At 46.5% G+C, this 230,686-nt stretch carries 192 protein-coding genes, 4 tRNA genes, 3 pseudogenes, 4 CRISPR repeat arrays and 1 riboswitch (1 of these 204 cut by a window edge); of the genes and pseudogenes, 88 read left to right on the forward strand and 111 right to left on the reverse strand.

Going from position 1 to position 230,686, the window contains the following annotated elements; translation table 11 throughout:
- Window positions 1-107 precede the first annotated feature (107 nt).
- On the reverse strand, window positions 108-476 hold the full coding sequence (locus GQS64_RS09085; RefSeq protein ID WP_198231361.1) for a LysM peptidoglycan-binding domain-containing protein: 369 nt from the start codon (window positions 474-476) through the stop codon (window positions 108-110).
- A 677-nt stretch (window positions 477-1,153) separates the two neighbouring features.
- On the opposite strand from GQS64_RS09085, the gene GQS64_RS09090 reads away from it, so the two are divergent.
- A complete protein-coding gene (locus GQS64_RS09090) occupies window positions 1,154-1,456 on the forward strand; it encodes a DUF2218 domain-containing protein (RefSeq protein WP_077992850.1) in 303 nt (100 codons plus the stop codon).
- A gap of 163 nt (window positions 1,457-1,619) precedes the next feature.
- Window positions 1,620-1,784 carry a hypothetical protein gene (locus GQS64_RS09095; RefSeq protein WP_198231362.1) on the forward strand — a complete coding sequence of 55 codons (165 nt, stop codon included), beginning with the start codon at window positions 1,620-1,622 and terminating at the stop codon, window positions 1,782-1,784.
- 91 nt (window positions 1,785-1,875) lie between these two features.
- Here the strand turns inward: GQS64_RS09095 and GQS64_RS09100 are convergent, their stop codons facing one another.
- Together GQS64_RS09100 and GQS64_RS09105 are read right to left on the reverse strand one after the other, a co-directional pair.
- Window positions 1,876-2,838, reverse strand: coding sequence for a 2-dehydropantoate 2-reductase (locus GQS64_RS09100; protein ID WP_198231363.1), 963 nt, complete (start codon window positions 2,836-2,838; stop codon window positions 1,876-1,878).
- A gap of 142 nt (window positions 2,839-2,980) precedes the next feature.
- Window positions 2,981-3,277: a hypothetical protein gene (locus tag GQS64_RS09105; protein WP_198231364.1), complete on the reverse strand. Its 297-nt coding sequence runs from the start codon at window positions 3,275-3,277 to the stop codon at window positions 2,981-2,983.
- Window positions 3,278-4,023: 746 nt separating this feature from the next.
- Here GQS64_RS09105 and GQS64_RS09110 point away from each other — a divergent pair.
- Window positions 4,024-4,575 carry a DUF924 family protein gene (locus GQS64_RS09110; RefSeq protein ID WP_077992859.1) on the forward strand — a complete coding sequence of 184 codons (552 nt, stop codon included), beginning with the start codon at window positions 4,024-4,026 and terminating at the stop codon, window positions 4,573-4,575.
- Between the two features lie 717 nt (window positions 4,576-5,292).
- Here the strand turns inward: GQS64_RS09110 and GQS64_RS09115 are convergent.
- The 6 genes from GQS64_RS09115 to GQS64_RS09140 form a co-directional block, all read right to left on the reverse strand.
- Complete coding sequence (locus GQS64_RS09115; protein WP_246798539.1) at window positions 5,293-6,387, reverse strand: S24 family peptidase; 1,095 nt, start codon at window positions 6,385-6,387, stop codon at window positions 5,293-5,295.
- A gap of 627 nt (window positions 6,388-7,014) precedes the next feature.
- Window positions 7,015-7,590 (reverse strand): superoxide dismutase family protein, encoded by a 576-nt coding sequence (sodC, locus tag GQS64_RS09120; protein WP_198231365.1) that lies wholly within the window; start codon window positions 7,588-7,590, stop codon window positions 7,015-7,017.
- A 960-nt stretch (window positions 7,591-8,550) separates the two neighbouring features.
- On the reverse strand, window positions 8,551-10,167 hold the full coding sequence (locus GQS64_RS09125) for a dipeptide ABC transporter ATP-binding protein (protein ID WP_198231366.1): 1,617 nt from the start codon (window positions 10,165-10,167) through the stop codon (window positions 8,551-8,553).
- A gap of 2 nt (window positions 10,168-10,169) precedes the next feature.
- Window positions 10,170-11,027 carry an ABC transporter permease gene (locus GQS64_RS09130; protein WP_198231367.1) on the reverse strand — a complete coding sequence of 286 codons (858 nt, stop codon included), beginning with the start codon at window positions 11,025-11,027 and terminating at the stop codon, window positions 10,170-10,172.
- Window positions 11,028-11,969: an ABC transporter permease gene (locus GQS64_RS09135; protein ID WP_198231368.1), complete on the reverse strand. Its 942-nt coding sequence runs from the start codon at window positions 11,967-11,969 to the stop codon at window positions 11,028-11,030.
- A 359-nt stretch (window positions 11,970-12,328) separates the two neighbouring features.
- Complete coding sequence (locus GQS64_RS09140; protein ID WP_198231369.1) at window positions 12,329-13,957, reverse strand: TIGR04028 family ABC transporter substrate-binding protein; 1,629 nt, start codon at window positions 13,955-13,957, stop codon at window positions 12,329-12,331.
- Between the two features lie 869 nt (window positions 13,958-14,826).
- On the opposite strand from GQS64_RS09140, the gene GQS64_RS09145 reads away from it, so the two are divergent.
- The 3 genes from GQS64_RS09145 (at window position 14,827) to GQS64_RS09155 (ending at window position 20,816) form a co-directional block, all read left to right on the forward strand.
- A complete protein-coding gene (locus tag GQS64_RS09145) occupies window positions 14,827-15,882 on the forward strand; it encodes a VOC family protein (protein ID WP_198231370.1) in 1,056 nt (351 codons plus the stop codon).
- 680 nt (window positions 15,883-16,562) lie between these two features.
- Window positions 16,563-17,336: a TonB family protein gene (locus tag GQS64_RS09150; protein WP_077992876.1), complete on the forward strand. Its 774-nt coding sequence runs from the start codon at window positions 16,563-16,565 to the stop codon at window positions 17,334-17,336.
- Window positions 17,337-19,493: 2,157 nt separating this feature from the next.
- A complete protein-coding gene (locus GQS64_RS09155; protein ID WP_198231371.1) occupies window positions 19,494-20,816 on the forward strand; it encodes an MFS transporter in 1,323 nt (440 codons plus the stop codon).
- A gap of 384 nt (window positions 20,817-21,200) precedes the next feature.
- Here GQS64_RS09155 and GQS64_RS09160 read toward each other — a convergent pair whose 3' ends face one another.
- From GQS64_RS09160 to GQS64_RS09180, 5 genes are all read right to left on the reverse strand, one after another.
- Complete coding sequence (locus GQS64_RS09160) at window positions 21,201-21,407, reverse strand: hypothetical protein (protein WP_198231372.1); 207 nt, start codon at window positions 21,405-21,407, stop codon at window positions 21,201-21,203.
- A gap of 383 nt (window positions 21,408-21,790) precedes the next feature.
- Window positions 21,791-22,945: an iron-containing alcohol dehydrogenase gene (locus tag GQS64_RS09165; protein ID WP_077992885.1), complete on the reverse strand. Its 1,155-nt coding sequence runs from the start codon at window positions 22,943-22,945 to the stop codon at window positions 21,791-21,793.
- A 121-nt stretch (window positions 22,946-23,066) separates the two neighbouring features.
- Window positions 23,067-24,509 (reverse strand): NAD-dependent succinate-semialdehyde dehydrogenase, encoded by a 1,443-nt coding sequence (locus GQS64_RS09170; RefSeq protein ID WP_198231373.1) that lies wholly within the window; start codon window positions 24,507-24,509, stop codon window positions 23,067-23,069.
- 818 nt (window positions 24,510-25,327) lie between these two features.
- Window positions 25,328-25,525, reverse strand: coding sequence for a hypothetical protein (locus GQS64_RS09175; RefSeq protein WP_077992888.1), 198 nt, complete (start codon window positions 25,523-25,525; stop codon window positions 25,328-25,330).
- Window positions 25,526-26,214: 689 nt separating this feature from the next.
- Window positions 26,215-26,291: transfer RNA gene (locus GQS64_RS09180), tRNA-Ile, on the reverse strand.
- Window positions 26,292-26,443: 152 nt separating this feature from the next.
- Here GQS64_RS09180 and GQS64_RS09185 point away from each other — a divergent pair.
- Window positions 26,444-27,178 carry an SIMPL domain-containing protein gene (locus GQS64_RS09185; RefSeq protein WP_198231374.1) on the forward strand — a complete coding sequence of 245 codons (735 nt, stop codon included), beginning with the start codon at window positions 26,444-26,446 and terminating at the stop codon, window positions 27,176-27,178.
- Window positions 27,179-27,687: 509 nt separating this feature from the next.
- Here GQS64_RS09185 and GQS64_RS09190 read toward each other — a convergent pair.
- From GQS64_RS09190 to dnaG, 4 genes are all read right to left on the reverse strand, one after another.
- On the reverse strand, window positions 27,688-28,155 hold the full coding sequence (locus GQS64_RS09190; protein WP_369805258.1) for a YcgN family cysteine cluster protein: 468 nt from the start codon (window positions 28,153-28,155) through the stop codon (window positions 27,688-27,690).
- Window positions 28,156-28,256: 101 nt separating this feature from the next.
- Window positions 28,257-28,547, reverse strand: coding sequence for an HlyU family transcriptional regulator (locus tag GQS64_RS09195; protein WP_198231375.1), 291 nt, complete (start codon window positions 28,545-28,547; stop codon window positions 28,257-28,259).
- A gap of 66 nt (window positions 28,548-28,613) precedes the next feature.
- Complete coding sequence (gene rpoD / locus GQS64_RS09200) at window positions 28,614-30,638, reverse strand: RNA polymerase sigma factor RpoD (protein WP_077992891.1); 2,025 nt, start codon at window positions 30,636-30,638, stop codon at window positions 28,614-28,616.
- A gap of 406 nt (window positions 30,639-31,044) precedes the next feature.
- Window positions 31,045-32,973 carry a DNA primase gene (dnaG, locus tag GQS64_RS09205; protein WP_198231376.1) on the reverse strand — a complete coding sequence of 643 codons (1,929 nt, stop codon included), beginning with the start codon at window positions 32,971-32,973 and terminating at the stop codon, window positions 31,045-31,047.
- Window positions 32,974-33,418: 445 nt separating this feature from the next.
- On the opposite strand from dnaG, the gene GQS64_RS09210 reads away from it, so the two are divergent.
- Window positions 33,419-33,670: a GlsB/YeaQ/YmgE family stress response membrane protein gene (locus tag GQS64_RS09210; RefSeq protein ID WP_077992894.1), complete on the forward strand. Its 252-nt coding sequence runs from the start codon at window positions 33,419-33,421 to the stop codon at window positions 33,668-33,670.
- Window positions 33,671-33,937: 267 nt separating this feature from the next.
- On the opposite strand, the gene GQS64_RS09215 is transcribed toward GQS64_RS09210, so the two are convergent.
- Window positions 33,938-34,390: a GatB/YqeY domain-containing protein gene (locus tag GQS64_RS09215; protein ID WP_077992896.1), complete on the reverse strand. Its 453-nt coding sequence runs from the start codon at window positions 34,388-34,390 to the stop codon at window positions 33,938-33,940.
- A gap of 259 nt (window positions 34,391-34,649) precedes the next feature.
- Here GQS64_RS09215 and carA point away from each other — a divergent pair, with 259 nt between their 5' ends.
- On the forward strand, window positions 34,650-35,846 hold the full coding sequence (carA, locus tag GQS64_RS09220) for a glutamine-hydrolyzing carbamoyl-phosphate synthase small subunit (protein ID WP_198231377.1): 1,197 nt from the start codon (window positions 34,650-34,652) through the stop codon (window positions 35,844-35,846).
- 328 nt (window positions 35,847-36,174) lie between these two features.
- On the opposite strand, the gene GQS64_RS09225 is transcribed toward carA, so the two are convergent.
- Both GQS64_RS09225 and GQS64_RS09230 read right to left on the reverse strand, forming a co-directional pair.
- Window positions 36,175-37,446, reverse strand: coding sequence for an MFS transporter (locus GQS64_RS09225; RefSeq protein ID WP_198231655.1), 1,272 nt, complete (start codon window positions 37,444-37,446; stop codon window positions 36,175-36,177).
- Window positions 37,447-37,922: 476 nt separating this feature from the next.
- On the reverse strand, window positions 37,923-38,819 hold the full coding sequence (locus GQS64_RS09230; protein WP_198231378.1) for a neutral zinc metallopeptidase: 897 nt from the start codon (window positions 38,817-38,819) through the stop codon (window positions 37,923-37,925).
- A 218-nt stretch (window positions 38,820-39,037) separates the two neighbouring features.
- On the opposite strand from GQS64_RS09230, the gene carB reads away from it, so the two are divergent.
- The 6 genes from carB to GQS64_RS09260 all read left to right on the forward strand — a co-directional run bounded on the left by carB (window position 39,038) and on the right by GQS64_RS09260 (window position 47,450).
- Entirely contained in the window at window positions 39,038-42,523 is a 3,486-nt protein-coding gene (gene carB / locus GQS64_RS09235; protein WP_077992908.1) for a carbamoyl-phosphate synthase large subunit, read from the forward strand.
- 791 nt (window positions 42,524-43,314) lie between these two features.
- Window positions 43,315-43,515: a hypothetical protein gene (locus GQS64_RS09240; protein WP_198231379.1), complete on the forward strand. Its 201-nt coding sequence runs from the start codon at window positions 43,315-43,317 to the stop codon at window positions 43,513-43,515.
- Window positions 43,516-44,070: 555 nt separating this feature from the next.
- Entirely contained in the window at window positions 44,071-44,604 is a 534-nt protein-coding gene (locus tag GQS64_RS09245) for an iron transporter (RefSeq protein WP_077992912.1), read from the forward strand.
- A gap of 259 nt (window positions 44,605-44,863) precedes the next feature.
- Window positions 44,864-45,187: a cupredoxin domain-containing protein gene (locus GQS64_RS09250; protein WP_077973587.1), complete on the forward strand. Its 324-nt coding sequence runs from the start codon at window positions 44,864-44,866 to the stop codon at window positions 45,185-45,187.
- A 12-nt stretch (window positions 45,188-45,199) separates the two neighbouring features.
- On the forward strand, window positions 45,200-46,051 hold the full coding sequence (locus GQS64_RS09255; RefSeq protein ID WP_198231380.1) for an FTR1 family iron permease: 852 nt from the start codon (window positions 45,200-45,202) through the stop codon (window positions 46,049-46,051).
- Window positions 46,052-46,073: 22 nt separating this feature from the next.
- On the forward strand, window positions 46,074-47,450 hold the full coding sequence (locus GQS64_RS09260) for a 4Fe-4S binding protein (protein ID WP_198231381.1): 1,377 nt from the start codon (window positions 46,074-46,076) through the stop codon (window positions 47,448-47,450).
- Between the two features lie 55 nt (window positions 47,451-47,505).
- Here the strand turns inward: GQS64_RS09260 and GQS64_RS09265 are convergent, their stop codons facing one another.
- Window positions 47,506-47,640, reverse strand: a complete 135-nt coding sequence (locus GQS64_RS09265) for a hypothetical protein (RefSeq protein ID WP_256435148.1) — start codon at window positions 47,638-47,640, stop codon at window positions 47,506-47,508.
- 846 nt (window positions 47,641-48,486) lie between these two features.
- A complete protein-coding gene (locus GQS64_RS09270) occupies window positions 48,487-50,439 on the reverse strand; it encodes an ABC transporter ATP-binding protein/permease (protein ID WP_198231382.1) in 1,953 nt (650 codons plus the stop codon).
- 313 nt (window positions 50,440-50,752) lie between these two features.
- Between GQS64_RS09270 and GQS64_RS09275 the strand changes: the two genes are divergently transcribed.
- Window positions 50,753-50,962: a cold-shock protein gene (locus GQS64_RS09275; RefSeq protein ID WP_077992924.1), complete on the forward strand. Its 210-nt coding sequence runs from the start codon at window positions 50,753-50,755 to the stop codon at window positions 50,960-50,962.
- Window positions 50,963-51,455: 493 nt separating this feature from the next.
- Window positions 51,456-51,683: riboswitch (cobalamin riboswitch) on the forward strand.
- Between the two features lie 337 nt (window positions 51,684-52,020).
- Here the strand turns inward: GQS64_RS09275 and GQS64_RS09280 are convergent.
- Complete coding sequence (locus GQS64_RS09280) at window positions 52,021-52,224, reverse strand: hypothetical protein (protein WP_198231383.1); 204 nt, start codon at window positions 52,222-52,224, stop codon at window positions 52,021-52,023.
- Between GQS64_RS09280 and GQS64_RS09285 the strand changes: the two genes are divergently transcribed.
- From GQS64_RS09285 to GQS64_RS09305, 5 genes are all read left to right on the forward strand, one after another.
- Window positions 52,223-53,260, forward strand: a complete 1,038-nt coding sequence (locus GQS64_RS09285; RefSeq protein ID WP_077992928.1) for an ABC transporter substrate-binding protein — start codon at window positions 52,223-52,225, stop codon at window positions 53,258-53,260. The genes GQS64_RS09280 and GQS64_RS09285 overlap by 2 nt on opposite strands.
- Window positions 53,257-54,273 carry a FecCD family ABC transporter permease gene (locus tag GQS64_RS09290; protein ID WP_077992929.1) on the forward strand — a complete coding sequence of 339 codons (1,017 nt, stop codon included), beginning with the start codon at window positions 53,257-53,259 and terminating at the stop codon, window positions 54,271-54,273. The genes GQS64_RS09285 and GQS64_RS09290 overlap by 4 nt, the downstream gene beginning before the upstream one ends.
- Window position 54,274: 1 nt before the next feature.
- Complete coding sequence (locus GQS64_RS09295) at window positions 54,275-55,048, forward strand: ABC transporter ATP-binding protein (RefSeq protein ID WP_198231384.1); 774 nt, start codon at window positions 54,275-54,277, stop codon at window positions 55,046-55,048.
- A 3-nt stretch (window positions 55,049-55,051) separates the two neighbouring features.
- Window positions 55,052-55,489 carry a pseudoazurin gene (locus GQS64_RS09300; RefSeq protein ID WP_246798540.1) on the forward strand — a complete coding sequence of 146 codons (438 nt, stop codon included), beginning with the start codon at window positions 55,052-55,054 and terminating at the stop codon, window positions 55,487-55,489.
- Between the two features lie 263 nt (window positions 55,490-55,752).
- Window positions 55,753-56,955 carry a pyridoxal phosphate-dependent aminotransferase gene (locus GQS64_RS09305; protein WP_198231385.1) on the forward strand — a complete coding sequence of 401 codons (1,203 nt, stop codon included), beginning with the start codon at window positions 55,753-55,755 and terminating at the stop codon, window positions 56,953-56,955.
- Window positions 56,956-58,720: 1,765 nt separating this feature from the next.
- Here GQS64_RS09305 and GQS64_RS09310 read toward each other — a convergent pair.
- Together GQS64_RS09310 and trxB are read right to left on the reverse strand one after the other, a co-directional pair.
- Window positions 58,721-59,626 carry a LysR family transcriptional regulator gene (locus tag GQS64_RS09310; protein WP_077992939.1) on the reverse strand — a complete coding sequence of 302 codons (906 nt, stop codon included), beginning with the start codon at window positions 59,624-59,626 and terminating at the stop codon, window positions 58,721-58,723.
- 97 nt (window positions 59,627-59,723) lie between these two features.
- The gene (trxB, locus tag GQS64_RS09315) at window positions 59,724-60,698 is read right to left on the reverse strand and encodes a thioredoxin-disulfide reductase (RefSeq protein ID WP_198231386.1); all 975 of its coding nucleotides are present in this window, start codon (window positions 60,696-60,698) and stop codon (window positions 59,724-59,726) included.
- A gap of 305 nt (window positions 60,699-61,003) precedes the next feature.
- On the opposite strand from trxB, the gene GQS64_RS09320 reads away from it, so the two are divergent.
- The 3 genes from GQS64_RS09320 to GQS64_RS09330 all read left to right on the forward strand — a co-directional run bounded on the left by GQS64_RS09320 (window position 61,004) and on the right by GQS64_RS09330 (window position 63,991).
- On the forward strand, window positions 61,004-62,392 hold the full coding sequence (locus tag GQS64_RS09320) for a TrkH family potassium uptake protein (RefSeq protein ID WP_077992949.1): 1,389 nt from the start codon (window positions 61,004-61,006) through the stop codon (window positions 62,390-62,392).
- Between the two features lie 72 nt (window positions 62,393-62,464).
- The gene (locus GQS64_RS09325) at window positions 62,465-62,935 is read left to right on the forward strand and encodes an Lrp/AsnC family transcriptional regulator (RefSeq protein WP_075868870.1); all 471 of its coding nucleotides are present in this window, start codon (window positions 62,465-62,467) and stop codon (window positions 62,933-62,935) included.
- 570 nt (window positions 62,936-63,505) lie between these two features.
- Entirely contained in the window at window positions 63,506-63,991 is a 486-nt protein-coding gene (locus GQS64_RS09330; protein WP_418656718.1) for an RDD family protein, read from the forward strand.
- A 484-nt stretch (window positions 63,992-64,475) separates the two neighbouring features.
- On the opposite strand, the gene GQS64_RS09335 is transcribed toward GQS64_RS09330, so the two are convergent.
- Together GQS64_RS09335 and greA are read right to left on the reverse strand one after the other, a co-directional pair.
- Window positions 64,476-65,528 (reverse strand): glycosyltransferase family 4 protein, encoded by a 1,053-nt coding sequence (locus GQS64_RS09335; protein WP_210328014.1) that lies wholly within the window; start codon window positions 65,526-65,528, stop codon window positions 64,476-64,478.
- 11 nt (window positions 65,529-65,539) lie between these two features.
- A complete protein-coding gene (greA, locus tag GQS64_RS09340; RefSeq protein ID WP_077992958.1) occupies window positions 65,540-66,013 on the reverse strand; it encodes a transcription elongation factor GreA in 474 nt (157 codons plus the stop codon).
- Between the two features lie 343 nt (window positions 66,014-66,356).
- Here greA and GQS64_RS09345 point away from each other — a divergent pair, with 343 nt between their 5' ends.
- From GQS64_RS09345 to GQS64_RS09380, 8 genes and pseudogenes are all read left to right on the forward strand, one after another.
- Complete coding sequence (locus GQS64_RS09345; protein ID WP_188318015.1) at window positions 66,357-67,040, forward strand: SH3 domain-containing protein; 684 nt, start codon at window positions 66,357-66,359, stop codon at window positions 67,038-67,040.
- A gap of 797 nt (window positions 67,041-67,837) precedes the next feature.
- A pseudogene (gene uvrB, locus GQS64_RS09350) lies at window positions 67,838-70,207 on the forward strand (excinuclease ABC subunit UvrB); the annotation flags it as partial.
- Between the two features lie 45 nt (window positions 70,208-70,252).
- Window positions 70,253-70,510 (forward strand): annotated as a pseudogene (locus GQS64_RS09355) (hypothetical protein); the annotation flags it as partial.
- Between the two features lie 958 nt (window positions 70,511-71,468).
- Entirely contained in the window at window positions 71,469-71,684 is a 216-nt protein-coding gene (locus tag GQS64_RS09360; protein WP_077972136.1) for a cold-shock protein, read from the forward strand.
- A gap of 215 nt (window positions 71,685-71,899) precedes the next feature.
- Entirely contained in the window at window positions 71,900-72,373 is a 474-nt protein-coding gene (locus GQS64_RS09365) for a BA14K family protein (protein WP_077992965.1), read from the forward strand.
- 162 nt (window positions 72,374-72,535) lie between these two features.
- On the forward strand, window positions 72,536-72,742 hold the full coding sequence (locus GQS64_RS09370; protein ID WP_246786479.1) for a BA14K family protein: 207 nt from the start codon (window positions 72,536-72,538) through the stop codon (window positions 72,740-72,742).
- Between the two features lie 220 nt (window positions 72,743-72,962).
- Window positions 72,963-73,196 carry a hypothetical protein gene (locus GQS64_RS09375; protein ID WP_198231388.1) on the forward strand — a complete coding sequence of 78 codons (234 nt, stop codon included), beginning with the start codon at window positions 72,963-72,965 and terminating at the stop codon, window positions 73,194-73,196.
- A gap of 261 nt (window positions 73,197-73,457) precedes the next feature.
- Complete coding sequence (locus tag GQS64_RS09380; protein WP_246786493.1) at window positions 73,458-73,565, forward strand: BA14K family protein; 108 nt, start codon at window positions 73,458-73,460, stop codon at window positions 73,563-73,565.
- Window positions 73,566-74,694: 1,129 nt separating this feature from the next.
- Here GQS64_RS09380 and GQS64_RS09385 read toward each other — a convergent pair.
- Entirely contained in the window at window positions 74,695-75,339 is a 645-nt protein-coding gene (locus GQS64_RS09385; RefSeq protein ID WP_198231389.1) for an MBL fold metallo-hydrolase, read from the reverse strand.
- Between the two features lie 541 nt (window positions 75,340-75,880).
- On the opposite strand from GQS64_RS09385, the gene GQS64_RS09390 reads away from it, so the two are divergent.
- The 3 genes from GQS64_RS09390 (at window position 75,881) to GQS64_RS09400 (ending at window position 78,248) form a co-directional block, all read left to right on the forward strand.
- Window positions 75,881-76,585: a response regulator gene (locus GQS64_RS09390; protein ID WP_077992975.1), complete on the forward strand. Its 705-nt coding sequence runs from the start codon at window positions 75,881-75,883 to the stop codon at window positions 76,583-76,585.
- Between the two features lie 9 nt (window positions 76,586-76,594).
- The gene (locus GQS64_RS09395) at window positions 76,595-77,935 is read left to right on the forward strand and encodes an ATP-binding protein (protein ID WP_077992977.1); all 1,341 of its coding nucleotides are present in this window, start codon (window positions 76,595-76,597) and stop codon (window positions 77,933-77,935) included.
- A gap of 115 nt (window positions 77,936-78,050) precedes the next feature.
- Entirely contained in the window at window positions 78,051-78,248 is a 198-nt protein-coding gene (locus tag GQS64_RS09400; protein ID WP_198231390.1) for a DUF3008 family protein, read from the forward strand.
- Window positions 78,249-78,863: 615 nt separating this feature from the next.
- Here GQS64_RS09400 and GQS64_RS09405 read toward each other — a convergent pair.
- The 3 genes from GQS64_RS09405 to GQS64_RS09415 form a co-directional block, all read right to left on the reverse strand.
- Window positions 78,864-79,202 carry a tRNA-binding protein gene (locus GQS64_RS09405; protein WP_198231391.1) on the reverse strand — a complete coding sequence of 113 codons (339 nt, stop codon included), beginning with the start codon at window positions 79,200-79,202 and terminating at the stop codon, window positions 78,864-78,866.
- A gap of 79 nt (window positions 79,203-79,281) precedes the next feature.
- Window positions 79,282-79,782, reverse strand: a complete 501-nt coding sequence (locus GQS64_RS09410; protein ID WP_077992987.1) for a YbjN domain-containing protein — start codon at window positions 79,780-79,782, stop codon at window positions 79,282-79,284.
- Between the two features lie 340 nt (window positions 79,783-80,122).
- Window positions 80,123-80,422 (reverse strand): accessory factor UbiK family protein, encoded by a 300-nt coding sequence (locus GQS64_RS09415; protein WP_077992995.1) that lies wholly within the window; start codon window positions 80,420-80,422, stop codon window positions 80,123-80,125.
- A 365-nt stretch (window positions 80,423-80,787) separates the two neighbouring features.
- Between GQS64_RS09415 and lgt the strand changes: the two genes are divergently transcribed.
- The 4 genes from lgt to GQS64_RS09435 all read left to right on the forward strand — a co-directional run bounded on the left by lgt (window position 80,788) and on the right by GQS64_RS09435 (window position 85,093).
- Window positions 80,788-81,678 carry a prolipoprotein diacylglyceryl transferase gene (gene lgt, locus GQS64_RS09420; RefSeq protein ID WP_198231392.1) on the forward strand — a complete coding sequence of 297 codons (891 nt, stop codon included), beginning with the start codon at window positions 80,788-80,790 and terminating at the stop codon, window positions 81,676-81,678.
- Window positions 81,671-82,774, forward strand: a complete 1,104-nt coding sequence (locus tag GQS64_RS09425) for a class I SAM-dependent methyltransferase (RefSeq protein ID WP_198231393.1) — start codon at window positions 81,671-81,673, stop codon at window positions 82,772-82,774. The genes lgt and GQS64_RS09425 overlap by 8 nt, the downstream gene beginning before the upstream one ends.
- A gap of 52 nt (window positions 82,775-82,826) precedes the next feature.
- Window positions 82,827-83,612: a peptidoglycan editing factor PgeF gene (gene pgeF, locus GQS64_RS09430; RefSeq protein ID WP_198231394.1), complete on the forward strand. Its 786-nt coding sequence runs from the start codon at window positions 82,827-82,829 to the stop codon at window positions 83,610-83,612.
- Between the two features lie 548 nt (window positions 83,613-84,160).
- The gene (locus GQS64_RS09435; RefSeq protein ID WP_077992998.1) at window positions 84,161-85,093 is read left to right on the forward strand and encodes a ribose-phosphate pyrophosphokinase; all 933 of its coding nucleotides are present in this window, start codon (window positions 84,161-84,163) and stop codon (window positions 85,091-85,093) included.
- 191 nt (window positions 85,094-85,284) lie between these two features.
- Here GQS64_RS09435 and GQS64_RS09440 read toward each other — a convergent pair whose 3' ends face one another.
- Window positions 85,285-86,814, reverse strand: coding sequence for an ATP-binding protein (locus tag GQS64_RS09440; protein WP_198231395.1), 1,530 nt, complete (start codon window positions 86,812-86,814; stop codon window positions 85,285-85,287).
- Window positions 86,815-87,117: 303 nt separating this feature from the next.
- Here GQS64_RS09440 and GQS64_RS09445 point away from each other — a divergent pair, with 303 nt between their 5' ends.
- A complete protein-coding gene (locus GQS64_RS09445) occupies window positions 87,118-87,777 on the forward strand; it encodes a 50S ribosomal protein L25/general stress protein Ctc (RefSeq protein WP_077992999.1) in 660 nt (219 codons plus the stop codon).
- 57 nt (window positions 87,778-87,834) lie between these two features.
- Complete coding sequence (gene pth, locus GQS64_RS09450) at window positions 87,835-88,545, forward strand: aminoacyl-tRNA hydrolase (RefSeq protein ID WP_198231396.1); 711 nt, start codon at window positions 87,835-87,837, stop codon at window positions 88,543-88,545.
- An 830-nt stretch (window positions 88,546-89,375) separates the two neighbouring features.
- Here pth and GQS64_RS09455 read toward each other — a convergent pair.
- A complete protein-coding gene (locus tag GQS64_RS09455) occupies window positions 89,376-90,044 on the reverse strand; it encodes a L,D-transpeptidase (RefSeq protein WP_077993002.1) in 669 nt (222 codons plus the stop codon).
- 218 nt (window positions 90,045-90,262) lie between these two features.
- On the opposite strand from GQS64_RS09455, the gene ychF reads away from it, so the two are divergent.
- Window positions 90,263-91,366: a redox-regulated ATPase YchF gene (gene ychF / locus GQS64_RS09460; protein ID WP_198231397.1), complete on the forward strand. Its 1,104-nt coding sequence runs from the start codon at window positions 90,263-90,265 to the stop codon at window positions 91,364-91,366.
- Between the two features lie 233 nt (window positions 91,367-91,599).
- On the opposite strand, the gene GQS64_RS09465 is transcribed toward ychF, so the two are convergent.
- From GQS64_RS09465 to GQS64_RS09490, 6 genes are all read right to left on the reverse strand, one after another.
- Window positions 91,600-92,040: a PRC-barrel domain-containing protein gene (locus tag GQS64_RS09465; RefSeq protein ID WP_077993013.1), complete on the reverse strand. Its 441-nt coding sequence runs from the start codon at window positions 92,038-92,040 to the stop codon at window positions 91,600-91,602.
- A 1,158-nt stretch (window positions 92,041-93,198) separates the two neighbouring features.
- Complete coding sequence (locus GQS64_RS09470) at window positions 93,199-93,747, reverse strand: adenine phosphoribosyltransferase (RefSeq protein ID WP_198231398.1); 549 nt, start codon at window positions 93,745-93,747, stop codon at window positions 93,199-93,201.
- 6 nt (window positions 93,748-93,753) lie between these two features.
- Entirely contained in the window at window positions 93,754-94,599 is an 846-nt protein-coding gene (locus tag GQS64_RS09475) for a cytochrome c1 (RefSeq protein WP_198231399.1), read from the reverse strand.
- Complete coding sequence (locus GQS64_RS09480; protein WP_198231400.1) at window positions 94,593-95,867, reverse strand: cytochrome b; 1,275 nt, start codon at window positions 95,865-95,867, stop codon at window positions 94,593-94,595. Before GQS64_RS09480 ends, GQS64_RS09475 begins: the two co-directional genes overlap by 7 nt.
- Before the next feature lie 5 nt (window positions 95,868-95,872).
- Complete coding sequence (gene petA / locus GQS64_RS09485; protein WP_198231401.1) at window positions 95,873-96,424, reverse strand: ubiquinol-cytochrome c reductase iron-sulfur subunit; 552 nt, start codon at window positions 96,422-96,424, stop codon at window positions 95,873-95,875.
- Window positions 96,425-96,962: 538 nt separating this feature from the next.
- Window positions 96,963-98,801, reverse strand: coding sequence for an ABC transporter ATP-binding protein (locus tag GQS64_RS09490; RefSeq protein ID WP_077993020.1), 1,839 nt, complete (start codon window positions 98,799-98,801; stop codon window positions 96,963-96,965).
- Window positions 98,802-99,411: 610 nt separating this feature from the next.
- Between GQS64_RS09490 and GQS64_RS09495 the strand changes: the two genes are divergently transcribed.
- Both GQS64_RS09495 and hemF read left to right on the forward strand, forming a co-directional pair.
- The gene (locus GQS64_RS09495; RefSeq protein ID WP_198231402.1) at window positions 99,412-99,867 is read left to right on the forward strand and encodes a tRNA (cytidine(34)-2'-O)-methyltransferase; all 456 of its coding nucleotides are present in this window, start codon (window positions 99,412-99,414) and stop codon (window positions 99,865-99,867) included.
- A 108-nt stretch (window positions 99,868-99,975) separates the two neighbouring features.
- The gene (gene hemF / locus GQS64_RS09500; RefSeq protein WP_198231403.1) at window positions 99,976-100,890 is read left to right on the forward strand and encodes an oxygen-dependent coproporphyrinogen oxidase; all 915 of its coding nucleotides are present in this window, start codon (window positions 99,976-99,978) and stop codon (window positions 100,888-100,890) included.
- Window positions 100,891-101,188: 298 nt separating this feature from the next.
- Here hemF and GQS64_RS09505 read toward each other — a convergent pair whose 3' ends face one another.
- Together GQS64_RS09505 and GQS64_RS09510 are read right to left on the reverse strand one after the other, a co-directional pair.
- Window positions 101,189-102,442 carry a CCA tRNA nucleotidyltransferase gene (locus GQS64_RS09505; RefSeq protein ID WP_246798541.1) on the reverse strand — a complete coding sequence of 418 codons (1,254 nt, stop codon included), beginning with the start codon at window positions 102,440-102,442 and terminating at the stop codon, window positions 101,189-101,191.
- On the reverse strand, window positions 102,439-103,092 hold the full coding sequence (locus tag GQS64_RS09510; protein ID WP_198231405.1) for a CoA pyrophosphatase: 654 nt from the start codon (window positions 103,090-103,092) through the stop codon (window positions 102,439-102,441). The genes GQS64_RS09505 and GQS64_RS09510 overlap by 4 nt, the downstream gene beginning before the upstream one ends.
- A gap of 172 nt (window positions 103,093-103,264) precedes the next feature.
- On the opposite strand from GQS64_RS09510, the gene GQS64_RS09515 reads away from it, so the two are divergent.
- The 4 genes from GQS64_RS09515 to GQS64_RS09530 are packed head-to-tail and all read left to right on the forward strand — an operon-like array spanning window position 103,265 to window position 110,284.
- A complete protein-coding gene (locus tag GQS64_RS09515; RefSeq protein ID WP_077993031.1) occupies window positions 103,265-104,359 on the forward strand; it encodes an AAA family ATPase in 1,095 nt (364 codons plus the stop codon).
- Between the two features lie 58 nt (window positions 104,360-104,417).
- Window positions 104,418-105,323, forward strand: a complete 906-nt coding sequence (locus GQS64_RS09520) for a DUF58 domain-containing protein (RefSeq protein WP_198231406.1) — start codon at window positions 104,418-104,420, stop codon at window positions 105,321-105,323.
- A gap of 3 nt (window positions 105,324-105,326) precedes the next feature.
- The gene (locus GQS64_RS09525) at window positions 105,327-108,161 is read left to right on the forward strand and encodes a DUF4159 domain-containing protein (RefSeq protein WP_198231407.1); all 2,835 of its coding nucleotides are present in this window, start codon (window positions 105,327-105,329) and stop codon (window positions 108,159-108,161) included.
- Entirely contained in the window at window positions 108,158-110,284 is a 2,127-nt protein-coding gene (locus GQS64_RS09530; protein ID WP_198231408.1) for a hypothetical protein, read from the forward strand. Before GQS64_RS09525 ends, GQS64_RS09530 begins: the two co-directional genes overlap by 4 nt.
- Before the next feature lie 468 nt (window positions 110,285-110,752).
- Here GQS64_RS09530 and GQS64_RS09535 read toward each other — a convergent pair whose 3' ends face one another.
- Window positions 110,753-111,316, reverse strand: a complete 564-nt coding sequence (locus tag GQS64_RS09535) for a GNAT family N-acetyltransferase (RefSeq protein WP_246798542.1) — start codon at window positions 111,314-111,316, stop codon at window positions 110,753-110,755.
- A 633-nt stretch (window positions 111,317-111,949) separates the two neighbouring features.
- Between GQS64_RS09535 and GQS64_RS09540 the strand changes: the two genes are divergently transcribed.
- On the forward strand, window positions 111,950-112,669 hold the full coding sequence (locus GQS64_RS09540) for an OmpW/AlkL family protein (RefSeq protein WP_077993040.1): 720 nt from the start codon (window positions 111,950-111,952) through the stop codon (window positions 112,667-112,669).
- Window positions 112,670-112,834: 165 nt separating this feature from the next.
- On the opposite strand, the gene GQS64_RS09545 is transcribed toward GQS64_RS09540, so the two are convergent.
- Entirely contained in the window at window positions 112,835-112,981 is a 147-nt protein-coding gene (locus tag GQS64_RS09545; RefSeq protein WP_198231409.1) for a hypothetical protein, read from the reverse strand.
- 1,676 nt (window positions 112,982-114,657) lie between these two features.
- On the opposite strand from GQS64_RS09545, the gene GQS64_RS09550 reads away from it, so the two are divergent.
- Window positions 114,658-115,563: a metallophosphoesterase family protein gene (locus GQS64_RS09550; RefSeq protein ID WP_077993041.1), complete on the forward strand. Its 906-nt coding sequence runs from the start codon at window positions 114,658-114,660 to the stop codon at window positions 115,561-115,563.
- Here the strand turns inward: GQS64_RS09550 and GQS64_RS09555 are convergent.
- The 6 genes from GQS64_RS09555 to GQS64_RS09580 all read right to left on the reverse strand — a co-directional run bounded on the left by GQS64_RS09555 (window position 115,560) and on the right by GQS64_RS09580 (window position 124,200).
- Window positions 115,560-115,898, reverse strand: a complete 339-nt coding sequence (locus tag GQS64_RS09555; protein WP_149866666.1) for a hypothetical protein — start codon at window positions 115,896-115,898, stop codon at window positions 115,560-115,562. The two genes, GQS64_RS09550 and GQS64_RS09555, sit on opposite strands and share 4 nt — an antisense overlap.
- 611 nt (window positions 115,899-116,509) lie before the next feature.
- Entirely contained in the window at window positions 116,510-118,207 is a 1,698-nt protein-coding gene (leuA, locus tag GQS64_RS09560) for a 2-isopropylmalate synthase (RefSeq protein ID WP_077993045.1), read from the reverse strand.
- 386 nt (window positions 118,208-118,593) lie between these two features.
- Complete coding sequence (locus tag GQS64_RS09565; protein ID WP_077993047.1) at window positions 118,594-119,169, reverse strand: NUDIX domain-containing protein; 576 nt, start codon at window positions 119,167-119,169, stop codon at window positions 118,594-118,596.
- Window positions 119,170-119,177: 8 nt separating this feature from the next.
- Window positions 119,178-120,095: a cation diffusion facilitator family transporter gene (locus GQS64_RS09570; protein ID WP_369805253.1), complete on the reverse strand. Its 918-nt coding sequence runs from the start codon at window positions 120,093-120,095 to the stop codon at window positions 119,178-119,180.
- Window positions 120,086-122,266, reverse strand: coding sequence for an anthranilate synthase (locus GQS64_RS09575; RefSeq protein WP_077993050.1), 2,181 nt, complete (start codon window positions 122,264-122,266; stop codon window positions 120,086-120,088). The genes GQS64_RS09570 and GQS64_RS09575 overlap by 10 nt, the downstream gene beginning before the upstream one ends.
- Window positions 122,267-123,195: 929 nt before the next feature.
- Window positions 123,196-124,200, reverse strand: coding sequence for a small ribosomal subunit Rsm22 family protein (locus tag GQS64_RS09580; RefSeq protein WP_198231410.1), 1,005 nt, complete (start codon window positions 124,198-124,200; stop codon window positions 123,196-123,198).
- A 126-nt stretch (window positions 124,201-124,326) separates the two neighbouring features.
- On the opposite strand from GQS64_RS09580, the pseudogene choX reads away from it, so the two are divergent.
- The 4 genes and pseudogenes from choX to GQS64_RS09600 all read left to right on the forward strand — a co-directional run.
- A pseudogene (gene choX / locus GQS64_RS09585) lies at window positions 124,327-125,271 on the forward strand (choline ABC transporter substrate-binding protein); the annotation flags it as partial.
- A 30-nt stretch (window positions 125,272-125,301) separates the two neighbouring features.
- Window positions 125,302-126,114 carry a choline ABC transporter permease subunit gene (gene choW, locus GQS64_RS09590; RefSeq protein ID WP_225868191.1) on the forward strand — a complete coding sequence of 271 codons (813 nt, stop codon included), beginning with the start codon at window positions 125,302-125,304 and terminating at the stop codon, window positions 126,112-126,114.
- Window positions 126,114-127,154: a quaternary amine ABC transporter ATP-binding protein gene (locus GQS64_RS09595; RefSeq protein ID WP_077993054.1), complete on the forward strand. Its 1,041-nt coding sequence runs from the start codon at window positions 126,114-126,116 to the stop codon at window positions 127,152-127,154. The genes choW and GQS64_RS09595 overlap by 1 nt, the downstream gene beginning before the upstream one ends.
- Window positions 127,155-127,166: 12 nt before the next feature.
- On the forward strand, window positions 127,167-127,982 hold the full coding sequence (locus GQS64_RS09600; protein WP_198231412.1) for a TrmH family RNA methyltransferase: 816 nt from the start codon (window positions 127,167-127,169) through the stop codon (window positions 127,980-127,982).
- 948 nt (window positions 127,983-128,930) lie between these two features.
- On the opposite strand, the gene mnmA is transcribed toward GQS64_RS09600, so the two are convergent.
- A complete protein-coding gene (mnmA, locus tag GQS64_RS09605) occupies window positions 128,931-130,127 on the reverse strand; it encodes a tRNA 2-thiouridine(34) synthase MnmA (RefSeq protein WP_077993058.1) in 1,197 nt (398 codons plus the stop codon).
- A gap of 343 nt (window positions 130,128-130,470) precedes the next feature.
- On the opposite strand from mnmA, the gene GQS64_RS09610 reads away from it, so the two are divergent.
- Window positions 130,471-130,746: a DUF1153 domain-containing protein gene (locus GQS64_RS09610; protein ID WP_075868936.1), complete on the forward strand. Its 276-nt coding sequence runs from the start codon at window positions 130,471-130,473 to the stop codon at window positions 130,744-130,746.
- 267 nt (window positions 130,747-131,013) lie between these two features.
- On the opposite strand, the gene GQS64_RS09615 is transcribed toward GQS64_RS09610, so the two are convergent.
- Window positions 131,014-131,214, reverse strand: a complete 201-nt coding sequence (locus GQS64_RS09615; RefSeq protein WP_198231413.1) for a hypothetical protein — start codon at window positions 131,212-131,214, stop codon at window positions 131,014-131,016.
- A 1,129-nt stretch (window positions 131,215-132,343) separates the two neighbouring features.
- On the opposite strand from GQS64_RS09615, the gene GQS64_RS09620 reads away from it, so the two are divergent.
- The gene (locus GQS64_RS09620) at window positions 132,344-132,487 is read left to right on the forward strand and encodes a hypothetical protein (protein WP_198231414.1); all 144 of its coding nucleotides are present in this window, start codon (window positions 132,344-132,346) and stop codon (window positions 132,485-132,487) included.
- An 86-nt stretch (window positions 132,488-132,573) separates the two neighbouring features.
- On the opposite strand, the gene GQS64_RS09625 is transcribed toward GQS64_RS09620, so the two are convergent.
- Window positions 132,574-132,960, reverse strand: coding sequence for a flagellar export protein FliJ (locus GQS64_RS09625; RefSeq protein ID WP_077993062.1), 387 nt, complete (start codon window positions 132,958-132,960; stop codon window positions 132,574-132,576).
- A 634-nt stretch (window positions 132,961-133,594) separates the two neighbouring features.
- Here GQS64_RS09625 and ctrA point away from each other — a divergent pair.
- Window positions 133,595-134,296 (forward strand): response regulator transcription factor CtrA, encoded by a 702-nt coding sequence (ctrA, locus tag GQS64_RS09630; RefSeq protein ID WP_077993064.1) that lies wholly within the window; start codon window positions 133,595-133,597, stop codon window positions 134,294-134,296.
- 1,525 nt (window positions 134,297-135,821) lie between these two features.
- Here the strand turns inward: ctrA and chpT are convergent.
- Window positions 135,822-136,466: a histidine phosphotransferase ChpT gene (gene chpT, locus GQS64_RS09635; RefSeq protein ID WP_077993066.1), complete on the reverse strand. Its 645-nt coding sequence runs from the start codon at window positions 136,464-136,466 to the stop codon at window positions 135,822-135,824.
- A 301-nt stretch (window positions 136,467-136,767) separates the two neighbouring features.
- On the opposite strand from chpT, the gene GQS64_RS09640 reads away from it, so the two are divergent.
- The 3 genes from GQS64_RS09640 to GQS64_RS09650 all read left to right on the forward strand — a co-directional run bounded on the left by GQS64_RS09640 (window position 136,768) and on the right by GQS64_RS09650 (window position 140,465).
- A complete protein-coding gene (locus GQS64_RS09640) occupies window positions 136,768-137,361 on the forward strand; it encodes a DUF1134 domain-containing protein (protein ID WP_198231415.1) in 594 nt (197 codons plus the stop codon).
- 27 nt (window positions 137,362-137,388) lie between these two features.
- On the forward strand, window positions 137,389-138,117 hold the full coding sequence (locus tag GQS64_RS09645; RefSeq protein ID WP_198231416.1) for a hypothetical protein: 729 nt from the start codon (window positions 137,389-137,391) through the stop codon (window positions 138,115-138,117).
- 1,025 nt (window positions 138,118-139,142) lie between these two features.
- Window positions 139,143-140,465 carry an NCS2 family permease gene (locus GQS64_RS09650; RefSeq protein WP_077993074.1) on the forward strand — a complete coding sequence of 441 codons (1,323 nt, stop codon included), beginning with the start codon at window positions 139,143-139,145 and terminating at the stop codon, window positions 140,463-140,465.
- Window positions 140,466-141,164: 699 nt separating this feature from the next.
- Here the strand turns inward: GQS64_RS09650 and GQS64_RS09655 are convergent.
- Both GQS64_RS09655 and GQS64_RS09660 read right to left on the reverse strand, forming a co-directional pair.
- Window positions 141,165-142,283 carry a DegT/DnrJ/EryC1/StrS family aminotransferase gene (locus GQS64_RS09655; RefSeq protein WP_198231417.1) on the reverse strand — a complete coding sequence of 373 codons (1,119 nt, stop codon included), beginning with the start codon at window positions 142,281-142,283 and terminating at the stop codon, window positions 141,165-141,167.
- Between the two features lie 142 nt (window positions 142,284-142,425).
- Window positions 142,426-143,433 carry a Gfo/Idh/MocA family protein gene (locus GQS64_RS09660; RefSeq protein WP_077993077.1) on the reverse strand — a complete coding sequence of 336 codons (1,008 nt, stop codon included), beginning with the start codon at window positions 143,431-143,433 and terminating at the stop codon, window positions 142,426-142,428.
- Between the two features lie 171 nt (window positions 143,434-143,604).
- Here GQS64_RS09660 and GQS64_RS09665 point away from each other — a divergent pair.
- Window positions 143,605-143,681: transfer RNA gene (locus GQS64_RS09665), tRNA-Met, on the forward strand.
- Here the strand turns inward: GQS64_RS09665 and GQS64_RS09670 are convergent.
- Complete coding sequence (locus GQS64_RS09670; protein ID WP_198231418.1) at window positions 143,660-144,046, reverse strand: hypothetical protein; 387 nt, start codon at window positions 144,044-144,046, stop codon at window positions 143,660-143,662. The genes GQS64_RS09665 and GQS64_RS09670 overlap by 22 nt on opposite strands.
- 208 nt (window positions 144,047-144,254) lie before the next feature.
- On the reverse strand, window positions 144,255-144,896 hold the full coding sequence (locus GQS64_RS09675; RefSeq protein ID WP_198231419.1) for a hypothetical protein: 642 nt from the start codon (window positions 144,894-144,896) through the stop codon (window positions 144,255-144,257).
- A gap of 660 nt (window positions 144,897-145,556) precedes the next feature.
- Here GQS64_RS09675 and GQS64_RS09680 point away from each other — a divergent pair.
- On the forward strand, window positions 145,557-147,230 hold the full coding sequence (locus GQS64_RS09680) for a formate--tetrahydrofolate ligase (RefSeq protein WP_198231420.1): 1,674 nt from the start codon (window positions 145,557-145,559) through the stop codon (window positions 147,228-147,230).
- Window positions 147,231-147,652: 422 nt separating this feature from the next.
- Here GQS64_RS09680 and GQS64_RS09685 read toward each other — a convergent pair whose 3' ends face one another.
- The 3 genes from GQS64_RS09685 to GQS64_RS09695 form a co-directional block, all read right to left on the reverse strand.
- Window positions 147,653-147,931, reverse strand: coding sequence for a hypothetical protein (locus GQS64_RS09685; RefSeq protein ID WP_198231421.1), 279 nt, complete (start codon window positions 147,929-147,931; stop codon window positions 147,653-147,655).
- A 276-nt stretch (window positions 147,932-148,207) separates the two neighbouring features.
- A complete protein-coding gene (locus GQS64_RS09690) occupies window positions 148,208-151,393 on the reverse strand; it encodes an efflux RND transporter permease subunit (RefSeq protein WP_198231422.1) in 3,186 nt (1,061 codons plus the stop codon).
- A complete protein-coding gene (locus tag GQS64_RS09695; RefSeq protein WP_198231423.1) occupies window positions 151,390-152,748 on the reverse strand; it encodes an efflux RND transporter periplasmic adaptor subunit in 1,359 nt (452 codons plus the stop codon). The genes GQS64_RS09690 and GQS64_RS09695 overlap by 4 nt, the downstream gene beginning before the upstream one ends.
- A gap of 220 nt (window positions 152,749-152,968) precedes the next feature.
- On the opposite strand from GQS64_RS09695, the gene GQS64_RS09700 reads away from it, so the two are divergent.
- The gene (locus tag GQS64_RS09700; RefSeq protein WP_198231424.1) at window positions 152,969-153,601 is read left to right on the forward strand and encodes a TetR family transcriptional regulator; all 633 of its coding nucleotides are present in this window, start codon (window positions 152,969-152,971) and stop codon (window positions 153,599-153,601) included.
- Window positions 153,602-154,216: 615 nt separating this feature from the next.
- On the opposite strand, the gene pgi is transcribed toward GQS64_RS09700, so the two are convergent.
- A complete protein-coding gene (gene pgi, locus GQS64_RS09705; protein WP_198231425.1) occupies window positions 154,217-155,866 on the reverse strand; it encodes a glucose-6-phosphate isomerase in 1,650 nt (549 codons plus the stop codon).
- Between the two features lie 812 nt (window positions 155,867-156,678).
- Here pgi and GQS64_RS09710 point away from each other — a divergent pair.
- Complete coding sequence (locus GQS64_RS09710) at window positions 156,679-157,353, forward strand: hypothetical protein (RefSeq protein WP_198231426.1); 675 nt, start codon at window positions 156,679-156,681, stop codon at window positions 157,351-157,353.
- Window positions 157,354-157,641: 288 nt separating this feature from the next.
- On the opposite strand, the gene GQS64_RS09715 is transcribed toward GQS64_RS09710, so the two are convergent.
- Together GQS64_RS09715 and GQS64_RS09720 are read right to left on the reverse strand one after the other, a co-directional pair.
- On the reverse strand, window positions 157,642-160,872 hold the full coding sequence (locus GQS64_RS09715; RefSeq protein ID WP_198231427.1) for an efflux RND transporter permease subunit: 3,231 nt from the start codon (window positions 160,870-160,872) through the stop codon (window positions 157,642-157,644).
- On the reverse strand, window positions 160,872-162,146 hold the full coding sequence (locus GQS64_RS09720; protein ID WP_198231428.1) for an efflux RND transporter periplasmic adaptor subunit: 1,275 nt from the start codon (window positions 162,144-162,146) through the stop codon (window positions 160,872-160,874). The genes GQS64_RS09715 and GQS64_RS09720 overlap by 1 nt, the downstream gene beginning before the upstream one ends.
- A 367-nt stretch (window positions 162,147-162,513) precedes the next feature.
- Between GQS64_RS09720 and GQS64_RS09725 the strand changes: the two genes are divergently transcribed.
- Window positions 162,514-164,037: a sensor histidine kinase gene (locus tag GQS64_RS09725; RefSeq protein ID WP_198231429.1), complete on the forward strand. Its 1,524-nt coding sequence runs from the start codon at window positions 162,514-162,516 to the stop codon at window positions 164,035-164,037.
- Window positions 164,038-164,336: 299 nt separating this feature from the next.
- Window positions 164,337-164,413, forward strand: a tRNA-Arg gene (locus GQS64_RS09730).
- A gap of 734 nt (window positions 164,414-165,147) precedes the next feature.
- On the opposite strand, the gene GQS64_RS09735 is transcribed toward GQS64_RS09730, so the two are convergent.
- The 3 genes from GQS64_RS09735 to GQS64_RS09745 are packed head-to-tail and all read right to left on the reverse strand — an operon-like array spanning window position 165,148 to window position 166,180.
- A complete protein-coding gene (locus GQS64_RS09735; RefSeq protein ID WP_198231430.1) occupies window positions 165,148-165,312 on the reverse strand; it encodes a hypothetical protein in 165 nt (54 codons plus the stop codon).
- Complete coding sequence (locus GQS64_RS09740; protein WP_198231431.1) at window positions 165,309-165,695, reverse strand: carboxymuconolactone decarboxylase family protein; 387 nt, start codon at window positions 165,693-165,695, stop codon at window positions 165,309-165,311. The genes GQS64_RS09735 and GQS64_RS09740 overlap by 4 nt, the downstream gene beginning before the upstream one ends.
- A 41-nt stretch (window positions 165,696-165,736) precedes the next feature.
- Window positions 165,737-166,180: a hypothetical protein gene (locus GQS64_RS09745; RefSeq protein WP_198231432.1), complete on the reverse strand. Its 444-nt coding sequence runs from the start codon at window positions 166,178-166,180 to the stop codon at window positions 165,737-165,739.
- 326 nt (window positions 166,181-166,506) lie between these two features.
- On the opposite strand from GQS64_RS09745, the gene GQS64_RS09750 reads away from it, so the two are divergent.
- Both GQS64_RS09750 and GQS64_RS09755 read left to right on the forward strand, forming a co-directional pair.
- On the forward strand, window positions 166,507-166,692 hold the full coding sequence (locus tag GQS64_RS09750) for a hypothetical protein (RefSeq protein WP_198231433.1): 186 nt from the start codon (window positions 166,507-166,509) through the stop codon (window positions 166,690-166,692).
- Between the two features lie 423 nt (window positions 166,693-167,115).
- Entirely contained in the window at window positions 167,116-168,579 is a 1,464-nt protein-coding gene (locus GQS64_RS09755; protein WP_198231434.1) for a PLP-dependent aminotransferase family protein, read from the forward strand.
- Window positions 168,580-169,401: 822 nt separating this feature from the next.
- On the opposite strand, the gene GQS64_RS09760 is transcribed toward GQS64_RS09755, so the two are convergent.
- The 10 genes from GQS64_RS09760 to GQS64_RS09805 all read right to left on the reverse strand — a co-directional run bounded on the left by GQS64_RS09760 (window position 169,402) and on the right by GQS64_RS09805 (window position 178,670).
- The gene (locus GQS64_RS09760) at window positions 169,402-169,701 is read right to left on the reverse strand and encodes a hypothetical protein (RefSeq protein ID WP_198231435.1); all 300 of its coding nucleotides are present in this window, start codon (window positions 169,699-169,701) and stop codon (window positions 169,402-169,404) included.
- A gap of 115 nt (window positions 169,702-169,816) precedes the next feature.
- On the reverse strand, window positions 169,817-170,770 hold the full coding sequence (locus tag GQS64_RS09765) for a glutathione S-transferase family protein (RefSeq protein WP_198231436.1): 954 nt from the start codon (window positions 170,768-170,770) through the stop codon (window positions 169,817-169,819).
- A 28-nt stretch (window positions 170,771-170,798) separates the two neighbouring features.
- Entirely contained in the window at window positions 170,799-171,095 is a 297-nt protein-coding gene (locus GQS64_RS09770) for a putative quinol monooxygenase (protein ID WP_198231437.1), read from the reverse strand.
- 29 nt (window positions 171,096-171,124) lie between these two features.
- A complete protein-coding gene (locus GQS64_RS09775) occupies window positions 171,125-172,165 on the reverse strand; it encodes a sugar phosphate isomerase/epimerase family protein (protein WP_198231438.1) in 1,041 nt (346 codons plus the stop codon).
- Window positions 172,166-172,210: 45 nt separating this feature from the next.
- Complete coding sequence (locus tag GQS64_RS09780; RefSeq protein WP_198231439.1) at window positions 172,211-173,011, reverse strand: SDR family NAD(P)-dependent oxidoreductase; 801 nt, start codon at window positions 173,009-173,011, stop codon at window positions 172,211-172,213.
- Between the two features lie 34 nt (window positions 173,012-173,045).
- Window positions 173,046-173,717: an NADPH-dependent F420 reductase gene (locus GQS64_RS09785; RefSeq protein ID WP_198231440.1), complete on the reverse strand. Its 672-nt coding sequence runs from the start codon at window positions 173,715-173,717 to the stop codon at window positions 173,046-173,048.
- Window positions 173,714-174,748 (reverse strand): LLM class flavin-dependent oxidoreductase, encoded by a 1,035-nt coding sequence (locus GQS64_RS09790; RefSeq protein WP_198231441.1) that lies wholly within the window; start codon window positions 174,746-174,748, stop codon window positions 173,714-173,716. The genes GQS64_RS09785 and GQS64_RS09790 overlap by 4 nt, the downstream gene beginning before the upstream one ends.
- A gap of 88 nt (window positions 174,749-174,836) precedes the next feature.
- Window positions 174,837-176,153 (reverse strand): cytochrome c, encoded by a 1,317-nt coding sequence (locus GQS64_RS09795; protein WP_198231442.1) that lies wholly within the window; start codon window positions 176,151-176,153, stop codon window positions 174,837-174,839.
- 2 nt (window positions 176,154-176,155) lie between these two features.
- Entirely contained in the window at window positions 176,156-177,925 is a 1,770-nt protein-coding gene (locus GQS64_RS09800) for a GMC family oxidoreductase (protein WP_198231443.1), read from the reverse strand.
- Window positions 177,926-177,938: 13 nt separating this feature from the next.
- Complete coding sequence (locus tag GQS64_RS09805; RefSeq protein ID WP_198231444.1) at window positions 177,939-178,670, reverse strand: gluconate 2-dehydrogenase subunit 3 family protein; 732 nt, start codon at window positions 178,668-178,670, stop codon at window positions 177,939-177,941.
- A gap of 260 nt (window positions 178,671-178,930) precedes the next feature.
- On the opposite strand from GQS64_RS09805, the gene GQS64_RS09810 reads away from it, so the two are divergent.
- A complete protein-coding gene (locus GQS64_RS09810; protein WP_198231445.1) occupies window positions 178,931-179,956 on the forward strand; it encodes a LacI family DNA-binding transcriptional regulator in 1,026 nt (341 codons plus the stop codon).
- Here GQS64_RS09810 and GQS64_RS09815 read toward each other — a convergent pair.
- The gene (locus GQS64_RS09815; protein ID WP_198231446.1) at window positions 179,953-180,858 is read right to left on the reverse strand and encodes a LysR family transcriptional regulator; all 906 of its coding nucleotides are present in this window, start codon (window positions 180,856-180,858) and stop codon (window positions 179,953-179,955) included. The two genes, GQS64_RS09810 and GQS64_RS09815, sit on opposite strands and share 4 nt — an antisense overlap.
- Before the next feature lie 118 nt (window positions 180,859-180,976).
- Here GQS64_RS09815 and GQS64_RS09820 point away from each other — a divergent pair, with 118 nt between their 5' ends.
- The 7 genes from GQS64_RS09820 to GQS64_RS09850 all read left to right on the forward strand — a co-directional run bounded on the left by GQS64_RS09820 (window position 180,977) and on the right by GQS64_RS09850 (window position 187,491).
- Window positions 180,977-182,065, forward strand: a complete 1,089-nt coding sequence (locus GQS64_RS09820; protein WP_198231447.1) for an HlyD family secretion protein — start codon at window positions 180,977-180,979, stop codon at window positions 182,063-182,065.
- Window positions 182,055-183,086, forward strand: coding sequence for a DUF2955 domain-containing protein (locus GQS64_RS09825; RefSeq protein ID WP_198231448.1), 1,032 nt, complete (start codon window positions 182,055-182,057; stop codon window positions 183,084-183,086). Before GQS64_RS09820 ends, GQS64_RS09825 begins: the two co-directional genes overlap by 11 nt.
- Before the next feature lie 175 nt (window positions 183,087-183,261).
- Window positions 183,262-183,492, forward strand: coding sequence for a catalase (locus GQS64_RS09830; protein ID WP_198231449.1), 231 nt, complete (start codon window positions 183,262-183,264; stop codon window positions 183,490-183,492).
- On the forward strand, window positions 183,489-183,758 hold the full coding sequence (locus GQS64_RS09835; protein WP_198231450.1) for a catalase: 270 nt from the start codon (window positions 183,489-183,491) through the stop codon (window positions 183,756-183,758). Before GQS64_RS09830 ends, GQS64_RS09835 begins: the two co-directional genes overlap by 4 nt.
- A 666-nt stretch (window positions 183,759-184,424) precedes the next feature.
- Complete coding sequence (locus GQS64_RS09840; RefSeq protein ID WP_198231451.1) at window positions 184,425-185,336, forward strand: aldo/keto reductase; 912 nt, start codon at window positions 184,425-184,427, stop codon at window positions 185,334-185,336.
- A 35-nt stretch (window positions 185,337-185,371) separates the two neighbouring features.
- Window positions 185,372-186,199, forward strand: a complete 828-nt coding sequence (locus tag GQS64_RS09845; protein WP_198231452.1) for an NADPH-dependent F420 reductase — start codon at window positions 185,372-185,374, stop codon at window positions 186,197-186,199.
- Window positions 186,199-187,491 (forward strand): NTP/NDP exchange transporter, encoded by a 1,293-nt coding sequence (locus tag GQS64_RS09850; protein WP_198231453.1) that lies wholly within the window; start codon window positions 186,199-186,201, stop codon window positions 187,489-187,491. Before GQS64_RS09845 ends, GQS64_RS09850 begins: the two co-directional genes overlap by 1 nt.
- A 166-nt stretch (window positions 187,492-187,657) precedes the next feature.
- Here the strand turns inward: GQS64_RS09850 and uraH are convergent, their stop codons facing one another.
- The 4 genes from uraH to puuE all read right to left on the reverse strand — a co-directional run bounded on the left by uraH (window position 187,658) and on the right by puuE (window position 190,302).
- On the reverse strand, window positions 187,658-188,104 hold the full coding sequence (uraH, locus tag GQS64_RS09855; RefSeq protein WP_198231454.1) for a hydroxyisourate hydrolase: 447 nt from the start codon (window positions 188,102-188,104) through the stop codon (window positions 187,658-187,660).
- Window positions 188,105-188,107: 3 nt separating this feature from the next.
- Window positions 188,108-188,635: a 2-oxo-4-hydroxy-4-carboxy-5-ureidoimidazoline decarboxylase gene (uraD, locus tag GQS64_RS09860; RefSeq protein ID WP_198231455.1), complete on the reverse strand. Its 528-nt coding sequence runs from the start codon at window positions 188,633-188,635 to the stop codon at window positions 188,108-188,110.
- A gap of 103 nt (window positions 188,636-188,738) precedes the next feature.
- Window positions 188,739-189,341, reverse strand: coding sequence for an ureidoglycolate lyase (locus tag GQS64_RS09865; protein ID WP_198231456.1), 603 nt, complete (start codon window positions 189,339-189,341; stop codon window positions 188,739-188,741).
- A 40-nt stretch (window positions 189,342-189,381) separates the two neighbouring features.
- Complete coding sequence (gene puuE, locus GQS64_RS09870) at window positions 189,382-190,302, reverse strand: allantoinase PuuE (protein WP_198231457.1); 921 nt, start codon at window positions 190,300-190,302, stop codon at window positions 189,382-189,384.
- A 663-nt stretch (window positions 190,303-190,965) separates the two neighbouring features.
- On the opposite strand from puuE, the gene GQS64_RS09875 reads away from it, so the two are divergent.
- From GQS64_RS09875 to GQS64_RS09915, 9 genes are all read left to right on the forward strand, one after another.
- Window positions 190,966-192,408, forward strand: a complete 1,443-nt coding sequence (locus tag GQS64_RS09875; protein ID WP_198231458.1) for an FAD-dependent oxidoreductase — start codon at window positions 190,966-190,968, stop codon at window positions 192,406-192,408.
- Window positions 192,409-193,439: 1,031 nt separating this feature from the next.
- Window positions 193,440-194,429, forward strand: coding sequence for an ABC transporter substrate-binding protein (locus tag GQS64_RS09880; RefSeq protein ID WP_246798544.1), 990 nt, complete (start codon window positions 193,440-193,442; stop codon window positions 194,427-194,429).
- Between the two features lie 44 nt (window positions 194,430-194,473).
- Window positions 194,474-195,247 carry an ABC transporter ATP-binding protein gene (locus GQS64_RS09885; protein ID WP_077994627.1) on the forward strand — a complete coding sequence of 258 codons (774 nt, stop codon included), beginning with the start codon at window positions 194,474-194,476 and terminating at the stop codon, window positions 195,245-195,247.
- Between the two features lie 37 nt (window positions 195,248-195,284).
- Complete coding sequence (locus GQS64_RS09890) at window positions 195,285-196,031, forward strand: ABC transporter permease (protein ID WP_225868192.1); 747 nt, start codon at window positions 195,285-195,287, stop codon at window positions 196,029-196,031.
- 48 nt (window positions 196,032-196,079) lie between these two features.
- Window positions 196,080-197,027 carry a LysR family transcriptional regulator gene (locus GQS64_RS09895; RefSeq protein ID WP_198231460.1) on the forward strand — a complete coding sequence of 316 codons (948 nt, stop codon included), beginning with the start codon at window positions 196,080-196,082 and terminating at the stop codon, window positions 197,025-197,027.
- A 190-nt stretch (window positions 197,028-197,217) separates the two neighbouring features.
- Window positions 197,218-198,039 (forward strand): bifunctional allantoicase/(S)-ureidoglycine aminohydrolase, encoded by an 822-nt coding sequence (locus GQS64_RS09900; protein ID WP_198231461.1) that lies wholly within the window; start codon window positions 197,218-197,220, stop codon window positions 198,037-198,039.
- Window positions 198,040-198,370: 331 nt separating this feature from the next.
- Entirely contained in the window at window positions 198,371-198,631 is a 261-nt protein-coding gene (locus tag GQS64_RS09905; protein ID WP_198231462.1) for a ribbon-helix-helix domain-containing protein, read from the forward strand.
- Window positions 198,628-198,939 carry a type II toxin-antitoxin system RelE/ParE family toxin gene (locus tag GQS64_RS09910; protein ID WP_198231463.1) on the forward strand — a complete coding sequence of 104 codons (312 nt, stop codon included), beginning with the start codon at window positions 198,628-198,630 and terminating at the stop codon, window positions 198,937-198,939. The genes GQS64_RS09905 and GQS64_RS09910 overlap by 4 nt, the downstream gene beginning before the upstream one ends.
- A 311-nt stretch (window positions 198,940-199,250) precedes the next feature.
- Complete coding sequence (locus GQS64_RS09915; RefSeq protein WP_198231464.1) at window positions 199,251-200,285, forward strand: dipeptidase; 1,035 nt, start codon at window positions 199,251-199,253, stop codon at window positions 200,283-200,285.
- A gap of 242 nt (window positions 200,286-200,527) precedes the next feature.
- Here the strand turns inward: GQS64_RS09915 and GQS64_RS09920 are convergent, their stop codons facing one another.
- Window positions 200,528-201,076: a zeta toxin family protein gene (locus GQS64_RS09920; protein ID WP_198231465.1), complete on the reverse strand. Its 549-nt coding sequence runs from the start codon at window positions 201,074-201,076 to the stop codon at window positions 200,528-200,530.
- Window positions 201,066-201,302, reverse strand: a complete 237-nt coding sequence (locus tag GQS64_RS09925; protein WP_198231466.1) for a hypothetical protein — start codon at window positions 201,300-201,302, stop codon at window positions 201,066-201,068. Before GQS64_RS09925 ends, GQS64_RS09920 begins: the two co-directional genes overlap by 11 nt.
- A gap of 385 nt (window positions 201,303-201,687) precedes the next feature.
- Between GQS64_RS09925 and GQS64_RS09930 the strand changes: the two genes are divergently transcribed.
- Window positions 201,688-202,899, forward strand: a complete 1,212-nt coding sequence (locus GQS64_RS09930) for an MFS transporter (protein ID WP_198231467.1) — start codon at window positions 201,688-201,690, stop codon at window positions 202,897-202,899.
- A gap of 24 nt (window positions 202,900-202,923) precedes the next feature.
- Here the strand turns inward: GQS64_RS09930 and GQS64_RS09935 are convergent, their stop codons facing one another.
- Window positions 202,924-204,300 (reverse strand): MATE family efflux transporter, encoded by a 1,377-nt coding sequence (locus GQS64_RS09935; RefSeq protein WP_198231468.1) that lies wholly within the window; start codon window positions 204,298-204,300, stop codon window positions 202,924-202,926.
- Between the two features lie 437 nt (window positions 204,301-204,737).
- Between GQS64_RS09935 and GQS64_RS09940 the strand changes: the two genes are divergently transcribed.
- Window positions 204,738-206,129, forward strand: a complete 1,392-nt coding sequence (locus GQS64_RS09940; protein WP_198231469.1) for a DHA2 family efflux MFS transporter permease subunit — start codon at window positions 204,738-204,740, stop codon at window positions 206,127-206,129.
- Window positions 206,130-206,148: 19 nt separating this feature from the next.
- Window positions 206,149-206,516: a CRISPR direct-repeat array (repeat unit 36 nt; unit sequence GTTGCGGCTTGACCGCATTTTCTAATCTGTTACAAC).
- A 976-nt stretch (window positions 206,517-207,492) separates the two neighbouring features.
- A CRISPR array of direct repeats spans window positions 207,493-207,859; the repeat unit is 36 nt; unit sequence GTTGCGGCTTGACCGCATTTTCTAATCTGTTACAAC.
- A gap of 893 nt (window positions 207,860-208,752) precedes the next feature.
- Here GQS64_RS09940 and GQS64_RS09945 read toward each other — a convergent pair.
- The 4 genes from GQS64_RS09945 to rplU form a co-directional block, all read right to left on the reverse strand.
- The gene (locus GQS64_RS09945) at window positions 208,753-209,205 is read right to left on the reverse strand and encodes a WYL domain-containing protein (RefSeq protein WP_198231470.1); all 453 of its coding nucleotides are present in this window, start codon (window positions 209,203-209,205) and stop codon (window positions 208,753-208,755) included.
- Window positions 209,206-209,695: 490 nt separating this feature from the next.
- A CRISPR array of direct repeats spans window positions 209,696-210,117; the repeat unit is 36 nt; unit sequence GTTGCGGCTTGACCGCATTTTCTAATCTGTTACAAC.
- A gap of 436 nt (window positions 210,118-210,553) precedes the next feature.
- Window positions 210,554-211,248: a CRISPR direct-repeat array (repeat unit 36 nt; unit sequence GTTGCGGCTTGACCGCATTTTCTAATCTGTTACAAC).
- 640 nt (window positions 211,249-211,888) lie between these two features.
- The gene (locus GQS64_RS09950) at window positions 211,889-212,488 is read right to left on the reverse strand and encodes a GNAT family N-acetyltransferase (RefSeq protein ID WP_246798546.1); all 600 of its coding nucleotides are present in this window, start codon (window positions 212,486-212,488) and stop codon (window positions 211,889-211,891) included.
- A 116-nt stretch (window positions 212,489-212,604) separates the two neighbouring features.
- Window positions 212,605-212,874, reverse strand: a complete 270-nt coding sequence (rpmA, locus tag GQS64_RS09955; RefSeq protein WP_075868982.1) for a 50S ribosomal protein L27 — start codon at window positions 212,872-212,874, stop codon at window positions 212,605-212,607.
- A gap of 22 nt (window positions 212,875-212,896) precedes the next feature.
- Complete coding sequence (gene rplU, locus GQS64_RS09960; RefSeq protein ID WP_075914085.1) at window positions 212,897-213,382, reverse strand: 50S ribosomal protein L21; 486 nt, start codon at window positions 213,380-213,382, stop codon at window positions 212,897-212,899.
- A gap of 519 nt (window positions 213,383-213,901) precedes the next feature.
- On the opposite strand from rplU, the gene GQS64_RS09965 reads away from it, so the two are divergent.
- A tRNA-Ser gene (locus tag GQS64_RS09965) sits at window positions 213,902-213,991 on the forward strand.
- A 163-nt stretch (window positions 213,992-214,154) separates the two neighbouring features.
- Here GQS64_RS09965 and GQS64_RS09970 read toward each other — a convergent pair.
- The 22 genes from GQS64_RS09970 to GQS64_RS10075 form a co-directional block, all read right to left on the reverse strand.
- On the reverse strand, window positions 214,155-214,865 hold the full coding sequence (locus GQS64_RS09970) for a pyridoxal-phosphate dependent enzyme (protein WP_198231472.1): 711 nt from the start codon (window positions 214,863-214,865) through the stop codon (window positions 214,155-214,157).
- Window positions 214,862-215,602: a DNA methyltransferase gene (locus tag GQS64_RS09975; RefSeq protein WP_198222473.1), complete on the reverse strand. Its 741-nt coding sequence runs from the start codon at window positions 215,600-215,602 to the stop codon at window positions 214,862-214,864. Before GQS64_RS09975 ends, GQS64_RS09970 begins: the two co-directional genes overlap by 4 nt.
- Window positions 215,599-215,826: a hypothetical protein gene (locus GQS64_RS09980; protein WP_198222471.1), complete on the reverse strand. Its 228-nt coding sequence runs from the start codon at window positions 215,824-215,826 to the stop codon at window positions 215,599-215,601. The genes GQS64_RS09975 and GQS64_RS09980 overlap by 4 nt, the downstream gene beginning before the upstream one ends.
- A complete protein-coding gene (locus tag GQS64_RS09985) occupies window positions 215,792-215,998 on the reverse strand; it encodes a Com family DNA-binding transcriptional regulator (RefSeq protein WP_198222469.1) in 207 nt (68 codons plus the stop codon). The genes GQS64_RS09980 and GQS64_RS09985 overlap by 35 nt, the downstream gene beginning before the upstream one ends.
- A gap of 143 nt (window positions 215,999-216,141) precedes the next feature.
- Window positions 216,142-216,819, reverse strand: coding sequence for a hypothetical protein (locus GQS64_RS09990; RefSeq protein ID WP_198231473.1), 678 nt, complete (start codon window positions 216,817-216,819; stop codon window positions 216,142-216,144).
- Window positions 216,789-218,348, reverse strand: coding sequence for a phage tail protein (locus GQS64_RS09995; protein ID WP_198231474.1), 1,560 nt, complete (start codon window positions 218,346-218,348; stop codon window positions 216,789-216,791). Before GQS64_RS09995 ends, GQS64_RS09990 begins: the two co-directional genes overlap by 31 nt.
- Complete coding sequence (locus tag GQS64_RS10000) at window positions 218,341-219,024, reverse strand: phage tail protein I (RefSeq protein ID WP_198231475.1); 684 nt, start codon at window positions 219,022-219,024, stop codon at window positions 218,341-218,343. Before GQS64_RS10000 ends, GQS64_RS09995 begins: the two co-directional genes overlap by 8 nt.
- Window positions 219,017-220,153, reverse strand: coding sequence for a baseplate J/gp47 family protein (locus GQS64_RS10005; protein ID WP_198224027.1), 1,137 nt, complete (start codon window positions 220,151-220,153; stop codon window positions 219,017-219,019). Before GQS64_RS10005 ends, GQS64_RS10000 begins: the two co-directional genes overlap by 8 nt.
- Entirely contained in the window at window positions 220,143-220,562 is a 420-nt protein-coding gene (locus tag GQS64_RS10010; protein ID WP_198231476.1) for a hypothetical protein, read from the reverse strand. Before GQS64_RS10010 ends, GQS64_RS10005 begins: the two co-directional genes overlap by 11 nt.
- A 146-nt stretch (window positions 220,563-220,708) precedes the next feature.
- Window positions 220,709-221,299, reverse strand: a complete 591-nt coding sequence (locus tag GQS64_RS10015; RefSeq protein ID WP_198231477.1) for a phage baseplate assembly protein V — start codon at window positions 221,297-221,299, stop codon at window positions 220,709-220,711.
- Window positions 221,300-221,346: 47 nt separating this feature from the next.
- Window positions 221,347-222,480: a phage late control D family protein gene (locus tag GQS64_RS10020; RefSeq protein WP_198231478.1), complete on the reverse strand. Its 1,134-nt coding sequence runs from the start codon at window positions 222,478-222,480 to the stop codon at window positions 221,347-221,349.
- 49 nt (window positions 222,481-222,529) lie between these two features.
- Complete coding sequence (locus tag GQS64_RS10025; RefSeq protein ID WP_198231479.1) at window positions 222,530-222,784, reverse strand: tail protein X; 255 nt, start codon at window positions 222,782-222,784, stop codon at window positions 222,530-222,532.
- Complete coding sequence (locus GQS64_RS10030) at window positions 222,781-223,263, reverse strand: phage tail protein (RefSeq protein WP_198231480.1); 483 nt, start codon at window positions 223,261-223,263, stop codon at window positions 222,781-222,783. The genes GQS64_RS10025 and GQS64_RS10030 overlap by 4 nt, the downstream gene beginning before the upstream one ends.
- A 2-nt stretch (window positions 223,264-223,265) precedes the next feature.
- Complete coding sequence (locus tag GQS64_RS10035; protein ID WP_198231481.1) at window positions 223,266-225,950, reverse strand: hypothetical protein; 2,685 nt, start codon at window positions 225,948-225,950, stop codon at window positions 223,266-223,268.
- Between the two features lie 290 nt (window positions 225,951-226,240).
- A complete protein-coding gene (locus tag GQS64_RS10040; protein ID WP_198224015.1) occupies window positions 226,241-226,579 on the reverse strand; it encodes a hypothetical protein in 339 nt (112 codons plus the stop codon).
- A 142-nt stretch (window positions 226,580-226,721) separates the two neighbouring features.
- Window positions 226,722-227,237, reverse strand: coding sequence for a phage major tail tube protein (locus GQS64_RS10045; RefSeq protein ID WP_198231482.1), 516 nt, complete (start codon window positions 227,235-227,237; stop codon window positions 226,722-226,724).
- Window positions 227,238-227,303: 66 nt separating this feature from the next.
- Window positions 227,304-228,584 (reverse strand): phage tail sheath subtilisin-like domain-containing protein, encoded by a 1,281-nt coding sequence (locus GQS64_RS10050; protein ID WP_198231483.1) that lies wholly within the window; start codon window positions 228,582-228,584, stop codon window positions 227,304-227,306.
- Window positions 228,584-228,796 carry a hypothetical protein gene (locus GQS64_RS10055; protein WP_198231484.1) on the reverse strand — a complete coding sequence of 71 codons (213 nt, stop codon included), beginning with the start codon at window positions 228,794-228,796 and terminating at the stop codon, window positions 228,584-228,586. Before GQS64_RS10055 ends, GQS64_RS10050 begins: the two co-directional genes overlap by 1 nt.
- Window positions 228,797-229,360: a Gp37 family protein gene (locus tag GQS64_RS10060; protein ID WP_198224012.1), complete on the reverse strand. Its 564-nt coding sequence runs from the start codon at window positions 229,358-229,360 to the stop codon at window positions 228,797-228,799.
- Complete coding sequence (locus tag GQS64_RS10065) at window positions 229,357-229,818, reverse strand: DUF1320 domain-containing protein (RefSeq protein WP_198224011.1); 462 nt, start codon at window positions 229,816-229,818, stop codon at window positions 229,357-229,359. The genes GQS64_RS10060 and GQS64_RS10065 overlap by 4 nt, the downstream gene beginning before the upstream one ends.
- 5 nt (window positions 229,819-229,823) lie before the next feature.
- Entirely contained in the window at window positions 229,824-230,225 is a 402-nt protein-coding gene (locus tag GQS64_RS10070; protein WP_198231485.1) for a hypothetical protein, read from the reverse strand.
- A 2-nt stretch (window positions 230,226-230,227) separates the two neighbouring features.
- On the reverse strand, window positions 230,228-230,686 hold the 3' portion of the coding sequence (locus GQS64_RS10075) for a major capsid protein (protein WP_198222432.1). Its footprint extends 489 nt past the window's final position; only the last 459 of its 948 coding nucleotides appear in the window; its start codon lies beyond the right edge, outside the window — the gene reads right to left on this strand; its stop codon occupies window positions 230,228-230,230.

A 230,686-nucleotide genomic window follows, 5' to 3' on the forward strand; every position in this document is an offset into this window, starting at 1 on the left:
GCGAACTGATTGCACTATCCTGCGAGGATCCCGTTTCGAGATAATGCGCCATGTCATCAGAAACCGGTGACAGCGGAACATAAACCGTATCACCCACCGTTACCTTGTCAAAGCCGTTCTTGAAAAACCGATCCTGATTGAGACGGCGCAACCCCCTCAACACTCAGATTATAGCGTTTGGCAACGCTATCAAGCGTATCGCCGGACACCAGAACATAGGCGCGTGTCATCACCGGCGTTGAATAGGTATCATTTAACGAGGAGCGGCCATAACTATCAGGATTCAAACCTCGCGATTGATAATCACCACCCTGATAAGAGTTGCTACCATAAGCCCCCTCATACTGACGATCACGGCTTCTCTGGGCTGCATCCGCCTGCGCTATCGTAAGAAGAAATGTCGAACAAATATAAAAGAATATTGTAAGCCACGAAATCGTTTTGTTTGCAAAACGACTTAAAAAACCACCCCTCATATTCAATCCCCGAGTTGAATATAATCGTAAAAACCGGTCCCCACTTGTTTTTACGACAGAAAACAAGAATCCAATTTGAAGGTTACCATCATTTTGAGTATTAATTCAATACTAATTAAAATGTTTTTACTTCGTTGATGTTAACGTTACGTTTTTAACGTCAACATAAAGGTTCACATTAAAACAGCAAACCTACTCAAAAATGCAGTGTCAAACAACAGTAACGAAGCCCCCCGTTTGCCATAAACCCGATTATTGTATATCGCCAGTTGATCTAACGGGTAAATCCATCTCTACACACTTTAAAGATGAAAATCTTCGGTAAAACTATGTTTATACCTGACGAATTGAGATGAAATTTAACAATTCTCAACAGCTATCCAACATCTGTCGGGACCTGCTCATTATTGACCGGCCTGGATAAGCCCACCCGAACGCAATTTTTTCAGTTTTTTAAATCATTTTTTCAGGCATTTGATGACTATTTTAACGGCAATGGCTGCCTGTTGCGGCTTTTTGATTGACTTTCAAGCCAAACAATTCGGGTTTTCAAAACGTGTTTGATTGGAAATGTTTCGATCTCTTATCTATTTTTAGCCTTGCTTATAGTTGACGCAAATAAAAATACCTATCTAAAGTGCAAGACTACTGACAGGAAGATTCCAAAGGAAACTGAAATGACCATTCGTTCGCGTGCAATCATCGAGACAGAAAATGCTGGCAAATATCTTCAACAACTTGCAAAACATTGGAGCCATAAATTTCCGGATCTGACATTTAATGAAAAAGAGGCTCACATCCCTTTTTCCGATGATGTTACCGTTGACATGTTTGCCGAAACAAACTCTCTCGTTGTTCAGATTGTGTCACCTAATGAATTTGAAGCAATCAAAATTGAAGGTATTTTTGACCAGCACCTTTTACGATTTGCTTTCAAGGAACAGCTTTCGATTGAATGGCACCGCGAAACATTGGCTTGACAGCTATTTGCAACAAAATTGATTGAAAGAGCAGGTATAAACCTGCTCTTTTGTTATTTGCGTTCCCGTTCGCGGGCGAAAACACGATCAATGCAAGATTTTCCCGTTGCAACCGGATTTCACAGTCGAAAAGCCCCCTTCCCCGGTTGCTAGAGAACGATCAATGATGAGAATAAGGCTTTGTCTCTTCAAAGCGGAAGTGTGGGCAATTCCGGCAGTTCTTATCCGGTATTCCTTATCCGGTATTCCTTATCCGGCATTTCTTATAAAGAGCCATTATGAAAAGAAGCCGATAGCCACCCTGCAACGTCTGCCATCGGAATTATGATCGCATTCAACCGGCAGGCTATCAGCTTTCAAAACACCGCGCCGTTCTTTACAGCTTTCGGTCATTCTATTTCAGACTGTCAAAACACCGCCTAATTTTTCTTGTCGCGACCGGAAAGACGGCGTTCGTCATAGGCTTTGACATTTGTATAAGCGAGTGAAAGCAAAGGATGTGTAATGCCAAAATGCTTTGCCCGATTTAACAAATCACCCAAAATATGGTCGCCTTCGGTTTGGTGACCTGCTTCTATATCACGCAACATGGAAGCTGTTGCCAGTGACCGCGAATCTTTGAAAAAAGTGCTCATCTCGTCAATCTGTCCGGCGAGAAGAGGATAGCCGGAAGCATTCGCGATTTCACCATTTTTAACGAGAAAATCCATCATTGCTTCCTGCCCGCCCGGAGCGCGGTTGATTTCTCCGACATTTGCCCGCATCAAACATGTCATACCGGCAAGTGTAGCAAGCCGCACCCATTTGTTCCACATACGCTGTATGGCATTTTTTACGGCCCTCACTTCTACACCTTTGGCATTGTCAAAAAGACTGGCAAAGCGGATTGCACGTTCGTCTTCACCGACCTCTTGAGAGCCGAAAACTCCGATCGCGTCGTCGTTGAGGTGTAAAACAATGCCTTCGGCTGTCAGTGTCGACTGGATAATAACGGAACCGGCCAATACGTTATTTTTGTCGAACTCTTTATTCAAACGGTCAATATGCGCCAATCCATTCAATGCCGGTACAAGAACGGTGTTTTTTCCCATAGCAGGACGGATTGAATCAATCGCGCTTTGAAGATCATATGCTTTGGCTGTAAGAAACACGTAATTGTAGGTTATACCTTGCGAAACCTGTCGGGAAAGCTCTTCCTTTGTAACGGTTTTGACTTGTGTCGTCAGATCGCCTGCCGGGCTTTTTATACGCAATCCATGTTCCTGAAGCAGTTTTTGTCTGGCCGGACGCACAAGAAAAGTCACGTCCCCTCCGGCTTCATGCAACCGCCCGCCAAAATAGCCACCAATCCCGCCTGCTCCCAATATTAAAACCTTTGTCATTTTGAATTTCTCTTCCCTTGGTTTGATAGTTTTGAAATTATTTTATTTGTCTAAATTACTTTTAATTATTCGGAACAGAATTCGCAAACAAAAACCCGGAGGAATGACCTCCGGGCTTTCAAAAATCGTAGCAATGATGAAATTACATGTTATGATTTACTGGCGAACCATCATCAAAATTATGCATTTCCTGATCGCTCACACCATGCCGGGAAACAGGAGAGTTCAGATGACGCCCCGGATAGTAGGAGTCCTCAACCGAACCATCGCCACGATAGAAATAGGCTTTATCTTTGCCTTTGAACTGCTCACTCGGAACGTTGGTTGAATGACCGATGACATAGTGGTTTACCCGGCTACCATCACCAAAACTATTACCGGCAAAAGCGCTGCTTACGCCCAATAGCAAAGCAGATGCGACAAGCATTAATCTTTTCATAATAAACTCTCCTTCTTTTTATTTTTATTTCCGGAATCCCCGCATCTGATCGGGTTATCCGTTTTTTTTAAAAGACCGTTCAAATCGTCGACTTGATGAACATCTCTTGTTACTCACTTAAGAAACTAGCCGGCTGAATACTAATCACATGTCCGTTCAACGTTCACGGAATCGTGATTACAAAATTCCCTTTATTTTTTTGGGGTGAAAACTCTGCGATTGCGAAAGACACAGCCTTCAACAAAATTTGACAAGAGTGACGCACTTTCAGGTGATAGATTGTTATGGTGTTATATTGTTCTATTGTAGTGAACAGGGCTTACCTGATGACTTCCCGTTCAGTCGTGAAACCTCCGAAAATCGGGTTCACTGAAATTTTTCGGCAATCAGGTTTTGTGTCCGCGGAAGGATTATAAATGTTTTGCTAATGTGATGAGCATAAAGCCCAAATCCAATAAATAATTGTGAAATTTTATACAGTTAATAAAAATTACAACTTTATAAATAACATATATTTATACGACTAAAAATACAAAAATATTTTTTAAAAAATTCATAAAGTTTAGAATTTTTCAAATTAAAAATAGCAATAATCAATTTTCAACCTTTAGTGGAATTATAATTATTATTCTTTTTTGATAAATATAGCAGGATGTTAATTTTCCTCTTCCTATTATTATGAATCGCGTGCATGATAAGCTTATTGTTGAAATATTGGAAAATACCCAAGTTCGGGGTGCACATGAATGGGTGGACGGCAAATTGAACCACACGAGATAATCTTTTTTTGGCAATATGCCGGAAAAGAAAAATGGTTCGGTGAAGACGAGCAGTTTGGCAAAGAAATAAGTGACAAATATTTTTTACTTTGGCAAACGGCGCTCTCAGGGCGTTTGAGGTCATGGCAGGCAAGCGATGACGGCTTGCTGGCTTTGATTCTTGTATTTGACCAGTTTTCCCGCAACATGTTCCGTAATGATCCACGGGCTTATTGCAGCGACTATGATGCACTAAAAACCGCCCGTCTGGCTTTGGAGAATGAGACAGATCAACGGACTAATCCGGAATTACGCGGTTTTCTCTATATGCCATTCGCGCATTCGGAAAAACTTGCCGATCAGGAAAAGAGTATTGAACTATTTACTGCTTTGAACAATGCCGACCTATTGCGCGAAGCTGAAATCCGGCACGATATTATCAAACGTTTCGGGCGTTTTCCGCAACGCAATAAAATTATCGGACGCACCACCAAGCCGGATGAACAAATTTTTCTGAACAACCACAACATCAAAAGTTGATTGCCCCGAATTTACCTCTCCTTGCAAAATCAAAAAATTGTATAAATCTTCAAAGCTTGTCCCGATCAAAAAATTCATGCTGTCCACTTCGATCACTACACTTTTGATCTAAAATTACACCAATTGGAAAAGGAAATACCGCATGCAATGTGCCATAACCGGAACTCGCACCTCTGAGGCCGACCGGATAAACACCAATCAAGATCTTCAAAAATTCTGAACAGATTCATAATATAAAATTATCGAAAGTTTTGTAAAAACCCGCTTGATTCTATTTTTTTGATACAAACGGACACCTTGCTAAACCGGAAATTCATAACCGGATCACGATAAAACGCACGATTATTTGCCCGCTTCATCATCTTGAAACAGATGAAAGTTCAATATTCCTAATAGTGATTTTAACACTCGTTCAACCGAATTATTAAAAAGCTGAATTATTCATTCGTAAACAATATGTTAAGAAAGAAATATGAATCATTTTATCAACAAAACATATATTTTTCCCGTTTGACTAAAACATAGATATTTCAAATTGTTATAAAAATCTGTTCCAGCAACAAAAAACTTCCCCTTTCACCGCCCTATCCGCACACAAATGATACAAATATGTGCGGATTTTTTTGCGGCCAAAAGGGGAAGCTCAATATCACATCCGATGCAATAAGCCTGAAAACCTGCTTATGGTTATGCGAGGATTTATATTCGCATTAAACCTCAAGCGGCATCCGCGAATGATGAGCCGGAAAAGGTGATGGTGTGAACTGACAAAACCTTGTCATGAGGAAAAACAAGCTTCCGTGGCGGATTGAATTGTTCGAGTACAAGCTCTTTATCAGTATGATGAGAAAACATTTTTACAAATGCTTTGGGGGCAACCGAATTATCATCCGACATAACTTGCGCGACAACAAAATCACCTTTTTTCACACGCCTTGTCGGATCACAATAAACAATTTCTCCATCACGATAACGTGGCCACATCGTTTCTCCCGATATTTCGACAGCATAAGCGTCGACTGTCCGGATAAGTTGCGGCGGGCATGACACTTCATATAAAACATTGCCATCAAGATCGAATTCGCCGTGTTCCCCACCGACCTCCTGTCCATAAACCGGCAACAGGCGGTTCTGCTCGAAATCGACAAGGCTGTCTTCAACGCTTTTCAAACGACTTTCATTAAAAGCTTCCAATGGCTCGTCTATGAGAACCGGTTGATAGATTGTTTTCATATTCTCTTCTCTTGAATGTTCGATGTTATTTTTTCCTTGTTTGTTTCGCGACTTTTTACCCTTTTTGACGGGGCTATTATCCGCCGGTTTCAGTTTTTTTCCCTTTTTGTTTCCGGTTGCAGATGGAACAACGCCATCTTCAGAATTTGCGGCTGCCATTTCCATAATATTGGCAACGAGTTGTCCGGTGACTATTTCAGGCGGAATACGCACGGTGACACTTTCATTATAAGCCTCCTTACGATTGGCAAGAAGCCGCGTGCGTGCATCAGGCAAAGCCAATGCCCAAACTTCGTCGGGACGAATAGACGGTTTGCCCAGTCCGATCAAAACGCGGGCTATCTTTTCCGTCAGTTCAATGGAGAAATAGTCGGGTGAAAAAGCATTTTCGTCTTCATAGCTTTCGATTATATCAGCGCTCGCAACACCAAGGCTTTTGGCCATATCAATTGTTGACAAGCCCGCACGTTCCCGTAACTCGCGCATTTGCGATGATACCGAAAATAAGTCACGTCCCATAAAAACGCCCATTGTTTGCCTTTCCCATTGTCTGCCCTTCAATGTCGATAAAGCCACCATTTAAAAAACATAATCCTTATCCGTGGCATGGTGTTTTTCGATTGTTGTTTGGTTATAGAACGGAATGGAACGAACTATGTTCCAAAAGAGATTATTATGTTGCATAAAAGCTTGAAAACAGGCGGTCATGAAAACCGGTGAAGAAAGTCGCATCATATGCAAGCTTTACCTCATGAAACCGGCATTCAAAAACGCTCACAGCCCGTTAAAAAACAACGGTTAGAGTGACAGTGTCCATCGCTTCATTAAACCGGAAAGATCGCTTACACTGAAAATGTGGGCTTCAATCTTTGTTTGCTTGACTGACTTGTCGAAAAAATAGCCGGAATATGGTTGCGACCGGTAATAATAGGTGAGAATTGTGCAAAGTGGAAAGCCGATCGTGCTCTCAAAAGCGATCTATGGCACACAAATAGCCGGTCCTCAATCGCTATAACCGGATTACAAAATCATGCTTGTCCACGTTTTATGCTTAACGATATATGTCGTCGCGGATATTCCATGAATTTTATAGTTAAATCACTCGGCTGATAAACGCGCGGAATTTCTGTGTCCGTTTGTTGGTAAAACAACGAACAGACAATGGTAAAAAGGCTCTTTCAATCAGAGCCTTTTTACAATGCGAATTTAGCGAATTACGCCGCAACCGTAGCGGGCGCCCATACTCTCCATTTGGTCGGGAGCATCAGAATAGTTGTCTTGTCCGGAGTGGATCATGAGCGAATGTCCGCGCACATCGTCGAGCTTTTTCAATTTTGGCGCCAGAACCGGCAATGTTGCATTGCCCTTCTCGTCCACGTAGAGCGGCGGCAAATCACCAAGATGACCATTATCATCCCATGGAGCAGAATGGCGGTTGGTGTTTTGTGGATCAAGATGGCCACCGGCAAGCCCGGCAATGTCGACTTTGCCATTTTTACTTGCCAAACCACAATCAGGATTGACGTGAATATGAAATGCATAAAGCCCAGGCCTCAGTTCCTTCAGCTTCGGAGTAAACACGAGACCATAGGCACTTTCGGTAATGGTGACTTCGCCCATTTGATGGCCGAGACCATTTTCGGTTGCGCGATAAATATCAACAGTTAAAGATTGTGGAGATTGCAGAGAGGCTTTCGCACTACTTGCAGCAAAAGCTGCCGTAGATAGCGCAAAGGCCGTCAATGGCAGGGAAAGAGCCAAGACAGGCACACATCTTTTCATGGAAAAACTTCCTTAGATAACTAACCCCGAAGGTAAATAAAAATTTCGTAAAATATCCTCAACGCGGAAACGGGTGCGCACATATCACCCCCAGCGCAACAAATTTACACATCGTTTTAGCTATATTACTTTCTGCCACCATATAAATCACGATATGACGTGAATGATCTATGCTGACAACCTGTTATAACCCTTAATTATACCGGATTCAAATATCAGAGTTGCCTTAAACACGATATTGTTAACAGTTTTAAATTTTTATTCCGGAAATAGCGAATTTTTCGATTAGAATAACCTATTTTTTCGTCTAACTTTTAAACAAAAATTTCTCTTTTTCTGACGAGAAACAGTCTCTAAAAACCCGCTCTTTTACTTATAAAAGTATTTTAATTTCAATATGTTGTTCTATTTTTTTGAATCAAAATTCACAAACTTCTCCTTCACAATATCGTCAGTGAGCTGCGCCCGCTTTCCAAATCCGGCCAATATGGAGATCTCGCATTCACGATGAAAGTCGCCCACAACCTCTTTACATCTTTGCCGAGGAATAGCGTCATCAACATATATCGAGAGGTTCTGCCAACGAGACCGGCAGAATAATTCTTTTTGCTTGAAATTCGATTGTTTCGTTCTGTCAATTTCAGCCCGATAAAAGACCGGTATGCGAAGGCAAAAACCTGCATGGAGGCATTACCCTTATTTTAGAAAAGACAGCGCAAAAGACGGTTGTCTAAAACCTATTATGGAAAACTTGATTGCTGAAACCGGTTGATTGATAAAATTCCGAAAAGTATTAAACGATTCGACGCAACCACTATTATTCAAGAAGCCGCAAAAAGTTTCCAAGCTGTTGTCTTTTCCTTTTGATGAAACGGCTCGCATGGTCATATTCATCCTATAACGGTCGGGCAATGATTTTTAACCTATAATTGTCGGAACGATTGGAACTCTGCTCGTTATTTATAATTGTGCTCCCAAAAGCGATTGATGAAGTGCGTTTTTCTTACCCGGAATAGCAGCGATAAGATCTCGCGTATATTTTTCACGTGGATGGGTAAATATCTGCTCGACATCACCGCTTTCCACCTCGTGGCCGTGTTTAAGAACCGTAACACTGTCGGATATCTGGCGAACAACAGACAAATCGTGACTGACGAAAACGTAAGTCAATGTATATTCCTGTTGCAAACGGTCGAGAAGCGACAGTATTTGAGCTTGCACTGTAACATCCAGCGCCGAAACCGCTTCATCAAGAACAACAATATCAGGATTGAGAACCAGCGCGCGAGCAATAGCAACTCGTTGACGTTGCCCGCCTGAAAGCCCCCTCGGCAGGCGGTCAAATACCGCTTTTGGCAATTCCACCTGATCGAGGAGCTCCATAACACGGGCGCGCCGGCGCTGCTTGTCTTCGTGAGGATAGTTCAGCAACGGCTCTTCGATAATTTTGCCAATCGTGTAACGCGGATCAAGCGAACCGAACGGATTTTGTGAAACAAGCTGGATACGGCGGCGGAAATGGCGCAGTTCCTCACCTTTAAGATGAACCATATCACTCCCGTCGATTGTAATTGTCCCGCTAGCCGGTTTGATAAAACCACAAAGCGCACGGATTGTGCTGGTTTTTCCGGAACCGGATTCGCCGACAATCGCATGGGTAGTGCCGCGCTTAACGCTGAAAGATAAATCTTCTACCGCCCGAAACGATTGTTTACCCGCATAATCTATCACCAGATTTTTAACTTCAACAATCGTTTTATCATCGTGCCATTTTTTCCCGCGTGCCGGAACATGCGTTAATGACGGATCATTGGCTACAAGCTTTCTGGTATATTCCTGTTCGGGCGACGACAACACAATCTGGCTTTCACCGGCTTCTTCCACACGTCCGTCTTTCATGACAACGATTTTATCGGCACGGTCGGATGCGACACCAAGATCATGCGTTACCATAAGAAGCGAAGCGCCTGAATTGACGCGAATATCGTCGATGAGATCGAGAATCAACTTTTGCACTGTTACATCGAGAGCGGAAGTGGGTTCATCCGCAATGATAAGTTGCGGTTTTAAAGCAATCGCTATAGCAATCAAAACACGCTGTCGCATTCCCCCTGATAGCTCATGGGGATATTGTTCTGCACGACGTTCCGGTTCATCAAGCCCGACTTCTCTCAAAAGTTCAACCACGCGGGATTTTATAAGATGTGACGGGCAGGCTTTATGAATGCGAAAAATTTCGCCAATCTGCTTGCCGATCTTCATCAACGGATCAAGCGAAGAAGAAGGATCTTGCGGGATAAGGCTCATGACTTTTCCGCGTAATGCTTGAAGTCGGGATTTTGAAAAGCCTCCGAGATCCTTGCCGTTCAGAAAAATTTTTCCCGTTTCGATGCGGGCATTCGGTTGCAGAAGTCCGAGTATTGCTTGTGCGGTTGTGGTTTTTCCGGAACCGGATTCACCAACGAGTGCCAATGCTTCACCACTTTCAAGCGTAAACGAGACATTATGCGTTACCTCGTTCCAACGCCCGTTATCAAAATAGGAGACAGAAAGATTTTGTACGTCAAGAAGCGGCATTTTCACCACCTGCCCTTCGCGCTAAACAAGCGGCTTATGCGATTGAAACTCAAGACCACGGCAATTGTGACCAGCCCTGGAATTGTCGTCAACCACCAACCGGTCGCAATATAATTGCGCCCCTCGGCAATAATGAGCCCCCATTCCGGTGTTGGCGGCTGGACACCATACCCAAGGAAACCCAATGTGGCGATTTGCAACAAAGCATGACCGAATTGCAATGCGGCATAGCTGATAACCGTATAAAGTGCATTGGGCAGGATATGTCGCCATATGACTGCAAAAAATGTTGCGCCCGAACCATAGGCTGCCTCGATATAATCAAGGCTTTTGATACGCGCCACTTCGGCACGCATAAGTCTTGAAAATCCGGCCACAGAGGTAACGCCGACAGCCACTGCAATCTGTAAACTCCCGAACCCCATAAGCGTAATCACACTGAGTGACAAAAGCAGCGAGGGAATAGACAAAAGCACATCGACAATGCGCATGATGATTGTGTCGACAAGGCCGCCGATACTTCCCGAAACCAGTCCCAGAAAACCGCCGAGAATGAAACCGAAAAGAACCGCTGCCAAAGCACCGGTTAGCGAATGCACCGCCCCATAGACAATACGAGCGTAAAGGTCACGCCCCAATTCGTCGGTTCCGAAAATATGTGTGAAATTCGGAGCAACGAGATGCTCTCCAACCTCGTCAACCGGACTATATGAAGTAAATGCCCATGGCATAATGACAAATAAAAATGCAATAACCAGAATGGCAATGGCAATGACAAGCCCCGGTTCCACTCTTTTAATGGTTACGATTTTTGCCTTTTCCGGCACATTTGAAACGTCGATCAAGTCGGTATTGCTCATTTAACGCCTCCAGCCTTTTTGTTTCAGCCGCGGGTCGATTAACGGAAAAAACAGATCTATGACGAGATTGATGAATACAAATGCCGCAGATGATACAATGACGATGGCCTGAAGCACGCCAACATCCTGCGAACGTACCGCCTGTTCTGTTATTTTGCCGATACCGTTCAAACCGAAGACAGTCTCCGTCACCACCGCGCCGCTTATCAGTTCGCCGAACAGCAGCCCTGCAATCGTCATAACCGGCAGTGCACAATTGCGCAGACAATGACAAACAAGAATGCGAAGATGTGACGCGCCTTTCGATTTCAATACCATTATAAACGGGCTTAATTCGATTTCATCAAGCGAACGCATCAGAATTTGTGCAAGCGGTGCAGAAATCGGAACGGCTAAAGCCGCAACCGGCAATATCATTGCTTCAATGGGACCCGGAACAATGACGGAAATCCACCCTAAATAGAACGAAAATATTTGCACAAGCAGGATGCCCAGCCAAAACAACGGAATGGCGAGAAAAAGACCGGGTAGGCCGAAAAATAAATTTCTCAAGCCCTGAAATGGCGAAAAACTGAACAAGAGAGCAATCAGAAAAGCCAGTATCAGCGCGACCAGAAATCCCAAACCGGCAAGTTTCAAAGTCGCCGGCAAATTTGTAAGAATAAGGTCGGAAACCGGAACCCCTGCTTGTACCGAATAGCCGAGATCGCCATGCAAAAAATTACCTATCGTTTTGAAATATTGGATAATTTTAGGTTCATCAATGCCGTAATTGGCGCGCAGATTGGCAATTTCAGTGGCGTTCAGCCCATATTCGGGGTTAAGAAACTTGACTAAAATTGCGTCGCCGGGGAGAATTTGCAACAAAATAAAGGTTGCAGTGAATGCCGCCCAGAGAACCACAATGGCTTGTAAAAGACGATAGAAACCGATTTTGAGCATTATAAACCTTCGGGCTTTGTGCTTTACTCTCACCAGTTTTCCAACTTTTAACGAGAGCTTTTGTTAAAACGCACCCTGATTTTCCTTAAAAAGAAATCTTCACTTTTCATCAAAAGAAATGTTCGACCGCTTTTTTGAAGAAAGTCCGGTGCCTTTATTTTTGTCGGAAGCCTCATCTTGAAACTGTCATTCCGGCAAAAAATTTGCTGATCTCTTCCCGTTTGACAAAAGTGTTTTTAAACCGGCTTGTTAAACGGGACATTTCAAATCAAGGTTCGATTTGCCAGCCGGTCAATTTCGCGAACCGGCAATGCGACAGGCTGGCAATTTCGCGACCATGCTACTTTTTCGCGATCATCCTACTTTTCTATCCAGCTATTGTAGAAACTTGGACGGCCGACAGATTCAAAACCGATACCCTTGACTTTTGCGGAGCCACCATAAACCTGCGGTTCTTCAAAGATAGGAATGGCATAGGCCTGATCGAGAATATAATCGGTTGCTGCAATAAGTTCGGCATTGCGTTTGACCGGATCGGTTTCTGCCGAAATGTCTTCCAGTTGTTTGTTCAGCTTATCATCAACAAAACTGACGACTTTGTCGCTCAAACCGCCTTTTTGCAATAAAGCATCACGATTCTTGGGATAAAACAGGCTTTTCAACACGTCCGGATCAGCACGCCCGACCATATGTGGCATAACCGGAGTTTTTTGCGGATCAAGATTGTCGATCACTGCATTGGTTCCATCAAATGTTTTGACATTCAAAATAACGCCGACGCGCTTCCACTGTTGGGAAACCAATTGCAACATGGCTTTGTTTTGTGGCTGATGGATCGCTTCATAAGCAGTAAGCACTAGCTTTTTCCCGTTTTTTTCACGAATACCATCCGCCCCTGTTTTAAAGCCGGCTTCATCAAGGAGTGCCTGTGCCTTCGCCTGATCGAATTGAAGTTTTGCACTTTGGTCGGAGTAACCGAAAGCATTACGTGCCATGATAGATGTGGCCAGCGGATAATTTGACGAATAAAGCGTTTTCAGAATTTCCGGACGATTGGTCGCAAAACGCAATGCCTCACGCACCTTCAAATCGGCTACAAGCTCGTTATCGGGGCGAAAGACGATCGAATTGTTGATACCGCGAGTGCCAACCGAATAGACGATATTCCCCGACTTTTTGACGCGATCTTCGTCATAGGCTTGCAACTGCCTGATAAACTGCGCCTGACCGGCAATCAATGCGCCAATACGCACGCTGTCTTCGGGAACAGTCAGATATTTCAATTCATCGAGATAAGCGCGTCCCTGATGGGGTGATTTTTCCGGCGCCCAATTATAATCCTTGCGAACCTTCAAAACAATTTCTTTGCCAAGCGTTTCACTGTCGACATAAAATGGGCCGGTACCAATTATTTTTGTGGCATTTCCCATGGCGTCAAAGGAAAGTGCCAATGTTTTTGGTGAAACAATTCCGGAATTGATCGTCGAGGTTGCCTGCAAAAACCCCGGTGAAGGACGTTTGAAGTGAAAACGCACTGTTAAAGGATCAACAACTTCACTATGGTCATAATTGTTTACCACTTCCGAAACAGGTTGGTGCAAATCCTTATTGCCAAGGCCATAGGTGTCGAAGTTTTTGGCAACAATTGTCGCGTCAAGCGGCGTTCCATCCGAAAAGGTTACGCCCTCGCGCAATTTGAATTCATAAACGGTTTTATCGTCGTTGAACGACCAGGATTTGGCAAGCCATGGCTCGATTTCGAGCGTCTGCGGATTTTGATATGTCAGACGATCGGTTATCTGGTTGAGAATACCGCCATTTGTATAAGTACCGGCAAGTGGTGAATAGAGATTGGTGTGTACCTGTTTGTCGAGGTAAATCAGTGTGCCACCTTCTACCGGTTCTGCTGCCTGAAGCGCCGACATACCAACAGAAAGGACAGAAACAACAGATGAAGCAATAAGAAATTTTTTGAACAAATTTTTCATTTCGGTGCCGCCCTTCAAATCGTTGCGCCTTTATTGAATTCGTCAATATCTTCAAATCCGGTTGCTTCGGGAAACATCGTTTTGTCCTTGCACTTGCGACGGGTTTTTATCGCTCTCATGCACCCAATGGCCGACCGGTTTGAAAATTCACTTGCCCCCAAGAATAAAGCTTCAATTGAATTTTTGAACAGATGCCACTTTTGAACTTTTGAAAAACTTAAAAAATTATTCTTTTTTGATTAGAAAGATTGGAAATTAATACTCGTTAAATTTCAACTCTATGAAAAATTGAAAATGGTATTTCCGACCTTCTGTTTTTTAACAATCCTCGCCCTTATTTCCGTTTCAGAATGCAAGGTCATTATAGAGCTTTCAAAATGTTGTTTTCTTTTAAAAACTTCCGGTATTTCTTGTTAAAACCCCGAACAGTAAAAAACGGGAAGAATGTTTTGTGCAAAAATCGGGATTGGTGCAAAAATCGGGATTTCTAAATGGAAAAGTTTCCAATCGGCAAATAACCCGCGTTATCATCAATTCTACTTCCTGAAACGGGCGCGCATCCCCATTCACCGGCTCCGCGCTTTCGCCATTTTATGCCACTATAATACTGTTCTATTTGCCATATTGTCTTCGGTTTTTCTCACGAGAAAGCGCTCATAAGACGAAGCTGCGACTTCATCAAAGTTTAAAAAAACGGTTGAGCATGGAAATTCTGACGAAGAATAAAGATTTCACGATATAAAATTTTAAAACCCTGCCTGTGTTGAGGAAAATTTACCAGAAGTCCGCGCTATTCGGCACATATTTAGCTCGGCGTTTTTGCAAGAGTCGTGATATTTTTTAAAAACAAGCGCAATCAGGGTGAAACAATGTCCCAACCGATCAAGACTTCAAAGACAGACAAAAATTCAAAGGCCGCAGAAATTTCAAAGGCCGCAGAAACTTCAAAATCCGCAGAAACTTCAAGGGCCGCAGAAACTTCAAGGGCCGCGACCGGTCTGAAAGCAGAAAAACAATCAACGCCGGTCAATAGATCAATATCCGATTTGAACCGCCATCCGGTTCTGGGCATAGATCATGTGTTCATATTGGCAAGCGAACTTGAAAAAAACGCTGATCGCTTCCGCCGTTTGGGATTCACTTTGTCACCCCGCGGTGTTCATAGCAAAGAACGAGGAACAGCCAATTATACCGTGATGTTTGCGGAAGATTATTTTGAACTTTTAGGCATCGTCGAAGAAACTCCGGCCAATCGCGACAAGAAATATAACCTTGAAACATATGGCGAAGGACTTTACGCCATAGCCGGACGTATCGCGAATGCAGTTAACGCGAAAAAAAGTCTTGCCGAATTGGGTTTCGATGTGACGGATGTGCAAAGTTTTTCCAGACCGCTAAAGCTGCCTGATGGAAAAACAGGGAGAGCCGCATTTTCGACAATTGCTTTCGAGCAAAACGAAGTGCCCAATGGGCAAGTGTTCATGTGTGAACAAAAGACCCGCGATATGGTTTGGCGTTCTGAATTGATGACACACAAGAACAGCGCCATCGGCCTTAAATCGGTTACTTTACTTGCCTCTGAACCGGAAGAGATTGCACAACGCTATGCACGTCTTTTCAGAGACGGAAGCGTAAAGAAGGAGGCTCGCGAATTTATCGTTACAACCGGAAAAAATTCAGCCACCATTCGTGTCCTGACAGAGGAAACCTATAAACGCCTTTTTCCGTCCTTCAAGGTGGAAAAAGTTGCACGCCACGCTTATGCCGGACTGTCTATTTATGTAAAAGATATTGGCACGGCCAAACATGTGCTTGAAGAAAACGGAATCACATTTCAACAGGAAAATAACAAAAATATTGTTATCGCACCCGATCATGCAGCCGGTACGGTTTTGGAATTTGTTGAAAAACACCGCGCAGACTAAATCCTTCCCAAACAGATTTTACAAATGCTGCTTTATCGCGCCGTGAAATAGCCTGTTTTCCACAGCGAGTCGGAGGAGATTTCCTGGCGGCTCGGGAAATTTTTTCCTTTTTCCGCTTTTAAAAAAGTGATTTCAAGGTTGTAAGGGGCGGTTTTTGTGCCGGACACATGGCACAAATGCCGTTTCTACCAGCCTTTCCGTGTCAATTCCGAAGACAAAACCGCTTGACAAGGATTACAAAATATTTAAGTTGATTAAAAATATCATGTATTTTCCGGTTATCCCTGAACGCATGGATTTCAACCGTGGGCTTAAGGTAACTTTTAAAAAACATGGATTGAACCTGAGTTGTTTTATCTGGTTGGAGCAAAACTGACAGAGCTTCATTGTTAAAGGCAAAAGGGCAAAGGCTTTTTGTTTTGCGCTTTGTTTTGAAACACGGGAGTCGTCGCACTTGGCTTTCAAGGAGTCACACTTTTGAACGAGAGCCACCTTCGGGAAGGACAGAATGTCCGATAGTGGTTCGGGATTGAAATGATGAATAAACGGGTTGATTGGTCATTCCGGCAATTCAACTATGAAAAAACCGGAATGAGGAATAACAGTTTTGCTTTCTTGAACGATAGGACAGTTCGGGCTTGAAACAATCACCCTTCGAGCTTTCGAGTTGTAGCGTATAAATGACCAATTTAGAGATAGACGAACCCAATAATCTGCCGCTGTGGTTGGGGGCAACCATTTTCGTTCTCGCCGTTTATGCAGGATTAGGCTATTGGGCAAGTACAATGCGTGGCGACCCGAATGTTGTAAGGGGTGGTGCAGAAGGCATCATGCTGGAATTTGCCGAAGAAGCAACGGCTCCCGATGTAGAAACGATTTCCGAAGTTATCAAAGAAGAAATGGTTCAAGATCAGGAAGAAGAAAAAGAAGAGCCGAAGCAGGAAGAGGAAAAGCCGCAACCGGAGCCTGAACCACAAAAATCGGAAATGGTTGAAGAGGTTAAGAAACCCGAACCGAAAAAAGAAGTCAAAAAACCGAAAGTGGAAGCCCGTAAAGTAGAGCCGAAAAAAGATGTCAAAAGGGGTGATGTAACGCAAAAAGCATCGGGGCCGGAAATTGTTGCAAAAAGAGGCCCGACCTATGCAGCCCCGACAACAAACCGTGTGTTTGGCGGTAATGGCAGACTTGTTTCATCGTGGCAAAACAAAGTTCAACGCCGTATTGCGCTGATTGCTGCGCGCACAAAAAAACCTACAACCAACAGTCGTTCGACAACCTATGTCACTTTTAACTTTGACCAGAAGGGCAATATTACAAGCGCACACACGTCGCGTTCATCTGGCGATGCGACAATTGATGATCTGGCACTGCAAATTGTCAAGAAATCAAGTCCTATCCCGACCCCGCCTGAAGGTTGGAACAGTTCTTTGACTGTGCCGGTCGAGGTACGTTGACTTGTGTCCCGTCCGGTTCAGCGGCTTTCCCGTGAATTGCTTTTCTCGAATGATATGGAAAGCCGAGCCCCTGGCAAAAAGAAAGAAATCAAGTCCTATCCCGACCCCGCCTGAAGGTTGGAACAGTTCTTTGACTGTGCCGGTCGAGGTACGTTGACTTGTGTCCCGTCCGGTTCAGCGGCTTTCCCGTGAATTGCTTTTCTCGAATGATATGGAAAGCCGAGCCCCTGGCAAAAAGAAAGAAATCAAGTCCTATCCCGACCCCGCCTGAAGGTTGGAACAGTTCTTTGACTGTGCCGGTCGAGGTACGTTGACTTGTGCCCCGTCCGGTTCAGCGGCTTTCCCGTGAATTGCTTTTATCGAATGAATGGAAAGCCGATGCTCTGGCAAAAAGAAAGAAATCAAGTCCTATCCCGACCCAGCCTAAGAGTTGGAACAGTTCTTTGACTGTGCCGGTCGAGATACGTTGACTTGTGCCCCGTCCGGTTCAGCGGTTTTCCCGTGAATTGCTTTTATCGAATGATATGGAAAGCCGATGCTCTGGCAAAAAGAAGGAAATCAAGTCCTATCCTGACCCAGCCTAAGAGTTGGAACAGTTCTTTGACTGTGCCGGTCGAGATACGTTGACTTGTGTCCCGTCCGGTTCAGCGGCTTTCCCGTGAATTGCTTTTCTCGAATGAATGGAAAGCCGATGCTCTGGCAAAAAGTTGGCGAATTTTGCACATGATAGCAAACGAAATTTCTTTGTTTAACGGTCGATCAATAGTGCCAAATTTTGCGCTATCGGGTTGGGAATTTCCTCTATAATAGAATTTCCGGCTTTCCCTCGTCATAACCCGTTTTTTGAAATCTGCCGTTTTGTTGGCTCAACTTGCTTTGAACATTAACCGGAGAAGCAATATAGACGGCCTTCACTCTACCCTGAGCTTTACCCTGCGCTTTATCATGCGCTTTATCCTGAGCTTTACCCTGCGTTTTATTTTTAACTTTATAACGAGTGCGAGCTTCTTATAAGAAATGCCCGCAGCTTCAATTGAAGCCACTCAAGCTTCAGGCAATGTGCAAAAATCAAAAACACAAACCTCATTGCTTGAAAGAGCATGAACTTTTAATGGAATATTCAGGGCTTCACCCCGTTTTTTCATTATCAAATACGAAACTTGTTTACGACTTTCATGATTGACTTGACGCATGAATTTTTAGCGCCCGCATTTATTTCTCTCCACTTTTTGCCAACAGTCGAGTTTCAGTTTTCGGCGCCCATTCTTTTTTAAAATGAAATATGTTCATTCGCGCCTATTAAAATAGGTTCATTCGTGCCTATTTTGCCACCGACGACGGTAATGGAGCTTGCCAACCACCACTAAAGTTTCTTCAGGCTTTCGGAAAACTTCCCCGCAGTTCCGTTTGTTCGATTCTGCTTTTAATTTTTATGATAGGTCTCGCTCACCGGCTTTACTTTATTAACTCGCTCACCGAATTATCATTAATGAGCGCGGCCCCCTGCTTATCATTGATCGTCATACTCGCCCGCTTAACCGCTTGCGAAGGCGTTATTTTGATCGTGAATGGCTAAACTTTTGTTTTCGTGTCTCTCCGTTTTCACCAAGATTTGTTTATCCTTCGATAAATTTCAGATATTCATTCGCCATTAGGTATTCATTCGGCGCGTTCATATCTGTTTTCTGGCGTTTCCGCTTTTCCGATTTTTGTCCTACCTTTATCGTATTGATATATCGGCCTTTTTATTCTGTGCGAGCGCTCCGCACGGACCCGATTTTCGCGCTTGTTTCTACAGATTTATTATGTTCCTAACGGTTTTCTCCAATTTTGCTTTTCTACCGCTATTGTATTCAATTTTCGTCTTCCATTAGATGTTATTATCACTTATAGTATTACGCCACTTCGGTCAGGAGAACTGGTTCATGTCTCAGGTTCGTTCATTTTTGCTTACCGGTCGAGATTATTGAACACAGTTCCAAATAAAAATATTTTTTTAACTTGGGGTTTATTCGTTTTACTTATTTATAATTATTATAAATTTAATTCAATAAATAAAAATTGATATAAAAATAGTGTTTACAAATTTTTACAATATTATAATAAATTGTTTCTTTGAAAATTACACTTCAAAACTTCAACTGGGAAGAGGATATAATGGATCTGATTTCGCGCGTACAGCGTCTACCACTGGGGCGTTTTCATTACAGATTATTGCTGGTAACCGGTTTAGGCTGGATGTTCGATGCTATGGATACCGGCCTTATCGCATTTATCATGCCGCGTTTATCGCAAAGCTGGCAGTTGGCAGCGCCGGAAAAGGCGTGGGTTGTCAGTATAGGATTTGTCGGAATGGCCATCGGTGCCGTATTGGCCGGTGGCATAGCCGACCGAATTGGTCGAAAGACAGTTTTTGCAGCAACACTTGTTGTTTATAGTATTGCGACCGCCTTATGCGGTCTTGCACCCGATCTGACATGGCTACTGGTGTTCCGGTTCGTTGTCGGCTTCGGTCTCGGCGGGCAATTGCCGGTTGCGGTCAGTCTCGTCAGTGAATATGTTCCGGCACGCGTACGGGGACGCTTCATCGTTTTGTTGGAAAGTTTCTGGGGGGTGGGCTGGCTGTTGGCTGCGCTTATCGCCTTTTTTGTTATCCCGTCTTACGGTTGGCAAATAGCCTTCATCATTTGCGGCATACCGGCACTCTATGTGTTCTATATCTGGCGCAAAATTCCCGAATCCATTCCCTATCTCATTAATCGCGGGCGCATTGAGGAAGCTCATAAAATCGTATGCCAACTCGAAAAAGAAGCAGGCATTCCGGTGGTGGAAAAAATCGAAGTCGCCCCCGTTGCCGAAAAGCACAACGTCTCTTTCACGCAATTGTGGTCAAGCGGTCTTGCCAGACGCACGATCATGCTATGGCTCATATGGTTCGGCATTGTCTATTCCTATTACGGTATTTTCACATGGCTCCCCAGCCTTTTGGAACAACACGGCTTCAGCATAGTCAAATCATCCAAATACACATTGATCCTTATTCTGGCACAGCTTCCCGGCTATATGGCAGCAGCCTGGTTGATTGAAAAACTCGGTCGCAAGGCTACTTTGTCCGGCTTTATCGCTGCTTGTGCAATATGCGCTTATTTCTTCGGACAGGCGTCATCGGATGGCCTCATCATTTTGTGGGGCTGCTTGTTGTCGTTTTTCAACCTCGGTGCGTGGGGTGTTCTATATTCATATACGCCCGAACAATATCCGGCCAATATCCGCGCTTTCGGTTCCGGTTGGGCTTCCGCCATCGGCCGGATTGGCGGCATTGTTGCCCCGATGGTCGTCACCCACATGATGACAGCAGGTGCAGCCGCATTTTCCAGTGTGTTCATAATGTTCACCGGAGTACTCATTGCGGTTGCGATTGTCATCATCGTTTTAGGGGAAGAAACGCGAGGCCGCACACTCGAATCCATCAGCCGGTAATCCGGCTGTTACTGGAACCGGTAGCCAAGCTGTCACCGAAACCGGTCGTGCGGCTCTTCGGTTAAGAACATTTTTTAATCCGGTTTAAAAAAAACGGGCAATAATATAAGCGGAACAACAACATGCTTCCGCTTTGTTGCCCGTTTTTCTTGTCCTTTTTTCTTGCCCGTTTTTTCTTGCCCGTTTTTCTTATCCGTTTTTCTTATCCGTTTTTTCTGGCTCGGTTTTTATGGTTCGGTTTTTTCTGTCGGTTTTTCTTGCCTGCACATCCACCCGAAATTCACGCTTCATCTCTCAAAGGCATTAACAGCGCTTCAATTTATCTTTGCCCCTCGCCCGTGCTTCTGTTTCCCCCACACATTTTCATTATCCTTTAGAACCTCTTCAACCATTCACTAACCTGATTTCCCCCTGTTTTATTCGTTGCCGGTTCTTTCGCTTCAATCGTCCATTCCCGCCTTGTTTATTCATTCCCTCTTCCTTTTTCGCCATTGTCTCTTTCTTATTGTAGGTCTTTCGCTTTGCATCAGGCTGAAAACCAATTTTCCCTTCCCCTGCCCCATCATATTTCCCCTGCCCCATCATTTCCATTTGTCCGAAGCCTATATTGTGCTTGTTAAAACGGTTTTTTCCTTTCCTTCAGGCCATATATTTTCCTTTCACCGGACGGCTTAAAACACGATACAGAGAAACAAAGACAATATGAGCGTTAAAGAACAGCCGGCGGCAAGAACGTAAAACCGGCGTTTCAAATAAATCTTTTCAACGATTAAGCTTGAATCGGGTTTGAGCTGAAACACCGGTGAAACACCAATTTTTTGATGCGAAAATGATCGAGGAAAGCTCGCTTCACAAAGGTAGAAACGGAAAATAAATTCGGGTTCACCATCCATTAAAGTTCAAGCGTAAAAAAACCATAACCCGTTTTTGACGGGTTATGGAACCAATTCAACGTGTCTCAAAAAAAGCGTTAATCAGAACGCTTGCCGATAAAGTTCGAGTGCATCGGCTTCTGTCACCTCGACGGGATTGTTGACAAGCAATCTTGTTTGCTTCATGGCGTCGTTTGCCAGCAATGCCAAACTGTTATCTGTCACGCCCACTTCCTTTAAATGGCGTGGTGCACCGGTTTCCCTCATCAATTTTTCCATGAATTCGACAAAAGCTTTGGAGCGTTCTATTTCAGTGCCTTTTGCATGAGTACCAACAACATCACCAAGCTCCGCATAAAGATGGGCAGCCGCTTTCATATTAAACCGTAAAACCGGACCGAGCATGAGTGCATTGGTAAGGCCATGCGGCAAATGGTAATGGCCACCCAACGGATAGGCCAAAGCATGAACTGCGCCGACCGGCGAATTTGCAAAAGCCTGCCCGGCCAGATTTGCTCCAAGCAGCATTGCCTGACGAGCTTCTTTATTATGTCCGTCATTGCAAGCAGTTACGATATTTGCCGACAACAATCTTAGTGCTTCGCGGGCAAAAGCATCGGAAAGCGGGTTCTTTTTCAATTTTCCGGTATAGGCTTCAATAGCATGAACCATCGCGTCGATACCGGTAGCAGCGGTTTGCAATTTTGGCAGACCGACTGTCAATTCGCCATCCAGAAGAACTCTATCGGCATAAAGCTGATTGGCAACAACACCCATCTTGGTTGTTTCGCCGGTTGTCAAAATCGTAATATTGGTAGATTCCGAACCGGTACCGGACGTCGTCGGTATCTGAATAAGTGGCAAACGGCTACCCTTTACTTTGCCAATGCCATAAAGATCCTGCAATTTCTGATCCGAACGGATAAGCACAGCCGAGAGCTTGGCAACGTCCATAGATGATCCGCCACCCAAACCGATAACAATGTTAATTCCTGCCGCTTTTGCTTTTTCTACGCATTCAAGCACAATATTTTCCGGCGGATCGGCAACCACTTTGTCAAACACAGCAACTTTGAAACCGGCCTTTTCCAAAGATAACTTCGGTTTTTCAAGAAGGCCTGCTTTATGAAGACTGCCATCGGTGACAATAAGCACCTTCCGCTCTTCATAATATTGTTCAACAAATTCTCCCAATTGCTGCGCACCGCCCCACTTGACGGTGATTGACGGCACGGCGTCAAAAGTGAACTCTTGCATATTCCCTCCTCTTCCATCTTCAAGATGGTGTTGAAACTTGTTTTTTCAGCTTTAGCCGCAAGTTTAAACTTGCGGCTTTTTCATCGGCTTTATCACTTCTCCTGAACACAGGCGACGATCATCAAAGAGCACTGCATATGTATTTGACTTCCAGATATTCTTCTATGCCGTATTTTGACCCTTCACGTCCGAGGCCCGACTGTTTGACACCACCAAAGGGAGCGACTTCGTTGGAAATCAAACCGGTATTATGGCCGACCATTCCATATTCGAGAGCTTCGCTTACCCTGACCGCACGGCTGAAATCGCGGGTATAAAAATAGGCGGCAAGACCAAAAATTGTATCATTCGCCATATTGATGGCTTCATCTTCCGTTTTGAATTTGAACAAAGGTGCAACCGGTCCGAACGTTTCTTCATGGGCAAAGCGCATATCCTGCGTAACTCCGGTTACAATTGCAGGTTCTATAAAAAGGCCACCAAGTCTTTTACCACCACAAACAAGCTTACCGCCTTTCTTTACAGCGTCGGCAATGTGCGCCTCAACTTTGTCCAAGGCACTTTCTTCAATCATTGGCCCTATATCGGTATCGGATTTGCGTCCGTCTCCAATTTTCAAAGCTTTGACTGCCTGTTCAAGTTTTTTGGTAAAGGCGTCATAAATGCCTTCCTGAACAAGAAGACGGTTGGCACAAACACAGGTTTGTCCGGCATTGCGATATTTCGATGCAATTGCTCCTTTAACCGCTTCATCAAGATCCGCATCATCAAATACTATGAAAGGTGCATTACCGCCTAGTTCCAGCGAAATACGCTTGATCGTCGGTGCACATTCGGCCATGAGTGTCCGCCCGACTTCTGTCGAACCGGTAAAGGACAGTTTTCGTACCACATTGCTATCTGTCAACACTTTACCGATCGTCGAAGATTTACCCGTAATAATTTGCAAAACTCCAGCAGGTATCCCTGCACGATTTGCAAGTTCGCCCAATGCAAGCGCGGTGAGCGGCGTTAAACTTGCAGGCCGCACAATCATCGTGCAACCCGCAGCAAGTGCAGGCGCAGCCTTGCGCGTAATCATGGCCGCAGGAAAATTCCACGGTGTAATTGCAGCGGTTACACCGACAGGCTGTTTGATAACGGTAATACGTTGTTTCGCCTGGGGCGAGGGAATGGTATCGCCATAAGTGCGCTTGGCCTCTTCTGCGAACCATTCTACAAAGGAAGCAGCATAGATGATTTCGCCGCGCGCTTCTTTTAGCGGCTTACCCTGTTCGCTGGTCATAATCATTGCAAGATCATCTGCATTGGCAATCATAAGATCAAACCATTTGCGCAAAATCTTCGATCGTTCGGAAGCGGTCTTCACACGCCATTGTTCAAGTGCAGCATTTGAAGCCTCGATGACTTTGTCAACTTCCGAAGCCGAAAGTGAAGGGACACTTCCAACGGCTGTACCATCTGCGGGATTGGTAACGGCAATTGTTTCATTACTTTTTGCAGAAAGCCATTTGCCATCAATCAGGCATTTGTCTTTCAAAAGACCATTATCCGATAATTTCATTCTTATTCCTCCTGAATCCGTCGGCTCGCGGCTCCCCTCGCATATTGTCAAGCTTTTGACGAAAAAGCCAAGCCGTTAAAAAACTATGGCTGTTTAAAAACTATGGCCATTTTAAAGTTATGGTATGGGTATTTTTGATAAAGAGCAAGGACGGTGCTGTTCAATAGATCGTTTGTATAACGATAATTTCACCGCATTCCACAGAATGATCGCCATCGCGTTATCATCTTGCGGCATCCGCAAATTCCCGATCTTGTTATCAAAACTGCTAAAAGCGTCCGCGCCGAAAAATATGAACAATAGAACAGCTTTAAAACGCGGTTTTAACCGCTGAAGCGGGAAACTTTATTATTGCCGAATTGATTGTCGTTGCCGGTTTTGACTGAGCCCCATATTTCTGCGCCATTTTTCTTTCCAGAACATTCTGAAAGAAAGCAAGTTTTGTTTTTCCGTTGGAATGCCCGTCTTCACGCTCTGTCGATAACGAAAATACGAAAATTTTCTCGCGACGGATATATTTTTTTAAAAAATCCGGTTCCGATTGCCTATAGCAAATGCCGGGGACATTGAAAATCCGGTGAAATTCAATGAGGCTATATCGAACATCAAAACAAACGGATTTCCGGTTATCATTTCCGCAAAATCACTCCGGATTTAAAATTTGTTTGATGGCAACTTCAAACATGAAAATCTAAAAAAGCGCGAGTCTAATGAATTTAGACATCGCGCTTTTTTATAAACTGACCCCGAAATTTAAAAAAGAATTTGCGGCTTTAAATGAAATGCACCGCAACGGAAAAGGGGCAAACACTAAAGACTCATTTTACAGGAATTTTCGGTTTCCAACCGCGCCCGTAACCGAAAGACATGGCACAGGCAGCAACTTCAACTTGGCGGATGAGCATTTGACGCTCGTCCAAAAGCCTTGAAATCAAGGTTTTAACATCACCATTATAATCTGCAATCAGATGGTCAATTTCATCTTGTTGATAGTCTTTTTGTCTAACTTCACTCACTTCTTCTCACTCCTTTTGCAGGAATGTGATGTTCCCATCAGGTAGCAGAGTCAAGGATTTCGACTTCAAATCTGAAGAGAGTCACCGGCTTTTATAATCGGAGTTTTAGAGGCCGGTTTTTCAAATATTTTTGCTTGGCACACTATCGGTCAACGCAGACAAATTCCGGTTCGCCTGAATTAAGCCCCTTTTACAAAAGTTCGGGAGAAAATGCCCGACAAACAAATATTCTTGCCACTTTGGACAAATACCACAGAGCGATATAGACGTTGAAATTCTGTTATAAACCAGCCATATCGACAAACAAACGCCCGGACAATGCCCCAAGAGGCAAAGGAGCGCTGTATTGCCGACTTCTTAATTATGCCGTTCGAGATGTTTTTTTTAAAACCACTCCCCGACGACACTTTATTCTATTCTTCGTTTTCCACTTATAAGTAGTCACTAAAACATGCGCCACAACTCCCATGCATGTAGTGAAAATAATTCAAGTGATAAATGTTTTTTATAAAAACGGTTTTCTGCAAAAGCTCATGTCAAATACTGCAAAACCGCGCGACCGGCTACAGTGGCGCAAGCAAAACGCTTGCCACTGGCAAATTATAAAAACAGGGTAAAATATGAATCTCTGTCTACCCGCCTTATAAATAAGACAATAAAAACAAGATATTATAGGGATAAACGGAAAGTGGTGGGCCCGGAGGGACTCGAACCCCCAACCAAGCGGTTATGAGCCGCCGGCTCTAACCAATTGAGCTACAGGCCCCACGGAAGCCCCGCAATAACCTAAAATTTTCGTCAGCACAAGTGCCCCCATGTCAACTTATTCACCTTTTTGAAAAATTTAGCGCTTCAAGCTTTTATCTTGCCCCTGAAACTCTATCTAAAAGACAGAGACTTATTGAAAATGAGGAGTAAATGACAGTGTCCCGTATTTTCCCCCGCAACGCCAAAATAATTGCTGCTTGTGCTACCTTTTTGTGTGTCACTTCGCCGCTTGCTCTTCATGCGCAAAATGTGAATAAAACAGAACCTGTCATTGTTGTTCAGGCAAGCGGAGACGAACAGGCAAAACCCGATATCGCCATTATCAATCTGGCTGTCGAGACCGAAGGGGAAACCGCCGATTCTGCATTGAGTGCCAATAATGGAACAATGAACAAGGTTCTTGATGCTTTCAAGAAAGATGGGATCGAAAATGCCGATCTGATGACTTCGGGGCTTTCTATTTACCGTGTCGAGGAACAAGAAAAAAACAAAAAGGCAAATACACCTCTTTACCGTGTTTCCAATAGTTTGAGCGTGCGTGTGCGCGATATAAACAGGGCCGGCAAGATTTTTGATGAAGCGATGAAGTTGGGTGTCAATTCTGTAAACGGTATTACGTTTACCAATGCCGATACAAAGCCTTACCTGACAAATGCAAGGAAAAAAGCTGTCGCGGAAGCCATAGCCAAGGCCAAAACTTTGGCTGAAAGCGCAAATGTGAAACTTGGAAACGTCATTACCATTGCTGAAGATAATTCAGGCAATATGATGATGCCCCGTCTTATGAGTGCAAGTGCCACAGCATATCGGAATGAAACAAATTTTTCTTCCGGTGAACTTGATTACAAAGTCAATGTGACAATGACATTTGCTATCGAACAATAATGAGAACTGCTTCCGGTGCTGCTATTCGTTGGTTAGCTTCCGGCATAGCATTTATCGGGAAAACGGCCATAGGTTTAGTCTGTGGCTTGGTCTCGCCGGTCAATTTGGTAAGATGTTTGCAAGCGAGAGACTATGAAGCATGAGACTATGAGCACACCAATCTTACCGGACAGGAACACGCGTCACTTATGAAGCACACCATAAAGAGGAGTGGCATTCAAGCCCAAATAAACTTTCAAGGATTTTTCTTTCCTTAAAAATTCGCAGAAGTTCTCGGATAAAGGGGGGGTATTCTCATAAGGCTTCAATTGGGTCGATTTGGGAAAGCTTCGGTTTTTGACACGAAAATTCTGTCACATTTGATTTGTCACGGCCTTAACAAATGCTCACTGTAACTTCCGATTGTTGCCGTTTATCTGGAAACACGATTTTACATTATATCTCCCGCGTTTCTTCAAAATACCTATTCCAACAGGCAAACGGAACAAGTGTCTCAAAATCCTTGAACGTCAGCCGTTAATCGGGCCGATGATGTAATCAAGATAATCTTCGTCCGAGATAAGGTCGTCTTCATGAGCGAGAATTTTATCGCGAGCGGAAATATGGGCTTGGTGCACGCTTTCCCGATTATGCGAAACAAGGTGATGCCATGACGGCAGGTCTTTTCCTTCATCAACCAGCTTATAGGCGCAAGTTTCCGGTAACCAGCGCACCGAGCGCACCATTTCGATGTCAAGATAAAGGCAATCGGGAACAATGGACTTGCGATTTTGATAATCACTACATTGGCAGGTTTTCGCGTCAAGCAAACGGCAAGCGACAGCGGTGACAAAAATTTCGCCGCTATCTTCATCTTCCAGCTTTTGCAAACAACACAGCCCGCAACCATCGCAGAGACTTTCCCATTCTTCAGGAGTCATTTGCTCCAACGATTTCGTTTTATAGAATGGAAGATTGTCCATGCTCAATTCTTTCATCCGGCTTTCGTTCAAAGCTTGTTGCCGTAACAGGCCGGAAACGGTGCGGGCTTTTCGGTTCACGACAAATGCGCGCTGTTGCAAATACCGAAAACCGGCTATTATTCAAAAATACGCTCGCCCTGCTCGTCAATAATCTGGCGGCCTTTGATATGAATCATGGCGATGGCATCATCGAGATTGGTAAAACGGTCGGCACGGATGAAGCGGTAGCTCTTGGTCTCGCCATTGACGGTTTTTGAAATAACGCCACAACTCTGGAGCTGGCCTTCATTTTTGTAAGGCGTCGCGGAAATGATAAAGCCTTTATATTCTGTCTGGCCGCCGTCGATTTCTGCGTTTTCAGTTGAAGCGCGTGGAGATTTGCCAAAAAGCCTCTGCAAAAATGACATGGTTTGTCCTTGCTTGAAAAACGAAAAGGCGCGAAACCGCAAGATTTCGCGCCTTTTGCATAAATCTTATGAATCGAGAAAACTTCTCAACTTGCGTGAACGGCTCGGATGTTTGAGCTTGCGCAATGCTTTTGCTTCGATCTGGCGGATACGTTCACGGGTAACCGAAAACTGTTGTCCGACCTCTTCTAAAGTATGATCTGTATTCATGCCGATACCGAAACGCATACGCAAAACGCGTTCCTCACGAGGGGTGAGAGAGGCAAGAACACGTGTGGTCGTATCGCGCAAATTCGCCTGAATGGCTGCATCAATTGGCAATAGCGCATTCTTGTCTTCGATAAAATCGCCCAAATGTGAATCTTCTTCGTCACCAACGGGCGTTTCAAGAGAAATCGGCTCTTTGGCAATTTTCAGAACCTTGCGCACTTTTTCAAGTGGCATAGCGAGTTTTTCCGACAATTCTTCCGGTGTTGGTTCACGCCCGATTTCATGCAACATCTGGCGTGAAGTGCGCACGATTTTGTTGATCGTTTCGATCATATGAACCGGAATACGGATTGTACGAGCCTGATCGGCAATCGAACGGGTAATGGCCTGACGGATCCACCATGTTGCATAAGTGGAAAATTTGTAACCACGGCGATATTCAAATTTATCGACAGCTTTCATCAAGCCGATATTGCCTTCCTGAATAAGGTCAAGAAATTGCAAACCGCGATTGGTATATTTCTTGGCAATCGAAATAACGAGACGCAAATTGGCTTCCACCATTTCCTTTTTGGCAATAGCAGCTTCGCGCTCGCCCTTCTGGACCTGATTGACAATACGGCGAAATTCGCCGATCGAAATTGCTGTTTCTTGCGCCAACATCTGAATTTCGCTGCGCAATTCCTGAATGGTTTTGGCTTCCCTTGTGGCAAATTCCTTCCAGCCATGACCGGGCAATGTGGAAATATAATTAACCCAATCGGCATCCATTTCACGCCCCTGATATTGTTTCAGGAATTCTTCGTGGCGTACGCCGTAAGAATCGGCAAGGCGCTTCAGCTTGCCTTCGCTTTTTACCAAACGTTTGTTGATGTCATAGAGCTGTTCAACCAGCGCTTCGATACGGTTCTGGTTAAGCGACAATGATTTGACAGCTTTGACCAGATCATCCTTGAGCTGTTTGTATTTTTTCTTTTGCGCAGGAGACAGCGCGCCTTCATCATGGTCGGCGAGACTGCTTTCAACATGCTGATCCTGCAATTTACGCAATTTTACATAAGTATCGGCGATGAAGTCCAAAGTTTCCATAACTTGGGGACGAAGTTCGTTTTCCATCGCTGCAAGCGACAGATTGTTTTCGTCGTCATCCTCGTCATCTTCATCCGGCTCGATGGTTTCCCCGCCAACATCGGTTATATCATCGTCATCGTGAGCCACACGCTTGGGAGCTTCTTCCTTGGGCTTCAAGTCTTCGATATGTTCGATGACCGGTGCCTGTCTTGCTTCAGGTCCTGCATAAGTGGTTTCAAGGTCGATAATCTCGCGTAAGAGAATGCGTTGTTCATTGAGTTCTTCACGCCAGATAATAAGCGCCTGAAAAGTAAGCGGGCTTTCGCACAAGCCAGCAATCATTGTCTCGCGACCGGCCTCGATACGTTTGGCTATCGCTATTTCGCCTTCGCGAGAAAGAAGTTCGACAGCACCCATTTCACGCAAATACATGCGAACCGGATCATCTGTCCGGTCGTTCTGGTCACGTTTTGATGTTGTTGCAAGCGCCCGACCGCCAGCTTCCACCAGTTCGCCGCCTTCGGATGTTTCTTCCTCTTCGGAACCGGATTCGGCTTCGGCCTCTTCGTCGTCTTCCACAACATTGATACCCATGTCAGACAACATGGCCATTGTGTCTTCGATCTGCTCGGAAGTTACCTCTTCTGAAGGAAGAACAGCGTTCAATTCGTCCATTGTCACAAAACCGCGTTTTTTCGCAGCCTTGATCATTTTCTTTACGACATCATCGGACAGATCCAAAAGAGGACCATCGCCGCTAACCTCGCGCTCGGTCTCTGCATTTTCTGTCTGTTTTACCTTTGTTGCCATTCCGTGTTAACTCCGCTCGGTCACATCGCACATTCAAGAATTGTGTTTTGCAACTTTCTACTCATTCTTCACTTACAGCCGTTATCTCTGGCCAACTTGCCCGCAAATTCGGCGGCCTATCTTTCAATTGAAAAACTTTTAAAGCCGCCATTTTTTTAAAAAAGATTAATGTAGGAGATTTTCTTTTCAAGAGATTGCAAAAATCCTGCCTGATTTTTCTTCAACACCGATCTTCCAGAAATGTTCCAAAATACCATAGCACTTGCACCCGTGCCATATCGTCATTAAAAGATAAGTTCCCCGCCTCATTAACCTCACTCTGATACTCTAAACAGATATTTTTCCAGCCTATTATAGCACAACTGGGCTTTCGTGGCTGATTCGCGGACAAAAAGCGAATCATTTATTATTTTTCCGACTCATTCTGTTCTGATTCGTCTTCTTTCCATCGTCCAAAACCATCAATCAAAGCTTCGACAGCTTCGGTTTTTTCAAGTTCTGATTTTACATCACCGAGCAGGGAAAACATCCCGCTATCCGATTTTTCCAATAATTCGGCTTCGATGTCTCGTAACCTCTTATGTAGGTTATGCGCGCGCAGATGCAAGTAGACAGCCTGCTTTAAGGCTTCTCTGGCATCTTCGATAGGTGCTTCGGCAAAAGCGCAGCGGAAGCCGAGCTTCTTCAATACATCGTGGATCTGGCCAAGAATTTGCCCCTGACCTTTTTGTTTCAAAAGCTTCATCATCGCATCGGCATCATCAGGCTGCCACTCGCCCATAATTTCAAGCATTGCACGATGAAGGCCGATTAAAGCAGGATTTTGCAATTCAAGCTTGGCCAAGGTTTCAAAGTCTTCATACCAGAGTTCGGGATGGGAAGCCAAAGTCATCAGAATCGCCGCTTCCCTGAGCGGAATGAAACTTGCCGAATTTTTGACAAGATTGGAATTGGCCAAACTTGCACTTGGCCCGCCGCCAATAGTGTTCAAGTTCCGGTTACCACGATAATTCTTGCCATTATTTTTGAAAAAAGCAGGGCGAAACAGATTGCGCAAACGTTCACGCAAGTCCTGCAAATAATAATGACGTAAACTTTCATCCTTGATCGTGAAAATGACCGACTTGATCTCCCGCTCGAGAGCCGCGCGCGCTTCCGGTGTTTCAAATGTTTGGCCGAACGTGTATCTGCGCCACAACAATTCGGAAAGCGGGATGGTTTTTGATAGCTCGACTTTCAAACTGTCTGCCCCGCCCGCCTTTACAATATCATCGGGGTCTTTGCCATCGGGGGGCAGAATAAAACGGGCAGAAACACCGGCTTTCAAAACCGGCAAAATGCGTTCTGCGGCGCGAAAAGCCGCGTGGATACCTGCCTCGTCACCATCAAAACAGAAGACCGGATCGGGTGTCATGCGCCATAAAAGCGCTATCTGGTCTTCGGTCAAAGCTGTGCCAAGCGGGGCGACGGCCGTGTCAATTCCGGCCTTTGCCATGGCAATCACATCCATATAACCTTCGACAACATAGACAGGCTTTGCGCTTTCTTGCGCTTTCGGCTGTGCAGCCTTTCGGGCAGTGGCGGCATTATAAAGCATTTTACCTTTATGGAAGAGCACCGTTTCCGGACTATTCAAATATTTTGCCCGTACATTCTTGTCCATTGCCCGCCCGCCGAAAGCGACAATGCGTCCACGCAAATCGGCAATAGGAAACATGATGCGGTTTCTGAACCGGTCATAAGGTGGCGTGTTATCTTCACCAGCAACAACCAGCCCGCAATCTTCCATCTGTTTTAATGAAATATCCCTGGCAATGAGTGCATCCTTCAAGGCATTGCGCGAATCCGGCGAAAAACCGATATGAAAACGATCAATCATTGCTTGCGGCATTTGCCGCCCTTCAAGATAGCTACGGGCGAGGCTTCCCTCCTGCGATTTCAACTTGCTTTGGAAAAAGGCAGACGCAATATTCATGACATCATAAAGATCTTTTTTGATCTTTTCCTGTCGCTCGGTGTCCTTGTCGCGCACCGGCATTTGAACACCGGCCTGATTGGCAAGCCGCTCGACCGCTTCCGGAAAAGGAATGCCATCAATCTCGGTGACAAAAGTAAAAATATCACCGCTCGCTCCGCAGCCGAAACAATGGTAACGGCCTTTTCGGTCTTCGCAATGGAAGCTTGGTGTTTTTTCACCATGGAAAGGACAACAACCCCAAAAATCGCCGCGCGAAACATTGCTTTTTTTAGGGTCAAAATTCACCCTTTGGCCTACCACGGTTGAAATTGGCAGGCGCGCACGTATCTCGTCGAGAAAATCGGGTGAAAAACGCATTACTTCTCGTAGTCTCCGGTTCCGGTTTTATTAATTTAACCATTCTTGCAGCCGAATCCAACACCTCGCCTGAAAAGAGGGTTAAGCATTTGTTTTAAAATGCCATCTGTTTCACATGTCATTGAAAAACCGGACACAAATCGAGCGGATAACGCAAATAGACCACCTTGAACAGTCGATAAAAGTTTAAAACCAAAGCTGAACGAAAAAGGCTATATCGCTTTTATCGGCCATAATGCCATGACAATTCAAGGTCGAATAAAACAGACTTTGTGACTCACAGCGATCGCATCGGCTTTGACCGAAAATCGGCACATATTTTTCTGCCAATCATGGAAGCTGACAATCATGGAAAATGAATGATGATATTTTCCTGCCACTTGAAGAAGAGGAAGCCCGCCCTAACCTTTTTTAATAAAATTTGCTCGTATTAAAGGAGACATTTATGCACGACGCAAGTGTGGGTTGGATTGCCGCCATCATTATTGGCGGGTTGGCCGGTTGGGCAGCCAAAACTTTTATGAAAAGTAATACCGGCCTTATTGTGAATATCATTCTCGGCATTGTCGGCGCGTCACTGGCGAGTTTCTTGTTCAGCCTTTTCGGTGTGACTTTTGCCGGTGGTTTCGGATATTTGATTTCCGGCTTTATCGGGGCCTGCATTCTTATCTGGCTTGGCCGGTTGATCCGTTCGTAAAGTTTCACGAAATCAAACCCCGTTTCGTAAATCCCGTTTCGCAAACGCCGTTTCGAGGTGAACAAATAGTTTGCCAAAATCATAAAACATAAAAGGCACCCGTTCAGGGTGCCTTTATGCTTTCAAAGCGAATTTCAAGTGCTTTCAAAGTGAATTTTGACAAAAATGCTTTCTATACCCATGCGCTTTTTATGCCAAAGTGCTTGTTTAAAAAGTACCGGTTTGAAAATTCCGGTTGTTCCCGAAACGGAAGATAAACCTTCGACCTTATTTCAGTTTTTCACGAATGGCGCTACCGGCTTTTGCAAAATCCATCTGCCCGTTATAGCGTTCTTTCAGCCAGGCCATGACCTTGCCCATATCACGCAGGCTTTCTGCGCTTGTGGCCTCCAGTGCCTCGGAAATTGCCTTATCAACTTCGCTATCGTCCAATTGGCGGGGCAAAAATTCGCGAATAACATTGATTTCGTCACTTTCGGCTTTTGCCAGTTCCGGCCGTCCACCTTCGTTATAAAGTTTAACCGATTCCTCACGTTGCTTTATCATTTTGGCGAGAATGGACTGCAATTCAGCGTCATCAACGGCGGGCTTTCCCTCGCCACGATTGGCAATATCGCGGTCTTTGACGGCTGCATTGATAAGACGAAGGGTTGAAAGGCGGGCTTTATCATGTTCCTTCATAGCAGTTTTCAACGCATTGTTAATGTCATCACGCAACATGGTTCTGTTCCCTCCTGTGGAAATTTGTCTTGGTCTACAAAATCGCTGTCGTTCATGCAATGGAAAGCATTAAAAATAATGGAAAAAGCCATGAAAAAGACTTCTATTGCTCTTTACCTTGCCGAGCAAAGCTCCTATATCACAAACCTTAGCCGAAGATTGGAAAACTCGAACGCCCAGCAGATGCCATTTGCTTGCGGCTTTTTAGTGCGAACAATAAACGCGCCGTTTTAAACCAACGTTTAATTGAGAGTGAGCGATGACTAATACAACAAAAACGACTTTACCTTGGGGCACCACAAAACCCACTGCGCTTTTGGTATTAGCAGACGGAACCGTCATTGAAGGTAAAGGTTTGGGTAGAACAGGTTCCATTGAAGCGGAAGTCTGCTTCAACACTGCAATGACCGGATATGAGGAAATCCTCACCGATCCTTCCTATACCGGCCAGATTGTAACATTTACTTTCCCGCATATCGGTAATGTCGGCGCCAATGCCGAAGATATAGAAGATCTGACACCGGCACAGCGCCATGGTGCTGTGGGTGCTATTTTCAAAGCCGATATTACCCACCCCTCGAATTATCGCGCTGCAGAAGGTCTTGACAAATGGCTCACCCAGCGTGGCATCATCGCTCTTTGCGGCATTGATACACGGGCATTAACCTCGTTTATTCGCGAAAACGGCCTTACCAATGCGGTGATTGCCCATGACAAGAACGGCGTTTTTGATGTCGAGGCTTTGAAAGAACGCGCTCGCAAGTGGAGCGGGCTCGTCGGGCTTGACCTTGCAAAGGATGTAACCGAAGGCCAAACATCCGAATGGGATGAAACGCCATGGGTATGGAATGAAGGCTATGGTCACGAAAAGAAGAAAGATATTCACATTGTTGCGGTCGACTATGGCGTAAAGCGCAATATTCTGCGCCTGCTTGCCGGACTTGAAGCACGTGTCACCGTCGTTCCTGCCAAAACCACGGCTGAAGAAATATTGGCATTGAATCCCGATGGCATTTTCCTGTCGAATGGTCCCGGTGATCCGGCAGCAACAGCCGAATATGCCGTTCCGATGATTAAAAAGCTCGTCGAGACAGGCATTCCGATGTTCGGCATTTGCCTTGGTCACCAATTGCTTGCTCTGGCAATGGGTGCAAAGACCGTCAAAATGCATCAGGGACATCATGGTGCAAACCATCCGGTTCAGGATAAAGAAACCGGAAAGGTGGAAATTGTATCCATGAACCACGGCTTTGCGGTTGATGCAAAAACCCTTCCCCAAGGTGTCGAAGAAACGCAAATCTCGCTGTTTGACGGTTCCAATTGCGGCATCCGGCTTGTCGGCAAGCCCGTCTTTTCGGTGCAACAGCACCCTGAGGCTTCGCCCGGTCCACAGGACAGCCATTATCTGTTCCAGCAATTTGCAAAAATGATCCGCGAACATAAAAAAGCGGCATAATTGGTGAAACGATAAGCTTCTGTTCAACTTGTTGGCGGTTTCATAAAAGCGCAGAAGTTCCAGAGTTTTAAAAACCCGCAACTTTTTGCGGGTTTTTTATTATCCATTTAGCGGGTATTTTTAATCGTGTTTTTTAAAAAACGCGTTGCAAACGACCACATGATATAGCCTATGTTACGGTGGGCAAAATGCGGCTTTTTTTGAGCCGTCATGTTTAAACCGGAACACGGGGCGCATAGCCCCAAAAAAATTCGCATAAAACGCGCTATCCGCTTTTGAACACGCCACCTGTTTTCTTGAAAAAAATGGAAAAACTCCGTCAGGTTTTTTATTTTTCCCGATGATCGTCAAGTTGATATGTTGTCAAACGCGGACTTTTATCTTCACGAACAAAAAAGCCGAAAACCAGAGTTGTTGCGAGCAACACGAAAAATGCGGTTGCACAAGGGGCGCCGGCAAATTTGAACGGTGCTGTGTCGCTGGTGAAATAGCTGAAAATCGACGTATAGAATATCGGCCCGATCATCGACGTGATGGAGGTTATTGATGTCAAAGCGCCTTGAAGCGCACCTTGCGCATTGGCTGGCACTTGGGAAGAAGCAATCGAGCGCATTGGCACGTGGGCGATATATTCCGGCATAGTGAAAAGGAAAACGACATAAAGCATATAACCTTCAAAGGCGAAGGTGTAACCGACCATGCCTACAAGCGCAAAGAGAAGCCCGACCATAGAAATTTTCCAGTTGCTCAAATGCCTTGTCATATAAGGTAAAAGCAATCCCATCACTATGCATTGTCCGATGCCAAAAACACCATAGGCAAAACCGATGGAAAATTCACTCCAGCCATAACGTTCTTTGGCCATAAAAGCCAAAGTTGAAGGCCAAACCGCTTCTGCAAGCCAATAGAGGAAGAAAGCAAAAGCAACCCAAAGCACAGTCGGATAATGCCGCAATTCCAGCAATGCGCCAACCGGATTTGCCCTTCTGATGTCAAAGGGGCGGCGTAGTGACACCGGCAAGGTTTCAGGCAACATATACATGGCGAAAATGAAATTGACGAACGACAATCCGGCCGAGAAATAGAAAGGAATGCGTGGCCCCATTTCTCCCAGAATGCCGCCAATCAATGGCCCCAGAAAAAAGCCGACCCCGAATGCAATGCCAATCAGACCGAAATTGCGTGTGCGGGTGTTATCGTCGGAAATATCGGCAAGATAAGCCGAACAGGTGGAAAAACTGGCACCGCTTATACCGGCAAGAATTCTGCCGATAAAAAGCATGGAATAGCTCCACGCAATGGCGCAAATAAAATTATCGATCGCAAAAGTGATAATGGATAATAGTAAAATTGGCCGTCGGCCGAAACGGTCGGAAAGATTGCCGATAAAGGGAGCAAACAGAAATTGCATGGTCGAATAGACCATGAGCAGAAAACCGCCATCAACCGAAGCGCGGCTAATGCTATCGCCGGTCAATTGGCTTAAATATTCCGGCATAACCGGCACAATGATCGCAATGCCGATAATATCCAGTAACAGCGTGATGAAGACCAGAACAAGTCCCTTGTGAACAAATTTTGCATCGAGACTTTGCGACATAACGAGTTTCCGTGCTGCTTTTAAAAAGCCTAATAGGCCGAATAATCGGGCAAGAAAAGCCAAAAGATGGATAATAAAGCCATGAACATGTAAATTTTTAAAACCGGTTATATTTGCCAATAACTGTTTCTGATAGTTTTACAACCAAAATCCGGATTTGACGCCCCTATCATTCACAACCGGTCATCATTCACATTATGTCAGCAGTCATAACATGTGGAAGCACTCTTTTGGCTATGTAGAAATAACAATGGGGAGAGGGCGACCGCCACGACTGGCAATGATCGCTAAATGACTATCTATTTGTGCTTTTTATATTTGCTTTGAAAAATTGACCCCCGAACATAAATCAGGCAAAGAACAACACTCGCAACAGTTTTGAAAGCAGGATTTGAAACAACATTAAGGCAGGGTTGAAACGGCACGGCTAGACTGTTCCAAATCCTGCCGGAATGATTTAAATTCGCCATAATCTTTCAAAAATGGTCACATGATTCCATTTTACCTGATTGGTAACCGGTTTTGAAAGCATTCACTCTTTGTGCGGAAGTGCCATGGGTAAAACTATCCGGCACTACATAGCCTTGGGTCTGTTTTTGCAGCGTATCATCGCCGATTTTTGCCGCCGCATTCAATGCCGCCCCGACATCGCCTTCTTCCAATAGCCCGTCATCTTCTGTCGAATGTGCCCACACACCGGCATAACAATCAGCCTGCAATTCCGTTTTCACCGAAAGCGCATTGGCAGTCGAAGTATCGGCGCCTGCCCTCGCTTTATTCATCCGGTCAAGAACGCCGGTCAAATTCTGCACATGGTGGCCGACTTCATGCGCAATAACATAAGCTTGGGCAAATTCCCCCGGTGCGCCGAAATGGGTCGCCAGTTTGTCGAAAAATTCGTCATCAAGATAAAGTTTCCGATCGGCAGGGCAATAGAAAGGGCCGACGGCTGCCGTTGCAAGCCCGCATGGCGAATCAATCGCGCCGGAAAAACGCACGAGTATGGGGGGCTTATATTTGGCATTATGCCGACGAAATATATCACCCCATGTATCTTCGGTTTCGGCAAGAACCGTTGCGATGAACCGGCTGCGCCGGTCATTTGTCTGTAACGGTGTTTTCGTTCCCGATGACGCACTATGTTCGTTCACCAGCGCGCCATCACCGAACAGAAAACGTGTCGGACTATAGCCGAAGAAGCTAAGCCCCAGAAAAATAACAGCAAGAATGAAAATTCCCTTGAAACCGCCACGCGACAATAATGCAAAACCGATGCCGCTCAAACCTGTGCGAAAAACCGGACTTGCACCACTATTTTCTTCGCCACGACGATCTTCAATATTGTCGCTTTGTCTGCCACCTTCCCACCGCATAAGCCACTCCTCACGCTTACTTTATTAAAGAGCATATAACTTCCTCCTCCAGGAAGAGAAGGCTCCCGCCCTTAGTAAAGCAAAAAAAATTAGGAAAAGCAAAATTTAGGGGGTTACTTTCACGCCGACTTTACCTATAAGGCAGGCTTAGCCTTAAAAAAAGAAATGTTGAACCTGCCAGTTTTTTCCTGCGCGGGTGTTTGCGATAGGATGCAGCCATGCCAAAACGCACAGATATAAAATCCATTCTCATCATCGGTGCGGGGCCTATTGTTATCGGTCAAGCCTGCGAATTCGACTATTCCGGAACGCAGGCCTGTAAAGCCTTGAAGGAAGAAGGCTACCGGATCATTCTGGTCAATTCAAATCCGGCAACAATCATGACCGATCCCGATCTTGCCGATGCCACTTATATCGAGCCTATAACACCGGAAGTTGTTGCCAAAATTATTGCCCGCGAAAAGCCGGATGCACTGCTTCCCACTATGGGCGGGCAAACTGCCTTGAATACAGCTTTATCGCTAAAACGTATGGGTGTTCTCGATCGTTATAATGTCGAGATGATCGGGGCCGATGCCAAGGCAATCGACAAAGCCGAAGACCGTGCATTGTTCCGTGAAGCCATGGCAAAAATCGGTCTTGAAACACCGAAATCCATGCTTGCCAATGCAACCGAAATCAAGGAAGAAGATCGCAAACGCCACGACGCAATGCGCGACAAGCTCAAGGCCGAGCTTGAAGGTGACGAGCTTGATAAAGCACTCGAAAAACTCGAACATGATTGGCATTTGGGTGAAGGCGACAGAAAACAGCGTTATATTTCCCATGCAACCGGTAAAGCCGGTCAAGCTCTCGATGTTGTGGGACTTCCTGCAATTATCCGCCCGTCTTTCACCCTCGGTGGAACCGGTGGCGGCATTGCCTATAACCGTTCGGAATTTTATGAAATTATCGAACGCGGGCTTGAAGCTTCGCCAACCACAGAAGTTCTCATTGAAGAAAGTGTTCTGGGTTGGAAAGAATTCGAGATGGAAGTTGTTCGCGACAAAAAGGACAATTGCATCATCGTCTGCTCGATCGAAAATCTTGACCCTATGGGCGTTCATACCGGTGACTCGATTACAGTCGCACCGGCTTTGACTTTGACCGACAAAGAATACCAGATGATGCGCAATGCCTCGATTGCGGTTTTGCGCGAAATCGGTGTCGAGACCGGCGGTTCCAACGTGCAATTTGCAGTCAATCCGGAAAATGGCCGTTTGATTGTGATCGAAATGAATCCGCGTGTTTCGCGTTCTTCCGCCCTTGCCTCGAAAGCGACCGGTTTTCCGATTGCCAAAGTTGCCGCAAAACTGGCTGTCGGCTACACATTGGACGAATTGGAAAACGATATTACCGGCGGAGCAACACCGGCTTCGTTCGAGCCGTCAATCGACTATATCGTTACCAAAATTCCGCGTTTCGCCTTTGAAAAATTCCCTGGTGCTTCGCATACTTTGACCACGGCGATGAAATCGGTTGGTGAAGTTATGGCAATTGGCCGTACTTTTCAGGAATCTTTGCAAAAAGCCTTGCGCGGGCTTGAAACCGGCTTAACCGGTCTTGACGAAATCTCTATTCCCGAACACGCTGAAGGCGATGAGAAAAATGCTATCCGTGCCGCTATCGGCACACCGACGCCTGATCGTTTGCGCTTTGTTGCGCAGGCTATGCGCATGGGGATGCCATTAAACGAAATTCACCAGATCAGCAAAATCGACCCGTGGTTTCTTGAACAGATTGCCTCGATTGTCGACATGGAACAGCGTGTGCGCGAACAAGGCCTGCCGAAGGATGCGGAGAATTTCCGTATGCTTAAATCCATGGGCTTTTCAGACGCGCGGCTTGGCAGCATTACCGGTCTTGAAACCGAAGAGGTTACAAAAGCGCGCCATGAACTCAATGTAAAGCCGGTTTATAAGCGCGTTGATACATGCGCTGCCGAATTTGCTTCACCGACTGCTTATATGTATTCGACCTATGAAGTGCCTTTCGCCGGTAAAATGCGTTCGGAAGCCGATGTTTCCGACAGGAAAAAGGTGGTTATCCTTGGTGGCGGCCCTAACCGTATCGGACAAGGTATCGAGTTCGATTATTGCTGCTGTCATGCCGCTTTTGCACTTCATGATGCCGGCTATGAAGCCATTATGGTCAATTGCAATCCGGAAACTGTCTCGACAGATTATGATACATCCGACCGGCTTTATTTCGAGCCGTTGACTGCCGAGGATGTGCTTTCAATTCTCGAAGCGGAAAAAGAAAAAGGCGAACTTGTCGGTGTTATCGTCCAATTTGGCGGGCAAACCCCCTTGAAGCTTGCAGCCTCGCTTGAAAAGTCCGGCATTCCGATACTTGGAACCTCGCCCGATGCTATTGATCTCGCAGAAGACCGAGACCGTTTCCAGAAACTGCTCATCAAGCTTGATTTGACGCAGCCTAAAAACGGCATTGCCTATTCGGTCGAACAGGCGCGCCTTGTTGCCAATGATCTGGGCTTTCCGCTGGTTGTGCGCCCGTCTTATGTGCTTGGCGGCCGCGCCATGCAAATCATCCATGACGAACGCAATTTGCAATCCTATCTTCTCGACACTGTTCCCGAACTGGTTCCCGAAGAAATCAAGGCTCATTACCCGAACGACAAAACCGGCCAGATCAATACACTTCTCGGCAAAAATCCTCTTCTTTTCGATACCTACCTCACCAATGCAATCGAGGTTGATGTCGATTGCCTGTGCGATGGCGAAGATACTTTCGTTGCCGGTATTATGGAACATATCGAGGAAGCCGGTATCCATTCGGGTGACTCGGCCTGTTCGCTCCCCGTTCACACATTATCGCCTGAAATCGTTGAAGAGTTGAAACGCCAGACAATCGAGCTTGCCAAAGCGCTTCATGTTGGCGGTTTGATGAATGTGCAATATGCCGTCAAAGAAGGCGTTATCTATATTCTTGAGGTTAATCCGCGCGCTTCCCGTACCGTTCCTTTTGTTGCCAAAACAATCGGACGGCCGATTGCCAAGGTGGCTGCCCGTGTCATGGCCGGTGAAAAGCTCGAAAAAACAATCAATTATTATGGCGGAAGACCAAAAGCCCAGAAAAAACCGCATATTGCTGTGAAAGAGGCTGTTTTCCCGTTTGCCCGCTTTCAGGGCGTTGATACCTTGCTTGGACCGGAAATGCGTTCAACCGGCGAGGTCATGGGGCTCGACTACAGCTTTGCTCTTGCTTATGCCAAAGCGCAGCTTGGTGCAGGAAATGATTTGCCACGGGAAGGAACACTTTTTGTGTCCGTCAAGGATGATGATAAAACCCGCGTCCTTGGCGCTGTCAAGCGCATGGCAAAACTCGGTTTTTCCATTCTTGCAACAACAGGAACACAAAAATTTCTCGAACAGCATGGCGTGAAGGCCAAGAAGATCAACAAGGTTCTCGAAGGTCGCCCGCATATTGAAGATGCTATTCGCAACCGTCAGGTGCAGATTGTTTTCAATACAACGGATACGGCAAGTGCAATTTCTGATTCAAAATCGCTGCGTCGCGCGGCTTTGATGCAAAAGGTTCCCTATTACACGACAATGTCGGGCGCTATATCGGTTGTTGACGCAATAGAAGCTTTGCAGAATGGCACAATTCAAGTGCGTTCGCTGCAAGAATATACCGAATAATCGTCTGGCCCACGGCAAAAGCATAACTTGCCGTGGGCTTATTCATTTCTCCACCCCATCCCGTGTGCTGGCCTTCAAGCCATCAAGCCCGAAGGCCTACCCTGTTTTAGCTGCCACGGGGTGAAAACACTTCTCGATCGGGCTTAACCATCACTCTTCCATTTCCAAGTGCCTGCCTTCAAGCCATTAGCCGCCTGCCTTCAAGGCATTAGCCCCTCAAGCCCTGACCTGTTTCAACTTTCACACGACAAAAACACTTCCTGATTGAGCTTATCTATTCCCGCAGCCAATCATATGAGCCTGCTTTCAAGCCGCCAGGCCTGAAATAACTTACGGATTTTACCGGAATGAACATTTTTATCCGGCTCATTCTGGCACACAACTTTACGTGGTTTATTTAGCCACACAACAGACTTTGCAACGTTTTATGCTTTTCGACCGGATTGCTCAGCGCCCAAGAAATGACTGCGCCGCTAAACAAAATTATCCCGCCCCCGCCAGTCATGAGCGCAATTCCGATTCTTGCAACAAATAGCTTTCAAGCTTTTATAAGCACATTTCTGAACAGCTTTCGTGTTACCGGCTCATTCCGGCACACAACTTTACGCGGTTTATTTTGCCACACAACAGACTTTGCAAAGTTTTATAATTTTCGACCGGATTGCTCAGCGCCCAAGAAATGACTTAGCCGCTAAACAAAATTATCCCGCCCCCGCCAGTCATGAGCGCAATTCCGATTCTTGCAACAAATAGCTTTCAAGCTTTTATCAGCACATTTCTGGACAGCTTTCGTGTTACCGGCTCTTCATCTCGCGCACTATGAGAAATGGGGAAAGGGAAAATGCGGAAAGTGTTTCTATCGCATTGCTTTACTTATCATTTCTGCCACCCCCAACCTTTTACGTGCCGATCATTTGCAACGTCCCGACTATTTTCAACGTGCCGATCGCTTTCATTGTGCCGATCGCGTTCGGCGTGCCAACCCCCTATGAAGTGCCGATCGCATTTGATGCGCCAATAATTTCCACTTCGGTTTAAAGCGATTATCACTTCTGCTTCACCCTAAAAGCCGTTTTGGCTGAACCCTACCCGACTTGCCCCTCGCCGCCATAATCCTGCCCCACACATGCCCGCCTTAAAATAACGGGTCTCATGAGCGACATTGTCACGTTTTATGTTTCTTTGATTCAATATTTTCTTAAATTTTTTTAAAGCTAAAAAATTTTAAAATAACAAACTCACCCAGTTATTTTTAATAAATTATTTTATTTCATTATGAAATAAAATTAGCATCAATATTTTTTTGAATAATATTTTCATTATTGCGATAAAATAAATAGTATATTTTTTATTTTTTTACTTCTTTTACGCCGTCTAATATCCCGTTATCTATTATATATTCAATTGTTATTTTTCAACAAACAAAAGCAAAATTCGGCCACTTTTATAAGTTTTATAAATGAACTTGATAATTTTGGTAAATTTTAAATTTGCGCTTTTGATAAAAGATGATATATATAGTCATGTTTTATTCCGAGGGTTAAATTATGAATTTAAACAAACTAATTCTGGCTGCTTCTTGCACTCTGTTTGCAACACCGGCTTTGGCTGTCGAATATCCGATTGGCGAACCACAGCACTGCGGTGGCCTTGAGATTGCGGCTGTTTATCTGCAGCCGATCGAAATGGAGCCGGAGGGCATTATGCTTGCGGCTGCGAAGTCCGACATCCATCTGGAAGCGGATATTCATGCGACAGAGGATAATAAGAACGGTCTTCCGGAAGGCGCATGGGCACCCTATCTTCAGGTTTCATATGAATTGACCAAAGAAGGTGCAAAAGAGCCTTTGAGCGGTCATTTCCATCCTATGGTTGCCAATGACGGCCCGCACTATGGCGAAAATATCAAGCTTGATGGTGCTGGCAAGTATCATTTGAAATACACCATTTTGCCACCTTCAAAAGAGTCCATGTTCGGACGCCATGTCGATAAAGAAACCGGCGTTGGCCCGTGGTTTGACAAATGCGTTGTCGAATATGACTTCACCTATGCCGGTACCGGCAAAAAGGGTGGCTATTGATTGTTATGACCGGCAGTCAAATTCTGCCGGAAATAGTTTCGGGATAAGTTTCCAGTCAATCTTATCCCCAAAGATCGAGACCTGTTTGTAATGTCGGGGTTTACTTTCGATCATCCACCATTAGAAGTAACCCCTCCGAGCAGACCGGCCGTTGTGACCTCCACAGCCGGTCTTGCTTTTTAGCGGGGATTTTTTGGTTCTCTGGAAAGTAAACCATTCATTCCGGAAAGCTCGCTTTGGTTCAAAAAAGGGTTTTGTTATGCGCGCAATATTGGTTTTGCTGTTTTGTCTGTTTCCCCTCTTTGCCGGAGCCGACGAACTTTCGCTTTATAATGTGACCATCAAAGATGGTGTATTTGAACCGCAATCAATTGAAGTTCCGGCGGGACAACGTTTCAAAATTTCGGTTAAAAATATCGGTTCTGGGCCGGCCGAATTTGAAAACCTGTCAATGCGCGTTGAAAAAGTTTTAGGCGCAGGCGTTGAATCATTTGTTGTCATTCACCCGCTCAAACCCGGCAGTTACCATTTTATTGACGAATTTCACATGGATATGGCCGGTTTCGACATTAACGTAAAATAGGAGAGCAGACAAATGGGTGCACCTCTTTTCATCGTTTGGCGTGAAAGTATCGAAGCGCTACTCGTTATCGGCATCCTTTATACGTGGTTGCGGCGCGAAAATCTTTTAACGCTTAAAAACCGTTTGTGGGCGGGAACTGCATTAGGGCTTGTTCTTGCCGGAATTCTCGCCATTCTGTTTTATGTTGCGGGCACATGGTTTGCAGGCCCCGGCGGAGAATGGTTCTTCACCGCTATGATGGCCGTGGCCGCCCTTCTCATTATGCAAATGATCGTCTGGATGCACCACCACGGCGCTTCAATGAAACATACTCTGGAACGTGAAGCGGCCGAAAGCCTGCAATCTTCCGGCGGATTCGGTATTATGCTCCTTGCAATGATTGCCGTTGCCCGTGAAGGCTCTGAAACAGTGGTGTTTCTTGCCGGTGTCGGAGCCCAACAAAATGGCTCTTCGCTCGGCATGTTCATTCTTGGTGGTGTGCTCGGCTTTATTCTGGCACTTTTCACTTTCTGGTTGTTGCAGAAATTTTCCAAAATCATCCCGTGGAGATGGTTTTTCTTGGGAAGTGAATTTGTCCTTCTCCTCATCGGTGGCGGTTTGTTGATTACTGCCTTTGACAAAGCGGCAGCCCAGATTTCGGCTTATGATTTACCCGAATGGCTCTACAGCTTTATGGATGATCCGCTATGGAGCACAAGCTGGCTTATTCCCGATAACAGCACATTGACAGGACTGACCGGCTACCATGCGGAACCGTCTTTGATGCAAGTCGTTGTATTGGCAGTTTACTGGATTGCAGCCATTGTTCTTTGTAACAGGAAGCCTGCCAAAACGGCGGTTCGCCCCCCATTGAAAGTTACCTGAAACCGATTTTTTAAAAAAAACCATGTCACGTATCATCACCACTGCCGTCTATCATCTGGGCACTGTCATGCAACGCCATAGAACAGTGATTCAGACGATTCAGTGGTGTGTTGTTGCCATTTATCTGTTTCTCCTTATTGTGCCATCATTTCTGCCATTGCCGCCACGGCAAGAACATATCCTTGGCAATCTCGTTCTTTTTGCCCAGTTCGTATTTTGGGGAATATGGTGGCCATTCGTTATTCTCTCCATGCTGGTCATGGGGCGGTTATGGTGCGGCGTTTTCTGCCCTGAAGGGGCTTTGGCCGAATTTACCAGCCGCACTGTCGGGCGTAACAAAAGTATCCCGCGCTGGCTCAAATGGCGTGGCTGGCCGACAGTGGCCTTTATTCTGACAACGCTTTATGGCCAGTTAATCAGCGTTTATGATTATGCAGAAGCAGCATTTCTCATTCTGGGCGGCTCGACATTGGCAGCAATGGCCATCGGTTTCTTTTTCGGTAAAGGAACGCGCGTCTGGTGCCGTTATCTTTGCCCTGTTAATGGCGTTTTCAACCTGCTTTCCCGCCTTGCTCCTATTTCATTCAAGACAGATCAGGAAAAATGGGCGCATTATTGTGGTGCACGTCAAGAAAACCCCAATTGCCCGCCAATGATAAATATTCACCAGCTTCATGGTGTCAATGCCTGCCATATGTGCGCGCGCTGTGCCGGCTTCCGCGATGCAGTGGCTCTGAAACCACGCTCTGTCATGGAAGAAGTTGTCGTTTATGGTGCAGATAAAAATGCAAGCCCCTGGGAAACAAGATTATTGCTTTTCGGTATGATCGGTGTTGCCATCGGGGCGTTTACATGGACTGTCAGCCCGTGGTTCGTGACTTTCAAGCAGGCAATTGCCGAATGGCTTGTCGACCACAATATTTTCTGGCCGCTCGACCCGACAGCTCCCTGGTGGGTATTGACAAACCACCCCGCCAATAATGACAGTTTCAACTGGGTAGACGGCTTTTGTGTCGCAAGTTACATCTTAGGAAGTGGTCTGCTTTTTGGCACATTTTTGACCCTGATGTTATGGGCTATCGCCTCGCTCATGCGTTCGCAGACACTTTTTCACCATCTGGCTCAAGCATTTTTGCCACTGGCTGCTGCCGGTCTGTTTTTGGGGCTTACAGCAACAACTGTAAAACTTTTAATGTATGATGGCATCACCTTCTGGTGGTTGCCGTATGCACGTGCGTTCATTCTTGCTTTAACTGCGCTCTGGAGCCTTTATCTTGCGGCAAGGATTTTGCAAAGAACGCCGGCAAGCCTCATCCGCAAATATCTGGGCTTTTTCCTTTTTGCTGTTTCTTGTGTTCCTATCGTCTATGCATGGTGGCTTATGTTCTGGGGCTGGTAAAACAGTTTTTTCTAAATGTCGCGTGAGCGAATGTCGGCTTAAACGTTAAAGGCCATCATGCCGCCCTATTCTTGAGGCGGGAGACTGCCTCGACAGCTCGAGGAAGAGAAATGATGCAAACGAGCCAATGATCGGCAATATCTTGCAAACAATCAGGCAAATATCCCGTTCCATTTGGCACTTGTGCCATTTGGCTACCTGACCTCTTCATGCATTCCGGTTTTTACCGGTCGGCAGGAAGTAAAATCCGCTCATAGCGTCGGACCGGCGGTTGAACGGGAGCTTTTAAATTTGCAACCGATAACCCCGAAAATCGGTATGCCAAAAAAACAATCCTGCCAAAACCGATAACGCCCTAAAACATACCCACCAAGATTGCCGAAAAATATATGAACCGTTCAACGAGACGGGACAAAACGGCCATATTGGCTACCCCCCTGCGCCCGCTCAAAAATAATCCGGTATTTCCGGCATGAGAACAGCTTAAATTTGACCCTCGTTAAAAAATCGCCCGCCTGTTATCCCGTCCGTTATCCCGCCCATTATAATTCAGATGTGTTTTTTCTTCAAAGCTCATTAGATCAGCCGCAGTTCAACCAAAACCTGTCGCCGGAATTTTCCAAAAGCCTTATCGAGCCTTTATAAATCTTATGCCTTCAATGGAATCGAGAACGCATTGCCCACTGCCAAATCAATCAAGGTTTCACGTCCTAAATCAACCATGCACATTCTCGCTGCTTTTCATTAAAGCAGGTTCTCAATGCAGATTATAAAAGCAGGCGCCAAACGCAGACCATCAATAAAATCACCGATAAAGAAACCATATTCGCAAAGATTTGCGTTGCTTTTGCCTTTTACAAAAAGGTTTTCTTTTACAAAAAATTTTCTTCTACAAGGGGAGCGTCTTCAAAAAGGGCTTACCTTCCAGAAGAGTTTCGCCTTCAAAAAGGCTTTTGTGTTCTAAGAGAAACGTGTTCGCACAGATAAAGGTATTTTGGCCCGAAAATTATAAAAGATTTTTTTGCAAAACAACTGACTATTTTATTTCCGGCTTATCATTTTCCGACTTATTATTTGCAGATTTATCGCCTGCGTCCTCTGCGGCCACTGTCTTGCTTGCGGTCGTGTTTTCATCGTTTGTTGTTGAAGCGGAAGTTTGCCCGTTTGATGTTTCGTTCTCGTTCCTTTGCAAAGCCTGTTCCGAAGGCTCGAATTTGACTTCCACAATCACATCGAACAGATAGCTTTCGTCATTGCGACGGCTGATATAAACAAAAGTAGTATTTTTCAGATGCTGGAAAACAACCGCGGCAATGCGTTTGCGCACTGTTTCGTCAATACCGTCCATCACCTGATTGGCAACAATCCATTCGGGATTTGTAAGAAGCACGCGGGCAAAAGCAATTGAACGGCGTTCAACATCGTTCAATCGTTTTTCCCAATCGACATTTTCTTCATCAAGTGCCGAAAAATAATCACTCAAACCGGTGATTTCGAGCGCGTGTTCGATTTCATCGTCTGTCGGATTTTTATCCGTTGCCGGATAAAGAAGAACCGTGCGCAATGTGCCCGGTGGAATATAGGGCGCATCGGGAATATAGTTCGGCAAACCGGAATTGGGCAGACCTACCGTGCCCTGCCCCCATGGCCACAAACCGGCCAGAGCGTGATAAAGAATGGTTTTGTCAACGTCTTGCGGCGCATAGATCAGAGTATTCTGCCCGCGTTTGATAGCCAAATTCGACGGTGTCAAAGTCAATTTGCCGTTGGCTGTGCGGATCAACAGATTGTCGAAGGTCATAATATCGGAATCATTGGTTTTGACGACGATATGTTCGCCCTTCAGCCGATCGACATCATCCATCTGCACAACAGCTTGTCTGAAAGTTGCAACACGCAACATCGTTGCCCGCCAGTCGGCCAGCGCGCCATAATTGTCAACAAACCAGCGCAATGACTGGTGCGCCTGATTGAAGGCCTGAACAGCAGCCTGAAGACCGCCGAGGTCAATACCGCCGCCAAAATAGATCGGCGAGGCGATAATATAAGGAGCAACATTCGATACCCAGCCATAACCGGCGGTAATGCCTGTCAATTTGGTCGTTGCGACAACAATATGCCAAATGGCGTTCAAAACATTTTGCACACGCCCGTCGAGATAGCGCTTCTCGTCTTTCTCGGCCCCCATCAGCGTGATCGAATCAATTGAACGGTTGGTGTGCATTAAAGCGGCACGCAAATCTGCTTCACGCGCATAGCGGTTGGCGTTGATCGTTACCAGATTACGCGCAACAAACCAGGTGAGAAAGGAAGCCGCACCGACATAAAGAAGCACTGCCCAGATCATGTAACCGGGAAGCGGAAAACTATAGCCGGAAAAACTGAAAACAAAACCGGCCGTTGTTGCCCATAACGTCGGAATGAAGATGATTAATGTTACACTGGCCTGCAACAGATTGATGCCGAGATCAGCAGTTGATTCGGCAAGATGGCGGGCATCTTCATGGAGTTTCTGGTCGGGGTTTACGCCGACTTCCCCAGCCATTGTCAGGCGAAAGGCACGCTTGGGCTGCATCCATTGGCTGATAAGGTCGTCAGTCAATCCTTCACGCAATTTCATCTTCAAATATTGGTTCAAAAAAGTCTGGACAATATTGAAGATCAACAGCACCGAGGCAATGACAAAGAATACGCCGAGCTGGAAAACAAACTCATGCAAATCTTTACGGCTGATTGCATTCCAGAAATCTTTGGTCCACTCATTGATTTGCAATTGCCCGCGACCAATCAGAATAATCAGCACGAGTATTCCAAGAAATGTCGCAATCAACGTGTTGCGCGTGTGCGAATGCCAGAAAGCGATATAAAGAATTTTTGCCTGATGCGAAAAACGGGTATTTTTGACAATGCCTTCACGCAATGAACCGGGAGCGGCATCGACCGGATTATCGGGCATAACGTCGTCTTTATCGCTGCCATTTTTGGCCATTCAATCAATTCCCCTTACATGACAATCGCGACATTCTGACGACAGTTAAAAATATTGATTGCACCCTTATACACCAGATAGTGTCGGCAATCAAAATAGCAAAAGCAAGAATGCTTGCAATTTTAATATTAATAAAACTTGCTTTCCGGTTTTAGAGGGTCTAATGAAGCGCCAATCGATTTTTCGGTTGTGCGACTTTCTTAACCGTGCAGCAAGCACTATTTAACGAAACTCCCCTTTCTAAATTTCGATCTACCAAATGTATCAACACTGTATGTGTCGATGCAATCATTTCTTATTACAGGAGTTTCCTATGGCTACAGGAACAGTTAAGTGGTTCAACACAACAAAAGGCTTCGGCTTCATTCAACCTGATGATGGTGGTGCAGATGTTTTTGTACACATCTCGGCTGTTGAACGTTCAGGCATGAATGGTCTTACCGAAGGACAGAAAGTTTCTTACGAGGTTGTGCAGGATCGCCGTTCAGGAAAATCTGCTGCAGGCAATCTTTCAGCTCTTTAATGACAAGCGGCTTGAATGCTTTTAATTCGACAATAAAAGATTTATCGGCATTTCAACGCTACCATTCACGAGTTATTACAAAAAGCTCTACCGGTTTTTCGGCGGGGCTTTTTTAATGGTCTAATCATTTTTTCAATTTGATCTCGAAGCCCCCCATTCCCCCGCTTTTATATGTTTCCGTTTTTTCCTCGATCTTTCCCCCTATTTTTTCCCCCTCATTTTTTCCCCCTTATTTTTTCCCCCTTATTTTTCCCCCCTTATTTTTTCCCCCTTATTTTTTCCTTGTCGGCTCCGCGATGTTTCGTCCAATCTTTCCCGTTGTTTTGTCCCCATGTTTCCTAAGAAGTTTCCTGCGATATTTCTCTTGAACGTCGCCCGCGTTGTGTTCTTGAACGGAATAACAAACATGAGTTCTTGAAAGCCAAACGGAAGAATATCGTTTTGCTGTTTCAAGAAGAACGTCAACAAGCTGCTTGCACTTCTATTTAGATAAGCTATAAATTTTATTGACGGTTCCCCTTCAGGATGTCTTCAAAAGGGGAATAATAGGGAACACGGAAAAATTGACCGCACTCAAGGGATTTCAACCGTGGCTGCCCCCGCAACTGTAAACGGCAGCACCTTTTTTAGGGGATTCACCCGACCACTGCGAAAGCGGGAAGGTAAAAGGTGCAAAAAAATGCCGCGAGCCAGGAGACCTGCCGTCAATCATAGGCTTTCACAAGCCTGTCATTGAATATCCCTAACGCACGGTGGGTGCAAAGGAAAGGTAACCATGGCAATCCGGTCAGGCGCCAAGTTTGTCGCCTCTCATATGCTTATACGGATTTTTTTACCCCGTCCGGTTTATGAAGTGATAGCAATGTTGCAGCAGATTGTGTTGCAACAAATATTGTATTTTTTGCGCTTTTTGATCGTTTGCCAACAACACATCCGGAAACCGCTTTTTTCATTATTTTGCTCAAGAGAAGAAAAGATAAACCACGTTGGCAAAGCGTTTTTTATTGCTTTAAAAACAACCGCAATAAAAGGGCTTTCAGGTGTTTCAACACCGTTTATCAATGCCTTCCCGGTGGAGAATTTTTGTAAGGCTCTTCATTCGGATGATAAGCGGCAAATAGAGCCTTCGACGTTGAACGAATGGGCTTTTCCCTGCTTGAAAACTTTCCCGAACGCCCTCGTGAAATATTTGAAACCCGTGACAAGGCAAAACCTTCATAAAACGGCCTTGCCTTGGGCTTGAACGAGAAGAGCAAACTCATGAAAACCATCCATTTGAAGACGACAATTTTAACTGCGGTGATTTCCTTCTTTGCGGTTAATTTTTATAGCAATGCTTTGGCTGAAGAAACGCATTATCCGCTAACGGTAAAAAATTGCGGCCGCACACTGGTTTTTAACAAAGCACCGGAACGCGTTGTTTCGGTCGGACAAAATACGACAGAGATACTTTATGCTTTGGGATTATCCGACAAGGTTAAAGGGACTGCGCTCTGGTATTCGCCGGTTTTGCCGCAATTTACCGAAGTCAACAAAAACGTCAAAATGCTTTCCCATGATGTTCCAAGTTTCGAGAGCATCATTGCCGAAAAGCCCGATCTTGTTGCAAGCCATCAGGAATGGGTTATAGGGCCTGCGGGAAGTGCTGCAACCTATGACCAATTTAAAGATTTTGAAATTCCGGTTTATACCGCGCCTGCCGATTGCGTGGGAAAAGACAACCTTGCCGGTAGCGACGGTTTGCGCACAGCCCCCTTTACGATGGATCTCATCTATCAGGAAATTTCCGAACTTTCGGTGATCTTCAACGTTCAGGATAAAGGAGAACAACTTGTTAAAGAGCTCAAAGGGCGCGAACAGGCTGCAATCGACAAAGTCAAAAACCTGCCCAAGGGCAAACTCAGCGCGGTTTTCTGGTATTCGAGTGCCGATCTTGATATTGACCCCTATGTTGCCGGAGACCTTGGTGCACCCGGTTATATTATGAAAATTCTCGGCATTCAAAACGTTATCAAATCCGATTATGAATGGCCGACTGTGGGATGGGAAACCATCGTTAAAGCAAACCCGACCATTATTGTTCTTGCCGAAATGGATCGCCGCCGTTTTCCTGCCGATGATGTTGTTGTGAAACGTGATTTCTTGAAGAAAGACCCCGTTACAAAACTGCTACCGGCTGTCGAGAATAACCGTCTTGTCAACATGGACGTGCAATCCATGAATACAACCATGCGCACCATTGACGGTATCGAAAAACTGGCAAATGCCATTGTCGAACTTGGTCTTGAAAAAGAGTGACACATTTACCCCGCACGATTATCATCTGGCTTTTTTGCATCTGTCTTTTGCTATGCGCAATTGTGACAGGTGCAGCGATTGGCGAGATTGCCATTCCGTTTTCCACTTTTTTGAAAACCATTGCCAACCATCTGTTCGGTAGCGGTTACGAGGTGGATATATTCCACAGCCGGGTGATCTGGCTGTGGCGTCTGCCGCGTGCAGTCGTGGGCGCGTGTTGTGGTGCCGGTCTTGCCATGTGCGGGGTTATTTTACAGGCCTTGTTGAGAAATCCCCTTGCCGAACCCTATCTTCTCGGCATTTCGTCGGGTGCAGGAACAGGTGCGGCATTGGTTACCGCTTTCGGCATGAATTTGAGTATTCTGTCACTTTCAACGGGTGCATTGATCGGCGGTCTGTTATCGTTTTTCTTTGTTGTTTTTCTTGCCTATCATTCCGGACGCAATGCAACCGCCATTATTCTCGCCGGTATTGCCAGTGCCATGTTGTTCAATGCCTTGACAGCACTCATATTGATGATTTTTACGCCACTTGAAGGACGCTCGAATATTTTTGCCTGGATGATCGGAAATCTTTCCGGAGCGAGATGGAGTGATGCTTTACTGGCTTTCCCGTTAACACTTCTGGCATTTTTAATTTTCCTTGCATTTTCCCGCATTCTCGATGCTTTCGTCTTCGGCTCGCGTGCCGCCAAATCGCTTGGTATTTCTGTCAATTATGTGAGCATGTTGCTGATTACTCTTGTTGCTCTGGTTACTGCCGTTATGGTTTCCATTATGGGTACAATCAGCTTTGTCGGACTGGTTGTTCCCCATGCGGCACGGCTTATTGTCGGCGTGCGCCACCAGCTTCTGATACCCGCTTCGGCATTGATCGGCGCACTTTTCATGATTGCCGCCGATGTGATTTCGCGCATTATTGTGCCCGGCCTTGCTTTTCCGGTCGGTATTGTCACGGCATTGATCGGCGCTCCGCTTTTTGCCCTGTTGCTGTTGCGGCAGAAAGGAAATTGATATGCTTGTCGGCGAACATTTATCGCTTGAACGTGACCATCACACCATTCTTGATGATATAACGCTCACATTGAACGACCATGAAATTTTAGGCATTATCGGCCCCAATGGCGCGGGCAAAAGTTCGCTTTTATCTGTTTTTGCAGGCCTTGTTACACCGACAAAAGGCGATATAAGCCTTGATAATATTGCCTTGTCCAAATGGTCGCGGCGTAAACTTGCAAAAACAATTGCCTTTGTCGAACAACAGGCCGAACCGCATGAGCGCATCGACGTGCGCCACGCCATAGAAATTGGCCGCACACCCCACAAAAAATTGCTTTCACCGTGGTTTCCCGAAGATGAAGAGGCGTTGCAGGATGCACTCGAAAAAGTCAATATGAAAGGCTTCGAGAAGCGTCTTCTGAACAGTCTTTCGGGGGGTGAAAAGCAACGCATCCACATTGCCCGTGCATTGGCACAAAAACCGCGTATTCTCATTCTTGATGAACCGACAAATCATCTTGATATAGGATGTCAATTGGAGATACTCTCTCTCGTTCGCAGGCTTGATCTTTCGGTACTGATTGCCCTTCACGATCTTAATCATGCAGCCATGTTTTGCGATCGCATCGCTTTGCTCGATCATGGGCGTTTGATAAGTTCGGGGCTTCCCGAAGACGTGCTGACGAAACAAACAATATTGACCAACTTCCGTGCCAATGCCGAAATAGACAAGCTTGAAAATGGCAGGCTTCATATACGTTACCTGCTGCCACCTTCATTGAAAGGATAAAAAATGAAAACACTCGTCGCTCTTCTGGCTTTATTCGCCTTTACCGCTTCTGCAAATGCCGAAACTTACGAAGTCAAAATGCTCAATCGCGGAACAGCCGGTGCTATGGTGTTCGAGCCGGATTATCTAAAACTCAAACCCGGCGACTCGGTGAAATTCATTGCCACACAGAAAAGTCACAACGCTGCAACCATTGATGACATGATACCGGAAGGCGCAACCCCCTTCAAAGGCAAGATTGATGAAGAACTGCAAGTGACTTTCGATAAACCCGGCTTTTACGGCATTAAATGTATTCCCCATTATGCCATGGGAATGATTATGTTGATTAAAGTCGGTGACGATCAGGCTTTGCCGCAGTCCTACCGCGATCATAAGCAGCCGGGCATTGCAAAAAAGCGCTTTGATGACATTTTTTCCCGTGTCGAAAAAGGGGAATAGAAAACGTTGCGCAAATGCTGGAATATCGGGAGAATGGCGCGAATTTCTGAAGAATGATAAAATTTGCAAGAATTGACCCCGACAGACCGGCTAAACTCTAAACTATTGGTGGCTTCACCAATAGTTTCCTTCCCTCTACGATAAATTGATGAAGACAATTCTTGCACTTTTAAAGCGCTTGGGACATAGATTTATTATGCTGACTTATTGCACTTCAAGGCAAGAATCAGTGCATTGCTTATTCAATCTGAGGAGATAATAGAATGGCATTCATTGGCGATACGCTATCCCGTATCAAGCCCTCCGCGACTATTGCTGTTGCACAAAAGGCCCGTGACCTCAAGGCTACCGGCCGTGATGTAATTTCACTCGGTGCGGGAGAACCTGATTTCGACACACCCGATAACGTTAAAAATGCTGCTATCGAGGCAATCCGTCAGGGCAAAACAAAATATACTCCTGTTGCCGGTATACCGGAGCTTCGCCAAGCCATTGCAACAAAATTCAAGCGTGAAAACAATCTTGATTACAAGCCGCAGCAGATTATTGTCGGCACTGGTGGCAAGCAGGTTCTTTTCAATGCTTTCATGGCAACATTGAACAAGGGCGACGAAGTTATTATCCCAGCCCCCTATTGGGTAAGCTATCCGGAAATGGTTGCCGTCAATAATGGCACACCGGTTTTCGTCGATGCCAAAAAAGAATTCAATTACAAGCTTCAGCCGGAAGATCTCGAAGCAGCCATTACCGACAAAACAAAATGGTTTGTTTTCAATTCTCCGTGCAACCCGTCGGGCGCTGCCTACACCCATGACGAGTTGAAAAAACTGACCGATGTGCTTTTGAAATATCCGCATGTCCATATCATGAGCGATGATATGTACGAGCACCTCACTTATAACGATTTCAAGTTTGCCACTCCGGCAGCCGTAGAGCCGAAGCTTTACGAACGCACATTGACAGTAAACGGTGTTTCAAAAGCCTATGCAATGACGGGTTGGCGTATTGGTTATGCAGCCGGTCCGGTCGAGCTTATCAAGGCCATGGAAACCATCCAGAGCCAGCAGACATCGGGCACAAGCTCGATTTCGCAATGGGCTGCTGTTGAAGCTTTGAACGGCCCGCAGGATTTTATTGCCAAAAATAAAGCGATTTTTCAGGCAAGACGCGATCTCGTGGTTTCCATGCTCAATCAGGCAAACGGCCTTGAATGCCCGACACCGGAAGGCGCATTCTATGTTTATCCTTCCTGCGCAAAACTGATTGGCAAGAAAACACCGGAAGGCAAGGTCATCAAGACTGATGAAGACTTTGTCACCGCCCTTCTTGAAACAGAAGCTGTTGCAGTTGTTCACGGAGCCGCTTTCGGTCTGGGACCGGCTTTCCGCATTTCCTATGCAACTTCTGAAAAATTGCTGGAAGAAGCCTGCCGGCGCATTCAACGCTTCTGTGCAAGCTTGCGCTAAAACTTTGGCCATGAACGGCCTTTACAGATAACGAATTGAAAACCGCCTTTTCAGGCGGTTTTTTTGTAAAATACCAAACAGTTTGTTTTGCCGACGCAGCTCACAAAAAAACCAAACCTTCCCGATCTCCCGCTGCAAAGACAGTTCACTGCAAAACGTCGCTTGAAAAACTGCTGATGGTGTATTCGCCTTGAAAGCTTAGTGATCCTTGCTTTGTCGAATAAATCACTTTGAAGGATAAAAAGAATAATGCCGGTTCAGCCTCTATAAAGCTTGTGCCTGAAAGAGATTCCAAGCTTCCAAACAAGCCGCACATTACCTGCCCCGAACTGACTTGCCCGCTCATATGGTTGATCTTACCCGTGCATACATGATTGACGGGTGCTACGCACCATCATAAAGCTTGTGCCCGCAAGAGATTTCAAGCTTCCAAACAAGCCGCACATTACCCGCCCCGAACTGATTTGCCCGCTCATATGATTGATCTTACCCGTACATACATGATTGACGGGTGCTATGCACCATCTAAAGCTTGTGCCTGAAAGAGGTTTCAAGCTTCCAAACAAGCCGCACATTACCTGCGCCGAACTGATTTGCCCGCTCATATGGTTGATCTTACCCGTGCATACATAATTGACGGGTACTATGCACCATCTAAAGCTTGTGCCTGTAAGCAGTTTCAGCGTCTAAACAGAGCGTGGTAACAACCGCGAAGACCTATTTCCCCCGCACCTATGATTGATACCGCCAGCACATATATGATTGACGTAATCTATGCGCACATGTTGATCTCGTCTCTGCCGAGACGGTCTATATAATCAAATGTAACTCTCCTCGGCAGAAAGCGGGCTGAACGCTTCGCTCACTCCATTTCCTCTAAGATTTCTGATTATCTGCCAGAATAAAAATCACAAAAAAGAAAGACATATCCCCATAACCGGAGAATATGGTATTTGCTGTCGATATAAATTTTCTGCAACCATGATAACGGGTGCGCGCATAAACGCGTGAAACCGGCAATTGTGAAAAGAATTACCGCCGTTACAATTTGCGATAAGATCACCAGAAAAACCATAACTTCTTTAAAAAGCAGAAATACAAAAAAATCAAAAAAAAAGCCGGACAAATAGTCCGGCTGAAGTTTGAAGGTATCAGAGACTATAGTCAATCTGACAAAACCTCCAGAGGGGAACACTCAAGAAACGCAATGGGAGGAGACGTCCACTTGAGATGCCGGTAATATGCACTTTTTTTAGGCAGCCAGCAACCAGATTTTAAGCAGAACAGCTATGCACCAAACGCATAGCTTCATTGAAATATTTTTTGACCGAAAATTTATGTAGATGTTTTATTGTTATAAAACAAATATTTAGAAAAATCTTTTTGTCAGAATCCCGCCAGATCGCCGTAAAAACATCTATATCCCGTTTTGGCTTGATTGAAAATTTTTTTGCCCAGAGAGCGTGCATCCGCTGCTCAAAGAATTGGCACGTTTATTTAATGCCTATTATTTCGCCGCAAGTGAACACGATTTCATATGCATAAATTTGGCACTTGCGAACACTGTTGATAGGCTATCGCCTTCGGCGTTTATCATTTCAAACTGTCAGAAAACCGGCGGGTCAATAGAAAGGCACTTCAAAATCGGAATAAAAGACAAATAATGTGACAGCATAAGGCCGGTAGAGACAAGGTTCATCAGGGCGAACGTTATAAAAGGTTTTTAATGTTTGTTCCCGTGATTGAAATTTTCCGAATACCGCAATCAGAATGACCAATTGCGTGATTTTGCAAAAATATAATCACGAAAAGCATGAAGTTTGGCCGAATTTTTGAGCGCTTCGGGATAACAGAAAAACGTATCGAATGAAGGAATTTCTGTGAGATCGGGGAAAAGTCTTATCAAACCATCATTGGGAGCAATGATATAATCCGGTAAAACAGCAATACCAAGATTTTTCATGGCCGCTTTTTTAATGGAAATCACATTATTGATTTGTAAAGACGGGATACGTTGTGAACCGTCGTTACGACCGGCGGTTTCAAGCCAGTTCAATCCGGCAAGATAGCTTGGCGCCGATTCACCGAAAGACAAAATGCGATGATTATCAAGCTCTTCCAATTGGGTGGGTTTGCCATGATTGGCAAGATAATTGGCCGAAGCATAGACATGCATATGCACTGTAAAAAGCCGTCGCTGGATGAGGTCGGGCTGTTGGGGTTGGCGTAAACGCAACGCACAATCGGCGTGGCGCATTGTCAAATCCAGTTCCTCGTCATCGAGGAGAAGCTGGATCTGTATATCCGGATAAAGGTTGACAAATTCCGGTATACGCTGGACGAGCCAACCGGAGCCAAGACCGAATGTCGTTGTAACGCACAAATGGCCGGTCGGCTTTTCGCGACTTTCACTCAATTTGGAGCGGACATTTTCAAGTTTCATCAATACGTCATGGGCAGTGCGATATAAAATTTCGCCCTGCTCTGTCATGATAAGTCCGCGCGCATGGCGTTGGAAAAGCGGCACGCCGACATCCTGTTCGAGCGCAGAAACCTGCCGTGAAATTGCCGATTGCGATAAATGCAACGTCTGAGCGGCATGTGTAAACGAGCCAGCTTCAGCAGCGGCGTGGAAAATTCTCAATTTGTCCCAATCCAACGGCGCAGCCACCAGATTTTCTCCTCAATTATAAAAACACCGGCTTTTGAGCGGTGATACCCATCTTCTATATCGGGCGCAATTTCCAACTAAAAAGCGCCCGCCGAACTTATTTTTCGCCTGCCTTCAAATCTACCTGTTCATCCAGAAAACGCTCGACTTCCAGCGCAGCCATGCACCCCCGTCCGGCAGCGGTTACCGCCTGACGAAACACATCATCGGCAACGTCGCCGGCTGCAAAAACACCTTCAACACTGGTTGCTGTCGAATCCGGTGCTGTCCACAAATAACCACCGGGTTTCTGGCGCAATTGCCCTTCAAACAGCTCGACCGCCGGCGCGTGACCGATAGCGATAAACACACCTTGCGCTTCGACTTCACTCAATTTTCCGGTCAATGTATCTTTAAGCCGTACGCCGGTAACCGTTGCGCCCATTGGCGGCTTTGGCGGATTACCGACAATTTCATCGACCACATGATTCCAGATGACCCGCACATTATCACGTTTAAGCAAGCGTTCCTGCATAATTTTTTCCGCACGGAAAAAATCCCGCCGGTGCACCACAGTCACGGTTTTGGCAAGATTTGCCAGATATAGCGCTTCTTCAACCGCAGTATTGCCGCCGCCGACCACCACGACATCTTTGCCGCGATAGAAAAAACCGTCGCATGTGGCACAAGCCGAAACACCGCCACCCATAAAGGTTTTTTCGCTTTCCAATCCCAGCCAGCGGGCTTGTGCGCCAGTGGCGATGATGAGCGCATCACATGTATAAACAGTACCTGAATCACCGTGAAGTGTGAAAGGCCGTCTTGAAAGGTCGGCTTTGGTAATAATGTCGTAAACGAGTTCGGTTCCCATTTTTACCGCCTGTTGAGCCATTTTTTCAACAAGCTCCGGCCCCCCAATCGGGTCGACAAAACCGGGATAATTTTCAACCTCGTCGGTAATCGTCAATTGGCCACCCTGTTGCAGGCCGGTGACAATGACAGGTTTAAGCATGGCACGCGCCGCATAAATTGCAGCCGTATAACCGGCAGGTCCCGAACCGACGATCAAAACAGGAATATGGCGCGCTGACATGAAACTCCACTTTCATAAATCGATTAAGGAAAAAGCCTATAAAAGCATTTCCCCAAGGTTGATCCTGCCATTTGATTTATGGTTTAAAATCGGCTTTTGCAAGGCGGTGACAAAGATTGACCGGTTTAATCACAAGAGGTGACAATTTGTGAAACTTAGCGATTGTCAGCAGGGATAAAATTTATATAAAATAGCGGGTGATTGCATAACACACTTACTTAAGTTTCTTTTCAATCCAGAGGTTTGCCATTTTTCGATTTGTCAGCAATGTCTGCGCGCGTTTTGCGCTGATTCTGGGAATAACCATGTTACTCCCTGCCCTCGCAGATTTGCGGGCGGGAAATGGCGACTGGGTTGTTTTCATCCGATCGGCTGCAACAACCATTGCTTTTGCGACACTGATCCTGCTTGCAACAAACGGAGCCAATTGTCGTTTTTCGGCACGACTGGGATTTTTGCTCACAGTTTGCTTGTGGATCACCGGTTGCGTGCTCGGTGCTATGCCACTTTATTTTTCACATCTGCCATTGTCGCTCGCTGCTGCCATTTTTGAAGGTGTTTCCGGCATTACCACCACTGGTGCCACCGTACTTACAGGACTTGACCGGCTGCCACGCGGCATTCTTCTATGGCGTTCGCTTTTATGCTGGATTGGCGGCATCGGGTTTATCGCCTTGGCCTTGTTGCTTTTGCCATCCCTCAGAGTGGGTGGTATCCAGCTTTTCAATATGGAATCTTCCGACCGTGCAGAAAAAGTTCTGCCGCGTGTGAACCAGATTGCCAATGGCATTATCATTGCCTATCTGGGGCTTACGCTTTTATGTATGCTGTCCTATTTTGCCGTTGGGATGACAATGTTCGACGCTGTCAATCATGCCATGACGACAATTGCGACAGCCGGTTTTTCAACCCATGATGCTTCACTCGGCTATTTTTCCAAAACGCCTTCGGTGCTGGTTATTGCAACAATTTTTATGCTGCTCGCCTCGCTCCCCTTTATTCTTTATGTCAAGCTTGTTTTGCCTGAACGTTCGCGGCGTTTGGCCGACCCGCAGGTTGTTGTTTTTCTGTCCATCGTTCTTGTCGCCAGTTTTGCGCTTGCCATCTGGCTGCGTTTCCATTTCGGATTTTCGTTCCACCGTGCATTCCTTGACGCGATTTTCCATTTCGTCTCGGTGATTACAACCACCGGCTATGCCGCTGAAGATTATCTGTTGTGGGGGCCTTTCGCGATCGGCCTTTTCTTTATTGCTTCATTTATAGGCGGCTGTGCGGGGTCAACATCGGGCGGCATTAAAATTAACCGTCTCATCATTCTCTGGCGTTTCACACGCGTCGCCATGATGCGGCTTCTCTCCCCCAATACGGTTGTGAAAGTGCGTTATGGCGGAACCGATATTTCCGGTGATCTTGCCCAGACAGTTTTGCTGTTCATGAGTCTTTATATGGCATCACTTGTGATCGGAGCGGTGTTGCTCTCCTTTACCGGACTCGATTTTGTTTCGGCTTTTACCGGCGCACTAACCGCCCTTTCCAATGTCGGCCCCGGTTTTGGTGACAGAATTGGCCCTGACGGAAATTTTTCCACAGTGGGCGACGCCGCTTTATGGATATTGAGCGGCCTTATGTTTGCAGGACGTCTTGAAATTGTTACTGTTATCATTCTTTTTACACCGGCGTTCTGGAGAAAATGATTTTACCACGTGACGTTTTTCCTAACCGGTGATAGACAGACACTCAATTGAACAATAGTGAAGTAAAGCCTTATGCAGATTAAAGCCGATCTCGATTCAATCGATTGGAAAATACTCAAAGAGCTTCAGAGCAATGGCCGCATGACGAATGTCGAACTTGCTTCAAAAGTCGGTATTTCGGCACCTCCATGTTTGCGTCGGGTGAGACGCCTCGAACAGGATGGCATTATCAAAGGTTATCAGGCTATCCTGAATGGAGCTATGATCGGGCAGGATCTCGTGGCTTTTTGTTTTGTCGGTTTACATCGCCAGTCCGATGCGGATTTACGTGGTTTTGCGGCAATGGTCTATAAGTGGCCACTGGTTAGAAAAGCATGGATGGTGTCGGGAGAATCGGATTTTCTGCTTCACTGTGTGGCTCCCGATCTCAAAAGCTTCCAGACATTTGTTATCGAACAACTGACAGCCGCCTCCAATGTCGGCTCTGTGCGCACTGCACTTACCATTCGCGTCATCAAAGACGAACCACCGCTTATTCTTTAACCGCCCTCCGCGACCACGCAAAAAATTTCTCTTTCCTTTCTGAAACGGGCCGGATTTTTCAGCAAGTCCGCCACAGCATGTCCCACATCAAAGGAAAAGAAAGAAGAAACATAAAGCACACAGTCGGCTAAAGTGACGGCGAAGAGAATAACCGACATGATGTTGAAAGGGGTGCAAAATAACTCTCTTCACCGGTTCGCCTGGAAAGTCAAAACACCTTTATAGCGTTCAAGCTGCTTTTTATTGGCCCCGACTTTATCACAGTGCGTTATTTATTTTTATGTTTTTCCCGATTTCTATGTCACACTATTTTAAATCCGGTCAAATCTATCAAAAAATTATATACCGGCCTTGTACATATAGAATACAATATAAAGAACAGTATTTCAAAAAATAATGATTAACAATGCATATGCGTAACAGTATGCTAATTTTATAATGGAAACATAAAATTGTTTATGTAGGCGTTTTTTGCACGTAAATTTGATACATTGTTATATAATTCTTTATTTATATTATCCGGATTCCGGTTGAATCATGTGAATCATTTTATCATCATTTCATCAAGAGATTTTTTTCGATATAGTGCAATCAAGAACGCTTTTTATCATCCTCGTCATTTGCGAGTATTATATATTGCTTCTTTTAATCGACATTCTGGTTTATTCCATTGTTGGAAACAATATCGGTAAATTGATTTTAGGATTGAGAATTATAAATGCCGATACCGGATCAAAATTGGGTTTATCCGGATATTCTCTTCGGACAATCCGTCAAATGTTTTCCGGCTTCGGATTGGGTATCACCGTCATATGTTTCTTTATGTTTCTTATTCAATTTATAACAGTGTGGATGAAAAACCGTGCAAGTTATGATGCAAAAACTGCAAGAGATATGCGGGCTTTCCCTGGAAACGAGGATATATCGAACAGGATTGCAAACCGCCCCATAGGCATTTATACGACGATATTTTTTATAATGGCCTATGTCTTCCTTTTTGTATTCTTTTCATTTCAATATGCATTTTCAAACAGCATGATTTATCGACCGATATGAGTTCCTAATATTATTATTGCACTGTGTTTTTCCCCGATATGATTTCAGCCTCCGCCCCCACGACAAGAGCGCTAACAATCGGGATTATCGGATAGAACCGGAAAGCGGATAACTGTTGAAACTGTCCATATCACCGCCCATTGTGCCAATAGTGACGCGCATGAAAACCGTTTCAATCGAATTTGTCCGCAATAGGCTTTAAAAAATATTATTGAATAAAGCCAAACGAAATGGCCTATCCGTTCTGCCGGATGTACTTCCCTTCAAATGTCATATCTTTCACTTGCAAACCGTTGCCGTCTGGCAGTCGGATTTGTCGGCGTCAGCCTTAAAATTTCAAGAGTGAATTGGCGCAATAAACAATCTGGTCAGGCTATTTCACCTAACTGTTCTGTCGGGTGTCCTAAAACTCACGGAACAAAATTCCCTGCCTCTTACAGCAGAGAAAACCCTCGATAGTCATAACAACCACAGAAATAGTGCATTATTTTTTTGTAAAAAGTTCCTGATAAACTTCGTCTATCGAGCTTGCTTCTTTATCAAGGGGAAAATCTTTTTGCACATGCTCTAAAGCTTTTTCACCCATGGCGATAGTCTTTTCCGGGTCTTCCAGATAGGGCTTTATCGCTTCTGTCAAAGCTTTTCCATCACCGGCCGGAACGACTGTTCCCGTGCCTTCTGTGACAAGTTCCTGATATGCCCCCGCGTCGCTTGCCACAACAGCGGTTTTGGAAGCCATAGCTTCAAGCGGTGTCAGCCCGAACCCTTCGTTTCTCGATGGTGCAACGTAAAGCGTTACGCGCCGGTACCAGACGCGTATATCATCAACCTCGCCCAGTATAAGAATGCGCTTTTGAAGACCGGCAGCGGCAATTTTACGTTCCAGTTCTTTTTCAAAATCTTTGTGTTCGGCAGTGGTGCGTCCGGTAATAATGGCTGTCCAGTCAGGATACTGGGGCAACAATTCAATCATCGCATCGACAAAAAGATCGGTTCCCTTCTGGTGGCGCACGCGCCCGAAACAACCGACCGCATATTTGCCGGGAAGTTTTGTCGATTGGAATGTATCTTCAAATGTTGCAGGCGGGGTAAACCGGTCAAGGTCTATGCCATGCATGATAACCCGATAGGGCACTTCAAGAAACGAGCCGGAACGGGCACTTGTGGCGATAACCTTGTCCATCTTCCGGATAAGCCAATTGGTAAAAGGCTTATGTTGGCGTTGCGCAGCAGACGTAAATATAAGCTTCAGCTTCATGCGAAAAAGATCGCGTAACAAAATGCCTGCCACCATTTCGACATTGCGCCGCGCATGCCAGATGCGAAACGGTTTGCCCTCAGGCCGTTTCCACAGTTTCAATAAACTTGAATAGCCAAGAGATGGCAAACTATCGGGCAAGCCGGGTCCGATAGTGGAAATGCGTATGCCTTTTTTGCGCTGCAAGGGGATGAGTTGCACAATTGTCGATGTCACACCCGACAAACGCTTTTTGAAATTGGGCGCAATAACGTCCGTTTCGTCAATCGACACACGCATTGAATTACCAATCAGATAAACTGGATGGACAAAATCTCGTAAGAACGCGAACCACCCGGTGCATTCACTTCGATAGAATCGCCCTTTTCCTTGCCAATCAGGGCGCGAGCAATCGGTGAAGAAATGGAAATCTTGCCCAATTTCACTTCGGCTTCCTGCTCGCCGACGATCTGGTAGGTTTTTTCTTCTTCAGTGTCTTCGTCAATCAGTTTGACTGTTGCACCGAACTTGACTTTATCTCCGGTGAGTTTTGAAACGTCGATCACTTCTGCACAGGTAACATAGTCTTCAAGTTCCGCAATACGTCCTTCATTATGGCTCTGTGCTTCTTTTGCAGCATGGTATTCGGCGTTTTCCGAAAGGTCGCCATGACCCCTCGCTTCGGCGATTGCTTCAATGATACGGGGGCGTTCTTCGTGCTGACGCCATTGAAGCTCTTTTTTCAACTTTTCATAGCTTCCGGTCGTCATCGGATATTTTTCCATTATCGTATCCTTTCCTTCCCGCGATTTTTGCGTCGAAAACAAAAAGAAACGGCCTCCGGAACTCCTTCCGGAACCCGTCTCTAAACTTTTAGCTTCCCATTATATAGCATAGGAAAAAGATTTTTCATCCTAAATTTTGTTTCCAAAAACGCCCGACGTTCACAAAATTCAGGCTAAAGATTGCTAAAAGCCGCCAAAACGACATTGACTTTTCTTAACAAAACTTAATTTTCCGATTTATTGTCGAACACTATCTCTTTGCTACAATTTGGCTTAAATTACACTATAATGTTCGACAAGAATAATGCCATGATCCATTCACCTTCTCGGACTTGAGGGCAAAATGAAAAAAATACTCGGTTCCTTGTTGTTTGGTACATTTTTGTTAACGACACAGGCAGCACAAGCAGCAGAGGCGCTCGTAACAGCACCTTTGAATTTCAGAGACGGGCCAAGTACTGCCTATGCCATTCGCGGCACAATAGCTCCGGGTGAAATAGTCGGCGTGCGCGGATGTTCGGGCAATTGGTGTGAAATCAATTATGGCCCGCGCATCGGTTGGGCTTCCGCGTCATATCTGGCCTTCCGCAATGGCGAAGCAGTTTATAACAGCTATAATCGCCCCTCTTCATCGACATTCAATGTCATTATCGGTGGCGGATATTACGATGACGACTGGTATTACCGCCGTTATCGCCGGCCGCATTGGCACGGGGATCATCGTCCACCTCCACCACCGCCACCACATTGGGGCTTTGACCGGCCGCACCGTCCGCCTCCGGGCATGCGCCCGCCACCATTCAGACCCGGCCCCGGTATGCCTCCGCCCCCACATGGCGGGCCGGGTGGCCCATTTCCCGGTGGTGGCCCCGGTGGAGGGCCTGGTATGCCTCCGCCGCCACATGGCGGGCCGGGTGGCCCGTTTCCCGGTGGTGGCCCCGGTGGAGGACCTGGTATGCCTCCGCCACCGCATGGCGGGCCGGGTGGCCCGTTTCCCGGTGGTGGCCCCGGTGGAGGGCCGCGTTAATTCGCACTTGAATTCAATTCCGGCCGATTATTTTATGATCGGCCGGTTTGATATTTGCATGATTGTTTATTCCGGCTTTCTTGCCAAACACCAACGCTCTATTCGAGCCGGATGTTCACCCGAAACATTGTTGCAGGAAAGGTCTTGCCAAAAGCAGGCCGGTTTTGCTTTCCGATAAATTATTGTTAGTTCCGGCTAATGTTTTTGCCAACATCGCTGGATAAAAAATCCATCATGTTTTTGCCGCTTCTTTTGATAACCACAAACGAGGTGAGAAAAATTTTTGTCATTGCAGTCTATAACCTTGGAGGAGCCTTGCAACGATACACAATGATACGGGAAACATTCCGGTTTGAAAGCTGCCGGACTTGCGATCAACCATGTTGACCCACGACCTGATTGAATAAAGATAGATTGGAAGGCACTCTGCCCTTCCGGATTCTTTGAGATGTTAGAAAAAGGCTATGTTTTTCAGGAAAACCACGCTTTTCAAGAAGATTAACGCGATTTGAAACATCAATTTTCGGGATTCGGGACTTCGGGACTTCAAATGATTTTTTCTGATCTCTTCAGCTTTGGCCGATTTCGGGTTTGTCACTTTCTTCGGCATTCGCCAATTTCGGGTTTGACAAGGGAAAAGAAAGAAAATTCCTTATGGATTGTGTAAACAAAATATGGCTTTTATCTTTTATTTTCGGGCAGGAATACCATATTGTTCTATCATGACGTCATTAGCTAAAAAACATCAATCCGCCGGCGCAAAAAAGTCCCGTCCGGAAAGAGAAGACAAAGCGGTTCTGAATGCGCCCACTGGTTCGATTGCCGATTGGGCAGCCGATATTGATAAAGCAGCCGAAAAGCCGGTCAAAAAACCGGTAAAGGCGAAAAAAGCCGCTGCAAAGTCGACACGTACATCGCGCGGCACTTCGATTGGCGGGAAAGCAACTGCCAAACAGCGCGCGGCCGCCGGTCTTAATCCTGTGGCGGGACTCGATGTCGGGCTTGAAGATGCTTCAAAAATTTCCACCGGTGGCGCAACGGCGACCGTCGAGGCATTATCGAACCTGATTGCTTCGGGAAATCCGCTATTTAAAAATGGCAAATTGTGGACGCCGCATCGTCCTGTCCGTCCGGAAAAATCGGAAGGCGGAATACCATTCAAGATGGAAACGCCGTTCCTTCCCTCCGGTGACCAGCCGACCGCAATAAAAGACCTTGTCGAAGGTATCAAAAATGGTGACAGAACGCAGGTTTTACTTGGCGTGACCGGTTCGGGTAAAACTTATACAATGGCGAAAGTCATCGAGGAAACCCAACGTCCTGCCCTTATTCTTGCCCCCAACAAAACTCTGGCGGCACAGCTTTACGGCGAGTTCAAGAATTTCTTTCCGCACAATGCGGTGGAATATTTCGTTTCCTATTATGATTATTATCAGCCGGAAGCCTATGTGCCGCGCTCCGACACCTATATCGAAAAGGAATCGTCGATCAATGAACAGATCGACCGGATGCGCCATGCGGCAACCCGTGCTGTTCTTGAACGGGATGATGTTATTATCGTCGCTTCAGTTTCCTGTATCTACGGTATCGGTTCGGTCGAAACCTATACGGCAATGACCTTCCAGATGCAGGTGGGCGACCATCTCGACCAGCGCCAGCTTCTTGCCGATCTTGTTGCCCAGCAATATCGTAGGCAGGACATCAATTTTGTGCGCGGCTCGTTTCGTGTGAGAGGCGACACAATCGAAATATTCCCTGCCCACCTCGAAGATCGAGCATGGAGGATTTCCCTGTTCGGCGACGAGATTGACTCGATTACCGAATTCGACCCGTTGACAGGACAAAAAACCGGTGATCTGAAATCGGTTAAAATTTACGCCAATTCACACTATGTGACACCGCGCCCGACACTTAATCAGGCGATCAAATCCATAAAGATCGAGCTTCGTGACCGTCTGGCGGAATTGAACAAAGCGGGGCGGCTTCTTGAAGCCCAAAGGCTTGAACAGCGCACCACATTCGATCTTGAAATGCTGGAAGCAACGGGAAGCTGTGCCGGCATTGAAAATTATTCGCGTTATCTCACAGGTCGCCAACCGGGTGAACCGCCGCCGACCATGTTTGAATATATTCCTGATAATGCCATAATTTTTACCGATGAAAGCCATGTCACCATTCCGCAGATCGGCGGAATGTATCGTGGTGACTTCCGCCGCAAGGCAACATTGGCAGAATATGGTTTCAGGCTTCCTTCCTGCATGGATAACCGCCCGTTACGTTTCGAGGAATGGGATGCCATGCGCCCGCAAACCATTGCGGTATCGGCAACGCCGGGTGCTTGGGAAATGGAACAGGCAGGCGGTGTTTTTGCCGAACAGGTCATTCGCCCGACAGGCTTGATAGACCCGCCGGTCGAAGTGCGCCCTGCCCGCAATCAGGTGGACGATGTGCTTGGTGAAATCCGCAAAACCACCGAACAGGGTTACCGCAGTCTGGTGACAGTTCTCACCAAACGCATGGCGGAAGATTTGACCGAATATCTCCATGAACAGGGTATCCGTGTTCGCTATATGCATTCGGACATTGATACATTGGAAAGAATCGAGATTATCCGCGATTTGCGTCTGGGCGCGTTCGATGTGCTTGTCGGCATCAACCTGTTGCGTGAAGGGCTTGATATTCCCGAATGCGGTTTTGTTGCCATTCTTGACGCCGACAAGGAAGGATTTTTGCGTTCGGAAACATCGCTTATCCAGACAATCGGCCGTGCTGCTAGAAATGTCGATGGCCGTGTTATTCTTTATGCCGATAACAAAACCGGTTCGATGGAAAGAGCACTGGCAGAAACCGAACGCCGTCGCGAAAAACAGCAGGCTTATAATATCGAGCATCACATCACACCATCAAGTGTGAAGAAGAATATCGCCGATATTCTCGACTCGGTTTACGAGCGCGACCATGTTCGTGCCGATATTTCCGAATTTGCCGAAGCTGGCAATATGGTCGGCAACAATCTTGCTGCCCATATCGAACATCTGGAAAAATTGATGCGCGACGCGGCCGCCGATCTCGATTTCGAGGAAGCGGCAAAATTGCGCGACGAGATCAAGCGCTTGCAGCAGACAGAGCTTGCCATTTCCGATGATCCGCTCACACGGAATGTCGAGAAGACCATTGAAAGCGGCGAGCTGTCACGCGACAAAGCCAACAAAAAGGGACTCTTTGCTAAGCCCGACCTTGACCATATGGGGCCGAATATGGATGTCGGGATTCTCCAAACGAACCCGAAAAGCGGAAAGTTCAGAAAAAATACGCTTGATGAAATGACGGTAAAACGCACCGAAGTTCCGCTCGGCGAAAGTGCAAAACCGATCAAACGCGAACGTATCGGACTGGGCTCCTTTGAAGACCCTGTGGAAGTTGCGCGCAAACGGCGCCGTCCCGGAAAAACCGGCAGACCGGGTCGTTGAAGTGAAATAAAATTGCAGACCGGTGGAAAATTTTCCGCTCCGGTCTGCCGTTCCAAATCAGCGTTTGGTGCTATGCGCTTTCGGGAAAAATCGAGAATCTTTCCTTTGAAACAAAGCCTGATTGCGCGATAAAAATTGCAATATCTTGAGCTTTACCGCACCCCGTTTTATCGAAAAAGGCTTCCGGTTGAAACAATCAAAAGTCTTTATCATACAAAGATGGAACTATACTTGCGTTTAACAAGAAAATGATTGGAATGATTTTAATTTATCCTCACAATAAATCGGTATGTTTTTCTAAGCAATTGTTTTTTATATTCAATTTATATCTTTATAAAACCGCCTGAAGCAACAATCAACGCACCTGTTTTTCGTTTTATGAAAGCGCCAACTATTCAAAATGCCGGTGTTCGGCGCACAGAATAATCAACATTGTTCATTTTAACTTTATTTGAAATGCACGCCAATCGGCGATAAAAGTGGGATAATGGGAAATTCAAACAGAATATGATGCACGTGGTAAAACAACCATTCCGGCTCGCTTTTTCACGTGATTTTTCTAAAGCCGACAAATGTTTTTACAAAAGTAAAACTATTAAAATCTGTCAATTTAAAGAATAAATTCAGAAAACTCTTGCAAATTTCAAGAAATTAATACAATCTATGCGGGTTCGGGCATTTTACGAACATTGGAAGACTATTAACAGGCGCGCCAAAACCGCTATAAGTTTTGGGCTAGTAACAACCGGATAACCGGTGAAAACCGGTACCGATGAGCCATCGAGAGATGGTTATAATCGAGAGATGGTTATATTGGCCACTATCGGTTGAAAGCTGGTAAATAGAGTGCTTTCCAGACTTCAAGAACTGCCTGCATGTACCGTTTTGCGCGTGGTGTGCGGGACGGTGTTTATTATAAAAACCTGTTGTTACAGGTAACTGAATGAGGAAACATTCTATGGCTCAGACCGGGGAAGTGAAGTTTTTTAACAATGATAAAGGGTTTGGTTTTATCAAGCCGGATGATGGTGGCGCCGATATATTCGTCCACATTTCTGCTGTTCAGGCTTCAGGCTTGACAGGACTTACAGACGCACAAAAAGTATCGTTCGATACCGAACCGGATCGTCGTGGCAAAGGTCCGAAAGCTGTCAATATTACAATCATCGGTTGATTTTTATCGGCTGATTTTATTTGCTGCGTTCAAACCGGATCTTTCGATCCGGTTTTTTTTCGCCAAATGTTTTGTAACAAAAAAATATATTTTGTGATGGAAAAAAATATTAAATAAATTATTTACCATAAGAAAGTCACAAGCAGCGTTCAGGCTGCGTTCAGAAAATGAGATATAGAATTATTTTCATGAATCGAATTCAAAGGAGTTCAACCATGAAAAATTTTGCAAAATTGGCAATAGTTTCTGCTGTATCGGCAGTGATGGTTGTGGCCCCGCTCGCTGCCGCATCGGCGCATGACCATTATTGGCGTGGTCCGGGCTATTGGGACGGTCCACGTTATTGGGATCACCACCATCATCATCACGATCACGGGGATGCGGTTGCAGCCGGTGTGGTTGGCCTTGCAGCAGGTGCGCTAATCGGCAGTGCCTTGTCACAACCATCCGAACCACGGGTAATCTATCAGGCTCCGCCTCCACCGCCAGCCTACTATCCGCCTGCTCCGAGATATTATCAACCGGCTCGTCCTTATTATCCGCCTGCACCAACGGCTTATAAGCCGGTCTACCAGCCATGGAGTGCCGGTTGGCGCAATTATTGCGCATCCAAATACCGGTCATTCAATCCGCGGACGGGAACCTATCGCGGCGTAGATGGCCTTAACCATTTTTGTAACGCCAACTGATTTGATAGCATTTGATTTAAAAAATACCCGGCCTTGTGTCGGGTATTTTTTTAACCTTCAATGAAACAATGCTAGATAAGCAGCATCAATTCCCCATTCAAAAAACAAACAAACGAAATTGCAATTTTTAACAAAAGAGGCATTTGTCGTTCGATTGACCGCTTGAAAGCGTCGGAACAATCTGCAAGGCATTTCTTCATCTTTATCTTTTCGGATAACGGAAAGCTTCCTGATGAAATGGGGGCTGCCCGCCCCTGTTATCCGCCTGCACCAACGGCTTATAAGCCGGTCTACCAGCCATGGAGTGCCGGTTGGCGCAATTATTGCGCATCCAAATACCGGTCATTCAACCCGCGGACGGGAACTTGATCGCCGTAGATGGTCTTAACCATTTTTGTAACGCCAACTGATTTGATAGCATTTGATTTAAAAATACCCGGCCTTGTGTCGGGTATTTTTTTAACCCTCAATGAAACAATGCTAGATAAGCAGCATCAATTCCCCATTCAAAAAACAAACAAACGAAATTGCAATTTTTAACAGAAGAGGCATTTGTCGTTCGATTGACCGCTTGAAAGCGCCGGAACAATTGGCAAGGCATTTTTTCCTCATCCTCATCTTTTCCGATAACAGAAAGCTTCCTGATAATATGGGGGCTGCCCGCCCCTGTTATCTGCCTGCACCAACAGCTTATAAGCCGGTCTACCAGCCTTGGAGTGCCGGTTCACGCATTGATTGCGCCTCCCGAATACCGGTCGTTCAATCCGCAAACGGGAACTTGATCGCCGTAGATGGCCTTAACCATTTTTGTAACGCCAACTGATTTGATAGCATTTGATTTAAAAAATACCCGGCCTTGTGTCGGGTATTTTTTAACCCTCAATGAAACAATGCAAGATAAGCAGCATCAATTCCCCATTCAAAAAACAAGCAAACGATATTGCAATTTTTAACAGAAGAGGCATTTGTCGTTCGATTGATCGCTTGAAAGCGTCGGAACAATCGGCAAGGCATTTCTTCACCCTCATCTTTTCCGATAACAGAAAGCTTCCTGATAATATGGGGAACTGCCCGCCCCTGTTATCTGCCTGCACCAACGGCTTATAAGCCGGTCTACCAGCCATGGAGTGCCGGTTGGCGCAATTATTGCGCATCCAAATACCGGTCATTCAATCCGCGGACGGGAACTTGATCGCCGTAGATGGTCTTAACTATTTTTGTAACGCCAACTGATTTGATAGCATTTGATTTTAAAAATGCCCGGCCTTGTGTCGGGTATTTTTTTAACCCTCAATGAAACAATGCTAGATAAGCAGCATCAATTCCCCATTCAAAAAACAAACAAACGAAATTGCAATTTTTAACAGAATAGGCATTTGTCGTTCGATTGACCGCTTGAAAGCGCCGGAACAATCGGCAAGGCATTTCTTCACCTCATCTTTTCCGATAACAGAAAGCTTCCTGATAATATGGGGGCTGCCCGCCCCTGTTATCCGCCTGTACCAACGGCTTATAAGCCGGTCTACCAGCCTTGGAGTGCCGGTTCACACATTGATTGCGCCTCCCGAATACCGGTCGTTCAATCCGCGGACGGGAACTTGATCGCCGTAGATGGTCTTAACCATTTTTGTAACGCCAAGCGAATTTATGAGAAGCGGCATTAACCCCTTATATCAACATTGAAAAAGTCTACCCGACCTTATGTCGCTGATTTTTTGCGATGGATGTTTTTTCCTCGCTTGGCCTGCCGGAATATTCGTTTAAAGGCCGGATTCACACCGCTATGTCGAACACCTGTTTTGAATTGACCGGATGTTTCAACCTTCAATCTTCATGACTGGATAGCGCTTTGAAAACTCCCGCAAAAAGAATTTGTTATTTTTTGCAGCCTCGCTTTTTATTTTGCCGAGCCATACAGACTTTTCCCCGTGCGCCTTTTGTGGTTTTCCCCTATAAAGCTCCTACCCTGTGCGTTTTTCCGCGCTGTGCGTTTTCTACCCTGTACGATTTCCACCCGTCCGGCTCCATTCCCTATGCGGCCCTCACACCATACGACTTTCTCCCCGTCCTGTCATAGTTGGAAAAGCCGGATTATGAGAGGCTTTGGCCGCAATAGTCGGCCTCTATCAACCGCACATAGGCCGCTCTTTGCGGCCTTTTCAGCCTTGGAAGCTCGCAAAGCCATTGCCCGTCCGGATAGGCTATTTTATCTCAAGCCAAAAAAAGCGATGCGGCACGGGGGCGCTATCAAAGGAACACAAAGAAAGGTCGAAAAAACAATGGCGGAAGTCGCAAAGCGATAAAGCTTTGCCACTTCCGGTTCATAAATCTTGCAAAAACTGATTGTGGAGTTTTTCTTCGCCAATGGTGCTCATACCGCCGTGACCACTGATAAACACAACATCATCACCTAAAGGCAAAACTTTTTCTTTCAAAGAAGACATAAGATCGTCATAGGAACAAAAGGGAAAATCGGTTCGTCCGATCGAATTGTGAAAAAGCACATCGCCAACAAGTGCCAAACGGGTTTCATCATTGAAATAGATAACATGACCGGGAGCATGGCCGGGGGTATGGAACACCTTGAAACTATGCCCTCCACAATCGACAATATCGCCCTCTTCAAGCCAGCGGTCGGGCACGCAATTGCGCACCCCCGTCATGCCATATTCTTTCGCTGTCGTTACGAGATTGTCCATAAGCGGCTTATCGGCAATATTGGATCCGATAACGGGGACATTGAGCGCCTCTTTGGCTTCCATGGCGCCACCGGCATGATCGACATGTGCATGTGTTATCCAGATTGCTTCAACCTTGATACCTGCCTGTTCTATCGCTTGTGCCACACGTGACCAATCACCACCGGGATCAACAAGCACGCCCCGCTTTGTTTCATCGTCATAAAGGAGCGTACAATTTTGTTGGAAAACCGTCACCGGTATGATTATTGCTTTCAGCTTTCCCATAACAGATCCTTCGATATTCGATTGCAAGAATTCAGAACTTTATCAACATGTGACATATCAATATCAAGATTGGTCAATATCAAGATTGGCAAATTTTGCCGGAATGATCTTTAGTTTGCCAGATGTCTTTATTATTGTTTACATCTATTTCTGCCGATGTCACGGGGTTTGCCTTGCTTGATAAAAAGTGGCAAGCCGGAAAAGTCGAAATTTGTAAAACGGCCTGCAAAAACTTTTTTTGAAAAAACAGCCCTTTTAAAGCCAAAACCGGTGTAGCCCACCGGTTGCCCACGCCGATAAACATCGCCCAAAACCCAGACATTGATCGAAAAATTGGCAAACTCTATTATTTTAACCGCTCATGATTTTATTCATGTTATGATTTTCTCCACGTCATTAACGATAAAACGAGTATAAAATCCTGTTATGAATGACGGGCGCGTTTGTCATGGTATTGCCTAAAATATGGAGCAATGAGAGGGTAGCTATCTCGACAGGGATAAATTCTTCCGATAAACTCGGCTCAATCCGGATATGAAAAATGACAGAAAAAAACACAAAGCTTTCTGATGATGCTCCCCATCTTCTGGTGATAGACGACGACACACGCATACGTAGCCTGTTGTCGCAATATCTTGCCCAGAACGGTTTTCGTGTTTCGGTTGCAGCCAGTGCCGATGAAGCACGGCGTAAATTGGCCGGACTTGATTTCGACCTGCTGATTGTCGATGTGATGATGCCGGGGGAAAACGGCATTTCGCTCACCCGTTCGCTGCGCGAGACAAAAACCGTTCCGATATTGATGCTGACAGCCTTGTCGGAAACCGACAGTCGCATTGACGGCCTTGAGGCGGGAGCCGATGATTATTTGCCCAAGCCTTTTGACCCGCGCGAGCTTTTGTTGCGGGTGAACGCGATTTTGCGTCGCGGCAGTACCGGCGGCCAACCGAAGATAGAACAATTGGTATTCGGCCCCTATACATTTTCGATTGCCAAAAAAGAACTGAAGAAATCGGGCGAAATTATAAAACTGACCGATCGCGAGCAGGAAATTATGGTTATTTTTGCCGAACATGCAGGCACGACAATTCCGCGCCATAAACTTGCAACAGGTGAAGGGGAAGTGGGCGAGCGCACGATTGATGTGCAGATCAACCGCTTGCGCCGCAAGATAGAAAATGATCCGGCCAATCCGGTTTACCTGCAGACGGTGCGCGGCATCGGCTACAAACTCTCGATCGAATAGGATCAACTGATGGCCGGGCCTATCGACAGTTTGGGGCGTTGGCTGGCAAAAAAAATGCCAAAGCGCCTTTATGCGCGTTCTCTCATTATCATCATTGCGCCGATGGTTCTGTTGCAGTCGGTGATTGCCTATGTTTTCATGGAACGGCATTGGCAAATGGTGACCGAACGCCTGTCGACTGCTGTGGTGCGCGATATTTCTGCGATTATCGACATTATCGAAACCTACCCGCAAGATGATAATTACAATAATATCACACGCATTGCCCAACAACGCATGGGGCTGAATATTTCCATTCTCCCGCCCGAGCCGCTGCCGCCACCCGGCCCCAAACCGTTTTTTGCCATTCTCGATTATTTTCTGAGTGAAGAAATTACCCGCCAGATCAATCGCCCTTTCTGGATTGATACGGTGGGAGATTCCGACCTTGTGGAAATCCGCATCCGGCTTGATAACCATGTCTTGCGCGTTTTTGCCATGCGCTCGCAAGCCTATGCTTCAAACACCGGTATTTTCTTGAGCTGGATGGTTGGCACGGCACTTGTTTTGTTGATTATTGCTATTTTCTTTTTAAGAAACCAGATCAAACCGATCCAGCAGCTTGCCGCTGCCGCCGACAGTTTCGGGCGCGGTTTGCCGCTGCCGGAAGGCTTCGAGCCGAGAGGTGCAGAAGAAGTGCGCCGTGCAGGCACTGCATTTTTGCGTATGCGCAAGCGCATTGAACGCCAGATAGAACAGCGCACAATGATGCTTTCGGGTGTCAGCCATGATTTGCGAACCATTTTAACGCGCTTCAAATTGCAACTGGCATTGGCAAAAGGAAGTTTCGATACCACCCCGCTTGAACAGGATGTTGCCGACATGCAGAACATGTTGGAAGGGTATCTTGCCTTTGCCCGTGGTGAAGGAACAGAAAATGTCGGTGAACTTGATCTGGAAGAGTTGATGAAAACCCTTCAAAAAGACGCGAAACTGCGTGAACGCGGCTTTGTCTATCAAATCGAAGGTTCGCCTCTGGTGCAATTGAAGCCGAAAGCTTTTTCACGGCTTGTCAGCAATCTTGTCTCGAACAGTTTCCGTTATGCCAAAAACGTCGATGTTGCCATTGTCCATGGTGACGACGACCTTGTCATTATTATCGACGATGACGGGCCGGGTATCCCCGCCAATATGCGCGAAGAAGTGTTCAAACCTTTCTTCCGTCTCGACGAGGCGCGCAATCAGGATGCGAGCGGTACCGGTCTTGGCCTTTCAATTGCGCAGGATATTGCGCGCAGCCATGGCGGCAATATCATTCTCGATGATAGCCCGACGGGTGGCTTGCGTGTCATTGTTGAAATTCCTCTCTAACGCCCGATATGAAATGAACGGGTATTGGTTTTGACCATATTCCGGAGAACCGCCAAAGCGCGGGCTTTCAGGGATTTGTTCTGGCCTTATGCCATTTTTCAGAAAGGGAAATATCATGCCAGCACGTTCAAAAGTACAGCAGGAAGCCGCCGGAGCAGCCCTTGCAGCCAAACGCGGTAAAAGACCGGTCAGTTCGCTACAGGGCGCATCCAAAAAAATGGAACAATCCATGACAGAAGACGAGCTTAAAGAATTTGCGTCAACCAAACGCAAGGACTTGCCGGAGAGCGTCGGGAAAAAATCCAAAAAATAGAATTTTGCCAATTATCTGATCGGATAATGATCTGACAATTATCCGGCAAGCTTGTTCGGGGGCGAAAAGCTGCTAACAGGTGATCGTGTGGGCTTTTACATTTCTGTCGCGATGAAAATGTCGTTCGCAGCATTTGGACATGCGAAGAAATTGGTCATGCGTGAAAATACGCAGCGATGATATTTAAAGATTGCATTTAAAATTGGCGATCATAGCTCGAAAACCGGCTTTACCCTTGGCCAAGAGTTGCAGAGCCTTGACAACAGTCCATTCAGCTTTATCGAATTTATAGCGGACTTACGGCGCAAAAGTTGCGCAGAGTTGAGGGAATATGGCTCTAAAATAAAATGCCTTGTTCAACACGCAAATGCTGCCCATTCAAAGCCGATATTTTCAGACCTTAAAAGCCCCTTGCTTTCAAATGCTGCCCATTCAAAGCCGACATCTTCAAGCCCTGACACCTTAAAAGCCTTTGCTTTCAAATGCCCGCTCTCAAAGCCAACGCCTTAAAAGTTGATACTTTCAAACCGCCATGGCTTTAAATCGCACAGGCTTAAAATACTTGCACTTCCAAATGTCGGCGTTTTGAAGCTACAATGCCTTGCTTTTTTGGGCTTAGAATATACGACCGCCGACCGGAACTTCTTTCGAGGGCTGTAAAAGCACGACATCGCCATTTTCATCCGGCAAGCCGAGAGTGAGCACTTCCGACATGAACGGGCCGATCTGGCGTGGCGGAAAATTGACAACGCACAGGACTTCACGCCCGACAAGTTCATCAAGCTTATAGTGCACGGTGATTTGTGCTGACGAAAGTTTGACGCCAATATCTTTGCCGAAGTCGATTTTCAACTTATAGGCAGGTTTTCTCGCTTCGGGGAAAGCTTTCGCTTCAACTATTTTTCCCACCCTTATATCGACTTTCAAAAAATCGTCGAAACTGATTTCTGTCATCTGACAACCTCTTCGATTGCCTGAAACATATTATTATTTTTCAGCATTTCTCTTGATTTTCAGGTGCTTTCCCTGATTTTCAGGCATTTCCCTTCGTTTCAAACAAAGCGAATTGCAACGCATTATCAGCCGAAAGTGATGACCAGGCCACCATCTGGAAAGCGCTATAATGGGTTTCACAAACATCCAGAGCGTTGATAAGCAGGTTTTCCACCTGGGCATTGGAGGGATGTAAACCGCCCGACAGCAACAATGCCTGCCTGAAAATAACAGATGAAGCATCTTCCCAAAAATCGAAATGCCCCATCAGCAATTTTTCATTTATTGCAAGGATCAATTTGAGAAGTTCTTTTCGTCTGGTTTGTGAAACCGACATATCGAATGCACAGGCAAGATGCAGTGCTTCCTGATTTTCCATCCACGAGAAAGCAATATGGTAAGTTGCCCAATGCCCCTCCACACAAATTGTAATTTCATCCTCCGCCGTTCTCTCGAACGACCAGTCATGACCATTGGCCACCTGTTCGATCAAATCGACAGGGTGGAGATCCCGTTCCAAGTTGCCTACGGCAAGCCTCATTTCATTCCTCAATTCCAAATCGCATTTTCGCGAGAAAATTCCAGCGAAAAACACCACCCACGCGTCGCCACGTGGTTCCAGTTGCCCGCAAAAAACTATAAACGCATAAAACTCACAACAAGCGCATAAAACGCAAAATCCGCCATTCGTTCTATTTCGGCTCTTTTGCGAATCATCTTTTGTTTTCAGTGTATTGATCTGAATCGAGAGTGCTAGTCCCCTTGATTCAAAAAGCTGTTTACGGATAAAAAAACAGGGCGGGAACAAATGTTCGACCCGCCCTAACAGATTCTGGATTAAGCATTTTTCCGACTTATTCACAGCCAAGAAAAACTGGGGATTATTTTTTCTTTTCGTCCTTGTCGGATGAAGATGACGCTGTTTTTGCCTTTGAACCCGATTTGTTTTCCAGATTATCCAAACGTTTTTTCAGCTCCTCGACTTCCTGACGTGCTTTGGCTGCCATTTCCTTGACAACCTCGAATTCGTCACGATGGACAACATCGAATTTATTGAGGACACGTTCTGCCTGTGCGCGAAAAGCTGTTTCAGCTTCATTGCGCACGCCTTGTGCAGCACCGGCTGCATCGGTCATCAACTTTGCTAGCTCGTCAAGCACGCGGTTGGGTCCATTACTCATTTGGCCTATCCTTCTTAAAACTGTTTAGATACCCGGTAAAAACCAATTCAGGCTAACATATAGAACATTTTTTTAAAATGAGGATAGCGGTTTTGTCATCTTTACGAAACTGCATCAAAAACTTGAAAATTCGCGCTGTTTTTTACTCATGGAAAATGTCTCTGTTTAACATCATATCGTTTTGAAAAAACAGAAAATTCCAAAACCCGTTGCTTGCGGTATGCTTGGGCAAACATGAAAAAATTTACAAATTTTAAAGAATTGATAGCATTCGATAGAATTGATAAAAGCTTGACCCGTAAACGTTCCTCGGTCATCTTCAGTCAAACAATTTCCGACTTCATCAATTTATCCGGCCTCATGTTATGAATGATCTACCGCCCTGCCCTGCCATTGCTTTTCCCGATTTTTTGAACCCTATCATTGTTCAAATCGGGCCGATTGCGCTTCATTGGTATGGTCTCGGCTATGTTATCGGCATTCTGTTTGCCTGGTGGTATGGTGGATTGCTGCTTAAAAACAAAACACTTTGGTATAACGAAACGCCGCCCATGACACCCCAATTATTGGGTGATTTTGTGGTCTGGGCTGCTATCGGTGTTGTTGTCGGCGGGCGTCTCGGACAGGTTTTATTCTGGGACCCGCAATATTATTTCAGCCATCCTGCGGAAATCATCGCCGTCTGGGATGGTGGCATGGCTTTTCATGGCGGGCTTATCGGAACCATTATCGCAATGATATGGTTTGCGCTCAAACACAAAATCGGCATCTGGACAATGTTTGACACCATCGCTGCCGGAGTGCCTGTCGGCCTCGGCGTGGTGCGTCTTTGCAATTTCATCAATCAGGAATTATGGGGCAATGTCACAAATGTTCAATGGGCCGTCTGTTTCCCGCGCGATCCCGACTATCTCCCCCGCCATCCGAGCCAGATCTATGAAGCGTTGATGGAAGGGCTTATCCTTTTTGTTATACTTGCTATTCTTGTTTTTGCCTTCAAAGCCTTGCGCAAGCCCGGCATTGTTTCGGGTACTTTCATTTTCGGCTATGGTGTTGCCCGCATGATTTCGGAAATATTCCGCGTCCCCGGCGAGGATCCTGAATGGTTTAGTCGCGTTTTTTCCGGTACCGGCTTCACTTACGGCATGGCCTTGTCGCTTCCCATGGTGCTTTTTGGCGTTTATGCCATTTATCGCGCTTTCAGACATGCACCAAAAAACGATGTCAAACTGCGTTCGTTAAAAACCGATGAATGATCTTAAAACCAAAATTTGCGAATTGATCGCGCTACAAGGCCCTTTGCGGGTAAGCACATTCATGACATTGGCCTTGAGCGACGAACAAAACGGCTATTACAAAAATGAAATGCCTTTTGGTAAAAAGGGCGATTTCATCACCGCGCCCGAAATAAGCCAGATGTTCGGCGAGCTTATCGGCATCTGGGTAATTGAAACTTTCTATAAATTGAAAAAACCCGCCTCTTTTACCCTTTGTGAATTGGGGCCGGGGCGCGGAACGCTGATGCAGGATTTGTTACGCACAATCAAAAAACTCTCGGCCGATTGTTTTCAAGCTGCCAATGTTTTGATGGTCGAAACCTCCGACAAGCTTGCAGCACTCCAAAAACAGGCTCTTTCTTCTTATCGTGATAAAGTCCGCTGGCTCAAGGATTTCGACAAACTTCCCGACGCCCCGCTCATTCTGGTTGCAAACGAATTTCTTGATGCCTTGCCGATCGACCAGTTCATCAAAATTGACGGCAATTGGCATGAACGGCTTATAACGACAGATGATAACGATGAGCTTGGTTTTACCGTTGGTAATAATGTGCTCGATCAAACAGGCTTGCCGAAAAAATATCGTGATTTGCCGGAAGGTTCCGTTTTGGAGCTTTCTCCCTTACGGCTCGAATTTGTCGAAAAAGTTTTAAAACATCTCTCCCGCCATCGCGGCTCGGCACTTTTTATTGACTACGGGAGCACCGGCCTTCCCTATGGCGATACATTGCAGGCGGTATCGCGCCATGAATTCAAAGATATTTTCGCAAATCCGGGAAAAGATGATCTGACAAGCCATGTCGATTTCTCTTCACTTGAAGTGATTGCCAAACGTCACGGAATTTTATCGGGCGTCATCACCCAAGGTGCGTTTCTGACAGGCCTCGGATTGGTTGAACGCGCCGGCCGGCTGGGGGCGGATAAAAGCCACGATGTTCAGGAAAAAATCCGCCTCGACGTAGAAAGACTGGCGGCACCCGAAGAAATGGGAACGCTGTTCAAAGTGCTCGCTTTGAGCGATGAAGAAACCGGCATTCACCCGTTGTTTACTGCAGAGCAGAATTACCGCGATTGACAACCCGTTTTGAAAACGCCACGATAAGCTGTTAAATCTAATGGTCGTTCATATGTCACAATTGCCATCCCCTGTTTTTTCGCCTTCCCTTGAAAATTTGGAAAAAAACGGCATTCGCCACGCTTTTTTCACACGTCAGGGCGGTGTTTCCCGCGGGATTTACGAAAGCTTGAACCTTGGTCGCGGCTCCGATGATGACAAAGAAAATATTGATAAAAACCGCAATATTGTTGCCGCTTATATGGGGGTTAAGCCGGACAATCTTATCAATCTCTATCAAATCCATTCGCCCCATGCGCTGATTGTCAATGAACCGATCATAGGTGAACGTCCGCGTGCGGATGCATTGGTCACCAATAAAGCCGGCCTTGCTTTGGGGATTTTGACAGCCGATTGCGGGCCTGTGCTGTTTGCCGATGCAAAAGCCCGTGTCATTGGAGCTGCCCATGCAGGCTGGCGGGGCGCTTTGGCCGGTGTTATCGAAAATACCGTCGCGGCAATGGAAACATTGGGTGCAAAACGGAACAATATTGTAGCAACATTAGGACCGTGTATCGGCCCCAAACATTATGAAGTTGGCAAAGAATTTTATGAAACATTCGTCGAAGAAAACAAGTCATATGAAAAGTTCTTTACCAAATCCGGACGCTTCGGGCATTTTTTCTTCAACCTTTGGGATTTCATCCAGAATCGGCTTGATGATGCCGGTGTTCATGGAGATTGCTTAAATTTGTGTACTTATGGCGACGAAAAAAGGTTTTTCTCCTACCGGCGCAAAACCCATCGCAATGAACCCGATTACGGTCGGCAAATTTCGGTCATTACACTCGCAATATAGTTGTTTGACAAGTAAAAGGCCGGTTGGGTTTCGGGTTTCACAAGGTTTTCAAGGTGAAACTTTTGCGGGGCACAAAAACGAAAAGCAGAACACTTTGCCAATGGAACTGGCCAACGAAAGCCCAAGCCCATCAATACGAAGCTAAAGAATTAAAGATGATAAAGGCAAATTCTCTAGCGGTAAATTTATCATAAAAAATCCGGTGACAAGGAAAAGCCGGTCACCGCTAAGCCCCTCCCTAAAAAAAGAAGTTACGCCCGCCAAGCCCCCTAAAAAACGAAGTTACGTCTGCCAAGCCCCCAAAAAAAGTAAAGTTACAAAAGCGGGAATTGGCAAGGCAGAAAATGTCTATCAGCTTTTGCCGTTTAAATCCGGTCATTGCGAAACCGGATAGCATTTGGCTGTGAATTCTTTTTTTTAAACGGTGCAAAAACAAAACAGTCAATTAGAAAATGGCAGGAGTGACAATATGAACTCTTGCAATCTGATAACAAAAAGTTAAAACCGCAGCCAGAAATTCTGTTTTCTTTAGAGCCAGGGGCCAAGCCATGAAACTTTTCTGCGGCAATTCCAACCCACGCCTTGCCGAAGACGTAACAAAATATCTCAACATTCCCATGGGTAAAGCAACGGTCAGACGCTTTGCCGATCAGGAAATTTTTGTTGAACTCCATGAAAATGTTCGCGGTGAGGATGTTTTCCTTATCCAGTCCACATCCTATCCCGCCAATGACCATTTGATGGAACTTCTCATTATGATTGATGCGGTTCGTCGCGCTTCTGCACGCCGCATTACTGCTGTTATTCCTTATTTCGGTTATGCAAGACAAGACCGCAAGCCCGGCCCCAGAACGCCGATTTCCGCGAAGCTTGTTGCCAATCTATTGACTGAAGCTGGCGCAAACCGCGTTTTGACACTCGACCTTCATGCAGGCCAGATTCAAGGCTTTTTCGATATTCCGACCGACAATCTTTATGCGGTTCCGGTCATTGCCCGCGATGTCAAAAACAACTATCCGCTCAAAAATGTCATGGTTGTTTCACCTGATGTGGGTGGTGTTGTGCGTGCACGCTCTCTTGCAAAACGCCTTGATTGCCTGCTTGCCATTGTTGACAAACGCCGCGAACGTCCGGGCGAATCGGAAGTTATGAATGTGATTGGCGATGTTTCGGGCAAAGATTGTCTTTTGCTTGACGATATTGTCGATTCCGGTGGTACACTTTGCAATGCTGCCGAAGCCCTTTTGAAAAAAGGTGCGAAGAGTGTAACCGCCTATATTACCCACGGGGTTCTTTCGGGCGGCGCTATTGCCCGCATCACCGGTTCCAAGCTGAAAGAGCTTGTGATTACCAATTCCATCATGCCGACACCGGCTGTAGAACAGGCTCCCAATATTCGCGTTTTGCCTATTTCCGACCTCATCGGCGAGGCTATTTCGCGCACAGCAGCCGAACAATCGGTTTCAAGCCTGTTTGATTAAAAGTTTCATTTGTTAACGAATAAAGGCCGCAGGGATTTTGTTTCTGCGGCCTTTTATTATGATGAAACAGCAGCTTTTCTCGCACCAGAACTTTTGTTGAACCGGATATTTTTTCGATCATAAGCTTTTTATAAAACTCACGCTTTCCAGGCAAAAGCTGATCTTTTGCACTTTATCGGGCATTAGCGCTTTTATTCGGCTGCATCGCTTTTATTTTGGAAATCGTCCGGTGCATCGGGGTCACCGGGCAATGTTTCCAGTCCGAGATCGGGAAAAGCGGCAATGCGTTTTCCCCCGAAATCGGTTCTTACCACCAGAAGTCCGCGTTCTTCAAAATAGGTCAAGAGATGGCGCGCGCGACTCATAGAATGCGTGCCATAAAGACGGGCAAGCGTTGCATCGGAAGGGCATGGTTTACCACTTACTGCCGCTTCAGCGACATTCAAAAACACACCTTGAATATCATCTGTCAGTGTTTCGGAAAGTGCCAATGCCTTTTGCCATGTTTCGCTTGCCGCTGTTTCCTCGTCAATCGCGGCTTGTGCTACGGCAAGTTTTCGCCTGAACTGGGCAAGATCAAGCGGTTCTCCCGGAACACGGTGAATGCGGCAACGCACCAGAAAATCCTGATAAAGTACCGCAACCGAACGGAAAGAAGCATCCTTATCATCAACAATTTCGCGCATCACAGCGTCGAGTTCGGCCTCGCGTTCCTGTTCGTCAATTTCGGGAAAGAGGCTTTGGTCTTCTTGCGGCTCTTCCTGTTTCTGGCGCACCAGCTCTTCCAATATTTCATTGGTCGGTTTCGGCGGTGGCGGAGGTGAGGCGCGCCTTATCGGCATAATCATTTCTTCAGGTGATGGTGTGAAGATCAGATCTTCCGCATCGACTGGTGCTTCCGGCAAGGGAAGAAGTTTGGGACTTGTCGAACGGGCAGATGTTTCAACGGGGCCAATGACCACAGGAAGCGGGCGGCGGGACAAAGCCGGACCAAGCGCTACAAAATGCCCGCGTTCAAGATCGCGGAACATTTCCGCCTGACGGCGCTCCATTCCTAAAAGATCGGCAGCACGCGCCATATCAATATCAAGAAATGTCCGCCCCATTAAAAAGTTGGAAGCTTCGGCTGCAACATTTTTTGCAAGTTTCGCAAGACGTTGTGTGGCAATAACACCGGCAAGTCCGCGTTTTCTACCCCGACACATCAGATTGGTCATGGCACCAAGTGAAAGCTTGCGCGCTTCGTCGGAAACATCACCGGCTGCGGCGGGGGCAAATAATTGTGCCTCGTCGACCACCACAAGAAGCGGATACCAATAATCACGTTCAGCGTCAAAAAGCCCGCCAAGAAAGGCGGCGGCAGCGCGCATTTGCTGTTCGGTATCAAGCCCTTCAAGGTTCAAAATAGCAGAAACGCGATGCTGGCGCACGCGAGCGGCAATGCGTGTCAATTCCAGTTCGGTGCGCTGCGCTTCAACAACCACATGGCCGAATTTGTCGGCAAGAGTAACAAAATCCCCCTCCGGATCAATCACACATTGCTGCACCCAATGGGCGCTTTGCTCAAGCAGCCTGCGTAATAAATGCGATTTTCCCGAACCGGAATTGCCTTGCACCAGCAAACGTGTTGCCAATAATTCTTCAAGATCAAGGCTCGCCACTTTCGAGCCGGTCAAGGCGCCACGTTCAAAAATAGTTCCCAGATTGATGTCGACAGTCATTGCCAATCCATCAATTGCCGAACCGTCGCAAGGCTCGTAGAATATTGAAACAAAAATATGGTTGATTCTTTTTCCATGACTCCTTTTAGCATTTCCTTGCCGAAAGGTGAAAAAAACGTCATTTTTTCCCACAACTCTTGCAAGCTCCCGATCTTTCGATTATAGCACCCCAATCCACGTCGACACCCTTGGAGGCAACGTGGGATGGATAAGGGGAAAATCTTTGCCTTTTTCCATATTCATGTCCGGAACCATTGAAAGCTCCGCCCATGAATCTCCAGTTTTTTGAAAAGGACTTAAGCCATGAGCAAAGTTTACACACTCAAGGCCGAAGCACGCGAACGGGTTGGTAAGGGGTCCTCTCGTCACCTTCGCCGCAACGGTCTTGTTCCAGCAGTTATTTACGGCGATAAAAAGCCTGCACTTTCCATTGCCCTTTCCTATAAGGACATTTTTTACAAGATTCACGGTGGTGCATTCTTTACAACCATTGCTTCGATCGAAGTTGGTAACGAAAAAATTGAAGTATTGCCAACCGATTACCAGCTTGATCCGGTTCGCGACTTCCCGATGCATGTCGATTTCTTGCGCGTTACGGAAAAATCGGTTGTTCACGTCAATGTTCCTGTCCACTTCCTCAATGAGGAAGAAGCTCCCGGCATCAAGACCGGCGGCGTTTTGAACATTGTTCGCCACGAAGTCGAACTTGAAGTTCCCGCCCATCACATTCCGGAAGCTCTTACTGTTGATCTTACCGGTTTGGAAGTTGGTGATTCCGTCCACATTTCCGACATCAAATTGCCTGAAGGCTCCTCGCCACTCATCAAGGACCGCGATTTCACAATCGCAACCATTGCAGCTCCTGTTGCATTGCCTGTTGAAGATGAAACACCGGCAACTGACGAAGCCACAGCAGCAACCGATGAAGCACCTGCTGCTACAGGTGAAGAAAAATCCGAATAATGTGACTCAAAAGGCGGGGAAATTTTCCCGCCTTTTCTTTCCAAGCGAGGTTTAGCCATGTTGCTTATTGCCGGTCTCGGCAATCCCGGTTCTGAATATCAGGATAACCGGCACAATATCGGTTTTATGGCGGTTGACGAAATCAATCGAAAATACAAGTTTTCCCCCTGGAACAAGAAATTCAACGCGCTTATTTCCAATGGCACGATTGAAGGTGAAAAAGTCCTTCTTCTTAAACCTCAAACTTATATGAATCTTTCCGGTCAGGCTGTTGGCGAAGCGATGCGCTTTTATAAGCTGCAACCGGAAAATATCATTGTCATTCACGATGAACTCGACCTTGTGCCGGGCAAATTGCGTGTCAAAACCGGCGGCTCCAGCGGCGGCCATAACGGAATCAAATCCATTGATGCCCATTGCGGCAATAATTACCGCCGTATCCGTATCGGCATTGGTCATCCGCAATCAAAAGAGCAAGTCACTTCCCATGTGCTTGGCAATTTTTCCAAAGCCGATCATGAATGGCTTGATCCCCTTCTTGACGCATTGGCCGATAATGTCGGCTTTCTTGTCAATGGCAAAGATAGTCTGTTTATGAACCGGATTTCTTTGGCTCATGAAGGCGAAACAGATCACACTCCCGAAGCCGACAGAAAGCCCAAAAAACAAAGCCATATCAGACAGGCGCGCCCGCAGCAGGCAAAAGAACTCCCCGCCACCGGCCCGATGGCAGAGATGTTGAAAAAACTGTTCAAAAACAACGACTAGCTGATTTCGCTATGGCAATTGGCGGGCACAAATAGCCGCTCGTTTTATGTGTTATATAAGCGCTTTGAGCAATTCCGGACTTAAACAAATCTGCTTCAAACAATTCCGGTTTCAAGCTATTCCTGTTTTAAGCAATTCCAGCCTTAAACGATTCCTACCTCAAGCCGTTCCTGCTTTAAGCGATTCCTGCTTTAAGCGATTCCTACCTCAAGCAGCTTCTATTTAAAGCTATTCCTGTTTTAAACAATTCAGTTTCAAGCTATTCCCGTTTTAAGCAATTCCTGCCTTAAACAATTCCTACCTCAAGCTGTTCCGGCTTCAAGCAGTTTCTATTTAAAGCTATTCCTGCTTCAAACAATTCCAGCCTTAAACAATTCCTGCCTCAAGCGGTTCCTGCCGCAAGCCGTTCCTGCCTCAAGCTGTGCCTGCTTCAAACGGTTCCTGCTTTCAACAGTTTCTGCGTCAAACAATTCAATTGTGATTTTCGCCCCCGCTTGCACCCTTTTGAAAAACAGCAGGGTCGCATAATTGTCGACACTCGAATTTTTCAAAGCCGACAAAGCGATCAATTGCCGAACTGACCAAACCGCTTTTTTCCAACTGCTTTAACAGGAGAAAAAGCGGGAAAAACAATCAGGGGTGAATGACATTTGTTACCGGATGCAATTTTAAAAAACAAAAAAATTCATTCAAAAAACACAAAATCCGAAATGGCAAAATTCGGGTTGTTTGCGTTTTTTCCCAGAAAAGAACACCCGCAAAACATTCAAATGTCTTGCGGGAAAATTTCTTCGCCTATGGTGTTTTTGTCAGCAATGACAGGGTTTATCTTACGAAAGCCCTTGTTCGTTGTGTTGGAGAACAATGACGTGGGTTCCTTCGGGAACGCGCCCGTAAAGGTCGATAATATCCTGATTGAGCAAGCGGATACAGCCGCTTGAAACAGCCTTGCCGATTGACCATTCTTCATGGGAGCCATGAATTCTGAACAATGTGTCCTGACCGTTTTTGAAAAGATAAAGCGCGCGCGCACCCAATGGATTGTCGGGGCCTGCGGGCATACCATCGCCCAAATGTCCGTAACGGTCAGGCTCGCGATCCATCATATCGCGTGTCGGATGCCACATCGGCCACATGCGTTTATATTGAACGACAGCTTCCCCTTCAAGCGCCAGACCGGCTTTGCCGACACCAACTCCGTAGCGTAGCGCACGCCCATTTTCCTGAACCAGATAGAGAAAACGTGCCTGCGTATCGACAACCAAGGTTCCGGGCGAATAAGGGCCGTTGAATGCGACTTCCTGACGCCAGTATTTCGGGTTGATCTTGCTCATATCGACAGCCGGAAGCGGATAAGGTTCGTTTGTCACCGGACCGTAGAGCGCTTTTATATCGGCCGGAACCGGCCAGGATTGTTCGACTTGTGGTTGATTGCTTACGCAGGCGGCGAGCGCCAGGGGTGCGGCAATGATGAATGTACGCCGAGACAGGTGCCTCATGATAACTCCATACAAAATATCGGATTGTTTTAAGCCTGAAAGCTTAGCCAAACGTTAAAATAGACAAGATTCCGGCAAAAACGAGAGTGGTCATCAAAATCGTGTGGACTGTATCTTTTTCGCATCATGACCGGCTCTTTAACTGGTATCTGTTTAAAAACGTGCTATAGAACCAACCATGTTTACACGCTTATCGGATCAGGATTGCGAGAATTTCAATGGGATTTAAATGTGGTATCGTCGGATTGCCGAATGTGGGAAAATCCACACTGTTTAATGCTTTGACAAAAACAGCAGCAGCACAGGCTGCGAATTATCCTTTTTGCACAATCGAGCCGAATACTGGCGAAGTTGCTGTGCCGGATCCGCGGTTGAAAAAGATTGCTTCTATTGCCGGTTCCAAGGAAATCATCCCCACACGCATCAGCTTTGTCGATATTGCAGGGCTTGTGCGTGGCGCATCGAAAGGCGAAGGGTTGGGCAACCAGTTTTTGGCCAATATTCGCGAAGTTGATGCCATTGTGCATGTGCTGCGCTGTTTCATCGACGAGGATATTACCCATGTTGAAGGGCGAATTGATCCGGTGTCAGACGCTGCAACCGTTGAAACAGAATTGATGCTGTCCGATCTTGAAAGCCTCGAACGGCGTATTGTACAGATGAGAAAGCGCGCGACAGGCAAAGACAAGGAAGCTTTGACCGTACTTCCCATGATGGAAGAGGCTTTGAAGCTTTTACAAAATGGCAAACCGGTTCGGCTTTTGAACAAAGATATTTCGGAAGATGACCGGCAAATTCTGGTTTCGTTCAATCTGTTGACCTCGAAGCCCGTGCTTTATGTTTGCAATGTTGCCGAAAGTGATGCGGCAACAGGCAATGATTTTTCCAAAGCTGTCGAGAAAATGGCTGCCGAACAAGGTGCTGAAAGCGTGATTATTTCTGCCGAAATCGAGGCGGAAGTGGCGCAATTGCCGGAAGCGGAAGCCAAAGAATATCTCGAAGAACTGGGGCTTCATGAACCAGGGCTCGACCGTTTGATTCGCGCGGGCTATCACCTGCTTGATCTTATTACCTATTTCACTTGCGGCCCCAAAGAAACCCGTGCCTGGACCATTAAACGGGGAACCAAAGCCCCGCAAGCAGCCGGTGTTATCCATTCCGATTTTGAACGCGGTTTTATTCGCGCCCAAACCATCTCCTATAAGGATTATGTCGAACTGGGTGGCGAAGTGGCAGCAAAGGAAGCCGGTAAAGCGCGTGACGAGGGCAAGGATTATGTTGTCGAAGATGGCGACATCATGCTTTTCAAACATAATTCCTGATTTGTTATCGACCAATAGCGCCGGTTTTACTCATTTTCCGGCCGTTATTTTGTGACCAATCCGGTTTTAATATTTTTCGTGCCCGTCTCGTAAACCATAAAATAAAAGCCGTCCGGAATTTTTTCCGGACGGCTTTTATTCAAACAGTTTCTATAGAAAACCGATAAGCTTTCGATAGAAAAATAGCCTTTCGATAGAGATAGCGTTCTCGCCTATCGAACAGTTATTTTTAATCAGAGCTTTTTATGCTCTTCATATTTGAATTCGGGAGCGGCCATCAGCCCTTCCTTGGTTACATTGACCACAACCTTCCACGCACCATTTTCATGACGCATGTAGATTGTTGAAGGATCAACCACAACATAGCGTTCACCCACACCAAGAAAACCACCTACACCCACAACAATGCCCGCTACATTATTCTGGCGAATGATAATGTCCTTGATCTGGCCGATTGCTTGATCCTGCTTGTTCAATACTTTTGTATCAATCAAGCTTGAAGCAATAAAATCTGTTTCGGTCGGTGTGACATAACGCACAACGACATCACCATTCGGCAACTTGACTTCCGAAGCCGGTTCTTTCGGCGCTTCGATTGTGATCTTCGGTGATTGCGCAAAAGCGCTCCCAGCGATTGTTGCTGCCAAAACAGTGATAAGTGCCAGTCTTTTCATTTAATACGCCTCATAATAATGTTAGTTACTTAAATAAAACGTATAAAAGATAAGAATGTTCCATTTTATTTATATTTTTTTAATGATTATTTATTTTTTTAAAACTGAAAATGGATATTATTGTTATATTATTGCGTTTGTTTTTATTATATATATCTAATATGAACTTCATTTACTCGATTTAAGTTTTATCTGGCCATTCTCTTTTTTGCATGACTGATTGTTACTTGAAGAAAGAATATACCAATCTTGAACGGCTTTAACGCCAAGCCGTATTTTGCGAAAATCGGCAGAGTTGAATAACCACTTGTCTCACCACACAAGATATTTTTAGCCCACAAAAGATATTTTTAGCCCACACAGGATATTTTAGCCCACACAAGATATTTGCAAGTGCCGAACTGCATCCTTGATTGCCTTTTCGACTTCTCGTTTTCAACCTGTCGTTTTTAACCTCCCGTTTTCAACCTACCGTTTTCAACTTGTCGTTTTCGACCTGTCTTTTTCTGTGGCATTTTCCCGAAAGATGGCCAATCATCTTCAATAAAACAGGATCACAAGAAAACAGAGCCAAGCGCAGAATAGAAACACGCGCAAAACAAAAACAACCATAAAACTGGGACAGTCACGAAACAGAGACAGGCACGAAAAAGAGACAGAAACGAAACAGGGACAAGCGCGGCTGAAACACTTTTCCCGCCCCTTTCCGGACTGTGCAAAATTAGAAACCCGCTTGCCGATTGGAGCCGGTTTAATGCGAGCCTCATCACTAAAGAAGACGGCTTGGCACGCATGAACACATGCCAATGAAGACCACTTGCCGGATAGAACCGGTTGCCAGGTACAACCGGTTGCCAAATAAGACCGCCCATTAACCAAGACTTCCGGCTAGCCAGCTTGCAAAACAAGGTCATTTGCTACACAAGGCTGCATGTCAAACGAGACCGGTTGCCAAATAAGACCGCCCATTAACCAAGACTTCCCGCTAGCCAGCTTGCCAAACAAGGTCATTTGCCACACAAGGCTGCATGTCAAACGAGACCGGTTGCCAAACAAGACCGCCGGATAAACAAGACTTCCCGCTAAATAAGACTGCTTATCCAGCTCACCCGCTTGCCATAACGGAATAGAAACTTTTTTAAAGCCTCCCCGAAAAACTCAATCGCCTTCGTAAGAGACCAGTGTGTGCACTTCAACGCCCAATTGGCGAAGCTTTTCGGCTCCGCCATGATCGGGCAGGTTGATAACAAAACAGGCTGCAACGATTTCGGCGTCAATCTGGCGCAACAATTCTGCGGCTGCAATAGCCGTTCCACCAGTGGCGATAAGGTCATCGACCAGAACCACTCGCTCACCTGGTTTCACCGCATCACGGTGCATTTCCATTTCATCAATGCCATATTCCAGACTATAGGCAATGCGCACCGTATCATAAGGCAATTTGCCTTTTTTCCTGATCGGCACGAAGCCTGCCGAAAGTTGGTGGGCGACAGCCCCGCCCAGAATGAAACCGCGTGCTTCCACACCGGCGATCTTATCGACTTTAAGGCCTATATAGGGGTAAACCAGCGCGTCAATGGTGCGCCGGAATGCACCGGCATTGCCCATCAAAGTGGTAATATCGCGGAATTTCACCCCCGGTTTCGGATAGTCCGAAATTGTGCGGATGGCTTTTTTCAGTGTTTCTTCAAGAGTTTCATTTGTCATCAATTTTCAATCCAATTCATTCCATATGCGTCTTTTCACGGCATAGGTCAGGCCTGCAAAGACTATCAAGAACAAGATGACACGAAAACCGGTCTTCTTGCGTGTTTCCATATGCGGGTCGGCAGTCCACATCAAGAAGGCCGATACGTCACGGGCGTAATTTTCAGTTGTTTCTTCTGTACCATCATTATACGTCACCATGCCATCACTTAAAGGGGGCGGCATGGCAAGTGCATTTCCCGAATTGAAATAAGGGTTATACCAATTATTTTCCGCCACTTCCGCCCCTTCCGGCGGGTCGCTATAACCGGTGAGAAGTGCCGTAATATAATCAGGCCCGGCTTCGTTATAATTGGTAAAAATATCGGCAATAAAGGCAGGAAACGGCAAAGACACCGCACGGGCTTTTGCCATTAGCGAAAGATCACTCGGATTGGCACCATTATTGGCAAATTTCGCCGCTTCGACGTTCGGAAATGGCGAAGGAAAATAATCGGTCGGCAAGCCTTTGCGAACAAACATTTCCCCTTCGCTGTTCGGCCCGTCCTGAATGTCATAGGTTTTGGCAAAAGCTTTTATTTGTTCCTCATTATAGCCAAGTGCCTTGAGGTCTCGAAATGCAACATATTTCAAGGAATGGCAGGTCGAGCAAACTTCTTTATAAACCTTGAGGCCGCGTTGCAATTGCTGAAGATCATAAGTGCCAAAGGGGCCGGAAAAGCTCCAGCTCTGTTTTTCGGGAACTTTCAACGGGTAATGCGCCTCGCCGCCTTCCTCTTCTGCAAAAACAGCAAAAGGCACGAAAAGCAATGCCGCCACAACCAGCCAAAAAAGAGAGTGCCTTCTTACCATAGCCGCCACCTTGTTTTGGCCTTTGCTTCCTTTTTTTCAAGATCTTCACTAATGGAAGAAGGAACCGGCAAAGTCTTTTCAAACTTTGGCAAAAACGGCATAATGACGAGGAAAAATACAAAATAATAAAGTGTAGCGATTTGCGACCAGAATACGCTACTTTCTGTAATGGGGGATGCCCCCAATATTCCAAGTGCCACCACATCAACAATAAACAGCCAATAAAACAGTTTGAAAGCCGGACGATAGCGCGCAGAACGCACTTTCGAGCGGTCAAGCCATGGCACGAACAACCAGATCAACACCGCCGCCATCAATATCAGCACACCGCCGAATGTCGAGCTGATCGGCCCGAAATCGAAGGTAATGGCGCGCAACATGGCGTAAAAGGGCAGAAAATACCATTCCGGCACAATATGCGGTGACGTGGTCATGGTGTCTCCGGCGATATAATTGTCGGGGTGTCCCATATAATCGGGCATGAAAAACAAAAACCATGCAAAGAAAATCAGAAATACGCTGATTGCAAAAATATCTTTGATCGTCGCATAGGGTGTAAAAGGGACAGTTTCCGACGGCGATTTCACCTCTACCCCTGTCGGGTTGTTCTGCCCGACATGGTGGACAGCCCAGATATGCAAACCGATAAGAAAAACCAGAATGAAGGGAAAAAGATAATGCAAAGAATAAAAGCGGTTGAGTGTCGGCTGTCCGACATTGAAACCGCCCAATAATGTTTCATGAAGCCAGGGGCCGATAACCGGAATAGCCTTGAAAAGGCCGGAAATGACCGAAGCTGCCGATGTCGACATCATTCCCCAGACGAGTGTATAGCCCAGAAATGCGGTTGCCATCATCACCAGATAGATCAGCACACCAATAATCCAGATGAGTTCGCGCGGTCGCTTGTGCGAGCCATAATAAAGGCCGCGGGCAAGATGGATATAGGCGGCAATGAAAAAGAATGACGAGCCGACAGCATGCCAAGGCTCGAAGAGCCAACCGAACTGGCCGTCGCGCATGAAGCGTTCGCGCGCATCGAATGCCAATGTCACATCGGGAATATAATGCATCGACATGACAATACCGGTCAAAATCTGCGATACCAGCATCAATGTGAGGATGCCGCCAAAGGTATAGAAATAATTGAGATTTCTCGGCACCGGAAAAGATACACCGAGATTATAAAGAAAACGCAAAATCGGTAGCCGCGCGTCAAGCCAGCGTGTTAGCGCATATTTCGGATGATAGGATGAAGATTTTGTCATCGCACCTATCCGATCTGCAACACGTTATCTGACAAAAACCGGTAAGGCGGTATTTCGAGGTTGCGGTTGGCGGGGCCTGAACGCACCCTTCCGGCTGTGTCGTAAACCGAACCATGACAGGGGCAAAACCAGCCGCCAAAAGCACCCGACTGCCCTAAGGGCACACAACCGAGATGCGTACAAATATTAATCATCACCAGCCAGTTTTCATGCCCCTCACCGGCCGATCGGGCAAGATCGGTGGCGGGTTGCTTCCCCTCAAGGTTGGGATTTGCTGCATCCGGATCTTTCAGTTTATTCAGATCGACGTTTCTCGCGTCATCAATTTCTTTTTGTGTGCGATTGCGGATGACGACCGGCTGACCGCGCCATTTGACGGTCACAGACATTCCCTCTTCTATGCCGGAAACATCAACCTCGATTGTGGCACTTGCCAGCACTTTCTGATCGGGGCGTAACTGGTCGATAAATGGCCATGCGACAGAACCGACGCCCAGCGCACCGGCAACGCCGGTTGCAAGAAATAGAAAATCGCGTCGTGTCTTTTCGCTACTCATTGTAAAAGGTTGTAACCTGCCGGAAAAAGGTTGGAGCCTATTGGTCAAACGTATGTTTTTTAGCACACAGCATCAATTTGTCCACGCTTTAAAAAGAATGATAGTTGAAACACCATGTATTTTCAAAATTTTAAAGCCGTTCGCCGACATCGCCTAAGCTTTTTTACCCGATTGTTTCAAATAACGGCAGTTCATCACACAATGAAGAAAACGGGGTGTCGGGTGTCGCGACCGGTCGGAAACGGCAAAATACAATCCGGCTTTTAAAAAAACAGCTTCTCTACTGCCGCTCAACCTTTCAACTTTCATCAGAATTGTTATTGAAAAATAGGCAGCCCGAAGCGCGCGGTTAGGAAACGCCTCGATTGCCCGATAAACTCGCTTAAATAGACACCCCGTAAACGCAAACAAAGAAGAGGTTTCTGTTTTACGAAAACAAGAAACAAAAAACAGGAAACAGGAAAAGATCTTCCGGTTCAAAAGGGGCTGGCGTTTCTGCCCCGTTTTTTTCACTCAAGCCCCTTCAAACGATAAAATCTCAAGACTCACTATCAAGATCAAGATGGCCGCCAACCTGCCGGTTCCACAAATGGGCATAAATACCGTGCTTCAAAAGCAATTCTTCATGCGTGCCATCCTCGACAATTTTTCCCTTATCCATCACGATCAAGCGGTCCATTTCGGCAATTGTCGACAAGCGGTGGGCGATGGCAAGAACAGTTTTTCCTTCCATCAGGCGCGCGAGATTTTCCTGAATGGCAGCTTCGACTTCCGAATCGAGTGCCGAGGTTGCCTCGTCAAGAATAAGAATCGGCGCATCTTTGAGCATGACACGTGAAATAGCAATGCGCTGGCGCTGCCCACCGGAAAGGCGCGCGCCGCGCTCTCCCACAAAGGCATCATATCCGGTCTTGCCGTTCTGGTCGCGCAGACTGTCGATAAAATCGGCAGCTTCGGCATCCCTTACTGCTTCAAGCAATTCCCGATTGCTGGCATCAGGCCGCCCATAGAGAATATTATCTTTGAGTGAACGGTGCAAAAGCGAGGTATCCTGTGTCACCACCCCAATGGCCGCGCGCAAGCTTTCCTGTGTGACATCGGCAATATTTTGCCCGTCAATCAATATAGCGCCCTCTTCGACATCGTGAAAACGCAAGAGAAGATTGACAAGTGTCGATTTACCCGCTCCTGAGCGCCCGACGACGCCGACTTTTTGACCCGGCTCGATATGAAGGTTGAAATCTTTCAAGATTCCCTTGCCCTTGCCATAGTGGAAGCCGACATGTTCAAACCGGATGTCGCCTTTTTTGACGACAAGTTTTTTGGCGTCCTTCTTGTCTTCAACGATTCTATCCTGTGCAATGGAATGCATTCCATCTTCGACAATGCCGATATTTTCAAAAAGTGCGGCCATTTCCCACATAATCCATTGCGCCATGCCGTTAAGCCGCAAGACAAGGCCGATACTGACCGCAACAGCGCCGACAAGAATGGCATCCCGCTGCCATAGCCAGATGCCGAGCGCTCCCACAACAAACAATAAAATACAATTCGACACATAAACGCTGATCGAAAATTTCGAGATCAGCCGCATCTGTTTGTAAACCGTACCCTGAAAATGCTCGAACCCTTCACGGGCAAAGCTTTCCTCTCTTGCGTGGTGGGAAAACAGTTTGACGGTTGCAATATTGGTATAAGAATCAACAACCCGCCCTGTCATGAGAGAACGCGCATCGGCCTGTGCTTCGGAAGCATCGCGCAATTTCGGGATAAAATATTTAAGTAGCCCGATATAGCTGATAATCCACAAAAGAAAGGGCACCATCAGCCGCCAGTCAGAGGAAGCCGCAATCACCAGTGTGCCGAGAAAATAGACAATCACATAGTTTAAAACGTCAAAAAGCTTCATCACCGTTTCACGCACCGACAAGGCCGTTTGCATCACCTTCGCCGATATGCGACCGGAAAATTCGTTCTGGAAAAAGCTCATGGATTGGCCAAGCAGATAACGATGCACAAGCCAGCGTATCCGCATCGGATAATTGCCAAGCAATGTCTGATGCATGACCATGCTGTGCATGGTGACAAAAAATGGCAGGATGAGAACAACCAGCACACCGATGAGTGCAAGTTTTACGCCTTGCGTTTCAAAAAATGTTGCCCGCGAATTGGCATTGAGCCAATCGACAATACTGCCCAGAAACCCGAAAAGCGAAACTTCTGTCACCGCAATCAAGGCGGTAAAGATTGCCATGAAGATCAACCACGGCCAAACGCCTTCCGTATAATAAAGGCAGAAACCCAACAGATTTTGCGGTGGTCGTTTCAGCTCCTTTTCGGGAAAAGCGTTCAATCTTCGTTCAAACCATCCAAACATGGTCGAGCTCCTTGTTTCTGCTTTATTTTAGCTGTCTCAAAATGGTGTTCGACCTCTGCCCGAACACAAAACCCGAACACACAATCTGTGGAACGATCCGGCCCCTTGGAACGATCCGATTAGCGAAGTGTTTCATGGCTTCAAGTGTCATATGTCTTTTTGTCACAAACCGGCGGATTTTTCAAAGCGGGAAACTTTTTTGCTCCCGACTTCTTCCGGCTTTTCCGGATGTCTTTAGACAGGAAAATGCAGAACACGGATTTGCCGACGACGATAAAACGGTTTTTGCGCCTCCCTGAAGATAGTTCAAAACTGCGCGCTTACAAGACGTTTCCCGCAACAAATAAGGCTTTCACTATCTCGAACAGCGCCGACAGCAGAAAAACGAGGCAAAAAGCGATAATGTTTATGAAGTGAGACCAATTAGAGACAAATCACAGACAAACCGGAAAGCCGGCGGCAGACTTTACATAATCCGGTTGTTTGAACTTCGATTTATAAAGCACATTCCGGAAGAGAAAAACACGTTTGCCAAGAATTGTGAATTTTATGTGTTTCGTTGCTTCCCCTCCTCTTTACAATGGCGGGTTCAAAAGCCTATTCAACACTCATGACAGTTCGTATTGCACTTTTTCAGCCCGACATTGCGGGAAACACCGGAACAATTTTGCGGCTCGGCGCCTGTTTCGGCGTGCCGGTTGACATTATCGAACCGGCCGGTTTTGACCTTTCCGACCGCCATTTGAAACGTGCGGGCATGGATTATCTCGAAATTGCAACATTGAAGCGGCACATTGATTGGCAACATTTTCTGGCCGAACAGAAGGCAGAAAACCGCCGTCTCATTCTTTTTACCACCAAAACCGACAAACCTTATTGTGATTTTTCTTTTCAGGACGAAGACGTACTCCTGTTCGGGCGGGAATCGGCAGGTGCACCGGATTATGTCCATCAAGCCGTTGACGCTGAAGTGACCATTCCCATGGTCAAAGTTGCGCGTTCTCTCAACCTTGCGGTGAGTGTTGCAATCGGCGTCAGCGAAGCATTGCGCCAGATCAACAAATAGACCTCATTCAATTAGTCGGCGAATTATTAATAGGTAGACAAAGCCGTTTTCAACCCTTATCTCTTTTCTGGAGTTATTCTAAACGAGTTTATAGATTTAAGACGGATTATGACGAATAGAGACATTCCCGATGACATGCCTTCCGATCTGGAAGACAAGAAAAAGCGGGCAGAAGAGTGGTTCCAATCATTACGGGATAGAATTTGTAATTCACTTGAAAAACTGGAACGGGAACTGACAGGCCAATTTTCCAATTTCTCTGCCGGTTCATTTGTCAGAACCCCGTGGGAAAAACCCGGCGGCATGAATGGCGGCGGTGTTATGTCGGTCATGAAGGGTCGCGTTTTTGAAAAAGCAGCTGTCCAGACATCGACTATTTATGGCGAATTTTCACCGGAATTCAGACAAGAAATTCCCGGAGCACAAGATGACCCGCGCTTCTGGGCAAGTGGCATTTCGCTTATTGTGCACCCACAAAGCCCGCATGTGCCGACCGTCCATTTCAACACCCGTATGATCGTTACAACCCGCCAATGGTTTGGCGGCGGTGCTGATTTGACACCAATGCTTGCCGAGCGGCGCACCCAGTCGGATATTGATACCCAAACCTTCCATAAGGCATTCCAATATGTCTGCGAACGCCACCCTACCGTTGCCGATTATCCGAAATTCAAGAAATGGTGCGACGAATATTTTTATTTGAAACACCGCAAAGAACCGCGTGGTGTTGGTGGTATATTTTACGACTGGCTCCATAGCAGCAAAGAAGCCGGTGGCTGGGAAGCCGATTTCAGTTTTACGCAGGATGTCGGGCGGGCTTTCGACATTGTTTATCCTTCGATTGTGCGGGAAAACTTCAATAAGCCGTGGACAGAAAAACAAAGAAATGCCCAACTTATCCAGCGTGGCCGCTATGTCGAATTCAACCTTATTTACGACAGGGGCACTATTTTCGGGCTTAAAACCGGTGGAAATATCGAAAGTATTCTCTCTTCCCTGCCGCCCACTGTTAAATGGCTTTAGCAATTTCAATTAAAAAAGCCGGAATAGCTTTAGCTATTTCGCTAAGCCAAATCCCGAAATGGGTGTAATCACGAAATTGAACAAAAGGTGGCAGATAAAATAAGCCGGATAAACTTCGCCTTCATCACGTCGGACACGAAAGCAAACCTGCCTCATTTTACCGAATAGGCCGCGAGGCTGATATTTCCGATCAGACCATTGCCACATCTCAGGCCATGGCCATATCTCAGGCCATTGCCACATCTCAGGCCATGGCCACATCTCAGGCCATTGCCATATCTCAGACCGTTGCCATATCTCAGGCCATTGCCATATCGAGGAGTGCTTTCTTATCCAGTAAAAAGCCGGTTTCCACCCAAAGCCTTTCCAGCGCTTTAAGTTTGTGCCCGATGGCCGGCCCCTCGGTGATGCCGAGAGGTAAAAGATCTTTGCCGGTCAAGGGAAAAACCGGAACCTCATAATGCTCGGCCAATTTTCTGAGCCGTGTATAATGGCTTGCTTCAACAAGTGCATTATCATTGCTTAAAGCATGGGCGCGTGCATGTGACAATGCGAGCGTCAATTCGTCAAGAACCGCCTGCTTGCCATGATTATAGACCAGTTTTTTAATTCCGACATCGGGACAATCATATTTGATCGGCCCCATATGCGCAAAGGCGAGCAACCGTGTTTTTTCAGCTTTGGAAAAGCGCAACCGTTCGGCCATTTTTTTCAATCGCACTTCATCGCGTGGCACAATGGAAAAAAGCCGCAATAACGGGTCGGGAGGAAAGCCCATGACATGTTCGGTTCCGATCAGCGGGGGAAATGCGTCGATGCCCCATTTTTCGGTTTCGGGAAGAATAATTCCCAAAATTGCGGCTTGCCGCATCCATAAAAGCGCCCGCGTCGGGTCGGGAGCGGAAAGCATTTTTTTAACCTCCGACCACACCCGTTCGGCAGATAATTGCAAAAGGCCGTCTTTCAGCCGTGCGCAAGCTTTGATGGCTTCGGCATCGGGACGCCCTTTGCCCACCCATGCGTAAAGGCGAAAAAATCTTAAAATGCGCAAGTAATCCTCGCGGATACGATCCTCGGCAACGCCGATGAAACGCAAAGTCTCGCTTTCAATATCGGCAAGACCGTTGACATCATCATAAATTTTACCTTCGGCATCGGCATAAATGGCGTTGATTGTGAAATCGCGCCTTTGTGCGTCAGTCTTCCAATCACGCCCGAAAACAACTTTTGCCTGCCGCCCGTCCGGCTCGATATCGGCTCTAAGCGCGGTTACTTCATAGGAGTGCCCCTTCACCACCACAGTGATTGTGCCATGTTCATAGCCTGTGGGAACTGCTTTGAAACCTTTCTCGCTTACCCGCTTGATAATTTCATCGGGCACACAGGTTGTTGCAATATCAATATCGTTGACAGGATAGCCCAGAAGCTGGTTACGCACAGCCCCGCCTACCACGCGCGCCTCTTCGCCATTTTCCGAAAGACAATGAAGCAGTTGTTGCAGCCCCTCATCGTGAAGCCACAAGGCTTTTTTGGCGATATTAAGCGTAGTCAACGGGATAACCTTTCTGCGAGTGAACGAATCATTGCGGCCGTCGCACCCCATATATAGTGATTGTCGAAGGAAAGTGCATAGAAGCTCCGCTTTTCTGCTCCCGACTTCTTTGATACAATCACATAATTTTTCGGATCAAGCACAAAAGCTAACGGTACAGTAAATATTTCATCAACCTCGTCATCATTTTTGACAAATTCAGCGCCCGCTTCAATCAATCCCACCACCGGACGAATCTCGAAACCTGTCGACGTATAATAGAAGTCGAGTTCGCCGAGTTTTGTGAAATATTCCGGCTCCAGCCCGATTTCTTCATAAGCTTCTCGCAAAGCTGTCATTTCATCGCTGGTGTCGCGCGCTTCTCTTTTCCCGCCCGGAAAAGCGATTTGTCCGGAATGCTTGAGAAGTTTTGCTGTCCGCTTTGTCAAAACGAGATGTGGCATATCGGATTTTTCAACAAGGCCGACAAGAACGGCCGAGCGTTGCCAGGACAAACGTTCGGATTTTTGCCGCATGGGAAGAGAATTGGAAAACGGCCGGCCGGAATTAACCGATTGTATGGAAGAGCGTGAAACGGTTGAAAATTCTGTTTCTTCATTAAATTTTTTGACAATGTCGTTTTGCGAAATTACCCGACTTTCTCTATCCAATTTTAAAAAACCTTCTTGTCAAATCGCTATTCAAGACTTTTAGACAGTTCATTTCTGTTATTTTTCTGCTACAAGCCATGAAATAGTCATTGTTCAAAGATGAAGGTGGTGACAAATTCCATCACCGTCAATTCTATTTGGTCATCTATTCAAAAAGTTCTGGGGAAAAGCCATGAGAAGCGCTTCTAAAACAACATCCGAGCCGAAAAAAACAAAAGCTGGCGCATCTGCCCTCAAGCCTGCAAAAAAGGCTGCTTCCCAAAAAGTTGCAAACAAAATTGCAGCAAAAGATGATGCCGGAATAATTGCCGATTTCGACAATGTCGGAAAGCTGTTTGAAACGTTGCGCGCCACGATCGACAAGGTTGTGTTCGGTCAAAGCACTGTTGTTGAAAACAGTATTATTGCGATTTTGTCGGGCGGGCACGCACTGCTTGTCGGTGTGCCGGGACTTGCAAAAACCCGATTGGTCGAAACATTGGGCACTGTTTTGGGATTGGATGAAAAACGTATCCAGTTTACCCCCGATTTGATGCCATCCGATATTATCGGTTCGGAAGTCATGGATACCGACAAAAGCGGAAAACGCTCTTTCAGATATATCAAGGGGCCGGTTTTTGCCCAGCTTCTTATGGCTGATGAAATCAACCGTGCCTCGCCCAGAACCCAATCGGCGCTGTTGCAGGCCATGCAGGAATATCATGTCACTGTTGCCGGCGAACAATATGATTTGCCAAGCCCTTTCCATGTGCTTGCAACACAAAACCCGCTTGAACAGGAAGGAACCTATCCGCTCCCTGAAGCCCAGCTTGACCGTTTCCTCATGCAGATCAATGTCGATTATCCCGATATTGATACCGAACGGCGCATTATTGTCGAAACAACGGGCGCAAAAAAACAAACAATAAAACCGGTGCTTGACGGAAAGAAGCTCGAAACCATTCAGGAAATGGTGCGACAAATGCCGATTTCCGAAAATGTCGTCGATGCCATTTTGAAATTGGTACGCTCTGCCCGCCCCGATTCCGATAATGTGCACGCTAAAAAACACATTGCCTGGGGGCCGGGTCCGCGTGCTTCACAAGCCCTGTCCTTGTGTGCGAGAGCGCGCGCACTTTATCAGGGGCGGCTTGCCCCCTCGGTTGACGATGTCAAAGCATTGGCAATTCCGGTTTTGCAACACCGTATGGCATTGAACTTCACAGCGCGCGCCGACGGGCTTACAATTTCTGAAGTTATCAATGATCTTGTGAAAGACATCGAATAAAAGGACATCCGCTCACTAAAACAACGGATGACAAAACAACGGACAGCGAAAACAAATAATGGCTATTGCTCGCGACATCAATGTAGAAGCACCAACCGATCTGGCGGTGAAAGCCCGTATCCAGTCGGCCAAACTGCCTGACCTTCTCATCGAGGCGCGCCACATTGCCAACACGCTGGTTTCCGGTTTTCATGGCCGGCGCAAACGCGGCAATGGCGATAATTTCTGGCAATTTCGCCCCTATGTTGATGGCGAACCGGTAACGCGCATTGATTGGCGCCGCTCGGCGCGCGACAATCATATCTATCTTCGCGATCAGGAATGGGCAGCCGCCCAGACGATATGGATATTGCCCGATCAATCGCCCTCCATGCATTATCAATCCCGCTTTTCCGACATGCCCAAGGATAGTTATGCTATGCTTATGGCACTGACCCTTTGCGAACTTTTTTCCCGATCGGGAGAGCGTGTCGCAGTGCCGGGGCTTATGGCTCCCACCCAATCACGCAATGCGGCCGAAGAAATGGCTTTAAGTTTCGCAAATCTCAAAGCCCCCCTGAAGTTCGGTGATTTTCTTGACGTAAGCCGCCATTCGCATATCATCCTTTTAAGTGATTTTCTGGATGATCCGGACACAATTGAAAAGAAATTCGGCGCATTGGCAAATGCCGATGTGACGGCGCATTTTGTCGAAGTTTACGACCCCGCAGAAGAGCGTTTTCCCTACCATGGACGGGTCGAATTTATTGATCCGGAAAGCCGTCAACATTATCTTGCCGGTCGTGCCGAGACATTTCAGGATGCCTATTTGCGCCTCTATAAAGCGCGTCGTCAAAGTCTTGCCGATTTTGCCAACAAGAGCGGTGCGAGTTACCACATTGCCGCGACCGATAAAAAAATGAGCACGGTTATTCTCGAACTTGCCAACCTCATCGGACAGGCTCAAGGTTACAGGAGAGGTTAAGGCATGAGTTTCGGTGCACCTTTTCTGCTACTTTTTTTGTTTGCACTACCGGCTATCTGGTGGCTGTTGCATGTCACACCACCAGCACCCGCGCACGAAATTTTTCCGCCATTACGGCTTTTGTTAAAAATTGCCAATAAAGAGGAAACGCCCAACCGTACTCCGTGGTGGTTGCTGCTTTTACGGCTTCTTCTGGTGGCAATTGTCATCTTTGCCTTTGCCGATCCGATCTGGCGGCCGACATCGACAGTTTTGACAGGGCAAGCACCGCTTGCCATTGTCATTGATAATAGCTGGTCTTCGGTTCATGATTGGGACAAGCGCATCAATGCCGCGGCCGCACTCATCAAACAGGCAGATGCGGCAAAAAAGACAATCTATATTGCGGCAACCGCTGGCAATGACAATCAGGACATCCGCCCGCTCGGCAGTGAAGAAGCGGGTCGTCTTATTCACAATCTGCAACCTTTATCCCTGCCCGCTCACCGCCTTTCTATCATCAACAGGCTGATAACCGCCCTCAAAGGTCAAAAAGCCGATATTGCCTATCTTTCCGACGGCTTACAAATGGTTGAAGACGAAAGCGCATTTAATAAACTCGTTGCCAATACCAATAGCAATATCCTGCTTTACGACACCGACATTGCCGAATTGATCGCCATCACATCGGTCAAAAACGAGAGCGGGTCGCTCGCTGTCGATCTGGTACGCGCAAAAGGCAATAATGAAAAAAACTTTTCGCTTTCCGCCTTTGACCGCGAAGGGCGGCTGATCGGGGAAACTGGAGGTCGTTTTGAAGATGGTGAAACGTCGACAATTGCCGCTTTCAACTTGCCGCTCGAACTCAAAAACGACATTGCCGCTATCAGGGTGAGTGGCAGAAATGATGTTGCAAGCACATATCTTTCCGATTCCAGAAACCATATTTACCGCGTTGCAATTCTTGCAACTTCTGCCCATGAGCTCACCCAGCCGCTTTTGTCGCCCCTTTATTATGTGACCAAGGCCCTTCAGGGGCGCGACCAGATCATTACCGCAAGCAGCAATAATTTTTCCGACGCTATCGAACAACTTATCGCACAAAATCCTTCCACACTCATCATGGATGATGTTGTGAATATGCCCAAGGCTTCGCAGGATCTCCTCACCCGTTTTGTTGAAAAAGGCGGCACACTTATTCGCTTTGCAGGCCAAAATCTTGCAAGTAGCGATAGCGATGACCCGTTACTGCCGGTAAAAATGCGTCATGGAGAACGCCAATTGGGCGGCATCATGTCGTGGGCAACGCCGCAAAAGCTTGCACCTTTACCGAAAAAGGGTATTTTTGCCGATCTTGCTTTTCCCGATGATGTGACGGTGTCGAGGCAAATTCTCGCCGAACCAAGCCCTGAACTTTTCGACCACACATGGTTGAGTCTCGCCGATGGCACGCCGCTCATTACCGCCACCCAGCGTGGCAAAGGCATGTTGATTTTCATTCATACTTCGGCCGACCCGACATGGTCGACATTGCCGCTTTCGGGCTTTTTTGTCGACATGATGCAAAGACTGGCAGAAACAGCAAATCAGACAGACACGAAAAGCGACGTGGCAAAAAGTGATGAAAATATTGTACGCGACCCCTGGCAGATTATAGATGTAAACGGGGCGCTTGTACCGGCCCCCTCAACCGTATCGCCGCTAATATTGAACGATAAAACCGAGGCGCTTCCCTCGTTCAACCATCCTCCCGGCCTTTATGGAAAGAAAAACAACCTCTATGCAGTCAATCTCTTCGATAAAGAGGACAGGTTGACACCGCTCGACACAGAAATTTTTGCCGGAAAAGTGCGTTTGATGGACTATTCAAACGATGTTGAAACGCATTTGAACGGTTTTCTGCTGGCACTTGCCATTGCAATTTTTGCACTTGATACATTTGTGATGCTCTGCGGGCGACAATTGTTCGGAAAACAAGGCCGACTATTCACCGGAAAACGCAAATTTCTGGTGATTTTATTGGCCTTTGCAATGGCGTTCACCCTGCTACAGAGTTTCACGCCACAAGCTGTTTTTGCACAAAAGCTTTCCGACAAAGACACAGCAATGGCGCAATCGGCGGGAAAAACGCGGCTTGCCTATGTCATAACCGGACTGGATGACATTGATAATACAAGCAAAACCGGTCTCGAAGCTTTGGGGCAGTTCATAAAAACCCGTACAACGATTGACCCCGGCGCAGTTGCCGCACTTGATCTTGACGAGGACGAACTCGCATTTTACCCGCTCATTTATTGGTCGGTTGACGCCAATTCGCCGATGCCGACACAAAAGGCGATCGACAAAATCAACACCTATATGCATCAAGGTGGCACTGTCTTGTTCGACACCCACGACCAGATTGAAAGCGGCATGGATTTGAGCGGCAAAACCACACCCAACAACCAACGCTTGCGCGATATTCTGGATGGTCTCAACATTCCCGAACTTGAGCAGGCGCCCCCCGATCATGTTATTTCGCGATCGTTTTTTATCATGCCGGATTTCCCCGGTCGCTATAGAGGTTCGCCATTATGGATTTTATCATCGGCACTTGGGGGAAATGACAAACGGCCAATCCATGCGGGCGATGGTGTCAGCTCGATTCTCATCACTGCCAATGATTTTGCCGGTGCATGGGCGCATGACGGAAAAGGCGCATGGAAATATCCGCTTGTTCCCGATGATGAGATGCAGCGTGTTTGGGCTTTTCGCGGTGGTTTGAATATTGTCATGTATATTCTCACCGGAAATTATAAGGCCGATCAGGTGCATGTGCCGGCACTTCTGGAGCGTTTGGGACAGGAAAAATCACAATGAACCAGTCACTTGCGTTTGAACCTTTGGTTTCCTGGCCGTTAAGCCTCACTTTAATCGGTATAGCACTTGTATTTGTTATAGCCGCACTTGTTTTGCGTAAACGCGGGGCGGTTTTGCGGGCTTGTGCACTCGCTGTTATGGCAATTGCTCTCATCAATCCGGTTATGGTCGAAGAACAGCGGGAGCCGTTGAAAAGCACTGTCGGTATCGTCATAGACGAAAGCCAGAGCCAGAATTTCGGCTCGCGCTCGAAAGATACCGAAGAGGCATTGAAAATGCTTCGGGAAGAGCTTGCAAATCATCCTGAATTCGAGCCCCGCCTGATCGAGGCAAAGGCCATCTCGGACAATAATAATGGTAGCGAAACAAGGCTGTTTACGCCGTTGAACGAAGCCATTTCGGATGTTGCGCCTGCCCGTTATGCAGGCACAATCCTGATTACCGACGGTGAAGTTCATGATATTGAGGCGGCAAACGCCAACACTTCCGGTGAAAAGCCGGTGAATGCCCTTATTACCGGTGAACCCGACGAATATGACAGGCAGGTCAAGTTTGTCGACCCGCCGCGTTTCGGAATTACCAACAAACCGTTTAAAATACGGTTTGAAATTCAGGATAAGGGGAAAGTCCCCGCTTCTGCCCGTGATGCAATGGTGGAACTCAAGATCAATGGCAATGTTGTTTTCCACCAATCCGAAGCAACAAATAAAGAAATCGAAACCGAAATTACCCTTCCCCATGCCGGAAAGAACATTATCGAGGTTACGACCTCGCCTCTTTCTGGCGAGCTGACCGATGTCAATAATACCGCGGTAACGGTGGTGGATGGTGTGCGTGAAAACTTGCGCGTGCTTCTGGTTTCGGGGGAGCCACATAATGGCGAGCGCACATGGCGGGACCTGTTGAAAAGTGACCCCAGCATCGACCTTGTCCATTTCACTATTTTGCGCCCTCCCGAAAAAGCCGATAATACGCCGTTAAGCCAGCTCTCGCTGATTGTCTTTCCGACAACCGAACTGTTTGTCGACAAAATTAACGACTTTGATCTCGTCATTTTCGACCGTTACCAGCACTATAATGTGTTGCCTTTGATCTATTACGACTATGTCGCTCAATATGTGAAAAATGGTGGCGCATTGCTGATGGCAACAGGGCCCGAATTTGCCGGTGACAATTCGCTTGCGCGTACGCCGTTATTAAGCGTTCTGCCGGCATTGCCGAGCGGTGAAATTATTGAAAAACCTTTTACACCGAGCCTGACGCAAGCGGGTTTGCGCCACCCTGTCACACGCGGCCTTTCGGGCGAGGTTGTGAAAAACAATCCGGACAAAGCCGACACGTCAAAGGCACAAAATTGGGGTCGTTGGCTGCGCCAGATCGCAGTTCAGGATAGCTCCAAAAGCACCGTTCTCATGAATGGTGCAGACAACCGCCCGCTCATGTTGCTGTCGCATATTGGCAAGGGACGTGTGGGAATGTTGCTTTCCGATGAAGGCTGGTTATGGGCACGCGGTTTCGAGGGTGGCGGGCCTTATGCCGCCCTTTATAGACGCATGGCACATTGGCTGATGAAAGAGCCGGAACTCGAAGAAGAAGCACTGTCAGCTTCCGGCAATGGAAACAGGCTGACCGTTCGCCGCCAAACCATGGCCGACAAACCCGATATTGCCACAGTCCATTTCCCTTCAGGAAAAACCAAAAATGTGACTTTGGAAAAACAGCAGGAAGGTGTGTTTGAAGCAACGCTTGATACCGATGAAATCGGACTTTTCAAAGTCACCAATGGCGACAAGGAAGCGCTGACACATATTGGCGCGGTCAATTCACCCGAATATTCCGAGTTGATTTCGACTGAAGAAAAACTGTTGCCGGTGGCCGGAACCAGTGGGGGCGCAGTCACGCGTCTACACCAGAAGGCGGGTGATAAAGCCACATTGCCTGCCATAGATGTTGTAAAAGGCAAGAGTCTTGCCCCCGCACAAAGGCAAAACCGCATTCTGCTCAATGCCGCCAGCGAAACCCGACTGGTGAGCACATCCGCTTTTTCACTGTTCAACGGTGTTCTGGCGCTCGTTGCTTCACTTCTTCTGTTAGCAAGCCTCTGGTATAGAGAAGGCCGTTAAATCACCAATACGGCCTTCTTCAAAAATGAAGACAATAAAACGCGCCCCTTCAAGAATTTCGACCACAAATGAAACATGTTGCAGACTGTCACAACAGTTTCCGTTGTTCTTAACGATAACCGAAAGTCACGCCAGTTTTTACCGTTCTAAGGCCTTTCGACGGTCATAACCGTTTTTTACTCGTGCACCACCTTCCGACCGGTGCAATGCCTTTCAACCGGCGCGATCGTCTTTAACTCTCGCGAGAGTTTCGGTTGTCTCGACACTTTGTCGAGCCTGATTGTCTCGACACTTGAACAAAAGCAAAAAGACTTTGGCAAAGTCCAAAACATATGGGCAGGAACCGCCTGTTTACGATGGGCATAAGTCCTTCACCGAATTTCAAAATAGAGCCGGCGTTCACCCCATGCACCGCTTTTCATTGCCGTTGAAAGCAGATAAAATCTGCCTTGCCGATTTGACCGGTTTTCAATCTTGCCGTTTGGACTGGTTTTTGTGAAGCACAAGCCCTTTTGCTGTTTCCAATGCACGATCAACAAGTTCAAGTGCCAACAAGCGTTCAGGATTGACCGGCAAGGGCATAACCATGTCCGTTACCGGTACTTTTGAAAAACCGAAACGGCGATAATAAGGTTCATCACCAACGAGCAGAATAAAGGAAACCCCTTTGGCCTTTGCCTTTTCAATTGTGTGGCGCATCAACAGGCTCCCGACGCCTAAGCTTTTGAACTTCGGTGAAATAACAATCGGTCCAAGCAGGTAGCCATTGACATTTCCCACCACAATCGGGGTCATTCTGATTGTACCAACCAGATGATGATTGAAAATGGCAACAAATGAAAGGCCGAGGTCATGCCCGCCCTTTTCGCGGATAAGGTGGGCGGCACGTGTAAAACGGGCAGGACCGAAAGCTTCTCTGTTCAGCTCTTCGATCATTTCCTGATGATCCGTTTTTTCGGAAATCAACGTGATATTGTTATTATCAACTTTTGGCGTTTGTGAAAGGTCGAGTGCAGACGAATAATTTTCCATATGAAAACCGGCAAGAAAACAAGTGAAACATAATCAACGGCAAAGTATCCAAAACCACTGGCAGTTCATCGTCGTTGATCTGAAAAAAACATCATTGTCTACTTGTTAACTGTTTGCCTATGTCCGACGTGCATTTTCTTGGCCGAATACCTGAAATCCCGATTGGCGGCTTTAACGGCTTTTACCTATCATGGACGATTTCCGAACGGCCAAGCAATTCTTATGCAACACTAAAATTGTTAGCGGTAAAAAAGCATGAAAGCAATCACTTTATCAGCATCTTGTGAGTTTGGCTTTTTTAACGATCTATCTTTACCTGCATCCGGTTATTAAAACTGGTTCATGAATAAACAGTTGTAACAGAAATTCTTGGATAAACAGATTTTTTCTTCTTGCAGTTGATTCGACTTAGTAAACAGTCACTTAATAATCGCCGGAAACCGCCTCTGTTTTTTTCCACAGCCAACAAAATTTGTTGCAATAATGATACAGTTACTTCTCAAACAAGGCGATAAAGCGGCAAAAAGGCGATTGTTTGATTCAAATCAATGGATATTTCAGATTAAATAGGCTTGAACGTAATCAAATTACTGATGTGAAACACGCACGCATATTGATTTAGGAGACAATGATATGAAGAAATTGATCGGTAGCAGTATAGTTGCCATCGCTGCAGCACTCAGCTTCTCAGGTTCAGCTTCGGCTGCCGATGTTCAGAGTGCAAAGCCTGTTGTTCAGGAAGCTCAAAGCCCATGGCAGATCCGCGTTCGCGCTCTCGGCGTTGTTCCACGCGACAAAGGTCATGTTAACCAGATTCATGGTTCTGACCTCGACTTCTCAAGCACAGTTATTCCTGAACTCGACATCACCTATTACTTCACCAACAACATCGCTGCCGAATTGATTTTGGGTACAACCTATTCGTCAATCGACGGTCAAGGTTCGTTGCATGCAGCAGGTGCTGGCAAGCTTGGTAAAACATGGATTTTGCCTCCGACCCTTACTCTTCAATACCACTTCACCAATTTCGGCGCATTCAAGCCATATATCGGTGGTGGTGTTAACTACACAATCTTCTACAATGAAGATGCTGACCACAATTCAGCCGGCATTGGTTTGAGAGACCTCGACATCGACAACACATGGGGCGGCGCTCTTCAAGTTGGTTTTGACTACATGCTCGACCAACACTGGGGCTTCAACTTTGATGTCAAGAAACTTTACCTCCGTCCGGATTTCGACGGCAAGCTTAACAAAGCAACTGCTGACGCTTTGGGTCTGAATGAACACATCAGCGGTAAAGCCAAGCTTGATCCATGGCTGATCGGCGCTGGTGTAACCTATCGCTTCTAATAAAGGCGGGGGCTTGAAAAAGTAAATTGAGGGGGCTTGGTTTACTTTTCACAAAAAAGGGACGCTTTTTAGCGTCCTTTTTTGTTTTCAATAAGTCTCCGGCTTTTACATCTCCGGCTTTTAAGTCTCCTGCTTTATCTGATGTCCTGAATACACATCTGCATACTATTTCACGATAAAAGCGCGCCAGCCGCCTGACTGCTCAAGGGTTTTCTTCAAACTTGCTGCACCGCGCACACGCGCACTGCCAATCCTGTTTTCCAGAACACAAGCCTCGTTAACCGCGTAAGCTTCCTTGCGGGTCCATAGCATTCCTTCAAGCTTGCTCCATCACGGACACGTGCACAACAATCCTGTGTCAGAACAAAAATTTCGCTTGCCGCCCTTGCTGCTCAAAGAGTGTCTTTCAAGCCGTTTTCACTGGTCACATAGGTTCTGCCAATCCCGTTTTAGAATAAAACCGTCGTTAATCTTCCCCACTCAAAGAGAGGTTCTCTCAAGCGCGTTTCACCGCGCAGATTATGCCTGCCAATCCTGTTCTATGAAAAAGCCCGCCCTGCCTAACCTCCTGTCTCCTTGGTTACGAGAATCCTTAGAGCTTGCTACACAATGCACATAAGTTCCGCCAATCCCTTTTCAGAATAAAACCATCGTTAATCTTCCCCACTCAAAGAGAGGTTCTCTCAAGCGTGTTTCCCCGCGCAGAATATGCCTTGCCAATCCTGTTCTATGAAAAAGCCCGCCCTGCCTACCTGTTTCCTTGATTATGGGATTCCTTAGAGCTTGCTACACAATGCGCATCAGTTCTGCCAATCCCTTTTCAGAATAAAACCGTCGTTAATCTTCCCTACTCAAAGAGAGGTTCTTTCAAGCGCGTTTCACCGCGCAGAATATGCCTTGCCAATCCTGTTCTATGAAAAAGCCCGCCCTGCTTACCTGTTTCCTTGGCTACGGGAATCCTTAGAGCTTGCTACACAATGCACATAAGTTCTGCCAACCCCGTTTCAGAATGAAACCGTCGTTAATCTCCCCCCTCAAAGAGAGGTTCTTTCAAGTATGTTTCCACGCGCAGAAAATCCCTGCCAAACCTGTTGGCAAAAAACCGCTAGCCTCCCCACGGCTCAGGGAATTTCCTTCAAACCTGCCATACCGCAAACACACGCCTGACCAATTCTGTTTCATGAAAAAAGACCTGCCTAACCTCCTGCTTCTTTGGCTATGGGATTCCTTCACGCTGGCCTCACCGTGCACATACCCCTTGTCAATTCCGGTTCGGAGCAAAACTTGTTAACCTCCTTCCTGCCTATAAGGATTCCTTCAAGCTTGTCCCGCCATGCAAAGGTAATTTTGTATTTCACAACACAAAGGGTAGCTCATTTTTTTGGTTATCAATCACTCAGAATATGATTTTCCGCCCTTCGCCCGACGATTTACGAGATCATCGGCAGAGACATGCCAATCCCAGCCATTTCCTGAATGATGGCGGATTTGGATTTTATCACCGGAATTCTTATAAAACTGCGATCTTGAATCTTTCTCGCAACTCATGTTCGAGAAGAAAACGCCGCATATGTCGCGGGGCCGTTGATGGATATATGATGCCATTTTCCTGAGAGTGGCTGTTCCCGGTAAATTGCAATATAGCAATCTTGTAAATTCTACCAATCTTACAAAATGTCATACACCGGTCTTGTGCGCTTGGGTTCGAGGCCTATGAGCTAAAGCCCGCTTATTTCCATCCATGCTATTTCCGAAAGAAGCCGAATATTATGAAAGCTGCAAACGTTTGCTCCGACTTTTTTAAAAATGGAGACTTTCCCCGTTTCGTTTGCCTTCTCTCTTCCGGTGCGTGGCGAATAATTGTCTCTTTTTAAGCTGTTTTTTGAATTTTTCCGATATTATACTCTCTCAATTGCCATGTTTGTTCTTATATCCTCTTCATTTTAAAAGCTTTTTGTTTTTTTGTTGCCTATTTTTATTGTCTCGCTATGTTCTGTGGAATGTTTCACTTGGCTCATATATCCGACATTCATTTGTCGCCGCTTCCTGCCCCTCGTCTTTTCGAGCTTATGGGAAAGCGTTTAACCGGTTATATTAACTGGAAGAAAAACCGTACCGGTGAAATGGGACGGCAAACGCTTGATGCTTTAATGGAAAGTATCAAACAAAAACAGGCTGACCATCTTGTCATAACCGGTGATCTCGTGAATCTCTCTTTGCCAAAAGAATTCGCGGCCGCCAAAGACTGGCTTGTGGCGCAAGGTCCGGCGAGCGATATTTCACTCACATTCGGCAATCATGATGCCTATGTCGGGGGCGCTTTCAAAAAAGCCTGCAAAACCTTCCGGCCGTGGATTACCAGCGAAGAAGCCCATGGCTGGAGTGCTCTTTTCCCCTATATGCGGGTTCGTGGACAGGTCGCTATTATTGCCGTTTCTTCAGCCATTGCCACACCACCGTTTTTCGCAACCGGCCACTTTGACAGTGCACAGGCCTATCATCTGGCTGATCTTTTACGCGAAGCGAAAGAACGTAATCTGTTCCGGATGGTGATGATACACCACCCCCCTTATAAAAACGCTACCAATTGGCATAAAAAATTATGGGGTATTGAACGTTTCCAACGTGTCATCAAACAACAAGGTGCAGAACTTGTTCTCCATGGGCATACCCATGTTCCTTCTCTTGAACATATTGAAGGGAAAGAACGCGACGTTCCGGTGGTTGGCGTTGCTTCTGCCTCGCAAGCCTTTGGCGGTAAAAAGCCACCCGCCAATTACAACTGGTTTACAATCGACGGTGATTGTGAAAGCTGGCATTGCGGGCTTGAACGCTATACCATTATCAATAAAGAGAATGAAATCAACTGCACCGAAAAAGTTCCGCTCTTTTAGTGCATTCGATTTAGTGCATTCAAACAAAAGACCTGACAGCAATTTTCCTCTGACCGGCTGGAACACAGCCGGTTTAAAATAATACCAGCATGTAAAATAATACCAGCAGGTAAAATAATACTAGCGTGTAAAATAATACTAGCGTTTAAAATAATACCAGCGTTTAAAATAATACCAGCATGTAAAATAATACCAGCGTTTAAAATAATTCCGGCATTTGAACGAATGCGGCATAAATCGGGTTTGCTCAGCCCGAATATAGCTGTTGTAACTTGGATTTCATATGCTCGAATAAAGCGCCAAAAAACAGACGGAACACCGGTGTTTTCGAGCAAAATCTATGCCCCCAAAAAAGACAAAAAAGCCAAATAAATGCAAAGCCTTGACCTTGACGATGTTTAACGCCTGTCAGTCATGTCAATCAATTGCTCTATTGTTTCCGGATATTTCGTGTATTGAACCGAATTTCTGTTTTTTGGGACTTTTTATGTCGATTGTTTTGTCACACTGGCAAAGCGCGATTGCTCCCGATCTTTTTTATCTTTCCTTTTTCGGCCATACCGGCTTTCGTGGCGAATAAAAAACGTGGGTTTTACCCCTATTCAGAGGGCTACATAAGCCGTTTTGAAGTCATGAGGCGCTATAACCGTTTTGACGTGGTGAAGGCTACATAAGTGTTCTTGGAGTGGTAAGACGGCTTAACGTTATGAACTGTTGAGAAGACTACGGGCCGAATAAGCGTCTTGAAGTGGTGAGACGGCTTAACCGTTATAAAGTAGCGAGAAGATTATATAAGCGTTCCGGAAAGGTTGACGGGCAAGACTATTGAAACTTCCGCCGGCAACTTACCAAATGCCGCTTACTATTTTTCGCATGATTGCGATTTTCATGAGTTTGACGGGCGGCAACAGCAAGACAATAAGCCCTTGTTGCCGCCCTTGAAAAATTAGAGTTTCAAACGATTAACCGCCGAAACAATAGCATCGAGCGAAGCTGTCGCGATATTTTCATCAATGGCAACGCCGAATATTTTTCCTTCCGGATAGGCTATTTCCATATAGCAAATGGCTTTTGCATCCGAACCGCGTTGCAGTGAATGTTCCGAATAATCGACGACCGAAAGCTTCTTGCCGAGATATTTGGAAAAAGCGTCGATAAACCCGTCAACCAGACCGGTTCCCGTTCCTTTAATGGTTTTTTCTTGTCCGCGATCGGTAATTTTTGCGCTCACCTCGACACGGCCTTTTTCTTTTGGATCAGCTTTGGTCTTGTAATCGACAAAGCCGAAGCGGCCACCATTCTGTTTGACATAAGTCTTGACGAATTCATCATAAATGCGCTTCGACGGCAATTCTTTGCCTTCTTCATCGGTAATATGTTGAATCACATCGCGGAATTCGATTTGCAAAGCGCGCGGCAGGTTCAGGCCGTAGTCTGATTGCAGAATATAGGCAATGCCACCTTTGCCTGATTGCGAATTGATGCGGATAATGGCTTCATAACTTCTGCCGACATCTTGCGGATCAATCGGCAGATAAGGCACTTCCCACAAAGTCTTGTTCGACTTTTTCATTGCCTTCATGCCTTTATTGATCGCATCCTGATGCGAACCCGAAAAAGCGGTATAGACCAATTCGCCGACATAAGGGTGGCGTTCGGGAATTCTGAGCTGGTTACAATATTCGTAAACTTCCTTGATCTTTTCGATATTCGAGCAATCAAGTTCCGGATCGACGCCTTGGGTAAACATATTCAGCGCCAGCGCGACAATGTCGACATTACCGGTACGTTCGCCATTACCGAACAATGTTCCTTCAACGCGGTCGGCACCGGCAAGCAGGCCCAATTCGGTGGCGGCAATGCCACAACCGCGGTCATTATGCGGGTGCAAGGAAATCAGAACGCTGTCACGGCGGTCAATATTGCGCCCCATCCATTCGATTTCATCGGCATAGATATTGGGAGACGACATTTCGACCGTGGAAGGCAAATTCAAAATCATCTTGTGTTCGGGTGTCGGATTAACGATTTCGATGACCGCATTCGATATTTCCAGCGCAACTTCGAGCTCGGTTCCGGTAAAACTTTCAGGCGAATACTCGAAACGGTAATGTTTACCGGCTTTGGCGGCCATATCCATCACCATTTTCGCCGCATCGGTTGCGATTTTCTTGATACCGGCAACATCTTTTCCGAACACAACCCGCCGCTGCAATTCACTGGTCGAATTGTAAAAATGCACGATCGGATGATTGGCGCCATCCAGCGCCTCGAAGGTGCGGGTAATCAATTCCGGACGGCATTGCACCAGAACCTGCAAGCTTACATTTTCAGGAACATTGCCATGTTCGATACACCAGCGCGCGAAGTCGAAATCGGTTTGCGAAGCAGATGGAAAACCGATTTCGATTTCCGGAAAGCCCATTTCCAGAAGCAGGCGGAACATGCGTTCTTTACGGTCTTGTCCCATCGGGTCGATCAAAGCCTGATTGCCATCACGCAGATCGACAGAACACCAGATTGGTGCTTTTTCGATACGCTTGTCGGGCCAGGTGCGGTCTTTCAATGAAACTTGCGGGTAAGGTTGATATTTTTGTGATGCTGTCGGCATGCCTTTATGTGAAAAATTTGGTGAAATACTCATGATCTATGCTCGTCTGAAACACCGGTAACCGGTTGATATTTTAAAATGAAGATTGTTGAAGAGGAGCATTTACGCCGGCAGGTAACGACCGCCGGGCGCCCCTCACCGGCCCCGGCAGTCGCTCATAAGCCCAAGAAGAAGCAAGTTTGAAGGCAAAGCACAAAAGCCTGCATCCCCGATGCAGTACAAAACCGATAATTTTTGTGCGTCAAACTTTTCCATAGCGAAAAATATGGCACAGGTTTTTTTCAAGCGCAACCTGTTTTATCAAACCTTCACCCGTTCGTGTTCAAAGTTGTGAACCTGAACTTCAATGTTTCAAACGGGACTATCATGTTCCAAACGGGATTATCATGTTTAAAGCGGGGTTATATCCTATCATTTCGTCAAAGTTTCAACCGGTGGCGTAATTCGTTCACAAGCAAAGCTGTTTTCATGTCGTTGATTTGTTGCTTGTCATTAAGCTTTATCGCCTCTTCGACCGGCATTTCGACAATTTCGATATTTTCCCCTTCTTTGGCTAGCCCGCCACCGGCAAAACGGTGATCTTGCGGGCGGTAATTGGCCAGATAAAGCCATAGCTGTTCGGTCGAGAAACCGGGGGTTGTAAAGCCTTTGAACACAAGTTCGAGATTATGGAGCTGGTAGCCCAATTCCTCTTTTGCCTCGCGCAGCATTGTATCATCGGCTGATTCGCCCTTTTCGATGTGTCCTGCGCATGCTTCGAGCACATACATGCTGCCGGTTGCCAGATAAGTCGGTGCGCGGAACTGTTTAACAAAAAGAACCGTTTTTCTGTCCTCGTCATAAGGCAAAACCGCAGCTCCGTTGCGGTTATGGTAGGTTTCGCGCTTCACTGTTTTCCATTCGCCATCCGCATCTTGCTGCTCATAGGAAACGGCTGTCAGCTTTGTCCAATGGTCGGATAATACAGTTTCTTTCAGATTTCTGATTTTTAACATAATGCTCCTCATGCAATGGGAACGGCGGTTGTCCCCTTTGGCAATTTTGCTTCCTCTTCCGGTTCGATATGAATGACAATACGCGCGTTTTCGATTTCTTGTTTCAGAGCATCTTCGATTCTATTGCATATATCGTGCGCGTCTCCCACCGTCATTTTGGAAGGAACCACCAGATGGAATTCAATAAATGTGACCTGTCCGGCCACACGGGTTCGCAAATCATGGGCTTCGATAGCACCTGCCGCGTGACTTGAAATAATATCCCTGATGCGCATTGTCTCTTCAAGCTCGACACCGACATCCATCAGCCCCTGCACCGAATTGTTGATGACTTTCCACCCTTGCCAGAGAATGTTCAAAGCAACAATAATAGCAAGCACGGGGTCAAGAATGGCCCAGCCGCTCAAGATAGCGGCAAGAAGACCGGCAAGCACGCCGATAGATGTGAACACATCCGTCATTAAATGCATGCCATCGGCTTTCAATGCAGGTGAATGCGAGACTTTTCCCTGCTTTATCAAAATCAGCGCCCAGATTGCATTGATCGCACTGGCAACAAGATTGATCGCCAGCCCGTAGCCTGGCTGTTCGGGCAAATGGGTAGAGGTGAGCAAAGGCCATGATTCGTGTAAAATCATGATGGCGGCAACAAAAATCATTGCCCCTTCAAGAATTGCCGAAAAATATTCGGCCTTGGTGTGTCCGAAGGGGTGATCGTTATCAGCCGGTTTCATGCTGATAAGGATGGCAACATAGGCCGCAATGGCTGCGATGACATTGACAATCGATTCCAGCGCATCGGAATAAAGAGCCACCGAACCTGTTATATAATAAGCGAAATATTTGAGTACAAAAACAATAATGGCAACCGGAATAGACCAGATTGCCAATTGTTTCAGCCTTGAATTCGCACTTTTCATTGCCATGCTTTCTTGATTAGTCTTGAAACAACATTTTCAATGATCGCCATACCGACATTGCCACTTAAACTCATGATTGATTCGGGGTGGAACTGGACGGCCGCAATCGGCTGGCTTTTATGCTCGATTGCCATGATTACGCCATCAGCTGTTTCCGCCGTAACCTTGAACACGGAAGGCAAGCGGCTCGGGTCGGCAAAAATTGAATGGTAGCGGCCAACCGTTATTTCTTTTGGCAAATCCGTAAACAGCAGGGTTTCGCCGGTAATGCGGATTCGTGACGGTTTGCCGTGCATCGGTTCGCTTAATACCCGCAAACTCCCGCCAAAAGCTTCGGTCAAAGCCTGTAACCCCAGACAAACGCCGAAAATCGGAATTTTACGCGCCCGTGCTTTATTGATTGTGTCTTCACAATTGAAATCTTTCGGCGTTCCCGGCCCCGGTGACAAAACAACAAGATCGGGATTGACCGTTTCAAACACCTTGTCATCCACCGGACTTCTTACCGTTGTCACCTTGGCGCCGGTCTCGCGGAAATAATTGGCAAGCGTGTGCACAAATGAGTCTTCATGGTCGACAAGCAGAATATTGACACCCGTGCCGGGCTTTTCTTTCTCCTGCCTTACCGCCTTTGGCAATGGTTTCGCACTGTCACGGATAGCAGCAATCATGGCAGACGCTTTCAGTTCTGTCTCTTTTTCTTCCTCTTCCGGATTGGAATCATAGAGCAATGTAGCGCCTGCTCTTACCGATGCCACACCATCCTTGATACGCACGGTGCGAAGTGTTAGCCCCGTATTCATATCGCCATTGAAAAACACCATGCCGATAGCACCGGCATACCATGCACGCGCGCTTCTTTCATGATTTTCGATAAAGCGCATAGCCCATAATTTCGGCGCACCGGTCACAGTCACCGCCCATGCATGCGACAAAAATGCGTCGAACGCATCAAGGCCATTGCGCAACCGCCCTTCGATGTGATCGACCGTGTGGATAAGGCGGGAATACATTTCAATTTGCCGCCGCCCGATGACCCTGACCGACCCCGGTTCGCAAACGCGGCTTTTATCATTGCGGTCGACATCCGAACACATGGTCAATTCGGATTCGTCCTTTTTGGAATTGAGCAAAGCCAGTATCTGCTCGGAATCGGCAATGGCATCCTGTCCGCGTTTGATTGTTCCCGAAATCGGGCAGGTTTCAACCCGTCTTCCGGTTACGCGAACATACATTTCAGGCGATGCCCCAACGAGATATTCCTGTTCTCCGAGATTGATAAAAAACGAGTAAGGCGAAGGGTTGGTGAGTTTCAACCTTTTACTGATAGCCGAAGGACTTGCCGGACAAGTTTCATAGAAAGTCTGCCCCGGAACAACCTCGAACAGGTCGCCGCGCTTGAAACTTTCTTTGGCTTCTTTGACCAAAGCAGCATATTCACCCTTTTCATGATCGCCTTTTTGCGGAACGGCTTTGGCTGCTTTGAACGGTTGTTCTTCCGTGTCACGGCTCAAACCTTCAGTCGATTTTCCATTATCGGAAAAATCATAATTTTCCACCCATGCACGTGCCGAATAATGGTCGACAATCAGAATGGAATCCGGCAGGTAAAGCACCATATCCCGCTGGTCTTCCGGACGTTTTATTTTAAACTCGATCGGCTCGAACTGGAAGGCGAGATCATAGCCGAATGCCCCGTATAGACCAAGACTTTGGTCTTCGGATGAATGAAAAATATCGCAAATTGCACGCAAAAGAGAAAAAACCGATGGCATACGCGAGCGTTCTTCCTCGCTAAAGACCCGCCCCGGTTTTTTAACATCTATTGCGAGCTTATCATCTGTGCGTTTTGTCGATTGAATATCGTCCAGCGTTTGAAGACGCGGTTCGATCATGTCGATAAGAACTTTGCCGCGCTCGTTCAGGGCTTCGATTTTCATATGGCGGCCGCGCGAAGTGACAACAAGCAGCGGATTGATGAAGCCCGAATCCCAACGTGTATAGCGCCCCGGATATTCATAGTTCGATGAAAAAACTGCCCCGCGGCGGCTATCAAGAGCATCAACAATCCGGTCAATCGCTCCCTGATAGGCAATATCCTCGCAGCGACGACGAATCTTCAAACCGCCTTTTGTGAGATATTCAAAAGCTTTCTCGCCTGCCATGTTCTTATCCATATTAGAACTCCGTCCTGTTAATTAGGTCACTTATCCGGACGGAGTATATAAAAAAGGCCGCCCGGTTATCCGTCGCGACCTTGTCCTGAATTTTTGCACAAACAAACAGAGGCCGCTAAAAGCAACCCCACCACCAGATCATGAATGTACGTTTATTGTTCATTCCCGTCTTTTAACCTGTCCGCCATTCTATAGCAACACAAAACAACACCACCGAAAGCAATCGAACGCCCTTCTGCATCAAACTTTTCTTCAACCGGCGCGCGAATCAGCGTCGATTCGCGGGGCTGCCCGACAAAATGACATTTGAAATATAGAAATACTCTAAAATAGAATAAATTTGTTTTAATGAAAAATTATACTTGTAAAAATCGAATCTGATAATCTGCTACCATTATCACTTTTCCGTTTTGTTATAAGCTATTTCTCTTAAGCATTACGGAACTGTCTTTCTTTTACAAAGATTCCGGTTTTTTCTTTGCGTAAATGTTTTTGTGACAGTCGTCCGTTCACGAACTATAGATTTCCAAAAAATGGATTACCTGCTCTTCAATCCAAAAACTGTTTGCTTATTTTTTAGAATACGGAAAATTTGAAGAACGATAAAAAGTATTCATGTGATTTTTCATAATTAAAACTTGATAGATGAAACTGATTCGCTGCTCTCGGAATCAATATAAACTTGAATAAACAAATAGCCTTATAGTCAAAATGCGAATATACTTGAAACTATTAAGAAAAGGAAAAGTCCGGGCATTGGGGACCCGGACTTTTCTCCCCTTCGTTGGAGAAGGGATACAGGTGTAGGAAATAGCGGGGGACCTAAACACCTGTCGCCGGCACTTTCAAACATAGAGTTCTATTTGTGCGGCGAAGGTGAATATAGTTGACAGACAGGAATAGTCAACAAATATTTACAACCTATGGTTTTATTTTTTTAATATATCTCCCCACTCCAGACGACGCAGTTCGCTGTATAATTTTTTATTCCTCCGCGTTGTAATTTCGGCATTTTTCTCACCACCGGAAGTGCAGATCGTATATTCCACTTTTCCGCTGGAGCGTTGAGGCCGTGACAGGATGCGACAATATTGCACATCGGGCTTTTCATGAGCGAAGGCAAGATAGCAGAATTTTTCGTCTTCAAAGGGCACGATCGCCTGTTTGGTAAGGCGATGTGTGCGCGAGCGTTCGACTCTTACAGAAAAATGGCACCAGTCCGGCGATTCGACCGGACAAGCAAATTCATGTGGACAAGGTGCAACAATATGGCCGCCTCTTTCAATTAACCTGTCACGTTGGCGGTTCAATCTTTTAAAACCGGCAGGCGTACCCGGCTCAATGAGAAAAAGCATGTCTCCGGTCTTGTTCCATAGGCCATCAACAAGGTGATCCTGTATTTTTTCAGGAAGTTCATCCAGCACATAACTTGCTGTGACAAGATCGGCTTTGGCAAGATTTTCAAAAGCGGCAGAAGAAATATCCATATTCTGCCAATCTGTTGTTACATGTTTTGAAGCGGACGGGGCGCTATCGTCATTCACAAGGCTCGCTGAAAACAGCGTTTTACCGATAGCAATAATATCATGGCTCTGCTCGACAAGCGTTGCATGTTGAAGTGAAGGGAAAATCCGGCTTGCGGCAAAAACGGCCGTGCCCGGTCCGGCACCGACATCAAGCTGGCTTGACGGTGAAAAAGACGGGCAAATTTCTGTGACTTTATCGAGTGCCGAAAACACGGCCGCATAGGTTGCCGGAAAACGCGCTGCTATATAGCCGAATGCAGCATTCCTGTCGGCAATATGCATTTTCCCGTCAAGTATTTCATTGCGATAGCGTTGGGTGAGCCGGTGAGACGCTTTTTCAAGTTCGGCGGGATTTGTCTGTTGAAAAAGCTCGTCAAGCGCGTTTTTCAAATTGGCAGGAAGTTGCATTGTGCGATTCCATAATAAAAGGCTTTTCTTGTGAACCTTATTTCATTCTTTATTGAAATAGTCTAACCCCGTCCTTAAGCTGGACATTGTATAATCATGGAGTTGCCGGAAATCTTGTCGGGCATTTTGAAACAAATAGCATTTCTTTTCCTGAGCTTGTTTCTGGCAGCGGGAACGGGATATGCAAGCGCGGATATAAACGAAGCTGAAACATGCAAAATTGTGCGCTTTGCCGATACCGGTTGGACAGATATTTCAGCGACAACCAGTATTGCCACCACACTTCTTAAAGCACTCGGCTATGATACCGAAACACGGATTTTATCCGTTCCTGTTACTTATGCCTCGCTTTCCAATGGCGATATTGATGTTTTTCTGGGTTATTGGAACCCGTCCATGACACCCGATTTCAAACCTTATCAGGACGATGGAAGTGTCGAGCTCCTCGGTTATAATCTGGAAGGGGCAAAATATACGCTGGCTGTGCCGCAATTTGTCTATGACAAGGGCTTGAAAAGCTTTGAAGATATAAAACGTTTCGGCCCTGAACTGGGTTATACCATTTACGGGGTTGAACCGGGCAATGACGGCAACCGCCTTATTCTTTCAATGCTTCATGATTCCGCTTTCGGGCTTACCGATTTCCATATTGTCGAAACCTCCGAACAGGCCATGCTTGCCGAAGTCGAAGCACGCATTCGGGAAAACCGCCCGATCGTATTCTTGGGGTGGGAACCACACCCGATGAATATGCGCTTCAAAATGGCCTATCTTTCCGGTGGTGACAAATATTTCGGGAAAAATTTTGGCAATGCCAAAGTCGGCACCAATATTCGCAAGAATTATCGTCTGCAATGTCCCAATGTAACGCGTTTTCTCGGCAATCTCGTTTTCGATGTCGATATGGAAAACCACCTGATGGATCAAATCCTCGATCAGGGTGAAGACCCGGAAAATGCTGCCCATTCATGGCTTTTATCCAATAAAGAAAGGGTAAAAGGCTGGCTTTCGGGGGTGACGACCGTCAATGGGGGTAACGCTGTTGAAGCCGTTGACCACGCACTCGGCGCACCCGATGAAGAGACAAATACACACTATAAAATTCCGGTCGGAAAAACCGCAAATACGATCGTCGAGTTTTTGAAAGAGCATGGCGGGCTGGTTTTCACGGCTCTGCGTGTGGGTCTTGGCAGCCTGTTAAAAGCCACTCTGGCACTTCTATTGTGGCCAAATCCGCTTTTGTTGATTGCTATTTTATGTGTTCTTGCCTTTGCTATCCAGAGAAATTGGCGGGTTGTTGTGCTCACTGCACTGGGGTTTCTGTTCGTTATCAATCAGGGCTACTGGGTTGACACGATGGAAACAATAGCTCTGCTGTTCTGGTCGTGCATTCTTTGTATGGGAATTGGCGTGCCGGTCGGCATTGCCTGCGCCCATCGTCCGAAAATATATCGCGGGATCCAACCCATTCTCGATCTTATGCAGACATTGCCGACCTTTGTCTATCTGATACCGGCTATCATTTTTTTCCGCATTGGCATGGTACCGGGATTGATCGCAACCATTATCTTTGTGCTTCCTGCCCCCATAAGGCTCACCCAGCAAGGTATTGTGTCGACGCCAAAAGCCTTGATCGAGGCGGGTAAAGCATTCGGTTCCAACCGGCGGCAGATTTTATGGAAAATCGAATTTCCCCATGCTATGCCGGAAATACGTGCGGGCATGACGCAAACCATTATGCTTTCGCTTTCCATGGTGGTTATTGCAGCAACAGTTGGCGGCAATGGTCTGGGTGTCAAAGTCTATCGCGCATTGCAGCAGCATGATGCAGCTATGGGCTTTGAAGCCGGTTGCGTTATTGTGGTGGTCGCAATCGTACTTGACCGCCTGTTTCGACCGGGGAAGGCACGCTAATGGCCAGAGTCATCATAGATCATGTGAGTGTGGTTTTCGGCAATCGTCAACAGCAGGCGCTCGATCTTGCAGATCAGGGCGCATCACGGGCAGAAATCAAGGACAGAACCAATACAGTGCTTGGTGTGCATGAATGTTCGCTCGACATTGCCGAGGGTGAAACATTGGTTCTGATGGGGCTATCCGGTTCGGGAAAATCGACTTTGCTGCGCACGATCAACCGTTTGATAAAGCCGGTCGAAGGCAATATCTATGTTGGTGATGTCGGCAATGAAATCAATGTCACCACCGCTTCGAGAGAAGAATTGCGCTATGTGCGCACGCGCCTTGTTTCCATGGTATTCCAGCAATTCGGCCTGTTTCCTTGGCGCACGGTCGCCGATAATATCGGTTTCGGCCTTGAAGTGGCCGGAGTGCCCAAAAAACAACGTCAGGCGATTATTGCCGAACAGCTTGATCTGGTCGGATTGAATGAATGGGCCAACCGTATGGTGACCGAGCTTTCCGGCGGTATGCAACAGAGAATCGGCCTTGCCCGTGCTTTTGCAACCGGCGCACCCGTTTTGTTGATGGACGAGCCGTTTTCGGCACTTGATCCGCTCATTCGCAACCATTTACAGGACGAACTTCTGGAACTGCAAAAGCGGCTCAATAAAACATTGATTTTTGTCAGCCATGATCTTGATGAAGCGATCAAAATGGGAAACCGCATTGCCATTATGGAAGACGGACGGATTTTGCAATGTGGTACAGCACAGGAAATTGTGCTATCGCCCGCCAATGAGCATGTCGCCAACTTTGTGCGCCACATCAACCCGTTGAGCTTTTTGACAGCAAGACAGGTCATGCGCCCCTATAATTATGAGAATGGCGATATTTCTGTTGCAGCCATGGCAAAACCTGATACGAGTTTACCTGATCTCATCAGTGTGTGTGACCGGAAAAACGGTGCCATTGGCGTTGCCGAAAATGGGCGTGTCATCGGCGTTATCACCGAGGAAGACATTATCCATCATCTGGCAGAGCATCAGAAACGGTGATAGGTTTGTTTTATGAGTTTGGATATTACAACAATTAGCGATGTTGAAGACCCGCGGCTTGCCCCCTATCGGGACATTCGTGAACGAGACCTTGTCGGGCGCGAACATCATTTCATCGCCGAAGGCAAGGTGGTTCTGTCGGTTCTTTTAAGGTCGGAACGTTTTCAAGCCCGATCATTGCTGGTTGCCGCAGCCAAGCTTTTGGGGCTGATGCCGGTGCTCGATGCAACCAAGCCCGCCTGCCCTATTTACTGTGTACCGCAGAAAATTATGGATGACATTGCCGGTTTTAATGTCCACCGCGGTATTCTGGGTATCGGAGAACGTATAAAGACGCCAACACTTGAAGAATTTTTGGCCGGTTTGCCGGAAAAAGCACTCGTTCCGGTGCTGTGCGGAATTTCCAACCACGATAATATGGGGTCGATCTTCCGGAACGCTGCCGCTTTTGCAGCCGACGGAATTATCATTGATAAAACCTGCTGTGATCCTCTTTATCGCAAAGCCATTCGCGTTTCGGTGGGAGCTGCATTGAAAGTTCCCTATACCCAAGGTGAAGATATAAAAGAAATTCTCACAGCGCTTGAAAAAGCCGATTTCCGTATCTATTCGCTTTCGCCCGCCGCTTCAAATTATTTGAAAGATGCGGAAGTTGCGAAAAGAACAGCTCTGGTTTTCGGTACTGAGGGCGAAGGTCTTCCCGAATTTGTCCTGAAGGATACCGAAACCTTGCGCATTCCCATTGCTTATGATTTCGATAGCCTGAATGTTGCTACCGCAACCGGACTTGCACTCGAACATTTTGCCGATTTTGACAAATTGAACTGACGATCGCACGTCTGGAAAACCTGACGCGGGAAAACTGCCGGACAGGAACGGATAGGTTCAAACAGGCTCAAGCAAGCTCAAACAGGCGCAGATAAAACCGGATAGTATTGTTCAGAAAATATCTATTGTCGCCTAATGCGCGCGATTTTTTCAAAACCCCGATAACAGTGCCGGCTTGTCAGGCTTTGATCGCAAGCCACAAAACTTCCGAAAAAATAGAAATGCGATACATAGCACCAGAAACACCAGACCATGGCATAACAAAATATTAGCCGCAAAAACATGGGTAAAAACGCGGTGCAGAAAAACGTAGCGTAAAAAAACCTAGCGCAAAAAGACCTAGCGTAAAAAAACCTAGCGCAAAAAAAGTAGCGTAAAAAATAACACTGCCTAACAAAGCCGGTGTTGCTACCTTCCGGACAATTCTCTCCCGAAGAGCGGATACCAATATCGCTTACGGGAGCGGGCAATGAAAATCACTTCAGTGACAGAATTTTCAAGCTCAGTGCTTTGGCTCTATCTGCATTTGCCCCTATCTGCATTCAATTGATCGTCCGGATAGGAGAATTTGTTAAACCTGACAATTTTTAGCCGTCAGTTTATTAAAACCGCCACGGGGTGAGGCAAGAGGGATTATCAAAAGCCGACACGGGAACCGGCCAGTCCGGTTTATAAAGAAAAGCCAACATATTAGCGCGCCCCCTGTTTAGCGACGATTGTTTGGCGACGCCCCTTTTTAGCGCCCCCCCTGTTCAGCAACCGGCTGTTTAGCAACAATTGCTTAGCGACGCCCCTTTTTGACGTCCCCTGTTTAGCAACCGGCTGTTTAGCGACACTTGTTTAGCGACAATTGCTTACCCACCATTACAAGCCGGAAAAGCACGCCGACTTAAAGCCCAACGTGCTACCAATTGTGCTTTATTGAATGAAAACGCGGCATTACCCTTTTCAGGCTGCGGTATCCTCACGCGATTTATTCAACAGGTTTTTGAGCATTGTCTCGGCGCGGGCATCACGTTCCGAACGGGTGATGAACCCACCACCAAGAACCCGCGCATCATTGGTTTCATTATCGTAAAGGACACAAGCCTGCCCAGGAGCCACACCTGTCTCGCCTTCCAGAAGGTCGACTGTGAGCGTACCATCATGATATTTCACAATAGCCGGACGTGGCGGGCGTGTAGAGCGTACTTTGGCGGCAACTTCAATCCCCTCTTCGGGGAAGTCATCAAGATTTTCATCACCAAGCCAATTGGTATCCCGCAAAAACAATTTGCGTGTTTCAAGTGCTTCTCTGGGGCCGACAATGACACGCGAATTTTCCGCATCAAGATAGACAACATAAAGGGCTTCGCCGGTTGCAATGCCAATGCCGCGACGTTGACCGATGGTAAAATTGACGATTCCGCTGTGGCGACCGAGAATGCGCCCGTCAATATGCACAATCTCGCCGGGGTTGGCAGCTTCGGGGCGCAATTTTGCGATCACATCCGAATAGCGCCCCTGTGGAACAAAGCAAATATCCTGACTGTCGTGCTTGGAGGCAACGGCAAGCCCCATTTCGGCAGCGATTTCCCGCACATGCGGTTTTGCAAGATCACCAAGCGGAAAACGCAAATAATCAATTTGTTCCTGCGTTGTGGCAAAGAGGAAATAGCTCTGGTCGCGATTGGCATCGACCGGCCGGTATAATGCACGGTGTGCGCCATTCTGGCGGCTTCTGATATAGTGACCGGTTGCCAAAGCATCCGCACCGAGATTTTGTGCCGTTACAAGCAAATCGGCGAATTTGACTGTCTGGTTACAGGCAACGCACGGTATCGGCGTTTCACCATGGGCATAACTGTCAGCAAAAGGATTGATGACCGCCTCACGGAAGCGGGCTTCATAATCGAGCACATAATGGGGAATGCCCAAAGTTTCCGACACCCGCCTTGCGTCTTCTATATCCTGTCCGGCACAGCACGAACCAACGCGGTGGGTTGCTGCACCATGATCGTAAAGTTGTAAAGTCACGCCGACAACGTCATAACCTTCTTTTTTCAACAAGCCTGCGACAACCGACGAATCGACGCCGCCCGACATGGCAACGACTACGCGTGTATCCTCAGGGCGTTTTGGAAGATCTAGACTGTTGAGAGACATAAACTCACCTTCTAACTTATTGACAGTTGCATGAAACTATATCGTGTTTTTATATACACAACACAACCGCCATTCCGAAAAAGAGAATGCAAACAGGTCATTTTTTAAAAACCTGACTTGCCCAGTTTATAAAAAAACAAAAAAAAATAAAGTGGCGTTTTTAGTTCAAGTTTGTTTGATAGCCGCGTTTTTTGTATAAGTAATTGTTTATAAAGTGTTTTTTAAATTAAACACAATTTTGAGCCTGTGTATTTGTTAAATTTTCGTTTCAACCGGTTTAGCTCTTTTTTAAAGCTCCATGGTTATTGTCGCATCAGGTCCTTGAATAAGAGTAGAGAGTACAATGACCGAGTTAGTAAGAACAAGAGTAAAATACGTTATTGGCCCAGATGGGAGTCCGCTTACGATCACCGACCTGCCGCCAAGCAATACAAGGCGCTGGGTTATCCGCCGCAAAGCCGAAGTTGTTGCCGCTGTAAGAGGTGGCCTGCTGAGTTTGGATGAAGCCTGCCAACGTTATACATTGACGGTGGAAGAATTTTTGTCCTGGCAATGCTCGATTGATGAACACGGTCTTGCAGGTTTACGCACCACGCGTATCCAGCAGTACCGGCATTGATAAAACGATGCCCCTTCTTGCCTTCAAGCGTCAATAAAACAACCGTTTCTTGAATTTCAGGAAGCGGTTGTTTTATATTCGGGCAAATTGATGGATGGCGAAAAAGAAAATATCCTGAAAAGAAACAGGAAGCGGCTTTCGTCAACTTATTTCAATCAAGCAAGCGGCAAGACAAAATGCATTCAAAAGCCGGGATGCATTTAAAAACCGAGATACATTGAAACAGAATCATTTGTTGTTCACACGCGCTTCGTTGAAGCCGGTTTTTTACTGTTTTTTTCCGGCTCCCCTCCGTTCTTCCGACTCCCCTCCCTTTTTCCGGCTCCCGTCTGTTTTTCCGGCTTCCGTCTGTTCTTCCGGCTCCCGTTTGTTCTTCCGGCTCCCGTCTACTTTTCCGGCTCTCGTCTGTTTTTCCGGCCCTCGTCCGTTCTTCCGGCTCCCGTCTACTTTTCCGGCTCCCGTCCGCATTTGCAGGATACTGAATGTCCCAAGCCAATTTTGCCGTTGCTGTTTCTATCTGCCCACCTGTTTTACGGCTATGCGCCCGATCTTTTTATTTTTCACGCGCCCGATTTAATCTTTTTTCGCCACACGAATAATGAAATCGGAATTTTAAAAATCAGAATTTTCGGGAGCTTAACCGTCACTTTCCACAATCTTTCCCGCGGCTTTACGGTGTCTTACCTGCTTCTTTCCGGTCTCTTTCGGATGGCTTTCGAGTGGCTTTCCGGTGGCTTTAGGGTCTCTTTCCAGCTTCTTTTCTGCATCGTTCCGGTCTCTTTCCCGCGTCTTTCCTGAGTCTTTCCGGCGAGTTTCCTGTTTTTGAAGCAATCCTCTAAAAATTCGTTAGCTCGAACGGTTTATATCGTTTTTCTTTTAGAATTTTCGTCTCGCGGTTTGATAATCTTTCGGTTCCAATTTCCCGCGCGCAAGCTTTAAGGAAGCTGGCTTCCTCGAAGATATAGCAGCAATAGGGAATTGCTTTTTTGAAAATCTACAGCGGGGAAAACTTCGCCAAATGAATGCGCGTTCTCCTGTTTGCCGGTTAAATCCGGTTATAAAAAATAGCTTATGATTAAAAACTACAAAGCGGAATAGTGGCCTGACAATGTGTGACTACAATCCGGTGCGCGTGAATACAATTTGAGGGTTTGACCACAATTTTTTGTGGGGGTGACTACAATTTTGGGTAATCCCTACCCGCAAAATAAACGGAAATAGAGTGGCCGGAAAAACCGGCCACTTCAAGACTGCCTTTTTATAGGCACGGGAGAATAATTTTCAGCAATTTTCTAAATTTGTGTTCAAGCATCCGGCCTTGGCGGTGGCGCGCAAGGAGAAATTGTTATGTCCGGCCAGTGTCGTTTTACCCGATATGGTTTTGTCGGCTTTCAACTTACGTCCAGTCCAAGTCCAAGCCATATTATGAAAATTGCGACACATACAGGTTTTCTTTGTCTCGTTTTCCGAAAATAACGCGACGATAACGGACAAATAAAACACATATACTCAATTACATAACAACTTTTCGTTGTAGACAAAACCGGTCTATTTATTTTAAAGCCCTATGCCTGTTCAGCGGCAACCGGCTATATTCATGGCTCAACAGAAAGCGCGCAAAACCTGTCGCATCATAAACGCAATAGATAACGTAAACGCGTTAGGCAACGTAAACGCGTTAGGTAACGTAAACGCGATAGGCAGTGCTACTCTTCCCTCGGCTTATCTGGCATTCCCTTGACAGGTGTTGCATGAGACAACCGTTCTGTCGTCATTTGAACCGGCAGGTAGACCATGGCTTTTGTCAAAAAGCTTTTAACCGGAAATTCAGCCGATCATCGAACGGCTTTGAACAAAGACAACATCTTCCTCAGGCAGTGTCTTGCCATCGCGTTCTTCCAAAGCCTGTGCACGTTCCAATTCGGCTTCCAGTTCATGCAACTTCATCTCGGCAGAAGCTTTCTGGATTTGCAAATCGCGAATCGAATTGATGAGGTTTTCACGCCGCTGACGGGCTGCGCGTGCAAAAGTAGGATAGGCAAAGTGATTGACATCAGTAATGCCGGATTTGCGTTCTTCATTGACGATCTGCGTTTCAAGCTCGCTTACCATACGATTGAACTCGCCCATCATCATGTCAAGTTGAGAAATCTGGCGACGTTTTTCGCGCACCTGAAACATTTTCAACCGAACCACACTTTCACGCGGTTTCATACGCAATACTCCTTGACTACCGTGAACAATACACGTTCACACCTTGATACTCATACACGTTGGACCGGAAAACAGTTTATCCCTTCAACTACGGGGCTAACCGGATAATCCGTTGCACTGAATAACGAACTTTTCCGGCAAGCCAGCCCTGTTAAAACTTCCACATTTGCAAAGCTTGTCGACAGGCTGTCTTAACTATTTGTTTACGGTCTTTGAGCACTATAGCCGAAGTCCCTTAAAGCTCGGTAAACAAAAGAGCTTTTTACAAACCGGAAAATCGTCTTTTCAAATTGGAAATGCACGAGTCGTATGAATCGGTTAGCGTATTTTCTTAAAGTAAAAATTAAACATATTCGTTTAACATTTATCACCTTGAATCAAAGGAATACAAGGTTTTTTTCACAAAATTTTATTAACGTCTTGCCAAGAAGAATCATATTTTGTTAACCATTTTGATGCAGATTGGTTAAAGAGGCAACGAATTGTTCTGAGTGCTGCCGAAATGTAAAATCACGGTTTCGGTTAAAATCATGATTTTATGGTGTTTTTTAAATCAGCTGTGCACGTCTTGGCGCAGTTGTTTGCATTGACCGCGATAACGCCTGATTCGGCTAGTGGAAAGGGGATATAGAATATGCGCGTTTTATTGATTGAAGATGACCACGCGACAGCGACAAGTATCGAGCTTATGCTCAAATCCGAAAGTTTTAATGTCTACACCACAGACCTTGGAGAGGAAGGTGTAGACCTTGGAAAATTATATGATTATGACATCATTCTGTTAGATCTTAACCTGCCTGATATGTCGGGTTATGAAGTTTTGCGCACATTGCGCCTTTCCAAAGTCAAAACCCCAATCCTCATTCTTTCCGGCATGGGCGGAATTGAAGACAAGGTTCGCGGCTTGGGCTTCGGTGCAGATGACTATATGACAAAGCCATTTCATAAAGATGAATTGGTTGCCCGTATTCACGCCATTGTTCGCCGCTCGAAGGGTCATGCCCAATCGGTCATCGCAACCGGTGATCTGGTTGTCAATCTCGATGCAAAAACCGTTGAAATCGGCGGTCATCCGGTGCATTTGACAGGCAAAGAATACCAGATGCTCGAACTCCTTTCACTGCGCAAGGGAACAACTTTGACCAAGGAAATGTTCTTGAACCATCTTTATGGTGGCATGGACGAGCCGGAATTGAAAATCATTGACGTTTTCATTTGCAAATTGCGCAAGAAACTCGACGCAGTTTCCGGCGGCGTAAATTATATTGAAACCGTTTGGGGACGCGGTTACGTTTTACGCGAGCCGAATGAAGAGCCGTTGCGCGAAACCGCTTGATAAGGCGGTAAAATCCGTTTCTCGGTTTTGAGAGATCATGGCCGGAGACCTTTTCCAAACGGAAAAGCTCCGGCGTTTTTTTGCGACACAAAGTTCCAGCCTTTTTGTGACATAAAGCTCCGGCTTTTTTTGCGAAATAATGGCCGCATCATCCATTCCGGCCGAATATGCGCGATCCATTCTCGCCAAATATGCCCGAATATGCGTACGATCGGTTCTCGCCAAATGTGAGCACGACCTATTCCGGTGAGTTCAGCTATCTCTTGATCTGACGGTTAAAAAGCGCACTTTATTTGATGGAATTAGTGAAACATTTGCGTGGAATTGGTTAAATAATCCGGTTTTGATCTTACAAAACCCGCCATTATAAAAGCGGCATTGGTCGGGGAAGGCGGCAAAAAAACGCGTTTTTTAAGGGAGAATATCCGGCAAAATGTTTGTTTGATACGCTTTGCTAATTCATTGTTTCTTCACTCACACGTTTTTCAGGCGGGCGTTTAGGCCAGAAAGACGCTAGTGATAGGATATTATCGCAACCTCTCCGTTTTCTGCCACCGGACATTTGAAAGCTTAAATTTTTAAAGAAGACTGCAATAGCAACCAAGGCATATGGCGGTCTTCAAAGTGCCGAATGCGCTTCATAAAATGGCAAAAACCGGTTTTTCCAAGTCTTGAATTTCAACGCTTTCATGATTTGTTTTTGCCCTCTTGCACGTTCCCTCTTGCCCGATCTCTATTCCCTAGTCCCCTTAACCTAATCCCTCTTCCCCGATCTTTCTTCTCTGGTCCCCCTAGCCTATCCCCTCTTGCCCGATCTCTCTTCTCTGGTCCCCCCTATCCTAATCCCTCTTCCCCGATCCTCTGCACTAATCTGTAGTGAAATTTTCTTTTTGTTTTTTTGAATTGCGTTTTGCGCCGCAGGCGGGAACGCACGCCGCCAAACCTGCCGGACTTTGTGCAAAGCACGAAGGGAGGGCTTCTTGCGTCGGGCAGATTATCGCTTCTAACCGGTTCTCGCGTCAGGCCATCTCTCACCTCAGGCCATCTCTCACGTCACGTAAGTTCTTAACGCAGGTAAAGAACGACTGCGCTATTCCAGCTTCAGGCCGGTTCCCGCTTCAGACAGGCTCATGCTTCGGGCAAAGCACGAAGGGGCTTCTTGCGTCGGGCAGATTATCGCTTCTGACTGGTTCTCGCGTCAGGCCATCTCTCGCGTCAGGCCATCTCTCACGTCACGTAAGTTCTTAACGCAGGTAAAGAACGACAGCGCTATTCCAGCTTCAGGCCGGTTCCCGCTTCAGACAGTCTCATGCTTCGAGCAAAGAATGATCGGATATATTCTCGCGTCAGGCCATCTCTCACTTCACGCCGCTTCACACTTCAGGCAGGCCGAATTGACGAAGCCAGTTTTCAATTGCCGGTTCTTTCGTCAATTCCGGATTGTTCAACCAATCAAGATTATGCCGTGAGAAAAAACCCGTTTCACCCGATTCGAGCCGGTTGATAAAATTCAACCGGTGTTCGGTCAGTTGGAAACAGTTATACCTGCCGTAATGGTGATAACCTCCGGTTGTACCTGTATGGCAATCGGCATAGAAGCGAGTTGCGACAACAATAAAGTGTAATAGAATTGCACACTATGGGCATCAATCGGTTCTTCGGGAACTTGCCCGTTATATAATTCAAGGAATTTTGCCGGCACGCGCAACATTTTTCCGCTTACCTTGAGTTGGAAAGCGCGTTTACCGTTTTCTTCGCCGATTTCGACAACAATATCGCCACCGCGAGGAATCGAAAAATTGGCCACCAGAATAAGATTGAGCAATAATTTGACTTCATTCTTTGGCAAAAGCAGGCGCGGTGCTTTCCAGTCAAGATTGCCTTTTTCATTTTCCATATAATTTTTGGCAACATTTTCGGCGTCGCCACTATCAATTTCGCTTCCCGCTGAACCGGCTGCACCGAATGCAATGCGGGCAAATTGCAATTTTGATGAAGCGTTGACCGCAGACATGCGGATAAGCTCCATCGCATCTTCCTGTGCATCACCTTCATCATAAAGTTCAACGCCATTATTGATGGCTCCGACCGGAGAAATAAGGTCGTGGCAAATGCGGCTGCATAATAATGCTGCAAGATCGGCTGGGCTTAATGTAACGGCGAGAGGCATAATGAAAACTCCAAAAACTGCGTTTTGGCTTGGCTTTAATCCAAAACCCTTAAGATTCCATGGACAGATGAAGATTCGATGGAAAGCCAGACAATATTTTCCGGAACAGGCTGAAAATTGTCCTGAAAAGGTGCACGTCTCTAGGCATCACCCTATCTCTTTCACAAAAACTTATGCGCCATTTCGGGAGTTTTTATCATTCTTAAGAATTTAAACAACTTTGCCCGATAGAATCACATGAAACCGGATCTTTGCACAAGCCGAGATCTTACCATTGAGTGACCAGAAGAGGTGAAACACTATGATCCGTTCCATCCATATTCAGTGGCGTAAAGTCGTTTTTCTCTTTGCGTTGGCATTATTTGCAACTGGCGGATTGACCCCGTTGCAGGCTCAAACGCAACCACAGAACGGGCGATATACGGCTCAGGAAATTGTCGACTCCGGCCACCGCTTTTTTGGTGATGCTGCCGGCAGTATGGCAACAGCAATTGAAAATGTCTTTTCAAAATATGGTTTGCCGAACGGTTATATCCTTGGCGAAGAAGGTTCCGGTGCTATTATTGGCGGCCTCACTTATGGCGAGGGTACGCTTTACACAAAAAACGTTGGCGACCATAAGGTTTTCTGGCAGGGGCCAACCATAGGCTGGGATATTGGCGGGCAAGGGTCGCGTTTGATGATTCTGGTTTACGAACTTGACAGCGTTAACAACCTTTGGGGGCGTTATGCCGGTATTTCCGGTTCGGCCTATTTTGTTGCCGGTGTAGGTTTTCATGTATTAAAAAAGGGCAATATCCTTCTTGTCCCTGTTAGAACCGGCGTCGGGGCGCGTTTGGGGGTCAATATCGGATATTTGAAATTGACACCGGCAGCCACCTGGAATCCATTTTAAACATTCGTCGGGCATCCGAGGCGTTTCATGCTTATCCAATCGGTATTGTTTTTCATTCTTGGCATTGCAGCCACGACTCTCGTTCTCATTCTCCTTTCTCCGGCGATATGGCGGCGTGCGCTTTATATTGCCCGCAAACAAATTGCCGCAGAAGTTCCCCTTTCGCTCACGGAAATCGAGGCCGACCGCGATTTTCTAAGAGCCAAACAAGCCGTGGAACTCGTCAAGAGAGATGAAAAATTCGAGCTTCTCGCCGAAAAATACGCGAATGAGAAGCGCAAGCTCGACCACGCAAAAGAAGAGCTTTACCGCCTTTCCCGTGGTGAAAATGGCGCGAATTTATCGCCCTGCCAACCGGATGCAAAGACAAAGGAAGGAGACGGCGAACAGCAACCTGCCGCTTCAACACACAATCGGGATGAAGAATTGCAAAATTTAAAAAATCGGATTGGCACATTGGAAGATGAACTTTCAGAAGCACAAAACAAGCTCGAAGCCCATAAAGTCACCAAAGACGACATCGAAAAATTCCGCGAATATATTATGGATGTTGCAGCTCAATTCACCGCGAAAATAGCAAATTCCGAAGGGGCATCTTCGCCCATTCCCGACCTTGTAAAAAAAGCCCGCGGTAAAAAAAGTTTGGCTGCCCGTATCAAAGGTGATTTGAAAGAAAAAACAACCCATTCGGGGGGAGCATCCCGCCGTAAGAAATCCGCAACGCCAAAGGCTGCAAAACAGCCAAAACAGAGTTGAACCGTGGGGTTGACGATCAAATATGGCCTTAGGCCAACGATGAGGACTTCAAGCCAAGCTGGCGCGAAATAGAAGCTGAAGCAATCAACCGGAAAATTGAAATATCGATTGTGCTTTGACCGGTTCTTTTACCTTCCCGAAAATTATCGACATGTTGGCGCGCCGCAGGCTTCAGCCTGCCGGAATGCCTGCACGTCAGACCGTTGGATAGTCAGAGTGGCGGGCAATTAGAATATCGGGGGGTAGAATATCGGGGGGCAGAATATCAGCCAATTAGAATATCGGGGGGCAGAATATCGGGGCGCAGAATGGCAGGTCATCAAAAAACTCCGGCCAACCGGAATTTCGGGCGGCCTGAATGTCGGGAGTCGGCACTTGCCACAATCTTGCATAAAGGGGAATCCACCGTCCGATGCGGCGGGTTTCGACATTATTACCTGAAACAATGGATCACCTGAAACAATGGTTCAAGCCTTTTTGGCAAAGCTTCGGCTGTGTTTACCTCCCCCAATATGAAAGGTTCACTTGGTTCGGGGCGTGGTTGAAGCGCGATTACAAGCTTTCCGTTGTTTTTCCCCGCCATGTCCTTCACACGAGTCACAAATGAAAATCGCCTTAGGTCAATTTCGGCTCTCTTTTGGTTGAAGCAGTCTTTTTGTCATGGTTTTCGCAAATAGCCGCTTTGAAGCTGAAAACAATCTTCCGTAAATCAGAATTGCTCCAACGGCATGAGCGGAAAAAGGCCTTGCGATAAATAGAGGGAATGCGCTTACAAGGGACAAAAGAAATGCGCGGGCAAAGAAAATGCGCAGGCAAAAGGGAAACTGCCGCCAAACCCGCCTCTTCACAAGAGAAAGCTGTGAATCAAAGCAGATATGTGCGCGGGAAGGTTTTCGCCTTATAGCCTAAGCCGTTCAAAATGGTATAAATATCAAACTGGTTCCGCAGCTGAAACGGGATGGGCGGCGGCAAATTTCAAAAACGCAAAAACCACCTTCCATGGTGGTTTAACAGGAATCAGTCGGATGCTTGAAAAAATATTCCACTTGAAAGCAAACAATACACGCATTGGCATTGAAATTGGTGCTGGTCTCACAACCTTTCTCACCATGTCCTACATCCTTGCCGTCAACCCCACTATTCTGGGCGCTGCCGGAATGGATAAGGGGGCGGTTTTTGTTGCGACTTGTATTGCTGCCGCAGTCGGCTGTTTTATTATGGGATTGCTTGCCAATTGGCCGATCGGCATGGCGCCCGGTATGGGGCTGAATGCATTTTTTGCCTATTCGGTTGTCATTACTATGGGCTATAGCTGGCAACAGGCTTTGGGGGCGGTTTTTCTTTCGGGCGTTGTCTTTCTGATATTGACAGCAACGGGTGTCAGGCAATGGCTGATTGCGGGTGTGCCGAAATCGTTGCGCAGTGCCATAGGCGCCGGAATCGGTATGTTTCTGGCCATTGTAGCGTTCCAGAGTGCGGGCATTGTTATCAATAATGATGCGACATTGGTCGGACTTGGCGACGTTACCAAAGCAGCCCCCGTGCTTGCGGGAATCGGGCTTTTTATCATTGTCGCGCTTGATGCTTTCAAAATACGCGGCGGCATTCTGATCGGCATTATTGCGGTGACAATCCTGTCTTTCATCTTCACCGATGACGGCTACAAGAGTTTTCAAGCGCTTGTCCATTCGGGTGGAATTGCGCTTCCTCCTTCTGTTGCGCCGACCTTTCTTAAGCTTGATATTTTGGGCGTATTACATACCGGTATTTTCCATGTGCTTCTGGTTTTCGTGCTGGTTGAAATATTCGATGCCACCGGAACACTGGTCGGCGTTGGCAAACGCGCCGGACTTATTCCCGACGACAAGCCGAATAATCTCGGACGCGCGCTGTTTGCCGATAGCACGGCCATTCTTGCAGGCTCCCTGATCGGTACAAGCTCCACCACCGCTTTTGTGGAAAGTGCATCCGGTGTTGCAGCAGGCGGTCGTACAGGGCTTACCGCCATCACTGTCGGGGTGTTCTTCATATTGGCACTGTTTTTCGCGCCCGTAGCACTTTCTATTCCCGCCTATGCCACCGCACCGGCTTTGATTTTTGTCGCTTGTCTCATGATGCGCGAATTTGCCGAAATCAACTGGAACGACATTGTCGAAGCCGTACCGGCAGCACTCACCGCTCTTTTGATGCCCCTTACCTATTCCATTGCCAACGGATTGGCTTTCGGCTTCATCAGCTATGCTGTTTTAAAAACAGTGACAGGAAAATGGCGCGAAGTGCATCCCGCAACGTGGATTATCGCTCTCCTTTTCATCATCCGCTTTTTGATTGAAGGCGGGGTGTTCTGAGCGATACAGGCTGCATTCCGCTTTTTTAAGCCGCCATTACCAATCAATGGCGGCTTTCGCACTTTCTTGAAACACCTTTTCTTGAATACAATGTTCCGGCAGTGTGAACATTCGTCTTGGAACAGGTGAATTATCGCCACACCCGATTACAAAGCCCGATTACAAAGCCCGCTTGCAAACCGGATTATAAACCGGATTACCGGTTTTATTTTTACCGCCCGACATTCTTCCAAATCGCTTTGTTGTCTTTCATATCGGCGTTTGCACTTTCATACAGGCGTTTGCGCTTTTATACAGGCGTTTGCACTTTCATACGGGGCGTTTGCGTTTTACTATCGGCGTTTGGCTTGTTTTCCTGTTGCCTCCCGTCACTGCCCGAATGTGCCAAACTGTTTCTCTCATGACCGGAACGAATAAATTTTGTTATTTTCCCGTTTGTGGCGGCGAATAGCCTTTCATGAGCTGTCTGTTTTCATGAACCGGTTTTTCTGAACAACAAAATCGGCTTCTTCTCTATTGTCGTTCTTTTATTCGCATTGCTTTTGTCAATAATTCTCAGCCTTCAAGCGGCAAATTGAAAAAAGCTGCACTTTTAAAGCTGTCACCATGAAAGAAAAAGGCCGGTAAACCGGCCTTTCTTCAAACCAAATCTATTTTTGATAGTGTGCAATTGCTGTTTTCACACTGTCAAACAATTTCTCACTTGCCGTAAAATTCCCGTATCAGGCTGATAATCTTGTCCTGATCGCTTTCCGGCAAATAAGGATGCATTGGCAAGCTCAAAACATGATCGGCAGCGTGTTCCGAAACCGGCAGGCCACCTTTTGCTTGCGGGAAATGACGATAGGCTGTCTGCAAATGCAACGGTTTGATGTAATAGATCATGGACGGAATGCCGGCATTTTTCAAATGAGCCTGAAGCTTGTCCCGATTTTCCACACTGATTGTATATTGTGCATAAGCCGAACGCGTTCCTTTTGCAATTTCCGGCGTTTTGACAACATCCTTCAAACCATCGCTATAACGCTTGCCGATTATGGCGCGTTTTTCCATCTCGTCTTCGAGAATATCGAGTTTCTGCAACAAAATGGCAGCCTGAATCGTATCAAGACGCGAGTTCAAGCCGATGCGGACATTGTCATATTGTGACGAGCCTTTGCCATGGAAATAGATTGAACGCAGACGCTCGGCAAGGTCATCATCATCGGTAAACATTGCCCCGCCATCACCATAGCAACCGAGCGGTTTTGCCGGATAGAAACTGGTTGCACCGACATTGCCGAAAGCACCGCACATAGCATTATCATGCTTTCCGCCAATGGCTTGGGCTGCATCTTCAATAACAAACAGGTTTTCTTTGGCTGCAATTGCCGAAATTCTGTTATAGTCGGCAGGAAGACCGAACAGGTCAACCGGAATGATTGCCCGCGGTGTCAGACGGCCTTCTTTTTTAATCATCGCAATGGCTTCTTCAAGCTTTTGCGGATCCATATTGTAAGTATCAGGCAGAATATCGACGAAAACCGGCTCTGCACCGGTCAATGCAACAACTTCGGCGGTTGCAGCAAATGTAAAGCTTGGGCAGAAAACAGCATCTCCCGGTCCGATATTTTCGGCCATTAGCGGCATCAGCAATGCGTCAGTGCCGTTCGAGCAGCCGATCACATGTTTGACGCCGATATAATCGGCCATACGTTTTTCAAATTCTTCGACTTCCGGTCCGAGAATATATTTGCCGCTTTCAATCACATGGGCAATAGCCGTATTGATTTTGTCTTTAATACGCGCCCTTTGCGCTCCAAGATCTATAAATTGCATATTCACTCCGTTGCTATCAATTGTTTAGCTGGCCGAATCATTCACTGGCACGGCTCGCCTAGCATAACGCCCTAAAACGACAATAGATAATCAAAGTTCTATGACGCATGTAACAGCTTTTTACATAATTTTTTTCATATTCTTATTTCTTTGCCGTATCTTTATTTTTTGCCTGCGTTTTACCGGCAATTTCCTTTGCCTTATGATGCACACTGCCCGCCGTCAGAATACGCAGAACGGCAATGGCTTCATCGCCATTGGTGCGCGGTTCCTCGCGGGTTTCGATACAGTGCAGAAAATGCTGCAATTCGCGGGTAAGCGGCATCGCCTCTTCTACCGGAATATATTCCGGCTCGTCGGCGGTAAATGCCCATTGATTGTTATCCTGCCAAACCTCGAAACGATAAATGGCAAGCTTTCTTCCCCACGGTTCGACATCATCGAACACGGCCATGGCTTTGGTGCCAACCACCGTCAAACGCCGTTCGCGATAGGGATTGAGGCGGGAAGCAAAAAGGTGGCTTCTCATGCCATTGGGAAATTTCATATGGACATGGGCAAAGTCGGACAAATTGTCGATAATCGCCGCGCCCTCGCCGTGAATTTCCGACGGTTCACATTTTGTTATAGCCAGAATCATTGAAAGGTCGTGGGGCGCGAGATCCCAGAGTGCATCACTTTCTGTGTGGAATTTGCCAAGTCCCAGACGGTGGGCATGAATATAGCGCACTTCGCCCAATGCCCCCTGATTGACAAGTTCAAGCAGTTTTTCAAATGCCGGATGGTAGCGCAAAACATGCCCCACCATAAAAATACGCTTGTGTTCGCGTGCAATGCGCACTTCGCGCTCTGCATCCTCGACATTGAGCGCTATCGGTTTTTCAACCAGCACATCCTTGCCGCCTTCAATCGCCCTGATGGCGTTTTCCGCATGAAACTGCGGCGGCAGTGCCAAAACCATAGCATCTATATCTTTGCGGGTGAAAACTTCTTCAACGGGGATTGCCTCGACATCATGTTCGGCTGCAAACCCTTCCGCACGGTGGACATTCACGTCGGAAACGGCTGCGAGCGCTCCCAGACTTTTCAAGGTACGTATGTGATTGCTCCCCCAATAACCACATCCCAAAACTGCTACGCGTGGAGCCATTGTCTATGCCTTATCCTTATTGCTGAACTGAAAAGCAATATCTTATCTGTTCAATATCGGTGATGAACGCCATTGACAAGAGAAAAGCTCAAAAACGATGCTTGACAGAGTGGGATTGAACCCATTATATCCCCGCCACGGCTAAATGTTTTTTAAAAAGACATTTTTTGTGGCGGAGTAGCTCAGTAGGTCAGAGCAGAGGAATCATAATCCTTGTGTCGGGGGTTCAAATCCCTCCTCCGCTACCAAAGCCGCTCAATCGCCCTTTATTTCCCGAAAAGTTCCAATTTGCTTCTTCTAGACCAAAAAAGCTGTCGCCCCGCTTTTTTGTGCCCTCCCCCGAAATCACATCTTTTTTCCTGATAAAGATGTCGCCCCGCCTTTTCGTGCCTTCCCCGAAATCACAACTTGTTTCCTGATAAAGATGTCGCTCCGCTTTTTTTGTGCCTTCCCCGAAATCACATCTTTTCCCTGATAAAGATGTCGCTCCGCCTTTTCGTGCCTTCCCCGAAAAAACATCTTTTTTACTGATAAAGATGTCGCCCCGCTTTTTCGTGCCTTCCCCGAAATCATAACTTGTTTCCGAACATTGTCGGTTAAAGTCATCAATCATATTCAACAGCCGGTAACATGAAACCAAACAAACTTAGAACCGGCGGCATTTCACAGGGCAAGGTCAATTATGGACTGCCCCGACCGGTTCTCTCGTGAACGGTCGTTCTCGTTCGTGTTCAGGCCGTATTTCTTCAGCCGATTCTGATTGAACGGGCAATTTTAGCGCAGATATGACTTACAGCTTGAATTGATAACCGGAAACGGGGTTAGACTTTAAAGGAAAAACCCGTTTTCATTTCTCTCTCATATTGTTGTTTAATTGCTAAATAGTCATGATCTTCAAGATAGTTCGGGAAGTCTTTGCCATTTATGTACGCCAGCCTTGATTCCTCGTTAATCCGGTCGTGAACATTTTTAAGCAAATGATAGAGTTCACTATCAATATCGAAATTCTTTGCCGCAACTCCGTTGCGTTTGGCTGAAGCTTCATATTCAGACACGATATGCGCCCGTTTATCATTCCAAAGGAATGTCTGCTTTTCCTTTACCCCTGCCTTATCCAATGACCTTATACTGGCTTCTTGTGCAGCAGCATAATCACCTGATTTGTTATATTCAGCCCAAAAAGCATCAAGCGTCTGCTTCTCAAGAAAGAAAGTAGCATTCGCTTTATCTTCCTCATTATAAAATCCATCTTCATTGAGAAGAATAGAGGCCAAATCCTCGCGCGAAAGGCCATCAAACGACTTCGGATCAGCGGTCAAATCAAATTTTACGGGTTTAGTTTCTTGTTTTTGCCCTGACGCATCAGCTTTGGGTGAAGCATCAGCTTGGCGTAAAGATGATGTTCGAGACTTTGCCTCGGTTATCTGCCGGGGCAAGATATTAGTATATGAAGTATTTATCATGTTACAAACCTTGAATTGGCATGTACTGTCATCATGTCAGCCAAGTGCCTGATAGCATTTTTCATAAATGCAATTATTATTATATCAAGAATTATGATTATTAGCAACTTTATCGGCATTCAATGCCGATCGTTATTTTTTGAAGACAATTGCAAAATAATATTTTTTCAACGAAGGGCGATTCGTTTTATTTGCCTTTTCCTCGGCCTTTCCAAATGCTTTCGACAAACTTGTTTGCATTTTCTATTTCAAACAATTTTCTATTTCAAACTTGTTTTGGAACGGAAGCTATTTGCTGACGATTGTTGAAAAACCGGCAGGTTGTCCCGTTTCCCTTTGTCAAAGCAAAAACAGCAAGAAAAAAATCGCAAGCCGTTAATTCAAGAAAAATGGCTCCGGCAAATGTGGTGTCACGCCTCTAATCGTGTAAACGTTCCGACACAAAAATGACGGGGAAAAATGCGGTTCTGCTTCTATTAAAAAAGTCGTTAGAATGACATTTATTTCTTGATAGGCTAGTTTTATAGCTTACTGAAAATGGCTTTATTGATAAATTGGGGTTATGAAAGTGACAAAGAACGACGAGAAAAAAACCTTGTCGTCGTTTTGAAAACAATGACCGCAATTTTACATTATTGCGCCCGATAACAGAGAATATTGATGAATCTTTCAGATATTGAAATAGCCCGTCAAGCAACCAAACTGCCCATTGGCGAAATTGCCGCAAAACTTGATATTCCTTATGAGGATATTGTTCCTTACGGGCATGACAAGGCAAAAATTAGCGCAAAATACATCGAGACGCTCAAAAACAATAAAAACGGCAAACTCATTCTGGTGACTGCCATTAACCCGACACCGGCAGGTGAAGGAAAAACCACAACCACAATTGGCCTTACCGATGCGCTCAATCATATTGGCAAAAAGGCTGTTGCATCGTTAAGAGAACCGTCTTTGGGGCCGAATTTCGGCCAGAAAGGTGGTGCAGCCGGTGGCGGACGTTCGCAAGTCATTCCGATGGAAGACATCAATTTGCATTTTACCGGCGATTTTCACGCCATCACATCGGCCAATAATCTTCTAGCTGCCATGGTGGATAACCACATTTATTGGGGCAATGAACAGAATATCGATTCCCGCCGGATTACATGGAAACGCGTGGTCGACATGAATGATCGCGCGCTTCGTGACATTGTTATTTCCCTTGGCGGGGTAAAAAACGGGTTTTGCCGCCAAAGCGGGTTCGATATTACGGTGGCCTCCGAAATCATGGCAATCTTCTGCCTTTCCGAAAACCTTGCCGATCTCACAAAGCGCTTGGGGAAAATCATTATCGGTTACCGTTACGACAAAACACCCGTTACTGCTTCCGACATTCACGCAGAAGGCGCAATGGCAGTTTTGTTGCGCGATGCATTGGCGCCCAATCTGGTTCAGACAATCGAACACAATCCGGCTTTTATCCATGGCGGGCCTTTTGCCAATATTGCCCATGGTTGTAACTCGGTCATTGCCACCAAAACCGCGTTGAAGCTTGCCGATTATGTGGTTACAGAAGCGGGTTTCGGTGCTGATCTTGGAGCTGAAAAGTTTTTCGACATCAAATGCCGCAAAGCCGGATTGAAACCCGACGCAACGGTGATTGTTGCAACAATTCGTGCATTGAAAATGAATGGCGGCGTTGAAAAAGCCGATCTTGCCCACGAAAATGTTGCGGCATTGAAAAAAGGTACTGCCAATTTGTTGCGCCATATTTCCAATATGGAAAAATATGGTGTACCGGTCATTGTGGCCATTAATCATTTCAATTCCGACACCGATGCGGAAATAGAGGTTTTAAAGAAGGCCGTTGTTGAAACGGGCCATCAGGCCATTATGTGCCGCCATTGGGAAAAAGGTGGCGAAGGTGCAGAAGACCTCGCCCGTGCTGTCGTGCAAATGATTGCCGAAAACAAAAGCAATTTCCACCCGCTCTATGCTGACGATTTGTCGCTCGAAGAGAAGATCGACACGATTATACGCGAGATTTATGGCGGGCGTGGTGCGAATATTCCGGCCAATATTCTGAACCAGTTGAAGGCTTGGGATGAGGAAGGTTACGGGACTTTGCCGGTCTGCATGGCAAAAACACAATATTCATTTTCCGCCGACCCGAAACTGCTGGGTGCGCCGGAAAATTTCACCATTCCGGTACGTGAAGTCAAACTCTGTGCAGGAGCCGGATTTGTTGTGGTTATTTGCGGTGATATTATGACTATGCCGGGGCTTCCCCGCCATCCTATGGCTGAAAAAATTCACCTTGGTGAAAACGGCGAAATCGAAGGCCTTTCCTGACCCCTCAACCATATTCATAAACACTTTCAAACCGTCGGCTTAATTATTTGGCTGGCGGTTTGCACGTCTTTATAGCGTGCAAATGCTCAAGATTTTGGCCGCCTGAATGCACAAGGCTTGATAACGCTCAAATGTGCAAAGCTTTGGTACGCCTGAATGCGCAAGACTTGATAACGCGCCACTGATCGAGATTTTTAAGTTTTCCTCATTTTCGGCTATTTCGCCTCATTTCACCTCGAGATTTTTAAGATTTTGACTGATCTTGGCTGCCTCTGCCTTTTATAGCTGCTCAAGATGTCATTGCGCGGGACTCATGGCATTGCCATTCCTGTGTGTTTCTGTGCCTTCTCCGCTCTTTGCCTCGTTATTCCGTCTCCCCATTTTTTCCCCTTGAAGCCTTTTCTTTCTGTTTTTCTGCCTTGCTATTCCTTCCCTATCAATCCATAGCTTTTCTGATCGCCCTCACCTTTCTTTCGCCCTTCTGTTCCTTCTCTATCAAGACGCGCCTTTGCTGATCGGCTCCTGCCTTTTCCACGCCTGACTGTTCCGACACCCTGTTCTTCCTTCACCTTGCTGTTCCCTCTCCTCGCTATTCCTTTCGCCCTTCTATTTCTTTTCTTCTCTGTTCCTTCCCTATAAAGCAGTGCCTGTCTCGAATGGCTTGCACCTTTTCCTTTGTTTTCATTCCTTTGTCCTTCCATTCCCCTCTCCTCGCTGTTTCTCCTCACCCTTCTCTTCCTTCCTTTTACTGTCCCTTTCCTATCAAGACGCGCCTGTCCCGAACGGCTTGCACCTTTTCCTGTCTCCCGTTCTGTTTTGCGCTTTCAAATTGCGGCTTCAGGCCTTTGCCCCTTGTCCCGCGCTTTTCTTTTTTCCAGTCGCTGTTTTCAGACCATGGAATGATTGCTACATTTTAACCGGATAATAAAAAACCCCGGTTGGATACCGGGGTTTTGTTTTTGGTTTTGTCAACAAGCTCAGGCTTGTTGAACATTGTTGCCTGACTGTTTGTCGGGTGCGGATTGAGCTTCCGGTGCATTGCCGCCATTTGTCGGCTCTCCACCGGCAGTTCTTCCGGCACGGTTTCCGCTAAACAGACGGTAGAACATCGGGATAAAGAAGGTTGCAATACATGTTGCAGCCAACATACCGCCGATAACACCGGTACCAATTGCGTGACGGCTAGCGGAACCGGCACCGGTAGATCTTGCCAAGGGAACAACACCAAGGATAAACGCCAGAGATGTCATCACAATCGGGCGGAAGCGAAGACGTGCCGCAGAAATCGCCGCGTCGATTGCCGATTTGCCGCTTTCACGTTCAAGCACAGCAAATTCGACGATCAGGATGGCGTTTTTCGCAGCCAGCCCCACCAGTGTGACCAAACCGATCTGGAAATAAACGTCGTTGCTCAGTCCCCTTAGGTAAGTGAATGTCAACGCACCGGCAATCGCGAATGGCACGGCGGTGACAACCGCAAAAGGCAGGCTCCAGCGTTCATATTGCGCAGCCAGAATGAGGAACACCATAATGATACCGAAGATCATAGCGGTCGAACCGGCACCACCGGCCACAACTTCCTGATAGGCTGAACCTGTCCATGCAATCTGGTAAGTATTGGGCAAAACCTTGCCGGCAATATCGGTCATGGCCTTGATCGCATCACCGGAGGTAAAGCCGGTAGCCGGATCACCCATGATCTTGGTTGCATAGAAAGCGTTGAAGCGTTCAAGCTGGTCGGAACCGGTAATACGCGTTGTTTGGACAAGCGCGTTCAACGGTATCATACTGCCCGAATTCGACCGTACAAATACCTGCTTGATGTCTTCCGCACTTTTACGGAACTCGCCTTCAGACTGGATTTTAACCTGATAGTTACGTCCGTAAAGGGTGAAGTCGTTGATATAGATGTTACCGAATGTTGCCGAAAGGGCATCATAAATCGAATTGATCGGCACATCCATAGCACGGGCTTTGACACGATCGACATGGAAGTCGTACTTCGGAACGTTCGGGTCAAAGGTGGTGCGGACATTCTTCAATTCCGGACGCTGGTTGGCAGCTTTGACGAGCGACATAGTCATTTTATAGAGGTCATCAATCGAGCCACCGGCGCGGTCCTGTAGATAGACTTCAAAGCCGCCGGTTGTCGACAAACCGGTAATGGGCGGCGGGTTGAAGGCGACCGTTACACCGTCCTTGATGCTCGATGTCATGCCGATCACCTGTGGGGCAATGTTACGTGCATCATCCTTCGGGTCGGGTCTCTCTTTCCAATCCTTGAACATGACGAACATGGCGCCCGAACTTGTCTTCAAACCGCCCGAAAGCAGGTCATAACCGGCAAGCTCTGCAATATTTTCGACCGCAGGGTTTTGCTTGAGAATTTTATAGGCCTTGTCGACAACACCTTGTGTTCTTTCAAGCGATGAAGCCGAAGGCAGGAACGAAACCGCAAGCACATAACCCTGATCTTCATCCGGAACGAGAGAGGAAGGAACCTTCTCGAACATGAAGACAGCAAAGACACAAACCAGCACAAAACCGATAATGCCATACCAGTATCTATGGACAAAGAAGTCGACACCGGAAACATAAAGATCGGTAATCTTCTGGAATGTCTCGTTAAACCAGCGGAACGGTGCAATCGGTTCGCTCTGGCGCGGCTTCAACAACAACGAGCACAAAGCCGGTGTCAATGTCAAAGCCACAGTACCGGAGATAACAACCGAAATGGCGATGGTAACAGCAAATTGCTGATACATAACACCGGCCATACCACCCATGAACGACACCGGAATGAACACGGCGCACAGAACCAGCACAATAGCCACAACCGGCCCCGTCACTTCGCTCATCGACTTGATTGCGGCATCATGCGGCGAAAGCTTTTCTTCCGACATGACGCGTTCGACGTTTTCCAACACCACAATCGCGTCATCAACCACAATACCGATGGCAAGCACCAGCCCGAACAATGTCAACATATTGATCGAGAAGCCGAGCACGTAAATGCCCGCAAAGGTTCCGATAATAGATATTGGCACGGCGATAATAGGAATAAGCGTCGCTCGCCAGTTTTGCAGGAAGATGAACACAACCACAATAACAAGCAGAATAGCTTCGATGAAGGTGTGGACAACTTCCTCGACGGAAACCTGAATGAACTTGGTGGTATCGTAAGGAACCGAATATTCAATCCCCGGCGGGAAGGCGACTTTCAATTCATCCATACGTTTCTTGATCGACTGCATGGTGGCAAGCGCATTGGCACCCGGTTGCAGGAAGATCAGAATCGGCACCATAGGATTGCCGTTCAAATTGGATTCAATGAAATATTGCTGGGTACCGAGTTCGATACGCGCAACATCTTTCAAACGCAGAGACGCACCCGTATCATCCGACCGCAAAATAATGTTGCCGAATTCTTCTGTCGTAACAAGGCGGCCTTGCGTCGTTGCCGAATAGGTGAAAGCGCCATTAATATCCGGCTGTTCACCGATACGACCGACAGGATACTGGTTGTTCTGTTCCCGGACCGCATTGATAACGTCGGTCGGTGTCATATTATATTGGGCAAGCTTGTCAGGCCGCAACCAGATACGCATCGAATAATCGACGTGTCCGAGAACCTGCGCATCACCAACACCGGGAATACGTTTCAAATCGTCAACAACGTTAAGCAATGCATAGTTGCCGACATAAATACGGTCATAGGCGTTGGTTGTCGAACGCATGGCAACAAGGCCAAGGATGGACGAGGAGCGTTTATCGGCAACAACACCAAGGCGCTGCACGTCCTGCGGCAAAGTTGTCAAAGCACGCTGAACGCGGTTATTGACGTTAATGGTTGCCTGATCGGGGTCTGTTCCAAGCGCAAAAGTGACAGTAATCTGCAATGTACCCGACGCATTGCTGGTCGATTGCATATAGATCATGTCTTCAACGCCGTTGATCTGCTGCTCAAGCGGCACAGCCACAGTCTGCGCCACTGTTTCGGCACTGGCACCGGGGTACTGCGCCGAAACCACCACTTGCGGTGGCAGCAAATCAGGATATTGGGCAATCGGCAATATGCGCATACACATAAAGCCGGCCAATACGATGATAATGGATATAACCGACGCGAAAACCGGCCGGTTAATAAAGAAACTATAGCTCATTGTGCGGGTCCCGAAGCTTTTGCATTGCCCCCGTTAGGTGCTTGTTGCGGCGCATCGTCGGTGACATTAACCATCAGGCTCTGCCCCTCAGGAACACGCATCAGCCCCTGTTCAATATAAACCTGGCCTTCGGTGACAACTTCATCTCCGTCACGAAGCCCCTGAACGATCTTGTTTTTGTCTTTTGCGTCAAATTCGGCACTGTCAATCAGCCAGTCGCCGTTCTGCATCTTGCGCACGGCCTTGACGGGACGTTGCTCGACAACCATCAAACGACCGGCCGGTTTTTGCGGCTGACCCTTGCCGGCATCGCCAGCATTGGCGGCAGCCGGAGCCGGAGCGCCTTGCGGAGCATTCGAGCCGGCCTTTGGTGGCTCGGGCTTTTTCAACAAATAGACGAACTGGCCACTACTGTTTTGGATAAGAGCCGATTCCGGAATGGTCATGGCATTCGCTAATTTGATACCGGTGACCGTTACACGTACAAACATACCCGGAACCAGACGACGATCGGGGTTGGCAATAACAGCACGTGCCCCCAAGGTTCCTGTCTGCTTGTCAATTGTCGGCGAGGTAAAATCGACCGTACCCTGTTCAGGGTAATCAACCCCTTCACCAAGGCGGACAGTGACTTTCAGATTGTCGATCTTTTCGCCACGCTTCTGCATCTCGTCCATCAAATGGCGAATCTGTTCATATTCACCATCGGCAAACGAGAAGTTGACATAGATCGGGTCAAGCTGGGTAATGGTGGTAAGCAAACTCGATGTCGGGTCGGTTCCGATAAGCGAACCTTCCGAAACAGCCTCGCGACTGGTCAACCCGCTGATCGGGGCTGCCACTTTCGTATATTCGAGATTGAGTTCGGCGGTGCGCAATTCGGCTTTTGACTGCATCAATGTTGCTTCATCGGCATCGCGCTTGGCAAAAGCCTGATCGCGCAATGACGTGGATTGCACCTTCTGTTTTACCAATTCTTCGGCACGGTCGGCATCACGAACCGACTGGTCGTAATTGGCTTGTGCCTGGGCAACCTGCGCGCGTGCAGAAGCAACAGCAGCTTCATATTTGTCCGGATCAATCTCGAACAATATGTCGCCCTGCTTGACTTCCGAGCCTTCCACAAAATTGCGGTGCAACAAGATACCGCCGACACGGGCACGAACTTCGGTTTCACGATAGGCAACAACGCGGGCTGCATATTCGTAATTTAACGGAACTTCTGCCTGATGGATAACCTTGCCACTGGCTTGTGATGGCGGCGGCATATGCTTTTCCTGTTTTCCGCAGGCAACGAGTCCAAAAGACAGCACGCCAACAAAAAGAGCGGCCGATATTTTCCTTAATAGTGTCATAGGATGTCAGACCTTGATATTTTTTTCGTGTCCGGTAAAATATACATACATGAATGTTTGTAAATAGCCAATTAGCTAATAACCACTTAATAACAGCAATAATAAGGCGTCACAACCGGTTGCAAAGACTTAATTTAACATTTTTCAATCAATCTTCCGCGTTTTTCGGGACAAGATTTCGCGTTTCGGCAGTTATTAACAGAACAAAAAGGGTGACCAAATGAGGAGGACAAAAGCTGAAGCGAGCGAAACGCGTGAAACGATCCTCGACGCGGCGGAAGTGGCTTTTCTAACCAAGGGCGTTTCCAAAACTTCGTTGAATGAAATTGCCGAACGCGCTGGCGTTACACGCGGCGCAATCTATTTCCATTTTCGTGACAAACCGGCGATTTACAATGCGATTATCGACCGTATCAAATTTCCTCAGGAAGAGCTGATCGACGAGGTCAAGCGCAATGATTCTGTCAATCCGATCGACATTCTGGAAAAATCGGCTTGCGCTTCGCTTGCCCGTTTTGCCGAAGACGAGCACCAGCAACGGGTGATGACAATTATCACTTTGCGTTGCGAATATGTCGACGAATTTTCGCAAATGATATTGCGCTTGAGGGAAGCTCACGACAGTATGCTCGATCTTTTTACGCGTATGCTCTATGTGGCGCAAAGCCGCAACATGCTTTCCGATGATTGGCGGCCGGAAGATGCGGCGCGCGTGCTTGTGTGTGTTGTGGGCGGCATTCTCCACGAATGGCTGAACTCGGCAAAGAATTTTGATCTTGATGCGCTCGGCACACGATTGATTCTAAGCCAGACAAAATCTTTCCGGAAAGATACAAGACAGCTTGTCGGGTGAAGGACTTTAAAGTTTAAAAATAACCGGCAAATTTTTTTTAGCTTTTTTTATTCAAGCTTCACCACTTTAGACTTCACCACTTTGAAAATCGCCAAAACAACAAGCCCGCTTCCGGCAGAAATTTGCCCATTCTACCTTCGCCTTTAAAATAAAGCGGAATTTTTAAAAAACCGGATTTTTCAAAATAGGCGCATTCACCGATCAACCTTTTTTACCGGTGATTATTCGCCCGCCCAAAGGTGAATAGCACGGCAATTGCAGAATACTGCTTTGCCAATAGAGCACCTTTTCGCATTGGTCTTTTCAAAGGCCGGATGATTTAATTTTCTCGAAAGTTGGATGACAGAATGCGAAACGCAACCGGAAAGACCGGAAAATCAGTGATACCGGCATATCGCAAACGGTTTATTACGCCAAGCGGCTTATTACGCCAAGCGGCACATAAGCGGAAGTTTAATGCGATATGCGAGATACGAGACACGAGACACGAGACACGAGAAATGAGACACGAGACACGAGACACGAGACACGAGACACGAGACACGAGAAAAAAGATAAATTAAAAGGCAGCGTCTTTTTAGACATTGCCTTTAAAATTTTTTCAAACCCGAATTTTCAGTGCGCGCGGCGCTCGTTGACATAAGCGATCAAACCGCTTGTCGAACTGTCGCGGCCTTCGGCACTTTCTTGTCCGGACACCATGGGTAACAATTCATTGGCGAGTTCCTTACCCAATTCGACACCCCATTGGTCGAAGGAGTTGATGTTCATGAGCGTGCCTTCGACAAAAACCCTGTGTTCATAAAGCGCAATCAACCGCCCCAATGTGAAGGGGGTAAGCTTGTCATGAACAAGCGTCAATGTCGGGCGGTTGCCGACAAAGCTTTTGTGCGGGGCTAGTTTTTCTGCTTCCGCCTCACTCATGCCGCCCTTTATCAACATGGCTTTTGCCGCTTCTTGGCTTCTACCGCGCATGAGTGCTTCCGATTGGGCAAAACAATTGGCAAGAAGCATATTATGCTGATGACGCAAGTTTTGTTCATGCCCGTTCACAGCAACAATGAATTCGACCGGTATAATATCGGTTCCCTGATGCAAAAGCTGGAAAAACGCATGTTGCCCGTTGGTTCCCGGTTCCCCCCAGACAACAGGGCCTGTCGGCATTGCAACCGGCTTGCCATCAATGGTGACATGTTTGCCGTTCGATTCCATGTCGAGTTGCTGGAGATAGGCGGGAAGACGCGACAGACGTTCCTCATAAGGAATGACAGCGCGTGTCGGATAGCCGCAAATGACGCGGTTGAAAAAGCCGATCAAACCCAGCCGGACGGCAAGGTTTCGAGAATAAGGTGCGGTGCGGAAATGTTCATCCATTGCATGGCCGCCAGAGAGAAACTTTCTGAAATTTTCCGGCCCGATTGCCATCATCACCGAAAGGCCGATTGCCGACCAGACAGAATAACGCCCGCCAACCCAGTTCCAGAAGCCGAAAACGCGCGACGGGTCAATGCCGAAATCGGCCACCTTGCCGAGTGCTGTCGAAACTGCCGCAAAATGTTTTGAAACCGCCATCTCGCCCAGTTTTTCGGCAATCCACTGGCGCGCAACACGCGCATTGGTCATGGTTTCGGCGGTTGTGAAGGTTTTGGAAGAAATAATAATCAATGTTGTTGCCGGATCAAGCCGCGACAACGTATCGGCAATGTCGGCACCATCGACATTGGAAACAAAATGGCAATTCGGCCCGTCATGATAGGGTTTTAAAGCAAGCGTTGCCATTTTCGGCCCAAGATCGGAACCGCCGATGCCGATATTGACAACATCGGTAATCTTGCCGCCATGTTCGCCTTTCAAAGCACCGGAGCGCACCCCTTCACAGAATTTTTCCATATGCGAGAGAACCGATTGCACATCCTCGACAACATTTTTGTCACCCAGCATGATTGTGCTACCCTTCGGCGCACGCAATGCAACGTGAAGAACCGCACGATTTTCGGTCAGATTGATCGGCTCGCCGGAAAACATGGCCTCTCGCCGCTCTTTCAAACCGGCAGCATCGGCAAGATTATCAAGAAGCTCCAAGGTTTTCGCTGTGACCCCGCATTTGGAAAAATCGAACAGCAAATCATCAAGCCGCAATGAAAAGTGCTCGAAACGCTGCGGGTCATTTTTAAAAAGTGAGCGAATATCGCCAAGCTCCGGATCTTTTGCATGGGTTTTCAATGCGTTAAAAGCGGCGCGGAATTTTTCTTCGTTGCGGAACATGGCAAGCTACCCTCCATTATGTAAATAGAATTTAAGATGAAACATATTGAAGTAAAAGAGGTAAAATTGCCTTTATCCATTTCGCTTGAAAGAAAATTCACCCTCACTGAAAAAATTCGGCGGGTCTTTTATTACGGCTCTTTTTTGCGCCCTCAATTGCGCCATCATAAGCGGGTTTTCTTGAGGCCCCCGATAGACAATCGACAAAGCCGCCAACAGACCAGCAAATAGCTTATCTCTTAATCCTATTATCTTGACCCTGCCTTCAATAAATAAGGGGTGTTAACCACAGCCATGTGGACAACCTACAGCGTTCAATGAGGGACGCGGTTGCCACAAGGCTGCGAGGCCGCAAGCGTCCAGCCCTTTGGGTGGATAACGCTCCTATCGGCCGGGGAAGCCCTAGAGAATGTAACAAGGTAGAATGTTCCAGGGCGACACGGCCTTGCCGCTGCTCAAAATCGAGAACAACGGTCGAGATCGAGGCGCGTCGAGATCCGAGCATAGCGGAATCTCGTAAGTGAATTTTTTTAAAACTAGCCGATCCTGCCGACCACAAAAAAATCAGCGGCCTTGCGTCACTGATCGTTACCCGAAAGGGACAAGACCACACATCCATGGCGGGGCTTGGTTTTGCTATCGCTTCGCGCTGCCGGCACAAGCAAAATAGATCAGGACGATAACAAACAACAAAGTCTTTTCGATTAGTGTTTTGTGTGATAAAATCCAAGCGTATTCATGAAGAATACATTATCGGATGCCGTGAAATCATGAGGATTAGCACTCGTCCATGATCGTCGTGGAGAGAGACAATGATTACATCTGTACATTCTTTATCCGGTGTGCGCGGAGAGATCGCGCTCAAGCTTATCACTGATATAGCGCAACCCGAAGCCGCAAAATCCAAGAAAAACGAAGAACCGACTGTAAAAGTAGGTGCTAATACGACTGTTTCCGACCGAACACAATCCGCAATTTCATCAATTACGTGGGACCCTAATAAAAAACCATCAGCTAAACAAGTTGCAAAGCTCGTTGAATATTACTCAACACATGATGAACCTATGAGTTATGATGCTATGATGATGATTCATTGCTCTGATTGGGCTAAAGTCAATCTAGAAGGTGGTCAAATAAATCAACGTGTGCCGTTGGATCTGTCGATCGATGAATTTAAGCAGCTTGCAAAAAATGTTATCCGCGCTCAATTAACCGAAGCTCGAAAAATGCTTGGTGATGAAGATGGTAGTTTCTCAAAACAACTAGCCGCTTTGAAAAACGGTAATTTTAAGATTTATACAAATGGAGAACAATCAGACCTATTCGGTTTTGCCAGAGTTGAAAGCACCTGGCATAACGGTGCTTTTGGATACAGCTGGAACCAGGACAATGTAGATCAAGATGTTGTTCAGCAAAAAATAAAAGACGGTTTAGGAATTGTACATTCACAAATAGGCGGTTTTGTTTTCACATTTACCTACTGGTAAATGTGCTTTTTGTTAAGTGAGAGGAGAATAATACGCGTATTTTACCTGCTGTTTTATCATCTATTGTTATTTTGACTGTTTCTATTGTGCCGCAAACAATATGAGTGTGGGCATCCGGAATGCTGTTAAGGATGATAACGGCCGTACATATTCTGTAAGCCGGACAAGCGAACGGTGGTGCGGTTCTGGACAAACATGTGACGCACCTTCATTAATCAGTTTTGGCGGTTATGGTACAGCAACAAATCGCGGTACGTTTTTTTGTTTTTCTCGTATTGATCTCTTGTTTCAGCCGGTTGTTTTGGCATTTTGCGCGGCATTGAGCTCCTCCTCAAGCTCGAAATCCTCTTCGGCTTTCGGGCGGATAAAGCGGCCAAGCAAGAGATAGGTGACCGGTGTGACATAAAGCGTTGCAATGGTTGCAAGCCCAAGCCCGCCAACAATGACAAAGCCCAAAGAAATTCTGGCTTCTGCACCCGCACCGCTTGCAAGGATCAGCGGTACACCACCAAGAATGGCGCAAATCATTGTCATTGACACCGGCCGCAAACGTATATTGGCGGCATTTTCCACCGCCTCGCGCAGGGTCTGGTTGCGGTTTCTGAGCTGGTCGGCAAATTCGACAATCAGAATGCCGTTTTTGGCCATAATGCCGACAAGCAGCACCAGCCCGATCTCGCTATAGACATTCAGGCTTACCCCGCTCACCATCATGGCAAAAACCGCACTGCCAAGGCCAAGCGGCACGGTTGCCATAACAATAAGGCCGGAAATGAAACTTTCAAACTGTGCGGCAAGAACAAGAAGAATAATGACCAATGCAAAGCCGAACACAATAATGAGGCCGGAAGAGGTTTCGCTCAATGTGGCAGCCTCGGCAAGCGGGATGATATAGCTTCCCGCAGGCAATATGGGTTTGGCAAGTTCAAGCGCCTGCTGATAGGCTTCACCGAGTGCAAAACCCGGTGCAAGACTTGCCGTCAAGGCAATCGAGCGCATACGCGATTCCCGTCCGAGTTCCGGCGGAACCGGCTTTTCTTTAACCGTTGTCACCACCGACATCGGCACAAAACGGTCATCTGCCGTTTTCATGAAAATATTTTCAAGATCGGTCGGGTCATTGACCGGTGTGCTATTCGACACAAGCTTCACATCATAGGAACGGTCGCCAATATAGACCGAGCCGATTTTGCGCCCGTCAAGCATGGATTGCACGGCATTGGCAAGTCCGGTAATGTCAATACCGAGATCGGTTGCCCTTTCGCGATTAATGTCGATGAACAATTGTGGCTGCGTTGCTTCAACACTCAAGCGCGGCTGCACAAAACGCGGGTCCTCCTGCATTTTCCTGACCAGCGCATCGGCAACCGGTTGGAGTTTGGCATAATCGGTGCCGAGAATTGCAAATTGCAAACCCTGTCCTGCCCCCCTGATGCCGAGCGAATTACCTTCAGCCGCAATGACACGTACAGCCGGAAAACCCTTCATAATTTGGTTGATTTCCTGAACGATTTCCTGCTGGCTGCGGTGACGCTCGCCCCAAGGAGCAAGATTGAGCATGAGAAAACCGTTATTGGACGAGCCGAAAGTGCCTGATACCGAATAGGTATTGATGATTTCGCCCCTTTCTTTGAACGGCAAAAGCGCATCTTCTATCTTGCGCATTTCATCATTGAGATAATCGACAGAAATTCCTTGTGGCCCGTTGATGCGCAAAAATACCTGTGCGCGGTCTTCCGACGGGGTCAATTCCTGCCGCAAGGTCATATAGCCACCAGCGCTTAAAACAACAAAGCCGATCGAAAGCAAAACCACAATCCACGGATGGTCAAGAGCACGGTGCAAAGTGCGGGCATAGAAATTCTGTAATATCTGGGCAAATTTTAAAAGCAATGCCGGTTTGGAATGCCCGTCGCTTAAGCCCTCCTGCCCGTTATTTTCCCGAACGCGCCGGTTTTCCCCACCGTTCAAATTTCCCTCATTATCGGCAATGTCTGCGGCAGACTTTTTGACATCTTTCAGAAATCTTGAAGCAAGCATCGGGCAAAGTGTCAAAGCCACAATTGCCGAAAGCAGAATGGCAATTGCCAGCACAAAACCGAATTCGCGGAAAAGCCCGCCTGCCTGACCTGGCAAAAAGGAAATCGGCACGAAAACCGCAACAAGCGTCAGTGTTGTGGCAATCACAGCAAAAAACACTTCTCTTGTGCCGATAACGGCCGCAGCCCTCGGCCCTGCGCCAAGATTACGGTGACGCACAATATTTTCCAGAACGACAATCGCATCATCGACCACCAGACCGGTCGCAAGAACAAGTGCAAGGAGAGTTAGAATATTGACCGAAAAACCGGCAAGATAAATAGCGGCAAATGTGCCGATCAAGGCGACAGGAATGGAAAGGGCGGGAATGAAAGTGGCGCGCAAATCCCACAAAAACAGAAAAATGATAACCACAACGCTTAAAACCGCAACAACAAGCGCCACCTCGACTTCGTGAATAGCGCCTTTGATAAAGCTTGCATCATCACTCGTTATGGTAATATGCACGCCTTCAGGAAGTGTTTTGTTGAGATTGTCAACAGCCGACCTTATTCCTTCGGAAATATCGAGTGTGTTTGATTGTGCCTGCCGCACAATACCAAGCCCGACACCGGGTTTGCCATTCACACGCACAATCGAGGTTTCCACATCCGGCCCCAGAGTGACATTGGCAATATCGCCGATACGCACACGATTGTTGAGATAGACATTCTCGAATTCTTCCGGCGTGGAGATATTGGCAGTTGCTCTCACCACCAGCGCCTGACTGGAACTTCTGAGCGAACCGGCCGGCGCATCAAGTGCCATGTCGGACAGTGTTTTCGTGACATCGGCAATGGTCAGGCCATAACTTGCGAGTTTTGCCGGATTAATGTCTATCCTGAAAATCTTGTCACGGTCGCCATTGACCTGCACATCCGCAACACCGGAAACCGCCGAAAGCGTGTCGACAATCTGGTCTTCGGTCAAAACCGTCAAATCATCGACACTCATTGTTGTTGACGTTACGGCAAGGCGCATCACCGCATCGGCATTGGAATCTGCCTTGATAATGCGGGACGCATCGGCATCATCGGGTAAATCATTGGTAACACGCGAAATAGCATCGCGAATATCGGCTGCCGCTACATTAAGATCAACACCATCGTTAAATTCGACCGTTACCCGCGAGCGGGCAAAAGAAGAACGCGAGGATATGGTCTTGACACCTGAAACACGCGCCACCGCATCTTCAAGTTTCTGGGTGATTTCACGGTCGATTGTTTCAGCCGCCGCTCCATCGAAATCGGTTGAGACTGTCACCACCGGACGGTCGACATCCGGCAATTCGCGCACATCAATTCCCTGAAGTGCGGCAAGCCCCGCCACCATGATGAGCACATTGAGCACAAAAGCCGACACCGGACGGCGGATAAAAAGCGCAACCAGCCCGCCTTTATCCTTTTCGCGTTCACCGGATTTCTGAAAAGCGCCCGCCATTACCGGTTTGCTCCGTCAGGAATTTTCTTTTCGTTTCCCTTTAATTCTTGAGGTTCACCGGCCGCTTTCTGGGCTTTATCCGAAGTCGCTTCTGTTGCTTTTTCGCGTGGCTCACTATCGCCACCGGATTGAGCCGAACGATTGTCCTGATTGGCAAGAGAAACGCTTTTTCCCGCCTCTTTTGCCCCTTCATCCTGTAAAACATCGACGGCACTTTTATCTTGCAGATTTTGCACGCCCTTAGTGACAACAAGATCTCCTTGATGAAGTGCACCGGTGACCAGTACCGAATCCGCATTGCGCTGGACAATGCCCACCCGCACATGTTCCACAATACCATCTTTCATTGGACCTTTTCCCATTGAACCGTTTTTCACGCGCCAGACATAAGCACCCTCGGCGTTCCACTGGATTGCAAGCGGATCGACAGCCGGATAAGGGTCACCCGGAAACGCAAGCGACACAGAAAAAGACATGCCCGACTGGAGAACACCGGAGGCATTATCGACTTCCGCACGAATGCGCAAAGTGCGGCTTTGTTCATCAATCATATTGTCAATGGCGCTGATGCGGCCGACAAATTCTTCACCGGGGCGGGCAATAGAAGTGGCTTTCACTTGTTGGCCGATTTTGATAAGCGGGGCAAAACGTTCAGGAACCCAGACATCAATCAGAATATGATCGCGATTATCTATGCGGGCGATTGTTGTATCGGATGTTACGTAATTTCCCGCATCAACCGGTAAAATACCCACAATGCCGCTTACCGGCGCACGGATTGTGCGACGATCGGCCGCAAGCTCGGCATCACGCAGTGCGAGCCTTGCCTTGTCGAGTGCGAGTTTCGCCGACAATTCCTGCACTTCGGTTGCCGTATTGGAGGAACGCAACTTGACCGTTCTTGCCATGGTCAATTCCGCGTCATTGACTTCCACTTTGGCGCGCTCGACGGCGATTTCTTCATTATCGGAATCAAGTTTTGCAACCGGATCGCCAACATTGACGTGCATTCCCGCACTCACATAAATCTTGTCCATTACGCCGCTCGACCAGGGGGTGACGGCAACGGTTGCAAGTGCCCTTCCCGTGCCGATTGCGCTTAAACGGTCATTGATGAGTTTTTGGCTTACCGGTTTTACAACCACTTCGTTGTTTTTAGAGGACGAGGAGGCATGATCGTCGGTTTTCCCATTTTTTGAACCCTGCCAGACAAATAGTCCGACGACAATGAGAGCAAAAATAACAACAATGGCAATTTTCGACGGGCGTTTCATCGCGCAACTTTCATTAAAGGATAAGAAAATCCGATAATCTATTTTCTGGCATTCGTTTAAAATATTCTTTTGCTAACGCTTTATTTCAAGCGGCTTCTATGCCCCCATCAACCGGCGATCAAGCCCGTCAATCAGGTTTTTAATACTCTAATTCATGCAAAATAAGCGGTTTTTCGTCCAGTTAAATTTCGGTAATAATCGCAACTTCCGAAATTGCGGGCGGATAAGGGAAAAAACAATTTGTTCTTAATCAATGATTTTTATAGACTGGATTTAAAATGCGGGTTTTATAAGGCAGCATTGACTCGTTATTGGTCAGAACTGACGCGGCATTTTCGCCGATATGACGGTCGTCTGAAGAGGTTGAATGGCTAACGAAGAAATAACCGGCGAACAGACGCCTAAAACGACGGGCATGTCGCTTTATCGCGAGCATGAAAAAATCCCCTTCTACCGGCGTATGCGGGTTCGCCTGTTATTGCTGATTACGCTTTCGGTTTTCATCACTGAAATTATGGTTTTTATGCCCTCTATTGCCAGTATGCAGGAAAGCTGGCTTGAAGACCACCACCAATCGGCAAAAGCCATCAGCATGATTCTGGCTTCCAGCCCCGAAATCACCTTAAGCCCGAACTTGCAAAAAAATGTTCTGACCGCCACCGATGCTTTGGCCATCAGCATTGTCAGAAATGGTGAAAAAATCAATCTTGCCACATCGCCGGATTTGAAACAGGTCAATGAAACAATCAACCTTCCCGACTATAGCGAAACCAAAGCCCTTCTTGATTCTCTCACAACGCTCTATTTTGGCGGCAATAATATTTTGCTCCTTCGCGGTCCTATCGAAGGAACCAACATTATCCTTGAAGTCACCGTCGCCGACGCGAAATTGCGTCAGGCAATGATCGATTTTTCCTGGCATTTTGTTGTCATTTCGCTCACCATTGCGATTGTTGCAGCAACGACAATTTACCTCATCGTCCACGAACTTCTGGTACGCCCTTTACAAAGCATCTACACCAATATGCTCGATTTTGTGATGGAACCGCATAACCCCAGCAAAATTCTGGTGCCCGAACCGCGCCGTGATGAATTGGGAATGACACAAAAACGTATTTCGGTTATCGAAAGCGAATTGCAAAAAAGCTATGCTCACCAGAAACATCTGGCCAATCTGGGGCTTGCGGTTTCAAAAATCAATCATGACATGAGGAATATTCTGGCTTCCGCGCAATTGATGTCGGACCACCTCGCCACGGCAAAAGACCCTATGGTGAAAAAAATTGCACCGAAACTTATCCGCGCTATCGACCGCGCGGTCACTTATAGCCAGACTGTTATCACTTACGGGCGCACGCAGGAAGAAGCGCCAAAGCGTAAAAAACTTCTCCTTCACAGCCTTGTTGCGGATGTGCTTGAATCGCTCACCCTTCCCGGTTCCGATCAGGTCGAATTTGTGAATGATGTACCGGTTGATATGACGGTTGATGCCGATGAGGAACAACTCCACCGCGTCCTCACCAATCTCTGCCGCAATGCTGTTCAGGCCATGGTGGAGCGGGAAGATGGTGAAAATCTTCAAAACAAGCTCACCATTAGCGGACACCGTATCGACAATATGGCCATTATCGACGTTGTCGACACCGGCCCCGGTGTGCCGGCAAAGGCCAAAGAACATCTGTTTTCACCATTTCAGGGTTCGACCAGCCGCAACGGTTCGGGTTTGGGGCTAACCATATGCGAAGAGCTTATCCACGCCCTTGGCGGCACAATTTCACTCATTGATGAAGATAGTGGTGGTGCACATTTTGAAATTCGCGTTCCCGATCTCCCCTCGCATGGTGATGAACGCCAAAGAAGCGAAAAAACACACCAATGCAATGACGCATAATTTTATGATAAAGCTTGCAGGCTTTCAATGAAGCCCGAAAAAGGCTTGCCATGATGTAAAAATGTGAACCACCGGCTCACTCGATGTTTTATTGACAAGCGTTTTTTAAAACAGGGATTTCCCGCGCTTCAGCCGCATATGAGCGAATTAACGACAAGAATGAACAAAAAAATAAATTCTTCTCTTGCATTTTTTTCACGAACCAATTAGGAAACCGCTTGTCAGTCGTTGAAGATGTTCAAATCCGGATGTCGGCAATGAAACTGGCTGGAAACACCGTTCCGGTGGTTTTCAAAAGTGCACCCGTAGCTCAGCTGGATAGAGCACCAGACTACGAATCTGGGGGTCAGGAGTTCGAATCTCTTCGGGTGCGCCACTTGATTTTTTCCTACCAAATTTTTTCAATCTTCATTGTGGGTTATCCGTTCTATTGGACGTAAGCCGCAGAACCAGATTGCGACCAAATCACCTTCAAGGAAAGCATATAATTGGCGATGGTCTTTGATTGCCATTATTGATAACGCTTTATGAAACCGGCTTTATTCCGGAATCCTGGAATATCTTCAACATAATCTGGCTATTTCGCGCCCTGTTTTTACGGGCTATTCGGCAACCTGCTTTTAAAAAGAAAAAGCCACTGTCAGAAGTTTTCCAAATGGTGACGCAGCCATATGGAGCGCACGGGATAGAAAAACAAATACACCCCGTTTATGAAGCTCGTTTCCGATGCGCTCACTCGGCCAACTTCCATTTTCACATCAGCCGCGAAGGTTACGTCGATATTTTCGCTCTTTTCAAGTTTTGCAATGTTTTTTAGACCAAATCCGGCTATCCGTGATAATTCGGGAAAACCCGTTTTCTCAGCTTATTCACCAATGACACAAAAATAGATTTTGACACCAACATAGATTTTTCTCTGAATGAGAACATGTCCCGTTAATCAGCTATCGGGACCTGAAAAATGGATAAAGCTTGCGAAATAAACATCAACAAAAGACAAACAAACAATTTTGGAGCGCACTTATCGTCTTGAGACCAGCCCTCGACATTTTTTACGACTTCATCAATTTCATAGAAAGAATTAATGAAAAGCTTTTCTTGACCTTGCGCTCAAGTGCCGGCCATTTCTTTTTCAGGATAGATCTCGTCTTCATCCCTATCCGGACAAGCACTTAAAGTGCTTAAAAAAGAAATGGCCTGCACCTCATCTGCAAGCCGTGAATAACTTACGTCTTTTTCACTCAACTGTTCGACATTGGTCGTAATGCGCCTCACTGCCGCATGGAAATGGCAAGTCTGTTCATTCCGTTCATCAGCGATATTGCAAATGTAAGGTCCGATATTTCTTTGTCACTAAAGACCTTTTTTAATGCCTCGTACGACTCGTCATCGGCGTGGCTTGTCGATATGTTTGTTAGCTGTTCTGCCCAGTTCAGTGCCGCTCGTTCTTTTTCAGAATATTGGTCACTCACACGCCATCCGGCCACTTCAGCTATACGGCGCTGCGTTTCGCCATCTTTTAGCAGGGAATTTGTATGAAGATTAAGGCAATATGCGCATCCATTGATTTGAGAAACTCTGAGATAAACCAATTCAATCAGCTTTTGTTCGACAACGCTTTTCTCAAGGGCGACTTTCACGGCTCTAAAACCACTCATAAGTTCCGGCGATAAGTCAAAATATTTTAATCTGAGATTTTTCATGTTCTCTTCTCCTTATTATCATTATAGTCTGCAAAATATATTAATAACGAAATCGCGAAACAAACAATAACATTGAAATTAATCATCATTTTTATACTTTGAAAAAGTGACATACTTAGCAAAAATAATATTAATAAAAATATATTTGCAATGTTAATGAATTTGTTCTTCGTGTTAATAATATAGGCTAAAGCTATTAATGCCTCTAAAACTGTGACCACCCAACCAATAACAGGAATCATGTTTTCAGGAGCCCAGGGACACAGTATCGAAACATGTTTAAAAAATTGGGTCATCGAGCCCCATGAAACACCTGTTTCACCAAAATGACCCCAAAAACCGAAACGGTCGAATACAGCCGAAAGATAGCTGATAGCCAAACTGACTTTAGCAAAATATATGCCCCGATTTTGCAGAGGCAATTCAAGAAAGTCAAACATGCATTACCGTATTCTAAAATTCTGTGAATGAAACAATGTCGCAAATGCGCTTGTTGCGATAGGGACATATCGGGACAATTTGATAGTGACATTTGAATTTTGGTTTCAGACACAAAGGATGCATTTCTATAAAAATTTCTATGGGGATTTCTACAAAACAAACGTAAAATTCTGTTTCTTGTCTTTTTGAGCAGAAGGCTGTCATGGAAATTACGAATCCACAAGCCTACAAATCAGGCTCTTTTTCAACACTTGGCATCGTAAAATAACATCAAGAGAAGTGGTTCCGTTTGTTTGAACAGTTTGATGTGTTTTTGGCGGGCTTCATGACCCGTTTATGCTGCCCTCCCCTTATCTGGCAGCATAGTGATGTAAACCTTGTCAGGGCTTCTGGTCGTTCAGGGCTTCTGGTCGTTCAGGGGGTGTGGGCGTTCAGGGGGTGTGGGCGTTCAGGGGTTCTGGTCGTTCAGGGGGTGTGGTTAAGGAATGAAGGTGGGCATCGGCTTCCATAAAAAATTCGGCTATCGGCTGATAGCAGCACGTTCACGAGCCAGAGCCAGAACCTCGCCCCTATGAAGATGAACCTCCTTATATTTAACGAAACATCAAAGAATTGCCAAATTGCCAAAGTCGCTCGACAAAAACGTTGTCCCGCCAAGCTTCCCTGCCATTCATCGAGGTCATTTCACCGGCTTCTCGAAGAATGCCTGTTCTTCCAACCGATATCAATAAACCGGATTGTGATGAGCTGTGATCGTTTCGTCATGATAATCTTTTATTCAAGGCTAAAGGTGAAATCGGGCAGAAAATTCCACTCTCGCGAATGTCAAGTTTTCGAGCGACTTCTCACCGGTTTGACCATTCAATTCTAAATATCTATTGATTACTGTCATTGATTGTTATGAATGAAGATGTTTCTGACGGCGAGGAAACGAATGTCAAACGAGCTTATAAACATAGACGCGATGGACACAAACTATTCGCCAAAATCGTCCCGCGCAGGAATTGGTGATAGCCTCTACCAAAAGATCATTGCATTAATCGATAGTGGTACTTTTCAAATAGGACAGCGCGTACCCTCGATCAGGGCGCTTTCGCGTGAACTGGGGGTTGGAAAAAACACCGTCGAAAGCGTATATAGTCGTCTTATTGGAGATGGTTATCTCGTCTCCAAAGGGCCTGCCGGCACATATGTTGCAAGCCATTCCCTCGCCCCTGAAAGCCAGTCAAAAAAGGCTGCGACCAATTCCGCAAAACATCAGTCCATTTATGCCGAAGGAACGACCTTCAAAAAGCTCCAGATCGGATTACCGGCTATTGATTTATTTCCCGCAAAATATTGGAGTAGTCTTTCAAAGCGAAAGATTGCTGAAACCCATAATGCGTTGTTTTACCCACTTCCAACAGGGCTAAAAAAATTAAAAGAAAGCATCACGCGTTACGTCGGGCTGTCCCGTGGAATCGTTTGTGAACCCGATCAGGTCTTCATCAGTAGCGGATTTCGCGGTGCCTTGAATCTCATTATGCAAGCTCTGAGTGAACCGGAAGACACAGTATTTTTAGAAGACCCATGTTTTCCGCCCGCTTTGGATATTGTTAAAAGTTCGGGTACACATATTGCCGCTGTTCCTGTCGATCATAACGGAATGCAAATTTCAGATGCTTTAAAAAACCATCCCGACGTTAAATTTATTATCGTCACAGCCAATCATCAAAGTCCCCTCGGCTATGTTCTGGGAGATGATAATCGAAACACCTTATTAGATTGGTCGGAAAAAAACGGTACATTTATAATAGAAGATGATTATGATAGTGAATTCCGATATGATAACAAACCATTACCGGCTCTTGCCAGTCTCAATAATCATAGAAAAGCCAATATGATCTATATTGGTAGTTTCAGTAAATTAATTAATCCTGACTTACGATTGGGCTATTTTATTGTTCCAAAGTATATGGTTCCGAAAATAACCGATTTTTATCAAAAATGGATAGATGGATTTCCAATATTAACCCAATCTGTTTTATCCGAATTTATGGATTCCGGTAATTTTGCCAAACATTTGAACAAAATGAGGCTTAATTATAAAAAAAGGCAAATATTTTTACAAAATGCATTGAATAGATATGTTTCCGACATATTCCATGTAAAAAATTTCAATCACGGACTTAACACATTATTACTATGCAAAAATCGTGTTGAGTGTGACGATCTGGAATTAATGACAATTGCACAAAAAGAAAATTTTGGAATTGGATGCATTTCAAACCGTCAAATAGAAAGAAGAGATTTGAGCGGATTAATATTATCCTTTTCTAATTTGAAAACCCAAGAAGAGGCCTATAGAATAATCTCGGATTTTAATCAGGTCATCAGACCATATGTTTCTTCCAAATAAAATATTTTTATAATTCAATATTTCAAATTTTTATTTATGCTTAGGAAATTATACTTCCTATTGTTTGCTCTGATTGCCGCTGTATGCCTAGCATTATTCGATTCATGCACTACTCGGGTGCGCTGATTCCATGATTGCGTAATTTTAGTCACGATCAACTTGATATCAGCCATCTTGCGGATCTGAAGGTTCGTGATAAAAAATTAATTACAGCCAATTGCAATCTGGTCAGAATCTATTCAAGCAGCGTTTTCTTGAAATGTTACAACATGCCATAACGCTCGCGGCCTGTGTGAAGCAAAAAGACACTTATCGGGAAAGATGGATTTGGTTGCTCTAAACAAGCTTGCTTTTTAGCTGCCTGTTTCAACGCTTTGTTCCAGCAGCAATTATGAACAGTTCAAACATTTGGTTTGAAATTAACAAGAATGGCTAAACTATTCGTCTGACGAGCAAAATGGATGGATTATCAGGTGCCATTAATGCCTCCGCTACTAACTCTTATGGCACAACTGAAAATGAAAGAAAAGCTGAGAGCCACGAAAAATCAAGACCTTTGAGGAGCCTATTAAAAAGTGATACTCCTAATCAATACAAAAACTGCTTGGTATAGTTGGTAACATTCGCGTGGTTTATCTGATCTTCTCATTCAACGGCATCGATTCCACCGTGCTTTGAAACGGAAAGAAAATTTAAGAAGTGACGAATGAAAAATAGCAGATACCTTTTGTCCAACAATGACTCTTTATTCTATAATTTTGATAAACATCATTATTACAAAAGCGGTGCGACCTTCGTCGCACCGCTTCTAGCCTTTCAGTGTCAATAAGACTGGTTAGCCGGAGAACCATCACCGAAAGACGTTCTGCCAATTGGAGGCAATGCGTTTTGTTCTATAGGTAAGTTGATTTTTTTATCCGAGCGGTACGAATTTGGTACGCTGCCGTCACCCGAATGATGTCCCACATCAATATCTTTTGTGTAGGTTTTTGATATAGGTGAAGGGATATGCTGGCCATGAATATAGGTGTTTTTGACTGTACCGTCGCCCCAGGCGTTAGCGGAAGCATTTAAAGCGAAGCCGCTCACTACAGCAATACTTAACAGTATGTTTCTAAACATTTTTATCTCCTTTTGATTTCTCATAGGAAATAGATAACAAGTAAGATTTGCTTTCTGTAGCTAGAAAATATTATAGCCTTGCTTCCGATAACTGGAAGGTTGATTGGCTTCATAGCTATCCGAAATCAATTTCCGGTCCTATTGGTACTATACCAGATGGGTTTATCGAAACATGACTTTCATAGTAGTGACGTTTGATATGTGACACATTCACTGTCTCGGAAACACCTTCCAAGGCATAAAATCTTCTCACGTAATTCCATAGATTAGGGTAATCAACCAATCTCCTAATATTGCATTTGAAATGGCTGTAATAGACAAGATCAAATCGGATTAGTGTGGTGAACAATCGAATGTCTGCTTCTGTTAACCTATCACCCAACAGCCATTGTTTTTTATCAAGTATCCCTTCAAGCCAATCCAATGTGTCGAACACTTTCCTCACAGCATCATCATAGGCTGCTTGGCTTGTGGCAAATCCTGCTTTGTAAACTCCGTTATTCAAATATGGGTAGATGCGATCATTCAAGGCATCTATGTCATCGCGCATATCAATCGGGTAGTAATCCCCAACTTTCGCGCCCAAGGCGTCAAAACTTGAATTTAGCATACGAATAATATCTGATGACTCATTTGAGACAATCGTCGCTTTCTTTTTATCCCACAAGACGGGAACCGTGACCTTACCTGTATAATCCGGTTGTGCTAATGAGTACAATTCATAAAGGAAACTTGAATTTGCAATAGGATCACCCGTAACGCATGGTCCTTCTGCAAAACTCCACCCCTGATTACCCAAAAACCAATTCACCACAGATAAACCTATCATACCCTCCAAGCCCTTCAATCTGCGCATGATTGTTGTCCTATGTGCCCAGGGACAGGCTAAGCTTACATAAAGATGGTATCTATTTACTTCTGCTTTGAATTGATCCTCGCTACTATTATGAGATGATCCATCTGATGTTATCCAATGTCTAAAAACAGTCGGATGCCTGTGAAAGTTGCCATCCGCATCATTATCAATTGGTGCGGTATCAACCCATCTGCCGTTTAATAATTGCCCCATAGATATGCTCACTTACAATACCGATTGATCAAAAGTTTATTGCCTCATAGAACTCGGCTGCCGTTGGACCATCGGTCAATTTATTAACTATCTCGGAAAAGTCTTGGTAATGCTGTGATTGTAAATGCGTATCAAGCGCCACTTGACTTATCCATTGCTCGTAGAGTGTCCAAATAGATGGATCCTTAATCGACTTCATCAATCTGTAATCAAGGCAGCCGACTTCTCCCCGAGTACAGGATTGTAAATTTCTCAGTTTGATTTCCAAATCTTTTTCAAGGCCTTTTTTGGCTTTGAGATTGACCAGAATATTTATCGTTTTCATGGCTGATACCATTCTCTTAGTGAGCATTTTTATAAGAGCCGATCAAGCATATCTCTATATGCTGCAATCCCGTTCCACGCATCGGTAAAGACAACTTCATTGACGGGGATAATATCTAAGCCCCACCACGGGCCTTTGTAACCGGTAGCAATGACTGCTTGTAGCATTTGCTCAATGTTCAAGTTGCCTTTGCCGAGACCTATATGTGAGGCAAATATATTTGAAACGATATTGTCATCTGTATCAACAACACCAATGTCGCCAATGTATGCTCCAACCATATTAATAAATTCGATCACACCACCTTTTAAAGTTTCGTATGGTCGTAATTGATTATGCCCGAGTTCTGATATTGCCCTTGCATGGGCAAAGTCGACATTGAGCTTGAAATTCTTGCTATCAACTTCTTTAAGGAGACGGATAATTTCGCTAGGGCGAACAAATATTTGTGCAGTTTCCGGTTCCCAAAGCAACATGACGCCCTCATCAGCAGCCATTTTTGCTTGTTTTTGAAAAGTCTCGACAACTCTCGTCCAAATTCGAGAATAATCGCTATTTCTGGGTAATGGGCCAAATGAGCCAGGATCAACGCGCATAGAAGGCGAGCCAATATCTTTAGTAAATAACAATGAATCCTTGAATGATTTCAAGTAAGATTTATAGGCATCGTCATCTGTAGCCCAAGGCAACCCGTATGGGTCAGGAGCATAGAGAGCAACTTCCAAATCATGGCCATTAATATACTTGGCTAATTCCTTGCGAGAATGAGTATCAGGGTATCGTTCAATAGATGCGTGGTTGACGAATCCTGCACCAACACCAATTCCATCAAAGCCATATGCAGAAAGTATCTTGATTACTTGATCAAGTGTAGCCGGTCTCTTAAGACCTGATGCAAAGCACCAACTCCCCATATATATTTTATGTTTATTTTTGTCGGGTTTTTCTAAACCGTGCCGGGATGGATCATCAGCAATATCCTTGGGTTGTGCCACCATTGTGGGGCTATCCAAACCTGTAACACTCATTGCACCAACACCGCCTAGAATGAACTCTCTTCGATTTGTCATGTTGAGTTCCTATCATCCATAGTAATTTAATGAAGAAGATGACGATCAGTGCATCTCGTACCCACCATCAATATTGTAAGCTTGTCCGGTGATATTTGCCCCATAATCTGATGCCAATAAAGCGGCCATAACACCAAAATCCTCAGGCTGCTGCGGGCGTCCGAGCGGAATAAGCTTCATAACGGATTCCCATGCCTCCTCTTGTGTCCAACCGTTTTTTTGTTTCAGTTCATCTAATTCAATTTGCCATGCCCTCGTCTTTACGATGCCTGGACACAAAGCGTTTACCGTGATGTTTGATGATGCAATCTCCAAAGCAAGTGACTGGGTAAAACCTACGACCCCGAATTTGGATGCGGTATAATGCGTCATAAAAGGCTTGCCCGAACGACCAAGGACTGACGATACATTAATAATTCTTCCGCTTTTTTGTTTTAATAAATGGGGGAGCACTGCTCTTGTGACTTTTTGGGTTCCTGTAAGATTGACTGTTATGATTTGGTTCCAAGCATCATCATCCATATCGACTAATGCCGATCTGTTACTGATACCGGCACCATTCACCAAAACGTCAATTTTACCGAAATGATTAATGACATCAGAAACCATCGCTAAAGACGATTCCGTAACAGCAACATTATGATAAAATCCTTGAGCTATGCCGCTTTCATGTCGGATAGCCTCGGCTTGTGCCTCAACTGAATCTCCTTCACGATCGGTTAAAGCGACACTTGCACCAAATCCGGCAAGGACTCTAGCTATTCCAAGTCCGATACCGTTACCCGCACCTGTTACGATTGCTACTTTGCCATGCAAATTCATAGCTTTCTCCGAAATCAATGCCATATCTTTTCTCCTCCATGGTAACGTTTATTTTTTGTTAATTTGCGTCAGGGTTGTTGATGGGGTTGTTTGTGCCGTTTTCATTATAATTATGGATGATAAGTGATAAATGCTTCTTATCCGTAGATACGCCAAAAGCAGGAGTGCCAGGTGAAAAGGCGGACGATCTAGCTAACGTCCCTATAATCAGCGGATCGAAACCTATCTGATCAATTAAATCGGCAACTTCATTTGTTGCGCGTTTGTCATTACCAGCGATAGCTAATGCGTGTCGGTCGACTGCACCCCTTGGACGTGCGTCAACGTCCAGTTGATGATACCCGAGGTGGCTGAATGTTTTGACTACATATGAAAGGGAAAAAAATTTTTGTATGATAACCGCGCTGGTTACACCCGTTTCAAATTCATCTATTACCCCATCTGTGCCGGGCCAATAATTCATGGCATCAACAACAATTTTCCCTGATAGTGGCTTGATTGGTATGGATTTATAATTACGCAATGGAATAGCGAGTATAATAATATCGGCCAAACCAAATATGGTTTGCGCATCTTTAGCAATCGCTCCGGGAGACATGACATCAATAATAAACTGAACTTGGACAGGATCGCTATTCGAGGCGATATAAGTAACATATCCAGCCTGAACACATAGCTTCGCCAATACCGTTCCAAGTTTGCCGGCTCCGAGTATCGAGATCGACTTCATGACATACCGCCTGTTGTTTCGCGTCTCAGAACGGGTGCCACATCATTCATATATAATTCTAATGATTCACGTGTCATAGAATATGGCAGGTCACCAACATCAATTTGCCCCACGAACCTGTCAATTCCAAGTAGCTCTACCCGTTCAAGAATTGTATCAATAACTTGTTGTGGGCTTCCCACAGGAAGGCTATGCTTTATCCAAACATCATAAGTCTCTCTCGGAAAATTACCGGCGCCAAGTTTCTTACCCGCCTCTTCAAAATAAGACTTGTAGTAGGGGAAGAATTCTTCGCGCGCCTTTTGCGATGTTTTACCGATATACATATGCCCGCTTACAGCGAGGCGAAGCTTCGTCTTATCATGTCCAGCATGTTCAGCAGCACGGTGATATAATTCAACCCTTGGTATGAATTGGCGAGGAGCTGCAAAGAACCCCATCATCATGGGAAGGCCTAGATAACCAGCCCTTATGGCAGAAGCAGGCGTTCCTCCAATTGCTATCCATATCGGCAATGGGTCCTGTAAAGGTCTGGGGGTGATTTCTGCGTCATGCAAATCGGGCCTGAAGTGACCTGACCAACTTATAGTCGGTTGATCACGTAATTTTAAAAGAAGTTCTAATTTTTCTTCAAACAATGCGTCATAGTCACTTAGATTATAACCAAAAAGTGGAAATGACTCTGTAAATGCACCTCTACCGGCAAAAATTTCTGCTCTTCCATCAGATACCAAATCAAGTGACGCAAATTGTTCAAAAACGCGCACCGGATCGGCACTCGACAAGACTGTAACGGCACTCGCTAGCCTAATAGACTTTGTCTTACTTGCTATAGCTGCAAGTATGACCTCCGGAGCGGATATAGTAAAATCATGTCGATGATGCTCTCCTACCCCAAAGACTTCCAAACCACCTTCATCTGCCAAACAAGCAAGCTCTATGATTTGTCTAATTCTTTCGTGCGCGGTCTTGGCCTGATCAGATTTTGGCTTTTCTGTAAGTTCTCCAAAGGAGTAAATGCCCAATTCCATCTTAATACCTCACGATGTAATGATTGAACTCTTTGCTTCTTGGCTTATGTGTTTAGTGTCCGGTTTATGTTGTTATCCTTGGTTGCTGTCATTGCATTCCTAGCTTTTCCATTGCACGCAGATCACTTCTCATTCTCCTGACATGCTCCGGATCAACTTTTTTAGCGCTATTGCCCCAAGAGTTTCTGATATAATCGAGGATTTCAGCGATCTCCTTATCGTTCATTTTCCAGTCGAACGAAGGCATTCCAGCGGCTGTTTGTAAGCTTGAAGTGTGGGGCGCTCTTGCACCTTGCAACATTGCATGAATAAGGTTTGTGGGATCATCGGCAACGATGCTACGATTGCCGGCAAAAGGTGGAATCATTCCCTTTATTCCTTCGCCTTTCAATCCATGACAGGCACTGCAATTGACCTCGTATACAAGAGCGTTGTTTTTGAAAGAAGCATCATCAATAGCCATCGGAGCGGTTCTCTTATGTTCAGAGGAAGGAACCGTTTTTAGGTATTCAACTATGGCAGTAACATCATCGTCTGTCAGATATTGGAGTGAATCCTCAATTGCTTCAGCCATAGGCCCCGCGGCAATCGTGCTATCATTCGCACCTGTTTTTAAATAGGTTTTTAGTTGTGTTTCGTTGTAACTACCAATTCCTGTTTGGCGATTGGATGTTATGTCTGGTGCATACCAGCCATCAGGAAACCCACCCTGAAGACCTGCTGATTTTATCTCTGCACCCAGACCATTGCGCGGCGTATGACAAACAGAACAATGAGCCAGACCTTCAACAAGATATTTGCCCCGGCTCTGTAATTGCGTAATATTTTCTGTCAATCGAAAGGGCCGGTTTTTAAAAAACAACATATTCCAACCAGCCATGGCCAGACGAATGTTATATGGGAAATTCAGTCCCGCATTCTCATTGACGTTATTTTTAATAGGCTTGATGGTCGACATATAGGCCCAAAGATCATGCATATCTTCGTCATTTATATTTACAAATGCTGTATATGGCATTGCGGGATAAAGTAGACCTTTGGACCCTTGGCCATGACGTACCGCGTTGAAAAAATCACGTTCCGTCATATTCCCGATTCCGGTATCGCGATCAGGCGTTATATTTGACGATAGCAAAACACCGAAATCTGTAGAGAAGCTATGTCCACCGGCAAAATCGCCTTTATCGCTGCTGTGACACGCAGAGCAATCAGAGGCATGCATGATATATTCTCCGCGTGCAATCTTCACCGCGTCATTTATCACGACATCTGCAAGTGGTTTGACATCATCGGCAACAGATGATCGGGAAGTATCAAACGTTTGATACCCCCAAAAGCCGACAATCGTTGCAGCACCGAGACAAAACAGAGCAATCGTTATTTTAACTTTAGAACGTAATTTCATAGTCATCCCCCTATCAGAGGAGAGGGATTTTTTATGTATGTCTGGTGAATGGCATCGGCCGCGCGAAGGGCTAATGCACCCACGGTTATTGTCGGATTATAACCGGCATTGTTCGGGAATGCGGACGCGCCAACAACAAAGACATTATGAACATTCCAGCTTTGTAAATAAGGATTTACAGCCGATATGGAGGGATCTGTTCCCATTGGTGCACCGCCAATTGTATGACCGCTGAATTGTTTGCCCGGATTCCATGGACTGTCGGCCTGATTGACGGGAGTGATATGTTTACCTCCGGCCTCTTTCATGATTTCAATGGCGCGCTGCGTTACATATCGTGCCATATCCATATCATTCTGGGCATAGTCAAAAGTCACCCTCAATAAGGGCAGTCCGTGTTTATCTTTGTATGTTGGATCAAGAGACAGATAGGCATCCCGCGTCGGCATTGAAGTCCCTTGAGCAAATACGCTAACCGCACTTTGGTAGTCTCTGGCGTAGCCTGCTTTCCATTCACTCCCCCAACGTTTTGTTCCGGGCCTCAATACATTCATGTGGGCAATAGGCCTTCCATCAGTGGAGGTGCACATGATGCCAGCCCCGCCAATAAAACCTAAACCGGAATGATCGAAATTATCGCCATTAAATTCATCAATTTGGAGACCCAATGCTCCTGCGCCGATAAATGGATTCATCGGGTTATCGTCTATGAAAGCACCGACGTTCGAACAAGTCTGGTAATTATAATTTTTGCCGGTCGTGCCTTTGCCTGAAACCGGGTCATAAGGCTCGCCAATGCCGGACAACAACATCAGCCGGACATTATCGGTATGAAAGGCTGTCAAACATATTACATCGGCAGATTGAAATTCCTCTTCACCATTTGGTGTAATGAAGCGTACCCCTTTTGCCGTTTTACCGTCATCATGCTTCACTACTTCCACGACCTCGGTGTCGGTTAATAATGAAAAATTCGGCCGTCTCATAAGGGCAGGCAGGATACATGCTTGGGGTGATGACTTGGAATAATTTCCGCAACCATGAAAATCACAAAAGCCGCAATAGGTACATGGCCCCATAGTCACGCCTAACGTATTCACGTAGGCCTGACTGATATTTCCGGCAGGTATCGGAAAGGGCTTATAGCCCATATTTATGGTTGTTTGCCGATAGAGACTCATCCAATTTGTATCTTTGAGCGGCGGAGTTGGATATTCACGTGATCTAGGCCCTTCAAATGGGTTGCCCCCTTCTTGAATGCTGCCCATAATGTTACCAGCTTTGCCAGATGTACCGGCTATTCGTTCAACACGATCGTAATATGGCTCCATATCCTGATAGCTGACGCCCCAATCCTGAATCGGCATATCACGCAGATAGGCTGCTCCATATCTTTCCTTGGTTCTGGTTGCTACTTCGAAATCCCAAGGTGTAAAACGCCATGACATACCCGCCCAATGTGTTGCCGCGCCGCCGACATTGTTACCTAACATGAAAGCACCAGCTGTTCGTATAGGCACAGCTGTTTGATTGGAATGTTGGCGATAGGTTTGCGTGTTGGATGTTTGCGGCAACAACATCGTCCGCCGTGTGTGCCACTTCAATTCATCAGGATCAACCGCAGGCGGATAATCCGTTGATGTATCGCGCCATGAACCGCGCTCGATAGCAACAACGCTAAGACCAGCCCGAGTGAGTTCTTCTGCCATAAACGAACCGGCCCAACCAAGCCCGACAATGACAACATCAACGTGTTTGTGCTTATTAATCATGTCATCTTCCCTATCAATATTCTGGCACGAGGCTGACAGGGATTAACTTCAAATCTTCGCCGCGACGGTCTATATAAGGCCTGTAATCATAGCGCGCTCCAGGAAAACCGATCATTTTCCACCCGACCATATCTTTGTTGCCGCCATAAATCGGATCTGCGAGATACCCCTCGCGGACGTTTTGTAGCATTAATTCAAAAAACGCTTTGGTATTGACAGTACCACCCAAGCTTATCGAACCATCTTCCATGCCCGACAATATGCCGTCGATTTGCTCATTTGAAAGTTCATAAATAGGTTTGCGATAGTTCTCATGACTATAGGATTGAAGGGCTTTCAAACCTGAAATATAGCGGTCTTTGGGAGTTGCTATGAATTGAGGAAAACCCATGATTTTTTCCTCGTTTTGCACGTCATAAGGGCCGTCAAGATACATAGAAGCGCCTGCTCCGTAGTCACCTGACAGCTGATTGTCTATAAACACAAGGCAGCCGGCTTCTGTCGCTGATGGCCCATACTCGTCCGACGGGATAAATCGATCAAAAACAACGGCTAAGGTCTTGCGGTCCTCTTCATCAATCAGGACTTGCCAAACCTTATCCTTACGGGGCGGATTGGGTAAACTCTCATGGGTTATCGCCGTTCTTTCGGGATAACTATTTAGTTCTTTGGCCTGAGAGATTGATGAAATAGAGCCGCTTACAGCTAAAGCGCCTAATGATAACAAAGCTTCTCTTCTATTCATAACGTCCCCTCACAAATGACATATTTATGTCATTCCCAATGTTCATAAGCTATTTTATGTTAAAGAGTATTTTTATCATAGACGCCTGAAGACAACTGAATGCAAAGCTTTTATCAGAGAGGTTTGCAGTTCATGCCATGACGATATAAATTGAAGACACTTTTATCTCATTATGATATTAATGCTTACGCGAGCAAGCCTGATGCCAAGTATGATCGGCATTTATTTCTTTTAACAGACTGGAATTTGTGGGTAGTAAAATGAAAAGGCGTCCAACCATCTACGATCTGGCAACCCAGGCTCAAGTTAGTGTCTCAACAGTCAATCGCATTGTTAACGGTCGTAGCAAAGTTAAGCAATCAACGGTTGAACATGTCCTGACAGTGGCTGACGAGATCGGATTTAAAAATATTGCCAGTATTCGCTCCAGACTTCAAAATAATGCACCGGAAAGAACTTTCGGTTTCTTGATAAACAGCAAAAAGCGTGAACTGTACAATGAAATGGCCAAGGTACTTGTCAGTCGAACGATCAATGCCCAAGGGATAAGTGGAAAGGCCATTATCCGACATATAGAGGATGTTGATTCTGAAAATATTTCTCGCGAGTTGTTAGATCTTGGTGAGCAATGCGACGTTATTGGCTGCATCTGCCCTGACCATCCTTGCATTAACTATGCTATTTCTGTGCTGGCTAATAAGAACGTGCCAGTCGTAGCAATGGTATCAAATGTATCAAGCCCTTCATGTAAGGGCCATGTGGGGTCAAATGACTGGCAACTGGGAAGATCGGCCGGTTGGTTTATGCACAAACTTAGCAAACCGGAAGGTAAAATCGGTGTCCTTATCGGCTCTGATCGATATTTATGCCAACAAGTCATAGAAACAAGCTTCCGCTCATATATCAAATCGCATTCTGGATTGGAGTTACTCGGCACAAAAATGACCGGAGAGTCCGATGAAAAAGCGTATGAATTGGTTGATCAACTTCTAAAAAAACATCAGGACATAACCGGAATTTTGGTCGCAGGCGGCGGTCTTGAAGGAGCAGCTAAGGCGGCCAACATCAAAAGCCATAGGAGACCGACAATTGTTGGCATGGAATTGACCGAATTGACCCGTCAATATCTAACAATGGGGAAGATCGATGTGTTATTACCCCATCCGGTGCTTGAGATAGCAGAAAGTACAGTTCGGTTTATGATAGCTTTGTCAGCATCGACTAACACTACAAATTCGCTACAAAAGATTATTCCATTTCATATTTTAATTGGTGAAAACTGTTAGATGCCATTGAATAAATTGGCGCTTATTTCGGTTGATATAAAATCCAAAAACAAACGCATTCTGGACGGCATATGCGAACGTGAAGCATAGACCGCATATAAGTTGATGTCATCACATTCATATTCCTGAAGCAGACGGACGAGCCGACCCTCTTTTATATCTTTTTCAACGTCCCACAATGCTTTGGATACTACAGCTTTGCCAGCCAATGCCCATTCATGAATAACCTCTGCATTATTTGAAAGCAGTTTACCTGTTACTTTGACTTCTTTCAGATTTCCATTTTCCTTATAAATCCATTTATCAAAGATGCGCCTGCCACGGACTAACCGGGCACAATCATGATCTAGCAAATCCCGTGGTGACTGTATTACAGGATGATTTTTTACATAAGCCGGAGAAGCAATCGTGACACGGCGACTACGTAATAATGTTTTGGTTATCAAGTTGCCGTCGCTTGGAAGGTCAAGTAATATACCTATATCTATTTCGTCGTCCAATATATCGATATGTGCGTCATTCAGCACAAGTTCTATCGTTATCTCCGGATTGATTGTTGTAAATTCAGCAATTGCAGGAGCTATGAAGGTGCGACCTATTTGTAATGGTGCCGCTACGCGCAGATACCCGCTCGGTTGCTTGGCATGAGCCATAACCTGCGCTTCAATCATATCCATTTCTTCTATGATTGCCTCGGCCTTGGATAACAGGAAACTTCCTTCTTCTGTCAACGTAAAACGCCGTGGCCCACGTTCGATCAAACGCACACCCAAACGCTCTTCCAATGCTGCCAAACGTCGGCTCACCGCTGGAAGTGAGCTATGAATTCGTCTTGCTGTCTCCGATAAACTACCGGCAGAAACGATACGGACAAACAGTCTAAGATCGCTCAATTCTTCCATATTTTTATCCTTCCATTATTTGGAAGGATAGCTCCCTTCTTTTGGGACTACAAGGACTCGGCAAACAATACAATCATTTAAACAATGAATTTAAATCGAACCTAAAGATTGTATGGTTATGGAAGAAACTGTTACATTACCCAAACCTATTCTTACCCCGGAACAACGTTTCCGCCGCAGTGTCTACAGGTGTGTAGGAGTTGGTGCATTTTTCTTGTTTTATCTGGTCATAGCCGACCAATTCATGCCGGTCACATCGGAAGTGCGCGTTATTTACGATACAATCCGTATTGCGCCAGAGGTATCAGGCACAGTTGTACGTGTAAATGTTGACAATGACCAGCCGATTAAAGCCGGAGAAGTATTGTTCGAGATTGACCCGACACGCTATGAATTGAATGTCACATCAGCCAGATTAGCCTTGGAGCAAGCCGAGCTTACTATCCGTCAACGTGATGCCGACATTGCTGAAGCACGCGCTGCCATTGCTAGTGCAAAAGCGACCGCTGATGATGCCATCAGACAAGCCAATCGAAAATTGGAATTGAGTGCCAACAATACGATTTCCAAAAGTGATGCCGACACAGCTGTCGCCAATCGCGACGAAAGTGTTGCAGCGCTTCATGTGGCCGAAGCGCGATTGCGCTCAAGCGTCGTTTTGAGAGGAGATGAAGGGCCGGATAACCTTTATTTACGGGAAGCCAGAAATAATCTTGCCATTGCAGAGCGTGATCTATCCAAAACCAAAGTAGCACTGTCCGAAGGTGGCACCGTCACCAATATGCACCTAGGTCCGGGCAACTATGTCAGTGCAGGTACTCCGGTCATGGCGGTTGTCGGCCTTAACCCCACTATCGGTGCAGATTTTAGGGAAAAAGCATTATCGCGTGTTCATGTCGGCGATCCTGCTTATGTGACGTTCGATGCTTTGCCTGGCCAAGTCTTCAATGGCCATGTTTCATCCATTGACGCAGGTATCGCCGAAGGACAGATCAATGCCGACGGTTCGCTGGTTGAAATTGTCGAAACAGACCGTTGGATACGGCGCGCGCAGCGTGTGCGCGTCAATGTTATGCTGGAAACTCCGCCTGAAGTTGTCAGCGGCGGCCGCGCAACTGTTCAGCTTGTGCCGAATAATTCCTGGTTCTCCCGCGTTTTCGCGCAAATTCAAATCCGTGTTCTGGCACTGTCGCATTATGTCTATTGATCTTACACCACAACTCAATGCCAATGATTGGCAAATGGCTTGCCGTATGACGTTCGGCGCCTTTAGTGCATGGGCTTTGGCAACGATATTCGGCTGGCCTTACGCAACCTATTATGCAGTCTATCCGCTGGTTCTCATCGGCTTGGCACCCTCTTATGACAGTCATGTCGCTTTGCAATATCTTGTCAGCGCCCCGACAGGCATGGCAGCAGCAGGTATTATGATTGCTATCTTTTCAGAGCATCCAATGGTTATGATGGTCTGCTATTTCGGCTTCATGATAATCTGCTTTTCTCTGATGGCGGGACCATACAAACTTTTCATGTATGGCGCGATGTCTTTGTGTATTTGCAGCGCCCTGGTTCACTTCGGCAGTTATCCGGAAACGTCATGGCAAGATCTGTTCTGGAACATAGGCGGGGCCATTTTTTTAAGCGTTGTGTTCTATATCATTTCATTTGCCTTGTTTCCTGATGTTGAACCAAGGGTTGCGCGTATCCCGCCGCCACGAACACCCAGTCAACGCCGCCACCTTGTCTTGCTCTGCGCGTTTGGAGCAACTGGGTCGTTTATCTTCTTCCAGTCGGTTGAAATGAGGGATTCATTAAGCGCACAAATGGCGACGATCCTTGTCCTTTTGGCTATGTCCCATGATGCGATATGGAACTCGGGAAGAACACGGCTCTATGGCTCGGTGACCGGCTCGATCCAAGCTGTTGTCGCCCAATTGCTGATTTCCGGCTATTCAGAATATTTTCCTTTGACAGCCTGTGCTTTCCTTTTCGGCCTCTTCTGGTTCAGTGCGCAACATACGCGAGACAAGAGCGGCTCGGCAGAGGGCTTTGCTGCCGTGACAGCGCTGGCAATTCTCTACGGTCTGCTGAAGCCAAGCGATGATATTATCGGAGATTCTCTTTATCGCGGCACATCGATTGTTGTCTCGATTTCCCTTATGCTCGTCTTGATCTCGCTCGTTCATTATGCGCTTAACCGTTTTGCATCGACAAGATGGGAAGTTTAAGACTGCTCATCATGAAAAAATCAACCTTGATAGATGAGAGGAAACCGACATGACCAATCGCTTGCCATTGACAATAATGGCAAGCGCGGCGCTATTTGATAATCAAAACTCTATAACCTCGGTTTTACCAGGCTCTGTCCTTTTCCAAGACTATCACCTCATCCAAAACTATTAATTGACAGAGAAGCTTGCTCATCAAAACCGCGAACGCATTCAGGAAAGAGCCGTCTATGCCATGGCTTGGCGGAGGTATGGCATGCTTGATATCACCAGCGGCATTTTGCGCTATGCGATAGAGAACGTTTTGCAACCGGGCTCTGACACGCCAATGCTCGCAAGGTTCTCATCAATGGCAGATGATATAGGCGTTGCCGATACCGAACGTGATGAACGCTGTTTGTTTTGAATTTCTATTGGCCAGAAGGCAATAGGGATTTAGTCGGCAACAATGATCCCCGTTTTCTTTCGTGCATGATCCTCATAAAATTCCTGACTTTATCCATACATAAAAACGCCTTCCGCGCACCGATTTGCGTTCTAACACAGCCATGTGGGATTTTTAATTATTGTCACGGGAAAGCCCTCTGGGTGACAATTCTTATGTCGAATAGAGGCTTGGCGGTCGAGCTCATGCATATAAATAGCTACGGGTCGCATACCTATTCTCTCTAAAATAAAGAAGGCCAACGCTATTGAGTGAAATTCCACTCCAAAACCATGCAAGATTGTAAACATCTGATCAATGATGTAGGATGAGACGTTATCTGGCAAACACAGAAAAGCTATCAGAAAGTCTTGGATGACACTATTAAAAGTGGACGTCTTCCAATCTTTAACAAATCCAACGGGCAAGATCATGCATCAGATTGCAGACTATATCTTCAGTCCCCGAAGACACCGGCATGTTTCCACCCGCTCAACTGCAATGTCCATGCTGTAGTCATGGTAGTATCTACAACGGTATCCCATATCCGATGGCAAGTTGATAAAAATTGCGCTTCACTTAACTCTTCGTCACCACGTTAAACCTACGCCGAAAAGGAATTTTCAAGATTCCATCTTTGCGTCATTTTCACGAGGCCATTATCTTAACGGTTTTTTCCATGTGGCTGCAACTAACGCGAATTTTTGAGGTTTTCATTCGTCGAAGTGGCTTTTTTCGATGAGCCTCGTTGCTTCAACAGAAGTTTTTCAGCCTCTAAAGCTTGGCTTGATAAAATTCTGTTTCTCCCCAATCATTCATGATTTTCATTCATCGCTCAAATGAACAATAATGCCTTTTTCGTTTTTGAAAGCTCGGCTATACTTGCTCTCTACAAAAACAGGAAAGGCGCTAGAATGGACATAACACGTCGACAATTTGCTATCGCCTGTGGTGCAGCTTTCATGCTTGGTCCGACAATTTCGGCAACTACACAAGCCACAGCTATAAAAAACCCTCCAATCCGTCTTAAAACCGGCCGGATGATCCCGACGCTTGGCATGGGAACATGGACGCTTGCAGCCGGTCAACGCCCTCTCGAACAAGAAGAGGAAGCGCTTGTAACCGGTCTTGATCTTGGCATGAATCTGATTGACACCGCCGAGCTTTACAGTTCCGGTAAAGCTGAAGAAATGGTTGGCCGCGTCATCAAAAAGGCCGGAACAAAACCTTATATCGTTTCAAAAGTCATGCCTTCGCACGCAACAAAAGCCGAAGACATTCGCAATGCCTGCAAAAACAGCCTTCAACGCTTGGGATTAAAGCAAATGGATCTTTATCTTTTGCATTGGCGTGGCGGAATTTCAAACCTCAAAACTGTGGTTGATACATTTGAAGAATTAAAAAGCGAAGGTTCCATTGTCGATTGGGGCGTTTCCAATTTTTCCATTAATGACATGAATGATCTTTTCAGCCTTGAGAAAGGCGACCAATGCGCAACCAATCAGGTGGAATATTCACTTGTCGACCGCTCTATCGAAGGTGGCCTTCTCGATTGGTCAAAAAATAACGCTATGCCGATTATGGCCTATTCACCGCTTGGTTCGGGTAAAACCCCGCTTTTGCAAAATGCGGTGTTAAAAGACATTGCGCAAAAACATCATATGACTGCTGCTGCAATCGCAATCGGCTGGACAATCAGAAACAATTTTACCATTTCCATTCCCCAATCGGGTTCGCCTGCACATTGCCGTGAAAACAGCGCCGCACTTTCTCTTCATCTTGATGAAGAAGATCTCGCCCGACTTGATAAGGCTTTCCCGATTTGAGCAAAAAAGGTTTCCCTCTCTGGAGAACAAGGTTCATGACAAGAAGGTTCAACATGTCTCTTGATCGTCGTTTTATATTAAAATCTGCTTTAGCTCTGTCTCTTGCCGAGATTTTTTCCCTGACACAGGCTTTTTCACAAAATACTGAAAATTCGGTGGGTAAAGCTTCAAATTCATCCAAAGCGGAAACAGTAAACGATAGCCCCGCAACAAAAACGGAAGCTGATGTCAAAAATCTTAAAATCGGGGTCATTGGCGCCGGCTCGCTTGGCGGAACTGTTGCAACCCTCCTTGTAAAATCCGGCCATTCGGTGATGTTTTCTTCGCGCCATCCGGATGAGTTACGACGCTTGACAAACCCGCTTGGAGACAAAGCTTCAGTCGGTACACCGCGCCAGGCGGCACAATTTGGTGATGTTATCCTTGTTGCAGTGCCGTTTTCAGCCTGGCCTCAAATCGGCAAAGATTTTGCCGCTGAAATGAAGGGGAAAATTGTTATTGATGCTACCAACCCACCTTTGTGGGGAGGAGATTTAGAGCCTCTTTCAATCGAAGCAAAGAAAAACGGCGTTGCCGAAACGGTAAAAAAATATGTGCCGGATGTGCGCCTCGTCCGTGCTTTTTCGGCGGTTGACGCCACGGTAATTGAAGATTGTTTCAATAAAAAGATAGAAGCTGTTGGTATGCCGATGGCAAGTGACGATGAAAAAGCGTTGGACGTTGTGGCAGAGCTTGCGCGCGAAACCGGTTGCGAACCTGTCATCACCGGCAAACTTGAAACAGCGCATATTTTCGCCCCCGGCGCGCCGGGCTTTCGTGCCCACCTTCCGGCAGATAAATTGCGTAAACGCCTTGGCCTATAATGATAAACAAGCTGCAACATATATTTGAACGTCTGTTCGCGCTAAAAGCGCATGAAACAGTTGCTTTTTTGGGCGGCTTTTTCACGCTTTTTCTTGTCTTTTGCAGCTATTTCATGTTGCGACCGGTGCGTGAAACATTCGGCATTGCCGGTGGTGTCGATCATCTCTCATGGCTTTTTACTGCCACTTTTTGCGCCATGTTTCTCGTTGTGCCCGTTTTCGGCTTTATCAGCCAGAAGATTAAAAAGACCAATCTCTTCATCTATTCGACGCTTTTTTGTAGTCTTATTATGCTGGGCTTTACGTTAAGCCTTTATTATAATAGCGGCAGTGTCTGGGTGGGGCGGGCATTCTTTGTCTGGGTTTCAGTTTATAACCTGTTTGTTATTTCCCTCACCTGGAGCTTTTTGGCCGAGGTTTTTACCAAAGAACAGGCTCAGCGCCTGTTTGGCCCCCTATCGGCAGGCGCAAGTCTTGGCGGCATAACCGGCCCGTTGATAAGCGCATTTATGGTTGAAAAAGTGGGCTATGCGGGGCTTCTTTTAATTTCGACAGCGCTGTTTTTATCAACGCTTTTTCTCTGGCTTTTTCTCGTGCACTGGCGAAGCGATTTCGGCCGCGGCAAAGACATGAAACAAGACAAGCCTGGAATGACTGCGTCGGAAAAAGAAAAGAGTGAAACCTATTCCGGCATATGGATTGGCTTGAAACTCATTGTGCAATCGCCTTATCTCAGCCAAATTGCCGTTTATGCCATTTTCACCTCGGCCGGAACCACTTTTCTTTATTACGCGCAGGCGCGCCTTGTTCAGGCTACCTTTACCAATCCTGCTGAACAGACACAGTTTTTTTCCATTATGGATACGGTTGTGCAAACCTCGTCCATTCTTATCCAGATGTTCGTTACCGCCCGCATTGCAAAAAAATTCGGCGTGACATTCTTGCTTGTAAGCTTGCCTGTCATGATGGTGATCTTGTTTGGACTACTCGGCATATTCTATTGTTTTCCGATTTTGGCAATCGCGATGATATTGCGGCGTGTGGGAGAATATGCACTTGCCCGCCCTGCCCGTGAAATGCTCTTTTCGGCAGTTGATGAAAATTCGCGTTTCAGTGCAAAAAACGCTATTGATACTTTTGTCTATCGCGGGTCGGATGCATTCTGGGGCTGGGTTGATACGCTTATCCGCAACGTCGTCCAGCCGCCGGTTATTATGCTGCTTGCACTTGTTTTATCCTGTATCTGGGCAATTTCCGGAAAGAAAATCGGCAAGCGTTACGACGAACTTTAAAACCGATAACGCCCAAAAATACTCAACAAGCCTGAAACATGGGCTTACAAACTTATGCCTGAAAGTGGCGGCGAGAATGATGTGCACAAATCATAATATCCGGTCATCATATCCGGCCTCATTTTAATATCCAGCCGGATTTTTACTCCATATCCGGCCTCGTTTTTCAACTGCCGCGATAGGTCGAATAGCTCCACGGGCTTACAAGAAGCGGCACATGATAATGGGCGGTGTTATCGGCTATTGAAAAGCTTATGGTGATTTCATCAAGAAAAGGCGGGTTATCAAGTTTTACGCCCTGGTTTAAAAAATAGGCTGCCGTGAAAAAGTGCAATTCATATTGCCCTTGTTCCATCGCCTTTTCATCAAGAAGCGGTTTTTCCGTTCGCCCATCCTGATTGCTCTTTGTTTCAACAAGCAATTTTTTGACAACGGATTGCGTGTTTTCTCCCGCTAAATGCGTTTTTTCGTCCGTGCTAAGGGGGGTGTTTATTGTCCCGTTATTTTGATTTTCCGTAACATTTTGCGGGCAAAGCTTGTAGAGCTGAATTTTAACGCCGCTAGCCGGTTTACCGGATGCCGTATCAAGAATATGGGTTGTCAAACCGGTCATGTTTTATCCCTCGCTGTCGATGAGATCTTCAAGCCGCAAGCGCGCAATGCGGAAGATTTCCGTCAACGCCGTGGCTTTTTCTTCATCTTTATCATTGTTCAAGCGCTTTTTCATATTGGCGAGAATGGAATATTTGTCATGGGCTTTGCCACCATGCCCCCGAACCGCAATGATAAAGGGAAAAGAAAATTTTGCCCGATAGGCTTCATTCAATTTCTGAAATTGATCGAATTCATCTTCACTCAAACGATCAAGCCCTGCCCCTTTTTGTTCTTTTTCCGATTGCGCCGTCAATTTCGATGAACGGGCAAGCTTACCCGCAAGATCGGGGTGAGCCAAAATCAACCTGTCTTTCAACTCTTCCGGAGCTTGCCGAACCGCTTCGACCATGGTCTCATAAAGCGCATCGAGATTTTCAAACGGGCGTTTTCCTGCAACACTTTCCCCCACCCAAGGGGAATGCTCGAAAATACCGCTTAAACAATCAATAAAAGCGGCGGCTGGAAGAGTGTTCAATTGTTCAATTTTCACGGGGTCTTTTTTCCTTAATTTGTTTGCCGGTATTTATGTGTTCTCAATTTTGATATTTTGCTTCATTCCGTTCTTTAAAACGCAAGTTCGCGAAGTCTTTCCGTCATTTATCAAAATCCGGCAACCGGCTTATTTGCCAAGCCTCGTCTTGATAAAAATATTCTTCAAGATTGTTTTCGACACCACCGCGATCAACCACATAGAAATCGCTCATCTTGAAAAGTGCAAGAAGCGGAAAATGCCAGACATTTTTATGATAATTAACGCCGACACCTGAAGGGCAATAAAAGGCTTGCGGGGCGGAAGGTTTGCCTCCTTCATCCTTTGCCACAACAACGAGAAACGGATTTTCGCCCGCTGGCAGAAATGCCTGCGAGCCATAGGGGTGACGCTCCATCATATCAATCTGAACAGGAAAGTCGATCGGGAGAGACCGGAAGACATTGATGAGGACGCGGGGCTTTTCCCCCTCCGCTTCAACCTTTGCAAGATCATGAAAGCGGGTTGCCCGCCCCTGATTGATCGGGATCATAACCGGATTTTTTTGGTAAGCCGAGCCTGTTTTATTTTCTTTGTCCATTTGGTCGGGCAAAATTGTTTCTTCCCTCACGTCGATCACATCGCCAAAAGGAGAAAATTCGGCTTTTCCGATTTTTAAAACGGCAAGCTCGTGCAATTGTTTTTTATGATTTTCCTGCTCGACCATTGTTTCCTGTCCTCCGGTTTTTCTTTATTCTGTTTCAGGCTTATTTGGCCGGATGCACTCTTTGCCAATGGCGGGCAATATCTATGCGCCGTGCAATATAAACCGACTTTTTGGCTGCCACATAATCAAGAAATTTTTCAAGCGCCTTTGCCCGCCCCGGATGGCCAACCAAACGACAATGCAAACCGATGGAAAGCATTTTCGGTGCGCCTTTTTCACCCTCTTCATAAAGAACATCGAAACTGTCTTTCAGATAGTTGAAAAATTGTTCGCCACTGTTGAAGCCTTGCGCGGTTGCAAAACGCATGTCATTAACATCCAATGTATAAGGGATAATCAGAAACGGCTTATCAATGCCTTCTACCCAATAGGGAAGTTCATCGGCATAACTATCTGACGAATAGATAAAACCGCCCTCTTCCATCGTTAGCCGCAGAGTATTGATCGACGGTTTTCCCTGATAAATTCCATATGGGCGCTCACCCGTTAGTTGTTTCTGGATGCGTACGGCTTCGCGAATGTGAAAACGCTCTTCCTCTTCATCAACATCCTTATATTCAAGCCAACGAAACCCATGGGTGGCAATTTCCCAATCGGCCTCGACCATGGCTTTCGCAACAGCCGGATTGAGCTCCAAAGCCTTGGCCACGGCAAAAACCGTAAGCTTCATATTTCTTTCGGTAAAAAGCCGGTAGAGCCGCCAAAAGCCGACACGCGCACCATATTCATACAAGGATTCAATATTGAGATTGCGCTGCCCTTCCCAAGGAACTGCGCCGACAATTTCGGATAATAAATGCTCGGAGGCTTTGTCACCATGAAGAATATTGCTTTCCCCGCCTTCTTCATAATTGATGACAAATTGTACCGCGATTTTTGCCCCGTCCGGCCATTCGGGGTCTGGCGGGTTCGGCCCATAACCGTAAAATTGGCGGGCACGATAATCTTTCTTGGATTTCATGGTTCTTCTTCCCTAAAGAACAAAATTGAAAACAATATCCGGAAAACACTTCGATATAAAACCGCGTAGAATTTCCGCATCTCAACAGTTGCTGAAAATATGAAAAGCAAAAGCCATGCCACTTCACTTTCGAGGCATAATCGCGCGGACATTTCAGGAAAAACTTATGTGCGTGTTTTTCCTTTCCAACAGTGCTTTTTATCTGTCGGCTTTCATGCTTTCCGGCAGTGCTTTTTATAAGAACTTATGGCCTTTCCAACGTTTCACTTGGTTGTCGGAGCCTCTCTTAATTGCGGTGTACCACACTGCACTGATCGTTTCCGTTCTTTTATTTAACCTCGCACAAAATCAATAATATTGAACAAGCAATGAACTATCAAAAATAAAAAACAAAACAGAAAACAGGCAAAATAAAAACATATTTATACGTGCTGACCAACGCGTTATGCTTGAAATAACAGCAAATTATATTTGATTTTGCCTAAATTTTAATCTTGACAATTTTTTGCCTTATATTTAGCCTCTCAACCACCGGCATAAAGCGTATTGCGGGTCGATCGGGTCGATCCGGACAGAAAGTGTCATCCCCGTTTTAAACCGGCAGCCAAGGTTCTTTTAAAAGCCGGAGCTTGTTCCTTGGACTGTCTTTAATGGGGAATAGACATGCCAGAAAATAGCGAAATAAATCTTGCCAAGCTTGAGCGGCAGGCAAAATATGATCTTGAATGTTTGAACTATCCTGCTCGCCAATGGGTAAAGCCGAAGACATATCACGGCAATCCGGTGAAGGATGTTGTGATTATTGGCGGCGGACAAAGCGGTTTGACATTGGCGCTACAATTGCGGCGGGAAAGCGTTACCAACATTGCCATTCTGGATAAAAATGAAGCCGGTTTTGAAGGGCCTTGGCGCAATTATGCCCGTATGCACACATTGCGCACGCCGAAATATGTAACGGGGCCTGATCTCGACATTGGCAGTTTGACTGTGCGTGCCTGGTGGGAAGCGCGTTTCGGACACAAATCCTGGGAAGAGCTTTATAAAATCCCGACCAATCTTTGGGCAGAATATCTCGACTGGTTGAAAAAAGTCACCCATATAGAGGTGACAAACCGGACAGTTGTAACCGATATAGAGCCGTTGCAAGATGATGTTTTCGCGCTTCATATCGAACGAAACGGCAAAGCCGATATAATCTATACCCGCCTTGTGGTTTTAGCGACCGGCATTGAAGGTAGCGGCCAATGGGTTGTGCCGGATATGTTCAAGGATCATCTTGACAAGAAAGTTTATGCCCACACGGCCGAAGCAATCAATTTTGACAAACTTGTCGGCAAGCGTGTTGCGGTTGTGGGTGGTGGCTCGTCTTCTTTTGATAACAGCGCCACAGCCTTGGAATTTGGTGCAAAATCGGTAACGCATTTTGTCAGACGTTCCATTTTGCCGACAGTCAACCCTTATCGTTTTATGGAATATAGCGGGTTTTTGCGCCATTTTGCCGATCTTGATGACGACAAGAAATGGCGTTTCATGAAATATCTCTTTGATGTCAACCAGCCGCCGACACAGGATTCCTATTTGCGGTGCACAAAATTCGACAATTATGAATTGAAACTTGCAAGCCCCATTAAAAGCTGCCGGATGGAGGGTGAAAAGCTTGTCCTTGTCACGCCCCATGAAAGTGATGAATTCGATTTTCTGATTGTCGGCACAGGCTTGATTATCGACCTTAAAACGCGGCCGGAAATTGCCCGTTTTGCCGATAAGATCGAAACCTGGGGCGACCATTTTACGCCACCTGCGGGTGAAGAACATGCGGTGATTGCAAGCTGCCCTTATCTTGGGAAAAACTTCCAGTTTCAGGAAAAGGTGAAAGGGGATGCGCCATATCTTAATCGGATTTTCAGCTACACTTTTGCCGGTATGCCAAGCCTTGCCGCATCGGCGGGAATTTCGGCTTTGAAATTCGGTGTAAGAAGACTTGCCTATGGGGTGAGCAGTGAATTGTTCTGCGAAGATGCCGATTATCACTATGATCTTTTGAGAGCATTTGACGAGAAGGAACTGACAGCACCCCAACCGGTTGCCATGGGGAAAGCAGGTTAAAAGCCATTAGGCCAAAGGCATGAATTAGCAATTGTCAAAACCGGCTTTGCCCGACAAGCAGGATTTTTCATATTCCTTTCAATGTCATCGAGAATCGCGCCCTTTGTGGCGCGATTTTTATTGTTTTGCTGTTTAATTTTTACACCATGAATTTCTTCTTGCCCCCGCTGGAAAGTCGAAAGCAGTATTAAGAGAATTTAGAGCAACCCGCGCTCATTTTAAGAACGCTTAATAAAAGCGCAGAGGTTGCACCAGAGCCGGTCAATAGTGTTTTTTGAAACCATTGATATTATTTAATCTTTTTATTTTTTGCTTATTTCTTCTTAAAAAATGCATAAAATTTAATCAATAAATAAAAACGCCTAATTTTTAGGTTTTTCTCTTGTTTTCACTTGTTGTTCGTGTAAATCTTGGGGTGTCGAAAATAAAACCGGTTTTCTTTTTTGAAGAAGACAAAGTTAGAGCTTCAAAGAGAAAGACTAGGTTTTCCGACAAATACAGGATGACACTATAGGTTAAAAAATACGCTTGGTTTCATAAGTTGAATGTCGATACGCCGCCTTACTTGTGCTGATTATCCGGTTTTCAAAAAAATTAAACGGATAATACCCGACAGCACAAATGGCAAAACCGGAATTTGTTCATAATGCCCGTTCGGTTTTTCGGGGTTTTCAAAAAACCGGAATGCTTTTTAAGCGGGAGAGGAAAAGTTCATGCAAGCGAAATGTCGAAACAATAGCGACAATGCTTTTTATTCCTTTCCTCGCAACGGTTCTTCAAGGAACCTCACTTCTTGCCTTAAAGGCCAAAAGAAAATTGCAACTTCAAAAATACTGCGCCTCGAAAGGGCGGATATAAAAAGCTTTATCCGGAAGAGGTTCAAACAAGGTTTTTCAACTTTTAAACAAACTTTTCCGATTGCGACTTTTTCGCCCGCCAAACTTGCTTTTAAACGTCTTTTTAAAACAAGGCTTCTGTCAGCCGGTTTTCTTTCATCAAGTCTTCTTTCGGCTAATCTTCTTTGTGGGAGTTTGGCGCTTCTATTATGTCCGCAAATGCTTGAGGCAAAAGAGGTTCAAAAAGCCCCTGACAAAGTGCGTTTTCAACTCGACTGGTTACCCGGTGGCGATAAAACCGCCATTTATGTTTGTGTGAACAAAGGGTTTTGCCAATCCGAAGGGCTTGATGTTGCGATTGAACCGGGGCGTGGCGGCAATGACGCAATTACCCGCATTGCTGCCGGAGTGAGCGATGTGGGAGCAGCCGACATCACCGCGCTCATGGCTGCGCGTGTAAGCGCAAATGTGAAGGTGAGCGCGGTTATGTCGATCTTTAACAAAACGCCACATGCGTTTTATGTGCTTTCCGATAGCCCCATTCAGAAAATCGCCGATATAAAGGGCAAAGCTGTTGCCACCTCGCCTTTTACCGCTTCCAATCTTTTCCTGCCGCCTTTTCTGAAAACCCAGAATTTATCCATGGATGATATTACGCTTACACGGGTCGACTCCGGTGCTTTAGGGCCGATGTTGATAACCGGAAAGACCGATGTGATTATTGCGTGGCTCACCGACTACACGCGTTACGAAGAACAGGCCAGAATTGCGCATAAAGAAATCAGAGCCTTTCCGTGGGTGGAAAGTGGACTTGATCTTTATGGCAGTTCGCTGATTGCCTCAGACAAATTCATTTCCGAACGGCCCGATGTTCTGACCCGCTTTATCAAAGCCTATCGCCAATCAATCATATTCATGCATGAACATCCCGATGAAGCGGTCGATGCGGTGATGGAAAGTGTTCCCGAACTTGATCGGCAGAGTGTTAAAGGTTCGCTTCTCGATACATTGAAGCTCATTTACAATGACGAGACAGATCAATACGGCCTTGGCACTTTCCGTCGCGACAAGCTTCAACGCACATGGCAAAAGACTGCCGAAGCTTTAAACCTCGACCCGAATGCGGTGACCGCTGAAAGTGCCGTTAAAACCGGTTTTTCCGAAAATCTGGAGGGCTTCAAATGACAACAAGCCAATTGCAACCCATAGAAATGAAATCAAGCAATGCGATTTCTCCCCCCTCTATCCGCTTTGAAGGGTTAAGCCAGTTTTTCACGACATCGACAGGGCGAACACAAGCGCTTCACAATATTAGTTTCGATGTTCGCTATCACGAATTTCTTGCGGTATTGGGGCCTTCCGGTTGTGGCAAATCCACGCTTTTGCGGTTGATTGCCGGTCTTTTGAAACCGACACAGGGCAAGGTGGAAGTTTTCGGTATGCCGGTCAAGGAGCCGCGTGAAGATGTCGGCATTGTTTTTCAGCGCCCGACATTGCTGCCATGGCTCAATATTGTGGACAATATTACTTTTCCGATCAAACACAAATTCGGCAAAGTCAATTCCGCCGATATTGATAAAGCCCATGAACTAGTGCGTATGATCGGCCTTACCGGTTTTGAAAAACGTATGCCGGAAGAATTGTCGGGCGGTATGCAGCAGCGTGTCGGCATTGCCCGCGCGCTTCATCTCGACCCCGATATTTTGTTGATGGATGAACCGTTTTCCGCCCTTGATGCATTAACCCGCGATGAAATGGGTTTTGAACTTTTAAGAATTTTTTCCGACCGGCCGAAAACCGTGATGTTCATTACCCATTCTGTCAATGAAGCTGCCATTCTTGCCGACCGTGTGCTGGTTCTCGCCGGCCGGCCGGGAACTGTTTTAACTGAACTCGACGTGCCGCTCGGACGGCCACGCAATGCCGAAACTGCAAACCAAAAGGTGGTCCATGACTTCGCTCACACCCTCAGAAACCTCCTCATCAAGCCCAAGCTCGCTTAACAGGAAGAAGATAAAGCTGTTTCACCTCTCCTCGCTAATGTCGGCTTTACCGGCAGTGTTGCTTATTGTGGCTATTCTTGTGATCTGGCAATTGGCAGCGGTGTTTTTTGCCATTCCCTCTTTCATCCTGCCGCAGCCGGTTGAAATTTTCAAAGCTTTCCATGTGATTGATGGATCGCGTTGGGCTGTTCATATATTTGCAACCTTGCGGGTGGCACTTCTCGGCTTCTTCGTATCCATTCTGATTGCTTTGCCGCTTGCTGTCTGTCTTATCCGCTCGCCGCTTTTATCGAAAACAGTTTATCCGTTATTGGTCATTATCCAGTCGACACCGGTTGTCGCCATTGCGCCGATTGTCATTGTCGCCTTCGGTTCGGGTGATTTTCCGCGCATTCTCATCACCTTTCTTATTTCGTTTTTTCCGCTGGTTATTGCCACTTCGACAGGGCTTCTTTCTACACCGCCCGAATTGATCGAATTGTCAAAATCGCTCCGCGCACCGGTTCGCCGTGAAATATTGCAAATCCGCTTGCCCTATGCCGTGCCCTATATTTTCTCGGCCTTGAAAATTTCCATTACTTTATGCGTTATCGGCGCGGTTGTTGCCGAATTTGTTTCGGCCGATAAGGGCATAGGTTTCTTCCTCCAGCTTTCCACCTCGATTTATAAAATACCGCAAGCCTGGGCGGGGCTTTTTGTGCTGGCTGCCATGTCGCTTATCTTGTTCCAACTTGTTATTCTTACCCAGAAACTTCTCTTCCCGTGGAGTATCAAAAAGGGTTGAAAATAGAAAAGCTCCAAAACAAAAAAAACGGACAAGGGGGGTAACATTTTGCAACACCGTTTGATGAAATATCTTGACGAGGTGGCGCGTTCCGGTTCGCTACGCAGTGCCGCACAAAAGCTTCATGTTGCCGCTTCCGCCATCCAGCGGCAAATAAAGCTCTTTGAAGAAGAAATCGGCACACCGGTTTTTTCCCGCAGCCATAAGGGGCTGGAACTCACGGCCACCGGCGAACTGGTACTTGGCCATATCCGCGAAACAATGCGCAATGAAGAGCGGATGTTGAGCGAGATAAAAGCTTTAAACGGTGTTATCCGCCAAAATTTGACAATTGTGTGTGAAGAAAATCTGGCGGCTACTGTTCTTTTTTCCGCAATTGTCGACTTCCAGAAAAATCACAAATCCACCAAAATCAATGTATTGACGACTGAAAACGACAATGTGCAAAATGTGCTTCTTGATGGCAAAGCCGATCTTGCTTTGGCCTATGACATAGAAAAACAGCCCCGTTTTGCGATTGATAAAGAGGTGAAATGCCCGCTTGGCCTCTTTCTTCGCAAAGGTCATAGTCTCGAAAAACGCTTGCAAGGAAAAACAAAAATCAATCTTGCCGAAATGATTGGCGAAGCTTTGGTTCTTCCCGGAAAAGGCACAAAATTGAAATCGCTCATCGAAACGCTTGGGCCCCCGCTTGTTACCGCCGTTCCGATTGTCGAAACATCATCCATTCCATTGATTGTTCAACTCGTTGCAACCGGAAACTATGTTTCCATTTTAAGCCGCACAGAATTGCCGGAAGGGTTTGATAATGAATTTCTCTTCATTCCCGTTATTACCCATCCTGCTTATCGCATTTTGACATTGTTCCACCAGACAAACCGCGCGTTAAAACCGGTTGAACAACAGTTTCAACATGTATTGACCGGAAAAATGAAAGAAAGTCTTGGCTCACGCAACCAAAACTTTTCCGGAGGGGAAGAAAATCAGGGAGAATGAATATTATGAAATCTCTTTGCCATCGCTTGAAAGAAGTTCAAAAATTATCCGATAAAATTTTTAAAAAAACTTGACCGACGAGACAGGCAAAACAGCAAAAATTAGAATAAATTTTCCAAGCGGTTTTAAAAGCTTTTTGACGAAAGAGAGTTTTTGAAAAAGCTTTCACAAAAGAGGAGACAACAATTTGATGAATGAGAAAGACTATTATTTTCCGCTTGGCGGTTTGCCGACACGTTCCGAACTTTTAAGCAGCAAAGCCACCTTCAAAGACGCTTATATGGTGATGCCCGCTTCTGTCATGTCGGATATTGTCACAAGCCAATTGCCGTTTTTTACAAAATCCCGCTTCTGGGTTTTGGCGCGCCCGATGACAGGTTTTTCAGAAACATTTTCCCAATATATAGGCGAGATTGAACCTTCGGGCGGGGCAACACATCCGGAAAATGACAAGCGTGCGGAAGCCGTTTTCTTTGTGACTGATGGTGCGCTCACCATTGTGCTTCAAGGCAAAAAACATGTTCTTCACAAAGGTGGTTTTGCCTATCTTCCTGCCGGTCACGATTATCAATTATGGAATGAAGCAAAAACCACCGCCCGCTTTCACTGGATCCGCAAGGCTTATGAAAAAGTGGAAGGGCTTGATAAACCTGATGCAATCTTTTCTTCCGACCAGCAAATAACGCCTGCCGAAATGAAAGGCCATGAAGGGGTTTGGATGACAAGCCGTTTCATGGATATGAACGACTTGCGCCATGACATGAATGTTGCCATTGTCACCTTTATGCCGGGGGCTCATATTCCTTTCATGGAAACCCATGTGATGGAACACGGGCTTTATGTCTTGCAAGGCAAAGGCGTTTATCGGCTGAATGATGATTGGGTGGAAGTCGAAAAAGGCGATTTTATGTGGTTGCGCGCTTTTTGCCCGCAAGCCTGCTATGCAGGCGGCCCCGAACCATTCCGTTATCTCCTCTATAAAGATATAAACCGGCACGCAAAACTCTGGTAAGGTAAAACGCTGGTGCAACTTTACGAAGGCAAACTTAGGCGGGGTAAAACTCTCGTGCAACTTTTGCTAATGCAAAACTTTGGTGGGGCAAAACTTTGCTCATGTTTTGAAAGCGGGAGTTTTTAATAGCAATCACCTGTCAAAGCCATCCATGCGTTAAAATGCTCCTCGTCGTCGTGAGGATTTTGTCGCATTTGTTCGTCAAGCTTTTGGCGGCATTCTGCTGGCGGCTTTCCGCCAGAAAATCGGATGAACGGTTGTTATGATGGTTGCAAGCTCTCCTTGACTTGTCATCAATATTGGTTATTTGTAATACAATAAAGGAGATCACATGGCTCGCACAACAACAATGACAGTACGCATTGGCGAAACACTGGGTGATTATGTTGCCCGCCAGATAGGCGACAACGGGCCTTATGAAAATGTGAGCGAATATGTGCGTGATCTCATAAGAAAAGACAAGGAACGTCATGACAAAGAGGCGTTTAACCGGCTGAAAGCCGAGTTACAGCTTGCGTTTTCCGAACCTGACGAGAGTTACGTTACTGTTTCGGCGGCAGACATTATTTCCAGAAACAAGAACAGGTCATGAGCGGTTTTCGGCTGCAACAGGCAGCAATTTTCCGTCTTGACGAGATCTATCGATACACGTCAAACAAATGGGGAGCGGCAAGAGCGGAAGACTATTTGAATGGTTTATTCAACTGTTTTCAAGCAATTGCCGATGGTCAGGTAATATCCCGACCGATACCTGCCGAGTTTTCCGTTCACGGCTATTTCTACCGTTATAAACATCATTATATCTATTGGAAAAAGCTGAAAAACGGCGATACAGGTATTGTCACAATATTGCATGAGCGTATGCACCGGATCGACCGTTTCAAGGATGATTTTTTCTGAAACACGAAAAGTGCGCCCGTTTGAAGCGCTCTTTGATTGGCTGGTACTTTGATGACAAGGTCAGGAGCTTCACAAGGAAATTTTCAAAAATATAAGGCTTGGCACAAATAAAAATCGTTATGCAACCCACGCTTTCATTGCCTCACGCTTAAACAGGCAATGACGGGAAGACCGCGTCTCGAACTTGGCCGCTACCGGCGCAACGCGTGCGCCAGCTTTTCATAATCAAACTTTTGTCAGTTGCTGTTTTAAATCTGTATAGTGGCGTATAAGAATAATGATTGAAAACACATTCTGATAAGGCAATTTTTATGGCTGAAACACTCATCCAATGTTTTGACGGGCACAATGACATTCTCTCCAAAATCCGCGACGAGAAAAACCTTGACCCTTCGGCTTTCATCAATGGTTTTGAAAGTGCAGAACTTGACCTGCCAAAGGCTGAAAAAGGCGGCCTGATTGGCGGACTTTGTGCGGGTTATCCGCCATCGGTCGATCTTCAGCCGGATGAAAACGGTGTCTATCCCGAATTATTGTTAAAAGATGCAACAAAGCCGACCATGGAAATGGCAAAGCTTCTCCATGATATTGAAAAGCTGAAACCCGAACGTTTCAAAATTTGCAAAACCGCGCGTGATATTAAAGAGGCAATCAAGGCTCACCAGTTTGCTGCGGTTTTTCATATTGAAGGTGCGGAAGCCATTGGCGAAAATCTGGAAGAGCTTGCCCGCCTCTATCAGGATGGATTGCGCAGCCTCGGCCCCGTCTGGAGCAGACCCAATATATTCGGTTTCGGAGTGCCGTTCAAATATGGCTCGACAGGCGACATCGGACCGGGCTTGACTGATACGGGCAAAAAACTCGTTCGCGAGTGTAACAAGCTCGGCATAATGGTTGATCTTTCGCATATGAATGAAAAAGGCTTCTGGGACATTGCAAAATTGAGCGACGCGCCGCTTGTTGCTTCCCATTCCAACGCCTATCACTTGAGCCATCAAAGCCGTAACCTCACAGACGAGCAATTGCGCGCTATCGGAAAAAGCAAGGGGTTGGTCGGCATTAATTTCGGTGTCAAATTCCTGCGCGAAGATGGCGAACGCAACCGCGACACACCGCTTAAAACCATTATCAACCACATGCGCTATATCGTCGATATTGTCGGTGTGGAACATGTCGGCCTCGGTTCGGATTTTGATGGCACAACAATTCCGAATGAATTGCATGATTGTTCACAATTGCCGAAACTTGTCGCCGAAATGGAAAAATCCGGTTTCAACCATGACGAGATCGAGAAAATTACCTCGAAAAACTGGATCTCGGTTCTGGAACGCACCTGGGGCGAATAAAGCTTTTTAAAATGCCAATGCGTTCGGCCGGTTGAATCGCATTGGCTAAATATGTTTTTGCTATTTACGGCATAAAGAAAAAGACAAAAGACAACGCCGGAATGTGAACCGGCGTTGACTATATAGAAAAACCACCGCGCATCAAAACGCTACAGTTTTAACGGGAATATTTTTGGCTCACCAAAGTTCCGGCAAAGATAGTTTTTCTCGAAAACTGGTCTAACGGGATTTATCCTCGCTGTTCAGGAAAAGTATTTTTGCCGCGTAGCTTTCAAAGCCCATTGCGGCAAATCTTTCCGGATGAATTGGACGTGCCCTTTATCCCTATGCAATACAAGCGAATAAGCGCGGCTTGTCGAATTATCAAACACAAGTGAAAGATCGGCGATTTCCATAAGCTTTGGCAAATTGGCCATGCTTCTTGGATAACGCCGCTCAATATCTTCCTTCACAATATTATGGCCGCCGCTTTTTACCCGCGAGCGCACCCTTAAACCGGAAGTTTTGGCACTGTCCAATCCGATATAGACGAGGTTGATCCTGAACCCCTGATTTTTAATATCCTGAACTTTTTTCAAAAACACATTTCCTGTGGCCGTTGTCTCTACCGCAAAGGATTGTTGCGCTTTGACGAGTGCCTCACGCTGTTTTACCGCTGCTATTCCCTGCTCAACCGGTGCGCCCGGCAAAACATCCGGATTGACAATAGGCATTTTGAATTTCCGGCATGTTGTAAAGGTTGTTTTACCCGCACCGTTTACACCGGCGATAATCCATAATTCAGGCTGCATCTGTCAAAACCTTCAAGATTTTTTCATTGAGCGCATCATCAACTGCAATGAGCCCTTTTGTGCCATCAGGATTTTCACGAATATATTGCCCCTCTTCCAACCCGTCTTCACGGTCATAAATGGCAGAATTGCGGGGAAAGTGAACACTTCTCACATAGTCCATATAGTCGTTCGACGAGGCTGACAAAATGTCATCCAACAACTGATCGTGCCCGTCCTTCATCATGTGAATACCTCTGCATTCATCTGTTTTCGGGAACCCTTACTATGCAAAACTTTTAAAAAACCGGCAAGTCAAACAACAAACCGGTTAAACTTTTACTTTTTGAGTAAAACGCCTGTCTCTTTTATTCGCAAGCGAACCAGCATTGTTTGAACGTTCAAACACGATCTTCATTCGATTTTTATTCTTCCCGTGAACACTGTTGCAAAAAGTGGACAAGATTTTGCTTTTCCCCAGCCAATCGGGCAGAACATGTCATTCGTTTTTTTAAAGCCGCCATTCATTCGACAATAACCGTCCTTAATTAAAAGGCTCCAAAAATTGACATAAGCGCGTGATGTCAATAGATGAAGGAAACGCCTTTGAAGGGCGCTTGAGGACATTTGTCATGGCCAATATATATCGCGAATTATTCAGAAAACCCGGCACTGTTGCCTTTTCGGTAACGGGGGTATTGGCACGTATTCCAATATCAATGATTTCGATCGGCATTATGACAATGTTTGCCGTTGAAGGCTTGGACTATGCCACCGCCGGTCTCGTTTCGGCAAGTTATGTCCTCTCCAATGCCATTATTACGCCGCAAATATCAAAACTTGCCGATGAATACGGGCAAGCCCGCGTGGCGCGTCCGGCAATTCTGGTTTCTTTTCTGTCGCTCTGCGGCTTGTTGATTGCCGCCCATTATAAAGCCCCGCTTTTCATATTGATTATTGCGGCAATTCTCGTCGGCTTTATGCCGAGTTTCGGTTCTTTCGTGCGCACACGCTGGTCGCAACTCTATCATGGTTCGCCGCTTTTGCGTTCGGCCTTTGCCTATGAATCCATTGTTGATGAATTGATATTCATGGTCGGCCCCATTATTGCGATCGAGCTGACAAACCGTCTGTTTCCCGCTGCGGGGCCACTTGCTGCCGGTCTTATCATGCTTGTTGCAGGCCTGGTCTTTACCTTGCAAAAATCGACCGAACCGGTTGCCCATGGCAGGCGGCAAAAAGGTTCTACTTCGGTTATCCGGCTTTTTTCTATCGCGCTTCTCACCGTGATTATGTTTTGCGTCGGAACCATTTTCGGCACTGCGGAAATTTCTGCCGTGGCAATCGGCAAATCGCTGCAACAGACAAATTACACCGCTCTTCCACTTGTGCTTTATGCGGCCGGTTCTTTCATTGCCGGTATTGTCTATGGGGCATTGCCGACCCGCATGACATTGTCAAAACAGCTTCTTGTTGCCACCATCGTTGCCGCAGTTACAACATTGCCGCTCTTGCTTGTTTCCAATTTATGGAATTTGAGCATCGTGCTTTTTATCGCCGGTGCGGCCTGTTCGCCCACAATCATCATCGCCATGTCTTTGGTCGACACAATTGTACCGCCCGAAAAACTCACCGAAGGCATGTCGTGGGGAATTACCGGAATGGCAATGGGTGTTGCAGCAGGAGCTGCCATTTCCGGAAAATTGATCGACGCTTTCACCCCCGAAACCGGCTTTTATGTTTCCATTATTGGTGGCTTTCTTGCCCTGATTTTAACGGTTTTCGGACAAAAATATCTAAAACCCAAAACACCAAAGCCGAAAACCCTTCTTGAAAATTCCTGAACGGTGCGCTTTCCGCTTTCAAGGTTAGAGCACTTTTTGCTTTTTCCATGTGCCCGAAAGATAATAGGAAAGCGCCAGAATGAGCGAGGCAAAAGCACCGACGGTAAAACTCCACCAGATGGCATCGGCCTTTATGGAACCATAAAAGATGTAATAGAAGCCAAGCCGCACCGGATAGACGGCAATGAACAGGCAAATGAGCGGCACAAGAACCGCGCCATTGGCACGAACTGTTGAAAACAGCACCATTGCAAGGCCGAAAAACAGGAAGCTCCAGCTTGCAATTGCCTGAATGTGCTGTGCCATTGGCACGGCTGCGCTATCATTTCCCAAAAACAGGATAATGACCGGACGGTCGAAAATGAGTAACAGCCCAAGCAGAATGGCTGTCATGACAAATGTTGCCGCGCAGCCGATCCATGTGGTTTTGGAAATTCTGTTCCAGCGACCGGCGCCGATATTTTGCGCAACCATTGCGCTTACCGCTGCACCCACTGCCATGGAAGGCATTTGCAGATAGGTCCATAATTGCTGCATGATGTTATAGGCGGCAATGGTGCTGACACCTTCCTGATTGACGAGACCAATCATGACAAGGCCGGATGTGGCAATGATGACCATTTGCAGGCTCATCGGGAAGCCTTTCAGCACGATAAAGCGCATCAGGCTGAAATCCGGCCAGATATAAGTGAGTTCCCGCCCTTTTAGCCGCAAAGGCAATTTCTTCACATAGATATAGACAATCATTGCAACAAGCGCGAGATAGCCCGAAACCGAAGTCGAGGCGGCAGCCCCCGCAATGCCCATTTTCGGGAAAATCCACAAGCCCAAGATGAGCACGGGGTTGAAAATAATATCCAGCACAACATTGACGCACATGAAAATGAGCGGTGTCATGGAATCGCCCGCACCGCGAAGCCCCATCATCATCATGACCGTCAAAAGATTGGCCGGTGCGGCAAGGAAGATAACCCGCAAATAATCTTCCGCCAGCGTAAAAGCATCTGCCGGTGTTGCAAGAAAACGCAAAATTTCAGGCGAAAAAAACCAGCCCAAAACGGCCAGAACAACCGAAAGAAACAGACAAAAGCCGATAGAAGCGCCGAAAGCCTGCCGCGCACGGTGCAAATCTTTGCGCCCGATGGATTGGCCAACCATAATGGTTGCTGCCATACCGAAACCGAAAACAAGGGCAAACAAAAGAAAGGTGATAATATTGGCATTGGCGGTTGCCGCAAGCGCACTTTCACCTAAAAACCGCCCCACCCAGATTGTGTTGATCGAACCGTTGAGCGATTGCAAAACATTGGAAAGCAATGTCGGAATGGCAAAGAGAAGCAACGTTCTGGTGATCGGCCCTTCAGTCAGATTATTGAGAACAATTGTTTTTTTATGCGGCAAGTGAACGCTCCATCAGCGCATTTTATTGATCGACCCGAAGCGGGTAAAATTTCATTTTTTAAATGATGATATAAAACATATAGGTGTCGTAAATGTTATGTGTAGCCCTTTCGGGCATTCCATGAACATTAACGATGAAGAATTTATTTTTCTCCCAAGGTCAAGAATGAAATGAAAAACCACGATAAAGTGAAGCCAGTTTTGTAATCCCCTCACTGTTCTTCACAGTTGAAACCGGTCAAAATAATGTCGGCCTGAATGATGTTATCAATATAGTCGCAATTTTCTGTCACAAACACCTTTCAAGTTCTGTCAGTTTGGGCCATATCGGTTTTTTCATGTATAAGGTTTTCGGGTCATAAAAGTTCTTCGCGCTATATAGGCACACTGGTTCTAAAGGTTCCATCGTTTTAAAAAAGTCGGGTTCGGGGTATTTAATGCACATTCTTCCTATGGTTCTGGCTATCGCTTTGTTTATGGAACATGTGGATTCCAATGTGATTACCACATCCCTTCCCGCCATTGCCGCCGATTTGAACACAAGCCCCATCGCGCTCAAACTCGCCATGACTTCCTATCTCGTGGCACTTTCGGTTTTTATCCCCATAAGCGGGTGGATCTCCGACCGTTTCACCGCACGCATTATCTTCCGTGTTGCCATCGTGGTTTTTCTTGCAGGCTCTGTTTGCTGCGCTTTTTCCTTTTCGCTCCATTCCTTTGTTTTGTCGCGCTTTTTGCAAGGCATTGGCGGGGCAATGATGACACCTGTCGGCCGGCTTCTTCTCGTCAAATCCACGCCGAAAAACCAGCTTGTCATTGCCTTTCAATGGTTTTCCATTCCAGCCCTTGTCGGCCCGCTTGTAGGCCCGCCGCTTGGCGGCTTCATCACCACCTTTTTTACCTGGCACTGGATTTTTCTCATCAACATCCCGATCGGTTTTATCGGCCTTGTGCTTTCATCAATCTATCTGCCAAAAAATGAAAAGAGATATATCCGCCCGCTTGACTGGACAGGCTTTTTCCTTTCGGCAATCAGCCTTTCCGGCTTCATTTTCGGCCTTTCGATTGTAAGCCTTCCCGCCTTGCCGCAAAGTGTCGGCATCAGTGTCACCATTTTGGGCGTGATTTTCGGCGCCATTTATATCAAACACGCAAAAAACCGCAAAGCACCGCTTCTCGACCTCAGGCTTTTTTCCGATCCGGTTTTTGCACGCGCCATTATCGGCGGCAGCGTTTTCCGGCTCGGCATTGGCGCCGTGCCTTTCCTGCTTCCCATGATGCTGCAACTTGCCTTCGGCCTTTCGCCGATTGAATCCGGCCTTATGGTTCTTGCCGCGGCCATCGGTTCGCTCGGCATGAAGTTCGGCGCCAAGGAAGTTTATGCCCATTTCGGCTTTCGCAAAGTGTTGATGGCAGGTTCTATCGTCTCGGCAATGTTTACCGCTTCCAATGGCCTGTTTTACCCCACCACACCCTATTTGTTGATGATTATCGTGCTCCTGTTCGGCGGCTTTTTGCGCTCGCTTTTCTTCTCCGGTGTCAATGCGCTTGCCTTTTCCGATATTGCCAAGGAAGACATCAGTCAGGCAACGCCGATTGCAGCCGTTGCCCAACAGGCTTCAATGGCGCTCGGCATTGCAATTGCCGGCGCGGTTCTGGAAATTGCAAGCTCCTTTCACAACAATATATTGAAACTTGAAGATTTTCATACGGGCTTTTTCGTGGTCGGCTTCATCTCGGCACTTGCTTTCTTCATCTTCCGCACATTGCCCCGTGATGCAGGCCATGCTTTGAACGAAAAAAGCAAACAATCCACGGCACAACACTGATGAAACCAAAACATATTCTACAGCCGCTTGACCGCATTTTCTAATCTGTTACAACTCCTGTTGAACCGCCTTGACAATATTTGATGTTGCGGCTTGACCGCATTTTCTAATCTGTTACAACTTGCTACATTGCAGCCAATTTCTTACGCCATTGTTGCGGCTTGACCGCATTTTCTAATCTGTTACAACCTATTCTGTTGATGCAGAAGACCTCTTGTGTTGCGGCTTGACCGCATTTTCTAATCTGTTACAACCGCGATTTGATAACGTCTCTTATCGCGTATTGTTGCGGCTTGACCGCATTTTCTAATCTGTTACAACTACAGCGGTCGTTGGTAATGGCCTCAAAGGTTGCGGCTTGACCGCATTTTCTAATCTGTTACAACCGATGTCCACTTAACCCTTTGTTTTATAAGGTTTAAGTGGATATTTTTTTGTAAAAAAATGCTGTTTTTCATTAAAATAACACCGGTAAATTTCAATTTTTTTGACGTATCTTCCACGTTTTACCTGAAAATCTAACAATATTTTCACATAAGCACACGATCAATTTGCTTGTTCCTTAAGGCAAAAAATAGCGAAATTTTATCGTTCGGTATAACGACTTTACAGAAAATTTACATCAAACGTTGCCGGAAAATTTGAGAAAGCAAAAAAGGAAAAATTTGACGACACCGTTGGGTCGGAAACCCCCAACACCAAAAAGGTGGCGCTCCGGATGGCTCGGTGTCCAAGAAAAATATAATGTAATTGAAAAATAAAATCAACAAACAGCATCATGAAGGAAGTAAAGATTGAGTATAGGAACGTTTTACCAGCGTTCTGTTACGGCTTGACCGCATTTTCTAATCTGTTACAACAGCACCGCCAGTGAGCATGAAATTGTTCCAGTTGCGGCTTGACCGCATTTTCTAATCTGTTACAACCGATGTCCACTTAACCCCTTGTTTTATAAGGTTTAAGTGGATATTTTTTTAAAAAAAATGCTGTTTTCCATTAAAATAACACCGATAAATTTCGATTTTTTTAACGTGTCTTCCACGTTTTACCTGAAAATCTAACAATATTTTCACATAAGCGCACGATCAATTTGCTTGTCCTACCCTTGAAAAAATATCGAACTTTCAACATTCGGCATAACGACTTTACAGCAAATTTACATCAAACGTTGCTGGAAATTTTGAGAAAGCAAAAAAGGAAAAATTTGACGACACCGTTGGGTCGGAAACCCCCAACACCAAAAAGGTGGCGCTCCGGATGGCTCGGTGTCCAAGAAAAATATAATGTAATTGAAAAATAAAATCAACAAACAGTATTATGAAGTAAGTAAAGATTGAGTATAGGGACGTTTTACCAGCGTTCTGTTACGGCTTGACCACATTTTCTAATCTGTTACAACCCCGATGATACGTCGAAAAGGTAAAGATGGGTTGCGGCTTGACCGCATTTTCTAATCTGTTACAACAAGGCCGGTATGAAGCCCACCCCTTCCCAGAGTTGCGGCTTGACCGCATTTTCTAATCTGTTACAACCAATAGCCCAGAATTCTTAGCACAATATGTGTTGCGGCTTGACCGCATTTTCTAATCTGTTACAACTGCGCGCTGCAAAGTTGCTTCGCAACCCTTGTTGCGGCTTGACCTCATTTTCTAATCTGTTACAACGCGCCGACCGTTATGACAGAACCATGTATTGTTGCGGCTTGACCGCATTTTCTAATCTGTTACAACCGATGTCCACTTAACCCCTTGTTTTATAAGGTTTAAGTGGATATTTTTTTGTAAAAAAATGCTGTTTTTCATTAAAATAACACCGGTAAATTTCAATTTTTTTGACGTATCTTCCAAGCTTTTCCGTAAAAATCCAACCATTTTCAAATGGCTTGCCAATTCAGAACGGTGGTTAGTCTCTCACCGCTTGAACACGTTCTGTAATTGGCATTTGGTAACAACTAATAACCTATAATCAGGCCTTATCGTCCAACTATTCCGGAAATCACTCACATGCCCCATGAAATCGGAAAATTTATAATGATGAGCGAGCATCAAGGCAAAAAACGGATAACCAACATTCGATACAGAAGAAACCTGCCGCAAGCCACGACAATTCACAACGTATAAAACAAACAAATCCCGATAAAATCAGCAAAAGAATTATATCACAGAAAGGGAAGTAACACGCCGGGGGGCCGGAAATGCAATCCCCACATCGCTAAAAGCCATGGCGTTCCTTACTCGGCGCATCTTAAATATAACAGAATAAGAGAAAAAATCAACGAATAACGTAATTAACAAAGTAAATATCAAGTATAACAAGGTTTTAGCGGCGTTCCGTCGCAACTTGACCGCATTTTCTAATCTGTTACCAGCACAATCCAAAATCACCCAATCGGGCAACCACTAGCCGCACATTGACAACACATCGAACGGTAGTTAACGGCGTGTGTTTTTCGTGCCATGGGAAATCCGAGTTCCAAAAGAAAACGTTGGCCATACTTTGCCAAACAACAACACGCGGCGATTTTGGAAAGTAAAAAGGGGACGACTGTTTGCAAGGGCGTTCGCGTCAAGTCGGAGTTTGTCCAGCCCGCGAGTTGTGGAGCGAATACATGAAGATAATAAGTTCAGTATCCTTCCCACAAATAGCGTCCAAGGTTAGCAATTTCCTGATTGGTTTGCATGTCGCGTGCCGCCAGAATGCGATCGTTGCGAAAGCTGCGCATAGCATTGCGTAAGGTGCAAAAGGCGTCAATATAAATTGTTGTTTTGCCGCCTATTCGATAGATATTCAGAGGCTCTATTACACGCTCGGTTATCACGCCGTCACTGTCAACATATTCAATCATAAATTGAAGACCGCCAGTAATGCGACGGTTCATTGCCTCGACCCGTGTGACAAATTCTAAATTGTCGGGACGGATGGAAGTATCAAGTAGATTGGTCTGATAATTCTGCCATGGTTCGGGATTGATGCGGTGATTGGTGCGCTGTTTTATCACGTGCCCAAGCTTCGCTATTGCAGCGACGCAACACAGTATAAAGCCAACCAGAAGCCATATGCTCACTATCACATCCATTTTGTTCCTCCCCTTGCAATGCAACACCGGTTGAACATTTACACACACTAGCGTTGCTGCTTGACCCCATTTCCTATTCTAATATAATTTAACCATCATAGTAATATTGGCTTTAAATCGGGGTAACCAATGAAAAACTTATCGTATTTCTTTTAACAATCTCTTTTATAACAACATATTCCGTTATAATTACCGGTTTTGGAAAGTCAGAAAAACAAAAGCAAGAAGAAGCCGCAAAAGCGTTTTTATCGGTTAAACCCCGCAATGCCCCAAACAAGAGCTACTAAAAATGTTACTGTTTCGTTTTCTTGATCCATTATTCTTAATCTTGAACATGTTCGCTGTGTTTATGTGGGGATTATATTTGCTTAATCCGTTTTTTGCATTTGTTCCATTCCACGTTGATACAGCGCCGATTGCCCTTACTTTTTGGTTAATTGTATATATCGCCGTTAAACGCTACTTCCGTCGCAAGCGTTGGATGAAATAACCTGCGGCTTGACCGCATTTTCTAATCCGATGCAACTATCAATATTTGCGATTTTGTTGCGGCTTGACCGCATTTTCTAATCTGTTACAACAAGCCAGAACAGCTTCAATGCATATTCGTGTTGCGGCTTGACCGCATTTTCTAATCTGTTACAACTGTCCATGTCGAAAGCTTTGACGTATTCGGTTGCGGCTTGACCGCATTTTCTAATCTGTTACAACCAAGCTTGAACACGTGTGTATCATCGCCAAAGTTGCGGCTTGACCGAATTTTCTAATCTGTTACAACGCGGCGTCGCAGTCTAGGAAAAGCTCATGTGTTGCGGCTTGACCGCATTTTCTAATCTGTTACAACTCAAGAAAGATGGTGAACGCGCAGGTCTTCTGTTGCGGCTTGACCGCATTTTCTAATCTGTTACAACCGATGTCCACTTAACCCTTTGTTTTATAAAGATTAAGTGGATATTTTTTTGTAAAAAATGCTGTTTTTCATTAAAATAACAACGGTAAATTTCGATTTTTTTGACGTATCTTCCACGTTTTGTCCGAAAATCTAACATTATTTTCACATAAGCACACGATCAATTGGCGTGACCCACCCTTGAAAAAATATCGAACTTTCATCGTTCGATATAACGACTTTACAGCAAATTTACATCAAACGTTGCTGGAAAATTTGAGAAAGCAAAAAAGGAAAAATTTGACGACACCGTTGGGTCGGAAACCCCCAACACCAAAAAGGTGGCGCTCCGGATGGCTCGGTGTTCAAGAAAAATATAATATAATTGAAAAATAAAATCAACAACCGGCATAGTGAAAGAAGTAAAGATTGAGTATAGATACGTTTTACCAGGGTTCTGTTACGCCTTGACCGCATTTTCTAATCTGTTACAACTTTTAATAGATTGGACAGTCGGTAAGGTGTGTTGCGGCTTGACCGCATTTTCTAATCTGTTACAACAATGTTCGAGATGTCAGACGTGAAAAAGCTGTTGCGGCTTGACCGCATTTTCTAATCTGTTACAACGCACTCGAATTGTATTACCAGGACATTATGTTGCGGCTTGACCGCATTTTCTAATCTGTTACAACCCCTATACGACCAAATAACGTACCGTCTGAGTTGCGGCTTGACCGCATTTTCTAATCTGTTACAACCACGATCCAGATGGATTACACCTTCGGCCTGTTACGGCTTGACCGTATTTTCTAATCTGTTACAACAAAACATACTCATTACTCATTTGTTTTTCTGTTGCGGCTTGACCGCATTTTCTAATCTGTTACAACTCGCGCACCGGCAGATTTGCGCCTTCCGGGGTTGCGGCTTGACCGCATTTTCTAATCTGTTACAACTCGCAAAATCGTTGGCTGGTCGGCTGCATTGTTGCGGCTTGACCGCATTTTCTAATCTGTTACAACTTCAGTTTTTGGCGACCATGGTACGGCAGGGTTGCGGCTTGACCGCATTTTCTAATCTGTTACAACATTCGTTAACACTACTGCATCAACATCGCAGTTGCGGCTTGACCGCATTTTCTAATCTGGTACAACTGATGTCCACTTAACCCTTTGTTTTATAAGGTTTAAGTGGATATTTTTTTGTAAAAAAATGCTGTTTTTCATTAAAATAACACCGGTAAATTTCGATTTTCTTTAACGTGTCTTCCACGTTTTACCTGAAAATCTAACAATTTTTTCACATAAGCACACGATCAATTTGCTTGTCCGGTAAGGCAAAAAAATATCGAAATTTCATCGTTCGGGCAAGGTAGTTGCGATTTTACCAACACAGGATCAGCCGACATTTTCGGGCTTTTTTTTACAAAGACCTCAAGCAATTTTGTGAACTGCTGTTTCGATTTTTTAGGAAAGCTTTCCGTTGTTACAACGCTTGTGAATGCGCCGTTCTGCTTAATAAGAAGCCCGCTTTGATAAAGCGGACTTTAAGACAGCGTGATAAACCGTAAGACAGCGTGATAAACCGGTTTGTCACATCCGGTTTGCTGTTGCCAATTTTTAAGCGTTGCTAAAACTGAACGAGCCTGCCCCACTCGGACAGTCTCACCCCAATCGGCTCGATTGAAACGGCCTCATCAGGCCTTTTTTACAAAAGGCCTGATTGTTCAGCCAAGTTTTTAAGGCCTGCTTGTTCAGCCAAGCTTTTAAGGCCTCATTATTGAAGCGGGCGTGTTCAGGCGCATTTGCTCAACTGGCCGATCCATTTTTCGCGTTCGAGGACATAATTATCGGCAATAACCAGACCGGAAACCAGCGAGTTTTGTTCGGATGTTCCGATATATTCAAAGCCCTGTTTCTCGATAACGCGGCGGGAAGCTTTATTGGCCGCAAAATTCGAGACATAGAGCGCATCAATATCGGTTGCACGGAAAGCGGCATCAATCAGGCTGCCAACCGCTTCTGTTGCATAACCTTTATTCCAATAGGGTCTGCCAATCCAGTAACGCAGGCTCAGGCCTTCGCCCTCTTCGCGGTCCTTGATATGACAGGCGCCGATAAATGCGCCATCCTCGGCTTTTGTAATGGCATAGGCGCAATAGCCCATCTCGCCCGCAACCGAACGAAGAATGTATTCTGCTGCATGTTTTCGTGTGAATGGAAAAGGCACAGATTGAAGCATGGCAGATACATTCCGGTTGTTGGCGAGATCGGCAATGGCGTCCATGTCTTCTACATTGGGTGCGCGTAAAACAAGCCTTTCAGTTACCAGAACCGGGCAATCCAAGGTTCTGGGCGGCCTCTTTCTTATTTCTTCTAATAATTCAGTGCTCATAGTTACCTCCTGGAGCAATAGAAAAAGGGAAGGATGGTGTCCCATCTTTCCCTTTAATTTGCTTTGGAAGCTAACCGGGGTCCAATGGGACGCCGGTTTTATTTAAGAGCTCCGGCTTACTCTGCTGCCTCCGCCATCGGAATCACCGACACATAGGAGCGGTCATTCGCTTTGACGCAGAAAGATACTTTGCCCGCTTTAAGGGCAAATAATGTATGGTCTTTACCCATGCCGACATTTTCGCCAGGGTGCCATTGTGTGCCGCGTTGTCGGATAATGATGTTACCCGGAATAACTGCTTCACCACCAAATTTTTTAACGCCTAGGCGTTTTGATTCTGAATCGCGACCGTTACGCGAGGAACCACCAGCTTTTTTGTGTGCCATGGTTGTTCTCCTTTAATCTCTCTTACTCTTCCGACTTTTTAGCGGCTGCCTTTTTCGGCGCTGCTTTTTTTTCGGTTGTTTCTGTTTTAGCTTTCTTTGCAGCCGGTTTTTCAGCCTTTGGTGCTGCCTCTTTGGCGGCTACCGGTTTTGCTGCTTTTTCAGCCGGCTTTGTTGCAGCCTTGGAAGGCTTTGCACCACCTGTAAGAATTTCGGAAATGCGAATTGTGGTGAATTCCTGACGATGACCACGAATGCGCTTTGAATTCTGGCGGCGGCGCTTTTTGAAAGCAATAACTTTGCGTGCACGTGCCTGTTCAACAACCTCTGCTGTTACCAACGCGTCGGCAACCACAGGAGTTCCGATTGTTGCTGTTTCACCTTCGCCAACAACGAGAACCTGATTGAACTCCACAATATCACCGGCATTGCCAGCGACCTTTTCAACTTTCACAAGTTGGCTGGGGGAAACACGGTATTGTTTACCACCCGTCTTGATGACTGCGAACATTTTTTACCCTTTCGTTCCATCCGGATCTTGTCCAACACTTTCAAAGCGATGAGACAGCCCGTCTTTTTATCAGTCGTTAAAATTATCAGCCTTTTAAAATTTGCCAGCCCTAAAAAACCGACCGGCATAATTTTAGGCAAGTGCAGATACACTTTTTCACACAAATGTAGACACACTACGCCTTTGGCCGATTTATGCAGAAGTTTTCTTCACTTGTCAATCGACCAGCTTTAAAAAACCGGAAAGCTTTTTGTGAATTAACCGGCAATCATGGCGAAAAACCGGATGCATTTGACAACAAACCAATTTTTGTCGGGCAAACAGCAAAAGAGCCGAAAAACTCTGATGCGTTTTTTAAAAACGCGCCCGTGGTCCCGCGCAAAATGAACAAAACAGATTTGAAAGGGTGAACGGAATTTTCCAAAAATTAAAAAAAGGGGCTTGTGTCAAAGCCAATTGCCAGCTATTTAGCCGCTAACGCGCTCGGATATTTGTTTAACAAATAAAGTTCGCCTTTATGGAGAGGTGGCTGAGTGGTTGAAAGCACCGCACTCGAAATGCGGCATAGGGGCAACTCTATCGGGGGTTCAAATCCCTCCCTCTCCGCCATGATTTTCCTTTTCTTTGAAACGACTTCTTTAGTTATGCGCCTGAAGCGCGCCACGATTTTTGAGACAGAATTACACGATTTTTGAGACACCGCGCGGTTAGATTTCTGCCTTATCGATCACCTTTCTGACGTTGCAAGCGAATCCGTTTCGCTTGCAACTGTTTATGGCGGACCTGTTACATTCCAAAAGAGCACCGTTCCGCTTCCTTTCGCTTGTTGGCAAATCTGCCAAGCTTTAGCGTCATAGTACCAATCGCTTGGGAATGGTGGTGCCGTTTTGGCCTTTGAGGCAAAAGACTGTGGATGAACATGAATAACTGCGCCGGCAACTGCATCAGCCGTCAGTTTACGTCCGACTTGAACAACATGACGGCGCGCATTTGGCCATGCATTAGCCAAAGCGCGGGCAAGGGTACCGCTGCCACTTGCACACCAGACTTCGTCAGGCATGGCACCGGTCGCTTTTGCCGCTGCCGCTATAATATCTATCGCGGCTGGCGTATCCATCCCAAAGGGGGCAAGCATAGCACCAGTGGCACGGCAATATTCTTTTGCGTGTTTTTGAACAACGTTGAGATAACCAGGACGAACTTGCATGATTTGCGCGCCCAACGCCTTGGCCAAAACAGCGCGTTCATGTGGCTCTTTCCTTGCCGCAACAAAAAGCGTGGCTTTTTTGCCCGTTTGTTTGGCGGCCCACGCTAAGGCCGTTTGCGCCCCGCCTTGGGCTGGTGTTGCATAAACAATCTCGTTCGCTTGTTCAAACAACGGCAATATATAGCGGGCCTTGGTACCGCCACCGATTAAATCGTCGCGGGCAACCCAGACACCGTCATGCTTAATCAACCTCGGTGATGGCAATATATTTTTCATAACGGCACCTCCGCCTTTGACAGATCGCCGCACGTGATCGGTCCTATGGCCTTTGTTGCCGCCTTGGCATCACCTTTCACAAAAACCAAAATGTTTTGGTGACATTTGCCAAGCTTGCGGCTGGTTTCAAAAGGCCGTCCGGCACGCATCGGTAATGAACCCGCCTGTGTCACAAGTATAGCCTCGTTGTAATAGCTTAATCCTGCCTCTTGAAAGGCGTTGATCGTGTCGGGCACGAGGCCACGGTACACACCGGTTGGCGCGCGTATCTCGCCCACGACAAAGCAGGCAAAGCGATCAGGTTTTAAAAGTGCAGAGGTTTTGGCTATAATATCAAAATAGGCCGCTTTAAAAGCATCGTATTTCATGTTGGATAGATCGCGCCGGTCGTCACTATACTTTTCAAGATCGGCATACGGGGGGCAAGAAAGCACAAAATCCGCCTCGATGCCTGCGGCTAGCCTATCAATGTTACGACTGTCGCCAGTGATCCATTTCGGCTTTTTGCCATGGCATAAATTGGCTGCTTGTTTTTCATTCGCTTTAATTTGTTCCGAGCTTAAATCAATGCCGATATAGCTGCGACCTAGTAATGTAGCTATGATGCCTCGTACCGAACCGCCCGCAAAAGGGTCTAACACGAGACCTCCTTTCGGGCAAAACCAATGATAAAGCAGTTCACACAGCACGGGGTCGAATATCGAGGTACCGCCTATGCCCTTTTCTAATTTGCTCATAACTCCCCCCTCCGAGCAATAAACGCCTGTTTACCTTCTTTGGTCAAAAACGCGGAGGTTGTTTTAGAAAAAAGCAAATCTTGGCCCCGGCCTTGGTGACTTTCTATACCTAAGCAATGCCATTGTTTTTTTCGCTTTTGCCACCAACCTTCGCGGGCGTTCAAAACAGAAAAAGGGCTAATGCCAAAATTACGAGCAAAAGCACCTTGTCGCGGTGTAGCCATTATCCTTGTCCTTTCCTTCCTGCTCTTCTTGTGGCAGTCCGTTTAAGGGCTCGTTTTCAATGGCCTCTACAATATTAAATGACCGGCACCGCCGGCATTTTATTTCAAGTTTTCCAACTTTATCCGCCTTGGCCAGAAGGGCGTGGCAGCGCCCGCATCTAATTTCCTTCATGTTTTGTCAAGCATTTCGTCTTAAAGCGGCGAAATCATCTCTTTAAACGGTGATGATAAGCGGCCGCGACGTTATGCTTCTTTCTGTCGGGCGGGGTTCAGTTGCAACGCCAACCCCGTTGGCTGGATAACCAGCCCGGTCGTCTACGCTTGTTTTGCTTTTGGCCATTGAATGGCGCTCAAGATTGCCTCCGCTTCTTCTTCTGTTTTTGCTTCGCCAATAGCAGCTTTTGCTTTTAACCGAATGCCTTCAATAGCAGCACCAATCTTTTCCCACACTGCATACGCATATGTGACAGTCTCGGCCACTTCAATCATTGAAGATCCGTCAATGCCAATACTTGCTTGCAATAAGGGAAATTCATTTTCATCCGGCGGGTTTACATTTTTCGGGTCCGCCGTATGAGCCGCATATTTTTTTGAATAGTCCACCGCCTGTTCGAATTTTGTCTGATAGGTCATCGACTGTCCGACACCGTTCGTTATGTATTTAAGACGTTCTTTTTCGGCCGCTGCATCAACACGTGACTTTTGGGCTTCTTTAGTTTCAGCCAAAGTCGCTGGGAACATTTTCAGGCCGTAGTTTGCAAGAACTGCGGCAAGGGCCCCATCTGTTTCGTCGCCATCTTCATTTTTTGGCCATGGAGTAGGCGGGTTTCCTGCAGCTTGCCACGCTGAATAATCTTTGTCGGCTGAATCGACGATAGCCTGTTTTTCGCTTGAATAAACGCGGCCATCGCTAGCGAGCCAATACCAATTCGTCGGTACATACATTTTTAATCCCCTTAACTTTAACTTATAACGCCGCCAGTGCCTACCCATCCTGGCCGCGTGCCGGGAAATATATTAGTGCCCGAACCATGTGTGCTGATAACCCCGTTTTCAAAGGCCGTGTAAGCCATGCCATCCGGAACTCCGTCAAAAGTGACGACCGCTCCGAAACATGATAAGGTTGAACATCCTTCAGCCAACAACGCAGCCCACGTGGCTTTCACGTTGTTGTATATTATTTTTAATGGAATTTTCACATCACCACCAAAAAAACCGAGGCTAATATCACCTCTCCCAGTCGCGCGAAAAAGGACGATGCCACTGCCGGATATATTCATTTCCCCATATATATTTATGGACCCTCCGTAAGACACGACGGCTTGCGAATTAGCACCGCTTCCAAGGGTAATGTCGCAACTATAAATCTTGATCGTTCCGCCCGTCGTTGAAACGGTATCATCCAAGCCCGCCAATGTCATATTCATAAGGTCAACCTGCGTTCCAAAGCCGGTCCGGCATGCACTTCGTACCGGTTTTTTGGGGTCTGTCGCGAGGACCGACACCGATTTTTTGTTTCCAGCCGCCGATTTGATTACCCAGCTTGGAATCATCGATTTCGTGATAGAAAAACCATCATAAACGCCCGGCGCAACATTGATCGTTATGGCCGATGTTGACATGTATCTTGCGCTGATTTTATCGATTGCGCCTTGTATCGTTGCAAAACCGTCGGCAGGTGTCGGCTTCAAGCCGCTATTTTTGTCATTTCCGGTCGGACCCACTACGTAAAATGTGGTGGCAGGCGGCTCCGGGAATTTGGCGTATCGTTTGTCAAAAAGGTCGGTCAGTGGTACGTAGACGCCGTTAATTTTGATATAAATCGAACCATCCGGCAAGCCGATGCCATGGCCGTCGCGCGTCTGGATAAAATTCCAAGCCTTGCCATTCCACTCGGCCAGTTGTCCGGTCTTGTCTTTCCAGGCGCCCTTGGACGCGGCAGGAATGACATAGGTGTCACCCTGATTGTTGCTTGTTGGCGGGGTGGTAATATCCAAGGCCTTAACCGGTAGCCATGGCGTATTCATCAATTGCCAAGCTGGAATGCGGCGCGTCTCGACATATTCACGCGTCGCCCAAAGAATGGACGGGTCAACCAGCACAACGACTTGCGCTTGTTCGCCGATAACCAACTGGAATTCATAATAGACATCTTCCAGTTGTCCTTCCGCGCTCGTGGCTTTGTAGTATGGCGCCGGTTTGACCACCGCAAGCATGTCACCATCTATATCAAAAAGCCCAAACTCGCGCATCCACCAGCCGCCGACATTGTGCGGGATGATGGCATTGATAATAATAGCCGCAGGATTTTTGGGGTCGATCTCAACCGAGTCCAGTTGCGCTCGCCAGACTTCATGCACAAGCGCGGTCTGGTTGGGCGTCGGGTTCACCTCTTGGCCCCCGCCGTCACCAATGGCAAAATGCGAAAATTTGACCTCGCCCTTATCAGCTGCAGCCTTGGCAATCTTGAATTTTCCCTTGTCGGTTAGAAGAGTGAAATAGCGATTGTTATTATCAGTCATAAAGGCCTCCATTGGCATTGACGCGCACGCGCCGATATGCGTATGCGCCGCCGCCGAGATATGAATGAATTGAATGTTTCTGGTCGCCCAATTGCGGGCCATTAATACGGATTTTTCGCGATTGTTGAGAAACTACGACCGGATGGATAGTGTTCTGGTTTGAAAGCCCTATGAACATTTCAACGAATTGGCTTTTTCGTGCGTAATTCTCGATGGCACGCCGTGCGATCTTCTGCATCCGCGGATCCAGCAAAACGTCCTGTGCGTCAAAAATTGCCTCTCGAGGAAACACCACCGCGCGGTGTGTGCCAGGCTGTCCTTTCGGCTCGCGTTCATACCACTGCGTCCAGCGTACTTGCATGCCGAGCAAAGATAGGACCAGCCGAATGCCGTATAGTGTCCCTTTAGCTTCATGGATCTCATACCAACGTTTTAGAAGACGGCGCTGCACGTCTTCGGTCAAGCCCGGTTCTATCAAGTCCTCGAGGGACAATTCTCTGGTGAGCGCCGGCAGACTGGCAGCGGGTGCGGTGTCGATAAATTCGGCCAGAACCAGCCGAAAATCAACGCCATCCAAAAGCGCGGCCGAGGCCTCCATCAATGGCACGTTAAAAGCATCACGCACGGCAGGCGGCAATGTTTTCGGGTCAAGGCGGGTCTTGCTTTCATCAGCCATCGGTGAGCCTCATTTCGATTGTTACGTCGGCCTTGGCCATAAATTGCCATGGCTGCAATTGCTGAAAGACAAGATTCTGCACATCTACATCGAGGACGCCGCCAATGTGCTTGATCGGGTCAGCCAAATCGGACGGTGCGATAATGCCACCCAGCCTTTCGCGCCATGCGGTTTTAACGTTGTCAACCAATGTCTTGGCTTGGGCTTCGATAACGCCAGCGGCAGCGCGGCAATAAATGACGACATGCGGAGCGCATGTGATGGCATCACAATTTTTCATCGTCACTTGGTCGCCAAGCGGTCTGATTGTTTCGGGGTCTAATGCGGCAAAAACCTGGTTTTTTAAGGCGGCTCCTGCATCACCTTCGGCGGTCAAAACGTAAATGTCGATATAGCAAGGTTGCGGCCGGACAATCGCACAATCAACGATCTGGCTAGAAACACCCATCACGGTTTCACGATAGGCATCGGCGGGGCCTGCGCGACTAATACGCTCTGGCGCGTTGGCAATGCGCAAGCGCCAAGCTTCAAGCGGTTCTATATCCGAGCCGCCATCAGGCGCCGCTTTGTTTGTGACATGCACGCCGCCAATCGGGTCAAGAAAGGTGGTGATGCTGCCAGCCGTCAGATCATTGGCACGGGATCCGGCATTTTGTGCCAACGCCAAAACCTCTATCGACGTTTGACCGGCACCGATGATCGCGTCGTCTTGCGTTAGAAAGATGTCATTGCCATTGCCACCTCTAACGCGTGTGCCAGCCGGAATGAGGACGTTCTGATTGCGCCGATCGGTCAATGAAAATGTCAACAACACGCTGGCCTTAGATGCAGGCAAACGCGGTGTCCAACGGTTTGCGGCAAGTTCGGTCAAGCCGCTTTCACTTGCATATGCAACAAGATAATCGAGCGCCTGTGCCTGTGCCTCCTGCATGGCCAACGAAAACCCATAAGCCCAGGTTTCAATGAGGTACATTTCGACTTGTGCGTTATATAATTTGCGTCCCGTTTGCTTTTCAAAATAGTCGATCATCCGGTCGCGTATTTTAAGCGGGTCGGTTTCAAAGATTGATGGCTTGGGCAAAGCCGCCAAGGTTTGCAAGCTATAAGGCCCTTCACGGTCATGACGCATAGGCAAAACCTCCGGCCAACTGCACATTCAAGTCAAAGTTTTTGAATTGTGCCAACACATCGCCGCGCGGCCGCCATGGAATGGTAACTTTCCAATGGTGAATATCAACGGGCGTCGCTGTTATAGTGTCAACCTCTACACGCACCACCCAAGCGGTGATTGCATCCCAAATTTTTTGACATATCAAGGGTGTTGCTTCTTCGCTCGGCATATCAATCAACGGCATCAGATCGCACCCCTTCGCCGGGTCGGTCGGCACGGAGCCGATCATGGTGCTGACAATGACTGTGATTTCCTGCTCAATATCGGAAAAATCGCTGACAATTTCACCAGACAACATATCGCTACCAGCAGCCACAAGCCGCTTTTGCCAATGAATATACGGGATTTCCGAGCGTTCTATCATCATGGCGCAAGCTTATCGCGTGCGCGTGAATGCTGGCACGGGCATGTTGCCCGTGTTGGTCAAAAATGTGTCTTGAAAACGAACTTTTGGTTCCGCAAGGCCGTCGGCAACTTTTTGCCGCTCCTCGAGGCCTATGGCGTGAGCGCAAATTATGCCAAAGGATCGCCAGTTGTGCCACCACCGGGCGTCACACCCTCATGATGATGGTCTGATCCTACATTCTTGTCATTGTGGCGTAAAGAGCCGCCCTCAAATTTTGCATTGCCTTTATGACTCATATCGCCGGTTGATTGTATTTTGCCCCCGAGGCCTATCACTATGCCGGCACCGCCCACCGTCATGCTGATAGAAGTCGGTGTAATTTCAACAACAGACGAGCCGATCTTGATTGTATGGGGTGCTGTTTGTTCCAATAAATATTCGCCCGTGTCCTTGTCGTACAAATCACGCCGCCCGCCGCGCAATTCATTGACAATTTGTGCCGGGTTTTGGGTCGGTGGTTGGTCTATATCCGAATAGACTGCGCCTAATATCACGCCTTCTTGTGCATGTTCATCAACAAAGCATGACACTTGGCTGCCAACTTCGGGCATGCAATAAGAGCGGCTCTGTTCGCCCGAGGCCAAAGGCTGCACCGGCTGCAACCAATAGCTGACGACATTATCAGCGTCGCGGAATTCAACACGCGCGTGTCCTTTGTCGTTGACTTCACGCACAATGCCATGGCGCGGACCGCTCATAACTTATCTCCTTCACCTTATTCTAAAAGTCTGCAACTTTTCGGGGCTCATTGTGTGACACTCCCGTCGGCATGAACAATGCCAAGATCATCAACGCCATCGGACGAATTGGCTGCATTGCCGCTTTTCTTGGCCTTCTTCTTTATTTTTTTGCCGTCTTGAATATTCTTGTCGGTCGCCCGTTCAATCTGGATGCTGGTTGAATAGCCTGAGCGCTCACTCTTGTGTTCGGATTCAACAATCAGATAGCGTCCATCAAACAGACCAAAATTTTTAAGAACAATGACGCTTCCGGCAACGGCAGTGGGGGTGCCGACGAGATCAAGCGTGCCAGTCACCTTTTGCGCATTCTTTTGGTCTAGCCTGCTCTTTGCAATGCGCTTGGCCTGTTCTTCATCTTCGACACGGACGTTCAGCTTCATCACATCACCGCTTGAAGTCACCACACCTAAATCATCCGCACTGGATGCTTCAGCCCCTACCAATGCCTTGCGGCGTGGGTGTTCAAACTTGACTTCGGCCTTTTTGGCTGCCTTATGGTCAGCAAAAGAAAGATCATAACTTTTCAAGAGCTGCCCGACATCAGCAATACGATCAACCTTAAACACCGGCTCACGCGCTCGCAAGCCGTCGCGGCTGGTAAAAACAAGCTTGCTACCTTTAACAGTAAAATAATGGCCATAATCATCAGCCAAGCGTTTTAAAAACTCCAGATCGCGCTCGCCGTTTTGGGTAATGCGCTGAAACTTTAGATCTTCAATCTCGCCCTCGACTTGCAGCCCATGTTTTGCGGCAATTTTCTGGACGATTTCCGATAGGCTTTGTTCTTCAAAAGCTGTCGTATTTTTGGTGCGCAAGGCTTGCGTCTTGGGCGCGGCCAACCCCTTAATGCTGATTTTATCGCCGTTGCTGTCACCCGTGACGGACCATTCATCAATCGTAAATTCACCGGCAAAAACCAGCTCGTCGCTGTAGCCATACCAGACCTGCATCTTGTCGCCATCCTGTGGCGCATAAATACCCATCCATTCGCCACTGGCATTGTGCATATCAAGCTGGCATTCGTCACTTTCACCATGGCGTTTATCGGTATAGGTGATAGCCGTTGTATAACCACCAAACTCGGCGGTGACATCCATGCCCTGATATTTGACAATAAATGCGGGTTCGCGTGGTGTCATATTTTTTCACCTTCGCCTTGGCCAAAAACCGGTTTCCAGTTTTTGAGGCTCATATTGACATCCCACGTTTCCAAAATGGCAAAAGATTATCGGACACTGTGGCCTTTTTTTCCAGCAACGGGATTTTCAACAAAAGGCCGGCAGGCAATACAGCCGGCACGGAAAAAGCGGGGAACAAGTCCCTGTTTGCGGCAATCAGTACATTTTGCAGACTGACATTTTCATAATAGGTGAAGGCCAAAGCGTCCCAACGGTCGCCGTCTTTGGTAAAATGCTCGATATATGGTTGCACAACTTTATTCATTTTTTTGCTCCCGGCTTGCTATCAGCACCGCCCAAGCCAGCACCGTTGCGTATTTGCCCGATAAGCGCGTCTAGCGGGTTGATAAGCGGGGCTTCAATCAATGTCATGGTGCAATCCATCCGCACTACCGTTCCGCCGCGTTTCGTCGTCTTCAAATTGTCCTTGTCGAGGCTTTCAACCACGTAACGCATACCGGCGAACCCTGTTTGTGTCAGAAATGGCATTGGCGTTTTCATCTGAAAAGCTGTCCAAAGCCGCGCCCATTGAACGGTCGGCGTGCAAAAGGTTTCGTCAAAGAAAAAATCGAATGTGCGCTCGTCCAGTTCACGGCCAATTTCCTGCAAAACCGGCTTGCCGCGGATGACATCATGCCGCGCCCACGTGTTGCGGAAACGCTCCTTGTCGGCTGTAGGGCCAGTCATATAATCATTTGCGGCGAAGGTGCCCAAAGCAATTGAACCAAGGTAAGATAGCAACATCGTTAATACTCCTTACGCGCTTTGGCGGCTGCAACCTTATCCATCAGCTTTGGCAGTTTGCCTTCAAGCTGTGCTAATGTTTCCCTCATGAGCTTATCAAGCATTCCACGGTCGGCATCGCCTTGAATGCTGATTTGTGGCGAAAAGTTCAGCACAACAGAACCGCCACCATTGCCGCCATTGTTATGACCGGCAGGCAAACCTTCGCTTATCGGTTTGCTTACACGCGCTGAAACAAGAGCGGTCGGAGCTGTCCCCGTAAAAATTGCGGACTTTTGCGGTAATGTTACAGCCTCAGATAATACGCTGCGCACACCAGCCGCCACCCGCTCGGCGGCTTTGACCGCCGGTGCCGGGCGCATCGCGGTGGCTAAGGTTTCAGAAAAACGGACTTTATCAAGATCAGACAGCGGGCCGCGTTTGGCAGGGCTGTGCGGCAGATAATCGCGAATCTGCTCGACCACATCACTGGTTGCGGCAATGGCGGCACCCGCACCGTTGCGAATACCTTGCGCAAAAGTACGCATCAGAGCAACGCCGTGGCTTTCAAAACTTGTGGCCGACAAAATACTGCGCGCCGTATTGATCGCGCTAGCAAAAGCTTGTGCAATGCCGCCAGCTTTGGCGATCGTTTCGGCTGTTTTGCTTTGAAGACCAGCTAATCCGCTATTGACGCCGGAAAATTCAATGTCGGAAAGTGCTTCCAGCTTGGCCGTCAGCTTGTCTACCTCCGCTGTGGCAGCGGCAATGGCGGCGGGGTCTTGTGCCACAATATTGACAGCCGCTGCATCTTCACCGCCCGAGAACAGACCTTTAACCCAAGACCATGCTCCCTGTAGCTTTTTGAATATATTACTAATGCTATCAATGGCCGTTTGGAAATAACCCGTAACTTTATCGCAAAGCATCTGAACCAACGGGCTATCTATAATACCGGCCCAATCAATTTCAGAAATAAAATTGCCCCATTCAAGCGGGTTCAGCCAATCAGCCCAACTTATTTTGCTAAGGACGTTATCCCACGCCCAAGAAAAAATATATTTAGCCCAAATTAGCGGCGACAGATATTTACCCCACGATAAAACCGTCAGTACGTTGTCCCATTTGAACAGACCTTTAACCCAAGCCCAAAAATTGGAAAAAATTTGCTTGGTCTTAGCCCATAAATTTTTGAACCACGGCCCGATCTTGTCCCAATTGCGATAAACAAGATAGGCACCGCCAGCAATGGCTGCAATGCCTGCCACAACCCAACCGATCGGCGTGGTCATGAAAGCAATGCCCATACTGATAAAGCCCTTGGTCACAAGCCCGATCGGTGCAACCAACAAGCGCAACGCGGCACCAATTTTTGTAAAGCCGTTAATTTTTGCAAACATGCCAATGGCTGAACCGCCAAAACGCAACAGACCGCCAAGACCCTGTGCCACCTGAAAAAAGCCTGTTGCTATTTTGAAAAGGGACGGGGCAACCGGCAAAGCAATCAATATCATTGCCAGATTTTCCCAGCCACCGACATAGCCGGAAATGCCGTCAAGAACATGAAAGATTTTTTCGCCTGCCGTCCATAATGTTTCAGCCACTGCCCAGCCGATTGTCATGGCTTGTGTCAGTCCGTCCGAAATCTGTTTGCACCATTTGTCCAATGAGCCATCGGCCGCCCATTTATCAATCAGCCCGACAACAGCATCAAGCTTGCCTGTCAAAAAATCGAACACACCGGCATTCATTATTTTGAGCTGGACTTTATCCCACGTGTTGTAAAGCTTCCAAACCATGCCGTCCCAAGTTTTTCCAAAGGCATTGCTTGAACCGCCAAAGCGTGCTCCCATGACCCTTTGCAACGCGGCGGCATTATCGCCACGGCTGCCAGCAGCAGCCTTATAACGCTTCATGCGGCCATCTTTGCCGGCATACATATATTCAATATATTTGCCGTTTTTCTTGGCCTCTATGCCAAACTCTTTCAGGCCTCCCAATTCACCGCGCAAAGCATCCGTATAGGCTTTGGCTGCCTGTTCCATACCCTTATTGGCACCTGTTGCCATATCGGCAAGGCCTTGCAACGCGCCCTTGGTCGGGTCAATACCGGACGATTTTACCTGAATGAAAGCTTGTGTCAGAGCGTCAACGCCTTGTCCTGGTATATTGGCCTTTTCAACCCATTCCATCGCCTTGGCGGCTTCTTCGGCCGAGGCGGTGACACCTTGCATCTGTATTTGTAATTGTTGGTATTCACGGGCTTTTTTTGAACCGGCCAGCCCTAGCCCAAAACCAATACCGCCCAAGGCCAAAGCACCACCGGCAAGCTTGACGCCATATTTCATGACACCTAAGCCGCCGTTGGCTATATTTTCAATGCCGTTTGCAACCTTTTTTGACGACCAGTCAATGCGCTTGCGTTGTAAATTCGCCCAAGCTTGGGCTTCTTTTTCCAAGGCGGCCGTCTGTTTGATCGAGTTGTCGGTGTTGGCCTTGCTTGCCTGTGCTGCCTGTTTGGTGGCTTGCGCGGCCTTGGCGGCCGCCTGTGCATTTTGGCTTTGCGCTTTGGCGACCTTCTCTGTTGCTTTTGCCGCCTTGTCTGCACCTTTAATGCTTGCATCATTGGCGCTTTTGGTGGCTTTTGCCACGCCCGCAATGGCTTTGGACGCCTTATCAACAGCTTCAATTGTCAAAGAAAATTTCATGGCAATGTTTCCTTGGCTATTGATTTTTTATTGACCGGCAAACTGTTCTGATAAGCATCCAAAAGATGCTTATCAGCGTACCGGATGGCTTTAATGGTAAAGGAAAACTTCATATGATTATGTCCTCTCCTCTTACCCTTTGCTTGCCTTCGCCATTGCGGCTTTTTCTTGCTTAGCCGATTGAACCGCCGTATCAAGCCAATATTTTAATTCACGCGGTGGCATATCCATCAATGTCAGAAATTCCCAACCCCGCGTCACCATCCATTCAATATCTAGTGGGTTGGGGATTATGCGTTTCCCTCGTCGTCCTCGTCATCATCGCTATAAAGTTCGGCAAGCAAAGCCATATAGTCACGGCCTGTGATCCGGTCTTGAATATCACCCATTGTCCATGCTTTACCGTCAAAACGGCAAACGCGTTGAACAAGTGCCATATTGATCTTTGCCGGATCACCTGCGCCATAGCGCTGGGCTTCCTGTGTATCGCGCGTCGTCCAATCTTTCGGTATGGTCACCGTTACCCCGCTGCGCTTCAAAACGAGTTCGCGGGTCGGAAAATTCGGGGTTAGATTAACACCGGATTTTTTGACTTTTTCGGACTTTGTGGTTTCGGTTGTTTCGCTCACGGCTGTCTCCTTTGGTTATTCATTGGGTTGCTGTCTCTTTTGGTTGTTCAATATGCGGGTGGGGCAGATCGAGACAGCGTAGGACTGCCCCACCCATTAAAGCGCCCTGCAGGGAGGGGGTGGCGCTTTAATTCCTTTTTAATCACTTCGGCCAGACATCCTTGCCTGCAATGCGATATATTCCGTTAAACAGATCGTATTCGATGTCGGGTTCTGAAAAATTGGACCGCTTGGCAACCAATGACAGAATGGTCATTTCCACTTCACGTTGGGTCGGCTCACCAAGTTTATATTCAAGATCACCGGTATCGCGGCAAAGCGTTTTGACAGTAGTGATCAACTTATGGCTCTTGTCTTCGTCGAGCCCATCGGGGCCGAAAATATCGACATAGCCATGCAACTGCCATGAGAAAGCCTTAACCGGGCTCAAGATTACGCGGTCAACATCGGGGTCAAGATATTTAAAATTGACCGTTGCGTTCAACGCTTCTAACGCACGGCTCGGCAAACTCGCCGCGCCGATCATTCCGAGGTTTTCATGATCGACATTTTTGGCTGCAACCTTGCCAACTTTAAACGTCTCGACACGGCCGACAAAACGGTTGCCTTCGAGATAAACATCGGCATCGGTGATTTGGCCTATTTGAATAGGATTCATAAGATCAACTCCTTTTTGGTTTTCGCCTTATCCGAAAACCGGTTCCCACTTTTCAGGGCTCAAAGCTTACGCGGCCAAGCCAAGGACATTGCGCACGATAGAAAGGTCGAGATAGCTATCGACCGTCAGGCGCTCCATGACAGAGACGGGCTGAATATCAAGATGATAATAGAAATGACCGTCTGCGACGTCGCGGCTTGTCGTTTTGACACGATCAAAAAAGAACCGGCTGCCCGAATAGAGCGCCCCGTCACCTTCCTTTTTACGCAAAAAGGCATTCACATCAGCTTCCACCCACTCCAGATTGGCAGGTGTTGCAATGCCATCTACACGTTGTTGCATGTAATAAAGAACGGACTCATGCACCATGTCCATGGTGCGGCGTGTCTGTATAAAATTGCGTTGCGACAAATCGGACGGGAAAGCGGCCGAACGGTTGCCCCAAGTCCTAAACCCGTTGGCAAACATATTCATCGCCGTCACAATGCCAACGCCGTTCAAGGCATTTGTATCCGATTGATAATCGCCCGGGTGGTACGAAATATCACGCTCAATACCGACAACATCGGTCATCGCTTTATTGGATGGTGAATAGTGATAGCCTTGCGCCAGATCTGTGGCGACAATCACACCCGCCATATGCTGGCTGAAAGGTTGATTGACCACATCATCAAAAACCGGGTCATAGGATTTGACCTGTGGGTACATCAAGATAGCCCGATCGGACGCGGTATTGTATTCGCCGCCTTTGCCACGGCTGGCTATAGCCTGCTCAATCGTCATGCCTGCGGGCAGATCGGAAATATTGACCGCATGAAGCTTGTTGGAAATGACGTCCATTTCGGTGCGCACGCCGGCATGGGTTGAATAGCGCGGTGCGATCAGGATTTTCGGGAAATAGCCCAACTCATTATAGGCACCATAAGCCAGTTGAAAACCGGACGCATTACCCGCCGCATCAATTGTGCCGGTGATCTCGGCCGCCGTTACCATGGTTGGGTCAGGCTTTCCGTTCTCGTCTTTATGCTTGTCCGGATCAAAGACATTGACGGCAATGATTGTGCCGCCGCCTTGGCCATCTTGTGCCTTGTTGAATATGGCCTTGATTGCTTCGGGGATAGAATAGCCACCGCCAATCTGCGGCCCCAACAATGCGGCGGCATCTTCCGGTTTTCTAATGACAATGCGCTTGTTGATAGCAGCCTTGCGCTTGTCAGCATCATCATAGATTTCTTGAATAGGTGCGGTACCGACAATCATAGTGACCGCCGACTTGGCCTCACGCACAATGCCCGCGCCTTCCCGGCGCTCAATAACCTCGGGGCCGTGATGAAAATTCTCAGGCATTATTTTGTTTCCTTCTTTTTAGGTTCGGTTGGTGTGTGGGCGGGTGCAGCGATAGCTTCAAGCAAACCACCGGCAATCATTGCCTTGATCTCGTCATGGTTTTCCGGCAGATTGACGGCTTTGCCGTGCACAAGGTTGCCGTCAAAAACGGTCTTGCTACCGTCCTTGATCGTACGGGCCTGAAACGGCCCTTTGTAAATGAAACGAGCCATTTAAAACTCTCCTATTGGTTTGTTACCTTGGTCGATCGGATAAGGATTGTGTCCGGTGTCGCGCCGAATTTCTGCAATCGACGGGATATGGTGGGAAAATTCCATCACCCAGCGCCAGCCGCCTTCAATACGGGCATCCAGCTTGTCCGATATAATTTGAAACGGTGTGGCACCGGCAACGCTTTGGCCTTGCAAAGTTTTTCGTACCGCCTCAACCGCTTCATGCGCGCTAATAAGACCACCGTTCTTGCCGTTTAATGAACGTACAAGAATAAAAAGCTGCCAGCGCAAGGTACGGCGTGTTGCATAGGCCGTTGTCGGCTTGTCATCGCCCGCTTCATAAGTGGAACCGGCATAAAGCGTAAACACTGCGCCGCCATCGCCCTGAGGAAAATCATAATTCTCGACGTTCTCGTCAAAGGATTCAACGCGGTTCAATTCTTGTGGCAACTGCGCTTTCAAGGTTTTAATGATGGCATCCTCGATACGCGTCAGCATGTCCGGTTTTTTGTTTTCGTCTTTTCCGGAAACCGTTCCACACTTTTCTGGGGGCAAATCTGTCATGACCACCCCTCCAAAGCTTTATTGATACGGCTTTCAGGCATATAGCCCTTGACCGTCTGTGCATGGGTGTCCGGCTCCGGCTGTGAGCCATCACCATTTGAATCCAATGTCATGCGGCCATTGCTTATATCTTTAAGCTGTGCAATCGCATCCTCGTAACGTTGGCGCACAACCTCGGACATATTACTTGACTGCCCGCCTTGGCCCCGCAACTTGTAGCGGGCAATATCAAAAGCAATGTCTTTCAGAAGATCAGGTATTTTGGCAAAGCCTGTTTTATACCGGGCGCTGACATAGCCATCAATCAGATTGTCGGCGGCCAGCAAAACGGTTGCCGCACGATCAAGATCAAGCGTGCGATTATCGCGTCCGCCTTGTCCCAATAGGCCGTCTGCTTCGGTTGCACCCAAACGGGTGACAAATTCCTCTGCGGCCAGATATTTCGTGCGAGCAACCATGTCGTTTAAGCCTCCTTGATAAAGCCAAGGTTTAAAAGCATTTCGATTTCATCCTCTTCGAGATTAAGGGCAATAACATCACCGACAACGCGGCGCTTTCCCTCATATTTGAGCGGAATCAAAATCGTATATTTAACGGTGCCAACCGCTTTGCCGGGTAGATCGACTTGGCCGACATCCTTGTTTGCCCCTTCATTCGTGCCACCGCCTTGCCGGTCGGGCTGTTGCGGTTCGTCCGGTTTCTGTGTTGTGCCAGTGTCAGCGATTGCAGACGGGCCGGACGCGCGGCCCGTCTCATCGGGTGAAAGAACGGTGGCAGGCGCACCAGTTCCTTCGGTTGTGTCCGTTGAGATTTCACCCTTAACACCTGCGGCTTTAGCGGTATTCTTTTTTGATTGCCTTGACACGATTAACCCTCCGCAACGTCTTTGAACAAAAAGCCGCCTTCCGCGCCGGTTATATAGGGGCGGTATTCTTCCGTGGTCGGATAAATCCAGCTTTTTGTCTGGCGTTCCTCATAAGGCTGCTCCACGATAGGATAGCCCTGTAGGCGGTATGTGTAACCGAATGACGGCACCATGTAATTGGTACCTTTTGGCACATAGGCCAACACCGCATCGTTGCCCCAAACATCATTGGCTGCATCATCATCACTTGCATTTTCATCCAGTGCCACAGCCTTACCGATTAAAACCTTTTCAACATTGAAATACTTTGCAAGCATTTCAGCGGTAATGCTGTCGGACGAGGTATATTTGAATTTTTCTGCGATAGCGGGATGGCCGTCCAAAGCATTAAAAGCCGACGGACCCAAGACCAGCATATTCGGATAGCGGCCAATCATACGGCGCACGGCCTCCTTGGCTTC

It is taken from the genome of Bartonella sp. P0282 (genome assembly GCF_048452985.1).
Taxonomy (GTDB): domain Bacteria; phylum Pseudomonadota; class Alphaproteobacteria; order Rhizobiales; family Rhizobiaceae; genus Bartonella; species Bartonella choladocola.

Coding starts and splice junctions, on each gene's coding strand:
- GQS64_RS09680 (WP_198231420.1), top strand. CDS start 145,557: ATGAATCTTTCAGATATTGAAATAGCCCGTCAAGCAACCAAACTGCCC.
- GQS64_RS10030 (WP_198231480.1), bottom strand. CDS start 223,263: ATGTTGCTATCTTACCTTGGTTCAATTGCTTTGGGCACCTTCGCCGCA.
- GQS64_RS09670 (WP_198231418.1), bottom strand. CDS start 144,046: ATGATTGATGACTTTAACCGACAATGTTCGGAAACAAGTTATGATTTC.
- GQS64_RS09915 (WP_198231464.1), top strand. CDS start 199,251: ATGGCTGAAACACTCATCCAATGTTTTGACGGGCACAATGACATTCTC.
- GQS64_RS09470 (WP_198231398.1), bottom strand. CDS start 93,747: ATGACAAATGAAACTCTTGAAGAAACACTGAAAAAAGCCATCCGCACA.
- GQS64_RS09395 (WP_077992977.1), top strand. CDS start 76,595: ATGGCCGGGCCTATCGACAGTTTGGGGCGTTGGCTGGCAAAAAAAATG.
- GQS64_RS09690 (WP_198231422.1), bottom strand. CDS start 151,393: ATGAGCTATAGTTTCTTTATTAACCGGCCGGTTTTCGCGTCGGTTATA.
- sodC (WP_198231365.1), bottom strand. CDS start 7,590: ATGAAAAGATGTGTGCCTGTCTTGGCTCTTTCCCTGCCATTGACGGCC.
- GQS64_RS09440 (WP_198231395.1), bottom strand. CDS start 86,814: ATGACTGTCGACATCAATCTGGGAACTATTTTTGAACGTGGCGCCTTG.
- GQS64_RS09245 (WP_077992912.1), top strand. CDS start 44,071: ATGAATTTAAACAAACTAATTCTGGCTGCTTCTTGCACTCTGTTTGCA.
- GQS64_RS09150 (WP_077992876.1), top strand. CDS start 16,563: ATGACCAATTTAGAGATAGACGAACCCAATAATCTGCCGCTGTGGTTG.
- GQS64_RS09975 (WP_198222473.1), bottom strand. CDS start 215,602: ATGAGCAAATTAGAAAAGGGCATAGGCGGTACCTCGATATTCGACCCC.
- GQS64_RS09190 (WP_369805258.1), bottom strand. CDS start 28,155: ATGAAAGAATTGAGCATGGACAATCTTCCATTCTATAAAACGAAATCG.
- pth (WP_198231396.1), top strand. CDS start 87,835: ATGTTGCTTATTGCCGGTCTCGGCAATCCCGGTTCTGAATATCAGGAT.
- GQS64_RS09985 (WP_198222469.1), bottom strand. CDS start 215,998: ATGAAGGAAATTAGATGCGGGCGCTGCCACGCCCTTCTGGCCAAGGCG.
- hemF (WP_198231403.1), top strand. CDS start 99,976: ATGACGAATAGAGACATTCCCGATGACATGCCTTCCGATCTGGAAGAC.
- GQS64_RS09780 (WP_198231439.1), bottom strand. CDS start 173,011: ATGGCATTGATTTCGGAGAAAGCTATGAATTTGCATGGCAAAGTAGCA.
- GQS64_RS09790 (WP_198231441.1), bottom strand. CDS start 174,748: ATGGAATTGGGCATTTACTCCTTTGGAGAACTTACAGAAAAGCCAAAA.
- GQS64_RS09615 (WP_198231413.1), bottom strand. CDS start 131,214: ATGCGGACGGGAGCCGGAAAAGTAGACGGGAGCCGGAAGAACGGACGA.
- ychF (WP_198231397.1), top strand. CDS start 90,263: ATGGGATTTAAATGTGGTATCGTCGGATTGCCGAATGTGGGAAAATCC.
- GQS64_RS09760 (WP_198231435.1), bottom strand. CDS start 169,701: ATGTTTAGAAACATACTGTTAAGTATTGCTGTAGTGAGCGGCTTCGCT.
- rpoD (WP_077992891.1), bottom strand. CDS start 30,638: ATGGCAACAAAGGTAAAACAGACAGAAAATGCAGAGACCGAGCGCGAG.
- GQS64_RS09255 (WP_198231380.1), top strand. CDS start 45,200: ATGGGTGCACCTCTTTTCATCGTTTGGCGTGAAAGTATCGAAGCGCTA.
- GQS64_RS09100 (WP_198231363.1), bottom strand. CDS start 2,838: ATGACAAAGGTTTTAATATTGGGAGCAGGCGGGATTGGTGGCTATTTT.
- GQS64_RS09360 (WP_077972136.1), top strand. CDS start 71,469: ATGGCTCAGACCGGGGAAGTGAAGTTTTTTAACAATGATAAAGGGTTT.
- GQS64_RS09765 (WP_198231436.1), bottom strand. CDS start 170,770: ATGGGGCAATTATTAAACGGCAGATGGGTTGATACCGCACCAATTGAT.
- GQS64_RS09540 (WP_077993040.1), top strand. CDS start 111,950: ATGAAGAAATTGATCGGTAGCAGTATAGTTGCCATCGCTGCAGCACTC.
- GQS64_RS09130 (WP_198231367.1), bottom strand. CDS start 11,027: ATGAGCAATACCGACTTGATCGACGTTTCAAATGTGCCGGAAAAGGCA.
- GQS64_RS09300 (WP_246798540.1), top strand. CDS start 55,052: ATGAAAACACTCGTCGCTCTTCTGGCTTTATTCGCCTTTACCGCTTCT.
- GQS64_RS09970 (WP_198231472.1), bottom strand. CDS start 214,865: ATGAAAAATATATTGCCATCACCGAGGTTGATTAAGCATGACGGTGTC.
- GQS64_RS09520 (WP_198231406.1), top strand. CDS start 104,418: ATGGCTATTGCTCGCGACATCAATGTAGAAGCACCAACCGATCTGGCG.
- GQS64_RS09535 (WP_246798542.1), bottom strand. CDS start 111,316: ATGGAAAATTATTCGTCTGCACTCGACCTTTCACAAACGCCAAAAGTT.
- GQS64_RS09390 (WP_077992975.1), top strand. CDS start 75,881: ATGACAGAAAAAAACACAAAGCTTTCTGATGATGCTCCCCATCTTCTG.
- GQS64_RS09695 (WP_198231423.1), bottom strand. CDS start 152,748: ATGACACTATTAAGGAAAATATCGGCCGCTCTTTTTGTTGGCGTGCTG.
- GQS64_RS09225 (WP_198231655.1), bottom strand. CDS start 37,446: ATGTCGCAAAGTCTCGATGCAAAATTTGTTCACAAGGGACTTGTTCTG.
- GQS64_RS09845 (WP_198231452.1), top strand. CDS start 185,372: ATGACAAGAAGGTTCAACATGTCTCTTGATCGTCGTTTTATATTAAAA.
- GQS64_RS09160 (WP_198231372.1), bottom strand. CDS start 21,407: ATGGAAATGATGGGGCAGGGGAAATATGATGGGGCAGGGGAAGGGAAA.
- carB (WP_077992908.1), top strand. CDS start 39,038: ATGCCAAAACGCACAGATATAAAATCCATTCTCATCATCGGTGCGGGG.
- ctrA (WP_077993064.1), top strand. CDS start 133,595: ATGCGCGTTTTATTGATTGAAGATGACCACGCGACAGCGACAAGTATC.
- GQS64_RS09530 (WP_198231408.1), top strand. CDS start 108,158: ATGAACCAGTCACTTGCGTTTGAACCTTTGGTTTCCTGGCCGTTAAGC.
- GQS64_RS09910 (WP_198231463.1), top strand. CDS start 198,628: ATGAGCGGTTTTCGGCTGCAACAGGCAGCAATTTTCCGTCTTGACGAG.
- GQS64_RS09800 (WP_198231443.1), bottom strand. CDS start 177,925: ATGATTAATAAGCACAAACACGTTGATGTTGTCATTGTCGGGCTTGGT.
- GQS64_RS09135 (WP_198231368.1), bottom strand. CDS start 11,969: ATGCTCAAAATCGGTTTCTATCGTCTTTTACAAGCCATTGTGGTTCTC.
- GQS64_RS09445 (WP_077992999.1), top strand. CDS start 87,118: ATGAGCAAAGTTTACACACTCAAGGCCGAAGCACGCGAACGGGTTGGT.
- GQS64_RS09570 (WP_369805253.1), bottom strand. CDS start 120,095: ATGGCAATGAAAAGTGCGAATTCAAGGCTGAAACAATTGGCAATCTGG.
- GQS64_RS09740 (WP_198231431.1), bottom strand. CDS start 165,695: ATGAGTGGTTTTAGAGCCGTGAAAGTCGCCCTTGAGAAAAGCGTTGTC.
- GQS64_RS10015 (WP_198231477.1), bottom strand. CDS start 221,299: ATGAGCGGTCCGCGCCATGGCATTGTGCGTGAAGTCAACGACAAAGGA.
- GQS64_RS09275 (WP_077992924.1), top strand. CDS start 50,753: ATGGCTACAGGAACAGTTAAGTGGTTCAACACAACAAAAGGCTTCGGC.
- mnmA (WP_077993058.1), bottom strand. CDS start 130,127: ATGTCTCTCAACAGTCTAGATCTTCCAAAACGCCCTGAGGATACACGC.
- GQS64_RS09940 (WP_198231469.1), top strand. CDS start 204,738: ATGCACATTCTTCCTATGGTTCTGGCTATCGCTTTGTTTATGGAACAT.
- GQS64_RS09625 (WP_077993062.1), bottom strand. CDS start 132,960: ATGAAACCGCGTGAAAGTGTGGTTCGGTTGAAAATGTTTCAGGTGCGC.
- GQS64_RS09305 (WP_198231385.1), top strand. CDS start 55,753: ATGGCATTCATTGGCGATACGCTATCCCGTATCAAGCCCTCCGCGACT.
- GQS64_RS09295 (WP_198231384.1), top strand. CDS start 54,275: ATGCTTGTCGGCGAACATTTATCGCTTGAACGTGACCATCACACCATT.
- GQS64_RS10055 (WP_198231484.1), bottom strand. CDS start 228,796: ATGGCTCGTTTCATTTACAAAGGGCCGTTTCAGGCCCGTACGATCAAG.
- GQS64_RS09660 (WP_077993077.1), bottom strand. CDS start 143,433: ATGGCTCCACGCGTAGCAGTTTTGGGATGTGGTTATTGGGGGAGCAAT.
- GQS64_RS10005 (WP_198224027.1), bottom strand. CDS start 220,153: ATGCGTCATGACCGTGAAGGGCCTTATAGCTTGCAAACCTTGGCGGCT.
- GQS64_RS09750 (WP_198231433.1), top strand. CDS start 166,507: ATGACCCGTTTATGCTGCCCTCCCCTTATCTGGCAGCATAGTGATGTA.
- GQS64_RS09435 (WP_077992998.1), top strand. CDS start 84,161: ATGAAACTTTTCTGCGGCAATTCCAACCCACGCCTTGCCGAAGACGTA.
- GQS64_RS09700 (WP_198231424.1), top strand. CDS start 152,969: ATGAGGAGGACAAAAGCTGAAGCGAGCGAAACGCGTGAAACGATCCTC.
- GQS64_RS09775 (WP_198231438.1), bottom strand. CDS start 172,165: ATGACAAATCGAAGAGAGTTCATTCTAGGCGGTGTTGGTGCAATGAGT.
- chpT (WP_077993066.1), bottom strand. CDS start 136,466: ATGCCTCTCGCCGTTACATTAAGCCCAGCCGATCTTGCAGCATTATTA.
- dnaG (WP_198231376.1), bottom strand. CDS start 32,973: ATGCGTTTTTCACCCGATTTTCTCGACGAGATACGTGCGCGCCTGCCA.
- carA (WP_198231377.1), top strand. CDS start 34,650: ATGACTAATACAACAAAAACGACTTTACCTTGGGGCACCACAAAACCC.
- GQS64_RS09905 (WP_198231462.1), top strand. CDS start 198,371: ATGGCTCGCACAACAACAATGACAGTACGCATTGGCGAAACACTGGGT.
- GQS64_RS09610 (WP_075868936.1), top strand. CDS start 130,471: ATGACCGAGTTAGTAAGAACAAGAGTAAAATACGTTATTGGCCCAGAT.
- GQS64_RS09785 (WP_198231440.1), bottom strand. CDS start 173,717: ATGAAGTCGATCTCGATACTCGGAGCCGGCAAACTTGGAACGGTATTG.
- pgeF (WP_198231394.1), top strand. CDS start 82,827: ATGTCACAATTGCCATCCCCTGTTTTTTCGCCTTCCCTTGAAAATTTG.
- rplU (WP_075914085.1), bottom strand. CDS start 213,382: ATGTTCGCAGTCATCAAGACGGGTGGTAAACAATACCGTGTTTCCCCC.
- pgi (WP_198231425.1), bottom strand. CDS start 155,866: ATGTTCCGCAACGAAGAAAAATTCCGCGCCGCTTTTAACGCATTGAAA.
- GQS64_RS09995 (WP_198231474.1), bottom strand. CDS start 218,348: ATGACTGATAATAACAATCGCTATTTCACTCTTCTAACCGACAAGGGA.
- GQS64_RS09595 (WP_077993054.1), top strand. CDS start 126,114: ATGGCCAGAGTCATCATAGATCATGTGAGTGTGGTTTTCGGCAATCGT.
- GQS64_RS09365 (WP_077992965.1), top strand. CDS start 71,900: ATGAAAAATTTTGCAAAATTGGCAATAGTTTCTGCTGTATCGGCAGTG.
- GQS64_RS09755 (WP_198231434.1), top strand. CDS start 167,116: ATGTCAAACGAGCTTATAAACATAGACGCGATGGACACAAACTATTCG.
- GQS64_RS09710 (WP_198231426.1), top strand. CDS start 156,679: ATGATTACATCTGTACATTCTTTATCCGGTGTGCGCGGAGAGATCGCG.
- GQS64_RS09215 (WP_077992896.1), bottom strand. CDS start 34,390: ATGTTGCGTGATGACATTAACAATGCGTTGAAAACTGCTATGAAGGAA.
- GQS64_RS09950 (WP_246798546.1), bottom strand. CDS start 212,488: ATGAGCACTGAATTATTAGAAGAAATAAGAAAGAGGCCGCCCAGAACC.
- GQS64_RS09825 (WP_198231448.1), top strand. CDS start 182,055: ATGTCTATTGATCTTACACCACAACTCAATGCCAATGATTGGCAAATG.
- GQS64_RS09685 (WP_198231421.1), bottom strand. CDS start 147,931: ATGGAAGGACAAAGGAATGAAAACAAAGGAAAAGGTGCAAGCCATTCG.
- GQS64_RS09195 (WP_198231375.1), bottom strand. CDS start 28,547: ATGTCATTTTTGCAGAGGCTTTTTGGCAAATCTCCACGCGCTTCAACT.
- GQS64_RS09945 (WP_198231470.1), bottom strand. CDS start 209,205: ATGGATGTGATAGTGAGCATATGGCTTCTGGTTGGCTTTATACTGTGT.
- uraH (WP_198231454.1), bottom strand. CDS start 188,104: ATGACCGGTTTGACAACCCATATTCTTGATACGGCATCCGGTAAACCG.
- GQS64_RS09270 (WP_198231382.1), bottom strand. CDS start 50,439: ATGGCCAAAAATGGCAGCGATAAAGACGACGTTATGCCCGATAATCCG.
- GQS64_RS09820 (WP_198231447.1), top strand. CDS start 180,977: ATGGAAGAAACTGTTACATTACCCAAACCTATTCTTACCCCGGAACAA.
- GQS64_RS09125 (WP_198231366.1), bottom strand. CDS start 10,167: ATGCCGCTTCTTGACGTACAAAATCTTTCTGTCTCCTATTTTGATAAC.
- GQS64_RS10020 (WP_198231478.1), bottom strand. CDS start 222,480: ATGACACCACGCGAACCCGCATTTATTGTCAAATATCAGGGCATGGAT.
- GQS64_RS09085 (WP_198231361.1), bottom strand. CDS start 476: ATGAGGGGTGGTTTTTTAAGTCGTTTTGCAAACAAAACGATTTCGTGG.
- GQS64_RS09620 (WP_198231414.1), top strand. CDS start 132,344: ATGGCTCAACAGAAAGCGCGCAAAACCTGTCGCATCATAAACGCAATA.
- GQS64_RS09890 (WP_225868192.1), top strand. CDS start 195,285: ATGTCGGCTTTACCGGCAGTGTTGCTTATTGTGGCTATTCTTGTGATC.
- petA (WP_198231401.1), bottom strand. CDS start 96,424: ATGAGTAGCGAAAAGACACGACGCGATTTTCTATTTCTTGCAACCGGC.
- GQS64_RS09480 (WP_198231400.1), bottom strand. CDS start 95,867: ATGACAAAATCTTCATCCTATCATCCGAAATATGCGCTAACACGCTGG.
- GQS64_RS09525 (WP_198231407.1), top strand. CDS start 105,327: ATGAGTTTCGGTGCACCTTTTCTGCTACTTTTTTTGTTTGCACTACCG.
- GQS64_RS09810 (WP_198231445.1), top strand. CDS start 178,931: ATGAAAAGGCGTCCAACCATCTACGATCTGGCAACCCAGGCTCAAGTT.
- GQS64_RS09580 (WP_198231410.1), bottom strand. CDS start 124,200: ATGCAACTTCCTGCCAATTTGAAAAACGCGCTTGACGAGCTTTTTCAA.
- GQS64_RS09745 (WP_198231432.1), bottom strand. CDS start 166,180: ATGTTTGACTTTCTTGAATTGCCTCTGCAAAATCGGGGCATATATTTT.
- GQS64_RS09795 (WP_198231442.1), bottom strand. CDS start 176,153: ATGAAATTACGTTCTAAAGTTAAAATAACGATTGCTCTGTTTTGTCTC.
- GQS64_RS10000 (WP_198231475.1), bottom strand. CDS start 219,024: ATGGCTGATGAAAGCAAGACCCGCCTTGACCCGAAAACATTGCCGCCT.
- GQS64_RS09655 (WP_198231417.1), bottom strand. CDS start 142,283: ATGCAATTTATAGATCTTGGAGCGCAAAGGGCGCGTATTAAAGACAAA.
- GQS64_RS09980 (WP_198222471.1), bottom strand. CDS start 215,826: ATGGCTACACCGCGACAAGGTGCTTTTGCTCGTAATTTTGGCATTAGC.
- lgt (WP_198231392.1), top strand. CDS start 80,788: ATGAATGATCTACCGCCCTGCCCTGCCATTGCTTTTCCCGATTTTTTG.
- GQS64_RS09920 (WP_198231465.1), bottom strand. CDS start 201,076: ATGCAGCCTGAATTATGGATTATCGCCGGTGTAAACGGTGCGGGTAAA.
- GQS64_RS09115 (WP_246798539.1), bottom strand. CDS start 6,387: ATGGTGGCTTTATCGACATTGAAGGGCAGACAATGGGAAAGGCAAACA.
- GQS64_RS09145 (WP_198231370.1), top strand. CDS start 14,827: ATGTCCCAACCGATCAAGACTTCAAAGACAGACAAAAATTCAAAGGCC.
- GQS64_RS09140 (WP_198231369.1), bottom strand. CDS start 13,957: ATGAAAAATTTGTTCAAAAAATTTCTTATTGCTTCATCTGTTGTTTCT.
- GQS64_RS09345 (WP_188318015.1), top strand. CDS start 66,357: ATGAAAAAAATACTCGGTTCCTTGTTGTTTGGTACATTTTTGTTAACG.
- rpmA (WP_075868982.1), bottom strand. CDS start 212,874: ATGGCACACAAAAAAGCTGGTGGTTCCTCGCGTAACGGTCGCGATTCA.
- GQS64_RS09455 (WP_077993002.1), bottom strand. CDS start 90,044: ATGAGGCACCTGTCTCGGCGTACATTCATCATTGCCGCACCCCTGGCG.
- GQS64_RS09900 (WP_198231461.1), top strand. CDS start 197,218: ATGAATGAGAAAGACTATTATTTTCCGCTTGGCGGTTTGCCGACACGT.
- GQS64_RS09490 (WP_077993020.1), bottom strand. CDS start 98,801: ATGTTTGGATGGTTTGAACGAAGATTGAACGCTTTTCCCGAAAAGGAG.
- GQS64_RS09725 (WP_198231429.1), top strand. CDS start 162,514: ATGGCTAACGAAGAAATAACCGGCGAACAGACGCCTAAAACGACGGGC.
- GQS64_RS10050 (WP_198231483.1), bottom strand. CDS start 228,584: ATGCCTGAGAATTTTCATCACGGCCCCGAGGTTATTGAGCGCCGGGAA.
- GQS64_RS09410 (WP_077992987.1), bottom strand. CDS start 79,782: ATGAGGCTTGCCGTAGGCAACTTGGAACGGGATCTCCACCCTGTCGAT.
- GQS64_RS09930 (WP_198231467.1), top strand. CDS start 201,688: ATGGCCAATATATATCGCGAATTATTCAGAAAACCCGGCACTGTTGCC.
- GQS64_RS09230 (WP_198231378.1), bottom strand. CDS start 38,819: ATGCGGTGGGAAGGTGGCAGACAAAGCGACAATATTGAAGATCGTCGT.
- GQS64_RS09545 (WP_198231409.1), bottom strand. CDS start 112,981: ATGCTATGGACCCGCAAGGAAGCTTACGCGGTTAACGAGGCTTGTGTT.
- GQS64_RS09645 (WP_198231416.1), top strand. CDS start 137,389: ATGCTTATCCAATCGGTATTGTTTTTCATTCTTGGCATTGCAGCCACG.
- GQS64_RS09990 (WP_198231473.1), bottom strand. CDS start 216,819: ATGGGTAGGCACTGGCGGCGTTATAAGTTAAAGTTAAGGGGATTAAAA.
- GQS64_RS09325 (WP_075868870.1), top strand. CDS start 62,465: ATGCAGATTAAAGCCGATCTCGATTCAATCGATTGGAAAATACTCAAA.
- GQS64_RS09210 (WP_077992894.1), top strand. CDS start 33,419: ATGCACGACGCAAGTGTGGGTTGGATTGCCGCCATCATTATTGGCGGG.
- GQS64_RS09650 (WP_077993074.1), top strand. CDS start 139,143: ATGCTTGAAAAAATATTCCACTTGAAAGCAAACAATACACGCATTGGC.
- GQS64_RS09925 (WP_198231466.1), bottom strand. CDS start 201,302: ATGATGAAGGACGGGCACGATCAGTTGTTGGATGACATTTTGTCAGCC.
- GQS64_RS09515 (WP_077993031.1), top strand. CDS start 103,265: ATGAGAAGCGCTTCTAAAACAACATCCGAGCCGAAAAAAACAAAAGCT.
- GQS64_RS09095 (WP_198231362.1), top strand. CDS start 1,620: ATGATGAGAATAAGGCTTTGTCTCTTCAAAGCGGAAGTGTGGGCAATT.
- trxB (WP_198231386.1), bottom strand. CDS start 60,698: ATGTCAGCGCGCCATATTCCTGTTTTGATCGTCGGTTCGGGACCTGCC.
- GQS64_RS09400 (WP_198231390.1), top strand. CDS start 78,051: ATGCCAGCACGTTCAAAAGTACAGCAGGAAGCCGCCGGAGCAGCCCTT.
- GQS64_RS09335 (WP_210328014.1), bottom strand. CDS start 65,528: ATGCGTGTGTCGATTGACGAAACGGACGTTATTGCGCCCAATTTCAAA.
- GQS64_RS09250 (WP_077973587.1), top strand. CDS start 44,864: ATGCGCGCAATATTGGTTTTGCTGTTTTGTCTGTTTCCCCTCTTTGCC.
- GQS64_RS09805 (WP_198231444.1), bottom strand. CDS start 178,670: ATGAATAGAAGAGAAGCTTTGTTATCATTAGGCGCTTTAGCTGTAAGC.
- GQS64_RS09320 (WP_077992949.1), top strand. CDS start 61,004: ATGTTACTCCCTGCCCTCGCAGATTTGCGGGCGGGAAATGGCGACTGG.
- GQS64_RS10025 (WP_198231479.1), bottom strand. CDS start 222,784: ATGAATAAAGTTGTGCAACCATATATCGAGCATTTTACCAAAGACGGC.
- GQS64_RS09155 (WP_198231371.1), top strand. CDS start 19,494: ATGGATCTGATTTCGCGCGTACAGCGTCTACCACTGGGGCGTTTTCAT.
- GQS64_RS09875 (WP_198231458.1), top strand. CDS start 190,966: ATGCCAGAAAATAGCGAAATAAATCTTGCCAAGCTTGAGCGGCAGGCA.
- GQS64_RS09575 (WP_077993050.1), bottom strand. CDS start 122,266: ATGGATAAGAACATGGCAGGCGAGAAAGCTTTTGAATATCTCACAAAA.
- GQS64_RS09465 (WP_077993013.1), bottom strand. CDS start 92,040: ATGAAAAGACTGGCACTTATCACTGTTTTGGCAGCAACAATCGCTGGG.
- GQS64_RS09260 (WP_198231381.1), top strand. CDS start 46,074: ATGTCACGTATCATCACCACTGCCGTCTATCATCTGGGCACTGTCATG.
- GQS64_RS09600 (WP_198231412.1), top strand. CDS start 127,167: ATGAGTTTGGATATTACAACAATTAGCGATGTTGAAGACCCGCGGCTT.
- GQS64_RS09675 (WP_198231419.1), bottom strand. CDS start 144,896: ATGATAAATACTTCATATACTAATATCTTGCCCCGGCAGATAACCGAG.
- GQS64_RS09385 (WP_198231389.1), bottom strand. CDS start 75,339: ATGGGAAAGCTGAAAGCAATAATCATACCGGTGACGGTTTTCCAACAA.
- GQS64_RS10060 (WP_198224012.1), bottom strand. CDS start 229,360: ATGACAGATTTGCCCCCAGAAAAGTGTGGAACGGTTTCCGGAAAAGAC.
- GQS64_RS10065 (WP_198224011.1), bottom strand. CDS start 229,818: ATGGTTGCTCGCACGAAATATCTGGCCGCAGAGGAATTTGTCACCCGT.
- GQS64_RS09405 (WP_198231391.1), bottom strand. CDS start 79,202: ATGACAGAAATCAGTTTCGACGATTTTTTGAAAGTCGATATAAGGGTG.
- GQS64_RS09285 (WP_077992928.1), top strand. CDS start 52,223: ATGAAAACCATCCATTTGAAGACGACAATTTTAACTGCGGTGATTTCC.
- GQS64_RS10010 (WP_198231476.1), bottom strand. CDS start 220,562: ATGATGATAGAACGCTCGGAAATCCCGTATATTCATTGGCAAAAGCGG.
- GQS64_RS09475 (WP_198231399.1), bottom strand. CDS start 94,599: ATGGTAAGAAGGCACTCTCTTTTTTGGCTGGTTGTGGCGGCATTGCTT.
- GQS64_RS09850 (WP_198231453.1), top strand. CDS start 186,199: ATGATAAACAAGCTGCAACATATATTTGAACGTCTGTTCGCGCTAAAA.
- GQS64_RS09495 (WP_198231402.1), top strand. CDS start 99,412: ATGACAGTTCGTATTGCACTTTTTCAGCCCGACATTGCGGGAAACACC.
- GQS64_RS09185 (WP_198231374.1), top strand. CDS start 26,444: ATGACAGTGTCCCGTATTTTCCCCCGCAACGCCAAAATAATTGCTGCT.
- GQS64_RS09110 (WP_077992859.1), top strand. CDS start 4,024: ATGGGTGGACGGCAAATTGAACCACACGAGATAATCTTTTTTTGGCAA.
- GQS64_RS09770 (WP_198231437.1), bottom strand. CDS start 171,095: ATGAAAACGATAAATATTCTGGTCAATCTCAAAGCCAAAAAAGGCCTT.
- GQS64_RS09815 (WP_198231446.1), bottom strand. CDS start 180,858: ATGGAAGAATTGAGCGATCTTAGACTGTTTGTCCGTATCGTTTCTGCC.
- GQS64_RS09265 (WP_256435148.1), bottom strand. CDS start 47,640: ATGGCACAAGTGCCAAATGGAACGGGATATTTGCCTGATTGTTTGCAA.
- leuA (WP_077993045.1), bottom strand. CDS start 118,207: ATGAGTATTTCACCAAATTTTTCACATAAAGGCATGCCGACAGCATCA.
- GQS64_RS09715 (WP_198231427.1), bottom strand. CDS start 160,872: ATGGCGGGCGCTTTTCAGAAATCCGGTGAACGCGAAAAGGATAAAGGC.
- GQS64_RS09280 (WP_198231383.1), bottom strand. CDS start 52,224: ATGAGTTTGCTCTTCTCGTTCAAGCCCAAGGCAAGGCCGTTTTATGAA.
- puuE (WP_198231457.1), bottom strand. CDS start 190,302: ATGAAATCCAAGAAAGATTATCGTGCCCGCCAATTTTACGGTTATGGG.
- GQS64_RS10035 (WP_198231481.1), bottom strand. CDS start 225,950: ATGAAATTTTCTTTGACAATTGAAGCTGTTGATAAGGCGTCCAAAGCC.
- GQS64_RS09840 (WP_198231451.1), top strand. CDS start 184,425: ATGGACATAACACGTCGACAATTTGCTATCGCCTGTGGTGCAGCTTTC.
- GQS64_RS09165 (WP_077992885.1), bottom strand. CDS start 22,945: ATGCAAGAGTTCACTTTTGACGCCGTGCCGTCAATCACCGTCAAGTGG.
- GQS64_RS09425 (WP_198231393.1), top strand. CDS start 81,671: ATGAATGATCTTAAAACCAAAATTTGCGAATTGATCGCGCTACAAGGC.
- GQS64_RS09640 (WP_198231415.1), top strand. CDS start 136,768: ATGATCCGTTCCATCCATATTCAGTGGCGTAAAGTCGTTTTTCTCTTT.
- GQS64_RS09565 (WP_077993047.1), bottom strand. CDS start 119,169: ATGTTAAAAATCAGAAATCTGAAAGAAACTGTATTATCCGACCATTGG.
- greA (WP_077992958.1), bottom strand. CDS start 66,013: ATGGAAAAATATCCGATGACGACCGGAAGCTATGAAAAGTTGAAAAAA.
- GQS64_RS10045 (WP_198231482.1), bottom strand. CDS start 227,237: ATGAATCCTATTCAAATAGGCCAAATCACCGATGCCGATGTTTATCTC.
- GQS64_RS09550 (WP_077993041.1), top strand. CDS start 114,658: ATGTTCTGTGGAATGTTTCACTTGGCTCATATATCCGACATTCATTTG.
- GQS64_RS09865 (WP_198231456.1), bottom strand. CDS start 189,341: ATGGTCGAGCAGGAAAATCATAAAAAACAATTGCACGAGCTTGCCGTT.
- GQS64_RS09105 (WP_198231364.1), bottom strand. CDS start 3,277: ATGAAAAGATTAATGCTTGTCGCATCTGCTTTGCTATTGGGCGTAAGC.
- GQS64_RS09415 (WP_077992995.1), bottom strand. CDS start 80,422: ATGAGTAATGGACCCAACCGCGTGCTTGACGAGCTAGCAAAGTTGATG.
- GQS64_RS09090 (WP_077992850.1), top strand. CDS start 1,154: ATGACCATTCGTTCGCGTGCAATCATCGAGACAGAAAATGCTGGCAAA.
- GQS64_RS09720 (WP_198231428.1), bottom strand. CDS start 162,146: ATGAAACGCCCGTCGAAAATTGCCATTGTTGTTATTTTTGCTCTCATT.
- GQS64_RS09170 (WP_198231373.1), bottom strand. CDS start 24,509: ATGAAATTATCGGATAATGGTCTTTTGAAAGACAAATGCCTGATTGAT.